The sequence below is a fragment of the Micromonospora halotolerans genome, from assembly GCF_032108445.1.
GTDB classification, from domain to species: domain Bacteria; phylum Actinomycetota; class Actinomycetes; order Mycobacteriales; family Micromonosporaceae; genus Micromonospora; species Micromonospora halotolerans.
In genome coordinates, this window is sequence record NZ_CP134876.1 from 5,655,841 (window position 1) to 5,879,183 (window position 223,343).

The 223,343-nt window shown below is 73.6% G+C and carries 224 protein-coding genes, 3 pseudogenes and 1 riboswitch (2 of these 228 only partly in view); of the genes and pseudogenes, 112 read left to right on the forward strand and 115 right to left on the reverse strand.

Annotated features, from left to right (window positions below; translation table 11 throughout):
* The 14 genes from clsA to RMN56_RS26685 all read left to right on the forward strand — a co-directional run.
* Positions 1–506, forward strand: partial view of a cardiolipin synthase ClsA gene (gene clsA, locus RMN56_RS26620; protein ID WP_376787233.1) — the 3' portion only. The gene continues 136 nt to the left of window position 1, outside the view; the window shows 506 of its 642 coding nt (coding positions 137–642); its start codon lies off the left edge, out of view; the stop codon is at positions 504–506.
* Entirely contained in the window at positions 503–1,447 is a 945-nt protein-coding gene (locus RMN56_RS26625) for a DUF881 domain-containing protein (RefSeq protein ID WP_313720362.1), read from the forward strand. Before clsA ends, RMN56_RS26625 begins: the two co-directional genes overlap by 4 nt.
* Positions 1,444–1,776, forward strand: a complete 333-nt coding sequence (locus RMN56_RS26630; RefSeq protein WP_007071104.1) for a small basic family protein — start codon at positions 1,444–1,446, stop codon at positions 1,774–1,776. The genes RMN56_RS26625 and RMN56_RS26630 overlap by 4 nt, the downstream gene beginning before the upstream one ends.
* 10 nt (positions 1,777–1,786) lie before the next feature.
* The gene (locus tag RMN56_RS26635) at positions 1,787–2,740 is read left to right on the forward strand and encodes a DUF881 domain-containing protein (RefSeq protein WP_313720363.1); all 954 of its coding nucleotides are present in this window, start codon (positions 1,787–1,789) and stop codon (positions 2,738–2,740) included.
* Positions 2,741–2,795: 55 nt separating this feature from the next.
* Positions 2,796–3,176, forward strand: coding sequence for a glycine cleavage system protein GcvH (gcvH, locus tag RMN56_RS26640; RefSeq protein ID WP_151461489.1), 381 nt, complete (start codon positions 2,796–2,798; stop codon positions 3,174–3,176).
* Between the two features lie 217 nt (positions 3,177–3,393).
* Positions 3,394–3,846: an oxoglutarate dehydrogenase inhibitor Odhl gene (gene odhI, locus RMN56_RS26645; protein WP_007071101.1), complete on the forward strand. Its 453-nt coding sequence runs from the start codon at positions 3,394–3,396 to the stop codon at positions 3,844–3,846.
* Positions 3,843–4,616, forward strand: coding sequence for a transcriptional regulator FtsR (gene ftsR, locus RMN56_RS26650; protein ID WP_376787234.1), 774 nt, complete (start codon positions 3,843–3,845; stop codon positions 4,614–4,616). The genes odhI and ftsR overlap by 4 nt, the downstream gene beginning before the upstream one ends.
* Positions 4,617–4,864: 248 nt before the next feature.
* Positions 4,865–5,329 carry a bifunctional nuclease family protein gene (locus tag RMN56_RS26655; protein ID WP_091258060.1) on the forward strand — a complete coding sequence of 155 codons (465 nt, stop codon included), beginning with the start codon at positions 4,865–4,867 and terminating at the stop codon, positions 5,327–5,329.
* A 209-nt stretch (positions 5,330–5,538) separates the two neighbouring features.
* Positions 5,539–6,117 (forward strand): MerR family transcriptional regulator, encoded by a 579-nt coding sequence (locus RMN56_RS26660; protein ID WP_313720365.1) that lies wholly within the window; start codon positions 5,539–5,541, stop codon positions 6,115–6,117.
* Between the two features lie 467 nt (positions 6,118–6,584).
* A complete protein-coding gene (locus tag RMN56_RS26665) occupies positions 6,585–6,974 on the forward strand; it encodes a group I truncated hemoglobin (RefSeq protein ID WP_313720366.1) in 390 nt (129 codons plus the stop codon).
* Between the two features lie 2 nt (positions 6,975–6,976).
* The gene (locus tag RMN56_RS26670; protein ID WP_313720367.1) at positions 6,977–8,143 is read left to right on the forward strand and encodes a globin domain-containing protein; all 1,167 of its coding nucleotides are present in this window, start codon (positions 6,977–6,979) and stop codon (positions 8,141–8,143) included.
* 55 nt (positions 8,144–8,198) lie between these two features.
* Positions 8,199–8,882, forward strand: a complete 684-nt coding sequence (locus RMN56_RS26675; RefSeq protein ID WP_313720368.1) for a DivIVA domain-containing protein — start codon at positions 8,199–8,201, stop codon at positions 8,880–8,882.
* 174 nt (positions 8,883–9,056) lie between these two features.
* Positions 9,057–9,464: a YciI family protein gene (locus RMN56_RS26680; RefSeq protein ID WP_313720369.1), complete on the forward strand. Its 408-nt coding sequence runs from the start codon at positions 9,057–9,059 to the stop codon at positions 9,462–9,464.
* 6 nt (positions 9,465–9,470) lie between these two features.
* Positions 9,471–10,616 (forward strand): RNA polymerase sigma factor, encoded by a 1,146-nt coding sequence (locus RMN56_RS26685; RefSeq protein ID WP_313720371.1) that lies wholly within the window; start codon positions 9,471–9,473, stop codon positions 10,614–10,616.
* A 54-nt stretch (positions 10,617–10,670) separates the two neighbouring features.
* On the opposite strand, the gene RMN56_RS26690 is transcribed toward RMN56_RS26685, so the two are convergent.
* Positions 10,671–11,324 (reverse strand): NAD(P)H-binding protein, encoded by a 654-nt coding sequence (locus RMN56_RS26690; protein ID WP_313720372.1) that lies wholly within the window; start codon positions 11,322–11,324, stop codon positions 10,671–10,673.
* An 82-nt stretch (positions 11,325–11,406) separates the two neighbouring features.
* On the opposite strand from RMN56_RS26690, the gene RMN56_RS26695 reads away from it, so the two are divergent.
* Together RMN56_RS26695 and gcvP are read left to right on the forward strand one after the other, a co-directional pair.
* Positions 11,407–12,264: an NAD-dependent protein deacetylase gene (locus RMN56_RS26695; protein ID WP_313720373.1), complete on the forward strand. Its 858-nt coding sequence runs from the start codon at positions 11,407–11,409 to the stop codon at positions 12,262–12,264.
* Between the two features lie 67 nt (positions 12,265–12,331).
* Positions 12,332–12,430, forward strand: a riboswitch (glycine riboswitch).
* 73 nt (positions 12,431–12,503) lie between these two features.
* A complete protein-coding gene (gcvP, locus tag RMN56_RS26700) occupies positions 12,504–15,326 on the forward strand; it encodes an aminomethyl-transferring glycine dehydrogenase (RefSeq protein ID WP_313720374.1) in 2,823 nt (940 codons plus the stop codon).
* Positions 15,327–15,419: 93 nt separating this feature from the next.
* Here gcvP and RMN56_RS26705 read toward each other — a convergent pair whose 3' ends face one another.
* The gene (locus RMN56_RS26705; RefSeq protein WP_262284233.1) at positions 15,420–15,620 is read right to left on the reverse strand and encodes a DUF5999 family protein; all 201 of its coding nucleotides are present in this window, start codon (positions 15,618–15,620) and stop codon (positions 15,420–15,422) included.
* 123 nt (positions 15,621–15,743) lie between these two features.
* Here RMN56_RS26705 and RMN56_RS26710 point away from each other — a divergent pair, with 123 nt between their 5' ends.
* Entirely contained in the window at positions 15,744–16,940 is a 1,197-nt protein-coding gene (locus tag RMN56_RS26710) for a chorismate-binding protein (protein ID WP_376787235.1), read from the forward strand.
* Between the two features lie 8 nt (positions 16,941–16,948).
* On the opposite strand, the gene pip is transcribed toward RMN56_RS26710, so the two are convergent.
* Positions 16,949–17,896, reverse strand: a complete 948-nt coding sequence (pip, locus tag RMN56_RS26715) for a prolyl aminopeptidase (RefSeq protein WP_313720376.1) — start codon at positions 17,894–17,896, stop codon at positions 16,949–16,951.
* A gap of 51 nt (positions 17,897–17,947) precedes the next feature.
* Between pip and RMN56_RS26720 the strand changes: the two genes are divergently transcribed.
* Positions 17,948–18,439, forward strand: coding sequence for a MarR family winged helix-turn-helix transcriptional regulator (locus RMN56_RS26720; protein ID WP_313720377.1), 492 nt, complete (start codon positions 17,948–17,950; stop codon positions 18,437–18,439).
* 24 nt (positions 18,440–18,463) lie between these two features.
* On the opposite strand, the gene RMN56_RS26725 is transcribed toward RMN56_RS26720, so the two are convergent.
* Together RMN56_RS26725 and RMN56_RS26730 are read right to left on the reverse strand one after the other, a co-directional pair.
* Positions 18,464–19,294, reverse strand: a complete 831-nt coding sequence (locus tag RMN56_RS26725) for an ABC transporter permease (RefSeq protein WP_313720379.1) — start codon at positions 19,292–19,294, stop codon at positions 18,464–18,466.
* Positions 19,291–20,250: an ATP-binding cassette domain-containing protein gene (locus RMN56_RS26730; protein WP_313720380.1), complete on the reverse strand. Its 960-nt coding sequence runs from the start codon at positions 20,248–20,250 to the stop codon at positions 19,291–19,293. The genes RMN56_RS26725 and RMN56_RS26730 overlap by 4 nt, the downstream gene beginning before the upstream one ends.
* A 71-nt stretch (positions 20,251–20,321) precedes the next feature.
* On the opposite strand from RMN56_RS26730, the gene RMN56_RS26735 reads away from it, so the two are divergent.
* Positions 20,322–21,110, forward strand: a complete 789-nt coding sequence (locus tag RMN56_RS26735; RefSeq protein ID WP_313720381.1) for a TetR/AcrR family transcriptional regulator — start codon at positions 20,322–20,324, stop codon at positions 21,108–21,110.
* A 10-nt stretch (positions 21,111–21,120) separates the two neighbouring features.
* Positions 21,121–21,630: a peptide deformylase gene (gene def, locus RMN56_RS26740; protein WP_313720382.1), complete on the forward strand. Its 510-nt coding sequence runs from the start codon at positions 21,121–21,123 to the stop codon at positions 21,628–21,630.
* A 59-nt stretch (positions 21,631–21,689) separates the two neighbouring features.
* On the opposite strand, the gene RMN56_RS26745 is transcribed toward def, so the two are convergent.
* The 3 genes from RMN56_RS26745 to RMN56_RS26755 form a co-directional block, all read right to left on the reverse strand.
* Entirely contained in the window at positions 21,690–23,264 is a 1,575-nt protein-coding gene (locus tag RMN56_RS26745) for a VWA domain-containing protein (protein WP_313720384.1), read from the reverse strand.
* A 159-nt stretch (positions 23,265–23,423) separates the two neighbouring features.
* On the reverse strand, positions 23,424–24,197 hold the full coding sequence (locus RMN56_RS26750; protein ID WP_313720386.1) for a GNAT family N-acetyltransferase: 774 nt from the start codon (positions 24,195–24,197) through the stop codon (positions 23,424–23,426).
* Between the two features lie 32 nt (positions 24,198–24,229).
* Positions 24,230–25,000, reverse strand: coding sequence for a sulfite exporter TauE/SafE family protein (locus tag RMN56_RS26755; RefSeq protein WP_313720388.1), 771 nt, complete (start codon positions 24,998–25,000; stop codon positions 24,230–24,232).
* 186 nt (positions 25,001–25,186) lie between these two features.
* Here RMN56_RS26755 and RMN56_RS26760 point away from each other — a divergent pair, with 186 nt between their 5' ends.
* Complete coding sequence (locus tag RMN56_RS26760) at positions 25,187–25,966, forward strand: endonuclease/exonuclease/phosphatase family protein (RefSeq protein WP_313720389.1); 780 nt, start codon at positions 25,187–25,189, stop codon at positions 25,964–25,966.
* A gap of 12 nt (positions 25,967–25,978) precedes the next feature.
* On the opposite strand, the gene RMN56_RS26765 is transcribed toward RMN56_RS26760, so the two are convergent.
* The 3 genes from RMN56_RS26765 to RMN56_RS26775 form a co-directional block, all read right to left on the reverse strand.
* On the reverse strand, positions 25,979–26,860 hold the full coding sequence (locus RMN56_RS26765; RefSeq protein ID WP_313720390.1) for a bifunctional 5,10-methylenetetrahydrofolate dehydrogenase/5,10-methenyltetrahydrofolate cyclohydrolase: 882 nt from the start codon (positions 26,858–26,860) through the stop codon (positions 25,979–25,981).
* 93 nt (positions 26,861–26,953) lie between these two features.
* Complete coding sequence (locus tag RMN56_RS26770; RefSeq protein ID WP_313720391.1) at positions 26,954–27,979, reverse strand: hypothetical protein; 1,026 nt, start codon at positions 27,977–27,979, stop codon at positions 26,954–26,956.
* A gap of 39 nt (positions 27,980–28,018) precedes the next feature.
* On the reverse strand, positions 28,019–28,852 hold the full coding sequence (locus RMN56_RS26775) for a sigma-70 family RNA polymerase sigma factor (protein WP_313724867.1): 834 nt from the start codon (positions 28,850–28,852) through the stop codon (positions 28,019–28,021).
* Between the two features lie 73 nt (positions 28,853–28,925).
* Between RMN56_RS26775 and RMN56_RS26780 the strand changes: the two genes are divergently transcribed.
* Positions 28,926–29,348, forward strand: coding sequence for an SRPBCC family protein (locus tag RMN56_RS26780; RefSeq protein WP_313720392.1), 423 nt, complete (start codon positions 28,926–28,928; stop codon positions 29,346–29,348).
* A gap of 15 nt (positions 29,349–29,363) precedes the next feature.
* On the opposite strand, the gene RMN56_RS26785 is transcribed toward RMN56_RS26780, so the two are convergent.
* Positions 29,364–30,377 (reverse strand): tyrosine-type recombinase/integrase, encoded by a 1,014-nt coding sequence (locus RMN56_RS26785; RefSeq protein ID WP_313720393.1) that lies wholly within the window; start codon positions 30,375–30,377, stop codon positions 29,364–29,366.
* 10 nt (positions 30,378–30,387) lie between these two features.
* Between RMN56_RS26785 and RMN56_RS32765 the strand changes: the two are divergent.
* From RMN56_RS32765 to RMN56_RS26795, 3 genes and pseudogenes are all read left to right on the forward strand, one after another.
* Positions 30,388–30,597, forward strand: a pseudogene (locus RMN56_RS32765) (hypothetical protein); the annotation flags it as partial.
* Between the two features lie 97 nt (positions 30,598–30,694).
* Positions 30,695–31,342, forward strand: a pseudogene (locus tag RMN56_RS26790) (aminoglycoside phosphotransferase family protein); the annotation flags it as partial.
* Positions 31,343–31,641: 299 nt separating this feature from the next.
* A complete protein-coding gene (locus tag RMN56_RS26795; protein WP_313720396.1) occupies positions 31,642–32,865 on the forward strand; it encodes a neutral zinc metallopeptidase in 1,224 nt (407 codons plus the stop codon).
* A gap of 69 nt (positions 32,866–32,934) precedes the next feature.
* On the opposite strand, the gene RMN56_RS26800 is transcribed toward RMN56_RS26795, so the two are convergent.
* Positions 32,935–33,897 (reverse strand): helix-turn-helix domain-containing protein, encoded by a 963-nt coding sequence (locus tag RMN56_RS26800; RefSeq protein ID WP_313720397.1) that lies wholly within the window; start codon positions 33,895–33,897, stop codon positions 32,935–32,937.
* Between the two features lie 72 nt (positions 33,898–33,969).
* Positions 33,970–34,410 (reverse strand): YybH family protein, encoded by a 441-nt coding sequence (locus RMN56_RS26805; RefSeq protein WP_313720398.1) that lies wholly within the window; start codon positions 34,408–34,410, stop codon positions 33,970–33,972.
* Positions 34,411–34,709: 299 nt separating this feature from the next.
* Between RMN56_RS26805 and RMN56_RS26810 the strand changes: the two genes are divergently transcribed.
* Complete coding sequence (locus tag RMN56_RS26810; RefSeq protein WP_313720399.1) at positions 34,710–35,945, forward strand: COG1361 family protein; 1,236 nt, start codon at positions 34,710–34,712, stop codon at positions 35,943–35,945.
* Between the two features lie 65 nt (positions 35,946–36,010).
* Here the strand turns inward: RMN56_RS26810 and RMN56_RS26815 are convergent, their stop codons facing one another.
* Positions 36,011–36,925, reverse strand: a complete 915-nt coding sequence (locus RMN56_RS26815; protein WP_313724868.1) for an RNA polymerase sigma-70 factor — start codon at positions 36,923–36,925, stop codon at positions 36,011–36,013.
* 167 nt (positions 36,926–37,092) lie between these two features.
* On the opposite strand from RMN56_RS26815, the gene RMN56_RS26820 reads away from it, so the two are divergent.
* A complete protein-coding gene (locus tag RMN56_RS26820) occupies positions 37,093–37,578 on the forward strand; it encodes a carboxymuconolactone decarboxylase family protein (RefSeq protein WP_313720400.1) in 486 nt (161 codons plus the stop codon).
* 100 nt (positions 37,579–37,678) lie between these two features.
* Here the strand turns inward: RMN56_RS26820 and RMN56_RS26825 are convergent, their stop codons facing one another.
* From RMN56_RS26825 to RMN56_RS26850, 6 genes are all read right to left on the reverse strand, one after another.
* On the reverse strand, positions 37,679–40,069 hold the full coding sequence (locus tag RMN56_RS26825; RefSeq protein WP_313720401.1) for an ATP-binding cassette domain-containing protein: 2,391 nt from the start codon (positions 40,067–40,069) through the stop codon (positions 37,679–37,681).
* 83 nt (positions 40,070–40,152) lie between these two features.
* Entirely contained in the window at positions 40,153–40,563 is a 411-nt protein-coding gene (locus RMN56_RS26830; RefSeq protein ID WP_313720402.1) for a VOC family protein, read from the reverse strand.
* A gap of 5 nt (positions 40,564–40,568) precedes the next feature.
* On the reverse strand, positions 40,569–41,021 hold the full coding sequence (locus RMN56_RS26835; protein ID WP_313720403.1) for a helix-turn-helix transcriptional regulator: 453 nt from the start codon (positions 41,019–41,021) through the stop codon (positions 40,569–40,571).
* Between the two features lie 74 nt (positions 41,022–41,095).
* Positions 41,096–42,040 carry a TerC family protein gene (locus RMN56_RS26840; RefSeq protein ID WP_313720405.1) on the reverse strand — a complete coding sequence of 315 codons (945 nt, stop codon included), beginning with the start codon at positions 42,038–42,040 and terminating at the stop codon, positions 41,096–41,098.
* Between the two features lie 125 nt (positions 42,041–42,165).
* Positions 42,166–43,017: a pyridoxal kinase PdxY gene (pdxY, locus tag RMN56_RS26845; protein ID WP_262284207.1), complete on the reverse strand. Its 852-nt coding sequence runs from the start codon at positions 43,015–43,017 to the stop codon at positions 42,166–42,168.
* A 34-nt stretch (positions 43,018–43,051) separates the two neighbouring features.
* Entirely contained in the window at positions 43,052–43,624 is a 573-nt protein-coding gene (locus tag RMN56_RS26850) for a GNAT family N-acetyltransferase (protein WP_313720406.1), read from the reverse strand.
* 181 nt (positions 43,625–43,805) lie between these two features.
* On the opposite strand from RMN56_RS26850, the gene RMN56_RS26855 reads away from it, so the two are divergent.
* Positions 43,806–45,224 (forward strand): OFA family MFS transporter, encoded by a 1,419-nt coding sequence (locus tag RMN56_RS26855; protein WP_313720407.1) that lies wholly within the window; start codon positions 43,806–43,808, stop codon positions 45,222–45,224.
* On the forward strand, positions 45,221–45,346 hold the full coding sequence (locus tag RMN56_RS26860) for an MFS transporter small subunit (RefSeq protein ID WP_262284204.1): 126 nt from the start codon (positions 45,221–45,223) through the stop codon (positions 45,344–45,346). Before RMN56_RS26855 ends, RMN56_RS26860 begins: the two co-directional genes overlap by 4 nt.
* Positions 45,347–45,395: 49 nt before the next feature.
* Here the strand turns inward: RMN56_RS26860 and RMN56_RS26865 are convergent, their stop codons facing one another.
* Positions 45,396–46,124 carry an SDR family NAD(P)-dependent oxidoreductase gene (locus RMN56_RS26865; RefSeq protein WP_313720409.1) on the reverse strand — a complete coding sequence of 243 codons (729 nt, stop codon included), beginning with the start codon at positions 46,122–46,124 and terminating at the stop codon, positions 45,396–45,398.
* Between the two features lie 78 nt (positions 46,125–46,202).
* Between RMN56_RS26865 and RMN56_RS26870 the strand changes: the two genes are divergently transcribed.
* The 3 genes from RMN56_RS26870 to RMN56_RS26880 all read left to right on the forward strand — a co-directional run bounded on the left by RMN56_RS26870 (position 46,203) and on the right by RMN56_RS26880 (position 48,877).
* Positions 46,203–47,045: a patatin-like phospholipase family protein gene (locus RMN56_RS26870; protein ID WP_313720410.1), complete on the forward strand. Its 843-nt coding sequence runs from the start codon at positions 46,203–46,205 to the stop codon at positions 47,043–47,045.
* Between the two features lie 67 nt (positions 47,046–47,112).
* The gene (locus tag RMN56_RS26875; protein ID WP_313720412.1) at positions 47,113–47,793 is read left to right on the forward strand and encodes a hypothetical protein; all 681 of its coding nucleotides are present in this window, start codon (positions 47,113–47,115) and stop codon (positions 47,791–47,793) included.
* Positions 47,794–47,986: 193 nt separating this feature from the next.
* Positions 47,987–48,877, forward strand: coding sequence for a GNAT family N-acetyltransferase (locus RMN56_RS26880; RefSeq protein WP_313720413.1), 891 nt, complete (start codon positions 47,987–47,989; stop codon positions 48,875–48,877).
* A gap of 64 nt (positions 48,878–48,941) precedes the next feature.
* Here RMN56_RS26880 and cydB read toward each other — a convergent pair whose 3' ends face one another.
* Together cydB and RMN56_RS26890 are read right to left on the reverse strand one after the other, a co-directional pair.
* Positions 48,942–49,940, reverse strand: coding sequence for a cytochrome d ubiquinol oxidase subunit II (gene cydB / locus RMN56_RS26885; RefSeq protein ID WP_313720414.1), 999 nt, complete (start codon positions 49,938–49,940; stop codon positions 48,942–48,944).
* A 14-nt stretch (positions 49,941–49,954) separates the two neighbouring features.
* Entirely contained in the window at positions 49,955–51,364 is a 1,410-nt protein-coding gene (locus tag RMN56_RS26890; RefSeq protein ID WP_313720415.1) for a cytochrome ubiquinol oxidase subunit I, read from the reverse strand.
* Positions 51,365–51,578: 214 nt separating this feature from the next.
* Here RMN56_RS26890 and RMN56_RS26895 point away from each other — a divergent pair, with 214 nt between their 5' ends.
* The 4 genes from RMN56_RS26895 (at position 51,579) to RMN56_RS26910 (ending at position 54,354) form a co-directional block, all read left to right on the forward strand.
* Complete coding sequence (locus RMN56_RS26895) at positions 51,579–51,992, forward strand: VOC family protein (RefSeq protein WP_313720416.1); 414 nt, start codon at positions 51,579–51,581, stop codon at positions 51,990–51,992.
* 106 nt (positions 51,993–52,098) lie between these two features.
* Positions 52,099–52,875, forward strand: coding sequence for a lysophospholipid acyltransferase family protein (locus tag RMN56_RS26900; RefSeq protein WP_313720417.1), 777 nt, complete (start codon positions 52,099–52,101; stop codon positions 52,873–52,875).
* A gap of 4 nt (positions 52,876–52,879) precedes the next feature.
* Positions 52,880–53,452, forward strand: a complete 573-nt coding sequence (locus tag RMN56_RS26905; RefSeq protein WP_313720418.1) for a hypothetical protein — start codon at positions 52,880–52,882, stop codon at positions 53,450–53,452.
* A complete protein-coding gene (locus tag RMN56_RS26910) occupies positions 53,452–54,354 on the forward strand; it encodes an SDR family NAD(P)-dependent oxidoreductase (RefSeq protein ID WP_446685807.1) in 903 nt (300 codons plus the stop codon). Before RMN56_RS26905 ends, RMN56_RS26910 begins: the two co-directional genes overlap by 1 nt.
* 2 nt (positions 54,355–54,356) lie before the next feature.
* Here RMN56_RS26910 and RMN56_RS26915 read toward each other — a convergent pair whose 3' ends face one another.
* Positions 54,357–54,725, reverse strand: coding sequence for a DUF4180 domain-containing protein (locus RMN56_RS26915; protein WP_313720420.1), 369 nt, complete (start codon positions 54,723–54,725; stop codon positions 54,357–54,359).
* The gene (locus tag RMN56_RS26920; protein ID WP_313720421.1) at positions 54,718–55,170 is read right to left on the reverse strand and encodes a helix-turn-helix domain-containing protein; all 453 of its coding nucleotides are present in this window, start codon (positions 55,168–55,170) and stop codon (positions 54,718–54,720) included. Before RMN56_RS26920 ends, RMN56_RS26915 begins: the two co-directional genes overlap by 8 nt.
* Before the next feature lie 99 nt (positions 55,171–55,269).
* Here RMN56_RS26920 and RMN56_RS26925 point away from each other — a divergent pair, with 99 nt between their 5' ends.
* The 4 genes from RMN56_RS26925 (at position 55,270) to RMN56_RS26940 (ending at position 58,446) form a co-directional block, all read left to right on the forward strand.
* Positions 55,270–56,037, forward strand: a complete 768-nt coding sequence (locus RMN56_RS26925) for a glycerophosphodiester phosphodiesterase family protein (protein WP_313720423.1) — start codon at positions 55,270–55,272, stop codon at positions 56,035–56,037.
* A gap of 15 nt (positions 56,038–56,052) precedes the next feature.
* The gene (locus RMN56_RS26930) at positions 56,053–57,444 is read left to right on the forward strand and encodes an MFS transporter (RefSeq protein WP_313720424.1); all 1,392 of its coding nucleotides are present in this window, start codon (positions 56,053–56,055) and stop codon (positions 57,442–57,444) included.
* Between the two features lie 61 nt (positions 57,445–57,505).
* Positions 57,506–58,225 carry a thymidine kinase gene (locus RMN56_RS26935; RefSeq protein WP_376787236.1) on the forward strand — a complete coding sequence of 240 codons (720 nt, stop codon included), beginning with the start codon at positions 57,506–57,508 and terminating at the stop codon, positions 58,223–58,225.
* 53 nt (positions 58,226–58,278) lie between these two features.
* Positions 58,279–58,446, forward strand: coding sequence for a hypothetical protein (locus RMN56_RS26940; protein WP_313720425.1), 168 nt, complete (start codon positions 58,279–58,281; stop codon positions 58,444–58,446).
* Positions 58,447–58,452: 6 nt separating this feature from the next.
* Here the strand turns inward: RMN56_RS26940 and RMN56_RS26945 are convergent, their stop codons facing one another.
* The gene (locus tag RMN56_RS26945; RefSeq protein WP_313720427.1) at positions 58,453–58,914 is read right to left on the reverse strand and encodes an Rv0361 family membrane protein; all 462 of its coding nucleotides are present in this window, start codon (positions 58,912–58,914) and stop codon (positions 58,453–58,455) included.
* A gap of 128 nt (positions 58,915–59,042) precedes the next feature.
* Here RMN56_RS26945 and RMN56_RS26950 point away from each other — a divergent pair, with 128 nt between their 5' ends.
* Positions 59,043–59,414: a VOC family protein gene (locus RMN56_RS26950; protein ID WP_313720428.1), complete on the forward strand. Its 372-nt coding sequence runs from the start codon at positions 59,043–59,045 to the stop codon at positions 59,412–59,414.
* Between the two features lie 39 nt (positions 59,415–59,453).
* Here RMN56_RS26950 and RMN56_RS26955 read toward each other — a convergent pair whose 3' ends face one another.
* Positions 59,454–60,281 carry an SDR family oxidoreductase gene (locus RMN56_RS26955; RefSeq protein ID WP_313720430.1) on the reverse strand — a complete coding sequence of 276 codons (828 nt, stop codon included), beginning with the start codon at positions 60,279–60,281 and terminating at the stop codon, positions 59,454–59,456.
* A 96-nt stretch (positions 60,282–60,377) separates the two neighbouring features.
* On the opposite strand from RMN56_RS26955, the gene RMN56_RS26960 reads away from it, so the two are divergent.
* Positions 60,378–60,782 (forward strand): winged helix-turn-helix transcriptional regulator, encoded by a 405-nt coding sequence (locus RMN56_RS26960; RefSeq protein ID WP_313720431.1) that lies wholly within the window; start codon positions 60,378–60,380, stop codon positions 60,780–60,782.
* A 4-nt stretch (positions 60,783–60,786) separates the two neighbouring features.
* On the opposite strand, the gene RMN56_RS26965 is transcribed toward RMN56_RS26960, so the two are convergent.
* The 4 genes from RMN56_RS26965 to RMN56_RS26980 are packed head-to-tail and all read right to left on the reverse strand — an operon-like array spanning position 60,787 to position 63,810.
* On the reverse strand, positions 60,787–61,632 hold the full coding sequence (locus tag RMN56_RS26965; protein WP_313720432.1) for an LLM class flavin-dependent oxidoreductase: 846 nt from the start codon (positions 61,630–61,632) through the stop codon (positions 60,787–60,789).
* A 29-nt stretch (positions 61,633–61,661) separates the two neighbouring features.
* A complete protein-coding gene (locus RMN56_RS26970) occupies positions 61,662–62,036 on the reverse strand; it encodes a VOC family protein (protein WP_313720433.1) in 375 nt (124 codons plus the stop codon).
* On the reverse strand, positions 62,033–62,776 hold the full coding sequence (locus RMN56_RS26975; RefSeq protein ID WP_313720435.1) for a TetR/AcrR family transcriptional regulator: 744 nt from the start codon (positions 62,774–62,776) through the stop codon (positions 62,033–62,035). The genes RMN56_RS26970 and RMN56_RS26975 overlap by 4 nt, the downstream gene beginning before the upstream one ends.
* A gap of 41 nt (positions 62,777–62,817) precedes the next feature.
* Positions 62,818–63,810 carry a tyrosine-type recombinase/integrase gene (locus RMN56_RS26980; protein WP_313720436.1) on the reverse strand — a complete coding sequence of 331 codons (993 nt, stop codon included), beginning with the start codon at positions 63,808–63,810 and terminating at the stop codon, positions 62,818–62,820.
* A gap of 140 nt (positions 63,811–63,950) precedes the next feature.
* On the opposite strand from RMN56_RS26980, the gene RMN56_RS26985 reads away from it, so the two are divergent.
* Complete coding sequence (locus RMN56_RS26985) at positions 63,951–64,985, forward strand: helix-turn-helix transcriptional regulator (protein ID WP_313720437.1); 1,035 nt, start codon at positions 63,951–63,953, stop codon at positions 64,983–64,985.
* 95 nt (positions 64,986–65,080) lie between these two features.
* Here the strand turns inward: RMN56_RS26985 and RMN56_RS26990 are convergent, their stop codons facing one another.
* From RMN56_RS26990 to RMN56_RS27005, 4 genes are all read right to left on the reverse strand, one after another.
* Positions 65,081–65,461 carry an Hsp20/alpha crystallin family protein gene (locus RMN56_RS26990; protein WP_313720438.1) on the reverse strand — a complete coding sequence of 127 codons (381 nt, stop codon included), beginning with the start codon at positions 65,459–65,461 and terminating at the stop codon, positions 65,081–65,083.
* A 117-nt stretch (positions 65,462–65,578) separates the two neighbouring features.
* The gene (locus RMN56_RS26995; RefSeq protein WP_313720439.1) at positions 65,579–66,100 is read right to left on the reverse strand and encodes a DUF2087 domain-containing protein; all 522 of its coding nucleotides are present in this window, start codon (positions 66,098–66,100) and stop codon (positions 65,579–65,581) included.
* Between the two features lie 102 nt (positions 66,101–66,202).
* The gene (locus tag RMN56_RS27000; protein ID WP_313720440.1) at positions 66,203–66,766 is read right to left on the reverse strand and encodes an isochorismatase family protein; all 564 of its coding nucleotides are present in this window, start codon (positions 66,764–66,766) and stop codon (positions 66,203–66,205) included.
* 67 nt (positions 66,767–66,833) lie between these two features.
* The gene (locus tag RMN56_RS27005; RefSeq protein ID WP_313720441.1) at positions 66,834–67,337 is read right to left on the reverse strand and encodes a MarR family winged helix-turn-helix transcriptional regulator; all 504 of its coding nucleotides are present in this window, start codon (positions 67,335–67,337) and stop codon (positions 66,834–66,836) included.
* Between the two features lie 69 nt (positions 67,338–67,406).
* Between RMN56_RS27005 and RMN56_RS27010 the strand changes: the two genes are divergently transcribed.
* Positions 67,407–68,642 (forward strand): MFS transporter, encoded by a 1,236-nt coding sequence (locus tag RMN56_RS27010; protein ID WP_313720442.1) that lies wholly within the window; start codon positions 67,407–67,409, stop codon positions 68,640–68,642.
* Between the two features lie 10 nt (positions 68,643–68,652).
* Here the strand turns inward: RMN56_RS27010 and RMN56_RS27015 are convergent, their stop codons facing one another.
* The gene (locus RMN56_RS27015) at positions 68,653–69,048 is read right to left on the reverse strand and encodes a cupin domain-containing protein (RefSeq protein WP_313720443.1); all 396 of its coding nucleotides are present in this window, start codon (positions 69,046–69,048) and stop codon (positions 68,653–68,655) included.
* 27 nt (positions 69,049–69,075) lie between these two features.
* A complete protein-coding gene (locus RMN56_RS27020; protein WP_313720444.1) occupies positions 69,076–69,561 on the reverse strand; it encodes a GNAT family N-acetyltransferase in 486 nt (161 codons plus the stop codon).
* Between the two features lie 97 nt (positions 69,562–69,658).
* Between RMN56_RS27020 and RMN56_RS27025 the strand changes: the two genes are divergently transcribed.
* Positions 69,659–71,206 (forward strand): ArnT family glycosyltransferase, encoded by a 1,548-nt coding sequence (locus RMN56_RS27025; protein ID WP_313720445.1) that lies wholly within the window; start codon positions 69,659–69,661, stop codon positions 71,204–71,206.
* A gap of 54 nt (positions 71,207–71,260) precedes the next feature.
* Positions 71,261–72,079 carry a TIGR04222 domain-containing membrane protein gene (locus RMN56_RS27030; RefSeq protein WP_313720447.1) on the forward strand — a complete coding sequence of 273 codons (819 nt, stop codon included), beginning with the start codon at positions 71,261–71,263 and terminating at the stop codon, positions 72,077–72,079.
* 45 nt (positions 72,080–72,124) lie between these two features.
* On the opposite strand, the gene RMN56_RS27035 is transcribed toward RMN56_RS27030, so the two are convergent.
* Positions 72,125–73,603 (reverse strand): vWA domain-containing protein, encoded by a 1,479-nt coding sequence (locus RMN56_RS27035; RefSeq protein WP_313720448.1) that lies wholly within the window; start codon positions 73,601–73,603, stop codon positions 72,125–72,127.
* Positions 73,604–73,816: 213 nt separating this feature from the next.
* Here RMN56_RS27035 and RMN56_RS27040 point away from each other — a divergent pair, with 213 nt between their 5' ends.
* The 6 genes from RMN56_RS27040 (at position 73,817) to RMN56_RS27065 (ending at position 81,389) form a co-directional block, all read left to right on the forward strand.
* The gene (locus RMN56_RS27040) at positions 73,817–75,283 is read left to right on the forward strand and encodes a hypothetical protein (protein WP_313720449.1); all 1,467 of its coding nucleotides are present in this window, start codon (positions 73,817–73,819) and stop codon (positions 75,281–75,283) included.
* Between the two features lie 37 nt (positions 75,284–75,320).
* Positions 75,321–75,932 carry a hypothetical protein gene (locus RMN56_RS32770; RefSeq protein WP_376787348.1) on the forward strand — a complete coding sequence of 204 codons (612 nt, stop codon included), beginning with the start codon at positions 75,321–75,323 and terminating at the stop codon, positions 75,930–75,932.
* Between the two features lie 211 nt (positions 75,933–76,143).
* Entirely contained in the window at positions 76,144–76,725 is a 582-nt protein-coding gene (locus RMN56_RS27050; protein WP_313720450.1) for a hypothetical protein, read from the forward strand.
* Complete coding sequence (locus RMN56_RS27055; protein ID WP_313720451.1) at positions 76,722–79,949, forward strand: glycosyltransferase; 3,228 nt, start codon at positions 76,722–76,724, stop codon at positions 79,947–79,949. Before RMN56_RS27050 ends, RMN56_RS27055 begins: the two co-directional genes overlap by 4 nt.
* Before the next feature lie 276 nt (positions 79,950–80,225).
* Entirely contained in the window at positions 80,226–80,708 is a 483-nt protein-coding gene (locus RMN56_RS27060) for a hypothetical protein (protein WP_313720453.1), read from the forward strand.
* 162 nt (positions 80,709–80,870) lie between these two features.
* Positions 80,871–81,389, forward strand: coding sequence for a DUF5956 family protein (locus RMN56_RS27065; protein WP_313720454.1), 519 nt, complete (start codon positions 80,871–80,873; stop codon positions 81,387–81,389).
* 371 nt (positions 81,390–81,760) lie between these two features.
* On the opposite strand, the gene RMN56_RS27070 is transcribed toward RMN56_RS27065, so the two are convergent.
* Complete coding sequence (locus tag RMN56_RS27070; protein WP_313720455.1) at positions 81,761–82,240, reverse strand: DnaJ family domain-containing protein; 480 nt, start codon at positions 82,238–82,240, stop codon at positions 81,761–81,763.
* Positions 82,241–82,484: 244 nt separating this feature from the next.
* Between RMN56_RS27070 and RMN56_RS27075 the strand changes: the two genes are divergently transcribed.
* Positions 82,485–82,913: a YkvA family protein gene (locus RMN56_RS27075; protein ID WP_313720456.1), complete on the forward strand. Its 429-nt coding sequence runs from the start codon at positions 82,485–82,487 to the stop codon at positions 82,911–82,913.
* An 11-nt stretch (positions 82,914–82,924) separates the two neighbouring features.
* Here the strand turns inward: RMN56_RS27075 and RMN56_RS27080 are convergent, their stop codons facing one another.
* A complete protein-coding gene (locus RMN56_RS27080) occupies positions 82,925–83,473 on the reverse strand; it encodes a GNAT family N-acetyltransferase (protein ID WP_313720458.1) in 549 nt (182 codons plus the stop codon).
* A 101-nt stretch (positions 83,474–83,574) separates the two neighbouring features.
* On the opposite strand from RMN56_RS27080, the gene RMN56_RS27085 reads away from it, so the two are divergent.
* Entirely contained in the window at positions 83,575–84,225 is a 651-nt protein-coding gene (locus tag RMN56_RS27085) for a LysE family translocator (protein WP_313720460.1), read from the forward strand.
* 34 nt (positions 84,226–84,259) lie between these two features.
* On the opposite strand, the gene RMN56_RS27090 is transcribed toward RMN56_RS27085, so the two are convergent.
* Genes RMN56_RS27090 through RMN56_RS27105 form a run of 4 tightly spaced genes read right to left on the reverse strand, consistent with a single transcriptional unit; the run spans position 84,260 to position 87,618 of the window.
* Positions 84,260–84,769 (reverse strand): NUDIX hydrolase, encoded by a 510-nt coding sequence (locus RMN56_RS27090; protein WP_313720461.1) that lies wholly within the window; start codon positions 84,767–84,769, stop codon positions 84,260–84,262.
* A gap of 9 nt (positions 84,770–84,778) precedes the next feature.
* A complete protein-coding gene (locus tag RMN56_RS27095; RefSeq protein ID WP_313720462.1) occupies positions 84,779–85,603 on the reverse strand; it encodes an SDR family NAD(P)-dependent oxidoreductase in 825 nt (274 codons plus the stop codon).
* On the reverse strand, positions 85,600–86,913 hold the full coding sequence (locus tag RMN56_RS27100) for a flavin-containing monooxygenase (protein ID WP_313720463.1): 1,314 nt from the start codon (positions 86,911–86,913) through the stop codon (positions 85,600–85,602). The genes RMN56_RS27095 and RMN56_RS27100 overlap by 4 nt, the downstream gene beginning before the upstream one ends.
* Before the next feature lie 54 nt (positions 86,914–86,967).
* Positions 86,968–87,618, reverse strand: coding sequence for a TetR/AcrR family transcriptional regulator (locus RMN56_RS27105; RefSeq protein ID WP_376787237.1), 651 nt, complete (start codon positions 87,616–87,618; stop codon positions 86,968–86,970).
* A 72-nt stretch (positions 87,619–87,690) separates the two neighbouring features.
* On the opposite strand from RMN56_RS27105, the gene RMN56_RS27110 reads away from it, so the two are divergent.
* The 3 genes from RMN56_RS27110 to RMN56_RS27120 all read left to right on the forward strand — a co-directional run bounded on the left by RMN56_RS27110 (position 87,691) and on the right by RMN56_RS27120 (position 90,894).
* A complete protein-coding gene (locus tag RMN56_RS27110; RefSeq protein WP_313720464.1) occupies positions 87,691–89,037 on the forward strand; it encodes an MFS transporter in 1,347 nt (448 codons plus the stop codon).
* A gap of 41 nt (positions 89,038–89,078) precedes the next feature.
* Positions 89,079–90,230, forward strand: a complete 1,152-nt coding sequence (locus RMN56_RS27115) for a hypothetical protein (RefSeq protein WP_313720465.1) — start codon at positions 89,079–89,081, stop codon at positions 90,228–90,230.
* 73 nt (positions 90,231–90,303) lie between these two features.
* Complete coding sequence (locus tag RMN56_RS27120; protein ID WP_313720466.1) at positions 90,304–90,894, forward strand: pyridoxamine 5'-phosphate oxidase family protein; 591 nt, start codon at positions 90,304–90,306, stop codon at positions 90,892–90,894.
* 13 nt (positions 90,895–90,907) lie between these two features.
* Here the strand turns inward: RMN56_RS27120 and RMN56_RS27125 are convergent, their stop codons facing one another.
* Positions 90,908–92,389, reverse strand: coding sequence for a peptide MFS transporter (locus RMN56_RS27125; RefSeq protein ID WP_313720467.1), 1,482 nt, complete (start codon positions 92,387–92,389; stop codon positions 90,908–90,910).
* A gap of 221 nt (positions 92,390–92,610) precedes the next feature.
* On the opposite strand from RMN56_RS27125, the gene RMN56_RS27130 reads away from it, so the two are divergent.
* Complete coding sequence (locus tag RMN56_RS27130) at positions 92,611–92,952, forward strand: RNA polymerase-binding protein RbpA (RefSeq protein WP_046564157.1); 342 nt, start codon at positions 92,611–92,613, stop codon at positions 92,950–92,952.
* A 65-nt stretch (positions 92,953–93,017) separates the two neighbouring features.
* Here RMN56_RS27130 and RMN56_RS27135 read toward each other — a convergent pair whose 3' ends face one another.
* From RMN56_RS27135 to RMN56_RS27170, 8 genes are all read right to left on the reverse strand, one after another.
* Positions 93,018–93,533 carry an FxsA family protein gene (locus tag RMN56_RS27135; protein ID WP_313720471.1) on the reverse strand — a complete coding sequence of 172 codons (516 nt, stop codon included), beginning with the start codon at positions 93,531–93,533 and terminating at the stop codon, positions 93,018–93,020.
* A 56-nt stretch (positions 93,534–93,589) separates the two neighbouring features.
* The gene (locus RMN56_RS27140) at positions 93,590–94,378 is read right to left on the reverse strand and encodes a polyprenol monophosphomannose synthase (RefSeq protein WP_313720472.1); all 789 of its coding nucleotides are present in this window, start codon (positions 94,376–94,378) and stop codon (positions 93,590–93,592) included.
* A 25-nt stretch (positions 94,379–94,403) separates the two neighbouring features.
* Positions 94,404–96,008 (reverse strand): apolipoprotein N-acyltransferase, encoded by a 1,605-nt coding sequence (gene lnt, locus RMN56_RS27145; RefSeq protein WP_376787338.1) that lies wholly within the window; start codon positions 96,006–96,008, stop codon positions 94,404–94,406.
* A 68-nt stretch (positions 96,009–96,076) separates the two neighbouring features.
* The gene (locus tag RMN56_RS27150; RefSeq protein ID WP_313720473.1) at positions 96,077–96,478 is read right to left on the reverse strand and encodes a hypothetical protein; all 402 of its coding nucleotides are present in this window, start codon (positions 96,476–96,478) and stop codon (positions 96,077–96,079) included.
* Positions 96,475–96,783 (reverse strand): hypothetical protein, encoded by a 309-nt coding sequence (locus RMN56_RS27155; RefSeq protein WP_313720474.1) that lies wholly within the window; start codon positions 96,781–96,783, stop codon positions 96,475–96,477. Before RMN56_RS27155 ends, RMN56_RS27150 begins: the two co-directional genes overlap by 4 nt.
* Positions 96,784–97,244: 461 nt before the next feature.
* Positions 97,245–98,027 (reverse strand): SDR family oxidoreductase, encoded by a 783-nt coding sequence (locus RMN56_RS27160; RefSeq protein WP_313720476.1) that lies wholly within the window; start codon positions 98,025–98,027, stop codon positions 97,245–97,247.
* Between the two features lie 61 nt (positions 98,028–98,088).
* Positions 98,089–98,502, reverse strand: a complete 414-nt coding sequence (locus tag RMN56_RS27165) for a (R)-mandelonitrile lyase (protein WP_313720478.1) — start codon at positions 98,500–98,502, stop codon at positions 98,089–98,091.
* 27 nt (positions 98,503–98,529) lie between these two features.
* Positions 98,530–99,552, reverse strand: a complete 1,023-nt coding sequence (locus RMN56_RS27170) for a zinc-dependent alcohol dehydrogenase family protein (RefSeq protein ID WP_313720479.1) — start codon at positions 99,550–99,552, stop codon at positions 98,530–98,532.
* Positions 99,553–99,743: 191 nt separating this feature from the next.
* Here RMN56_RS27170 and RMN56_RS27175 point away from each other — a divergent pair, with 191 nt between their 5' ends.
* A complete protein-coding gene (locus RMN56_RS27175; protein ID WP_313720480.1) occupies positions 99,744–100,637 on the forward strand; it encodes a helix-turn-helix domain-containing protein in 894 nt (297 codons plus the stop codon).
* Between the two features lie 37 nt (positions 100,638–100,674).
* Here the strand turns inward: RMN56_RS27175 and RMN56_RS27180 are convergent, their stop codons facing one another.
* The 6 genes from RMN56_RS27180 to kdd are packed head-to-tail and all read right to left on the reverse strand — an operon-like array spanning position 100,675 to position 107,403.
* Positions 100,675–102,009 carry a glutamate mutase L gene (locus tag RMN56_RS27180; RefSeq protein ID WP_313720481.1) on the reverse strand — a complete coding sequence of 445 codons (1,335 nt, stop codon included), beginning with the start codon at positions 102,007–102,009 and terminating at the stop codon, positions 100,675–100,677.
* 58 nt (positions 102,010–102,067) lie between these two features.
* Positions 102,068–102,460: a 3-aminobutyryl-CoA ammonia lyase gene (gene kal / locus RMN56_RS27185; RefSeq protein ID WP_313720482.1), complete on the reverse strand. Its 393-nt coding sequence runs from the start codon at positions 102,458–102,460 to the stop codon at positions 102,068–102,070.
* Positions 102,457–103,209 (reverse strand): lysine 5,6-aminomutase subunit beta, encoded by a 753-nt coding sequence (kamE, locus tag RMN56_RS27190; protein WP_313720483.1) that lies wholly within the window; start codon positions 103,207–103,209, stop codon positions 102,457–102,459. Before kamE ends, kal begins: the two co-directional genes overlap by 4 nt.
* Entirely contained in the window at positions 103,206–104,765 is a 1,560-nt protein-coding gene (gene kamD, locus RMN56_RS27195) for a lysine 5,6-aminomutase subunit alpha (protein WP_313720485.1), read from the reverse strand. Before kamD ends, kamE begins: the two co-directional genes overlap by 4 nt.
* Positions 104,762–106,336, reverse strand: coding sequence for an amidohydrolase (locus RMN56_RS27200; protein WP_313720487.1), 1,575 nt, complete (start codon positions 106,334–106,336; stop codon positions 104,762–104,764). Before RMN56_RS27200 ends, kamD begins: the two co-directional genes overlap by 4 nt.
* A gap of 5 nt (positions 106,337–106,341) precedes the next feature.
* Complete coding sequence (kdd, locus tag RMN56_RS27205) at positions 106,342–107,403, reverse strand: L-erythro-3,5-diaminohexanoate dehydrogenase (RefSeq protein ID WP_446685808.1); 1,062 nt, start codon at positions 107,401–107,403, stop codon at positions 106,342–106,344.
* Positions 107,404–107,546: 143 nt separating this feature from the next.
* On the opposite strand from kdd, the gene RMN56_RS27210 reads away from it, so the two are divergent.
* A complete protein-coding gene (locus RMN56_RS27210; RefSeq protein WP_313720489.1) occupies positions 107,547–108,953 on the forward strand; it encodes a KamA family radical SAM protein in 1,407 nt (468 codons plus the stop codon).
* A gap of 85 nt (positions 108,954–109,038) precedes the next feature.
* On the opposite strand, the gene RMN56_RS27215 is transcribed toward RMN56_RS27210, so the two are convergent.
* Positions 109,039–109,800, reverse strand: a complete 762-nt coding sequence (locus tag RMN56_RS27215) for a helix-turn-helix domain-containing protein (RefSeq protein WP_313720491.1) — start codon at positions 109,798–109,800, stop codon at positions 109,039–109,041.
* 227 nt (positions 109,801–110,027) lie between these two features.
* On the opposite strand from RMN56_RS27215, the gene RMN56_RS27220 reads away from it, so the two are divergent.
* Genes RMN56_RS27220 through RMN56_RS27230 form a run of 3 tightly spaced genes read left to right on the forward strand, consistent with a single transcriptional unit; the run spans position 110,028 to position 112,458 of the window.
* The gene (locus RMN56_RS27220; RefSeq protein WP_313720493.1) at positions 110,028–110,696 is read left to right on the forward strand and encodes a DUF4097 family beta strand repeat-containing protein; all 669 of its coding nucleotides are present in this window, start codon (positions 110,028–110,030) and stop codon (positions 110,694–110,696) included.
* A 14-nt stretch (positions 110,697–110,710) separates the two neighbouring features.
* A complete protein-coding gene (locus RMN56_RS27225) occupies positions 110,711–111,673 on the forward strand; it encodes an ATP-binding cassette domain-containing protein (RefSeq protein ID WP_313720495.1) in 963 nt (320 codons plus the stop codon).
* Positions 111,670–112,458 (forward strand): ABC transporter permease, encoded by a 789-nt coding sequence (locus RMN56_RS27230; protein WP_313720497.1) that lies wholly within the window; start codon positions 111,670–111,672, stop codon positions 112,456–112,458. Before RMN56_RS27225 ends, RMN56_RS27230 begins: the two co-directional genes overlap by 4 nt.
* 78 nt (positions 112,459–112,536) lie before the next feature.
* Here RMN56_RS27230 and RMN56_RS27235 read toward each other — a convergent pair whose 3' ends face one another.
* Together RMN56_RS27235 and RMN56_RS27240 are read right to left on the reverse strand one after the other, a co-directional pair.
* Entirely contained in the window at positions 112,537–112,869 is a 333-nt protein-coding gene (locus tag RMN56_RS27235; protein WP_262284141.1) for a YnfA family protein, read from the reverse strand.
* A 91-nt stretch (positions 112,870–112,960) separates the two neighbouring features.
* The gene (locus RMN56_RS27240; protein ID WP_313720500.1) at positions 112,961–113,155 is read right to left on the reverse strand and encodes a CsbD family protein; all 195 of its coding nucleotides are present in this window, start codon (positions 113,153–113,155) and stop codon (positions 112,961–112,963) included.
* 155 nt (positions 113,156–113,310) lie between these two features.
* On the opposite strand from RMN56_RS27240, the gene RMN56_RS27245 reads away from it, so the two are divergent.
* The gene (locus tag RMN56_RS27245; protein ID WP_313720502.1) at positions 113,311–113,922 is read left to right on the forward strand and encodes a histidine phosphatase family protein; all 612 of its coding nucleotides are present in this window, start codon (positions 113,311–113,313) and stop codon (positions 113,920–113,922) included.
* A gap of 119 nt (positions 113,923–114,041) precedes the next feature.
* Here the strand turns inward: RMN56_RS27245 and RMN56_RS27250 are convergent, their stop codons facing one another.
* From RMN56_RS27250 to RMN56_RS27280, 7 genes are all read right to left on the reverse strand, one after another.
* Positions 114,042–115,781: a CDP-glycerol glycerophosphotransferase family protein gene (locus tag RMN56_RS27250; protein WP_313720504.1), complete on the reverse strand. Its 1,740-nt coding sequence runs from the start codon at positions 115,779–115,781 to the stop codon at positions 114,042–114,044.
* 249 nt (positions 115,782–116,030) lie between these two features.
* Complete coding sequence (locus RMN56_RS27255) at positions 116,031–116,540, reverse strand: Lrp/AsnC family transcriptional regulator (RefSeq protein ID WP_313720506.1); 510 nt, start codon at positions 116,538–116,540, stop codon at positions 116,031–116,033.
* 90 nt (positions 116,541–116,630) lie between these two features.
* Positions 116,631–117,773, reverse strand: coding sequence for an acyl-CoA dehydrogenase family protein (locus RMN56_RS27260; RefSeq protein ID WP_313720507.1), 1,143 nt, complete (start codon positions 117,771–117,773; stop codon positions 116,631–116,633).
* A complete protein-coding gene (locus tag RMN56_RS27265) occupies positions 117,770–118,885 on the reverse strand; it encodes a M24 family metallopeptidase (protein ID WP_313724872.1) in 1,116 nt (371 codons plus the stop codon). The genes RMN56_RS27260 and RMN56_RS27265 overlap by 4 nt, the downstream gene beginning before the upstream one ends.
* A gap of 43 nt (positions 118,886–118,928) precedes the next feature.
* Positions 118,929–120,014, reverse strand: coding sequence for an FUSC family protein (locus tag RMN56_RS27270; protein WP_313720508.1), 1,086 nt, complete (start codon positions 120,012–120,014; stop codon positions 118,929–118,931).
* A gap of 98 nt (positions 120,015–120,112) precedes the next feature.
* A complete protein-coding gene (locus tag RMN56_RS27275; protein ID WP_313720509.1) occupies positions 120,113–120,949 on the reverse strand; it encodes a siderophore-interacting protein in 837 nt (278 codons plus the stop codon).
* On the reverse strand, positions 120,946–121,983 hold the full coding sequence (locus RMN56_RS27280; RefSeq protein WP_313720510.1) for an ABC transporter substrate-binding protein: 1,038 nt from the start codon (positions 121,981–121,983) through the stop codon (positions 120,946–120,948). The genes RMN56_RS27275 and RMN56_RS27280 overlap by 4 nt, the downstream gene beginning before the upstream one ends.
* A gap of 136 nt (positions 121,984–122,119) precedes the next feature.
* On the opposite strand from RMN56_RS27280, the gene RMN56_RS27285 reads away from it, so the two are divergent.
* From RMN56_RS27285 to hypE, 17 genes are all read left to right on the forward strand, one after another.
* Positions 122,120–123,127: a FecCD family ABC transporter permease gene (locus RMN56_RS27285; RefSeq protein WP_313720511.1), complete on the forward strand. Its 1,008-nt coding sequence runs from the start codon at positions 122,120–122,122 to the stop codon at positions 123,125–123,127.
* A complete protein-coding gene (locus tag RMN56_RS27290) occupies positions 123,124–124,149 on the forward strand; it encodes a FecCD family ABC transporter permease (protein ID WP_313720512.1) in 1,026 nt (341 codons plus the stop codon). Before RMN56_RS27285 ends, RMN56_RS27290 begins: the two co-directional genes overlap by 4 nt.
* 26 nt (positions 124,150–124,175) lie before the next feature.
* Positions 124,176–125,018 carry an ABC transporter ATP-binding protein gene (locus RMN56_RS27295; protein WP_313724873.1) on the forward strand — a complete coding sequence of 281 codons (843 nt, stop codon included), beginning with the start codon at positions 124,176–124,178 and terminating at the stop codon, positions 125,016–125,018.
* A 205-nt stretch (positions 125,019–125,223) separates the two neighbouring features.
* Positions 125,224–125,442 carry a hypothetical protein gene (locus RMN56_RS27300; RefSeq protein ID WP_313720513.1) on the forward strand — a complete coding sequence of 73 codons (219 nt, stop codon included), beginning with the start codon at positions 125,224–125,226 and terminating at the stop codon, positions 125,440–125,442.
* Positions 125,443–125,628: 186 nt separating this feature from the next.
* Entirely contained in the window at positions 125,629–127,041 is a 1,413-nt protein-coding gene (locus RMN56_RS27305; protein ID WP_313720515.1) for a hypothetical protein, read from the forward strand.
* A complete protein-coding gene (locus tag RMN56_RS27310) occupies positions 127,038–127,619 on the forward strand; it encodes a hydrogenase maturation protease (protein ID WP_313720516.1) in 582 nt (193 codons plus the stop codon). Before RMN56_RS27305 ends, RMN56_RS27310 begins: the two co-directional genes overlap by 4 nt.
* A complete protein-coding gene (locus RMN56_RS27315) occupies positions 127,612–127,968 on the forward strand; it encodes a hydrogenase maturation nickel metallochaperone HypA (protein WP_313720517.1) in 357 nt (118 codons plus the stop codon). Before RMN56_RS27310 ends, RMN56_RS27315 begins: the two co-directional genes overlap by 8 nt.
* Entirely contained in the window at positions 127,968–128,507 is a 540-nt protein-coding gene (locus RMN56_RS27320) for a hemerythrin domain-containing protein (RefSeq protein ID WP_313720518.1), read from the forward strand. The genes RMN56_RS27315 and RMN56_RS27320 overlap by 1 nt, the downstream gene beginning before the upstream one ends.
* On the forward strand, positions 128,504–129,628 hold the full coding sequence (locus RMN56_RS27325; RefSeq protein ID WP_313720519.1) for an NADH-quinone oxidoreductase subunit B family protein: 1,125 nt from the start codon (positions 128,504–128,506) through the stop codon (positions 129,626–129,628). Before RMN56_RS27320 ends, RMN56_RS27325 begins: the two co-directional genes overlap by 4 nt.
* The gene (locus RMN56_RS27330; protein WP_313720520.1) at positions 129,625–131,421 is read left to right on the forward strand and encodes a nickel-dependent hydrogenase large subunit; all 1,797 of its coding nucleotides are present in this window, start codon (positions 129,625–129,627) and stop codon (positions 131,419–131,421) included. The genes RMN56_RS27325 and RMN56_RS27330 overlap by 4 nt, the downstream gene beginning before the upstream one ends.
* On the forward strand, positions 131,414–132,025 hold the full coding sequence (locus RMN56_RS27335; protein WP_313720521.1) for a NifU-related iron-sulfur-binding protein: 612 nt from the start codon (positions 131,414–131,416) through the stop codon (positions 132,023–132,025). Before RMN56_RS27330 ends, RMN56_RS27335 begins: the two co-directional genes overlap by 8 nt.
* Positions 132,022–132,633 (forward strand): DUF5947 family protein, encoded by a 612-nt coding sequence (locus RMN56_RS27340; protein WP_313720522.1) that lies wholly within the window; start codon positions 132,022–132,024, stop codon positions 132,631–132,633. Before RMN56_RS27335 ends, RMN56_RS27340 begins: the two co-directional genes overlap by 4 nt.
* Before the next feature lie 14 nt (positions 132,634–132,647).
* Positions 132,648–132,851 (forward strand): hypothetical protein, encoded by a 204-nt coding sequence (locus RMN56_RS27345; RefSeq protein ID WP_313720523.1) that lies wholly within the window; start codon positions 132,648–132,650, stop codon positions 132,849–132,851.
* 32 nt (positions 132,852–132,883) lie between these two features.
* Complete coding sequence (locus RMN56_RS32775; RefSeq protein ID WP_376787238.1) at positions 132,884–132,985, forward strand: DUF6893 family small protein; 102 nt, start codon at positions 132,884–132,886, stop codon at positions 132,983–132,985.
* Positions 132,986–133,006: 21 nt separating this feature from the next.
* On the forward strand, positions 133,007–133,279 hold the full coding sequence (locus tag RMN56_RS27350) for a HypC/HybG/HupF family hydrogenase formation chaperone (RefSeq protein WP_313720524.1): 273 nt from the start codon (positions 133,007–133,009) through the stop codon (positions 133,277–133,279).
* A gap of 10 nt (positions 133,280–133,289) precedes the next feature.
* Positions 133,290–134,417: a hydrogenase formation protein HypD gene (gene hypD, locus RMN56_RS27355; RefSeq protein ID WP_313720525.1), complete on the forward strand. Its 1,128-nt coding sequence runs from the start codon at positions 133,290–133,292 to the stop codon at positions 134,415–134,417.
* On the forward strand, positions 134,414–135,565 hold the full coding sequence (gene hypE, locus RMN56_RS27360; RefSeq protein ID WP_313720526.1) for a hydrogenase expression/formation protein HypE: 1,152 nt from the start codon (positions 134,414–134,416) through the stop codon (positions 135,563–135,565). Before hypD ends, hypE begins: the two co-directional genes overlap by 4 nt.
* A 13-nt stretch (positions 135,566–135,578) precedes the next feature.
* Here hypE and hypF read toward each other — a convergent pair whose 3' ends face one another.
* From hypF to coxB, 13 genes are all read right to left on the reverse strand, one after another.
* On the reverse strand, positions 135,579–137,858 hold the full coding sequence (hypF, locus tag RMN56_RS27365) for a carbamoyltransferase HypF (protein WP_313720527.1): 2,280 nt from the start codon (positions 137,856–137,858) through the stop codon (positions 135,579–135,581).
* 9 nt (positions 137,859–137,867) lie between these two features.
* Positions 137,868–138,533: a D-sedoheptulose-7-phosphate isomerase gene (locus RMN56_RS27370; RefSeq protein WP_313720528.1), complete on the reverse strand. Its 666-nt coding sequence runs from the start codon at positions 138,531–138,533 to the stop codon at positions 137,868–137,870.
* Between the two features lie 235 nt (positions 138,534–138,768).
* The gene (locus tag RMN56_RS27375) at positions 138,769–139,383 is read right to left on the reverse strand and encodes a D-sedoheptulose-7-phosphate isomerase (RefSeq protein ID WP_313720530.1); all 615 of its coding nucleotides are present in this window, start codon (positions 139,381–139,383) and stop codon (positions 138,769–138,771) included.
* A 10-nt stretch (positions 139,384–139,393) separates the two neighbouring features.
* Positions 139,394–139,771: a helix-turn-helix transcriptional regulator gene (locus tag RMN56_RS27380; RefSeq protein WP_313720531.1), complete on the reverse strand. Its 378-nt coding sequence runs from the start codon at positions 139,769–139,771 to the stop codon at positions 139,394–139,396.
* A 139-nt stretch (positions 139,772–139,910) separates the two neighbouring features.
* Positions 139,911–141,674: a cytochrome bc1 complex cytochrome b subunit gene (gene qcrB / locus RMN56_RS27385; RefSeq protein WP_313720532.1), complete on the reverse strand. Its 1,764-nt coding sequence runs from the start codon at positions 141,672–141,674 to the stop codon at positions 139,911–139,913.
* On the reverse strand, positions 141,671–142,534 hold the full coding sequence (locus tag RMN56_RS27390) for a ubiquinol-cytochrome c reductase iron-sulfur subunit (RefSeq protein ID WP_313720534.1): 864 nt from the start codon (positions 142,532–142,534) through the stop codon (positions 141,671–141,673). The genes qcrB and RMN56_RS27390 overlap by 4 nt, the downstream gene beginning before the upstream one ends.
* Positions 142,531–143,316, reverse strand: coding sequence for a cytochrome bc1 complex diheme cytochrome c subunit (gene qcrC, locus RMN56_RS27395; RefSeq protein WP_313720535.1), 786 nt, complete (start codon positions 143,314–143,316; stop codon positions 142,531–142,533). The genes RMN56_RS27390 and qcrC overlap by 4 nt, the downstream gene beginning before the upstream one ends.
* Before the next feature lie 3 nt (positions 143,317–143,319).
* On the reverse strand, positions 143,320–143,706 hold the full coding sequence (locus RMN56_RS27400; protein WP_313720536.1) for a c-type cytochrome: 387 nt from the start codon (positions 143,704–143,706) through the stop codon (positions 143,320–143,322).
* A complete protein-coding gene (locus tag RMN56_RS27405; protein ID WP_313720538.1) occupies positions 143,703–144,617 on the reverse strand; it encodes a cytochrome c oxidase assembly protein in 915 nt (304 codons plus the stop codon). The genes RMN56_RS27400 and RMN56_RS27405 overlap by 4 nt, the downstream gene beginning before the upstream one ends.
* The gene (locus RMN56_RS27410) at positions 144,605–145,006 is read right to left on the reverse strand and encodes a hypothetical protein (RefSeq protein WP_313720539.1); all 402 of its coding nucleotides are present in this window, start codon (positions 145,004–145,006) and stop codon (positions 144,605–144,607) included. The genes RMN56_RS27405 and RMN56_RS27410 overlap by 13 nt, the downstream gene beginning before the upstream one ends.
* Positions 145,006–145,635 (reverse strand): cytochrome c oxidase subunit 3, encoded by a 630-nt coding sequence (locus tag RMN56_RS27415; RefSeq protein WP_313720540.1) that lies wholly within the window; start codon positions 145,633–145,635, stop codon positions 145,006–145,008. Before RMN56_RS27415 ends, RMN56_RS27410 begins: the two co-directional genes overlap by 1 nt.
* Positions 145,632–147,560 (reverse strand): cytochrome c oxidase subunit I, encoded by a 1,929-nt coding sequence (ctaD, locus tag RMN56_RS27420; protein ID WP_313720541.1) that lies wholly within the window; start codon positions 147,558–147,560, stop codon positions 145,632–145,634. Before ctaD ends, RMN56_RS27415 begins: the two co-directional genes overlap by 4 nt.
* Before the next feature lie 8 nt (positions 147,561–147,568).
* Positions 147,569–148,597, reverse strand: a complete 1,029-nt coding sequence (coxB, locus tag RMN56_RS27425) for a cytochrome c oxidase subunit II (RefSeq protein ID WP_313720542.1) — start codon at positions 148,595–148,597, stop codon at positions 147,569–147,571.
* A 204-nt stretch (positions 148,598–148,801) separates the two neighbouring features.
* Between coxB and ccsA the strand changes: the two genes are divergently transcribed.
* Genes ccsA through RMN56_RS27450 form a run of 5 tightly spaced genes read left to right on the forward strand, consistent with a single transcriptional unit; the run spans position 148,802 to position 153,275 of the window.
* Complete coding sequence (gene ccsA / locus RMN56_RS27430; RefSeq protein WP_313720543.1) at positions 148,802–149,497, forward strand: cytochrome c biogenesis protein CcsA; 696 nt, start codon at positions 148,802–148,804, stop codon at positions 149,495–149,497.
* A complete protein-coding gene (locus RMN56_RS27435) occupies positions 149,497–149,904 on the forward strand; it encodes a cytochrome c maturation protein CcmE (RefSeq protein ID WP_313720544.1) in 408 nt (135 codons plus the stop codon). The genes ccsA and RMN56_RS27435 overlap by 1 nt, the downstream gene beginning before the upstream one ends.
* Positions 149,894–151,837: a heme lyase CcmF/NrfE family subunit gene (locus RMN56_RS27440; RefSeq protein WP_313720545.1), complete on the forward strand. Its 1,944-nt coding sequence runs from the start codon at positions 149,894–149,896 to the stop codon at positions 151,835–151,837. The genes RMN56_RS27435 and RMN56_RS27440 overlap by 11 nt, the downstream gene beginning before the upstream one ends.
* Positions 151,834–152,385 carry a TlpA family protein disulfide reductase gene (locus RMN56_RS27445; protein ID WP_313720547.1) on the forward strand — a complete coding sequence of 184 codons (552 nt, stop codon included), beginning with the start codon at positions 151,834–151,836 and terminating at the stop codon, positions 152,383–152,385. Before RMN56_RS27440 ends, RMN56_RS27445 begins: the two co-directional genes overlap by 4 nt.
* The gene (locus RMN56_RS27450) at positions 152,382–153,275 is read left to right on the forward strand and encodes a cytochrome c-type biogenesis protein CcmH (RefSeq protein ID WP_313720548.1); all 894 of its coding nucleotides are present in this window, start codon (positions 152,382–152,384) and stop codon (positions 153,273–153,275) included. The genes RMN56_RS27445 and RMN56_RS27450 overlap by 4 nt, the downstream gene beginning before the upstream one ends.
* A gap of 55 nt (positions 153,276–153,330) precedes the next feature.
* Here RMN56_RS27450 and RMN56_RS27455 read toward each other — a convergent pair whose 3' ends face one another.
* Entirely contained in the window at positions 153,331–154,989 is a 1,659-nt protein-coding gene (locus RMN56_RS27455; protein ID WP_313720550.1) for an FAD-binding dehydrogenase, read from the reverse strand.
* Positions 154,990–155,088: 99 nt separating this feature from the next.
* Here RMN56_RS27455 and RMN56_RS27460 point away from each other — a divergent pair, with 99 nt between their 5' ends.
* From RMN56_RS27460 to RMN56_RS27510, 11 genes are all read left to right on the forward strand, one after another.
* Complete coding sequence (locus RMN56_RS27460; protein WP_313720551.1) at positions 155,089–156,276, forward strand: PucR family transcriptional regulator; 1,188 nt, start codon at positions 155,089–155,091, stop codon at positions 156,274–156,276.
* Positions 156,277–156,661: 385 nt separating this feature from the next.
* A complete protein-coding gene (locus RMN56_RS27465; protein ID WP_313720552.1) occupies positions 156,662–157,042 on the forward strand; it encodes a YccF domain-containing protein in 381 nt (126 codons plus the stop codon).
* Positions 157,043–157,278: 236 nt separating this feature from the next.
* A complete protein-coding gene (locus tag RMN56_RS27470; protein ID WP_313724874.1) occupies positions 157,279–158,010 on the forward strand; it encodes an FkbM family methyltransferase in 732 nt (243 codons plus the stop codon).
* Positions 158,011–158,252: 242 nt separating this feature from the next.
* Positions 158,253–159,254 carry a LacI family DNA-binding transcriptional regulator gene (locus RMN56_RS27475; protein ID WP_313720553.1) on the forward strand — a complete coding sequence of 334 codons (1,002 nt, stop codon included), beginning with the start codon at positions 158,253–158,255 and terminating at the stop codon, positions 159,252–159,254.
* 121 nt (positions 159,255–159,375) lie between these two features.
* Complete coding sequence (locus tag RMN56_RS27480; RefSeq protein ID WP_313720555.1) at positions 159,376–161,052, forward strand: ABC transporter substrate-binding protein; 1,677 nt, start codon at positions 159,376–159,378, stop codon at positions 161,050–161,052.
* A 75-nt stretch (positions 161,053–161,127) separates the two neighbouring features.
* Positions 161,128–162,294, forward strand: a complete 1,167-nt coding sequence (locus RMN56_RS27485) for an ABC transporter ATP-binding protein (RefSeq protein ID WP_313720556.1) — start codon at positions 161,128–161,130, stop codon at positions 162,292–162,294.
* On the forward strand, positions 162,291–163,268 hold the full coding sequence (locus tag RMN56_RS27490) for an ABC transporter permease (protein WP_313720557.1): 978 nt from the start codon (positions 162,291–162,293) through the stop codon (positions 163,266–163,268). The genes RMN56_RS27485 and RMN56_RS27490 overlap by 4 nt, the downstream gene beginning before the upstream one ends.
* Before the next feature lie 3 nt (positions 163,269–163,271).
* The gene (locus RMN56_RS27495; protein ID WP_313720558.1) at positions 163,272–164,309 is read left to right on the forward strand and encodes an ABC transporter permease; all 1,038 of its coding nucleotides are present in this window, start codon (positions 163,272–163,274) and stop codon (positions 164,307–164,309) included.
* A 55-nt stretch (positions 164,310–164,364) separates the two neighbouring features.
* Positions 164,365–165,363 carry an ABC transporter ATP-binding protein gene (locus RMN56_RS27500; protein ID WP_313720559.1) on the forward strand — a complete coding sequence of 333 codons (999 nt, stop codon included), beginning with the start codon at positions 164,365–164,367 and terminating at the stop codon, positions 165,361–165,363.
* A 46-nt stretch (positions 165,364–165,409) separates the two neighbouring features.
* The gene (locus RMN56_RS27505; protein WP_313720560.1) at positions 165,410–166,825 is read left to right on the forward strand and encodes a GH1 family beta-glucosidase; all 1,416 of its coding nucleotides are present in this window, start codon (positions 165,410–165,412) and stop codon (positions 166,823–166,825) included.
* A gap of 152 nt (positions 166,826–166,977) precedes the next feature.
* A complete protein-coding gene (locus tag RMN56_RS27510) occupies positions 166,978–168,873 on the forward strand; it encodes a ricin-type beta-trefoil lectin domain protein (RefSeq protein ID WP_313720561.1) in 1,896 nt (631 codons plus the stop codon).
* 42 nt (positions 168,874–168,915) lie between these two features.
* Here RMN56_RS27510 and RMN56_RS27515 read toward each other — a convergent pair whose 3' ends face one another.
* Entirely contained in the window at positions 168,916–170,178 is a 1,263-nt protein-coding gene (locus RMN56_RS27515) for an ROK family transcriptional regulator (RefSeq protein ID WP_313720562.1), read from the reverse strand.
* Positions 170,179–170,439: 261 nt separating this feature from the next.
* Between RMN56_RS27515 and RMN56_RS27520 the strand changes: the two genes are divergently transcribed.
* From RMN56_RS27520 to RMN56_RS27540, 5 genes are all read left to right on the forward strand, one after another.
* The gene (locus RMN56_RS27520; RefSeq protein WP_313720563.1) at positions 170,440–171,570 is read left to right on the forward strand and encodes a low temperature requirement protein A; all 1,131 of its coding nucleotides are present in this window, start codon (positions 170,440–170,442) and stop codon (positions 171,568–171,570) included.
* Positions 171,571–171,638: 68 nt separating this feature from the next.
* On the forward strand, positions 171,639–173,003 hold the full coding sequence (locus RMN56_RS27525; protein ID WP_313720564.1) for a glycosyl hydrolase family 18 protein: 1,365 nt from the start codon (positions 171,639–171,641) through the stop codon (positions 173,001–173,003).
* 331 nt (positions 173,004–173,334) lie between these two features.
* The gene (locus RMN56_RS27530) at positions 173,335–174,843 is read left to right on the forward strand and encodes an MFS transporter (protein ID WP_313720565.1); all 1,509 of its coding nucleotides are present in this window, start codon (positions 173,335–173,337) and stop codon (positions 174,841–174,843) included.
* Positions 174,844–174,973: 130 nt separating this feature from the next.
* Entirely contained in the window at positions 174,974–175,831 is an 858-nt protein-coding gene (locus tag RMN56_RS27535) for a hypothetical protein (protein ID WP_313720566.1), read from the forward strand.
* Positions 175,803–176,078, forward strand: coding sequence for a hypothetical protein (locus RMN56_RS27540; protein ID WP_313720567.1), 276 nt, complete (start codon positions 175,803–175,805; stop codon positions 176,076–176,078). Before RMN56_RS27535 ends, RMN56_RS27540 begins: the two co-directional genes overlap by 29 nt.
* Before the next feature lie 65 nt (positions 176,079–176,143).
* Here the strand turns inward: RMN56_RS27540 and RMN56_RS27545 are convergent, their stop codons facing one another.
* The 3 genes from RMN56_RS27545 to RMN56_RS27555 all read right to left on the reverse strand — a co-directional run bounded on the left by RMN56_RS27545 (position 176,144) and on the right by RMN56_RS27555 (position 179,458).
* Complete coding sequence (locus RMN56_RS27545; RefSeq protein WP_313720569.1) at positions 176,144–177,937, reverse strand: glycoside hydrolase family 15 protein; 1,794 nt, start codon at positions 177,935–177,937, stop codon at positions 176,144–176,146.
* Between the two features lie 61 nt (positions 177,938–177,998).
* Positions 177,999–178,454 carry a hypothetical protein gene (locus RMN56_RS27550; RefSeq protein WP_313720571.1) on the reverse strand — a complete coding sequence of 152 codons (456 nt, stop codon included), beginning with the start codon at positions 178,452–178,454 and terminating at the stop codon, positions 177,999–178,001.
* A 251-nt stretch (positions 178,455–178,705) separates the two neighbouring features.
* Positions 178,706–179,458, reverse strand: a complete 753-nt coding sequence (locus tag RMN56_RS27555) for a TioE family transcriptional regulator (protein WP_313720573.1) — start codon at positions 179,456–179,458, stop codon at positions 178,706–178,708.
* A 58-nt stretch (positions 179,459–179,516) separates the two neighbouring features.
* Between RMN56_RS27555 and RMN56_RS27560 the strand changes: the two genes are divergently transcribed.
* Together RMN56_RS27560 and RMN56_RS27565 are read left to right on the forward strand one after the other, a co-directional pair.
* Entirely contained in the window at positions 179,517–180,728 is a 1,212-nt protein-coding gene (locus RMN56_RS27560) for an erythromycin esterase family protein (RefSeq protein WP_313720574.1), read from the forward strand.
* 61 nt (positions 180,729–180,789) lie between these two features.
* Positions 180,790–184,062 carry a HEAT repeat domain-containing protein gene (locus RMN56_RS27565; RefSeq protein WP_313720575.1) on the forward strand — a complete coding sequence of 1,091 codons (3,273 nt, stop codon included), beginning with the start codon at positions 180,790–180,792 and terminating at the stop codon, positions 184,060–184,062.
* A 205-nt stretch (positions 184,063–184,267) separates the two neighbouring features.
* On the opposite strand, the gene RMN56_RS27570 is transcribed toward RMN56_RS27565, so the two are convergent.
* From RMN56_RS27570 to RMN56_RS27605, 8 genes and pseudogenes are all read right to left on the reverse strand, one after another.
* Entirely contained in the window at positions 184,268–185,635 is a 1,368-nt protein-coding gene (locus tag RMN56_RS27570) for a pyridoxal phosphate-dependent decarboxylase family protein (RefSeq protein ID WP_313720576.1), read from the reverse strand.
* Positions 185,636–185,684: 49 nt separating this feature from the next.
* The gene (locus tag RMN56_RS27575) at positions 185,685–186,557 is read right to left on the reverse strand and encodes an alpha/beta fold hydrolase (protein ID WP_313720577.1); all 873 of its coding nucleotides are present in this window, start codon (positions 186,555–186,557) and stop codon (positions 185,685–185,687) included.
* Positions 186,558–186,671: 114 nt separating this feature from the next.
* Positions 186,672–187,667 (reverse strand): annotated as a pseudogene (locus tag RMN56_RS27580) (glycoside hydrolase family 11 protein).
* A 341-nt stretch (positions 187,668–188,008) separates the two neighbouring features.
* The gene (locus RMN56_RS27585; RefSeq protein WP_313720578.1) at positions 188,009–188,974 is read right to left on the reverse strand and encodes an acetylxylan esterase; all 966 of its coding nucleotides are present in this window, start codon (positions 188,972–188,974) and stop codon (positions 188,009–188,011) included.
* Between the two features lie 275 nt (positions 188,975–189,249).
* Complete coding sequence (locus tag RMN56_RS27590) at positions 189,250–191,574, reverse strand: beta-xylosidase/alpha-l-arabinosidase (protein ID WP_313720579.1); 2,325 nt, start codon at positions 191,572–191,574, stop codon at positions 189,250–189,252.
* Between the two features lie 38 nt (positions 191,575–191,612).
* Complete coding sequence (locus tag RMN56_RS27595) at positions 191,613–192,479, reverse strand: carbohydrate ABC transporter permease (RefSeq protein WP_313724875.1); 867 nt, start codon at positions 192,477–192,479, stop codon at positions 191,613–191,615.
* Positions 192,476–193,474, reverse strand: a complete 999-nt coding sequence (locus RMN56_RS27600) for a carbohydrate ABC transporter permease (protein WP_313720580.1) — start codon at positions 193,472–193,474, stop codon at positions 192,476–192,478. Before RMN56_RS27600 ends, RMN56_RS27595 begins: the two co-directional genes overlap by 4 nt.
* Positions 193,471–194,739 carry an extracellular solute-binding protein gene (locus RMN56_RS27605; protein ID WP_313720581.1) on the reverse strand — a complete coding sequence of 423 codons (1,269 nt, stop codon included), beginning with the start codon at positions 194,737–194,739 and terminating at the stop codon, positions 193,471–193,473. The genes RMN56_RS27600 and RMN56_RS27605 overlap by 4 nt, the downstream gene beginning before the upstream one ends.
* Before the next feature lie 205 nt (positions 194,740–194,944).
* Here RMN56_RS27605 and RMN56_RS27610 point away from each other — a divergent pair, with 205 nt between their 5' ends.
* On the forward strand, positions 194,945–195,925 hold the full coding sequence (locus RMN56_RS27610) for a LacI family DNA-binding transcriptional regulator (RefSeq protein WP_313724876.1): 981 nt from the start codon (positions 194,945–194,947) through the stop codon (positions 195,923–195,925).
* A gap of 40 nt (positions 195,926–195,965) precedes the next feature.
* Here the strand turns inward: RMN56_RS27610 and RMN56_RS27615 are convergent, their stop codons facing one another.
* Positions 195,966–197,003: a LacI family DNA-binding transcriptional regulator gene (locus RMN56_RS27615; protein ID WP_376787239.1), complete on the reverse strand. Its 1,038-nt coding sequence runs from the start codon at positions 197,001–197,003 to the stop codon at positions 195,966–195,968.
* A 388-nt stretch (positions 197,004–197,391) separates the two neighbouring features.
* Here RMN56_RS27615 and RMN56_RS27620 point away from each other — a divergent pair, with 388 nt between their 5' ends.
* The gene (locus RMN56_RS27620; protein ID WP_313720582.1) at positions 197,392–198,585 is read left to right on the forward strand and encodes an endo-1,4-beta-xylanase; all 1,194 of its coding nucleotides are present in this window, start codon (positions 197,392–197,394) and stop codon (positions 198,583–198,585) included.
* Between the two features lie 69 nt (positions 198,586–198,654).
* Here RMN56_RS27620 and RMN56_RS27625 read toward each other — a convergent pair whose 3' ends face one another.
* Positions 198,655–199,116, reverse strand: coding sequence for a YdeI/OmpD-associated family protein (locus RMN56_RS27625; protein ID WP_313720583.1), 462 nt, complete (start codon positions 199,114–199,116; stop codon positions 198,655–198,657).
* A gap of 80 nt (positions 199,117–199,196) precedes the next feature.
* Here RMN56_RS27625 and RMN56_RS27630 point away from each other — a divergent pair, with 80 nt between their 5' ends.
* Positions 199,197–200,792, forward strand: a complete 1,596-nt coding sequence (locus tag RMN56_RS27630; protein ID WP_313720584.1) for an FAD-binding oxidoreductase — start codon at positions 199,197–199,199, stop codon at positions 200,790–200,792.
* 9 nt (positions 200,793–200,801) lie between these two features.
* On the opposite strand, the gene RMN56_RS27635 is transcribed toward RMN56_RS27630, so the two are convergent.
* Positions 200,802–201,719 (reverse strand): AraC family transcriptional regulator, encoded by a 918-nt coding sequence (locus tag RMN56_RS27635; RefSeq protein ID WP_313720585.1) that lies wholly within the window; start codon positions 201,717–201,719, stop codon positions 200,802–200,804.
* Between the two features lie 82 nt (positions 201,720–201,801).
* Here RMN56_RS27635 and RMN56_RS27640 point away from each other — a divergent pair, with 82 nt between their 5' ends.
* Positions 201,802–202,776: an SDR family NAD(P)-dependent oxidoreductase gene (locus tag RMN56_RS27640; protein ID WP_313720586.1), complete on the forward strand. Its 975-nt coding sequence runs from the start codon at positions 201,802–201,804 to the stop codon at positions 202,774–202,776.
* A gap of 33 nt (positions 202,777–202,809) precedes the next feature.
* On the forward strand, positions 202,810–203,682 hold the full coding sequence (locus tag RMN56_RS27645) for an inositol monophosphatase family protein (protein WP_313720587.1): 873 nt from the start codon (positions 202,810–202,812) through the stop codon (positions 203,680–203,682).
* Here RMN56_RS27645 and araA read toward each other — a convergent pair.
* The 11 genes from araA to RMN56_RS27700 all read right to left on the reverse strand — a co-directional run bounded on the left by araA (position 203,658) and on the right by RMN56_RS27700 (position 217,018).
* Positions 203,658–205,160: an L-arabinose isomerase gene (araA, locus tag RMN56_RS27650; protein WP_313720588.1), complete on the reverse strand. Its 1,503-nt coding sequence runs from the start codon at positions 205,158–205,160 to the stop codon at positions 203,658–203,660. The genes RMN56_RS27645 and araA overlap by 25 nt on opposite strands.
* Before the next feature lie 26 nt (positions 205,161–205,186).
* Positions 205,187–206,176: a galactofuranose ABC transporter, permease protein YjfF gene (gene yjfF / locus RMN56_RS27655; protein ID WP_313720589.1), complete on the reverse strand. Its 990-nt coding sequence runs from the start codon at positions 206,174–206,176 to the stop codon at positions 205,187–205,189.
* Positions 206,173–207,243: an ABC transporter permease gene (locus RMN56_RS27660; RefSeq protein WP_313720590.1), complete on the reverse strand. Its 1,071-nt coding sequence runs from the start codon at positions 207,241–207,243 to the stop codon at positions 206,173–206,175. The genes yjfF and RMN56_RS27660 overlap by 4 nt, the downstream gene beginning before the upstream one ends.
* The gene (locus RMN56_RS27665; RefSeq protein WP_313720591.1) at positions 207,240–208,778 is read right to left on the reverse strand and encodes a sugar ABC transporter ATP-binding protein; all 1,539 of its coding nucleotides are present in this window, start codon (positions 208,776–208,778) and stop codon (positions 207,240–207,242) included. Before RMN56_RS27665 ends, RMN56_RS27660 begins: the two co-directional genes overlap by 4 nt.
* 111 nt (positions 208,779–208,889) lie before the next feature.
* Entirely contained in the window at positions 208,890–209,882 is a 993-nt protein-coding gene (locus RMN56_RS27670) for an ABC transporter substrate-binding protein (protein WP_313724878.1), read from the reverse strand.
* A 139-nt stretch (positions 209,883–210,021) separates the two neighbouring features.
* Positions 210,022–210,699 (reverse strand): L-ribulose-5-phosphate 4-epimerase, encoded by a 678-nt coding sequence (locus RMN56_RS27675; protein ID WP_313720592.1) that lies wholly within the window; start codon positions 210,697–210,699, stop codon positions 210,022–210,024.
* On the reverse strand, positions 210,696–212,378 hold the full coding sequence (araB, locus tag RMN56_RS27680; protein WP_376787240.1) for a ribulokinase: 1,683 nt from the start codon (positions 212,376–212,378) through the stop codon (positions 210,696–210,698). The genes RMN56_RS27675 and araB overlap by 4 nt, the downstream gene beginning before the upstream one ends.
* A gap of 242 nt (positions 212,379–212,620) precedes the next feature.
* Complete coding sequence (locus RMN56_RS27685) at positions 212,621–213,607, reverse strand: LacI family DNA-binding transcriptional regulator (protein WP_313724879.1); 987 nt, start codon at positions 213,605–213,607, stop codon at positions 212,621–212,623.
* Positions 213,608–213,828: 221 nt separating this feature from the next.
* Positions 213,829–215,568: a multicopper oxidase family protein gene (locus RMN56_RS27690; RefSeq protein ID WP_313720594.1), complete on the reverse strand. Its 1,740-nt coding sequence runs from the start codon at positions 215,566–215,568 to the stop codon at positions 213,829–213,831.
* Entirely contained in the window at positions 215,565–216,017 is a 453-nt protein-coding gene (locus RMN56_RS27695) for a DUF6220 domain-containing protein (RefSeq protein ID WP_313720595.1), read from the reverse strand. The genes RMN56_RS27690 and RMN56_RS27695 overlap by 4 nt, the downstream gene beginning before the upstream one ends.
* Positions 216,018–216,028: 11 nt before the next feature.
* Positions 216,029–217,018, reverse strand: a complete 990-nt coding sequence (locus RMN56_RS27700) for a carboxymuconolactone decarboxylase family protein (RefSeq protein WP_313720596.1) — start codon at positions 217,016–217,018, stop codon at positions 216,029–216,031.
* A 144-nt stretch (positions 217,019–217,162) separates the two neighbouring features.
* Between RMN56_RS27700 and RMN56_RS27705 the strand changes: the two genes are divergently transcribed.
* The 3 genes from RMN56_RS27705 to RMN56_RS27715 all read left to right on the forward strand — a co-directional run bounded on the left by RMN56_RS27705 (position 217,163) and on the right by RMN56_RS27715 (position 220,466).
* Complete coding sequence (locus tag RMN56_RS27705) at positions 217,163–218,350, forward strand: sensor histidine kinase (RefSeq protein ID WP_313720597.1); 1,188 nt, start codon at positions 217,163–217,165, stop codon at positions 218,348–218,350.
* Positions 218,347–219,066, forward strand: a complete 720-nt coding sequence (locus RMN56_RS27710; protein WP_313720598.1) for a response regulator — start codon at positions 218,347–218,349, stop codon at positions 219,064–219,066. The genes RMN56_RS27705 and RMN56_RS27710 overlap by 4 nt, the downstream gene beginning before the upstream one ends.
* A gap of 197 nt (positions 219,067–219,263) precedes the next feature.
* Positions 219,264–220,466 (forward strand): D-alanyl-D-alanine carboxypeptidase family protein, encoded by a 1,203-nt coding sequence (locus RMN56_RS27715; RefSeq protein WP_313720599.1) that lies wholly within the window; start codon positions 219,264–219,266, stop codon positions 220,464–220,466.
* Positions 220,467–220,522: 56 nt separating this feature from the next.
* Here the strand turns inward: RMN56_RS27715 and RMN56_RS27720 are convergent, their stop codons facing one another.
* The 5 genes from RMN56_RS27720 to RMN56_RS27740 all read right to left on the reverse strand — a co-directional run.
* Positions 220,523–220,966 carry an OsmC family protein gene (locus tag RMN56_RS27720; RefSeq protein ID WP_313720600.1) on the reverse strand — a complete coding sequence of 148 codons (444 nt, stop codon included), beginning with the start codon at positions 220,964–220,966 and terminating at the stop codon, positions 220,523–220,525.
* A 70-nt stretch (positions 220,967–221,036) separates the two neighbouring features.
* Positions 221,037–221,291 (reverse strand): DUF202 domain-containing protein, encoded by a 255-nt coding sequence (locus RMN56_RS27725; protein WP_313720601.1) that lies wholly within the window; start codon positions 221,289–221,291, stop codon positions 221,037–221,039.
* Positions 221,288–221,641, reverse strand: a complete 354-nt coding sequence (locus RMN56_RS27730) for a YidH family protein (RefSeq protein WP_313720602.1) — start codon at positions 221,639–221,641, stop codon at positions 221,288–221,290. The genes RMN56_RS27725 and RMN56_RS27730 overlap by 4 nt, the downstream gene beginning before the upstream one ends.
* Positions 221,634–222,527, reverse strand: coding sequence for a formylglycine-generating enzyme family protein (locus RMN56_RS27735; RefSeq protein ID WP_313720603.1), 894 nt, complete (start codon positions 222,525–222,527; stop codon positions 221,634–221,636). The genes RMN56_RS27730 and RMN56_RS27735 overlap by 8 nt, the downstream gene beginning before the upstream one ends.
* A 71-nt stretch (positions 222,528–222,598) precedes the next feature.
* On the reverse strand, positions 222,599–223,343 hold the final stretch of the coding sequence (locus tag RMN56_RS27740; RefSeq protein WP_313720604.1) for a sulfatase family protein. The gene runs 752 nt beyond the window's last position; the window shows 745 of its 1,497 coding nt (coding positions 753–1,497); its start codon lies off the right edge, out of view; the stop codon is at positions 222,599–222,601.

Consider the following 223,343-nt stretch of genomic DNA (forward strand, 5'->3'; position numbering starts at 1 on the left):
TCCTGGTGGTCAGGGCCGACGTGGCCGCCATCGTGGTGCTGGCCATCGGCGGCACCAGCGACTGGGTGGACGGCTGGATCGCCCGCCGCCTCCAGCAGGTCAGCCGGTTGGGCGAGCTGCTCGACCCGCTCGCCGACCGCCTCTACATCCTGGCCACGCTGCTGGCGTTCACCGCCCGCGAGGTGGTGCCGTGGCAGTTCACCGGGGTGCTGCTGGCCCGCGAGCTGCTGCTGCTCGGCTCACTGGCGGTGCTGCGCCGCTACGGCTACGGCCCGCCGCCGGTGCACTACGTCGGCAAGACGGCCACGTTCCTGCTGCTGGCCGCGTTCCCGATCCTGCTGCTGGCGTCCGCCGCCGACAGCGTCGCCGCCGCGGCGGGGGCGATCGGCTGGGGGCTGGCCTGGTGGGGCCTGGTGCTCTACTGGGTGGCCGGCGCGATGTACGTGGTGCAGGCCAACCGCCTAGTCCGGGCGATGCGCGCGCGGCGCGCGGGAGCGTCGGCGTGACCGCGGTGCCGCCCCAGGACAAGGGCCGCGACCCGTCGGCGCGGGTGTACGCCCCGGACTTCCTTACCGACCTGTTCCGCAACCCGCTCGATCCGGGTTACGCCGACGCGGCGGCCCGGCGGGCGGTGGCGCCGCCGTCGCGGCTGCGGCGGGTGCTCGCCCGGCCGGTGACCGTGGTGGTGCTGCTGGTGATCGGGTTGCTGTTCGCGGTGGCCTACCGGGAGACGATGGCCGAGGAGCCGGGTCGGGCGAAGGCGCGGGCCGGGTTGATCGCCGAGATCAAGCAGCGTGAGGCGGAGACGGACCGGTTGACCGCGCGGGCGGACCAGCTGCGCGAGGAGGTGAGCCGGCAGCGGGACGCGGCGTTGAGTGGTTCGCAGGCGTCGCGGCTGCGCACCCTGGAGGCGGGCACCGGTCTGGGTCGGGTCCGCGGTGACGGTGTGGTGGTGCGCCTGGCGGACGCGCCGAGGGACAAGGACGCGGTGACCGGGGCGGAGGCGGGGCCGTCGCAGGTGCTCTACTCCGACCTGCAGAAGGTGGCGAACGCGCTGTGGGCGGCGGGCGCGGAGGCGGTGGCGGTGAACGGCCAGCGGTTGACGGCCACGTCGACGATCCGTCAGGCGGGTGAGGCGATCCTGGTGGACTACCGGCCGGTGACGAGCCCGTACGAGGTGACGGCGATCGGGCCGGGGTCGATGCGGGAGCGGTTCGAGGACAGCCGGGCGGCGGACCTGATGCGTGACGTGGAGCGGACGACGGGCCTGTCGTTCCGGGTCAGGGACGCGGACGACCTCACCCTGCCGGCCGCTCCGCAGCCGCGGCTACGCTACGCCGAGCCTTCGGTGAGTCCGAGCCCGTCGGGTTCGGGTGTCGCCGGTTCGACCAGTCCCGGGCCGTCCGGCTCGGGTTCCTCTCCTCGCCCCTCCGGAGGTGGCCGATGATCGCGGTGCTGGCGTTGCTCGCCGGTGTGGTGCTCGGGGTGTATCTCGATCCCACGGTGCCCGCGGCGTTGCAGCCGTACCTGCCGATCGCCGTGGTGGCGGCGCTCGACGCGGTGTTCGGTGGGGTGCGGGCGAAGCTGGACCGGATCTTCGACGACAAGCAGTTCGTGGTGTCGTTCATCTCGAACGTGCTGGTGGCGGGCCTGATCGTCTACCTGGGTGACCAGTTGGGGGTGGGCGGTCAGTTGTCCACGGGTGTGGTGGTCGTGCTCGGGGTGCGCATCTTCGGAAACGTGGCGGCGATCCGCCGGCACCTGTTCCGGGCGTAGGTTTGTGGCGATGAGCGAGGAACACAGGGAGACGGGCACGGGTTGGCCGGAGCCGGCGGAGCCGGAGCGGCCGGCGGGTCCGGCCAGTGAGCCGGATCCGCGTCCGGACGCGCCCGATCCGGACGAGTTGAGCCCGTTGGCGCCGGCCGGGCCGGTCGAGCAGGAGGACGTGCCGCCGCCGGCCGAGGAGCCGGGGGCGGTAGCGGAGGAGCCGGGGGCGGCGGAGGAGCCGTCGCCGGCCGAGGCGAAGCCGGTGTCGCGGCGGTTGACGTCGGCGGGCGCGATGATCGCGGTGTTGCTGGCGTTGCTGGGGTTCACCCTGGTGGTGCAGTTGAAGACGACGTCGACGGATCCGACTCTCGCGGCGACGCGGGAGGAGGACCTGGTCCGGATCTCGTCGGACCTGGATTCGCGGGAGCGGCGGCTTCGGCAGGACATCGAGGCGCTGGAGGACAGCCAGCGGCAGTTGCGTTCGGGTGAGCAGGGTCGGCAGGCGGCGCTGGAGGAGGCGACGCGGCGGGCGGACGAGCTGGGCATCCTGGCGGGCACGCTGCCGGCGGTGGGGCCGGGCCTGTCGGTGCGGTTCGACGGTCCGGACGGGCCGGACGGGGCGATCTCGGCGGCGCGGATCCTGGACGCGGTGCAGGAGTTGCGGGGCGCGGGCGCGGAGGCGATGCAGATCGCGGGCTCGGACGGGACGGCGGTGCGGGTGATCGCGTCGACGTATTTCGTGGACGGGCCCACCGGTGGCCTGGTGGTGGACGGGCGGCGGTTGAACGGCCCGTACACGATCTTGGTGATCGGTGATCCGGCGACGCTGCGTACGGCGTTGAACATTCCCGGCGGGGTGGTCGCATCGGTGGAGGAGGCCGGCGGTAACGTGACGCCGGAGGACAGTGAGGCTGTGGAGGTTTCGCAGCTGCACGCGCCGATCAAGCTGGAACACGCCCGGCCGGTTTCCTGACCGGTCGCGGCCGCGCCGGTTTTCCCCGGTGCACCGATGACGAAGGACGCAGCTGGTGATTCCTGAGGATCTGCGGTACACCGCCGAGCACGAGTGGGTGGCCGGTGGGGGCGGCGGTGCCGTCCGGATCGGTATCACGCACTTCGCGCAGGACGCCCTGGGTGACATCGTGTTCGTCCAGTTGCCGGACGAGGGCGCGGTGGTGGCGGCGGGTGAGTCGCTGGGCGAGATCGAGTCGACGAAGAGCGTGTCGGAGATCTACGCGCCGTTGAGCGGCACGGTGGCGGCGCGCAACGAGGCGTTGGCCGACACCCCTGAGGTGATCAACACGGATCCGTACGGTGCGGGGTGGTTGGTGGAGATCACCCCGGATGATCCGGCGGCGGTTGAGGGTTTGTTGACCGCTGGTGCGTACCGCGAGCTCACCGAGAGCTGAGTTCGTGCGTTCCGGGCGGCGGGCTCCTGTCCGCGCGTCCGGTTGCCCTGTTTTTCGGCGCTGGCTAGGCTCGCCCAGTTGACCGAGAACCAATAGTTTGAGCGTTGCGGAATGCGCCTTCCCGGCACGGGGAGCCAGCCGCCGGGTGTGTTTCTGCCCGGCGGCCAGACCCGCCATTGCCCGACGCCGACCGAAACAGATCCGTGAGGTGGTCCCCATGACGCGCCCAGACGACGAGTTCCCCCCGCTCGACGTCACTTCGACGCTCAATCTCGGTTCGCTCGACGAAGTGCTGGAGGGCCCGGACACCGATGTGGTGCCGAGCCGCATGTCCGGTTCGTTGCCGCCCGGGATGGCGTTGCTGGTGGTTCGCCGGGGCCCGAACGCGGGCGCCCGGTTCCTGTTGGACCACGATGTGACGACGAGTGGCCGGCACCCGGACAGTGACATCTTCCTCGACGACGTGACGGTGTCGCGGCGGCACGCGGAGTTCCACCGGGACGGTGGCACGTTCACCGTGCGGGACGTGGGCAGCCTGAACGGCACGTACGTGAACCGGGAGCGGGTCGAGGCGGCGACGCTGAGCAACGGCGACGAGGTGCAGATCGGCAAGTTCCGGGTGGTGTTCATCGCCGGTCCGCGTCCGGAGGAGGAGGCCGGCCGGGGGTGAGCGGGCCTGCGGCTTCGACGTCGCCCGGGGCGGCGAACGATCCGCCGCGCTCGTCCGCGACGCCGCTGATGAGCATCGGCGAGGTGTTGGCGCAGTTGCGGGTGGAGTTTCCGGACGTCACGATCTCGAAGTTGCGGTTCCTGGAGGCCGAGGGCCTGGTGGAGCCGCAGCGGACGCCGGCGGGGTACCGGAAGTTCAGCTGGGACGATGTGGCGCGGTTGCGGTTCGTGCTGACCGCGCAGCGGGATCAGTACCTGCCGTTGCGGGTGATCCGGGACCAGTTGGCGGAGTGGGACTCGTCGGGTGCGGGGCCGGGGCGGCAGCGGCCGAATCTGGTGGCGGTGGGTCCCGGTGGTGAGGTGCCGGGCCGGGAGGTGGCGGAGTCCGCCGAGTCGTCGGAGGTGCGGCTGGGTCGGGCGGAGCTGATTTCCCGCAGCGGCGTCGACGAGTCGACGTTGGCCGAGTTGGAGCGGCTCGGTGTGCTGGTGTCGGATCCGCCGGGCTGGTACGACGCGGACGCGTTGATCATCGCGCGGGCGGTGGCGGGTCTGGCGGCGTACGGGTTGGAGCCGCGGCACCTGCGGGCGTACCGGACGGCGGCGGATCGGGAGGTCGGCCTGTTCGCGCAGTTGGTGGCGCCGTTGGCGCGGCAGTCGGATCCGGCGGCACGGGCGCGGGCGGCGGAGACGGCGCGGGAGTTGGTGGCGTTGTCGCAGCAGCTGCACGCGGCGTTGGTGCGGGTGGGGCTGCGGTCGACGTTGGGTCGGTGAGATGGGTGGGGCCGGGTGCTGTGGGGGCGCCCGGCCTTCGCCGTGGGCGCCGGCGACCGCGCGGGCGGTGTGCCGTCCGCGTGGGGCGCGGAAAGATTTGGGTCGGGAAGCGTGTCGTAGGCTTGCCGGGGTAACCCGTTGCGGCGAGGCGTGGTGCACGTAGCGGATGGGACTCCCGTGTCGCGGTCCGTGTACCGTGCAGGGAAGGGCGCGGTGCGGGCGTAGGTGACAACGACACGGAGGCGGCGGTGCGCGAGCTGAGCGTGGTCGGAGTTCGGGTGGAGCTGCCCAGCAACCAGCCGATCGTCCTGCTGCGGGAGGTCGAGGGGGACCGCTATCTGCCGATCTGGATCGGCGCGGTCGAGGCGACGGCGATCGCCTACGAGCAGCAGGGTGTCAAGCCGGCGCGGCCGTTGACGCATGATCTGCTGCGGGACGTGCTGGCGGCGTTGAAGGCGCCGTTGCACGCGGTGGAGATCACCGAGTTGAAGGAGAACGTCTTCTACGCCGATCTGTTGATCGGTGACGGCGTTCGGGTGTCGGCGCGGCCGAGCGATTCCATCGCGTTGGCGTTGCGGGTCGGTGCGCCGATTCGTTGTGCCGAGCAGGTCCTCTCCGAGGCGGGGATCGTGATCCCGGACGAGCAGGAGGACGAGGTGGAGAAGTTCCGCGAGTTCCTGGAGCAGGTGCGTCCGGAGGATTTCGCGGGCTGAGTGGCCCGGCCGGTGGGCCGGTGTCGGTGCGGCGGCGGTGGTCACGGTGCGTGACGGCTTGCCGCCGTCGGTGATCTTCCGGGTGGCGGCGCGGCGTGTCGCGGTGTCTCCTGCGGCGTAACTCCCGGTGTCGGGGCTAGGGTTGCGGTATCCAGGGGTGCGCGCACGGGGAAACGGCGTGACACCGCACGGGCGGGGAGGTTGTCCGGATGCACGAGCCGCGAGATCCTGGTCCGACGACGGAGCAGCAGCCCGACCCGGTCGTTGACGGTGACGTGGGCTACCGGGGTGTGACCGCGTGTCACGCGGTGGGCATCAGTTACCGGCAGTTGGACTACTGGGCCCGGACGGGTCTGGTGGTGCCGAGCGTGCGGGACGCGTCGGGTTCGGGAACGTCCCGGTTGTACTCCTTCCGCGACCTGGTGGTGTTGAAGGTCGTGAAGCGGTTGTTGGACGCCGGGGTGTCGTTGCAGAACATCCGGAAGGCCATCGACGCGTTGCGGTCGCGTGGCGTGGAGGACCTGGCGGGCATCACGTTGATCTCGGACGGGACGACGGTGTACGAGTGCCGGTCGCCCGAGGAGGTCGTGGACCTGTTGCAGGGCGGCCAGGGTGTGTTCGGCATCGCGATCGGTGGCGCGTTCAAGGAGATCCAGGGTTCGTTGTCGCATCTGCCGGCGGAGCCGGTGGGTGGGCAGCCGGAGCCGGCCGCGCCGCCGGTGGAGGCGGAGTCGGAGTCGGTGGGTGACGAGTTGGCGGCGCGGCGTGCGCGTCGTCGGGCGGGCTGAGCCGCCGGTCAGGGTCTGCGGGGCCACGCCACGCCCAGAACGGGCACGGCGTGGTCCTCTTTTTTGATCACCCTGCGTGTCGTGCGGCCGGCCGGGCGCCGGGGGCCCGTCGTGGGCGGCGGCCGTCGCGAGGCGGGGCGGTGGTGACGTGCGGAAACGCCGGTCGGGTGGATCGTCGGCGGGCACTGTCCGAAACGGACCGTGGAGGGTGCCGGGTGCCGAGAGCATCCACCCAGCGTGTCGATGTGCTCGCGTCGCGCGAACGAACCGCCGGGGTTGCTGACTGTCCGTGATCGACGGATGTCGGGAATCGGATAGGGCAGGGCTGAACCGTTTCGGCGGGCACGCTATGGTCCGACACGGTCGCTTGCGCGTGACCGTTCGGTGGAGCCGGCGCGACGCGCGTGAGCTGCCGGTTGCCCCCTCCGCGGCGCTGGTCGCGTTGCCCCCTCCCGGAAGGATCCGCCATGACGGTGACCGAAGAGACCACCCCGATCTCCCACTACGAGCGCATCGGCGGCGCGGCCGCGGTGAAGGCCGCGGTGGAGCTGTTCTACGACAAGGTGCTGGCCGACCCGGACCTGGCCGGCTACTTCACCGACGTGAACATGCCCGAGCAGCGGCGGCACCTGGCGTTGATGCTCGCCGTGGTGCTCGGCGGCCCGAACGAGTACGCGGGTCGGGGCCTGGCCGAGGCGCACCAGCCGCTGAACATCCCGGTGGCGCACTACGTGAAGGTCGGCGAGCACCTGATCGCGACGCTGGTCGAGCTGGGGGTGCCGGCCGACGTGATCGCCGACGTGCACGTCGTGCTCGGTCAGGTCCAGGGCCAGGTCGTGTCGTCGGGGAACGCCTGAGCGTGGACGCAGGGCGGCTCAAGCAGAGTTGGTCCCTGGTCGCCGCGCACGGCGACCAGGTGCCGCTCTACTTCTATTCGACGCTGTTCCTGGCGCACCCGGAGACCCGGCAGATGTTCCCCACGAACATGGCCGGGCAGCGGGACCGCCTGGTGAACGCGCTGGGGCACATCGTGTCCCACGTGGACCAGGTGGACCGGCTCGTCGGGTTCCTCCAGGACCTCGGCGCGGACCACCGGAAGTTCGCGGTGCGCGCCGAGCACTACCCGGCGGTCGGTGAGGCGCTGCTGGCGACGCTGCGGCACTTCTCCGGCGAGGCGTGGACCGACGAGCTGGCCGCCGACTGGGCGGCCGCGTACGGGTTGGTCGCGCAGGTGATGATGGACGCCGCGCAGGCCGCGGAGGCGAAGTCCCCGCCGTGGTGGGTGGCGGAGATCCTCGGGCACGAGCGGCGCACGTTCGACGTGGCGGTGCTGACGCTGCGGCCGCAGTACCTGCTGCAGTTCACGCCGGGCCAGTCGATCGGGGTGTCCCACCCCGCGGTGCGGTCGTGGCGGTACTACTCGCCGGCGAACGCGCCCCGCCCCGACGGGACGCTGGAGCTGCACGTGCGGGCCGCGCCGGGTGGCGCGGTGTCGTCGCGGCTGGTGTACGGCTGCGCGGTGGGCGACCAGGTGCACCTGGCCGCGCCGGTGGGTGACCGGTTGACGTTGTGGCAGGCCGGGTCGTCGGATCTGCTGCTGCTGACCGGTGGCACCGGCTGGGCGCCGGTGAAGTCCCTGCTGGAGCAGGTCGCCGCGGAGGGCGTGGGCCGCCGGGTCGACCTGTACGTGGGGGCCCGGTCCCGGCTGGAGTTCTACGACAGCGAGGCGATCGACAAGTTCGCCGCGTCGTACCCGTGGCTGCGGGTCACGTACGTGGCGGGCTCGGACCCGCGGCGGCCGGGCGAGTTCGTGCAGGTGGCGGACCAGGCCCTGGCCGACGGGGACTGGCGGTCCCGGCACGTGTACGTGTGCGGCTCCGACGAGATGGTGAGCCATTCGGTGTCGGCGCTGACCGCCGCCGGCTACCAGCCGGGCCAGCTGCACCACGAGGGTTTCGGCAAGCACTGGTACGGGCCGGCCTTCCGGACCACGACGGCCCCTGACGATTCCGGAGGTGCCCGGTGAGCGCGAGGAGTGAGCCGGTGTTGCGAGCCCCGCAGTCGCGAACGGAGGTGGCCCGGTGAGCGCGAGCCCGATCAGTAGGTACGAGGGTCAGGTGACCGGCGGCGCGGTGCAGGTGCGTCTCAGCGCCGACCGGGTGCGCCGGTGGGAGTTCGGGTCGGCGTCGTTCACCCGCCGCGGCTACGACCACGCCGACGTGGACCGGTTCCGGATGCAGGTGGCCGACGAGCTGGACCAGCTCGCCACGCAGCTGGCGAATCTGCGGGCGGAGAACGAGCGGCTCAACGACCACCTGGAGCTGCACCGGCACGGGGTGATCCCGAGCGCCGACAACGCGGCGGCGGTGCCGGCCGCGAAGGAGGTGAACCTGCTGTCGGCGGCCCAGCGGGAGGCCGAGCAGATCATCGCGCAGGCCCACGACTACGCCCGGCGGGTCGCCGAGTACGCCCGGATGCAGTACGAGAGCTACATGCAGGCCGCGGCGGAGGAGGCGAAGCAGGAGGCCGAGCGGGCGGTGACGGAGTACCGCAGCACCGCCGGGGTGAACTTCGACGACTCGGTGGCCACCCGGGAGGCCCTGCGGATCTTCGGCGAGATGATGATCTCGCACATGCAGGCGGCGGCCCGGCACCTCGACGACGGCAGCGAGCAGCTGTCGCGGACGATGGAGCGGATCGCCCGGGAGGTGCCCGGGGTGGCCGGTGGGCAGCCGCAGGTGGCGCTGCCCCGCCACCAGCGCTGAGCGGCGGCCCGGCCCACCGGGGTCACCCCGGTGGGCCGGGCGCCGACGGCCACCACGCGCCGCGCGAAAAAGTCCGGCCGGAAAAAGTCGCGGTGGGATGTCGAGAACCGGGGTGCGGCTCCGTCCCCGGAGCGAACACGGCAACAATGGCCGTACCGCACCGAGGAGAACATGATGGCCAAGTACCTGCTGCTCAAGCACTACCGGGGCGCGCCCGCGGCGGTCAACGACGTGCCGATGGACCAGTGGACGCCGGAGGAGGTCTCGGCCCACATGCGGTACATGCAGGACTTCGCCGCCCGGCTGGAGGGCACCGGCGAGTTCGTCGACGGTCAGGCGCTGTCCCCGGAGGGCACGTTCGTCCGCTACGACGGCGAGGGGCGGCCGCCGGTCACCGACGGCCCGTTCGCGGAGACCAAGGACCTCATCGCCGGCTGGATGGTGATCGACGTCGACACCTACGAGCGGGCGGTCGAGCTGGCCGGGGAGCTGTCCGCGGCCCCGGGTGCGGGTGGGAAGCCGATCCACGAGTGGCTCGAGGTGCGCCCGTTCCTGGGCGACGCCCCGACGATCACGGAGTGACGCACGGTGGATGAGGCTCTGCTGCGGGCTCTCACCCCCACCGTGATCGGGATCCTCGTCCGCCGCGGAGCCGACTTCGCGGCGGCCGAGGATGCCGTCCAGGACGCCCTGGTCGAGGCCGTGCGGGTGTGGCCGGAGGACCCGCCGCGCGACCCCCAGGGCTGGCTGGTCACGGCGGCCTGGCGGAAGTTCCTCGACGCGGTCCGCGCCGATGCGTCCCGGCGGCACCGGGAGGCCCGCGTCGAGGGTGAGCCCGCGCCCGGGCCGGGGGAGGCGACCGACGACACGCTGCAGCTGTACTTCCTGTGCGCGCACCCGTCGCTCACGCCGGCGTCGGCCGTCGCGCTCACGCTGCGCGCGGTCGGCGGCCTGACCACGCGCCAGATCGCGCGGGCCTACCTGGTGCCGGAGGCGACCATGGCCCAGCGGATCAGCCGGGCCAAGCGGACCGTTTCGGGTGTCCGGTTCGACCAGCCCGGTGACGTGGCCACCGTGCTGCGCGTGCTGTACCTGGTGTTCAACGAGGGCTACTCCGGTGACGTCGACCTCGCCGGGGAGGCGATCCGGCTCACCCGCGAGCTGGCCGCGCGGATCGACCACGAGGAGGTCGCGGGCCTGCTGGCGCTCATGCTGCTGCACCACGCGCGGCGGGCGGCGCGTACCGGCCCGGACGGGCGGCTCGTGCCGCTGGCCGAGCAGGACCGCGGCCGGTGGGACACCCGGCTGATCGCCGAGGGCGTCGACGTGCTCCAGGCGGCGCTGGCCCGCGACCGGCTGGGGGAGTTCCAGGCCCAGGCGGCCATCGCCGCGCTCCACGCCGACGCGCGGACGGTCGAGGAGACCGACTGGGTGCAGATCGTCGAGTGGTACGACGAGCTGGTGCGCCTCACCGACAGCCCGGTGGCCCGCCTGAACCGGGCCGTGGCGGTCGGGGAGGCCGACGGCCCGCGCGCCGGCCTTGCCGCCCTCGCGGGGCTCGACCCGGACCTGCCGCGTCACACCGCCGTCGCGGCGTACCTGCACGAGCGTGACGGTGACCCGGTCACGGCGGCGCGGCTCTACGCGGAGGCGGCCCGGTCGGCGCCCAGCCTCCCCGAGCGCGACCATCTCACCCGCCAGGCGGCGCGGCTCAACGCGCGGCTGCGCCGCTGAACGCGACCGGCCGGCAGCGCAACCAGGGGACCCGACGAGCGGGGCGGGACGCGCTCAGCCGGCGGCGCGGACCGCCTCGGCGATCGGGGTCTCCCCGCCGACCAGTTCCAGGGTGAGCCCGGTGGTGTGCGGGGCGGTCAGCAGGGCGAGCAGGACCCGGGCCACGTCGGCGCGGGTGACCGGCCCGGGGTCGACGTGCCGGGCCAGGGTGATCCGGCCGACCGGCGCGTCGTCGGTGAGCCGGCCGGGGCGCAGCACGGTCACGTCGAGGTCCCGGCCGGTGACGTCGTCCTCGGCGGCTTTCTTCGCCCGCAGGTACGCCGCCCACACCTCGTCGGTGCCGGCCCTCGGGGGCCGGTCCACGCCCATCGAGGAGACCAGCAGGTAGCGGCGGACCCCGGCGCGTTGCGCGGCGTCGGCGAGCAGCACCGCGGCGGCCCGGTCGACGGTGTCCTTGCGGGCGGCGCCGCTGCCCGGGCCCGCGCCGGCGGCGAAGACCACCGCGTCGGCGCCGGCCAGGTGCCCGGCGAGGGTGTCGACGTCGGTGTGTTCCAGGTCGCAGACCACCGGTTCGGCGCCGGCGGCGCGCAGCGCGGCCTCGTGCCCGGGGTTGCGGATCAACCCGACGGCGCTGTCGCCGCGTCCGGCGAGTTCCCGCTCCAGCAGCTTGGCGATCTTCCCGTGGCCTCCGGCGATGACGACGCGCATGCCCTCAACCTAGCCCCGCGACCGCACCCGCACCGGTGAGCGGGCGGCCCGCGTTCGCCGGAGGCGGGTCGGGCGAGGCAGCATGGACGCCGTGACCGAGACGTTCGACGCGTTGACCCGGTTGGTGGGCGCCGGGGACGTGGTGGTGCTCAGCGGCGCCGGCCTGTCCACCGAGTCCGGCATCCCGGACTACCGGGGGCCCTCCGGCGCGGCCCGCCGGCACACCCCGATGACCTACCAGGCGTTCACCCGCGACCCGGACGCGCGGCGGCGCTACTGGGCGCGCAGCCACCTGGGCTGGCGGCTGATCGCCCGGGCCGCCCCCAACGACGGGCACCGGGCGGTCGCCCGCCTGCAACGCGCCGGCCTGCTCGGCGGGATCATCACCCAGAACGTCGACGGTCTGCACACCGCCGCCGGCGCCACCGGGGTGATCGAGCTGCACGGCCGGCTCGACGAGGTGACCTGCCTGGACTGCGGCAACCTGACCTCCCGCGACGAGCTGGACCGGCGGCTGGTCGAGGCGAACCCGGGTTTCGACGCGCACGTCGCGCACGTCAACCCCGACGGCGACGTGGACCTGCCCGACGAGGCGGTGGCCCGGTTCCGCACCGTCGACTGCGGCATCTGCGGCGCCGGGATGCTCAAACCCGACGTGGTGTTCTTCGGGGAGACCGTGCCGGCGCGGCGGGTCGCCGACTGTTTCGCCCTGGTCGAGCGGGCCCGGGCGCTGCTGGTGCTCGGCTCCTCCCTGACCGTCATGTCGGGGCGCCGGTTCGTGCTGCGCGCCGCGAAGCTCGGCATCCCGGTGGCCATCGTCAACCAGGGCCCCACCCGCGGCGACGGGCACGCCACCCTCACACTCGACGCGCCGCTGGGCGCGACGCTGACCGCCCTGGCCGACCGGGTCGCCGCCGGGCCGGTCCCCGCCGCCGTGTGACCGACCTCCCGGCCGGGGTACGACATGAGCCGGCAACATGGTCGCTGGTAGCGTTGACCATGCCGGTACCACCCACGTGGGAGAGACCGCCCGGGAACCACCCGGACGGCGCCGAAGGGGCAGATTCTCCCCGGAACCTCTCAGGCAAAAGGACCACGTGGGCAGGCGCTGTGGAGCGCGTCAGCGCGACTCAGGGGGAGGCCGACCCGTCGACCTCGCCCCCACAAGGAGCGCAGCGCATGACCGCAGAGCAGTTCGCCGACCGGCACATCGGCCCCGGCCCGGACGACGAGCGCCGGATGCTGGAGACCGTCGGGCACAGCTCCATCGACGAGCTGATGGACGCCGCGATCCCCGAGGTGATCCGCTGGCACGGCACCCTGGACCTGCCCGCCCCGGCCAGCGAGCGGGAGGCCATCGCCGAGCTGCGCGCCCTGGCCGCCCGCAACACCGTCGCCGTGTCGATGATCGGGCTGGGCTACCACGGCACGCACACCCCGGCGGTGATCCGCCGCAACGTGCTGGAGAACCCGGCCTGGTACACCGCGTACACGCCGTACCAGCCGGAGATCAGCCAGGGCCGCCTCGAGGCGCTGCTGAACTTCCAGACCATGGTGACCGACCTGACCGGGCTGGCCACCGCGAACGCCTCCATGCTCGACGAGGGCACCGCCGCGGCCGAGGCCATGACCCTCGCGCGCCGCGCGTCGAAGACCAAGAGCCCGGTGTACGTGGTCGACGCCGACGCCCTGCCGCAGACCATCGCGGTGATCACCAGCCGCGCGGAGCCGCTCGGCATCGACGTGCGGGTGCTCGACGTGGAACGCGACGAGCTGCCGGGCGAGTTCTTCGGCCTGCACCTGCAGTACCCGGGCGCGTCCGGCGCGGTCCGTGACCACACGCCGCTGGTGGAGGCCGCGCACGCCGCCGGCGCGCTGGTCACCGTCGCCGCGGACCTGCTGGCGCTGACCCTGCTGCGCCCGCCGGGCGAGATCGGCGCGGACATCGCCGCCGGCACCACCCAGCGCTTCGGTGTGCCGATGGGCTTCGGCGGGCCGCACGCCGGCTACCTGGCCGTCCGGTCCGGGCTGGAGCGGATGCTGCCCGGCCGCCTCGTCGGGGTGTCCAGGGACGCCGACGGCAACCCGGCGTACCGGCTGGCGTTGCAGACCCGCGAGCAGCACATCCGCCGGGAGAAGGCGACCAGCAACATCTGCACCGCCCAGGTGCTGCTGGCGGTGATGGCCGGCATGTACGCCGTCTACCACGGCCCGGACGGGCTGCGGGCCATCGCCCGGCGTACCCATGAGGCGGCGGCGCGGCTCGCGGCCGGGCTGCGCGCCGGCGGCGTGCAGGTCGCGGACGTCGCGTTCTTCGACACCGTCACCGCGACCGTGCCCGGGCGGGCCGCCGAGGTGGTGGCCGCCGCCGCGGCGCGCAACGTGAACCTGCGGCTGGTCGACGCCGACCGGGTCGGGATCTCCTGCGACGAGACGACCACCGCCGCGCACCTGGCGGCCGTGTGGGCGGCGTTCGGTGTGGCCGGGGTCGACGGCGAGGTGGACGCGGCGCTGCCGGACGACCTGTCCCGCGGCAGCGACTTCCTCACCCACCCGGTGTTCCGCACCCACCACTCGGAGACGGCGATGCTGCGCTACCTGCGCCGGCTGTCGGACTTCGACTACGCCCTCGATCGGGGCATGATCCCGCTCGGATCGTGCACCATGAAGCTGAACGCCACCACCGAGATGGAGCCGGTCACCTGGCCGGAGTTCGCGCACCTGCACCCGTTCGCCCCGGCGGAGCAGACCGCCGGCTACCGGGAGTTGATCGCCCAGCTGGAGGGCTGGCTGGCCGAGGTGACCGGCTACGACGCGGTCAGCGTGCAGCCCAACGCCGGGTCGCAGGGGGAGCTGGCCGGGCTGCTGGCCATCCGGGCCTACCACCGCGAGCGCGGCGAGGCGCACCGCGACGTGTGCCTCATCCCGTCGTCGGCGCACGGCACCAATGCCGCGTCGGCGGTGATGGCGGGCATGCGTGTGGTGGTGGTCGGCTGCGACGACGACGGCAACGTCGACCTGGTCGACCTCGACGCGAAGATCGACAAGCACCGGGACGCGCTCGCCGCGATCATGGTGACCTACCCGTCCACCCACGGGGTGTACGAGACGGGCATCGCGCAGCTGTGCGCGAAGGTGCACGACGCCGGCGGCCAGGTGTACGTCGACGGGGCGAACCTCAACGCGCTGGTCGGGTTCGCCAAGCCGGGCCGGTTCGGGGCGGACGTGTCGCACCTGAACCTGCACAAGACGTTCTGCATCCCGCACGGCGGCGGCGGCCCCGGCGTGGGTCCGGTGGCGGTGCGGGCGCACCTGGCGCCGTTCCTGCCCGGCGACCCGCTGGCCGCGCACGTCGACGGGCGCCCGGCGATCTCCGCGGCGAACCACGGCTCGGCGGGGATCCTGCCGATCCCGTGGGCGTACCTGCGGATGATGGGCGCCGAGGGGCTGGCCCGGGCCACCGGCGTGGCGGTCCTCGCCGCGAACTACGTGGCCGCGCGGCTGCGGCAGCACTACCCGGTGCTGTACGCCGGCAACAAGGGCCTCGTGGCGCACGAGTGCATCCTGGACCTGCGGCCGCTGACGAAGGCGACCGGGGTGAGCGTCGACGACGTGGCGAAGCGGCTGATCGACTACGGCTTCCACGCGCCGACGATGTCGTTCCCGGTGGCCGGGACGCTGATGGTGGAGCCGACCGAGAGCGAGGACCTGGCCGAGCTGGACCGGTTCTGCGACGCGATGATCGCCATCCGCGCGGAGATCGACAAGGTCGGCTCGGGGGAGTGGCCGGCGGGGGACAACCCGCTGTCCAACGCGCCGCACACCGCGGCGATGGTGTCCGGTGACGAGTGGCCGCACCCGTACCCGCGGTCGGTGGGCGCGTACCCGGCCGGGGTGGACCGGGCGGGGAAGTACTGGCCGCCGGTGCGGCGGATCGACGGCGCGTACGGCGACCGGAATCTGGTCTGCTCGTGTCCGGCGCCGGAGGCGTTCGAGAGCTGAGGCGCAGCTCGCCGGGGCGGTGCAGTGCCGCCGCCCCGGCCGGCGCGTCGACCGGTCGGTCGGCGCGTACGCTCCCTGACGGAGCGTGATCGGTCAGGCGACGAGGGCGTGCCGGGCGGGGCCGCGGTGGGGTGCGATGGTGCTGCCGTCGGGGAGCAGCTCACCGGTGTCCTCGAAGACGATGACACCGTTGCAGAGCAGGCTCCAGCCCTGCTCAGGGAAGCAGGCGATGACGCGAGCGGCTTCGCGATCGGTCGCCTCGGCGGAGGGGCAGTGGGGTAGGTGCTGGCACATCGGGTTCTCCGGACTGTGGGGGCACTGTGTCATGGTTCACATGACCAGTGACGCACAGTACCAAGCGAAAGTGCGCGCTATCGAGCAAGGATGCGGCTTGTTCACCCGAAATCGGCTGAACGGATGAGTGTGAACCGGCCGGACGGTGTGGAAGCGCTCCCAAAGATGGAGGTCGACGTACCGGGAGCCCCGCCGCAATGCCGGGACCGGCTCGTGGAACGGGCCCGGCTGCAATGGTGGCTCGCCGACGGCGGCGACCCGGCGGCACTGGCCGAGAACTTCCTGGCCGCGCACGGTGTGGCCCTGTCCGACCTGGCCCGGCCGGCCACCCACGACCCGCACGGGACCTGCGGCGCCGCCCTGTTCCTGTCCGCCGCGGCCGGGGCCCGGGCCGCCGGCGGCGCGGCGGGCGCGCCCACGCCGGTGCCGGCGCTGCCGGACCTGGCCGTGGTGGTCTACGGCCACGCCGACCCGCCCGCCCCGCCGGCCCGCCCCGGACCGGGTGGCGGCTGGTGGCTGGGCCCCTGGCGGGACAGCTGGACCCCGGCCGCGCACGCCGAGGCCGTGACGGCGGTCCGGGCGGCCATCGGGCGCGGCGACGTCTACCAGGTCAACGTCGTGGGTCACGCCGCCGCCGGGTACACCGGCGACCCGCTGCCCGCCCTCGCGCGGCTGGCCGCGCTGCCCGGCGCCCGCTACGGCGGCACCCTGTCCGGGCTCGGCTGGGCGATCGGCTGCGCCTCCCCGGAGACCCTCGTCGCGGTCGAACACGGCCGCCTGGTCACCCGGCCGATCAAGGGCACCCGCCCGGCCACCTCCGCCGGCCGCCGGGAGCTGCTCGCCTCGGCCAAGGAACGCGCCGAGCACGTCATGATCGTCGACCTGGAACGCAACGACCTGGCCCGGGTGGCCCGCACCGGCTCGGTGCGGGTCGACGAGCTGTTCGCCGTACGCCGGTGGTGTGACCTGTGGCAGGCCGAGTCGACGGTGTCCGCGGCGCCCGCCGACGGGCTGGGCCTGGCCGGCCTGCTGCGGGCGGTGTGCCCCGGCGGGTCGGTGACCGGCGCCCCGAAGCTCGCCGCGCTCGACGAGATCGCCGCCCTGGAGCCGGTCGGCCGGGGCGCGAGCATGGGCGCGCTCGGCTGGGTCGGGCCGGGCCGGATCGACCTGGGGTTGACCATCCGCACGGCCGCCGCGGACGCCGGACGGCTGCACCTGTGGGCCGGCGGCGGCATCACCTGGGACAGCGACCCGGCCGCCGAGGTGGCCGAGGCCGCCGCGAAGGCCGCCCCGGTCCGCGCCCTGCTCGCCGCCGCCTGACCCCGGAGTCAGGCGCGGGCGAAGGCGTCCAGGGCGGCCACCACCCGCTCGCCCACCCCGTGGCCGCTGCCGTGGCCGCCGGACTCGACGATCTCCAGCCGGGCGTCGGGCCACGCCTGGGTGAGCTGCCAGGCGATGTCCGGTGGGCCGCTGACGTCCAGCCGGCCCTGCACCAGCACGCCGGGGATCCCGGCCAGCGTGCCGGCGTCGCGCAGCAGCTGCCCGTCGGGCACGAAACCCAGGTTGCTGAAGTAGTGGGTGACCAGCCGGGTGAAGCCGGCCCGGAACACCGGGTCGGCGTAGCGGGGGCTGGGCTTGAACCCGCCGGCCAGGGAGACGTGCACGTCCTCCCAGGCGCACCAGTCCCGGGCGGCCTGGTCGCGCACCCGCGGGTCCGGGTCGTTGACGAGGCGGGCGTACGCGGCCGACAGGTCCCCGTCGCGTTCGGCCGGCGGCACGCCGTCGCGGAACCGGGCCCACTCCTCGGGGAAGATCCGGCCCATGTCCCGGGTCACCCAGTCGATCTCCCGGCGGGTGTTGGCGACCACGCTGAACAGCACCAGCGCGGTGACCCGCTCCGGGTGGCGCTGGGCGTACGCCAGGGACAGCGAGGAGCCCCACGAGGCGCCGCAGAGCAGCCACCGGTCGACGCCCAGGTGCGCGCGCAGCCGCTCCATGTCGGCCAGCAGATGCGCGGTGGTGTTGACCGACAGGTCGGTGGCCGGGTCGCTGGCGGGCGGGGTGCTGCGGCCACAGCCGCGCTGGTCGAACAGGATGATCCGGTAGGCGGCCGGGTCGAACAGCTGCCGCCAGGAGGCGCCCGCGCCGGAGCCGGGGCCGCCGTGCACCACCAGTGCGGGCCGGCCGTCGGGATTGCCGCAGGTCTCCCAGTGGATCCGCTGGCCGTCGCCCACGTCGAGCTGGCCCTGCGCGTACGGCTCGATCGGTGGATACATCGGGTTCCCCTCCCACGGCCCGGATACAACAGCGCTGTTACATTAGCGGACGTGACCACCACCCCCGACCGCGAGGCCCTCGGCACCCTGCTGCGCCACGTCCTGGAGGTGCTCGACGGCGACGTGGCCGCCGTCTACGCCGACCTCGACCTGGCCGACTACCGGCCGCGCTACTCACCGCTGGTGCGGGTCCTCGTCGCCGACGGGCCCCTCGCCATCCGCGACCTGGCCGCCCGGGTCGGCGTCACCCACTCCGCGGCCAGCCAGACCCTCGCCCAGATGGCCCGCGCCGGCCTGGTCGTCCTGGCTCCCGGCGCGGACGCCCGGCAGCGCATCGTCACCCTCACCGACCGGGCGCACGCCCTGCTGCCGGTGATCGAGGCCGAGTGGGCGGCCACCACCACCGCCATGCGGGGGCTCGATGCCGAGCTGCCCGTTCCCCTGGCCGACGAGCTGTACGCGGTGCTCGCCGCGCTGCGCCGCCGCCCGCTGCGTGACCGGATCGGCGACACCGGCCTGGCGCCCACCCGGCCGCCGGCCTGAGCCGGCGCCCGCGCCCGGCCGGCCTCAGCGCCCCAGGCGTTGCCAGCGGCGCACGGACAGCGGCAGGAACACGGCGACCAGCAGCAGCGGCCAGAGCACCGCGAGGGCCACCGCGTGCTCGGTGGGCCAGGAGCCGGCGCCCCAGCCCGGGTTGCCGAACAGGTCCCGGGTGGCGGCGACGGTGGCCGACAGCGGGTTCCAGGCGGCGACCGCGGCGAGCCACCCCGGCATGGTGGCGGGGGCGACGAACGCGTTGGAGGCGAAACCCAGCGGCCAGACCAGGATCTGCAGGACGGCGACCGTCTCGGGGCGGCGCAGCAGCAGCGCCAGGTACACCCCGAGCCAGATCATCGCGAAGCGCAGGAGCAGCAGCAGCGCCACCGCGGCCAGCGCCGCGAGGGGGCCGCGGTGCGGCTGCCAGCCGACGAGGGCGCCGCAGCCGAGCACCACCGCGAGGGCCACCGCGGAGTGCAGCAGGTCGGCCACGGCCCGGCCGGTGACCACCGCGGCGCGGCTCATGGGCAACGACCGGAACCGGTCGGTCACGCCCCGGGCGGTGTCCACCGCCACGGCCGTGTAGGTGCTCTCCACGCCGAAGAGCATGGTCATGGCCACCATGCCGGGCAGCAGGAACTCCCGGTAGTCGGCGCCGTCGGACGCTGTCGCGGCCCCGCCGGCGGGCAGTGCCATGGCACCGCCGAACAGGTAGCCGAACATCAGCAGCAGCAGGACGGGAAACAGCAGGCCGAACACCACCTCGCCGGGGCGGCGGGCCCAGTGGGCGAGGGTCCGGCGGGTCAGGACGGCGGTGTCGGCGGCGGCCCAGCGGGCCCGGGACAGCGGCAGGACGGTCACGCCGGCACCTCCGTGCGCGAGTCGGTGAGGCGCAGGAACACCTCGTCGAGGGTGGGGCGGCGCACCGCCACGTCGCCGGCGCGCAGCCCGGCGGCCTCCACGGCGCGCAGCACCGCGGCGAGCGCGGCGACCCGGTCGGTGACCGGGACGCTGAGCCGCAGCGCGGCGCGGTCGACGGTGGGCGGCACACCGGTGGCGGCGGTGACCGCCGCGGCGGCCGCGGCCAGGTCGTCGGGGTGGTCGAGCACCACGTCGATCCGGTCGCCGCCGAGGGTCGACTTCAGCTCCTCCGGGGTGCCCGCCGCGGTCACCCGCCCGTGGTGCAGCACCCGCACGCTGTCGGCGAGCCGGTCGGCCTCCTCCAGGTACTGGGTGGTCAGCAGCACGGTGGTCCCGGCGCGGACCAGGCCGCGCACGGCGTCCCAGACGTCGCTGCGGGCGCGCGGGTCCAGGCCGGTGGTGGGCTCGTCGAGGAACAGCACCGGGGGGTCGACGATCAGCGCGGCGGCCAGGTCGAGCCGGCGGCGCATCCCGCCGGACCAGCCGGCCACCGGCCGGTGGGCGGCCCCGGTCAGGTCGAACCGGTCGAGCAGCTCGTCGGCGCGGGCCGCCGCGCGGGCCGGAGGCAGGTGGTGCAGCCGGCCGAACAGCACCAGGTTCTGCCGGCCGCCGAGGATCTCGTCGACCGCCGCGTGCTGGCCGACGAGGCCGAGGTGGGCGCGGGCCCGGTCGGCGTGGCGGCGCACGTCGAACCCGGCCACCCGAGCCACTCCGGAGTCGGCGCGCAGCAGGGTGGTGAGGATGCGGACCAGGGTGCTCTTGCCGGCCCCGTTCACCCCGAGCACCGCGCAGACCGTGCCCGCGGGCACCGTCAGGTCGACGCCGTCCAGGGCGACCTGGTCGCCGTAGCGCTTGCGCAGGCCCTCCGCCTCGATCGCCGGTCCGTCCCGTCGCATGGCCCCTCCGCTCCTCGTCCGGTACGCCGTACCGTACACCATACGACAAGGGGGGTCGGTACAGTCGGCGAGTGACCACCGAGTACAGCGGCACCGGGGACCCGGCGCGCAGCCTCGCCCTGCTCTGGCGTACCCGGGAGAAGGTCAGCCGCAAGGGCGGCGACCTCTCCGTGGAGCGGATCGTGCGCGCGGCCATCGAGGTCGCCGACGCCGAAGGGCTGCCCGCGCTGTCGATGCGCCGCGTCGCCGAGCGGCTCGGGGTGGGCACCATGACCCTCTACACGCACGTGCCCGGCAAGGGTGAGCTGCTCGACGTCATGCTCGACACCGTTTACGGCGAGACCGCCCGCCCCGAGCAGGTGCCGGGCGGCTGGCGGGGCCGGCTGGCGCAGATCGCCCGGGAGAACTTCGCCCTCTACCTGCGCCACCCGTGGCTGCTGCAGGTGGCCACCACCCGCCCGCCGCTGGGTCCGAACCTGATCGCCAAGTACGAGTACGAACTGCGCGCCGTCGACGGCGTCGGCCTGACCGACCTGGAGATGGACGCCGTGATCACTTTGGTCACTGGCTACGTCCACGGCGCCGCCCGCCCCGCCGTGGAGGCCGCCCAGGCCACCCGGCACACCGGGATGACCGAACAGCAGTGGTGGCACGCGCACGCCCCGTACCTGGAGAAGGTCCTCGACCCGAACCGGTTCCCCCTCGCCGCCCGGGTCGGCACCACCGCCGGGCAGGAGTACCAGGGCGCCGGCGACCCGGCCCGCGCCTTCGAGTTCGGGCTGGCTCGCCTGCTCGACGGCGTCGAGGTCCTGGTCCGCGACCGGGCGGGTGCCGCACCCGCCGGGGTAACGGGCGGCTAGCCTTCCGGGCATGACTATGCGCCCGATCCGGATCATCGGCGACCCCGTGCTGCGCACCCCGTCCGAGCCGGTGACCAGCTTCGACGCCGAGCTGCGCGCGCTCGTGCAGGACCTCATGGACACGCTGCTCGGCGCGCCCGGCCGGGCCGGCGTGGCCGCCCCGCAGATCGGGGTGAACGCGCAGGTGTTCGTCTACGACGCCGACGGGCACCGCGGCCACCTGATCAACCCCACCCTGGAGCTGTCCGAGGAGCGCCAGGACGACGACGAGGGTTGCCTGTCCATCCCCGGGCTGTACTTCCCGACCGAGCGGGCCATGCACGCCACCGCGCGCGGCTTCGACCAGCACGGCCAGCCGCTCACCATCGCCGGCAGCGGATTCCTGGCCCGCGCCCTGCAGCACGAGACCGACCACCTGCACGGCCGCCTGTACGTGGACACGCTGCGCGGCGACGCCCGCCGGCGGGCGCTGCGGGAGATCCGCGCCGGCCGGTTCGACTCGCCCAGCCGGGGCCGCTGACCGCGAGGTGCGGGGGTGGCCGGCACGCCGGCCACCCCCGCACGTTCGGTCGCGACGGGTCACTTCGGCGGCGGGGCCACCAGACAGGTCGCGGTCGAGGTGTTACCGGAGTCGTCCACGCCGGTGATGATCGCGTCTCCGCGCAGCGTCACCTTGTAGTCGATGTCACCGGTGCCGTCCTTGACCCGGGACTGCGCGCCCGGCGCCTGCACCAGCTTGATCTTCGTGCCGGCCGGGAACGGGCCGAACCGCACCGACGGGTCGGCGGCGTCGGCGATGTAGACCTGGACCGCCGTGTCGACGACGTCGGTCGAGGTCAGCTGGTAGAAGCCGTCCGGGTTGTACGAGCCGGGGATGGTGCCGCCGCTCGGGTTGTTGGTCGGCACGCACTGCGTGGTCGGCGCCGTGGTGTCGACCACCCGCATCACCGCGGTGTCGCTGCCGGTGTTGCCGGCGGCGTCGGTGGCGGTGCAGGTGACCGTGGTGGCGCCCAGCGGGAAGGTGCTGCCGGGCGGCGGCGCGCAGGTCGGGGTGAGCGGGCCGTCGACGTTGTCGGTGGCGCTCGCCGGGTAGTTGATCACCGCGCCCGCGGGGCTGGTCGCCTCCACGGTCCGGTCGTCGACGACCACGGTCGGCGGGGTCACGTCGTTGACCGTCACCGTGATGTGCTCGACGAACGCCGGCCCTCCGGACAGTCCGTTGAGCAGGAAGTCCACCGTGCAGTGCAGGGTGGCGCCCTGCGGGGCGTCGCCGGCGACCGTGATGGTCTCGGCGAACGGCACGTCCGTGCCGCTCTGCTGGGTCCTCGACGGCGCGTCGAAGCCCACCGACAGGCCCGGGTCGCAGGCCACCTGCGGGGTGACGGTCACGTCGAGGTCCCGCAGTCCGGACAGGATCGCCGCGGTGACCGTGTCGGGGGCGCTGCCGACCACCTGTCCGCCGGTGGCGGCCGCCACGTCGGTGGCCTGGCCGGACGCGTCCAGGCCGCCGCCACCGCCGGTGACGTCGACCGCCAGCACGCGGGCGTCGTCGGCCAGCAGCGCGGCGGTGGCCTGCGCCAGGGTGTGCCCGGCGCTCGGGTCGTGGCTGGGCGCGTCGCCGACCAGCACCACGATCCGGCTGCTGCCCGAGCGGTAGGCGATGCCCCCGTCGGAGACCTGGAACAGCCCGTTCACCCACGCCTCCGGGACGTCGCCGCCGCCCCCCGCGGCCAGCCCGTCCACGGCGTCCTGCAGCGCGGTGTCGTCGGCCGTGAGGTCCTGCCGGACCCGGAACAGCTCCGCGCCGTCGCCCTCGTCCCGGTAGGAGGCCACCGCGAACTGTGCGCTGGGCTGCGCCCCCCGCACGTTGGTGATCACCTGCTGCAGGTTGGTACGGACGTTCGCGATCGCCGCGCCCATGCTGCCGGTCGTGTCGACCAGCAGCACCACGTCCGGGTTCGGCGGGATCGGCGGCGTCGAGACCACCTTGCTGATCGGGATCGTGGCGCCGGGGTCGGCGGACCGGTCCACGGTGGCCGGGTCGACGCCCGGCGCCGCCCAGCCGGGCGAGGCCGCCGCGGTGACCAACGCGGTCACCGTGGCGGCCACCGTCACCGCCGTTCTTCGTCCCCGAGGCACTGCTGTGAAACCCATCGTGTCTCCTTCAGCTCCGCCGCGCCCGCCCCGGGCGCGGCCTCGAAGGCAGACGCTATGGGCTGGACGTCTCCAGGCGGGTCCGACATCAGCCCAGGTCAGGGTCGGGTTGTTGACCCGGCGTGGCGGCTGGACAGCACACACTGACCGGTCAGGCGCTCACGGAAGGCGGCGCAGCGCGCACTCGGTGAAGTCGGCCACCCGGGTGAAGCCGAGCCGTTCGTAGAGGCGCACGGCCGGGGTGTTGTCCGCCTGGACGTTGAGCGTGACGTGGTCGACGGTGGCCCGCAGCCCCGCGCAGACCGCGGCCACCGCCGCCCCGGCCAGACCCCGCCCCCGCACGTCCGGGTGGGTGGTCACGTTGCCCAGCGCCGCCACCCGCCACGTCGGCGACCACACGTGCACCCCGGCCACCGCCACGAGGCGGCCACCCTCCCGCACCCCGACGTACCGGCCGGTGTCCAGCATCCGCGGGTCGAACCAGTTGCCCGGGTACGCCGCCGCGTACAACTCCCGCAGCTCCGGCAGGTCGGCGCGGCCCAGCGGCTCCCCGGCCGGAGCCACCGCGGCCAGCCGGGCCGGGTCGGTCAACGCCATCCGGTGGTGCGCGGCGGCGTCGGACACCGCGTACCAGCGGGACACGGTGGCGGCCAGGCCGGGGGAGAGGTGCGCCCACAGCCGGGCCGGCAGCACCGGCGCCGCCTCGGCCAGCAACGCCGCCAGGTCCCCGGCGCGCTCCGGCGGCGCGAACGCCAGCAGCGTGGGCAGCTCGACACCGTGGTACAGCAGCACCACCTCGTCACCCCGCCGGAACCACGACGTGTACGGCCAGAAGAAGTCGTCCAGGTCGCCCAACTGGTACGCGTGCAACACCGGATCCCGGCCCAGCAGCTCGGCGAGGACGGCACGGTCGTGTTCGGCGCGGACAGGCACCCGCCGATGATCACATGCCGGCGGTCAGCGCCTCACGCCACCCACTGGTCGTAGCCCAGCTTGCCCACCAACGCCAGCACCACCACGAGCAGCACCACCCGCACGAAACCAGACCCGCGCCGCAACGCCATCCGCGCGCCCACCGCCGCCCCGGCGACGTTGCACACCGCCATCGCCGCGCCCAGCAGCCACCACACGTGCCCGGTCGCCGCGAACACCACCAGCGCACCCAGGTTCGTGCCCGCATTCACCACCTTCGCCATCGCCGAGGCGTGCACGAAGTCCGCCCCCACCAGCGCGGTGAACGCCAACACCAGGAACGTCCCCGTGCCCGGGCCGATCAACCCGTCGTACAGGGCGATGCCCAGACCCGCCACCGCCACCGCCGTGGCCACCCGCACCGGCGTACGCCGCCCCGGAAACGACACCACCCCCAGCCGCGGCCGGGTCAGCACGAACACCGCCACCGACACCAGCACCGCCAGCACCACCGGCCGGTACGCCCCCGCCGGCACCGCACCCGCCAGCGCCGCGCCCACCCCGGCCGTCACCACCGCCAACCCCGCCGCCGGGCCCGCCACCGCCCAGTCCAGCTTCGTCCGCCGCGCGTACGTCACCGCCGCCGTCGACGTACCGAAGATCGCGGCCAGCTTGTTCGTGCCCAACGCCGTCGCCACCGGCACCCCCGGCGCGCCCAGCAGCAACGCCGGCAACAGCAACAGGCCACCACCGCCCACCACGGCGTCCACCCAGCCCGCCAGAGCGGCCGCGGTCAACAGGGTCGTCAGCGACACAGGATCCACGGGCCGCCATTCTGCCCACCCCCGGCACCCCGACGGGCGGGCGTGTGGCCAGCCTCACCGCAGCTCAACGCCCCCGCAGCCGCCGCACCCACAACCCCAACGACGCCACCGCCACGAACACCAGCATCGAACACAGCAACGCCTTCAGCACCGGGCAAGCCTGCCACGCGGACGTAGGGTGTGCAGGTGCGCCTGGCCACCTTCAACCTGCTGCACGGCCGATCCCTCACCGACGGACTCGTCGACCCCGACCGCCTCGCCGCCGCCGTCACCGCACTCGACGCCGACGTCCTCGCCCTGCAGGAGGTCGACCGCGACCAGACCCGCAGCGGCCGCCTCGACCTCACCGCCATCGCCGCCCGCGCCCTCGACGCCCCCGAACACCGCTTCGCCGCCGCCGTCGTCGGCACCCCCGGCGAACTGTTCCGCCCCCTCACCCACGACGACGACGGCCACGGCGAACCCCTCTACGGCGTCGGCCTCGTCAGCCGCCACCCCGTCCGCTCCTGGCAGGTCATCCGACTGCGACCCGCCCCCGTCCGCTCACCGATCTACGTCCCCGGCCCCGGCGGCGGGCTCGTCCTGCTCCGCGACGAACCCCGCGTCGTCCTCGCCGCGGTCCTCGACACCCCGCACGGGCCGCTCACCGTCGCCGCGACCCACCTGTCCTTCGTACCCGGCTGGAACATGCTGCAACTGCGCCGCGTCGTGCGCGCCCTCCGCGCGCTGCCCGCCCCGCGGATCCTCCTCGGCGACCTCAACCTGCCCGCCGGACCCGCCGCCCTGCTGACCCGCTGGCGACCCCTGGGCCGCCGACCCACCTACCCGGCCGGGCAACCCCGGGTGCAGCTCGACCACATCCTCGCCGACCGGCGCGGCCTCGACCGGCTGCCCCCGGTCACCGCCGTGAACACCCCGCTGTCCACCATCTCCGACCACCGGCCGCTCATCGTCGACCTCGGCTGACCGGCCGGGCCGTCAGCCCAACCCCGACGCCCGCTCCGCCGCGCGCACCGCGTTACGGAACAACATCGCCACCGTCGTCGGACCCACCCCGCCGACCCGCGGCGTGATCGCCCCCGCCACCTCGGCACACGACTCGTCCACGTCCGGCAGCAGCCGCCGCCCCTCGTACCGCACCCCACCGCCGACCACCACACCACCCGGACGCACATGCTCCGGCTGGATGATCCCCGGCACCCCGGCCGCCGCCACCAGAATGTCCGCCCGACGCGTGTACCGCGCCCAGTCCGGCACACCCGTGTGCACCACCGTCACCGCCGCGTTCGCCGTCGGCCGCTTCTGCGCCAGCAACATCGCCAACGGCCTGCCCAGCGTGGCGCCCCGACCCAGGATCACCACCTCCCGGCCCGCCACCGGCACCCCGTGGAACGCCAGCAACGCCTCGATCCCCGCCGGCGTGCACGGCAACGGACCCGGCAACCCCAACGCCAACCGGCCCATGTTCACCGGATGCAACCCGTCCACGTCCTTGTCCGGGTCCAGCTCCGCCAGAGCCCGGTCGTAGTCCAGGTGACCCGGAACCGGATACTGCACCAGCACCCCGTGCACGGCCTTGTCCGCGTTGAAATCCGCCAGCACCGCGTGCAGATCCGCCTGCGACGCCGACGCCCGCAGATGCACGTGCGGCGACACGAAACCCAGCTCCGCCGCCTGCCGCTGCTTGATCCGGATGTAACCCGCGCTCGCGTCGTCGTCGCCCACCAGCACCGTCGCCAACGCCGGCGTCACCCCCGCCGCGCGCAACGCCACCACCGACTCGGCGACCTCCGCCAACACCTGCGCCGCCACCGGCGCACCCGGCAGCAACCGCGCCGTCGTCGTACCCGAAGAAGACATGCCGCACCCCGCCCGCGGAGGCCCAGGCGGTCGACCCCCGCGCCGAGCTCCCCGATGGTTGCCCATCCCCGTGCCGCCAGTCGCGTTCACCCCTCAGCCTGCCACAGCCCGCTCCACCACCGCATCCGCCACCGCCTGCCACCGCGGCAACGACCCCACCAGCGCCGCCGCCCGCCGCCGCCGCTCCGCCACCGACGCCACCCGAAGATCCGCCAACGCCGCCTCGAACGCCGGCCGCAACACCCGCTCCCGCCCCGGCGCGTCCACCGCCAGCACCGCGTGACACCGCGCGTACGTCACCACCACCCAGAACATCGCCTCCCGGTGCGCGCCCGCCGCCACCAGCTCCGCGCTACCGTCCAGCACCACCGGCCGCCCCGCCGCCGACAGATCCGCCACGAACGGAACCGGGGTACGCGCCACCCGCGCCGCCTCGTCGAACGTCACCGCCAACGCCGCCAGGTGCTCCCGCACCCGCCCCGGACCCACCCCACCGCCGTCCAACGACGCCAGCAACTCCTCGTACCGGTCGGCGAACCCGTAGCGCGCCAACACCTCCCGCGCCCGCACGTACCGCCGCCGCACCGTCGGATCCCGCAACCCCGCCACCGCCGGCAACACCGCCAGCAGCGACGTCGGGAACACCCACCCCAGCACCTGCTCCGGCACCGACGCCCGCCCGTCCAGCCGCGCCAGCCCGCCCTCGATCCGCCGCCGCACCCCGGCGCACCGGCGACGCACCCACACCGGATCCGCGAACCCCGCCGCCACCCGATCCCGGATCGCCGCCAGCCGCCCCGACGGATCCGCGATCACCGCGTCCGCCCGGAACATCGGCGCGAACACCCACGACCCCAGCACGTCCGCCGGCGACCCCAACTCCGCCCACGTCAGCGACGACACCTCCAGCAACACCCCCCGGTGCCGGAACTTGCCCACCTTCGCCGCCGGGACGTCCCGCACCAGCAGCACATCCACATCCGACGACGGCGCCAGCACCGCCCCGTCCGGCAGACCCACCGTCGACCCGCTGAAGAACGCACCCCCGATCGACGGATCCCGAGCCATCTCCGCCCGCACCCAGTCGACCGCCACCGCCCGCGCGCCACCAACCCGCACCGCCCCGATCCTGCCACCACGGCCCGAGACCGGCGCCCCTCACGCCCCGACGGCCAGCCGGCCCAACCGACCCGGATCCGCCACCACATCAACCGCCACGATCGCACCACCGGCCACCTGAAATGTCATGACCGTCAGCAGCCGCCCGCCCGGCGCCACGAGGATCGCCGCCGCCCCGTCGACCAGCCCCACCCGGGCATGCGGCGCCCGATGCGAGAACAGCAGCGCCTGCCGGGCGACGACAGCGGCACCGCGCAGCCGTACGGGCCCGGAGGAGCCGGCCGCGACGGCGTCCGCGCTCACCGTCACCTCCGGGTGCAGCACCGCGAGCAGCGCCGCGAAATCACCGGCGCGCGCCGCCGCGAGGAACGCCTCGACCAGCTCAGGCTGCCGAACCGGATCCTCGTCGGGCAACTCCGCCGCACGCACCCGGCGGCGCCCCCGACTGGCCAGCATCTTCGTCGCATCGCTCGAACGGCCGAGGATCGACGCGATCTCCAGGTACGACACGCCGAACAGGTCGTGCAGCACGAACGCCAGCCGCTCGGCCGGCGTCAACGTGTCCAGAACCACCAGCAGCGCCAGACCCACCGACTCCGCCAGCACCACCTCCTGCTCCGGATCCGGACCGGCCAACGACGGCGGCACGGTGAGCGGAACCTCCCGGCGCGCCTTACGCGACCGCAGCATGTCCAGACACACCCGCGCCACCACCGTGGTCAGCCAACCCCGTGGATTCCCCAACGCATCCAGGTCCGCCCGCGCCGCCCGCAGCCACGCCTCCTGGACGGCGTCGTCGGCCTCACTCCCGGAACCCAGCATCCGGTAGGCCACCGCGTACAGATGGGCGCGATGCGCCTCGAAGTCCTCCACCGTTACCCTCCCGCCGCGCCGTCCGTCATAACCCTGACGGAACAGACCCGCCGTCCGTAACAGAGGAGCAACGATGGCCACTCTGGTGTCCACCATCGAGATCGCCCGCCCCCCGCACGACGTCTTCGCCTACGCCACCGACCCGTCCCGCTTCGGCGAATGGCAGGACGACGTCGTCCGCGTACAGGTCGACGGCGTCGAATTCACCACCACCCGCCGGATCAACGGCGCCGAACGCACCATGCGCCAACAGATCACCCACAACGACCCCCCGCACCGCTGGGCCGCCCGAGGGATCGACGGGCCGATCCGCCCGCACGCCACCGTCACCGTCGAACCCCTCGACGACGGCACCCGGTCCCGCGTCACCCTCACCCTCGACTTCGAACGCCACGGCATCGGCGCCGCCCTGCTGCCCCTGGTACGCCGGCAGTCCCGACGCGCGGCGCCGATCAGCTACCAGAAGCTGAAGCAGGTGCTCGAACGCCGCCACTGACCGCCGTCGCCCCGATCAGCCACCGCCCCCCACGGACCTGTCCACCAGCGCCGCGACCGCCCGGTTGGTCCGGTTGGCATGCACCGCCGCGCGCTGCTGACCCGCCGTCACCTCGATGTACGTCTGCGACGACGCCAACGACGCGTGCCCCAGCAACCGCATGATCTCCGCCGCGCTCGCGCCGTCCTCCGCCAACCGCGTCGCGAACGTGTGCCGCAACGCGTGCAACCGCGCGCCCCGCGGCACCCGGTCACCAATCCCCGCCCGCCGGTAACACGACTCCACCAGGTACTGCAGGCCGCCCCGGCGCAGCGGCTCACCCCGCCGGTCCACCAGCAGCGGCGAGTCCGGCCGGACGGTACGCGCCCCGAACCGCCGCCGCCGGCTGTCCAGATAGTCCGCCAGCACCCCGTCCACGCCCGCCTCGATCGGCACCGTCCGCGGCCGGCCGCCCTTGCCCGCCACGTCCACCCGGCGCTCACCGGCCCGGCCGGCCACCGACGCCACCCGCAGCGCCAGCAGCTCCGACAGGCGCAGGCCCGCGCAGAGCGCCAACGCCAGCACCGCCAGGTCCCGCTCCGGCCACGGGTCGCGCTGCCGGCCGTCCTCCCGGGCCACCGCGGCCAGCAGCTCCTCCGGGGTGTCCTCGCCCCGCAGCGGCTTGGGCTGGGGGAGCGGGGTGCGGGGGCGCCCCACCGCGGGCATCGGATTTCCGGGTACGACACCCTCGGCCACCAGGAACGTGAAGAAGCTGTTCCAGGTGGACCAGGCACGGTGGACCGACGCGGCGGCGCGGGGAGCGGCGAAGTGGGCGAACGCCGCGCGCATGACCCGGGGGGACAGGGCGGTGACCGGGAGCCGGTCGAGGGGGAGGGGAGTGGTTCCGTCCTGGGCCGTCACCAGGCCGGCCACGGTGGTCAGGTCCCTCCGGTACGCGGCCAGGGTGTGGGGGGAGGGCTTCCGCGTGGCCCGGGCGGTCAGGAACTCCTCGATCAACCGGCCTACCGGTTCGTCCGGTTTGTCATGCATAAGGCATATTATGCATGATTTTCGCATTCCCGCCAGTGCCCGATGCGGGGGAGCGACCCGGGAAACCACTTGTCGCGGCACCCAGACTGGGTCCGTGGCGGACATCGACGAACAACTCGTACGCCGGCTCGTCGCCGCGCAGTTCCCACGCTGGGCGCACCTGCCGGTCGCGGCGGTGGACCGGCAGGGGTGGGACAACCGGACGTTCCGCCTCGGAGGCGACCTCGTCGTGCGGCTGCCCAGCGCCGAGGGCTACGCGCCCGGCATCGCCAAGGAGGAGCGCTGCCTGCCGGCGCTGGCCCGCCACCTGCCGCTGCCCGTGCCCGAACCGGTCGCCACCGGGCCGGCCCGGCGCCGGCTACCCGTACCCCTGGTCGGTGCGGCGCTGGCTGCCCGGCGAGACGGTGGAGGCCGCCGCGCAGGTCGACCGGTCGGGGCTGGCGCGGGACCTCGGGGCGTTCCTGACCGCGCTGCGGCGGGCCCCAGCGACCGGCGGACCGGTGGCCGGCCGGCACTCGTGCTTCCGGGGCTGCCACCCGAGCGTCTACGGCGACGAGGTGGAGAACGCCCTGGACGTGCTGCGCGGGCGGGTGGACACGGCGGCCTGCCGGGACGTCTGGGCGCGGGCGCTGGTGTCGGCGTGGCCGGGGCCGTCGGTCTGGTTCCACGGGGATGTGGCCGTCGGCAACCTGCTCGTCTCCGGTGGGCGGCTGTCCGCGGTGATCGACTTCGGCACCTGCGGCGTCGGGGATCCGGCCTGCGACCTGGTGCCGGCGTGGACCTGGTTCGCCGGTCCCGAGCGGCAACTGTTCCGCAAGGCGGCCGGCCTGCCCGACGACGTGTGGCGGCGCGCCCGCGGCTGGGCGCTGTGGAAGGCGCTCATCCAGCTGGCGCGCCCCGGCGACCGGCACGAGGAGCAGGTGCGGATCCTGGCGTCGGTCCTCGCCGATCCGGTCGTGGGCTGACGCCGGGGAGGCCCCCGAACCTGCCTACTTGACATAAGGTACATTATCGACTTTGACGCTGCGGCGGCCTGCGGCCACGTTGACGCTGGGTTCTGAGCGAAGTTGGTCCGTTCTGACCGAACCTCTGATCCTGCCTGATCCGTTCTCACGGAACCCGCAGCCGGTGCCGTCTGGATTCGGTCATGGCGACATTCCGCCACCTGCGGGACCTGTCGTTTCGTGGACCCCGGTCCGATGCTGACTGCACCGGAGCCGCCCTGATGCGGTCGGCTCCCGGCCGAACAACCCAGGGAGCGTACATGAGGAAGAGCGCCCTTCGGCTGGTCACCGCAGTCTCCGCCATGGCCCTCATCGTGGGGCCCGGACTGCCGGCCGCCGCGGCGAAACCCGCCCTCGCGACGACCGCGTCGCAGACCTACATTTACGACCTGGCCACCGCCACCACGAGCGACCCGGTGACCCAGGCGAAGATCGACAGGATCGCCGCGCAGCTGCCGGCGGACTGGCGTGCTCGGGTCGCCGCCGTGCGGGCGGCGTCCGGCATCGAGCCCTCCGGCCTGCGGAACGCTATCGCGGCCGCTATCGACCCGGGCGACTACGAGTGCGGCGACACCGCCTTCAGCGCCTGGGTGGACGAGATGATCGGCGGCATCGACATCGGCACGCTGTTCGTCCTGGTCATCTTCGGTGTCCTCGACTACCCGACCTACGACGCGGTGCTGTACGGCTCGTCGGTGGACCAGGCCGACTACGGCCTGCCCGCGGAGTACCAGAACTCGATGTCGCGGGCCTTCCGGGCCGCGCAGGAGTTCTGGGATGTCCCGCTCGGCGACGTCGACTTCTTCGCCATGCAGAACGACATGCTGCAGGATCCGGAGCGGGTCGCCCGGATGGTCACGCTCTTCCTGGGTCTGACCGGTGACGACGCGCGCAGCATCGCCGAGCAGCTCGTCGGCATCATCAACTCGGATCCGGGTCTTGCCGGCGGGAACAGCCCGCTGTTCACTCTGAACGCCTTCGCGTTCAGCGCGGCGGACGAGACCGAGCCGCCCTTCGCGGGCCTGCCGGACAAGATGGTCTTCGGCGAGGGCATGTTCACCGCGTTGGAGGTGCTGGGCATCAGCGACGCCGGCCCGCGCGCGGTGCTCGGTCACGAGATGGCCCACCACGTCCAGTACGAGGCCGGCCTGTTCAACAGCCCGCTCACCGGTCCGGAGGCCACCCGCCGCACCGAGCTGATGGCCGACGCGTTCGGCACCTACTTCGTCACCCACGCGCGTGGTCTGGCCCTGAACGGCCGCCGGGTCCTGGAGGCGGAGCGGGCCTTCTACGAGGTGGGCGACTGTTCGTTTGCCGCGGACGGCCACCACGGCACCCCGAACCAGCGGCTCCGGGCCTCGACGTGGGGTGCGGATCTCGCCGACGGCGCCCAGAAGCAGGGTCACATCCTGCCGACGGCCACCCTCGATCTGAGGTTCGAGCAGCAGTTGCCGGTGTTCGTCGCGCCGGACGCGAACGAGTGATCCGACGTAGCTGAAACCGGGCCGGCTGTCCCCCGTGGATGGCCGGCCCGGTTCCGGTTCGGCGGCGGTTCAGAGCCAGCCGCGGCGTGCTGCCTGCACGCCCAGCTGGAAGCGGCTGCGGGCGCCGAGTGACTTTTGCAGGGCGGCGATCCTCCGGGTGACCGTACGCTCGCTGACTCCCAGCTCCCGGGCGATCGTCTCGTCGGTGAGGCCCGCGCCGAGCAGGGTGAGCAGGTGCCGGTTCGACTCGCTGGGGCCACCGTCGGGCGCGCCGTCGAGGGGTATGGCGGAGATGGGCGCGGCGAGTGCCCAGAACGATTCGAAGACGCCGATCACGGCGTCGAGGAAGCCGCCGCCGAGGATCACCAGCCCGTGCAGGCGCTCGGTGCCGGGCATGGGCGCGGTGAGGACCGCCCACCGGCTGTCGGCGATGGTGAGGTTGCAGGGGACGTTCGGGAAGACCCGGGCGGACTCCCCCGCCGAGATCGCTTGCTGGACGAGCGCCATCGCGGTGGGCTGCCGGAGGATGTGGGTGCTGTAGACGACGCGGTACGTGACGCCGCGGTGCATCGCCTCGGCGGACCCGGGTGCCTGCGCCAGCTGGGGTGCGTCGTTGCCGACGGGTCCGACGGACAGTGCCATGACCTGGGTACGGACCTCGCGGTGCAGTTTTGTCTGGGCCGCGATCGTGCTGTCGGTGGTGGTGAGCACCTCCAGGTAGTCGGGCAGGGGTGACTGTTCCGCCCATAGCCGCCCCAGCGCCTCGGAGCCCTGCCGGGCGGCCGCGGCGGCACGTAGGTGTTGTTCGGCGAGGACCTCGAGGGTGAGCCGGGGCGGCAGCGGGACCCACCTGTCCCCGTGGGGCTCCACGAGGCCGAGGCCGGCCAGCTCGCCGAGGGCGGAGTCGACGGCGGTCACGTCGATGCCGAGCCGTGCGGCAAGCTTCTCGCGGTGTGGAGGACCTCCCTGCACGAGGGCAAGGTAGGCGCGTTCGGTCAGGTCGGACATTCCGAGGTCGCGCAGTGCACCCACACGAGGTGTCTATCACGGTCGCTGCCTGCGCGGATGCCCCGCCGTTCCGGCTCGACCGGCCTCGGCCGCCGGTCAGGGCTGGAGGTCGACCACCCCCTGACCGGTGCGGATGTCGAGCGGCACGGAGACCTGGTCGTGGGCGATCAGCCAGGTCTCGTCGATCTTCTGGAAGCAGAAGGTGGCCCGGACCCACATGCCGTTGGTCGCGGTCCCGTCCTTCAGTGTGCCGGAGAGCCGGCCGAACGCGTGTCCGAATGCGACGTCGTCGCCGACGGTCAGGGTCAGGTCCCGGACCTCATAGGACACTCTGTCGAAGAACGCGAAGACGTTCGCCCAGTTCTTGAGTTTGGCGTCGATCCCGACGTGTTGCAGCGGCGGTTCGACGTCGAAGGACACCACGTCGCTCGTGTAGAGCCTTCGCAGGCCCTCGAGGTCCTTGTTCCGCAGTCCTTCGATGATCCCGTCGATCTGCTGGCGGATGCTGGTCTCGTCTGTGTCGTGTCGCCCCGGCATGTTCTCCTGCCTCTCCTTCGGATGGAACTCTCCGTGCCCGGCCGTGTTCAGCGGGCTCAGGCTGTCGCGGGACGGCCTGCCGGACTCCCCCGCCGTCGCCGAGGAAGACGACGTCCGGGGCGAGGATGTCGAGCAGGCCCCGCAGGTCGCCTGCACCCCTGGCGCCTGTCCAGCCAATCGCGCGCGTAGGCGGAGGGCTTCCCGTGCGGCCGACACGGGCCGCGCGGGGGATACCGAACCCGGCCGGTTGCCGATAGCGTCCACAGCTCGCACCGTCCGTTCATCCGGAGGGCTCCGTCATGAGGTTCGGACTTCCGTGGCTGCCCCGAACGGTGGCCACCGTGCTGCTTCTTCTCGGAGGGGTCGGCGTGCCCGCCGCGTCCGCCTCGGCGGCGCCGGCGGGTACGGACGTCACCGTCGACCTGGCCGGCGGGACGATTCCGCTGGGGGTCACGAAGAAGACGCTTCACCTGAAGATCAGCAACCAGGGCGACGCTACCCCGACCCGGGTCGTCGTCCGGGTCGACGCGTCGGAGCTGGATCCGTCGAGTTTCAAGGTCACGCTCTGGCCGACCGGCGGGCTGGCTGAGTGTGACGGCGACGTCTCCGGCTGGTACTGCGACCTGCTGCCGGATCAGCTTCCGGGGCCGGGCGAGACGGTGGAGCTTCCCGTCCTCGCCACCGTCCAGACCGGAGAGCCCTTCGCGGGCCGGATCAAGGTGACGGTCGAGGTCGAACCGGTCGACACGAATCCGGCCGACAACATCAAGTGGTTCCCGATCGAGGTGGTGGATCAACCCGAGGCCGACCTCTCGGTGGTCGCGCCGGACGTGACGCAGTCGGTGCGGGTCGCTGCCGACGGCGGCCTCACATCCACCGGGACGTTGAATCCGGGCGAGACGGGCGCGGTGCGCTACACGATCGCCAACCAGGGGCGGAAGCCGGTCGGTGGCGTCAAGGTCGAGCTGCGTCTGCCCACGGGCGTCACGTTCACCAGGCCGCCCGGTGAATGCGTCCTCGGTGACGCCGGGCGTGCGGCGGTCTGCACCTACGACCGGCTGGCCCTCGTTCCTGTCGACCAGGACACCGACCCGAACGACCAGCGCCACTCCGCCGTCGAGCTGTACCACCTGGTGACGGTGTCGGCCGCCACGAAGGCGCCGGTCACGTTGCGAAACGGGACTGTGCGGGTCGAGGGCCTGAGCGAGCCTCGGTCGGACCGTTCCGGTCCGGCGCAAAGCGACCTCCCCGCGAACGCCGTCCCCGTCCAGGCGGTCGACGTGGACGACAGCGACAACCAGGACGGGTTCGCGGTCGTGGTGGTCGCGAACAGCAGCGGTGGTGGTGGCGACCCCGGTGACGGTGGCGGCGGTGGTGGTGGCGGCCACCCCGGTGACGGTGGTGGCGCTGGTGGTGGCGGCAGCCTGCCGATCACCGGGTCCCGGGCCGGGCTGACCGCCGGGACCGGCGTCGCCCTGCTGGTGGGTGGCGGCGTGCTGCTGCTCCTGACCCGACGGCGCCGGGCCATCCGGTGACCATCGAGGGGTGATCGGTGTCGGCGGTGCGCAGCTGACGGAACTGGTGGCCACGGCAGGCGAGTTCAGCGGCGCAGGCTGATCTCGCGCTCCATGTGCGACAGCTTGTGCGGATTGCGTACGGCGTAGAGCCCGGTGACGAGCCCGTCGTCGATGCGTACCGCGAGCACGGTGTCGATCTCGTCGCCCTGCTTCATGATCAGCGCCGGGAAGCCGTTGACCTGTGCCGGCCGCAGCGACATCAGTTCGGCGATCCGGCCCAGCCCGGCGGCCAGCAGTCGGGCGACCTTGTCGGCGCCCACGACGGGCCGCGGGATCGCCTGCCTGACTCCCCCGCCGTCGCCCAGGAAGACCACGTCCGGGGCGAGGATGTCGAGCAGGCCCTGCAGGTCGCCCGTCTCGGTGGCCCGCTGGAACGCCGCGAGCGCGTCGCGGCTCTCGGCGGCGGACACGGCCCCGCGGGGCCGGCGCGCCGCGACGTGTCCCCGGGCCCGGTGAGCGATCTGTCGGACCGCGGCCGGGTTCTTGTCGACGGCTTCGGCGATCTCGTCGTAGTCGAGGTCGAACACCTCGCGCAGCACGAACACGGCCCGCTCGGTGGGTGTGAGCGTCTCCAGCACCAGCAGCATCGCCATGGAGACGCTGTCGGCCAGTTCGACGTCCTCGGCGACGTCCGGCGCGGTGAGCAGCGGCTCGGGCAGCCAGGGGCCGACGTAGGACTCCTTGCGGCGGCCGAGCGTGCGCAGCCGCGCGAGCGCCTGGCGGGTGGTGATCCGGACCAGGTACGCGCGGTGTTCCCGCACCGTGTCGAGGTCGACGTCCACCCAGCGCAGCCAGGTCTCCTGGAGGACGTCCTCGGCGTCGGCGGCCGAGCCGAGCATCTCGTAGGCGACGGTGAACAGCAGGTTGCGGTGGGTGAGGAACACCTCGGTGGCGGGATCCGGGCGGTCGTCGGGTGCGGTCTGCGCCGTGCCGGCCATGGGTGGCTCCTGTTCGGGTTCGACGGTGTCCCCCATCAGATGCCGGGCCGGGTCGTCATGTGACATCGGGACGGGTGTGCCGTGCGTCACGTGGCCGCCCTGTCACGGGGACGGGCCGTCCGGCATCTCGTGGTCGTCCGATGCGACACCACGAGGGAGGACGAGCCATGGATGCTCGATTCGACATGTTCGCCAACGAGATCGCCGTGAAGTTCGCCAAGCGGTTCGCCAACGCCGCTCTGGTGATCCACCAGTCGCCGCTGCCAAGCTCCACGCAGGAGCTGGTGTCGCTGCGCGCCAGCCAGATCAACGGCTGCGGGTGGTGCATCGACATGCACACCAAGGAGGCGGCGGCCGCCGGTGAGACGGCGGTGCGGCTCAACCTGGTGGCCGCGTGGCGGGAGTCGACCGTGTTCACGGAGGCGGAGCGGGCGGCGCTGGCGCTCGCCGAGGAGGGCACCCGGCTGGCCGACGCCCACCAGGGGGTGTCGGACGAGACGTGGGAGGCGGTGCGCAAGCACTACGACGACGACCAGATCGCCGCGCTGGTGGCGCTGGTGTCGCTGATCAACGCGGCCAACCGGATGGCGGTGATCGTGCACCAGCAGGGCGGTTCGTACGAGCCGGGCATGTTCGCCGCCGCGTTGGGCTGAGCGCCCGGCGGGTGGCGGGCCCGCCGGGGCTGCTCCCCCGGCGGGCCCCGGCATCGGGACGGGGTGGCTCGGTGTCCGTTCCGTCCCGATGCCGGTGCGGTCAGGCGCCGACGTAGGCCGCGAGGTGTTCTCCGGTGAGGGTGGAGCGGGCCGCGACGAGGTCGGCGGGGGTGCCCTCGAAGACGATCCGGCCGCCGTCGTGGCCGGCGCCGGGACCGAGGTCGATGATCCAGTCGGCGTGGGCCATGACGGCCTGGTGGTGCTCGATGACGATGACGGACTTGCCGGAGTCGACGAGCCGGTCGAGCAGGGCGAGCAGGTGTTCGACGTCGGCGAGGTGCAGGCCGGTGGTCGGCTCGTCGAGGACGTAGACGCCGCCGCTGTCGGCCATGCGGGTGGCCAGCTTGAGGCGTTGCCGTTCGCCGCCGGACAGGGTGGTGAGCGGCTGGCCGAGGGTGAGGTAGCCGAGGCCGACGTCGGTGAGCCGGCCGAGGATCTTGTGGGCGGCGGGGGTGCGGGCCTCGCCGGCGCCGAAGAACTCCTCGGCCTCGGTGACGGACATGGCGAGGACCTCGCTGATGTCGCGGCCGCCGAGGTGGTATTCCAGGACCGAGGCCTGGAATCGCTTGCCCTCGCACTCCTCGCAGGTGGTGGCGACGCCGGCCATCATGGCGAGGTCGGTGTAGATGACACCGGCGCCGTTGCAGGTGGGGCAGGCGCCTTCGGAGTTGGCGCTGAACAGGGCGGGTTTGACGCCGTTGGCCTTGGCGAAGGCCTTGCGGATCGGGTCGAGCAGGCCGGTGTAGGTGGCCGGGTTGCTGCGGCGTGAGCCGCGGATGCCGCTCTGGTCGACGGAGACGACGCCGTCGCGCCCGGACACGGAGCCGTGGATGAGGGAGCTCTTGCCGGAGCCGGCCACGCCGGTGACGACGACGAGCACGCCGAGTGGGATGTCGACGTCGACGTTCTGGAGGTTGTGGGTGTTGGCGCCGCGGACCTCGAGCGCCCCGGAGGGGGTGCGTACGGCGGGCTTGAGGTGGGCCCGGTCGTCGAGGTGCCGCCCGGTGAGGGTGCCGCTGGCCCGCAGTCCCGCCAGGGTGCCCTGGAAGACGACCTCGCCGCCGGCGGTGCCGGCGCCGGGGCCGAGGTCGACGACGTGGTCGGCGATGGCGATGGTCTCGGGTTTGTGCTCGACGACGAGGACGGTGTTGCCCTTGTTGCGCAGTTGCAGCAGCAGGTCGTTCATCCGCTGGATGTCGTGGGGGTGCAGCCCGATGGTGGGTTCGTCGAAGACGTAGGTCACGTCGGTGAGTGAGGAGCCGAGGTGGCGGATCATCTTGGTGCGCTGCGCCTCGCCGCCGGACAGTGTGCCGGACGGCCGGTTGAGCGACAGGTAGCCCAGCCCGATCCGCACGAACGAGTCGAGGGTGGCGCCCAGTGCGGTGAGCAGTGGCGCCACGGAGGGTTCGTCGAGGCTGCGCACCCACTCGGCCAGGTCGTTGATCTGCATGGCGCAGGCGTCGGCGATGCTGATGCCGGCGATCTTGGAGGAGCGGGCGGCCGCGCTGAGCCGGGTGCCGTCGCACTCGGGGCAGGTGGTGAAGGTGACCGCGCGTTCCACGAAGGCCCGGATGTGGGGCTGCATGGCGTCGACGTCCTTGGCCAGGAAGGACTTCTGGATCTTCGGGATGAGGCCCTCGTAGGTGAGGTTGATGCCCTCGACCTTGATCTTGGTGGGTTCCTTGTGGAGGAGGTCGTGCAGCTCCCGCTTGGTGAACTTGCGGATCGGCTTGTCGGGGTCGAAGAAGCCGCAGCCGCTGAAGATGCGCCCGTACCAGCCGTCGACGCTGTAGCCGGGGACGGTGATCGCGCCCTCGTTGAGCGACCTGCTGTCGTCGTAGAGCGCGGAGAGGTCGAAGTCGGTGACCGAGCCCATGCCCTCGCAGCGCGGGCACATGCCGCCGGTGATGCTGAAGCTGCGCCGCTCCTTGGTGGTCTGACCGCCGCGTTCGAGGGTGACCGCGCCCGCGCCGCTGATGGAGGCGACGTTGAAGGAGAACGCCTGCGGCCCGCCGATGTGCGGCTGGCCGAGCCGGCTGAACAGGATGCGCAGCATGGCGTTGGCGTCGGTGACGGTGCCGACGGTCGAGCGGGGGTTGCCGCCCATCCGCTCCTGGTCGACGATGATCGCGGTGGTCAGCCCCTCGAGGACGTCGACCTCGGGCCGGGCCAGCGTCGGCATGAAGCCCTGCAGGAAGGCGCTGTAGGTCTCGTTGATCAGCCGCTGTGACTCGGCGGCGATGGTGCCGAACACCAGCGAGCTCTTGCCGGAGCCGGAGACGCCGGTGAACACGGTCAGCCGGCGCTTCGGGATCTCGATGCTGACGTCCTTGAGGTTGTTCTCGCGCGCGCCCTGCACGCGGATCAGCTCATGGGTGTCGGCGACGTGCTGCGCGGGGGAAGGGCTGTCCGTCCTCGGGGCCGTGCTCATCGTGTCTCCATCTGTCCCGTGGGCCGCGGTCGCGGCCCCGTCCGGCGTCGGCTGGCTCGATCTGATCAGGTCCGTACGACAGATCAGCGCAGCTCCTTGATGCGGATGAGGTTGCCCGCGGGGTCGCGGAACGCGCAGTCGCGGACGCCGTAAGGCTGCTCGATCGGCTCCTGGACCACCTCGGCGTCGTCGGCCTGGAGTTTGTCGAAGGTGCCGTCGAGGTCGTGGGTGGCCAGCAGGATCCACCCGTAGGTGCCCTTGGCCATCATCTCGACGATGGTACGGCGTTCCTCGTCGGTGACCCCGGGGTCGACGGCCGGTGGCGCCAGCAGGATGGAGGTGTCGGGCTGCCCGGGTGGGCCGACCGTGATCCAGCGCATCCGGCCCTGCCCCACGTCGCCGCGCACCTCGAAACCGAGGACGTCGCGGTAGAAGGCCAGGGAGGCGTCCGGGTCGTCGTGCGGGAGGACGGTGGTGTTGATGGTGATGTCCATGGCAGTCAGGCTAGGTGCGGCGTGACGGCCGGCGCTTCTCGATTCCTGATCGGTCTGGTCACCTGTTTGGCCACGCACGGCGGCAGTTCGCCTGCGCCGCCGGCCGCCGCCCGGGCCCGGTAGGTGCTCGGCGGGATGCCGACCAGTTCGGTGAAGCGGGTGCTGAAGGTGCCCAGCGAGGAGCAGCCGACCGCGAAACAGACGTCGGTGACGGTGAGGTCGCCGCGGCGCAGCAGCGCCATGGCCCGCTCGATGCGCCGGGTCATGAGATAGGCGTACGGGGACTCGCCGTAGGCGTGCCGGAACTGGCGGCTGAGGTGGCCGGCCGACATGTGCGCGCCACGGGCGAGCGCCTCGACGTCCAGCGGCTGGGCGTACTCGCGGTCGATGCGGTCGCGGACGCGGCGCAGCCGGGCGAGGTCGCGCAGGTGCTGCGCCGGGTCGGAACTGCTGGTCACGTGCCAGATGGTGCCACGCGGCGCTGGGGGTTGCCCACCGCGTTCCCGGTCGTGTCGACGCGTGCCGCGGCCGGTCAGCGGGCCCGGGCGTCCCGGCGGGCGGCCACCACGCTCCAGCCGATGGCGGTGGCGAGCGTCAGCACCACCACGGCGAGGGTGAGCCAGACCGGCAGCTTGCCCACCGGGGTCTCGGCGAGGATCAACTTCACTCCGGCGAACGCGAGCAGCACCGCGAGCCCGTAGCGCAGGTAGCCGAAGTGCCGCAGCAGGCCGGCCAGGCAGAAGTACAGGCTGCGCAGCCCGAGCACGGCGAAGGCGTTCGCCGTCCAGACCAGGAAGGTGTTGGTGGTGATGGCCAGGATCGCCGCGACCGAGTCGATCGCGAACACGACGTCGGTGGCCTCGATCGCCACCAGCGCGACCAGCAGCACGGTGCCCTTGCGGCGGCCGTCGACGCGGGCGGTGAAGCGGCCGTCGTGGTAGCGGGACTCGGTGGGCACCAGCCGGCGGAAGAGCCGGACGGCGACGTTGCGGTCGGGGTCGACGTCCGGCTCGCCGCGGACGGCCAGGCGCCAGCCGGTCCAGATCAGGAAGGCGCCGAGCACGAGACCGGCCCAGGTCAGCCGGTCCAGCAGTTCGGCGCCGGCGAAGATGAACACCAGCCGGAAGCCGAGCGCCCCGAGCACCCCCCAGAAGAGCACCTTGTGCTGGTACGCGGGGGGCACCCGGAAGTATCCGAACAGCAGTGCGAAGACGAAGACGTTGTCGACCGACAGCGCCTTCTCCAGCAGGTACCCGGAGTAGTACGCGACCGCCGGCCCGCTGCCGCGCCAGAGCCAGATCACCAGGCCGAAGCTGATCCCGGCGGTGATCCAGACCGCGCTCCAGAGCAGCGCCTCGCGCAGTTCGACGACGTGGTGGTCGCGGTGGGAGAACACGTCGACGGCGAGCATGACGGCGATGACCGCGCCCACGGCCAGCCAGGCCCAGGCCGGCGCCGCGAAGGTGGTTCCCTCCATCCGGCGTCCTCCGCGTCGGGCCCGCAGGCGCGGCGGCGGACTGCGTCGCCTCCGAGCCTAGGCCAGCCGCCGGTCGGGCGACGGTTGCTCCGCTGAAGTCCCCCGACCGGCGCGGCGGGGGCGGCTCAGCGCAGCCGGCGGGCGCCGAACCGGGTGGGCGGGTCGGCGATGGCGTCCTGGGCGGCGACGAGCTGCAGCTCCCGGGTGCCGGCGGCGAGGGTGGCCTCGAGGACCGCGTAGATGGAGTTGGTGGTGCGCTCCAGCGCCGTCTCCGGTGACCCGGTGCTCGCCAGGTGCGCGAGGTAGAGGGCGGCGGTGACGTCGCCGCCGCCGTTGGGGGTGATCGGCAGCAGCGGGGTGGTGACCGCCCACGCGCCGTCGTCGGAGACGGCCACGACCTCCAGCGAGCCGGTGGGGAGGTCGCCGTGCAGCACGCTGGTGACCAGCACGTGCCGGGGTCCGGTGGCGCGGACGACGTCGACGGCGGCGAGCAGGTCGTCGAGGGTGTCGGTGCTGCGGCCGGCGAGGAACTCCAGCTCGAACTGGTTCGGGGTGACGATGTCCGCGCGGGGCACGACGGTGTCCCGCAGGTACTCGGGGATGCCCGGCCGGACGAACATGCCGCGGCCGACGTCGCCCATCACCGGGTCGCAGCAGTACAGGGCGTCCGGGTTGGCGGCCTTCACCCGCGCGACCGCGTCGAGGATCACCGCGCCCATCGCCGGGTCGCCCTGGTAGCCGGAGAGCACCGCGTCGGCCGTGCCGAGCACGCCGCGGTCCTCGATGCCGGCGATCACCTCGGCGACGTCGGCCGGGGGCAGCAGCGGGCCGCGCCAGGCCCCGTAGCCGGTGTGGTTGGAGAAGTGCACGGTCAGCACCGGCCAGACCTCGTGGCCGAGCCGTTGCAGCGGGAACACGGCCGCGGAGTTGCCGACGTGCCCGTAGGCGACCGACGACTGGATGGACAGGATCTTCACCGGCTCATCGTCGCATCCGTGGCGTAGGCGCCGGTCAGGTGTCGGTACGCAGGCGGGCGTGCACGTGCATGTCGTGCCAGCCGTCGGTGTGCCGGGCGGCGCCGCGGTGGGTGCCCTCGGCGGGAAGACCGGCGCGTGCGGCCACCCGGCACGAGGCCGGGTTGGCGGTGGAGTGCCGCAGCCAGACGCGGTGCAGGCCGAGCCGGTCGAAGCCGAAGGCGGTGAGCGCGGTCAGGGCGCGGGCGGCGACGCGCCGGCCCCGGGCGGCGGGCAGCACCCAGTACGACACCTCGGCCTGGGCCTCGGGCAGGTCGATGGCGCGGAGGCTGATCTGGCCGAGCACGCCGGTGTGGTCGGTGACCGCCCAGCCGGCGCCGGTCTCCTGCCGCCAGCGGTGCGGCCAGGAGTCGATCCAGTCGCGGGCCTCGTCGTCGGTCGAGGTGCGGCAGTGCCAGCGGCGGACGGCGGGATCGGCGTACGCGGCGAGGACGGCGGGCCGGTCGTCGGGGCGCCACGGGCGCAGGAGCAGGTCGCCGGCGTCCAGGTCGGGTTGGGGCTGGCCGGCGAGGGCGCCGGGGCGCAGGGCGGGGGTGGTGAGCAGCGGCATGCGTCCATGATCGGCCACGACGGGCGGTGACGGCGGGGCGACGGCCGGTGCGGGGTCCCCGGGCCGGGGTGACCGTTCGGCTCAGGGTTTCGACCGTCCGGCGCGTGGCGGGTTTCGCCGCGGCATCCGCCGGGGGCATGAACGGGTGGGATTCTCGCCATTCTCCGGAGAGGAAGCAGGCATGCTTTCCGCACTCGATCGTCGGCACACCGTCGCGCCGCCGGGCTACAGCCGGTGGCTGATACCGCCCGCGGCGCTGGCCATCCATCTCTGCATCGGGCAGGTCTACGCGACCAGCGTGTACAAGAACTCCCTGATCGCGCACTTCGACACGGGCCAGACGGCGATCGGGGTGATCTTCAGCATCGCGATCGTGATGCTGGGGTTGTCCGCCGCGGTGGCGGGCACGTGGGTGGAGGCGAACGGGCCGCGCAAGGCGATGTTCGTCTCGGCCTGCTTCTGGGCGGCCGGCTTCCTGGTCGGCGCGCTGGGCATCGCCACCAAGCAGCTGTGGCTGCTGTACCTGGGCTACGGCGTGCTGGGCGGGATCGGGCTGGGAATCGGGTACATCTCCCCCGTCTCCACGTTGATCAAGTGGTTCCCGGACCGGCCGGGCCTGGCGACCGGGCTGGCGATCATGGGCTTCGGTGGTGGGGCCATGGTGGCCTCTCCCCTGTCCCGGCAGCTGCTGTCGTTCTACGACCCGGGGTACGACCCGGCGAATGCGGGCTCGACGGCGTCGGGCAGCGCCCTGGTGTGGCTGTTCCTGACCCTCGGCGTCGGCTACTTCGTGATCATGATGTTCGGGGTGTTCAACGTGCGGGTGCCCGCGCCCGACTGGCGGCCGGCCGGGTTCGACCCGGATCAGGTGGCGGCGAAGCCGCTGGTGACCACGGCGAACGTGTCCGCGGCGAACGCCGTGAAGACCCGGTCGTTCTGGCTGCTGTGGGTGGTGCTGTTCTGCAACGTGACGGCGGGGATCGGGATCCTGGAGCAGGCCAGCCCGATGATCCAGGACTTCTTCCGGGACAACGGGACCTCGGCGGTGTCGGTGGCGGCGGCCGGCGGGTTCGTGGGCCTGCTGTCGCTGTTCAACATGGCCGGCCGGTTCGTGTGGTCGTCCACGTCCGACCTGATCGGCCGCAAGCCGATCTACCTGCTGTACCTCGGGGTCGGGATGGTGCTGTACGTGCTGCTGGCCCTGTTCGGGCAGTCGGCCACGGCGCTGTTCGTGCTGTTCGCGTGCGTGATCCTGTCGTTCTACGGCGGCGGGTTCGCCACGGTGCCGGCGTACCTGCGGGATCTGTTCGGCACGTTCGAGGTGGGCGCGATCCACGGCCGGCTGCTGACCGCGTGGTCGGCGGCCGGGGTGGCCGGCCCGCTGATCGTGAACGCGTTCCTCGACGCGCAGGGCAAGCCGGGCACGTTGACGGCGGCGGCGTACCGGCCGGCGCTGTTCACGATGGTCGGGGTGCTGGCGGTCGGGTTCGTGGCGAACCTGCTGATCCGGCCGGTGCCGGAGCGGTTCCACGAGCCGGCGCCGGGTCCGGACGGTGTCGAGGGTGCGCAGCCGGTGACGGCGGAGAGGAGCGGGTCGTGAACGAGCAGGCCGGTGGCGGGCAGCGGGTCCGCCTGGTGGTGTCGTGGGTGGTGGTGTCGGCGCTGCTGGGGTACGGGGTGGTGCAGACGGTGATCACGGCGGCGAAGCTGTTCACCCACTAGCGCAGGCGGCGGCGGCCCGGTGGGACTCACCCACCGGGCCGCCGCCGTGTCAGAGGCCGCCGGCGACGCGCAGGACGGCGCCGGTGGTGTAGGAGGTGTCCGGGCCGAGGAGGAACGCGACGGCGCCGGCGACCTCGTCGGGTTCCCCGGCGCGGCCCAGCGGGACGCGGCCGGCCGCGGTGTCGGGGCGGTCGGGCACGCCGGACAGGGCGTGGATGTCGGTGCGGATGATGCCGGGGGCGACGGCGTTGACCCGGATGCCGCGCGGGGCGAGTTCCTTGGCGAGGCCGACGGTGAGCGTGTCGGTGGCGGCCTTGACGGCGGCGTAGTGGATGTACTCGCCGGGGCTGCCCAGGGTGGCCGCGGCGGACGAGACGTTCACGATGGCGCCGCCGCGGGTCATCGTGCGGGCGGCCCGCTGGGCGCAGAGGACGTACCCGACGAGGTTGACGTCGACGACCTGGCGCAGGTCGTCGACGCGCAGGTCGGTGAAGGGCCCGATCGGGCTGGTGATGCCGGCGTTGTTGACCAGGCCGGTGAGCGGGCCCAGCGTCGCGGCGGCGGCGAAGAGGCGGTCGACCTGGTCGGGGTCGGCGGTGTCGGCCGGGACGGCCACGCCGCGGCGGCCGGCGGCGCGCACGTCGGCGAGGACGCCCTCGGCGGCGGCGTGGTCGCTGCGGTAGCCGATGACGACGTCGTGGCCGGCGGCGGCGAGACGGCGGGCGGTGGCCGCGCCGATGCCGCGCCCCCCACCGGTGACGATGGTGACGGAGGTCAATGTGTTCTCCCCTGCCCTTGCGGTGCGGGTGACGTTACCGTGAGCGGCGCGGGACCCGGGTGGAGAGGACGGTCACACATGACGCGGGCGTTGGTGCTGGGTGGCGGTGGGGTGACCGGGGTGGCCTGGGAGTTGGGGCTGCTGGCCGGGCTGGCCGCGCGGGGGCTGGACCTGACCGGCGCGGAGCTGGTCGTGGGCACCTCGGCCGGTTCGGTGGTGGGCGCGCAGGTGTGCTCCGGCACGCCGGTCGAGGACCTGTACGCGGCGCAGTTGCGCCCGGCCCGGGGTGAGCTGCCGGCCCGGCTGGGGGTCGCGGTGCTGGCCCGCTGGGCGTGGGCGGGTGCGCGGGGTCGCGACGAGGTGCGGGCGCGGGCCCGGGTCGGTGCGATGGCCCTGGCGGCGCGTACCCCGTCGGAGGAGTCGCGGCGTGCGGTCATCGCGGCGCGGTTGCCGGTGCGGGACTGGCCGGCGCGGCGGCTGCTGGTGACGGCCGTGGACGCGGCCTCCGGCGAGTTCGTGGTCTTCGACGCCGGCGCGCGGGTGCCGCTGGCGGACGCCGTGGGGGCCAGTTGCGCGGTGCCGGGGGTGTGGCCGCCGGTGACCATCGGCGGCCGGCGGTACGTCGACGGTGGGGTGCGCTCGCCGGTGAACGCGGACCTGGCGGCCGGCGCGCGGGCGGTGGTGGTGCTGGCGCCGACGCGGGCCGGCTTCGGGCCGATGCCGCGGCTGTCGGCGCAGGTGGCGCAGTTGCGGTCGGCGGGCGCCGAGGTGGCGGTGGTGTCGCCGGACCGGGCGGCGCGGGCCGCGATCGGGCGCAACGTGCTGGACCCGGCGCGGCGGCCGGCGTCGGCGCGGGCCGGGTTCGCGCAGGCCGCCGCGGTGGCCGAGGAGGTGGCCGCCGTCTGGACGGCCGGGGGTTGATCTTCCGGGTGTCGGTGCCGGCTGGTATCAAGGCAGGCATCAGACACGGGTACGGGAGAGGGCTGTGATGGCGGGCCAGGGTTTGTCCACTGACGAGGTACAGGGCATCCGGGAGGCACTGGCGGCCGGCCGCAGGCCCAGGGTGGTGTTCACGGCGGCGGCCGGGCAGGTGGCGGGCCAGCTCGGGCAGGTGGTGGAGCTGACCGACCCGGAGGTGTCCGAGGAGTTCGTGGTGGTGCGGTTCGGCCGCGACGAGCTGCCCTTCTCCCCCGCCGACGTGGCGATCGCGCCGAAGGGGGCCGGGCGGCGGCCGGCGGAGCCGAAGCCGGAGCCCCCGGCCGAGGCCGCGCCGGCGGAGCCGGAGTTCGTGTTGGACGCGCCGCCGGTGCCGGCGCCGCGGCGGGAGGAGCCGAGGGTGGAGCAGCAGGCGGAGCCGAAGCCGGCGCGGCGGGCCGTGAAGGCGGTCAAGCCGAAGGGCCCGGCCGGGTTGACGGTGACGCTGGCCTACGCCGAGGGCGAGTGGACGGTCGCGGCGCAGCAGGGCGCGAAGGCCCTCGCCCGGCCGTACGTGGTGAAGCCGGCGGAGGCGCTGCGGATGGTGGCGCTGGTCGACGTGCCCGGCGTGCAGGAGGCGGTGGAGCAGATCCTGGCCGCCGAGCGGGCCGAGGCGGAGCAGCAGGCGGAGAAGCTGCGCGCCGAGCTGGCCGAGATCGAGGCCCGACTGGCGGAGCTGCGCGAAGCCCGGTGAGCCGCACGCCGCGCCCCGGCCGGGTAGACGCCTCGGCCGGGGCGCGGGGGTCTGGTACGGTTCCGCCGCGTCCTCGACGGGACCGGAAGGAGGTGAGTGCCATGGCACGTACGACTGTCATGCGCTCCCACCCGGTCGCGAGGACGCCGGGTTCCTGATCCCGGGGAGCGCACCGCTTCCTGGAAGGACCTTCATGACCGATCTGGTCATCCGCCCGCTCGTCGCGGGCGAGGAACATCTCTTCGACTCCCTGCCCGACCCGGGGCTGGTCGGGCGCGCCGTGCTCGGCGAGACGTACGCCGGCCGCGGCTTCCGCCCGGAGTGGACCTGGGTGGCCCTGCGCGACGGGATGGTGGTCGCCCGGGCCGCCTGGTGGGCCGGGCCGGACGACCGGGCGCCGCTGGTGTTGGACTGGTTCGACTTCACCGACGCGCAGGCGGCCGTGGAGTTGCTGCGCGCGGCGCCGCTGCGCACCGAGTACTCGATCCTGCTCCCGTGCGGCTGGCGCCGGGATCCCGCGGTGCGCGCCCAGGCGCAGGCCCGCATCGACGCCGCGACGGCGGCCGGCATGCGGGTGCTGGTCGAGCGGTACCGCTACCACTGGACGCCCGGGTGCGGCCTGCCGGCCCGGCCGGGCCGGCTGGAGTTCCGGCCCGAGCCGGACGACGCGGTGATCCTGGACGTGCTGTGCCGCATCGGCGAGGGCAGCCTGGACGCCCACTTCCGGGCCGCGGCCGCCGCGCACGGCCCGCTGGCGGCGGCGCGGGAGGGCCTGGACCTGCTGCGGTGGATGCCCAGCCCCCGCGACTGGTGGCGGATGGCGTTCACGCCGGGTGGGGAGCCGGTCGGGCTGGTCGTGCCGGCCCGCAACCAGACCCACCACGTCGTGGGGTTCGTCGGCGTGCTGCCCGCCCAGCGCGGCCGCGGCTACGCCTACGACCTGCTGGTCGAGGGCACCCACCTGCTGGTCGAGGCGGGCGCCGACGCGATCGTGGCCGCCACCGACCAGGGCAACGCGCCGATGGCGGCCACGTTCGCCCGCGCCGGCTACCCGGTCGAGTGGGAGCGGATCGACCTGGTGTGAGACGCCCGCGGGGCCGGTGCGACCCCCTCGCACCGGCCCCGCGTCACCCGCGCCCACAGGTCGCTCAGTGTTGCGGGATGTTCTGTACCCCGATCCGCTTGCGGAACACCCAGTAGGTCCAGCCCTGGTAGGCCAGCACGATCGGGGTGAACACCACGGCCACCCAGGTCATGATCTTCAGGGTGTAGGGGGTGGAGGCCGCGTTGGTGGCCGTCAGCGTGCCCGCGGCGTCGAGGGTGGACGGCAGCACGTTCGGGAACAGCGCGGCGAACAGGGTCGCCACGGCCAGGGCGATGGCCACGGCCGTGCCGGTGAACGCCCAGCCCTCCCGGCGTACCCGGGCGGCGGCGACACCGGCGAGCAGGGCGAGGGCGGCGCCGACGGCGAGCACGACGGCGGCCGCGCTGGAGCGGATGCTCAGCGTCCAGGCCAGGAAGACCACCGCCACCACGGCGGTGCCGACACCGAGCTTGACGGCCAGCGCGCCGGCCCGCTCCCGGATGTCGCCGGCGGTCTTCAGGGCGAGGAACACCGCGCCGTGGGTGAGGAACAGGCCCAGGGTGGTCACCCCGCCGAGCAGGGCGTACGGGTGGAGCAGGTCGAGCAGGCCGCCGGCGTACTCGTGGTCGGCGCTCAGCGGCACGCCGCGCAGGATGTTGGCGAAGGCGACGCCCCACAGCACCGCGGGCACGGCCGAACCCCAGAAGATGGCCCGGTCCCAGCGGCGTTTCCAGGCCGCCTCGGGGCGCTTGTGCCGGTACTCGAAGGCCACCCCGCGGGCGATGAGGGCGAGCAGGATCAGCAGCAGCGGCAGGTAGAAGCCGGAGAAGAGGGTGGCGTACCACTCGGGGAAGGCGGCGAACATGGCGCCGCCGGCGGTGATCAGCCAGACCTCGTTGCCGTCCCAGACCGGGCCGATGGTGTTGATCAGGACACGGCGTTCCCGGTCGTCGCGGCCGAGCACGGGCAGCAGCATGCCGACGCCGAAGTCGAAGCCTTCGAGGACGAAGTAGCCGGTGAAGAGCACGGCGACGAGGAGAAACCAGATGGTGGTGAGTTCCACGGTGGGCTCCGGGGTCAGTAGGCGAACGCCAGCGGGCGCTCGGCGTCGTCGGTGTCGTCCTCGGCGGGCTGCGGGGTGACGTCGGGCACCCCGGCCTTCGCGTAGCGGAGCAGCAGCTTGAACTCGATCACCGCGAGGGTGGCGTAGATCAGGGTGAAGGCGGTGAACGAGGTGAGCACCTCGGTCAGCGAGACGCTGCGGGACACGCCGTTGCGGGTGAGCATCTCGCCGAAGACGATCCACGGCTGGCGGCCCATCTCGGTGAAGATCCAGCCGAAGGAGTTGGCCAGCAGCGGCAGGGCCGGCATGACCAGGCCGGCGCGCAGCAGCCACCGGCTGGTCGGGGTGCGGCCCTTGCGGTGGGTCCAGAGCACGAGCAGGGCGATCGCGGCGGCCGCCATCCCGAAGGCGATCATGAAGCGGAAGCTCCAGTAGGTGACCGGGATGATCGGGGTGTAGCTGCCGGCGCCGTACTGGCTGGCGTACTGGGCCTGCAGGTCGTTGATGCCGTGCACGGTGCCGTTCGGGTCGCCGGTGCCCAGGTACGACAGCAGGTGCGGGATCTTGATGGCGAAGATCTCCCGGCTGCCGTCGAGGCTGCCGACGGTGAGCACGGAGAACGAGGCGGGGCTCTCGGTGGTGTAGAGGCCCTCGGCGGCGGCCATCTTCATCGGCTGCACCTGGGTCATGATCTTGCCCTGGATGTCGCCGGTGAACAGCACCAGCGCCGCGGCCACCAGCACCACCCAGGAGCCGAACTTCGTGGCGAAACGGTAGGCGTCGGTGTCGGCGCCGGAGCCGCGGATGACGTGCCACAGCCCGACGGCCACGATCAGGGACCCGGCGACGAGGAACGCGCCGGCCAGGGTGTGCGGGAACGTGATCAGGGCGACCTTGTTGGTGAGCACCGCCACGAAGTCGGTCAGCTCGGCGCGGCCGGTGTCCGGGTTGATCCGGTAGCCGACCGGGTTCTGCATGAACGAGTTCGCGGCGAGGATGAAGTAGGCGGACAGGTTGGTGCCGATGGCCGCGGCCCAGATGGCGGCCAGGTGCAGCCGCTGGGGCAGCCGGTCCCAGCCGAAGATCCACAGGCCGATGAAGGTGGACTCCAGGAAGAACGCGACCAGGGCCTCGATCGCCAGGGGCGCACCGAAGATGTCGCCGACGAAGCGCGAGTAGTCCGACCAGTTCATGCCGAACTGGAACTCCTGGACGATGCCGGTGACCACGCCCATCGCGAAGTTGATCAGGAAGAGCTTGCCGTAGAACTTGGTGAGCTTGAGGTACCGCTCGCTGCCGGTGCGGTGCCACAGGGTCTGCAGGATGGCCACCAGCACGGACAGGCCGATGGTCAAGGGCACGAAGAGAAAGTGGTAGACGGTGGTGACACCGAACTGCCAGCGGGCGACGTCCAACGCGTCCACCTGAAACCCCCAGCTGTGCATACTACGAGACGTAGTAAATACTACTCGGCGTCGTAGCAGGACGTGCAGGGCCACAGGGCCCGATCCGGTCCGGGACCAATGACCCTGATCACCCTCCGGAAACCGGTCAGGATTCAAGAAGCGCCCGCCCGCGGCCGCTCCGTAGCGTGACCGGCGTGCACCTGATCAGCAGGTACGGAGAAGGAGACAACGCATGAAAGCCCACGTCAGCTCGATCCTCCTCGGCGTCAAGGACATGGAGCGGTCCAAGCGGTTCTACACCGAGGGTCTCGGCTGGAAGATCGCGCAGGACTACGGCGTCTCGGTGTTCTTCGCACCGGACGGCGGCTCGCCCGTCGGCTTCTACGGCCGCGACGGCCTGGCCGAGCAGGTGGGCGCCAGCCCGGAGGGCAGCGGCTTCAGCGGCCTGGTCCTCACCTACGTGGTCCGCAGCGAGGGGCGGATCGACGAGGTCATGGCGGAGGCCGAGAAGGCCGGCGCCACGATCCTCAAGCCCGCCGGTCCCCTGCCCTGGGGCGGGTACGGCGGCTCCTTCGCCGACCCGGACGGCTACATCTGGAGCCTCGGCTACAGCGCCCAGGGTGAGAACCAGCCCTACGCCGAATAGTGCGGTCCGCCGGTGTCCTCCGCCGCCGTGGAGGACACCGGCCGCCGGCGGCGTACCCGGGATCGGTCGCCTCGCTCACCCTGGCGCGTGCGACCATCCAGCACTGATGGACACCCCGACCACCCACTGGCGGGCGCCCCGGCTGTGGCGCGCCGCGCAACTGGCCGCCCGCGGCCTCGTCGGCCTGCTCGGCCGCCTCGAGGTCAGCGGCGACGTGCCGGAGGACCTGCGGCACGGGCCACTGATCCTGGCCGCCAACCACATCAGCCCCTTCGACCCCGTGGTGCTCGCCGCGGCCTGCCAGGCCCGCGGCATCCACCCGCGCATCATGGCCACCGGTGGGCTGTTCCGTGCCCCGGTGATCGGGTCGCTGATGCGCCGCGCCGGGCACATCCGCGTCGACCGCGGCACCCGCTCCGTGCACCACTCGCTGGAGATGGCCGCCGGCGCGGTGGCCGGCGGCTCGGTGGTGCTGGTCTACCCGGAGGGACGCATCGGCCTGGACCCCGGCATGTGGCCCGAACGGGGCAAGACCGGCGCCGCCCGGCTCGCCTTCGCCAGCGGCGCTCCCGTCGTCCCGGTCGCCCAGTGGGGCTCCCACGAGGTGCTGCCCTACCGGGCGCCGAAGGGCATGCTGCGCGGCCTCGCCCGCGCGGTGCTGCGGCGGCCGGTCATCCGGGTGCACTTCAGCGCCCCGGTGCTGCTGCGCGACCTGCACCCCGGCACCCCGGGCGCGGCGCGGCGGGCCACCGACCGGATCATCGACGCGATCACCGACGACCTCGCGCCGCTGCGCCCCGACGAGCCGGTCCGCCCCCGCCACGTCGACCCGGGCCGGCCGCTGGACACCAGCCGGTCGCACCGCCGCCGGCTGGCAGGATGATCACATGCCTCGCCGCCTCGCCCTGATCGCCCTGGTGCTGCTCGTCGCCGGCGCCCTCGGATACGCCGGGCTGCGGATCGCGTACCACCGGGCCAAGGACCAGCGGGACGTCGTCAGCCTGACCGGGCTGTCGCCGTGGCCACGGGAGCAGCTGCTGATCCCCGACGGGTCGGCCCGCCCCGGCAACGTCGCCTGGGTGGACCGGGGCGGCGTGGAGGTGGCCTACCAGCTGGACACCGGCGACGGCCGGACTGTGCCGGTGGTCTGGGGGCTGCGCGTCCCGCAACCCGACACGGGGTTGCCCGAGGGGGTCGACTGCGGCTCGCCCCGGCTGCGGACCTGCACCGACCTGGGTGGCGGCGAGACGCTGATCGTGTCCCACGAGACCGACAACAGCGACCCCGCCACCGCCCTCTACCGGGCCGACGGCGGCCGGGTGCGGGCCGTCGAGGTGCAGGGACCCGACCCCGTCGAGGTCGCCGCGCTGCGCGCCGCCCTGGACCGGGTGCACCGGCCCACCGACGCCGAACTGCTGGAGCTGCTGCGCCACGAGGGCTACCGGACCGACTGGAGCTGATGCGCCGAATCGCCGCCCCACCCGCCCGGACGGTGAGACCGTGGCGGCAGGAGGTACCCGTGAGCGCACCCACCGTGCTGATCACCGGCACGTCCACCGGCATCGGCCTGGAGACCGCCGTGGGCGCGGCCCGCGCCGGCTGGCGCACCGTCGCCACCCTGCGCGATCCCGCCCGCGCCGACCGGCTGCGCGCCGCCGCCGACGCCGCCGGGGTCGGCGACCTGCTGGAGGTACGCCGGCTCGACGTGGTCGACCAGGCCGAGGCCGCCGCCTGCGTGGCCGAGGTGGTCGCCCGCCACGGCCGCCTCGACGCGGTGATCAACAACGCCGGCGCCGGGCACGTCGGCACCCTCGAACGGGAGACCGTCGACGTCGTCCGGGCCGTCATGGAGGTCAACTTCTTCGGTGTCCTGCACGTCACCCGGGCCGCGCTGCCGCACCTGCGCGCCACCCGGGGACGGCTGATCACCGTGACCAGCGTCGGCGGGGTCGTCGGGCAGCCGTTCAACGAGGCGTACTGCGCGGCGAAGTTCGCCGTCGAGGGCTTCATGGAGAGCCTCGCCCCGGTCGCCGCCACCCTCGGGGTCAGCGTCACCGTGATCGAGCCGGGCGCCGTGGCCAGCGAGTTCGTCGCCAACGTCGGCCTCGACGCCGAGGCCGCGGTCGCCGCCGCCGGCGTGTACGGGCCGGCGCTGCGCGCGTACCTGGATCGCACCGCCGCCGCGTTCGCCGGCGCCCAGTCGCCGGCGGACGCCGCCGCCGCGGTGGTGGCGACGCTCGTCGACCCGGAGCCCGCGCCCCGGGTGCAGACCTCTCCCGCCGCCCGGCAGTTCGTCGGTGTCAAGCTGGCCGACCCGGACGGGCTCGGGGTGACCGCGCTGACCGCCGGGTGGGTGCGCTGAGCTCAGCCGGCGGCGCCCAGCCGGGCGTCCAGCGCGGCCAGGTCGGGCACGAACCAGATGTGGTCGTGGCGGTTCGATTCGGCCACCAGGGCCCGCAGCGCGCCGCTGGCCGCCAGGTGCGCGGAGATGTCGCCGACGACGACCAGCCGCATCCGGTAGTTGACGAACTTCTGCATGACGTCCCCGGCGAGGCGGGTGCCCAGGGAGAAGAAGCTCGGGTCGAGCCGGCCGGCGGGCACGGCGACCACCTCGGCGCCGCCGAAGGCCGCGCCGATCAGGTCCAGGGCCGCCTCGGTGGTGGCCACCGGCGGGCCGGCCGGGTCGCAGACCAGCACCGGCACCCCGGCCCGCTCCTCCAGCACGTCAGGCATCGCCGGTCTCCTTCCCGATGAGCAGGTCGTTGCCGCCGGCCAGCACGGCGTCGACCAGGCGCAGCAGGTCGGCGGTGGCGGCGGCGTCGCCCAGGATCACGATCTTCATACGGTGGCGTTCCTCGTCGTGGACGGTCTGCACGCGCAGCGGGCGGGCGGGGTCGTGCTGGGTGTTGACGCCGGCCAGCACCAGCGTGGCCAGGCGGTCGGCCGCGGCCCGGTCGACCCCGTCGACCTGCACGATGCTCGACACCTCCACCGCGGGCGGGCCGGCCGCCGGGGCCGGTCGGCCGGTCAGCGCGTCCAGGTCGGCGCGGGCGATCCGGTACTGCTTGCCGATCCGCACGGCGCGCAGCCGGCCGTCGCGGATGTAGCCGCGCACGGTGCGCACGTGCAGCCCGAGCAGCTCCGCCACCTGCTCCACCGAGTACATGTCATTCCCCATCGCTCCCCATGCTAGCGCCAATGCGGAACGATAGGGAACTTCGTTACCGCGACGCCGGCCGGTCACCCGGACGCCACCCCCGCCCGGCATACTTCCGGCGTGCAGCCCCGTCACGGCTACCTCGACGCCCCCGCGCCACTGGCCTTCGCCCACCGCGGCGGCGCGGCCGAGGGCGACGAGAACACCGCCGCCGCGTTCGCCCGCGCCATCGCCCTGGGCTACCGCTACGTGGAGACCGACGTGCACGCCACCGCCGACGGCGTACCGGTGATCTTCCACGACGCCACCCTGCGCCGGCTCACCGGCGAACCCGGCCGCATCGGCGACCTGCGCTGGGCCGACCTGGCCTCGGTACGCGTCGGCGGCGCCGCTGTGGTGCCCCGCCTCGACGAGGTCCTCGGCGCCTGGCCCGAGGTCCGCTTCAACGTCGACGTCAAGTCCGACGGCGGTGTCGTCCCGACCGTCGACACGGTGGCCCGCACCGGGGCCGGCGACCGGGTGCTGCTCGCCTCGTTCAGCGACGCCCGGCTGGCCCGGTTGCGGGCGCTGGCCGGGTCGAAGGTCGCCACCAGCCTCGGCATGCGCGGCGTGGCCCGGCTGCGGATGGCCTCCCTGCACGGGCGGCCCATGCGGCTGCCCCCGTCGGTGGTCGCCGCCCAGGTCCCCGTCCGGTACGGGCGCCTGCCCGTGGTCGACCGGCGGTTCCTCACCTACTGCCACCGCCTCGGGTTGCAGGTGCACGTCTGGACGATCGACGAACCCGCCGAGATGCACGAGTTACTTGATCTTGGGGTGGATGGCATCATGACCGATCACGTCGGCGTGCTGCGCGACGTCTACCGCAGCCGCGGCCACTGGGCCGCCTGAACCTCGAGGACCCCGATGGCCGATACGGTCGCCCCCGCCGTCGCCGAGCCCGCCCGCCCGGGCAGCACCCGCCGTGAACGCACCGGCTGGTACTTCTACGACTGGGCGAACTCCGCCTTCCAGACCACCGTGATCACGGTGTTCCTCGGCCCGTTCCTCACCACCGTGACCGAGCTGGCCGCCGGCTGCGAGCTGGGCGCCGACAGCTGCGACGGCGCCGTGCACCCGCTGGGCATCCGGGTCGCGGCGGGGTCCTTCTACCCGTACCTGATCTCGCTGTCGGTGTTCCTCACCGTGTTCGTGCTGCCGGTGGTCGGTGCGATCGCCGACCGGTCCGCGCACAAGAAGCGGCTGCTCGCCCTCGCCGCGTTCACCGGCGCCGGCGCGACCATCGCGTTCGCCTTCGTCACCGGCGACCGCTACCTACTCGGCGGGGCGCTGTTCCTGGTCGCGAACATCTCCTTCGGCGCCGCCGTGGTGGTCTACAACTCGTTCCTGCCGCAGCTCGGCGGCCCCGACGACCGCGACGCCATCTCCAGCCGCGGCTGGGCCATCGGCTACCTGGGCGGCGGCCTGCTGCTCGCGCTGAACCTGGTCGCGGTCACCCTGCTCAGCGAGGAGGGCAACCCGCAGCGCACCCTCGACCTGGCCCGCTGGTCGATCGTGTCCGCCGGCGTCTGGTGGGCGGCGTTCACGCTGCTGCCGCTGCGCTGGCTGCGGGAGCGTCCCACCGCCGCCACGCTGCACGGCGGCGGCAACGTGCTCACCGACGGGTTCCGGCAGCTCGGCCACACCCTGCGGGAGATCAAGACGTACCCGCTGACACTGTTCTTCCTGCTGGCCTTCCTGGTCTTCAACGACGGCATCCAGACCGTCATCACCCTGGCCAGCCAGTACGGCACCGAGGAACTGAAGCTGGAGCAGAGCACCCTGATCGTGACGATCCTGCTGGTGCAGTTCCTGGCCTTCGGCGGCGCGCTCACGCTCGGCGCGCTGGCCCGGCGGATCGGCGCCTGGAAGACGGTCCTGCTGTCCCTGGTGCTCTGGACCGGCGTGATCATCGCGGCGTTCCGGCTGCCCGCCGAGGCGCCGGTGCCGTTCATGGTGCTCGGCGCGTGCATCGGCCTGGTGCTCGGCGGCAGCCAGGCGCTGAGCCGGTCGCTGTTCAGCCAGCTCATCCCCGCCGGCAAGGAGGGCGAGTACTACGGCTTCTACGAGATCAGCGACAAGGGCACCAGTTGGCTCGGGCCGCTCGCCTTCGGCCTGGTGTTCCAGCTCACCTCCTCCTACCGGGTGGGCCTGGTCTCGCTGCTGATCTTCTTCGTGGTCGGGTTCGCGCTGCTGGCCGCCGTGCCGATCCGCCGGGCCATCGTCGCCGCCGGCAACACCCCGCCCCGGGTGTTGTGAGCCTCGCCCGCGCCCTGCGCGGGCAAGATCCTTCCGGGTCGATGGGCTAGGCTGCCCCGACGTGACCGACGACGCCGCTGCCGCCCCGACCTGCCTGGCCCTCCCGCTTCCGGGCCCCGGCGACGACCGTGCCGGCGGCTGCGCCGCCGCCCGCGCCGTGAACGGCCGGCCGCTGCACGCCGCCGCGCTGAAGTTCTTCTGGGGTCCGATGGACTGCGGCAAGTCCACGATGGCCCTGCAGATGAACTACAACCACGCCCGGCAGGGCCGGCGCGGCCTGGTGACCACCCGCATCGACCGCTCGCTCGGCCCGCAGGTCACCACCCGCATCGGGCTGGCCCACTCCGCCGTCGAGGTGACCGACGAACTGGACCTGCGCGACCTGGTCCGCGACGCCTGGGCCGAGGGCGTCCGCGTCGACTACCTGATCTGCGACGAGGCGTCCTTCTACGACCTGGCCCACATCGAGCAGATGGCCGACCTGGTCGACAACTTCGACGTCGACGTGTACGCCTTCGGCCTGGCCACCGACTTCCGGTCCTGCCTGTTCCCCGCCGCGCAGCGGCTGTTCGAACTCGCCGACGAGGTGGCCCGCATCCAGGTCGAGGTGCTCTGCTGGTGCGGCCGCGAGGGGCGCCTCAACGCCCGGGTCGTCGAGGGCCGGGTGGTGCGCGAGGGCGAGCAGGTCGTCATCGGCGACACCGTGGATACCGCCGACGTGCGCTACCAGGTGCTGTGCCGGCGCCACTACCGCTCCGGCGACCTCGGCCCGCGCGCCTGACGGGCGCGCGCCTCGGGCAGGCCGCGCCGGGCGACCACCGGACCCGGTTCACCGTGCTGGTCGACGGAGAGGTGGCCTTCCGCCGGGAACTGGGGCTCGGGGACATCGCCGAGGTGGACGTGCCCGTCGCCGGCAAGCTCCGACTGGTGCTGAAGGTCGAGGGCGTCGGCCTCACGTCCTGCGACGACGCCGCGGTGTGGGTCGAACCGAGGCTGGGGTGACCGAGGTCAGAACGGATCGCCGCAGACCCGCCACTTCCCGTCCTCCTGCACGATCGGCAGCTCCCGCTCCTCGCTGCCACCGCCGTCGCGGGTCAGCCGCACGGTCACCGTGCCGCGGGGCCGGCCGCCCCGGGTCTGCACCGCCACGTCGACGATCTCGTAGCCGCTGACCTGCGGCGGGGTGCGCACCCAACTGCCGAAGCCGACCTGGCTCCACTTCCCGCGGGCCTCCCGGCACAGCTTGTCGTACGCCTGGTCGGTGTCCCCGGCGGCGACCTCCCGGAAGAACGCCTCGGCGGTGTCCCGGACCGGGCCGTTGGCCTGCAGCACCACCTGCACGTTCCAGACGCCGAGCCCGGCCACCCCGACCAGGCAGGTGCCCAGCCCGAGGACGGCGACCAGCACACCGGCGCGTACCGGCCGGCGGCCGCGCCGGGCCGGCCGGCTCCCCGCCCGTTCCCTGCCCATCACCACCGACGGTAAAGACTGGCGGGCCGGCCCGCAGGAAGTTGTGGCCGCCCGGCCCGACGGGCTTGCCGGCGATCCGCCGGACGAACCTGACAGAAGATGGCAGGTACCTCCGGCAGACTGCCGGCATGACAGAGCACGCCGACCTCGCGATGGTCAACCTCGACAGCTCCGACCCGGCCGCCCACGCCGCTTTCTACTCCCGCGCCCTCGGCTGGGAGGTCACCCACAGCCAGGCCGAATACGCCATGATCAGCAAGGACGGGACCTCGATCGGCTTCGGCCTGGTGCCCGGGTACGCGCCGCCGGCCTGGCCGGACGAGACGGCCGGCAAGCGCTACCACCTCGACCTCCACGTCGACGACGTGGCCCTGGCCGAGAAGGACCTCGTGGCGGCCGGCGCGACCCGGCCGGAGTTCCAGCCCGGGGGCGAGCGGTGGACCGTGCTGCTCGACCCGATCGGCCAGCCGTTCTGCCTCTGCCCCCGACCGCAGGGCTGACCACCCCCGCCGGCCCGCCGGGGGTTGCCCGGCGGGCCGTCAGCGGAAGGCGGCGACGTGCCGCGCCGCCCAGTCGGCGAAGCCCCGCGGCGCCCGGCCGAGCAGCTCCGCGACGTCCGGGCTGACCCGCTGCTCGGCCGGTGACGGCGTGCCCAGGATGCCCAGGGTCGCCGCCACCACCGGCTCCGGCATGAACGCCAACAGCTGCTCCCGCGCCTCCTGCGGGGTCTGCTCGACGAACCGGACCGGCTCGCCGAGCGCCGCCGCGAGCGCCGCCGCCCGCTCCCGGGGCGAGACCGCCGCCGGCCCGGTCAGCTCGTACGTGCCGCCCGCGTGGCCGCCGTCGCGCAGCGCGAGGGCTGCCACCTCGGCGATGTCGGCCGGGTCGACGCTCGGCAGCGCCACGTCGCCGAAGGGCGCGTGCACGACCCGCCCGGAGCGCACCCCGGGCGCCCAGGCGAGGGCGTTGGAGTGGAAGCCGGCCGGCCGCAGCACGGTCCACTCCAGCCCGGACGCGCGGACCGCCTCCTCCTGCCCCGGAGGATGCCGCTTCGTCGCGACGCCCTGCGACGACAGCAGGACCACCCGGCGTACGCCGGCGTGCCGCGCGGTGTCGAGGATGGCGCCCGGGTCCGCGCCACCGGCGAGCTGCTCGCCGGTGAACAGCAGGAACAGCGCCTGGGCGCCGTCGAACGCCGCCTTCCGCCCGGTCGGGTCGGCCAGGTCGGCGCGGACCGCCTGTACGCCCGGTGGCAGGTCGGTCGCCGAGACGCCCCGGGACACGGCCGTCACCGGCTCACCCGCCCCGGCCAGCGCCCGCACCAGCGGCCGTCCGACGTTCCCCGTCGCGCCGGTAACCACGATCATGAGGTGCCCCTCTCGGTGTGTGATGTGAACACCGAGCACGTTAATCTCCTGCGTATAGTAGGTACCTAGAGGAAAGTAACGGCTGCGGGAGGAATTGTGAGCAGCAGCACCACCTGGCAGCCCCGGACCGGCGGTGACCCGGAGCAGGCCTGCCCGATCGCCCCGGTGGTCGACCTCGTGTTCAGCCGCTGGACCACGCCGATCCTCTGGGCCCTGCACGAATACGGCCGGCAGCGTTTCGTCGAGCTGGAACGGCGGCTCGTCACCATCACCCCGAAGGTGCTCACCCAGCGGCTGCGGCAACTCGAACGCGACGGCCTCGTGCGGCGCACCTACCACGCCGAGGTCCCACCCCGGGTGGAATACGAGATCACCGAGTTGGGGAGCAGTCTGGCCCCGCTCTTCGCCCACCTGGCGCAGTGGTCGGCCGGGCACCTCGATCGGGTCGAGCAGGCCCGTCAGGACTACGACGCCCGCCAGCGGCCGTCGCGCGGGCGCTGAACGGTCAGCGCAGGGGACCCCGGGCGACCGCCGCGCGCATGCCGGCCGGATCGCCGGCCGGGACGTACTCCAGCCACCACGTCGCGCCGGCCGCGGCCAGCTCCGCCAGGTAGGCCCGCTCGGCACGCTCGTCGGGTCGCCGCCGCCGGCCACCGATCGCCACGTCGAACGGCTGGCCGTCGGCGCGGGTCGCCGGCAGCGCCGCCACCAGGTCGCGCACCTCGTCGGCAGTGACGTCGGACCAGCCGGCCGTGTCGGTCACCTTGTAGGGCACGATGCCGTCCGCGCGAGCGGCCCGCCGCAGCACGGCCCCGGCCTGCAGGCTGCCACCGACCCAGACCGGCACCCGGGGCGACTGCACGGGCGCGGGCCGCAGCGCCACCCCGTCGGCCCGGTAGTGGGCGCCCCGATGCGTGACCCGCTCGCCGCCGAGCAGCCCGACCAGCAGGTCGAGGCCCTCGTCGAGCATCGCGGCGCGGGTCTTCACGTCAGTCGGCTCGCCGAACGCGGCGAGCCCCCGGTCGGCCGGGTCACCGACACCCACCGCGACCCCGGCCCGCCCCCCGGAGAGGTGGTCGAGGGTGAGCACCTCGCGGGCCAGCTTGGCCGGGCGGCGCCGGGGCAGCGCGGTCACCGTGGTGCCCAGCCGGACCCGGTCGGTGCGGCCGGCCACCGCCGCCAGCACCAGCCAGGGATCCCAGGTCGGCGGGTCGTCCCCGGCGTGGTGGATGAGGTAGTCCTCCAGGAACACCCCGTCCCAGCCGGCCCGCTCGGCCAGCTCGCCGAGCGCGACCAGGTCGGACACCGTCACCGAGGCGCCTCCGCAGGAGATCTCCAGCCCGTGCCGCATCCCGGCACCCTATGGCCGGGGTACGACGGTCAGGCCGGCGACATCACCTCGAAGAGGTTGCCCGCCTCGTCGCGGAAGAACAGTCCCCGAGCGCACAGCGGATGGTCGGTACGCCCGTTGTCCGGCTCCCCCGGCTCGCTGCCGTAGGGCACGCCCGCGGCGCGCAGCCGGGCCAGGATCGCGTCGAAGGTGGCCGGGTCGACGTCGAAGGCCAGGTGGTGCCCCTCCGGTGCGGGCACGCTCATGAAGTCCAGGGTGAGCTGATCGTTGACCCGGACCGGGGCGAAGCGGCCGTGCCGACCCGCGGGCGGCACCACCGGCAGACCCATCACGTCGGCGAAGAGCCGGGCGGCGGCGTGGTGGTCGCGGGCCGGGACGATGGTGTGGTTGAGGGTGACGGTCATCGACTCTCCTCGGCAGCGGCCGGCGCGAGCGCGCCGTGCAGGAACAGGTCGACCAGCTCGGTCGGGGTGGGCCGGTCGTCCGCCAGTGGCGGGCGGCCGGGCAGCAGGACAGCGAGGAACAGGGCGGCCAGCCGGTCGGCCGGCAGCCGCAGCCGATCCCCTTCCGGGGCGAACAGGGCCGCGACCGCCGCCCGGGTGGCGGCCGCCGACTCCTGACGGGCGGAGCCGTCGAGTGGCCGATGGTCACCGGTCGTGGCCCGGCGGCTCGCGGCGGCGCTGTCGGGCGGCGGCTGGTCCTCGGTCGTGGCCCGGCGGCTCCCGGCGGTGCTGTCGGGCGGCGGCTGGTCCCCGGTCGTGGCCCGGCGGCCCCGGCCGGGGCGGCCGGCGGTGTGGGCGACGGCGAGCACCGCGCCGAGCCGGTCCAGGTGGGCCAGCAGCGCCGTGGCGGCGGCGGTGAGCCGGTCGGCCAGCGGCTGGTCCAGCGGGATCGCGGCCAGCTCGGCGAGCGCGGTGTCGGGGCGCAACGCCTCGGCGACGGCGGCGTCGAGCAGGGTGTCCTTGTCGGGGAAGGCACGGAAGACGGTCGCCTCGCCGATGCCGGCGGCGCGGGCCACCTGCGCGGTGGTGACCGCCGCCCCGTGCGTGGCGAGCAGCGGCAGCGCGGCCCGCACGATCATGGCCCGGCGCTCGTCGGGGCTCATGCCGGGGGCGCGGCGCCGGAGGGGCTGTGAATCGGTCATGCCGGACGGCATGCGGAGTGAGTACTCACTCCGTCAAGCGGCTATCCGCGCCGCCGGGCGCGGGCCGCCCAGATCGCGTACGCCGGGTCACGGTCCAGGTTGTGCCGGTCCCGGTCGTAGCGGCGGGTGGTGCGCGGGTCGGCATGCCCCATGGCGTCCTGCACGTCCTCCAGCGGCACCCCCTCGGCGCGGGCCGTCGTGGCGAACGCGTGCCGCAACGAGTGCGGGGACAGCTTCGCCCAGGCGGGGATCCCGGCGGCCTGGGCGAGCCGGCGCACCAGCCGGAACACCGCGTGCCGGTCCAGCCGCCCGCCGGTCGCGGTGGCCAGCAGCGGACCGGTCAGCTCCGGCACGCTCACCCCCTCGGCCGCGGCACGCGCCGCCAGGTAGGCGTCGATGGCGTACGCGGTGCCGGGGGTGAGCGCGCGGCGGCGGACCTTGCCGCCCTTGCCGACGAACCGGACGCTGCGGTGCCCGCGCTCGGCGCCCAGGTCGGCGAGGTCCAGCGAGACCAGCTCGCCGACCCGTAGCCCCAGGTCGGCCAGGAGCGCGACGGCGGCCCGGTTGCGGGCGGCCGTCGGACCCGTGTCCGCGTCGGCGGCGGCCAGCAGCGCGTCGACCTCGTCCGGGGTGAGCCCGATCGTGGCCGAGTGGTCCCGGTCGACCCGGGGGCGGTCCGCGGCGGCGACCGGGTTGGCCTCCAGGGCGCGCAGCTTGACCAGGAAGTCGTACCAGCTCGACAGGGCCGACAGGCGGCGGGCCACGGTGGCCGGGGTGAGCGGCCGCCCGCCCCGCCCGCGCGGCGTGGACTCCAGCTCCCGCCCGTAGGCGTTGACGTCGAGGAAGCTGGCCCGCAGCGGGTCGAGGCCCCGGCCGGCGCACCAGGTCAGCCAGCCGGCGACGTCCCGCCGGTACGCGTCGCGGGTGTGCTCGGACAGCCGCCGGTTGCGCAGCCACGCCTCGGTGAAATCGGTCGGCCCGCCGCCCAGGGCGGCGGGGGTCGACCCGCGGGGCAGCACCTCGGGACGCAGCATGTGAGAAAGGCTCTCAGCCCGCCGGGCGATTCGCGACGAGGCGCGCCCGACGATCTCCCGCCGCCTCCACCGGCGGCCCCGTCCGCGCGACGGTCCGGCCGGCGCGCCGGGATTCCTCCGGAGCGGGATACCGTCACGGCGTGCGTGCCAGCCGCCTGGTCTCCCTGCTGCTGCTCCTGCAGACACGGGGCCGGATGACCGCCCAGGAGCTCGCCGACGCCCTGGAGGTGTCGGTCCGGACCGTCTACCGCGACGTCGAGTCGCTCGGCGCCGCCGGCGTCCCGGTGTACGCCGACCGGGGCCCGGCCGGCGGCTACCGGCTGCTGGAGGGCTACCGGACCCGCCTGACGGGGCTGACCGCGCCGGAGGCCGAGGCGCTGTTCCTCGCCGGCATGCCGGGTCCGGCCGCCGACCTGGGCCTCGGGCCGGTGGTGGCGGCCGCCGAGCTGAAGGTGCTCGCCGCGCTCCCCGACGAGCTGGCCGACCGCGGCGGACGCGCCCGGCAGCGGTTCCACCTGGACGCGCCCGGCTGGTTCCGGCACCCCGAACCCACCCCGCACCTGGCCGCGCTGGCCCGGGCCGTGTGGGAGGACCGGCTGGTGGAGATGCGGTACCGGCGCTGGCGGGCGCCGCGCGAGGTGACCCGGGTGGTCGCCCCGCTGGGTGTGGTGCTCAAGGCGGGGCGGTGGTATCTGGTGGCCCGCTGCGACGAGCAACTGCGCACGTACCGCGTCGGCGCGGTCCTCGACGTGGTGATCCGCGACGAGCGGTACGAGCGGCCCGCCGACTTCGACCTGGCCGACTACTGGCGGGAGTGGACCGAACGCTACGAGCGGGACGTCTACCGGGACCGGGCCCGGATCCGGCTGACCGTGGCCGCGCTGGAGTTCATACCGTACGTCTTCCCACCGGAGATGAGCCGCGCGGCCCGTGCGGCGGCCGGCGAGCCCGGCCCGGACGGCTGGCTGGAGACCACCGTGCCGATCGAGTCGGTGCGGCACGCCCACACCGAGCTGCTGAAGCTCGGCGCCGAGGTGGAGGTGCTGGCGCCGGCCGAGCTGCGCGAACGCCTCACCGCCACGGCGCACGCCCTGGCCCGGCTCTACCCGACGACCCCGCAGACGCCGGCGGGGGCAGCCGTGTCTCCGGCCACCCCCGCGCCCACGGCACCCTGACGGCCTCGCGCGCCATCTTCGCTGGCGCGTCTCCGTCAGGTCGTTCGTCTGCCGGCCGGCGCCTCATCGGGCGCCCGCCTCCCGGCGGCGCCTCGTCAGGCGCTGATCTCGCGGGGGCCGTTGCCCGCCGCGGTGACCGCGATCCGGCGCGGCTTGGCCCGCTCGGAGATCGGGATGCGCAGGGTCAGCACGCCGTTCTCGTAGCCGGCCTCCAGCCTGTCGGTGTCGAGGGTGTCGCCGAGGAAGAGCTGACGGGTGAAGGTGCCCATCGGCCGCTCGGCGCGGACGGTCAGCACGTTGCGCTCCACCGTGCAGTCGATGCTGTCCGGGTCGACGCCGGGCAGGTCGAAGGCGGCGTAGAAGAAGTCGCCGTCGCGGTAGGCGTCGAGGTGCATGACCGCCGGCCGGGCCGTGGTGCCGAAGAACTGCTCGGTGAGCCGGTCGATCTCGCGGAACGGGTCGGTACGCATCAACATGGTCGTGCCTCCTCGGTTCTCCTGGCCGAAGGTGTCAAGTTGAGTCAGGGTGACTCAAGTTCCCGATTCCTGTTTTAGCGCGACACGGCCACGCCGTCAACCCGGGCCCGGAGCAGCTCACGGTCGCCAGTAGACGCCGTGCTCGCGGGTGAGCAGCAGGTCGTCGATCAGGTAGCGGCGCAGGCTCACGTGGTCGGCCTCGCCGCCCTCGCACCACCGGCGCAGCGCATCGTCCACGGCCCGTTCCGGATAGCGCACGCCCGGCTCGAAGGAGCGCTCGGTGATGTGCTCCAGCAGCACCCGGCGGCGACTCCGCTGGGCGGGCAGCCGGGTCAGCGTGCCGTCCCGAAGGAAGGTGCGCAGGGTCGTCTCGCGGGGGGTCGCGGCCGGCGCCGGGGCGGGCGGGCCGCCTACGCGGGCGAAGTCCCGCAGCCGCTGGCCGTCGACCCGCAGCCCGGCCCCGTCGTCGGTCAGGACGCCGACGTCGGTGAGCCGGCGGACCGCGGTGGCGGCGTCCCGGGCGGACAGCCCGGTCCGGGACACGACGGCGGGGATGTCGGCGGCGCCGAGCACGATCGCGGCGAAGACGGCGCGGCGGCGCTCGTCGGCGAGCGCCCCCGCGAGGGCCTGTGCACTCATGACGGGCAGCCTGCCAGCGCCCGCCCCCGAGCGGCCACGGGTTTTCCGCCGGTCCACCGGTATCCGCCGGGCCGCGGCCAGCTGCCGGCGCGGCGGCCCGGATCAGGCGTGGACCGGCGCGAACTCGACGTCGGCGGTGTCGATCGTGCCCGCGGTGCGGCCGGGCGCGGAGTGGAAGCCCCAGTAGAGGTTGGTGTGGGCGATGACCTGCTCCGGCGGCGGGGCGCCGTAGGCGGAGAGGTCCTCGGTGGTGTGGGCGTCGGCGACCAGCGTCGCGTCGTAGCCACGGGTGATCGCGCCGTGCAGCGTGGACCGGATGCACGCGTCGGTCTGCGCGCCGGTCACGACCAGCCGGCCGACGCCGCGCGTGGCGAGGACCGACTCCAGGTCGGTCTCCTCGAAGGAGTCGCCCCAGGCTTTGTGCACCAGCGCCTCGCTGTCGCGGCGCACCAGCTCGGGCACGTACTGCCACTGCTCGCTGCCGGTGGGCAGGTCCTCGCTGCGGTGCTGCACCCAGACCACCTCGACCCCGGCGGCGCGGGCCCGGTCGACGAGGGTGGCGATGTTGCCGACCACCCGGTCCCGGTCGTGGGCGTGCTGCACGACGCCGTTCTGCACGTCGATGACGAGCAGAGCGGTGTGCGGTCGGTCGACGAGCGTGCTCATGGCGCCTCCCGGACGGGTGTCGGCTGGTGCTGACCAACCTAGCCCCGACCACCGACACTCCGGCCGGTCAGATCCGGCCGGGCGGCGGCTCGGCCGCCAGGGTGACCCGGCGGAGCAGGCCGGACAGGGTCCGCCGCTCGTCCGGGGTCAGCACACCGAAGACCCGGATCTCCTCGTCACCGACCACCCCGATGGCCCGCCGCCAGGCGGCCCGGCCGGCGTCGGTGAGCTCCACGTCGATTCGGCGGCGATCCACCTCGGACGGGATCCGTCGGACGAAGCCCCGGCGGACCAGTGCGTCCACCCGCGCGGTGATCGAGGCGGGCGCCATCCGCAGGTCGCCGGCGATCTCCGAGGGCGCCGCCCGGCCGCCCCGGCCGGCGAGGGCGTGCAGGGTGCCGTACTCCTTCTCCTGGAGGTCCAGCTCGGCCAGCGCCCGGTCCTTCACCTCGCGCAGGTGCCGGCTGAGCAGCAGCATCCGGATGACCGCCCCCTCCACGTCGGGGTCCAGGTCGGGCACCACGGGCAGCCAGCGTTCGATGTGCTGCTCGACGGGATCGCGGTCGGTCACAGGAGCAACGGTACGCCGACGACGAAATATTCGCTGTCGAAATATTCGGCGTCGAAGTACTCTGCTCGAATGACGCATCCCCTCCGGCTCCGGGCCTTCCGCCTGCTGTTCCTCGGCCGCACGGTCTCGGCGGTCGGCGACGCCGTGGTCCCCACCGCGCTGGCCCTGGCCGTGCTCCGGGCCACCGGCTCGACCGCCGCCCTCGCCGTGGTGCTCGGCTGCGCGATGGTGCCCCGGCTGCTGCTGCTCCCCCTCGGCGGCGTGGTCGCCGACCGCTTCGACGCCCGCCGCGTCGCCCTCGGCACCGACCTGGTGCGCTGCGTGGCCCAACTGGTCGTCGGCATCGAACTGCTCGGCGGCGTCCCCACCCTGGCCCACCTCGCGGTCGCCTCCGCCGTCGGCGGCGCGGCCTCGGCGTTCGCCATACCGACCTCGTCCCCGCTGGTCGCCGGCACCGTCGACGCCGGCGGCCGGCAGCGGGCCAACGCACTGATGGGCGCCACCGGCAACGCCAGCCGGCTGGCCGGCCCCGCCCTGGCCGGGCTGCTGGTCTGGACCGTCGGACCGGGGTGGGCGTTCGTGCTGGACGGCGCCTCGTTCGCGGTCAGCGCCGCGCTGCTGGCCGTCATCCGGGTGCGGCACGTGCCCGTCCCGCACCGGTCGCTCCGCGCCGACCTGGTGTTCGGTTGGCGCGAGGTCCGCGCCCGCGACTGGTACTGGAGCAGCCTGATCGCCCACGGCGTCTGGAACGGCGCCGCCGCGGTGCTGCTCACCCTCGGCCCGGTCGTCGCCGTGGACCGCCTCGGCGGCGAAGGCGTCTGGGTGCTGCTCCAGCAGGCCGGCGCCGTGGGCCTGCTGGCCGGGTCGCTGCTCGCCGCCCGGGCCCGCCCCCGCCGGCCGGTGCTGCTCGGCAACCTGGCCCTCGCCGCGTACGCGGCGCCGTTGCTGCTGCTCGCCGTCGCCGCGCCCGCCCCGGCGACCGTGACCGCCTACTGCCTCGCGCTGGTCGCCCTCGGCTTCCTCAACCCGGTCTGGGAGACCGTCGTGCAGGGCCAGTTCCCGCCCGAGGTGCTCGCCCGCGTCACCTCGTACGACTGGCTCATGTCGCTGGGCGCCATGCCGCTCGGGTACGCCCTCGCCCCGCTCGCCGCCGGGGCCTGGGGCGCCCCCGTCCCGCTCGCCGTGGCCGGGGTGCTGGTCCTGGTCGCCTGCGTCGGGACGGCCGCCGTCCCCGGCGTACGCCGGCTGGGCTGGCCGGCCCCGACCCCGCCGGCCGCCGCGGAGCCCGCACCGGTGGGGCGCTGAGGCGGGTGGGTCAGAGCCGGTGCCCCGTGGTGGTGTCCACGTGCCCGGGCACCTCGTCGTGCCGCTCCCCCACGCTGGACGTGCCGGACGGCTCGAACATCAGGATCGACGCGCCGTCCGGCGCGGACGGCCGGTGCTCCACCCCGCGCGGCACCACGAACACCGCGCCGCGCGGCAGCACCACCTCGCGTTCCGCGCCGTCCGCCCCGTCGCGCAGGGCGATGCGCAGCTCGCCGTCGAGGACCAGGAAGAACTCGTCGGTGTGGTCGTGGGCGTGCCAGACGTGCTCGCCGGCCACCTTGGCGATCCGGACGTCGTAATCGTTGACGGTGGTGACGATGCGGGGACTCCACAGCTGGTCGAAGCGCGCCAGGGCGGCGGCCAGCTCGATCGGCTCAGGGCTCATCGGCCCATCCTCGCGCAGCGCCGGCGCTCACAGGGGACGGTGCATGACGTGCAGCCCCACCCGCCCGAGCGTGGGGTGCGCGAAGGACTCCGGCACGGTGCCGACCACCGTGAAGCCGAGCCGCCGGTACAGCGCGACGGCCGCCGTGTTGGTCTCGACCACCGCGTTGAACTGCATCGCGGCGAAGCCCTCCCGCCGGGCCCAGTCCAGGGCGTGCTCGCACAGCGCCCGGCCGACGCCGCGGCCCCGGGCGGCGGCGGCCACCATGAAGCTGGCGGTGGCCACGTGCGCGCCCGGCCCGGGCCGGTTGGCGCCCATCTTGGTGGTGCCGAGCACCGTGCCGTCCTCCTCGGCGACCACCGTGCGGCCCGGCGGTCGTTCCACCCACACCTCGTGGGCCACCTCGGCCGGCCACGTCGGGTCGTACGGGAAGGTCTCCTGGGCGGCGATGACGTCCTCGACGATCGGCCAGACCTGGTCCCAGTCGGTCTCGGCGTACTCCCGGATGCGCATGCCGGGCACGGTAGCCGGGCGGTGGGCGGCCGGATACCGATTTGCGTCCGGCGGCGCGGGGCAGCGCGAGGTGGCCGGGCGGGACCATCATGGACGGGTGGCCGAACCCGTCACCGACCTCGACCGCCCCGACACCGGGGCGTCCGCCGCGCCGACCACCCCGCCACCCGGGCCGCGCACCGCCGCGCCCTGGTTGGTCGGCGGGGCCGTCACCGCCGTGCTGCTGCTGCTCGCCGGGCGCTACGGCAACCACCGCGACGAGCTCTACTTCCTGCTCTGCGGCCGGCACCTCGACTGGGGCTACGTCGACCAGGGCCCGCTCGTGCCCGCCCTCGCGCGGCTGGCCGACACCCTCGCGCCCGGCAACCTGGTGCTCCTGCGCACCCCGTCGGCGCTGATCGCCGGCGCGGCTGTGGTGCTGGTCGCGGCGATCGCCCGGGAGTTCGGCGCGGGCCGCGGCACCCAGCTGGCCGCCGCCGTGCTCGCCGCCGCGGCCGGGGTGGTGCTGGCCCCCGGTCACCTGCTCAGCACGACCACGGTCGACCTGCTGGTCTGGCTGGTCGCCGCCTGGTGCGCGGTGCGGATGCTGCGCACCGGCGACAGCCGCTGGGCGCTCGGCATCGGCCTGGTGCTCGGCGCGGGCACGCTCAACAAGCTGCTGCCCGGGCTGCTCGCCGTCGGACTGCTGGCCGGGGTGCTCATCGCCGGGCCGCGCCGGCTGCTGCGCGACCGGTGGGTGCTGGCCGGCGCCGGCGCCGCCGCCCTGCTCGCCGTGCCCTACCTCGCCTGGCAGGCCACGCACGGCTTCCCCCAGCTCTCGGTGGCCTCGTCGATCGCCGGTGGCGACAGCTCCTACAGCGGCCGGCTCGACGCGATCGTGCTCCAGCTGCTCATCATCAGCCCGTTCGCCACCCCGGTGTGGATCGCCGGGCTCGTGGCGCTGCTGCGCCGGCCCGGCTGGGCGGCGTACCGGGCGCTCGGCTGCGCCTGGCTCGTGGTGTTCGCGATCGTCGTGCTGGCCGGCGGCAAGGGCTACTACGACGCCCCGCTGCTTTTGGTGCTCACGGCGGCCGGCGCGGTGGTCACCGCCGACTGGGCCCGGCGCGGCGTGGCCCGGGCCCGGCAGGCGCTGCTCGCCACGGCCGCCGCCCTGATGGTCGCCAGCAGCGCGATCCTGCTGCTTCCCACCCTGCCCGCCGACCGCCTGCCCGGCTTCGTGGTCGAGGTCAACTACGACGCGGGCGAGACCATCGGCTGGCCGGCGTTCGCCGACTCGGTCGCCGCCGTGCACCGGGCCCTGCCGCCCGAGGAGCGCGACCGGGCGATCGTGCTCACCGGCAACTATGGCGAGGCCGGCGCGCTGGCTCGCTACGGCCCGGCCCGCGGCCTGCCCCGGGCCTACTCCGGGCACAACAGCATGGCCGGGTTCGGCCGGCCGGCCGACGACGCCGACGTGGTGATCGTCGTCGGCTGGGAGCGACCCGACCCGCTGCGCGCCTGGTTCACGGAGGTCACCGAGGCCGGCCGGGTCGACCAGCGCGTCGACGTGGACAACGACGAGAACGGCGGGCCGATCTTCGTCTGCCGCGGCCTGCGCCGCCCCTGGTCGCAGATCTGGGACAGTGAGGTGAGCCACGCCTCCTGAGCGGCGGGCGCACGGCCGCCGGGCGACCGGTGGGACCGGGCCATACTTGTCGCCATGCTCTGGGGTGTCAGCGGACCGCTCTTCCTTCTCGACTACCTGGGTGCGGTCGCCGTGGCCGTCGCCGTCGCGCTGGCGGCGCGGGAGCTGACCGGCCGGCAGGCCCGGGGGGACCTCCCGGACGCGGTCGAGCTGGCCTACCTCACCGACCGCGCCCTGCTGGCCTGTCAGGTGGGCGTGGCCGCGCTGCACCGCGCCGGCGTCGTACGCCTCGGCGAACTGGCCACCCTGTCCGTGGACGGCCCGCCGCCGCCCCGGTCGCCCGCGCTGGTCCGCGCCCTGCACGCCGCGCTGCGCCGGCCGCAGACCTGGGCCGCGGTGCTCGCCGACCCCGGTGTCGGCCGGGCGCTGCGCCGGCTGGTCGGCCGGCTCGTCCGGGACGGCTGGCTGCTCACCCCGGCGCAGCGGCGACGCATCGCGCTGGGCACCCTGCCGCTGTTCGCGGTCGCCGCGGTCGGGGTGACCCGGCTGGTGGAGAGCGCCGTCGAGGGACGGGACGCCGGTGGCCCGGCCTCCGTGGTGGGCCTGCTGCTGTGCTGCCTGGCCACCGCGCTGGGCGGCTGGTGGCTGTGCGAGGTGCCGGAGACCGGCGCGGCCGCCCGCCGGCTGCTGCGCCGACAGCGCCGGGAGCACGCCGAGCTGGATCCGCAGCGGCGGCCGACCTGGCGGGAGCGGGGCGCCGACCAGCTGCTGATCGCGATGGCGCTGTTCGGGCCGCGCCCGCTGCTCGCCGTCGACCCGGGTTTCGCCGTGCAGGTCGGCGTCGACCCGGAACGCAACCGCCCCGCCCCGGAGCCGAAACCCGCCCGCCGCTGACCGGGCGGGGCCGGCGCCTCCCCTGCCCGGCGCCGGCCCCACCGCTCAGCGCAGCTCGTCGGCGGACCGGATCACCCGCGCCAGGTCCCGCACCTCGGCGTCCTCGGTGGCGGCGGCCGCCCCGTCCGCGATGGTGGCCAGGTCGGTCAGCCGGACCGGCCCGTCGGACTCCGCACCCCGCAGCGTCTCGGCGAACCAGGCCGCCGCGTAGCAGGCCCGCAGCCGCGGTGAGGCCGTGGCGAAGCCGGGCTGCACGTCGGCGACCGTCACCGACCCGTACGTCTCGGCCGGGGTCCGGTCGGCCGGGTCGGTCCAGCGCACCTGCACCTGGGCGATCCGGTCCGAGGGGGCCGCGCCCTCGGCGAGCCGGACCGCGTACAGCGCGGTGACGCTGTGCCCGGGGCCGACCTCGCCGCCGTCGACCCGTTCGTCGCGGAAGTCCTCGTCGGCCACGGCGCGGTTGTCGTAGCCGACCAGCCGGTAGGAGCGCACCGCCTGCGGCGCGAAGGTCACCTGCACCTTGGCGTCCAGCGCCCGCACGCTGAGCGTGGCCGGCAACTGCCGGACGAACACCTCGCGGGCCTGATCCCGCTCGCTGACGTAGACGGCGAAGCCGTCGCCCCGGTCGGCGAGCTGCTCCATCAGCTCGTCGCCGTAGCTGCTGCCCACGCCCACGCCGAGCAGGGCGATCTGCTTCTCCGCCTCGGCGCGTACCCGGCGCAGGATCGGCTCGGCGTCGGTGCTGCCGACGTTGGCCAGCCCGTCGGAGAGCACGATCACCCGGTTCGTCCGGCCGGGGCGGAAGCCGTCCCGGGCCACCCGGTACCCGAGCACCAGCCCGGCTTCCAGGTTGGTGCTGTCCCGGGTGTGCAGCGAGTCGATCGCCGCGTGCAGCGGCCGGGCGTCGGCGACCGGTGTCATCTCCCGCACCACCCGGGCCTCGTCGCTGAACTCGACCACGGCGATGGAGTCGGTGGGGCGCAACTGGTCCACCAGCGTGTGCAGGGCGTCGCGGACCAGGTCGAGCCGGCCCGGCTCGCCCATCGATCCGGAGACGTCGATGACGAAGGTGAGCGCCGCGTCGGGGCGGCGTTCCTCGTCCTCGGCGCGGGTCTGCAGGCCGACCCGCAGCAGCCGCTCGTCGGCGGCGGCCTCGTGGGTCTCCGGCAGGCGGGCGCCGTCGACGTGCACGGCGAAGCCGTCCCCGGCGGGCTGCGGGTAGTCCTGGCGGAACGAGTTGACGAACTCCTCCGGCCGCACCGCGCCGCGCTCCGGCAGCCGGCCGTCCATGATGAGCCGCCGGGCGTAGCCGTACGACGCGGTGTCGACGTCGACGGCAAAGGTGGAGAGCGGGTCGTCGGAGGCCCGGGTCTCGTCACCGGACCAGGGGGCGCCGGAATCCGGGCGGACCGGCCCGTGGGCCGCGCCGCTGCGCTGTCCGCCGCCGTCGGCGGTGCAGGCGCCGGCCGTCACGGTGGTCGCCAGCGCCGCCAGCAGCAGCACCGACCGTCTCAGGTGGACCATGGTTCCTCCAAGGGGTGGGGACGGGTCATGGCCATTGACGCAGGGCGACGAGGTGGCGGATCCCGCCGTGGCCGAGCCGATACCCAAGCGCGACCCTCGTGACCGATCCGTGCGCGGGCCGTTACCTGAGCGGCCCGGCGGGCGGCGGCGTCGTCCATGGGGCAGAGTGGGCGCACGGCCGGCGGTGGCCGGTGGCGAGCAGGAGGTGAGCCCGTGGACGGCCCGACCGGGGTGGTGTTCCCCGCGACCGGCGACGGCCGGCGCAGCACGACCGTGCTGGGGCGGGCGGTGGTCGCCGACGCCCTGCGGGCGGTGGACCCGGTCGGCGCCCGTTCCGCCGAGCACGAGACCGACTGGCGGCACGGCTACCTCGGTCACTTCCGCCGGCTCGTCGAGGCCGGCCTGCTGTCCCGGGAGGCCGCGCTCACCGTCGCCCGGGACGGGCTCGCCGGCCTGCACGACCGGATGCGCTACATTCCCGCCGATGGCGGCGAGGTCGCGCTGGACGAGGCGTTCGCGCTGCCCGATGAGGAGCCGCCGCTGCAGACCGCCACGGTGACCGGCGCCGGCCCGGTGGAGCGTGAGCTGTCCGTGCCGTACCGCGGGCAGCGCCTGCGCGGCGACGACCTGCGCCGCCGCCTCGACGCCTGGGTGGACGCGGGCGTCGTCGAGCCGAGCTTCGCCGAGGCCGTCCGGGCGGTGCAGGCCAACCCGGACTGGTTGGACCTGTGCGACCTGCGGATCGTGGTGCTGGGCGCGGGCGCCGAGATGGGCCCGCTGCCGTCGGTGCTGCGCTGGGGCGGCGACGTGGTCGCCGTCGATTTGCCCCGCCCGGAGATCTGGCGCCGCCTGCTGCGCGCCGCCCAGCGGCACGGCGGCCGGCTGCGCCTGCCGGTGCGGCCCGGCACCGGCGACGGCGACGCCGCCCTCGCCGCCGGCGCCGGCGCCGACCTGCTGCACCGCCTGCCGCAGGCCGCCCGCTGGCTCGACGGCCTGGACGGCCGGCTCGTGCTCGGCAACTACGTGTACGCCGACGGCGCGACCAACGTCCGGGTCGCCACCGCGGTCGACGCGCTCACCGTTCACCTGGGGCGACGTCGCCCGGACACCGCGCTGGCCTTCCTGGCCACCCCCACCGACGTGTACGCCGTGCCCGCCGAGGCGGTGGCCCACGCCGAACGCGGGTACGCCGCCCGCGGACTGGCACGCCGGTCCCTGCGGCTGCTCTCCGGCGGCCGGCTGCTGCACCGCAACTACCCGCCCGGCGCCGATCCCGGGATCAACGACAGTCTCGTGCCGCAGCAGGGGCCGAACTACGCGCTGGCCAAGCGGCTGCAACGCTGGCGGGCGGCCGTGGCCCGGGACGCGGGCGCCACCGTGTCGTTCACCGTGGCGCCGCCCACCCGGACCCGCTCGGTGCTGCGCAACCGCGCTCTCGCGGCCGCGTACGCCGGGGCGCACCGGTTTGGCATCGAGGTGTTCGAACCGGCCACCAGCAACACCCTGATGGCCGCGCTGCTCGTGCACGACCTGCGCACCGGCGGCGGTCCGGTCCAGGACCACCCGTGGCGGGACGAGGCGTACGCGGCGGCGCACGGCGGCCTGTGGCGGGTGCCGTACGCCCCGCGCAGCGCGCTCGGCCTGGCCGTGCTGCTGGGACTGGGCGGCGCACGGGCCTGACAGGTTTCCTTCTCTCGGGCGCCGGGAAGGCACCGGCATGGCCGAGACCTTCGCAGATCAGGACCTGACCACCCTGCGGTCCATCGCGCGCGGGGCCGGAATAACGGACACCGAGCGCATGCCGCACGACGAGCTGGTCGACATGTTGCGCCGCGCAGGGCTGGCCGACCCGGACGCCCGGCCGGTCGACACGAGCCTGGCCGATCCGGGTGACCCCGGTGTGCCCGGCGCGTACCACGCGCAGGGCGTCGGACGGCGGGAGTCCGCCGGCGGCGCGGGCGGGCAGACCGCCTCCGCCCGCGGCGCGGGCGAGCAGACCGCCGACTGGCCGGACCAGCCGACCGACGATCGGGCCGGGCTGTCCGGTCTGCCCCGCAGCAGCCTGGACCTGGGTGATGAGAGCACCGGCGGGCGGGCTGCCGAGGAGGCGATCGGCGCCCGGCCCGGGGAGTCCGGCACCGAGATCGACGACCGCACCGAAGACGACTGGCCGGATCAGCCGACCGACGATCCGGCCGGGCTGTCGGGTCTGCCGCGCAGCAGCCTGGACCTGGGTGACGAGAGCACCGGCGGGCGGGCTGCCGAGGAGGCGATCGGCGCCCGGCCCGGGGAGTCCGGCACCGAGATCGAGGATCGCACCCAGTCCTGAGATCGACGGGAACCGCGAGTCACCCTCCGCTGCGGGGGGTGACTCGCGGGACATTTTGGACCGTTGATCCTGTTTGGTCGCCCGATGCACCTCTGCGTCGTCTGAGACGAATATGCCGGGTCTTCCAGATATGCGAATAGTGAAAGATCGCCCCACGCTCTCACTTTCAAACAAGGACATACACTCACAAGCTCCCCAATAGCCTCAGCCGGTGGCTTCTCGCATCTCGTTCGACCGGCTCCCCGGCGGCCCGCACCCTCCGATGACAACAGTCCCGCCCCGACCCGCCCGCCCGGTCTTCGTCGACGCCACCGGCGCCCGCCGGCAACGGATCCGGCGCGCCGGCATCCTCCTCGCGCTGGCCTCGCTGAGTTACCTGCCGATGGCCGGCGCCGCCCTGCTCCCGGGCCCGGCGACGCCGATGCTGCCCGGCCCCGTCTCGGTCGGCGGCGCCCCGAGCGGCGCAGCCACCCGCCCACCCGCCCTCGCCCCCTCGCCCGGGACCCCGCAGCCGCGACCGGCTCGCCCGTCGACGAAGGCGGGAGCGCCAGTGGCGCCGGCCCTCGCGCAACGCCCGGCCCGCAACGCGCGACCGGCGCCCCGGCAGGTCGACCCCGCCCCGGTCGGCGCACCGCCGCAGGACCCGCCTGCCGCCCCGACCACGTCGCCGACCCCGCCGCCGCAGGACCCGACGCCGCCCGTCACCCCGACGCCGTCCGCGACCACCGAGCCCGGCACCACCCCGCCGACCCTGCCCGCCCTGCCCGAGACCGGTCCGGAGGTCGTCGGATGACGCTCCCGAGCCGTCGCACCGCCGGCCGCTTCGTCGTCGCGTCGCTGGCCCTGGTGGTCGGGTCCGTGCTGCTGGTCGAGGCGTACGCGAACGCCAGCTTCCGCCCCGACCACGTCCGTGACGCCGAGGACCAGGTCACCGTGCCCGCGGAGATCCTGCGCGGCGGCCCGGTGCTCGACGCCCGGGGCGCGCAACCGCGCACCTACCGGCTGCCCGCGCGGACCATCGCCCTCACCTTCGACGACGGGCCGGACCCGACCTGGACGCCCCGGGTCCTCGACGTGCTGCACCGACACCACGCCCCGGCCACCTTCTTCGTCATCGGGTCGCAGGTGGCCCGCCACCCGGACCTGGCCCGCCGCGCCGTGGCCGAAGGGCACGAACTGGGCGTGCACACCTTCACCCACCCCGACGTCAGCCTGCTGCCCGCCTGGCGGCGGCGGATGGAGTACGCGCAGACTCAGATGGCGATCGTGCACGCCGCCGGGGTCCGCACGAGTCTGCTGCGCTTCCCGTACTCATCCGAGCCCAGCGCCGTCGACGACGCGAACTGGCCGGTCATCCGGCAGGCCGCCGGGCGGGGCTACCTGACCGTGGTCAACGACCTCGACGGCGAGGACTGGACGCGGCCGGGCGTGGACGCCATCGTGCGGAACCTGACGCCGGCCGGCGACGCGGGTGCCGTGGTGCTGCTGCACGACGCCGGCGGCGACCGGTCGCAGACCCTCGCGGCCCTGGACCGCTTCATCCCGCTGATGCGCGCCCGTGGCTACACCTTCACCACGGTCAGCGGAGGGATGAACCGGGCGCGACCGGAGGCGGCCGCGTTCGCCGGCAACGTCGCGGCGTCCACCGGGGACCGCTGGCGGGCCGCCCCGATCTGCTGGGCCGTCCGGTTGGCCGACGGGATCCTGCGCGGCCTCGCCCTGCTCTTCGTGGTGGTCGGGCTGCTCATGTTGACCCGTACCCTGCTGCTGCTCCTGCTGGCACGTCGGCTCGCCCGGCGCCGACGGGCGCACCGCTGGCCCTGGGGAGTGACGACCGCGCCGGTCTCGGTGATCGTGCCCGCGTACAACGAGCGGGCCGGCATCGTCGCCACCGTCCGGTCCCTGGTCGCCAACGACCATCCCGGGATCGAGGTGATCGTCGTCGACGACGGCTCGACCGACGGCACCGCCGACCTCGTCGACGCGCTCGGCCTGCCCGGCGTCCGGGTCATCCGCAAACCCAACGGTGGCAAGGCGACCGCCCTCAACACCGGACTCCTGTACGCCTCGCACGACATCATCGTCACCGTCGACGCGGACACCGTCTTCGAGCCGGACGCGATCCGGCGGCTCGTCGAGCCGTTCACCGACCCGGGGATCGGCGCGGTGGCCGGGAACGTCAAGGTCACCAACCGGCACCGGCTGCTCGGGAAGTGGCAGCACATCGAGTACGTCATCGGCTTCAGCCTCGACCGCCGGTTCTACGAGAAGCTGGGCTGCATCCCGACCGTGCCCGGCGCGATCGGCGCCTTCCGTCGCCGCGCCCTGACCGAGGTCGGCGGGGTGAGCGGCGACACACTGGCCGAGGACACCGACGTCACCATGGCGGTCCTGCGGGCCGGGTGGCGGGTGGTGTACCAGGACCGCGCCCGGGCCTGGACGGAGGCGCCCGCCTCGGTGGGCGACCTGTGGCGGCAGCGCTACCGCTGGAGCTACGGCACCCTCCAGTCGATGTGGAAGCACCGCGGCGCATGGCGTGACCGGGGCCCCGGCGCCCGGTTCGGCCGGTTCGGCCTGCCCATGCTGGCCCTGTTCGGCGTGCTGCTTCCCCTGCTCGGGCCGGTGCTCGACGTGCTCGCCGTCTACGGACTGTTCTTCCTGGACACCAAGGAGACGGCCGTGGCCTGGCTGGTCATGCTGGCCGTGCAGATGCTCACGGCGGCGGTGGCCTTCAAACTCGACCGGGAACCGCTGCGCCCGCTGCTCACCCTGCCCATCCAGCAGTTCGCCTATCGCCAGCTGATGTACCTGGTGCTGGCCCGGTCGATGGTCACCGCGCTGACCGGCGCCCGGCTCGGCTGGCGCCGGGTCAAGCGGGCCGGCGAGGCGGTCGAGAAGACGCCCGTGCCGCAGGGCGCCGGAGCGCGGCCGGGCCGGGACCGTTGGTTCGACACCCTGCGGGCCCTCGCGCTGGGCCGGGTCATCGCGTACCACCTGTTCGGCGCCGCCTGGCTGAGCTTCGCCTTCCCCGCCATGGGGGTGATGTTCGCCGTCGGCGGCTCGCTCATGGCCCGCTCACTGGACCTTACGCCGGAGCGGGCGGTCAGCGGCCGGCTGCGTCGCCTGCTGCCCGGACTGTGGGCGCTGGGCCTGGTGCTGGTGCCGCTGATGCTCTGGCACGGCTGGTCCGACCGGCCCGCCTGGCCGGCGCTGTTGAGCTGGGCGGTGCCGCTGGTGCAGCCGCCGGGCAACGAGTGGGCGGCGGACGTGACCGGGGTGCTCTGGTACCTGGTGACGTACCTCTGGTTGGTGCTGCTCTCCCCCGCGATGCTGGCGCTGCACCGGCGGTGGCCCCTGTGGTCGGTGCTCGTGCCACTGGCCGGCGTGGTGCTGCTCCAGACCGTGGCGCCCGGGTTCGACGGGCCGGTCGAGTCGGTGCTGACCGACCTGGTCACGTTCGCCGCCTGCTGGATGGTGGGCTTCGCGCACCAGGACCTCCGGTTGCGGCGGCTCCCGCTACCGGCGCTGCTGGGCCTGGCGGTGCTCTGCCTGGGCGTGGCGGTCGGCTGGCTGGCCACGCATCCCGGCGTGGGCCGCGACCTCAACGACATCCCCGTGGCGCAGGCGTTCTGGTCGCTCGGGTTCGTGCTGGTGCTGCTGCGCGCCGCGCCGCCGATGGGCTGGCTGTCGCGGCTCCGGTCGCTGGATCGGCTGGTGACCGCGCTGAACAGCCGGGCGCTGACCATCTACCTCTGGCACAACGCCGCCATCGCGCTCTGCTTCGCCGTGGGCGACTCGATGGGTCTCTGGCGGGTCGGCCAGGTGGGTTACCTCGCGGGCGCCCTCATGCTGCTCACCGGCGTGGTGCTGGCCCTCGGCTGGATCGAGGACCTCAGCGCTCGGCGGCCACCACGACTGCTGCCCTGGCCCCGCCCCACGAGCGGCCCGCACACCGGGAAACCTCCGGTCGCGCGTCCCACCACGGTGCAGCGCGAAGCGACCCCGATGCGGACGTGAACACGTGCAACACGAACGTTCAAATCATCATAATCAGGTCAATATGACTGATACTTGACTCAGGTGGCGGGCCCTCCGACCCGCCCACCTCGGAGACGACGTCACCGCGGGGCGGCAGCCCACGGCGACGCCAAGGCGGTGATTGGGGTGATCACCGCGGCCGGCACGGGTCCCGCCCTCCTACGGGCCCGTGCCGGCCAACCCCGACCCGGGCGGCGCACCGGCCGCCCCGAACTCAGGACGCCTGACCCCTCGCAGGTCAGAAGCGGAGCGAAGATGGCGATGCGGCACCCGCCGACCCCGGCGGAGCAGGAGCTGTGGAACGCGGTGGCGGCCGGGGTGCGGGCCGCCGACGAGTCGGACCCGGCCGGCGTCGACGCCGCGGTGGACCGGCTGGCGCGACTGCCGCACCCGTGGGCGTACCACGTGCTCGGCGACACCGCCGCATTGCTCGTCGAGGAACTCGACCCGGACGGGCAGGACGTGTGGCCGCTGCTCGCGGCGCAGCTCGACGACGACACTTCCGCCGCCACGGTGACCCGGCGCCGGGCGTCGCCGTACCCCGGTGGCCGGCGACCGGACCGGTACGGGATCGGCGAGCCGGCGGCGCTGCGGCGGCGACTGCTGCTCATCGCCCGGCTGGCGGACGCCACCGAGGTAGGGGTCGGCGCGTTCCTCGACGTCGCGCTGGCCACCAACGCGGCGCGGGCAAGGCAAGCGCCCGCCCACGCGCTCCCGCACTGCCGCCTGGGGCAGTGAGCAACACCCGATACACCAAAAGCGTCATTATGGTGCGGTGGCGTTTTGTCCCTTTTGTGGCGAGGAATTACCGGATTATTGTTAACGGCAATCCGATAATGGCTGGGTTTGAGCTGACTCAACAGCGGCGCCGCCGCACGAGCGTGGCCGTACAGTGCGGGGATGGACATCGCCTACGACTGGGGCATCGACCAGCCTCCCGACCCGGCCGCCGACCGCGCCGACGACGTGGATGGGCTGACCTCGGAGCAACTGCCGGAGGTACGGGAGCTGACCGCGCAGGGCTGGCATCTGGCGTCGGACGCGCCCATGCTGGTCTTCCTGCCGGCGGTATGGCCCCGGAAACTGAGGACGTGGGTGCCGGACCGGGCCACCCGCTACGAGTGGTGGTACGAGCAAGAGCCGAAAACCCGCCGGGTGATCCGCGAGCAGACGGTCCACTCCAGCTGGGAGTCACGCAACGAGGTCGAGAACGACAACGACGCCCTGCTCGCCGAGACGGGCGTCACCGGCCGGCCGCGGGGCCGGCTGTGGCTGCTGAAGCCACCGCCCGGGTTCGACTCCGTCGACGACTTCCTCGCCGAGCTCGGCCGCCGCGCTGATGCCGCCGGCATCGACGGCGCGTGCAGCCCGCAGTACGTGCGGTTCACCACCGAGCTGCTGGCCGAGCTGACCAAATAGCGACGGTGGCCGCCCGGCACCCGGCCGGGTACCGAACGGCCATCGTGACGAGGCTGAGTCAGGCCTAGGGCACCGGCAGTACAGGGTTCGTGTTGCAGCGGTCCCAGCGGCCGGTGTGGATGGTCGGGGCGTAGCCGCCGCCGGCACGCTCACGTACACCCGGGTGGCGGCGGACACGGCGCAGCCGCTGCTCGCCGCCGCGCTGGTGGTCACCGGCGTCGGATCTTCCAGCAGCTCGGCGGGGCGTTCGGCGGGGCGGTGCTGGCCGTGGTGCTGCAACGGCAGCTCGCCGGTCCGGCGTCTGCCCGGTCTGAGTGGCCGCCGTCGAGGGGACCACCGGCTCGGGGGTGGTCCTCCCCGGCGACGGCGGATCAGCGGCGGCGCCAGGGCCACCACGAGCGGCGCTTCGGCGGGGCCGGGACGGCCACCGGGTCCGTGGCCACCGGCATGCGCTCGGCCGCGGCCCTCTCCCGGGCGGCCCGCCAGTCGCGGACCACGTCGTCGGCGTTGACCGGACGCACCACCACGCGCGGCCCGGTGGGCGCGCGCAACCAGGCCACCACCTCGGCGTTGAGGGCGGCCACGTACGCCCGCACCGACTCCTCGGTGGGCAGGTCGCGGACCTCGCCGGGGAGTTCCTCGATGCGCCGGCGCAGTTGCAGCGGGGTGGGCAGGAGCAGGTCGCCGGGGAGCTGTTCGCGCTCCAGGAAGCTCCGGATCCACCAGCCCTCGTCGTAGGGCATGTCGCGGCCGGGGATCGGCTTGCCGGCCCCGGGCAGGTTGTCGAACTCGCCGCGCTCCTGGGCCGAGCGGATCTGCGCCTCGACCGCGGCCTCCCAGCCTGTCGTCACCGCCGTCACCTCCCGTTCCACCGTATCCGCCGGTCACCGACCCGGTTCAGCGCCCGCCGCGACCGGGCTGTTCCCCGCCCGGGCGACCCCCGGCGGGGTACGGGTGAGACACCGGCCACAGCCACGGCGCGGAACCGGGCAGAGACTCCGAGGTGCTCCGGCACCGCCGGCTGAGCGCGGTACGGCGTACATTCCGGGGTGGGTCGGCGGGCGACCCGTACCCCGGCAGGGAGGGACCACCGGCGTGCGCGACTGGCTCATCGGACTCGGCGTCGCGGTGGCCTGCCTCCTGGCCAGTTGGGCGCTGCTGGTGCTGCTGGCCCGGCGGCTGCCGCCGGGGATCCTGCGCGACCTGGCCGCCTTCATCCCGGACTGCCTGACCACCGTGCGCCGGTTGCGCCGCGACCCCCGGGTGCCGCGGCGGGCCCGGATCGCGATCGTGTTCGCCGGGCTCTGGCTGGCCAGCCCGATCGACCTGATCCCGGAGTTCCTGCCGGTCATCGGCCCGCTGGACGACATCGTGGTGGTGGCGCTCGCGCTGCGGTACGCCGGCCGGCAGGTGCCCCGGCAGGTGCTGCTCGACGCCTGGCCGGGCGAGCCCCGGCTGCTGCTGCGCCTGCTCGGCCCGGAACCCACCGGCCGCGCGGCCGGCCCCGAACCGGCCGAGCGGTGAGCGCGGGCGCGTCAGGGCCGCAGGCGGACGTGCCGGTGGCCGTCGCGCGGGAACGGCGGCCGGGCCGGCAGCACCTCCGCGAAGGCGTAGCCGCTCTTCTCGGCCACCCGGCAGGAGGCCGGGTTGTCGACCTGGTGCAGCAGTTCCAAGCGGGTCAGGCCGCCTGCGGCGAACCGGGCGAACGCCCAGCTGGTGACCGCCTCCACGGCCCGTGGCGCGACCCCGCGGCCCCGGGCCGGCGCGGCCGTCCAGTAGCCCACCTCGGCGGCCGGCCGGCCGGGGGTGACCTCCTTGAGCACCACGTTGGCGACCAGCCGCTCCCCCTCGGCGGTGGGCTCCAGCACGGCGAAGCTGAACCGGCGGCCGGATGCCCAGCCCTGCCGGCTGCGGCGCAGGAAGGCCCGGGCGTCGGCGGGTGTCGTCACCGGGTAGCTGGTCCAGCTGCGCAGCACCGGGTCCCGGTACGCGGCCAGCAGCGCCTCGGCGTCGTCATCGCCCCACGGTCGCAGCAGCAGGCCGGGGGCGGAGGGGGTGGCGGCGGCATGGAGCACGATCGGCATCCCGGTAGTGTCGCCCGTCACGCCGCCGTCCCGCGAGCCCGCCCGCCCGGCGTCGTAGCACCGGCGTAGGGTCCGGGCAGGACGGACGACGGGGAGGTCGCGTGGTCACGGTCGGCGCGCTGGTGGGAATCGCCCTGGTGGCGTTGGGTCTGGTGCTCACGCCCGGCCCGAACATGGTCTACCTGGTGTCCCGCTCGGTCACCCAGGGGCGGCGCGCCGGCCTGGTGTCGCTGCTCGGTGTGGCCGTCGGCTTCCTGGTCTACCTGGCCGCCGCGGTGGCCGGCATCGCCACGGTCTTCGTGCTGGTCCCGCCGCTGTACACGGCCGTGAAGCTGGCCGGCGCGGCGTACCTGCTGTGGCTGGCCTGGAAGACGTTGCGCCCGGGTGGGCGGTCGGCGTTCACCCCGGCGCCGCTGCCACCGGACCGTCCGCGACGGCTGTTCACCATGGGCCTGGTCACCAACCTGCTGAACCCGAAGATCGCCATCCTCTACGTGTCGTTGCTGCCGCAGTTCGTCGACCCGGCGCGCGGGCACGTGGCGGTGCAGAGCCTGCTGCTGGGGCTGACCCAGATCGGCATCGCGCTGACGGTGAACGGGCTGATCGTGCTGACCGCCGGCACGGTGTCGGCGTTCCTCACCCGGCGGCCCGCCTGGGCGCGGGCCCAGCGCTACGTGATGGGCAGCGTGCTGGCCGGCCTCGCGGTGCGCATCGCCGCCGACCGCTCGCGCGCCGCCGTCGCCACCCCCTGACCGGCACGCCGCCGGAGCCGGCGGGTGGGACGCGTCAGAGGTTGTCCGGCTGGTGCAGGGCGGGGTGGTGCTCGCCGGGCGCGGCGTACCAGGGTCGGGGGTCCTCGCGCAGCGCCGTGGTGATCCGCAGGCGGGACCATTCGTCCAGGTCGGGCAGCGCGGCGGGGGCGAACCAGCCGACCGCGAGGGACTCGTCGCCGTCGGCGGTGGGCACGCCGCCGACGGGCCGGCAGCGGAACCAGACGTTGAGGTATTCGCAGGCGTCCCCGTTGGGGTAGACCACCGGGTGGGTGGCCACCCCGCCGATCCGCTCGATCTCGACCTCGATGCCGGTCTCCTCGCGGACCTCGCGGACCAGCGCGTCGGCGGGCTGCTCGCCGGGGTCGACGGTGCCGGCCGGCACCGACCAGCGGCCGTTGTCGCCGCGCCGGGCCAGCAGCACCCGCCCCGCCTCGTCGGTCACCACGGCGCTGACCCCGTAGAGCATGAGCAGGTCGTGTCCGATGTGCCGGCGCATCCGCGCGATGTAGGGCGAGACAGGCATGGCGGCACCCTACCGGCGGGCCTCCCGGTGCCGCCGCACCATGCCGGCGGCCAGGGGCGCGGCGTCCAGGTCCCCGGCGGCGACCCGCCCGGCGACGGTACGCCGCACCAGCCGGTCGGCCAGCGCGGGCGCGTGCCGGGCCAGGGCCAGCTCCAGCCGGCCCCGGGCGGTGGTGGCCACGTCCCGGGGCGCCCGGCGGGCGGTGGCGGCGCGCACGATCGCGGCCACGACCCCCTCGACGGGTTCCAGCCGGGACACCCCGCTCAGCGACAGCCCCGCCTCGGTGGTGCTGTCGTGGATCGGCGAGGCGACCATGCTCGGGTAGACGACGCTGACGCCGACGTGGGTGCCGACCTCGTGGCGCAGCGCGTCGGCGTACGCGACGAGGGCCCGCTTGCTCACCCCGTACGCGGCCGCGAGGGGCAGCGGCAGCACGGCCATCCGGCTGGCCACGAAGACCACCCGGCCGCGCGCCGCCTCCAGGGCGGGCAGCGCCGCCGCCGTGGTGCGCCAGGCGGCGAGCAGGTTGACCTCCAGCTGTCGGCGGACCACCTCGTCGGGCGGCAGCTCGGCCGGGGCGGGTCCGCCGACGCCGGCGTTGTTGACCAGCAGGTCCAGGCCGCCGAGCCGGTCCACGGCGGCGGCCACCGCGGCAGGCACGGCGGCCGGGTCGGTCAGGTCGCAGCCGAGCACCGGTGTGCCGCCGTCCTCGTCGGGGTGCAGGTCCAGCCCGACGACGCGGGCGCCGGCCGCGGTCAGCGCGGCACACAGGTGCCGCCCGAAGGTGCCCCGGGCGCCGGTGACCAGCACCCGCCGTCCGGCCAGCCCGCTCACCGCCGCACCCCGGCCCGGCGGCGCCCGGCGGCGAGCTCCCGCTCGAGCTCGCCCAGGTACGCGTCGAAGTCGACCCGCATGTGCGGCCGGCGCTGTCCCCACCGGGTGGTGGCGGCGCGCAGTTCCGCCCGGGAGGCCGCGGCCTGCCGGGCCGGGTCCGGCGGGGTCCAGGTGCCGGCGAGCCAGCCGGCGACCAGCCGGGCCTGGGCCTCGACCAGCGGGAACGCCGCCCCGGTGGACTGCATGAGGCCGACGAAGGCCAGCCCGGGGGCGTCCAGGTGGAACACGTGCCGGTACAGCGGCAGCCGGTCGGCGCCGTCGCCGAGCAGCTCGGGGTCGAGGAAGGGGACCTCCACCCGGTAGCCGGTGCACCAGACCACGAGGTCCACCTCGTCGGCGCGGCTGTCGGTGAACTCGACCCGGTCGCCGGCGAACCGGGCGATGCCGGGACGGGCCTGGATGTCGCCGTGGGTGAGCCGGGACAGCAGACCGTCGGAGAGGGTGGGGTGATCCTGGAGGAAGCCGTGGGTGGGGGCGGGCAGCCCGTACCGGGCGGCTGGGCCGACGGTGGCCGTGAGCATGGTCTGGCTGATCCGCTGTCGCAGCCGCCAGGGCAGCCGGCGGGCGAGCGCCCCGTTGAGGGTGTCGGAGGGCCGGCCGAGCAGGTACTTGGGCACCACCCAGACCCCGCGGCGCAGCGACAACAGGGTGCGCGCGGCGGCGTACGAGGCGTCGACGGCGATGTCCATGGCGGAGTTGCCGCCGCCGACGACCAGCACCCGCCGGCCGGTCAGCTGCTCCGGGCCCCGGTAGTCGTGGCTGTGCAGCTGCTCCGCGGTGCATCCGCCCGGGTACGGGTCGGGCCACTTCGGCACCCGGTTGTGCCCGTTGGCCACCACCATCGCCTCGACGTCGAGGCGGACCGGCCCGTCGGGTCCGGTGGCGTGCACGGTCCAGCCGCCGCCGGTCGCCCGGGTGACCCGCTCGACGGTGTGCCGCTGCCGTACGGCGTCGCGAAGGCCGAACCGGTCGGCGTAGTCGGCGAGGTAGCCGGCGACGCGGTGGTGGTCGGGGTAGTCGGGCCAGTGCGCCGGCATCGGGTGGTCGGCGAACTGGGTGCGCCCCTTGCTGGTGTTCAGGTGCAGCGTCCGGTACGCGGGCGAGCCCGGTGACCCGTACACCCAGAGGCCGCCGACGGTGTCGGTGGCCTCGAACGCGACCGCCGGCACGCCGGCGTCGGCGAGCGCCTTGAGGGTGGCCAGTCCGGCCGCGCCGGCGCCGATGACCGCGACCCGGGGTGGTGCCGCCATGCCCGCCTCCTTAATCCAACGACCGCTGGATAATCCTCGGCGGGCGGCGACACGTCAAGGGCTGGCCGGCGGGTACAGCCCGTCGAGGAAGCGGTGCACGAAGCCGCGGAACTCGCGCCGCTCCCGGGCGCCGGAGCCGCTGCCGGCGGCGAGGGCCACCACGTGACCGTGCACCGCCCAGACCAGGCTGCGCACGGTCACGTGCGGGGTCGGCTCGACCAGGGCGCCGCCCTCGGCGGCCGTGGCGAGCAGCTCCTCGACCAGCGCGTAGAGCGGGGCGGCGTAGCGCTGGTCCAGGTCGGCGTGCCGGTGTGGCTCCAGCCAGCGCCGCAGCCACAGGGCGGTCGTCTCCGGCCGGTCCTCCAGGAAGTCGACGAACACGTCGACCAGGTCGTGCAGCGTCCGCAGCGCGTCGGCGCGCCCGGCCGCCAGGGCCTGTCGGGCGCGCTCCCCGGCCACCTCGAGGACCTCCCGCTCGGCGGCGAAGACCCGGGCGAAGCAGGCGTCGTAGAGCTCCGCCTTCGTGCCGGTGTGGTGGGCGACGGTGGCCACGTCGACGCCCGCCGCGGCGGCCACGTCGCGCAGGCCGACCGCGTCGAAGCCATGCTCGGCGAAGAGCGCGGTGGCGGCGGCGAGCACCAGCTCCCGGGTGGGCCGCTCGTCGCCGCGGCGGGGCCGGCCCGGTCGCCGGCGGGGCATGGTCATCCCGCCATTGTTCCCCCTACAATCCAGCATCCGTTGGATTGGGGGTCGGCGTGCCCCGAGGAGGAGGCGGCGATGACGCTCGACCAGCGACGGCCGGCCGCCGCCCTGCCGCGCGGCCCGCTGGCCGGCTTCGCCGCCGGCTCGCTCGGCATGGGCGTGTGGGTCACCGTGCCCGGGCTGCTGCTGCTGTACTTCCTCACCGACGTCCTCGCCGTCGCCCCGTGGCTGGCGGGGCTGACCCTGCTGGTGCCGAAGATCGCCGACGTGCTGCTGCACCCCTGGATCGGGCACCGCTGCGACGTGGAGCAGGCCCGGCGCGGCCACCGGCGGCGGCTGCTGCTGGCCGGTTGCGCGCTGCCGCTGGCCTTCGCCGCGCTGTTCGCGGTGCCCGGCGAGCTGGCCGGCGCGCGCGCCGCGGCCTGGGTGGCGCTGTTCTTCGTCGCCGGGAACCTGCTCTTCGCCGCGTACCAGGTGCCCTACCTGGCCACCCCGGCGGACCTGCGGATCGGCTACCACGAGCGCACCCGGCTGATGGCCTTCCGGATGGTGGTCCTCACCCTCGGCATCCTGATCTCCGGGCTGCTCGCGCCGCTGCTGGCCGGCGGTGACACCGCCACCCGCGCCGGCTACCTGCGGATGGCGGCGCTGCTCGCGGTGGGGATGCTCGCGGCCATGGTGGTCGGCGTCGCCGGGATCGGCCGGCTGCGCCGCACCGCCGCGGCGCCGGCACCGCCGCACCGGGCGGGCGGGTGGGCGACCCTGGCGGCCAGCCTGCGCGACCGGCAGTTCCGCTGGCTGGTCGGCGCGTACCTGGCCATGTCGACCACCACCCACCTGGTGCTCGCCGGGGTGCCCTACTACGCCGAGTACGAGCTGGGCCGCCCGAAACTGACCACCGTGCTGGTCGCCGCGTTCGTCGCGCCGGCGCTGCTGGTCACCCCGGCCTGGCTGGCGGTGGCCCGGCGGGTCGGCAAGCAGTCGGCGCTGCTCCCCGGCCAGGTGGCCTTCGCCGTCGGCGCGCTGGTGCTGGCCGTCGGCCGGCCGGCCGGGCTGCCGGTGCTGGTCGGCGCGGTGGCGGTGCTCGGGGTGGCGTTCGCCGGGATGCAGTTGCTGCCCTTCTCGATGCTGCCCGACGTGATCCGGGCCGCCGACACCGACCGGGCCGGCACCTACACCGGGGTGTGGACCGCCACCGAGGCCACCGGCGCGGCGCTGGGCCCCTACGCCTACGCGCTCTGCCTGGCCGCCGGGGGCTTCGTGGCCTCCGCCGCCGGGCAGGCGGTCACCCAGTCGGCGGGCGCGCTCACCGCGATCCGGTACGGCTTCGGCCTGCTGCCGGCCGCCCTCATGGTGATCGCGGTGCTGCTGCAACGCCGCTACACCCTCGACCAGGCGGCCCGCGCCGACGCCGACGGGTAGGCGCCGCCGTCGTGATCTCCGGCAACTAGACTTCGCCGCCGATGGACGCCGAGACCGCCCCCGAGACCCGCCCCTGCGCCCACTGTGGACGGGACGTGCCGCAGCGCGTCGGCGCGGGCCGGCCCTTCCGGTACTGCCGGGACAACGACGGCGCCTGCCAGCGCGCGTCGCGCAACTCCCGGATGCGCCATCGCACCGCCCCGGGCCTGCCCGGGCAGGTGGCCCGCACCTGGGAGGCGGTGGACCGGCTCGACCAGATCGTGGAGACCCTCACCGAGGCGCTGCACGCCGAGCTGTCCCCGGCCGGGGTGGAGCGGCAGCTCGCCGAGGTCCGCGCCGAGACGGCCGCCCAGGTGGCGGCGGCGCACACCGAACGCGACGAGGCCCGCCGGGAAGCCGAGGACGCCGCCGCGGCGGCCGCGCGGGCCCGCCAGGAGGCGCAGGCGGCGCTGGCCGACCGCGACGCCGCCCGGGAGCGGGCCGAGCGCGCCGAGGCGGCGTCGACCGTGGCCGCCGACCGGGCCCGGCAGGCCGAGGCGGCCCGGGACGAGGCGCGCGGCGAGGCCGGTGCCGCGCAGGCGCTGCGGGTGCAGGCCGAGCGGGACCGCGACGCCGCCCGCCACGAGCTGCGTACCGTGCGGTCCGAACGCGACGGTGAGCGCCGGCGGGTCACCGACCTGACCGCCGAGCGGGACGCGGCCCGGGTCGACGCCGAGCGGGCCACCCGCTCGGCGGGTGAGGCCCTCGACCGGGCCGAGCGGCTGCGCGCCGAGGCCGACCGGGCCCGCGGCGACGCCGAGGCGGCCCGCGCCGAAGCCGACCGGGCCCGCACGGAGGCCGAGGCGGCGCGGCGGGCCGGGCAGGAGGCCGCCGAGCAGGCCCGCGCGGAGGCCGCCGAGGCGCAGGCCGCCCGGGACCGGGCCGAGGCCCGCCGCGCGGAGGCCGTGGCGGCCGCCACGGCCGCACGGGAGGAGCTGGCGGCCCGGACCGCCGAGCGCGACGCCCTCGCCGCCGACCTGGCCGCCGCGCGGCAGGCCGCGGCCGCCGTCGAGGCCCGGCTGGCCGAGCTCACCGTACGGGTGGCCGCCGCCGAGACCGACCGCGACGCCGCCCAGCGGCGGGCCGGTCAGCTCGCCGACCAGGTCAGCGACCTGGCCAGCGCCCTGGCCCGGCTGGGCTCCCGCACCGGCTGAGGCCGCCGGCCACGGGCTGGGACGGGCGGGGACCGGCCAGCGCGGGGTGGCCTCCGGCGAGGATGATCAGGGCGTGGGTAAGACGTACGAACGTATCGACGGGCGGCTGCGGACCTTCATCGAGGCGCAGCCGATGTTCTTCACGGCGACCGCTCCGCTGGCCGGCGACGGCACGATCAACCTCTCCCCCAAGGGCCTGCGCGGCTCCTTCGCGGTGCTCGACGAGCTGACGGTCGCGTACCTGGACTTCGCCGGCAGCAACGCCGAGACCGTCGCGCACCTGCGGGAGAACGGCCGTATCACCCTGATGTGGTGCGCCTTCGCCGGCCCGCCGAACATCGTCCGGGTGCACGGGCGGGGCGAGCCGGTGTTCCGCGACGATCCCCGCTGGCCGGAGCTGATGGGCCACTTCCCCGACATCGACCCGGGCCTGCACGGCCTGCGGGCGATCGTGGTGGTCCGTGCCGAGCTGATCCGCGACACCTGCGGCTACGCGGTTCCGCTGATGACCTACGAGGCCGACCGGGACCTGCACGGGCGGCGGTTCGCCCGGGAGGACGACGCGTCGCTGAGCGCGTACTTCGCCGGCAAGGAGCACGTGGCGACCAGCATCGACGGGCTGCCGGGCCTGCCGTTGCCACTGCCGCCGACCCCGGCCCGGTGAACGTCCCGGTCGGTCAGTGGATGCCGGCCATCAGCTGCCGGATCTGCCGGGTGAACATCACGGCGGCGAGCCCGAGCACCACCGAGGCCAGGCCGAAGGTCAGGAAGTACGTCGACTCGGACCAGCTGTCGGCGAGCCGGGCGACCTGACCGCCGATCGCGTCGCCGACGGCGGTGGCGAGGAACCACAGGCCGAGCATCTGGCTGGCGTACTTGACCGGGGCGAGCTTCGTGGTGGCCGACAGGCCCACCGGGCTCAGCGCCAGCTCGCCGGCGACCTGGATCGCGTACACGGCGACCAGCCACCACGGGGAGACCAGGTCACCGCCGACAGCGGCCTGCGCGGCGGCGGCCATCAGCACGAACGACAGGCCGTTGAGCACCAGGCCGACGGCGAACTTCATGGGCGTGGACACCCGGTGGCCGAGCTTCAGCCACAGCCAGGCGGCCAGGGGCGCCCCGATGATGATCAGGATCGGGTTCACCGACTGCAGCCACGACGCCGGGAAGGTGAAGCCGCCCACGTTCCGGTCGGTCTGGTCCTCGGCGAAGATGTTCAGCACCGACCCGGCCTGGTCGTAGATCAGCCAGAACGCCGCGGCGAAGACGAACAACCACAGGTACGCCTTCATCCGGCTGCGCTCGGTGCCGCTGATCTCCCGGTCGGTCAGGATCCGGGCGAAGTAGGCGATGGTGACCAGCACGGTGACGAGGGTGAGCAGGTTGACCACCGTGTCGACGGTGAACAGCCCGATCAGGGCCAGCACGGCCAGCACCACGAGCACCACCACGGCCACGACGGCGATGCGGGTCAGCGCCCGCCGCCGGTCCGCGCCGAGCAGCGGGTCGGCCGGCCGGGCGCCGGCGTCACCGAGGTTGCGCCGGCCCAGCACGTACTGGATCACGCCGAAGGTCATGCCGATGGCGGCCGCGCCGAAGCCCAGATGCCAGTTGATCTTCTCGCCGAGGAAGCCGGTGATCAGCGGGGCGATGAACGCGCCCAGGTTGATGCCCATGTAGAAGATCGAGAAGCCGGCGTCGCGGCGCGGGGAGTCCCGGTCGTAGAGGTCCCCGACCATGGTGGAGATGTTGGGCTTGAGCAGGCCGGTGCCCAGCACGATCAGCGTCATGCCGGCGAACACGCTCCACCGGGCCGGGATGGCCATCACGTAGTGCCCGGCCGCGATCACCACGCCGCCCCAGAGCACGCTGCGCCGCGCGCCGATGAGCCGGTCGGCCACCCAGCCACCGGGCAGCGCCATGAGGTAGACCATGGCGTTGTAGGTCCCGTAGACCGCGTTGGCGGTGGACTCCCCGATGCCCAGCCCCTCGTCGGCGACCGACGCGGTCAGGTACAGCACCAGGATGGCCCGCATGCCGTAGAAGCTGAATCGCTCCCACATCTCGGTGAGGAACAGCGTCGACAGCGCCCGCGGGTGGCCGAAGAAGGTCTTCCCGCCGGGCACTCGGGCCTCGGCCGGCGCGTCACCGGTCATCGTCACCTCCGCACACGTGATGGCGGATAACATCCCCGTTGACAGTCGAAACACTCCACCGATTCGGCCCGGCCGGGGACGACCCCGCCGGGCAGCTGTCATGACCGGCTACTCTTGAGGATCCCGACCCCGCGCCGGGTCGTCAGCGTGGCCGGGAATGGGGCGGCGGTGACGGGCCGTTACACCTGAAGACCAGCACCACGAACGAGGGGAAGTCGATCATGGGCGAGCGTATGCTGCGCGGTAGCCGACTGGGCGCAGTCAGCTACGAATCCGATCGCAACACGGAGCTCGCGCCGCGTCAGACCCGCGAGTACCTCTGCGCGAAGGGGCACCAGTTCGAGGTGCCGTTCGCCGTCGACGCCGAGGTCCCGACGACCTGGGAGTGCAAGTTCGACGGCAGCGTCGCCCGCCTGGTCGACGGCAGCGAGCCGGAGCAGAAGAAGGCCAAGCCGCCGCGTACCCACTGGGACATGCTGCTGGAGCGGCGTTCGATCGCCGAGCTGGAGGACATCCTGGCCGAGCGGCTGCAGGAGGTCCGCACCCGCCGCGGTCGCGCCTGAGCACCCGAAACGACGACAGCGCCCCCGGGGTCACCCCGGGGGCGCTTCGTCATGTCTGTCCGGTTTCACCGGCCGGGTTCGACGATCTCCCCCTCGATGGCGCGGCCCGGCTCGGTCACCGGCGGCGGTTGCGGCGCCGGGGCCGGCTGGGGAGCGCCGCGGCGCACCCGGACCCGGCGCGGACCGAACAGGTCACCGGCGACCATCGACGACACCCGGCGCTCGGTGGCCCGGCGCACCCCGGCGCGGGCCAGCCGCCGCACCGGCGGCACCAGCAGCAGCAGCCCCACCAGGCCGCTGACCAGGCCGGGCAGCGCCAGCAGCAGCGCACCGAGCAGGCCCACCAGACCGTCGGTGACCTGCTGACCCGGCGGCTGCCGGGACTCCACGGCGGCCCGGAAGCCGCGCCAGGCCCGCATGCCCTCCCGGCGCAGCAGCACCAGGCCCAGCAGCGAGGCCGCGAACACGAGCAGCACCGCGAACCCGAACCCGATGCCCCGGCCGACCAGGACGAACACGGCCAGCTCCAGCAGCGCCAGCAGCAGCAGGGCCGGTGGTACGTACTTCAGTCCTCGGCGCATCTCACCTCATCCGCCCGGGGGTGTCATCACGCCCCTCCAGCATGACACGCCCGCGCTCACGGCCAGCGGGCCAGCGCGTCGGGGCGGCGCGCGGCCGCCCGCCGGTCCCGCAGCCCCCAGGTGGTGATCCGCCACAGCGCCTCGGCCACGATGAGCGGGCTCATCTTGCTGTCGCCGTGCTCCCGCTCGGCGAACGTGATCGGCACCTCGACCATGCGCACCCCGGCGCGGTGCGCCAGCCGGGACAGCTCCACCTGGAACGCGTACCCCTGGGAGCGCACCGAGGCCAGGTCGATGGCGTCCAGCGCGGCCGACCGGTACACCCGGTAGCCGCCGGTGGCGTCGGAGACCGGCACGCCCAGCGCGAGGCGCGCGTACAGGTTGCCGGCGCGGGACAGCAGCAGCCGCCGCAGCGGCCAGTTCAGCACCCGCGCGCCGCGGGTCCACCGGGAGCCGATCACCACGTCGGCGTCGCGGGCGGCGTCCAGCAGCGCCGGCAGGTCCTCCGGGGCGTGCGAGCCGTCGGCGTCCATCTCCACCACGGCGTCGTAGCCGCGCTGCCGGGCCCAGGCGAAACCGGCCAGGTACGCGGCGCCCAGCCCGTCCTTGCCGGGACGGTGCAGCACGTGCACGTGCGGGTCGGCGCCGGCCAGGCCGTCGGCGATGGCGCCGGTGCCGTCGGGGCTGTTGTCGTCGGCGACGAGGACGTCGACCCCCGGCGCGGCCTCCCGCACCCGGGCGACGATCCGGTCGACGTTGTCGGCCTCGTTGTAGGTGGGAATGACCACGAGGACCCGTCCCACCCCGGGATGGCCGACCGTGCGCCTGTCGGCTACCACGCCCACCGTGTACCGCCTCCCGCTCGTCGTCCTAGCCCGGGTCGACCTCCCGGCGCCGGCGCAGCACCGTCGCGCCGGCCAGGGCCGCGACGGCGAGCGCCGCGAGGGCCACCTCCGGCCACACCCCCGCCGTGGTGGCCGGGGTACGCCCGTCGCCGAGCCGCATCTGCCGCACCACCACCGCGGCGGTGTTGAACCCGGTCGCACCGTCTACCCGCCCGTCCGGGGAAACGAACCCGGACACCCCGACCGTGGAGGCCATCAGGGCGGCGCGACCGTGCTCGACGGCGCGCAGCCGGACCATGGCCAGCTGCTGGCGGGCCTCGGCCGCGTCGAAGGTGGCGTTGTTGGTCTGCACGACCAGCAGCTGCGCGCCGCCGGTCACGGTGTCCCGGACGATGCCGTCGTAGGCGACCTCGAAGCAGATCACGTCGCCGAGGGTGGCCACGCCGGTGTCGAGCACGCCGGGGGTGCTGCCGGGGACGAAGTCGGAGCGGACCCGGTCGACCTCCGAGCTGACCATTCGGGCGATCTCGCGCAGCGGCACGTACTCGGCGAACGGCACGGGGTGCCGCTTGGTGTAGACCTGGTCCAGGTCGGGGCCGCTGCCCGGGCGCCACAGCAGCCCGGCGTTGCGCACCTCGCCCTCACCGGGGCCGAGCAGCACGGCGCCGACCAGGATCGGCGCGCCGATCGTGTCGGCGGCCTGGGTGATCCGCGCACCCGCGCCGGGGTTGCGCAGCGGGTCGATGTCGCTGGAGTTCTCCGGCCACACCACCAGGTCGGGGTGGCGTTGTGTGCCCGCGGCGACGCGTTCGGCCAGTTTCAGGGTGGCGTCGACGTGGTTGTTCAGCACCGCCTGCCGTTGGGCGTTGAAGTCCAGCCCGAGGCGGGGCACGTTGCCCTGCACGATGGCCACGGTGACGGTGTCGCCGCCGCCGCGTACCCCGGCCGGCACGGCGGGGCCGGCGGCCACCACCGCGGCCAGGGCGGCGGCGAGCCCGGCCACGGGACGCCACACCCCGGCGGGTTGGCGCCAGTCCCGCCAGGCGAGGGTGAGCAGGATCCCGCCGGCGAGCGCCACGGCGAAGGTGACCAGCGGGGCGCCGCCGAGCGCGGCCAGCCGCAGCAGCGGGGAGGTGTCCTGGCTGAACGCCAGCCGCCCCCACGGGAAGCCGCCGAACGGGGTGCGGTCGCGCAGCGCCTCCTGCCCCACCCACAGCACCCCGGTGACCAGCGGCCACGCCGCGCGGTGCCGGTCGACCAGCGGGGACACCCAGGCGGTGGCGGCGCCGAGCAGCGCCAGGTAGCCGGCCTGCAGCAGGGACAGCAGCAGCCACGGCAGGTAGCCGGTGTGCAGGTTCGTCCATTCCAGCAGCGGCGCGAACAGCGCCACCCCGGCGAGGAAGCCCAGCCCGGCGCCGGCGCGCGGCCGCCGCCGGTGCGCCGCGGCGGCGAGCAGCGCCACACCGACCGGCGCGAGGGGCCACAGCCCGTACGGGGGGAAGGCGGCGAGCAGCGCCAGACCGGCCAGCAGGGCCGCCGGGACGGCCAGTTTCAGCGGCAGCGGTCCCCCGCCGGCGCCCGGGCGTGGCCCGCCGGTGGCCTGCGTCTCTTCCCGGTCGAGCGTCGTCACCGGCACCTCACCACGATCACGGGCCGAAGGCTACCCGGCGGACCGGCCGGTCGGCCCGTCCGGGCCGGTCACTCGGGCAGCCGGATGACCGGCAGCTCGTCGGTGCCGTAGCGGCCCTCGCCGGTGAGGATCGGGGCGTCGTGGTCGAGGCAGGCCAGCACGGTGGCGGCCAGGTCGACCCGCCCGGTGAAGGCCCGCCAGTACGCGAGCTCCTGCCAGGCCCCGCCGTCGGTGGGCAGGACGGCGCAGGCGTCGAGGGCGAGCAGCCGGCGCAGCGCCGCCCGGTCCTTCGGGTCGTCCACGGCCGCGTACGCCTCGGCGGCGGCCACGGCGCTCACCCCGAAGCGCACCCCGTCGGCGATCACCTCGTGCAGCGTCTCCCCCACGTGCACCGACCCGGCCAGGTACGCCAGCAGCGTCGACCGGTCGAGGACCAGCCGCACGGGCGGGCCGTCGTCGGGGTCGCTCACGCGGCGGTGACCCGGGAGGCGCGGTCCTCGCCGTCGGCGGCGGCCTGCCGCGCCCGCTCCCGGATCGCCTGGTAGCGCTCGGCCGGCCAGGCCACGTCCACGGCGGCGCGCGCCGCCCGGGCCCGGGCGATGCCCTCCTCGGTGACGGTGACGCCGTGGTGGGCCAGCTCGGCGTCGAGGGCTTCCCGGCGCATCAGCGACCGCGCGGCGTGCACGAGGAAGGCGCTGGCGTTGGGTTCCCGTTCGAGGCGTTCGGCGACGTCCGGCGGGACCGAGATCGACAGTTTCCGCACCGCTCCGGTCATACCGCACAGCATAACCGGTCGTACCGTCCCGGCCGGGGCCTGAAGCGGGCACGAAAATCGGGGCGCGGCTCGCGCCGCGCCCCGATGCTCCCAGGCCCTTCCCGGCCGGTGGGGCGAGGACGATCGGCGCCGACCTTCGGACCGACCCGACGTGGACTGGCTGCCCCCGCCTGGCCGTTGTCTACTGGCCGTGCCTTTCACCCCTGCCCGTACACCGGTAACCGCGGCCGGTTCGCGCCGCCCCGCCGACCCCCGCCCGCTGGACCTGGCCGCCGCAACCTTCCGGTCGCTCGGCCAGCGGACGAAGGGACGAAGCGAACAACAGCCGCTTCCCGTGGTAGGACTCAAAGACGGTACGGCGTGGACCCCCGCCGCTGTCAACCCACCCGGGCCTGTCGTGTGCTGCGACACGGCGTGTCGCGTCGGCGCGTCTCGATGCGAACGCCGGTTTCTCTCGGAGGTCAGGCCGGCCCGACGGTCTGCCCGCCGTCCATGACCAGGGCGTGGCCGATGACGAATGCCGCGGCGTCCGAGCAGAGCCAGAGCACGGCAGCGGCGATCTCGTCGGCGGTGCCCATCCGTCCAATCGGCTCCTGGGCGATGACGCGGTCACGTCCCTCGGGGGTGCCTCCGGTGAAGCGGTCCATCATCTCGGTGGCGATGATGCCGGGGCAGACGGCGTTGATGCGCACGCCGGAGCGGGCGTAGTCGAGGGCGGCGGACCTGGTGAGCCCGACGACGCCGTGCTTGGCCGCGGTGTAGGCGGCCTGTCCGGCGATGCCGACGACCCCGGCGCCGGAGGAGGTGTTGACGATCGAGCCGCCGCCGTGCTCGAGCAGCAGCGGGATCTGGTACTTCATGCACAGGAACACGCCCCGCAGGTTGACGGCGACGAGCCGCTCCCAGTCGTCCTCGGTGATGTCGGCGGTGGGCGCGACGGGCTGTTCGACGCCGGCGTTGTTGAACGCGGCGTCGAGGCGCCCGAACGTCTCGACGGTTCGCGCCAGGGCGGCCTGCACATCCTCGGACGAGGTGACGTCGCAGCGGACGGCGAGGGCTCGACTGCCGGCTTCCTCAATCATGTGCGCGGTTTCCTGGACGCCCGGACCGGAGATGTCCGTGGCGGCGACGTCGGCGCCGGCACGGGCGAACGCGAGCGCGGTGGCACGGCCGATGCCGCTGGCCGCGCCGGTGACGAAAACGACCTTGCCCGCGAAGTCGCCGGTCCTGCCGGTGGCTGCCATGGTCTGCCCCTCGTCGTCGTTGTGGGGTGCGCCGGCTCACGCCCGCGCGGATGTCGGGGTGTCAGTGGTTGCGCTGGTTGACCGCCTGGTACTGATCCTCCGCGAGAGGTTCGAGCCAGGTGGTGGGGTCCTGCCCGCCGGGCAAGGCTTCGAGCATGGCCAGGTGGCTCATGAAGGTGTCGGCGGTGGCGCCGTGCCAGTGCTCCTCACCGGGCGGACAGATGACGGTGTCGCCGGCCCGGATGCGCAGCACGGTGCCGTCGCGGGTGCCGACCAGACCGACGCCCTCGGTGACGTGCAGGGTCTGCCCGACGGCATGGGAGTGCCAGTTGGTGCGGGCGCCGGGGGTGAAGCGGACCAGGGCCACGGTCATCCGGGACGGCTCGGTGCCGCTGTAGATCGGGGTCAGGTAGACGTCTCCGGTGAAGTTCTGCGCGGGTGTCTTGACGGTCTGGTTGACGGGCCTGAGTTCCATCGACGCTCCTTCGGGTGCGTGGCTCGGTCACGGGCGCAGCAGGGCCTTGACCGCGCGGCGTTCGTCCATGGCCCGGTATCCCTCGGCGGCCTGGTCGAGGGGCAGGTCGAGGTCGAAGACCTTCCCCGGGTTGATCGTGCCGTCGCCGATGAGGCGCATCAGTTCCGGCAGGAACCGCCGTACGGGTGCCGGGCCGCCGTGCAGGTGCGCCAGGGACCAGAACAGCTCCATGCCGGGCACGGCCACGTCGTGGGTGACGCCGACGAACCCGACGTGCCCGCCGGCGCGTGTGGCGTGGATGGCCTGCATCATCGACTCCTGGGTGCCGACCGCCTCCACCACCGAGTGCGCGCCGAGCCCGCCGGTCATGTCCTTGATCCTGGCCACGCCCTCGTCGCCGCGTTCGGTGACGATGTCGGTGGCGCCGAACTCGCGGGCGAGCCTCTGCCGTGACTCGTGCCGGCTCATCGCGATGATCCGTTCGGCGCCCAGTTGCCGGGCGGCGAGGACGGCGAGCAGGCCGACGGCGCCGTCGCCGACGACCGCGACGGTCCGGCCGGGGCCGGCCTGGGCGGCGACCGCCGCGAACCAGCCGGTGCCGAGCACGTCGGAGGCGGCCAGGTAGCTGGGAATCAGGTCGGCCGGCGGCACCTCGGGCGTGGCGACCAGGGTGCCGTCGGCGAGGGGCACCCGCAGGTACTGCGCCTGCGAACCGAGCATGCCCATCGGGACCCGGTGCACACAGGCGGACTGGTAGCCGTCCCGGCAGATCTCGCAGGTGTTGTCGGAGGCCCAGAACGAGCCGACCACGAACTGGCCCGGCGTGAGGCTGGTGACGTCGGCGCCGACCTCTTCGACGACGCCGACGTACTCGTGGCCCATCGGTGTCGGGCCCTCCACCTTCTGCACCCCGCGGTACGGCCACAGGTCCGAGCCGCACACGCAGGTCGCCGACACCCGGATGACGGCGTCGGTGGGTTGTTCGATCCGCGGATCCGGGCGGTCCTCCACCCGGACGTCGCCGGGTGCGTGCATGACGACGCCACGCATGATGGTCTCCCTTGCCGATGGTGTGTCCCGTGCGTGCGGCGGTGTGCCGACTCACGGATTGCCCCGATGGCGGGCGCCTAGTCCCGCTCGAGAACCAGGTAACTCCCTGTCCGCGGCGGCAGGGAGTGCCTGGTGAGGGGTGTACCGGCAGTACATGGCTGCCGCGGTTGCCGCCGCGTACGGTCGACGGCGTGGACAACCATGACCAGGTCCGCGACTTCCTCGTCTCGCGGCGCGCCAAGATCACCCCGGCGCGGGTGGGCCTGCCGGCCGGCACCCGCCGCCGGGTGAAGGGGCTGCGCCGCAGTAAGGTCGCCGCGCTCGCCGACGTCAGCGTCGAGTACTACGCGAAGCTCGAACGCGGCCACCTCGCCGGGGTCTCCCCCGGCGTCCTCGAAGCCGTCGCCCGTGCCCTGCAGCTCGACGACGCCGAACGCGCCCACCTGCTTCACCTGGCCCAGGCCGCCGAGGGCTCCGACACGCTCGCCCGGCCACGCCGGCGGGTGGGCCGGCACACCCCGCTGCACCGCAGCCTGCAGTGGACCCTGGACGCCATCACGGCCGGCCCCGCCTATGTCAGCAACGGCCGCCTGGATCTGCTCGCCACCAACCAGCTGGCCCGAGGCTTCTTCAGCGACATCGACGCCGGCGGCGGATCGCCGCCGCCGAACCTGGCCCGCTACCAGTTCCTCGACCCCGCCGCGCGCCGCTTCTATCCCGACTGGGAGCTGATGGCCGACGTCACCGTCGACGTGCTGCGCACCGAGGCGGGCCGGGACCCCCACGACAAGGATCTCCACGACCTGGTGGGCGAGCTGTCCACCCGCAGCGATGCGTTCCGCACCCGCTGGGGCGCCCACAACGTGCGCCGGCACGGGACCGGCACGAAACGTTTCCACCACCCGGCCGTCGGGGACCTCACCCTGGCCTTCGAGACCCTCGCGATGACCGCCGAACCGGGCCTGAGCCTCGTCATCTACACCGCGGAGCCGGGCACCGCCTCCGCGGACAACCTCCGGCTGCTGGCCTCCTGGTCGGCGTCGCAGGAGGCGGACACCCGCAGCGCGAAGCTCCCCGCCGAATAGTGCTCGCGGCGGCACGGCGCCGAGCCGTCCGGCGCGCTCAGCCGGCCAGATGCCGGCGCAGCAGCGCGGCCGCCGCGCCGGGGTGGTCGGCGGCGAGCAGCCCACCGGCGGCCAGGACGTAGTCGACGTCGACGACGGGGCGGGCGGCGCGGGGCAGCGGCCACCCGCCGGCGTGGTCGGCGAGGACCGCGGCGAGCACCTCGGCGGCGTCGCCGGGCGCGGCGTGCCGCAGCACCCCGCCGGAGCCGACCATCAGCTTGACGTCGCGCAGGTCCCGGCCGGCGCGTTCGCCGGTGGCGGCGCCGCGGGCGTGCCGGCGCAGCGCCACCGTGGCGGCGAGCGCGGCGATGCGCCGGTCGGCTGCCCGGTCGGCGTCACCGGCGGGCAGGAAGCCGGGGTCGGCGGCCCGCACGGCGGCCGCGGCCGCGAGCTCGTCCTCCTCCCCCGCGGCGAGGAGGCGTTCCTCGGCGGCGGCGCGGACCACACCGGGGGCGCTCCACCGCATGCCGAGGTCCCCCTCGACGGTGCGGGCCCGCCACAGGGTGCCGGTGACCTCCTGGCTGGGGCCGGTGTCGCGTTCGTCGGGGGTGAGCACCGAGTACACGTCGGTGGTGGCGCCGCCGACGTCGACGACGGCCAGGTCCCCGCCGAGGGCGTCGGCGAGGACCTCCACGCCGGTGAGCACCGCGTCGGGGGTGGCGGCCCGCACCAGGCGGGCGAACCGGCTGCCGCGGGACAGTTTCTTGCCGCCGATGACGTGCCGCAGGAACACCTGCCGGATGGCGGCGCGGGCCGGCGCGGGGGCGAGCACCCCGATGCGGGGCAGCACGTTGTCGGCGGCGGTGACCGGTACTCCCGCCGCGGCGAGCAGGGCGTGCAGGTCGTCGCGGACGTCGGCGTTGCCGGCGAGCACCACGGGCACCCGCCAGCGGGCCCGGGCCAGCCGGGTGGCGTTGTGGGTGAGGGTGTCGGCGTCGCCGCCGTCGGTGCCGCCGACGAGCAGCACCACGTCGGGGCGGGCGGCGCGCAGCGCGGTCAGCTCGGCCGCGCCGAGCCGCCCGGCGGCCACGTGCACCACGTTCGCCCCGGCGGACAGCCCGACCCGCCGGCCGGCCTGCGCGGTCACGAGCGGCTCGTAGCCGATGACGGCCAGCCGCAGGCCACCGCCGGCCGACGAGCACACGTACCAGGGCAGGTCACCGGCGGCGAGCCCGGCGGTGGCGGCGCCGACCGCGGCGTCCAGGCCGTGCAGCACGTCGGTGCCGACGGTGGTCGGCGCGGCCGCCGCGGCGACGAGCCGGCCACCGTCGAGGTCGACCACCGCCGCCTTGGTGTACGTCGACCCGACGTCGGCGCAGACGGCGAGGTTCACGCGCAGTTGTCCTTCATTCGCGACTGCGGGGCTCGCAGACCCGGCTCACTCCTCGCGCTCACGAGGCTGGGGGGACGACCACCGTGCCGGTGGCGGTGACCGCGACGATCGGCTCGGCGAGGACCTCGGCGGCGGACTCGGACCGGTCGGGGCGGCCCCGGCACACCACCCGGGCGGCGAAGTCGATGGTGCGGCTGCGGGTGCCCACCCGGGTGACCGTGGCGGTCACCTCCAGCACGTCACCGGCCTTCATGGGGGCCTTGAACTGCACGTCGGAGTAGGAGGCGAACAGCCCCTCGTCGCCGTCGGTGCGGATGCACACCTCGGTGGCGACGTCGCCGAACAGGCCCAGCGCGTACGCCCCGTCGACGAGGTTGCCGGCGTAGTGGGCGTGGGAGTACGGCACGTACCGGCGGTGGGTGACGGTCAGGCCGACCCGGGGGTCACTCATGCTCTCGCCTTCTTGTCGGTGATCAGGGCGTGGACCAGGTAGCTGGCGACCTCGCCGGGGGTGGTGCCACGGCCGAAGATCCGGTCGACGCCCAGCTCCCCGGTCATGGTCTCGTCGAAGCGGGGGCCGCCGACGATGAGCAGGGGCCGCCTGCCGGCGGGCAGGGCCTCGCGGAACGCGGCGGACATCTCCCGGGTGTTGTGCAGGTGCGCGTCGCGTTGGGTGACGACCTGGGAGACGAGCACGGCGTCGGCCTTCTCCCGGCGGGCGGCCTCGACCAGCTCGGGGACGCTGACCTGCGCGCCCAGGTTGGTGACCTTGAGTTCGCGGTAGTACTCCAGGCCCTTCTCCCCGGCGATGCCCTTGACGTTGAGGATCGCGTCGATGCCGACGGTGTGCGCGTCGGTGCCGATGCAGGCGCCCACCACGGACAGCTTGCGCCGCAGCCGCTGCTTCACCACCGTGTTGACCTCCTTGGCCGACAGCAGCGGGAAGTCCCGTTCCACCACCTGCACCTTGTCCAGGTCCACGAGGTGGTTCACCCGGCCGTAGACGACGAAGAAGGTGAACTCGTCGCCCATCTGCTTGGCGTGCACCAGCATGGCCGGGTCCATGCCCATCTTGTTGGCCAGTTGCACGGCGGCGCCCTCGGCGCGCTTGTCGTGCGGCACCGGCAGCGTGAACGACACCTGCACCATGCCGTCGCCGGTGGTGTCCCCGTACGGCCGGACGATCTTCTTCTCCGTCATGCCGCCTGCTCCAGGATGTCCGTGGCGGGGTTGTAGTAGTCGGCCTCGTGCCTCGCGACGCCGTCGAGGCCCTTGCCCCGGTCGGCGGGCCGCTTCATGATCCCGAAGGTGCCCTCGGCGATCGCGGTGAGCAGCGACTGGTCACCGATGCGCTCCAGCAGGTCGACGGCCTCGCCGAGCACCCGGTGGGCGCGCTGCTGGATGAACCCGCCCGGTGCGGGCACGAAGTCCTCGTGCAGCCCGCCGGCGGCGCCCAGCACGTAGCGGACGTTCTGCAGGGCGATGTCCCGGTCGGACAGCCACGGGGTGACCACCGCCTCGGTCATCATGCCGACCAGCAGGATGCCCTGCCCGGTCATGGTGCCGACCAGGTTGAAGAACCCGTCGAGCAGGTTGCCGCGGAACACGTCGCCGGTCATGTGCTTGGTCGGCGGCATCCACTTCAGCGGCGCGTCGGGGAACAGCTCCCGGGCCAGCAGCGCGTGCGCCAGCTCCAGCCGGAACGACTCCGGCAGGTCCGGGTTGATCTCGAACGCGTGGCCCAGGCCGAGCTGCCAGTCGGCCAGCCCCGCCTCGTGCGCGAAGTACTCGTTGAGCAGCTGCGACACCGTCACCGTGTGCGCCTCGTCGACCGCGTCGGCGGTGGTGAGGTAGTTGTCCTCGCCGGTGTTGATGATGATGCCGGCGCGGGCGTGCACCTGCCGGGAGAACCGCTGGTCGACGAACGTGCGGATCGGGTTGATGTCGCGGAACAGGATCCCGTACATCGAGTCGTTGAGCATCATGTCGAGGCGTTCCAGGCCGGCCAGGGTGGCCATCTCCGGCATGCACAGGCCCGACGCGTAGTTCGTCAGCCGCACGTACCGGCCCAGTTCCCGCGACGAGGAGTCCAGCGCGGCCCGCATGAGCCGGAAGTTCTCCTGCGTGGCGTAGGTGCCGGCGAAGCCCTCCCGGGTGGCGCCCTCCGGCACGTAGTCCAGCAGCGACTGCCCGGTGGAGCGGATCACCGCGATGATGTCCGCCCCGGCCCGGGCGGCGGCCTGCGCCTGCGGGATGTCCTCGTAGATGTCGCCGGTGGCCACGATCAGGTAGATCCACGGCCGCTGCTTCGGGTCCCCGTACCGCTTCACCAGCCGCTCCCGTTCGGCGCGGCGCCGGTCGATCTGCCGCACGCCCGCGGCGACCGCCTTGCGGGCGGCCCGCCGGGCGGCCGTGGCGGCCTTCCCGGTGGGCAGGTGGAACCGCACCGACCCGGCGGCGGCCTTCTGCGCCAGCAGCGTCACGTCGGCGATCTGCTCCCGCGCCAGGGCGTCGAACACCGGCGCGGCCACCCCGTGGCCGAGACCGACGTCGGCGACGACCGCGTCGACGAGGCGGTTCACCCACGGGATGCCGTCGGGGTCGGCGCCGGTCACCCCGGCCAGCCGCAGCACCGCCCGCTCCACCGACACGGTGGTGTGGCTGCGCGCCAGATCCACCACCGGCTGCCCGGCGCGGCGCGCCAACTCCCGCGCCCGCGCCACCAGCGCCGGATCCAGCCCAAGCTTGCCTGTCACTGAGAAGTGCCTTCCTGATAGATCACGTCACCGCGCAGAACCGTGGCCCGGCACACCGGCAGCGGCGTCGGGTCGTCCGCGCCGCGCGCCTCCGGGTCATCGGCCTGCAGCACGGGCAGCCCCCGCTCCACCCCGGCCGGGGTGTCCCACACCGCGAACGTCGCCGGTGCGCCGAGGGCGAGGACCCCCTCGTTGTCCAGGTGCACCGCCCGCCACCCGCCGCGGGTGTGCGCGGCGAACGCCGCCCGCACGCTCATCCGCTGCGCCGGGTTGTGGTGCGCCGCCGCGGCCCGCACCGACCCCCACGGGTCCAGCGACGTCACCGGCGAGTCCGACCCGAACGCCAACGCCACCCCCACCCCGTGCATGGCGCCCATCGGGTTGGACTCCAGCGACCGGGACAGGCCCAGCCGCGACTCGTACATCCGGCCGGCGCCGCCCCACAGCCGGTCGAACGCCGGCTGCATCGACGCCACGATGCCGTACTCCACGAACCCGGCGATGAGCCGCTTGCTCATGATCTCGGCGTGTTCGACCCGGTGCCGGGCCGCCCGCAGCCGGTCCACGCCCACCTTCCGCGCGGCCTGCGCGAACCCGTCCAGCACCGTGCCGATGGCCGCGTCGCCGATCGCGTGGAAGCCGCCCTGCAGCCCGTGGGCCGCGCAGTCCAGCAGGTGGTCGCGCACCTGCTCGGCGGTGACGTAGCCGTGCCCGCAGGCGCCGGGCTCCCCGTCCAGGTACGCCGCCGACACGTGCGCGGTGCGCGACCCGAGCGCCCCGTCGGCGTACAGGTCGCCGCCGGCGCCGACCGCGCCCAGCTCCCGGGCCTTCGCCGCGCCCAGCAGCTCACCCCAGTACCCGTACACCTCGGGCACGCCGTCGCCGGAGATCGCCAGCAGGCCGGTGAAGTCGCTCTCGTCGGAGGTGCCCGGGCCGCCGCACTCGTGCACCGCGGCGATCCCCAGCGACGCGGCGTGCCGCAGCGCGGTGCGCTGGGCGGCCACCCGCTGCGCCGCCGTCACCGAGCCCAGCGCCGCGGCCCGCACCACGTGGTGGGCGTCGCGGCGCAGCCAGCCCGACGGGTCGTAGCCGGCGGCGCCCGCCGCGTCCGGGCAGGCCGCCAGCAGCGCCGCCGACACCAGCGCCGAGTGGATCGACGCCTGCGACAGGTACACCTTGCGGCCCCCGGCCGCCCGGTCCAGCGCCGCCGCGTCGGGCAGGGCCGGCTCCGCCCAGGACGACTCGTCCCAGCCGTGCCCGAGCACCACCGCGTCGGAGGGCAGCGCGGCGGCGAACGCCGCCACCGCCTCCAGCAGCCCGGCCGCCGACCGCACCGCCGACAGGTCCAGCCCCGCCAGGGCCAGCCCCGTGTCGGTGGCGTGCACGTGCGCGTCGACGAACGCCGGCGTCACGAGCGCCCCACCCAGCTCCACCACCCGGTCGGGGGCCGGCGCGTCGGCGTCGGCGCCCAGCCAGGCGATCCGCCCGTCACGCACCAGCAACGCCGTCGCGCTCGGGTCGGCCGGACAGTGCAGCACTCCGCCGCGGTACAGGGTCGAGGGGTTCGTCATGACGCTCAGTCTGCCGCCAGCCGGGCCTCGAACAGACGACGCACCCCCGGCTCGCCGCGCAGCAGGTCCAGCGCCAGGGCGGCGTGCCCCGGCACGTACCCGTTGCCGACCAGCATGGTCACGTCCGCGGCCAGACCCTCGGCGCCCAGCGCGGCGGCCGCGAAGCTCGTCGCCATCGAGAAGAAGATCACCGTGCCGCCGTCCTCGGTGGCGAGGACCGCCCCGTGCTCGCAGCCCGGCACGTCCACGCAGACCACCGTGACGTCGGCGGGGGTGCTCAGCGCCGTGGTCACCGCCGTGGACAGGGCGACCGGGTCGCGGGCGTCGGCCAGCGCGACCACGTCGGCCAGGCCGGCCGCGTCGAGCGCGTCGCGCTCCGCCGCCACCGGCACCACCCCGACGGTACGGCCGGCGCCGGCCCGCCGCGCGGCGGCCAGGGACAGCGAGCCGCTCTTGCCGGCGCCGCCGATCACCGCCACGGTCACCGGGCGCGGGTCGTTCTCGCGGCGGCGCCGCGCCACCTGCTCGGCGACCACCCGCGCGGTCAGCGCCGGCGCCCCGCACACGTCGAGCACGGCCAGGGACAGCTCCGGGTGCAGGTCGTCCGGGAGGACCGCGGCGATCGACCGGGCGAACAGGATCGCGTAGCCGTCGCAGGGTACCTGCTCGCTGCGCCCGTCCCAGCGGGCCAGGCCGTCGAGGATCGTCAGCGGGGTCAGCGTCAGCGACACCAGGGTGGCCACCCGGTCGCCCGGCCGCAGCCCGAGCGGGGACCGCTTCCCGGCCTCCTCCACCGTGCCGATGAGCATGCCGCCGGAGCCGGTGACCGGGTTCTGCATCTTCCCCCGGGTCGAGATGATCTCCAGCACCTCGGCGCGGACCTTCTCCCCGTCGCCGCCGTGCTTCTCCGACAGCTGCCGGAAGCTCGCCGCGTCCAGGTTCAGCCGCTCGACCCGGATCCGCACCTCGTTGGCGGCGATCCGGGGATCGGCGTCCAACCGCCACGCCGCCTGCGGCAGCACCCCCGCCGGTTCCACGACTCGGTGCAGACCCACCGGTGACGTCACGCCGACCCCCTATGTTCAGCCGCCCGAAACCCCGGCCAGGGCTCGCGTCGCGGGAAAACTTACGGCAGACTAATTTCTTCACCGAATATTTTCCAGTAGCCTTCGGGATCGTTGATCACTCGCACCAGATGTCAGGAGGGGCCGTGACCCAGACCCAACCGGTTGAGACCATCCCTCAACCCCGTCACGCCCCGGTCGCCGTTCCGACCGCCGGGCAGCCGTACGAGTACCGCCGCAGCCCCCTGGTCGAACCCGACTGGACCCGCTTCCCCGGCTGGCGCCACGTCACCCGGGAGCAGTGGGAGAACGCCCAGTGGCAGCGGGTCAACTGCGTCAAGAACATCAAGCAGCTGCGCACCGTTCTGGGCGACCTCGTCGACGAGAGCTTCTACGCCGACCTCGAGGCCGACCAGAAGGCCCTGGCCACCATGTCGATGCTGGTGCCCCCGCAGATGGTCAACACCATGGTGCCGTTCGAGCCCATGACCACCGAGGCGTTCCTCGCCGACCCGATCCGCCGCTACATGATCGCCGTCGCCTCCGACCGGCGCACCGACTGGCCCTCCCACCCCTACGCCAGCCGCGACAGCCTCCACGAGCACGACATGTGGGTCGCCGAGGGGCTCACCCACCGCTACCCCACCAAGGTCCTCGCCGAGCTGCTGTCCACCTGCCCGCAGTACTGCGGGCACTGCACCCGCATGGACCTGGTCGGCAACTCCACCCCGGCCGTCGACAAGCTGAAGCTCACCCTCAAGCCCGTCGACCGCTACGACGCCCACATCGCCTACCTCAAGGCCCACCCCGGGGTCCGCGACGTGGTGGTCTCCGGCGGCGACGTGGCCAACGTGCCGTGGAAGAACCTCGAGTCCTACCTCATGCGGCTGCTCGAGATCGAAACCATCCGCGACATCCGCCTCGCCACCAAGGCCCTCATGGGCCTGCCCCAGCACTGGCTCCAGGGCGACGTCGTCGAGGGCCTCGAGCGGGTCGCGCGCACCGCCGCCCGCCGCGGCGTCAACCTCGCCATCCACACCCACGTCAACCACGCCCAGTCGATCACCCCGCTGGTCGCCCGGGCCGCCCAGACGGCCCTCGACGTCGGCGTCCGCGACGTCCGCAACCAGGGCGTGCTCATGCGCGGCGTCAACGCCACCAGCGCGGACCTGCTCGACCTCTGCTTCGCGCTACAGGGCGAAGCCGGAATCCTGCCGTACTACTTCTACATGTGCGACATGATCCCCAACGCCGAGCACTGGCGGGTCCCCGTCTGGCACGCCCAGCAGCTCCAGCACGACATCATGGGCTACCTGCCCGGCTACGCCACCCCGCGCATCGTCTGCGACGTCCCGTTCGTCGGCAAGCGCTGGGTGCACATGCTCACCGAGTACGACCGCGAACGCGGCATCTCCTACTGGACCAAGAACTACCGCACCTCGATCGAGTCCGCCGACCTGGAAGCGCTCAACAAGCGCTACGCCTACTACGACCCGATCGACACCCTGCCGGAGACCGGCCAGGCGTGGTGGACCGCCCACCGCGACGACTGACCCGCGAGCACCCCGCCGCCCCCGCGAGCCACCCGGCCGCGGGGGCGGCGGTCTGTTCGAGCCCTCGCGGCCGGGTGGCGCCGGTTCAGCCGCCGCTGCGATCCGACCGCGGTGCGGCGACGCCGCCCGAACCCGCTCCGGGCTTCGTGTACAAAATCTCGCGGGCCTGCTCCGCGGCGCGGATGAGGCTCTCGGCGATGAAGTCGACGAACCGCGAGATGCTCTCCAGGCGGGTGGCGGCCGGGGTGCCCGGACCCAGGACGCTGACGCCCTGCCGCGCCACCTCCGCGAGCTGGGCATTGGACTGGGCGCCGGCGATCGTGCTCTGGTAGAACACGTCGTCGTCGACGACGTAGCGCTCGCGGCGGCGCTCGTCGCGTTCCCGGCGGATCAGGCCCTGGCCCTCCAGGAACGTGATCGCCTTGGAGACCGACGCCGGGCTGACCTGGAGCCGCCCGACCAGTTCCGACGCGGTGAGGCTGCCCGCGTCGGCCGTGTAGAGACACGTCAGCACCCGCGACATCATCTTGGGCAGACCCTGCTGCATGAGCAGGGTCGTGAACATCTCCTCGTACTCGCGCACCGCCTCGGCGTCGCGCCCGTGCGCCTGCGACGGCGCCTGCGGCCCTCGCGCGGGCGTCTGCCTGCGCCGCTGGGAGCGGCGTTCGGTGGCGCGGTGGGCCAGGTCCGCGCGGTAGGCGGTGGGGCCACCGTTGCGCATCACCTCACGGGTGATCGTCGACGTGGGCCGGTCGAGACGTCTGGCGATCTCCGCGTAGGCGAGGCCGTCGGCCACCCCCAGCGCGATCTGCTGGCGTTCCTGCTGGGTGAGCCTGCCTCCCGGCATCGCGATATCCCCTCCACGGTCGTTCGATGCCGCCAGCATAGCGTTCACTCCTCACCCAATGCAACGAGCAGAGCTGTCAGCGTTGCGTTAGATTCACTCCGGTTGCAACGATATTCGCCCGATGGCCTGCGCAGACAGCAATCCTCCGCAACAAGCTTGTTGCCGGATCCATGAACGCAACGTAGCGTTTCCGACGTCAGAAACGAGACGCGCGGCAGGAGAGCACCATGCAGACCTTCGAGACCCCCACCCCGATCACCGCAGTCCTCGACATCCCCGCCGGGCGCGTCCAGCTCACCGCCGCCGACCGGGCCGACACCACCGTCGACGTCCGGCCCGCCGACCCCGCCAAGAGCCGCGACGTGACGGTGGCGGAACAGACCAGGATCCACTACAGCGACGGCGTCCTGCGCATCGAGGCCACCACCCGGAACCAGATCCTCGGCAGCTCCGGATTCATCGAGGTCACCGTCCAGCTGCCCGCCGGCTCCCGCGTCCAGGTGAAGGCCGCCAGCGCCGACCTCCGAGCCGTCGGCCGGTTCGGCGACGTCACCTTCCAGGGCGCACACGGCGCCATCACGATCGACGAGGCCGCGAGCGCCCACCTCACCACCGCCGCCGGCGACGTCACCGTCGGCCGCCTCACCGGCCCCGCCCAGATCAGCACCGCCAAGGGCGACATCCGCATCGCCGAAGCCGCCCGCGGCACCGTCGCGCTCCGCACCCAGGCCGGCGACATCTCCGTCGCCGCCGCCCACGGCGTCTCCGCCTCCCTCGACGCCGGCACCACCCACGGCCGGATCCACAACTCCCTCACCAACACCGACGGCGCCGCCGCCGGCCTGACCATCCACGCCACCACCGCCGTCGGCGACATCGACGCCCGCAGCCTCTAGAAGGAGCACCCACCATGACCAACCTGGCCATCGCGGCGAACGGACTGCGCAAGTCCTACGGCGACAAGGTCGTGCTCGACGGCGTCGACTTCGCCGTCCCGCACGGAACGATCTTCTCCCTGCTCGGCCCGAACGGCGCCGGCAAGACCACCGCCGTCAAGATCCTCTCCACCCTCATCTCCCCCGACCCCACCTCCGGACCCGTCCGCGTCGGCGGCCACGACCTCGCCGCCGACCCCCGGGCCGTCCGCACCACGATCGGCGTCACCGGCCAGTTCTCCGCCGTCGACGGCCTGATCACCGGCGCGGAGAACATGCTCCTCATGGCCGACCTGCACCACCTGTCCAAGCGCGACGGCCAGCGCACCACCACCGAACTGCTGGAACGCTTCGACCTCACCGACGCCGCCGGCAAGCCCGCCTCCACCTACTCCGGCGGCATGAAACGCCGCCTCGACCTCGCCATGACCCTCGTCGGCAACCCGCGGATCATCTTCCTCGATGAACCCACCACCGGCCTCGACCCCCGCAGCCGCCACAACATGTGGCAGATCATCCGCGAACTCGTCGCCGACGGCGTCACCGTCTTCCTCACCACCCAGTACCTGGAGGAGGCCGACCAGCTCGCCGACCGCATCGCCGTGCTCAACGACGGCAGGATCGCCGCCGAAGGCACCGCCGCGGAACTCAAACGGCTCATCCCCGGCGGACACGTCCAACTGCGCTTCGAGGACCCCGCCGCCTACGCGCGGGCCACCAGCGCGCTGCGCGACACCGTACGCGACGACCAGGCGCTCACCCTCCAGATCCCCAGCGGCGGCACCCAGCGCGAACTGCGCGCCATTCTCGACCGCCTCGACGACGCCGACGTGCACGCCGACGCCCTCACCGTCCACACCCCCGACCTCGACGACGTGTTCTTCGCCCTCACCGGCGGCGCCCGCATCCCCACCCAGCCCAAGGAGGCCCTCCGATGAGTTCCCTCTCCCTCGCCGTACGCGACTCGTCCACGATGCTGCGCCGCAACCTCCTGCACGCCCGGCGCTACCCGTCCCTCACCCTCAACCTGCTGCTCACCCCGATCATGCTGCTGCTGCTCTTCGTCTACGTCTTCGGCGACACCATGAGCGCGGGCATCGGCGGCGGCCCGGACCGCTCCCGGTACATCGCCTACCTGGTCCCCGGCCTCCTGCTGATGACCATCGGCAGCACCGTGATCGGGACCGCCGTCTCCGTCTCCACCGACATGACCGAGGGCATCATCGCCCGCTTCCGCACCATGGCCATCCACCGCGGCTCGGTGCTCGTCGGGCACGTCGTCGGCAGCGTGCTGCAGTCGGTCGCCAGCGTGATCCTCGTCGGCGCCGTCGCCGTGGCCATCGGCTTCCGGTCCACCGGCGCCGGCGTCCTGGAGTGGCTCGCGGCCCTCGGGCTGCTCGTGCTCTTCGCCACGGCGCTCACCTGGATCGCGGTCGGCATGGGCCTGGTCAGCCCGAACGCCGAGGCCGCCAGCAACAACGCCATGCCGCTGATCCTGCTGCCGCTGCTGTCCAGCGCCTTCGTCCCGGTCGACGCCATGCCCGGCTGGCTCCAGCCGATCGCCGAGTACCAGCCGTTCACGCCCGCCATCGAAACCCTGCGCGGCCTGCTGCTCGGCAGCGGAATCGGCCACAACGGGTGGCTCGCGGTCCTCTGGTGCCTGGGACTCGCCGTGCTCGGCTACTTCTGGTCCACGGCCAAGTTCAACCGCGACCCGAGGTAACCCGCGCCCCGGATCAGGGCGGCGCACCCCGACACCCCGTCGGCGTGCGCCGCCCCGCGGCGTGTTCGGCGACGACCGTCAGCCCCGCGGCGCGTACATGATCACCGCGACGCCGGCCAGGCAGATCACCGCGCCCGTGAGGTCCCACCGGTCCGGCCGGAAGCCGTCCACCAGCACACCCCACGCCAGCGATCCGGCCACGAACACGCCCCCGTACGCCGCCAGGATCCGGCCGAAGTTCGGGTCGGGCTGGAACGTCGCCACGAACCCGTACGCCCCCAACGCCAGCACGCCGGCCGCCACCCACCACAGCCCGCGGTGCTCCCGCCAGCCCTGCCAGACCAGCCACGCGCCGCCGATCTCCGCCACCGCGGCCAGCACGAACAACACCAGGGAACGCAGGATCGTCACCCGGCGACCCTAACCAGCCCCCGACCGGCGGGACGGCACGCGCACAGCGACGGGCCCCCGGGTTGATCCGGGGGCCCGTCGCTGTAGCGGCTCACTTGTCGAAGGCGTCCCGGACGTTGCGTCCGGCCTCCTTGACGTTCTGCCCGGCCTGCCGCGCCCGGGCGGCACGCTGCTCGTTGGCGCCCTCGGCCCGCAACCGCTCGTTGTCGGTGGCGTCGCCGATCCGCTCCTTGGCCACGCCGGCCATCTCCTGGGCCCGGCTCTTGGCCTTGTCGGTGAAGCTCATTGCGCCTCCTCGGCTCGTTCGGGCTTCCGCGGGTTGCGTCCCCGGTGCCGGTTCCCCCAAACGCCGTGTGCGAGCACACACCCCGTAAGGCATCCTAGGAAGATAGGTTCCAGCGCCAACCGACCCCGACGGCCCGAGCGTGGTTGACTGGGCGGGTGAGCGAGATCCTGCTGATCCGGCACGGCGAGACCACCTGGAGCGCCAGCCGCCGGCACACCTCGTACACCGACCTGGAGCTGACCCCCGACGGCGAGCGGCAGTCCCAGGCGCTCGCCGTGGCGCTCGCCGGCCGGCGCTTCGTCCGGGTGCTGTCCAGCCCCCGGCAGCGCGCGACCCGCACCGCGCACCTGGCCGGGCTCACCGTCGACGCCATCGACCCCGACCTGGCCGAGTGGAACTACGGCGCCTACGAGGGGCGCACCACCGTGGACATCCACGAGGAGAACCCCCGGTGGAACATCTGGACCGACGGCTGCCCCGACGGGGAGTCCCCCGCCGAGGTCGGCGCCCGGCTCGACCGGGTGCTCGACCGGGTGGCGCCGCTGCTGGAACGGGGCAGCGTCGCGCTGGTCGGCCACGCGCACAGCCTGCGGGTGCTCGGCGCGCGCTGGATCGGCCTCCCCCCGTCCGCGGGCGGGCTGCTGCGGCTGGACACCGCCACCCTCAGCGTGCTCGGCCACGAGCACAGCCGGCGGGTCATCCTGCGCTGGAACCAGCCGGTTCCGCAGACCGGCGGGGCCGACGCCGACCGGGCCGCCCGGCACTGACCCGCTGAGCGGCGTGGACGCCAGCCGCGACGGAGAGCGGGCCGGGGCCGCACGACGATCGGCTCCGGTTCAGCGTCCCCGCCGAACCGGAGCCGATGGTGGGCCCATGCCGCTCGCGGTCAGAGGTAACGCGCGGCCTCGTCGAGGAAGCGCTGCGCGTACCGGTCCGCCGGGATGTCCCCGAGGTAGTACTTCTTGAGGTCGCGGCGGGCCGTGGCCAGCGGGTCGTCGCCGAGGAAGTCGTCAAGGACGGCGTCGAGTCCCTGCAGCCGGCCGCCGTGGGCGTCGATCACGTAGGCCGCCCGCGCGAGCGGGAACGCCTCCGGGAACCGGGCCGCCGGCACCGAGACGGCGACCATGACGAAGGGCTTTTCCGAGTACAGGTAGTCCGCCACCACGCTCGACACGTCCGACACCATCGCGTCGGAGGCGTTGAAGCAGTCCGCGACCGTCATCGACACCTCGGCCTCGGCGCCGAACACGTGCGGCCGCCCGTTGGTCCGCCGGTCGTCGGCCAGCAGCGTCCGGATCCGGTCGCACTCCCGGGACAACGCCGGGGACCGCCGGCTGTACGGGTGCGGCCGGAACACGACGCTGCACCCGCGGGCGACGAGCGCCTTCACGATGTCGTAGCCGACCAGCAGCGACGAGTAGTTGGAGTCGGCGTAGAAGCCGGCCCACGTCGGGGCGTACAGGACCCGGGGGTTGGCGATCGAGGCGATCGGCTGGGTGGCGATGGCGACGTTCTCCACCTGAGGGCGCCCCACGATGCTGAACATCTCCGCCGGCATGTTCACGCCGTTGGCCGCGAACCGGTCGATCGCGGCCTGCCCGGCGACGAAGTTCTTGTCGTAGATCCGGAAGACCGGGTTGTGGCTTGGCACCTTGTCGCTGTCGCCGTGGTTGAGCTGGATGTGCTTCAGGTTCGTGTACCGGATGACGTGGTTGTTCATCGTCGCGGTGTTGACGTAGAACGCCGCCCGCAGCGACGGGGCGATGACGTCGTCGATCTGGTTCAGCCCCATCCGCAGCACCACCGGCGCCTTGGTGAGACCCACCACCTCGTGGAAGTTCGTCTGGTTGCGCACCAGCACGAAGAACTTCCGGCCCAGGCGCTCCAGGTAGGGCAGCCACATGGCCAGTTGGTACGCGGTGCCCGCAGGCGCGTTCCAGTGCACGAGGAAGACCGGCTCGTAGGCGGTCAGCGCGGCAAGGAGTTTCGCCTCCCGGCTTCGCCGCGCCCGCACCCTGCGCAGCGCCTGCACCGTGGTGAACAGGGTCAACCCGAGCGCCACGGCCGCCACCGCCAGCGCGATCCACCCGACGAGGTCGGTGAACGCGCAGACCAGTGCCGCGAGCACGGCAGCGCCGTTGACCAGCGCCACCCGGGCGGAGTTGGGGCTGCGGTCCGGCCGCGCGCCCATTCCGGGCAGGTTGGCCGAGACCGGGTAGACCGCCTCGGCCACGGAGGCCAGCAGCGGCTCGGTGAGGATCGCCAGGCCGGCGACGGCCACACCGACGGCCAGGGCCGGGTCGAGACTGCCGTGCACCGCGCCGAGCAGGTACGCGCCGGCGAGCAGGAGGACGCGACCCACCACGCCGGTCCCGGCAGCCGCACGGCCACGCCACGTCCAGGCCAGCAGCGCGAGCGCGAGAACGGCCGGGGGCAGCGCCCAGAGGCGGGAGTTCCCCACCGCCGCCAGCAGCAGGGCGGCCAGGGCCGCCACCTCGACCGCCGCGGCGGGCAGCCGCGTACCGACGGCCGACGCCCGCGCCTGCGCGAGCCATCCGCTGAACCGGGACCGGCCCGGCTTCGACGCCGTCATCGCCCGCTCCCCGCCGACCAGGCGCTGGTCCACCACAGCCGCCTCGCCCCACCCCGGCCGGTCGCCAGGAACTTCTGTCGCAACGCCAACTCCTTTTCCAACTGGCTCACCCGTTCACCGGGCCCTCGCGGCTCGGCGAACGATGGTTCACAGCGTAGGCGGACGGTCGCGGATCGCCCCGATCCCGGCCGCCCGCCGGCGCACGCGCGCACTCACCTGCCGTGACCCGGCCCACGTCGGGGCGGGCCGGCGGCGAAGGTGATCTTCGCGCCCTCGGGCGGGTCAGCCCGGCTGCGAGCCCGCCGACCCGGCCGGCACGCCACGGAGCCGGTGCTGGTCCACCGGATCCGGGCCGACCTTCGGCGGCCGATGCTCGTACGGTGTGGAGAGCACCACGGTCGTCCGGGTGGTGACGTTCGCCGCCGTCCGGATCTCCTGCAGCACCCGCTCCAGGTCCGCCGGGCTGGCCACCCGCACCAGCAGCAGGTAGAAGTCCTCCCCCGCCACGGAGTAGCACGAGTCGATCTCCGGCAGGTGGGCGAGCCGCTCCGGGGCGTCGTCCGGCTGCGAGGGGTCGAACGGCCGGATCGCCACGAAGGCGGTCAGCGGCAGCTCCAGCGCCTCGAAGGAGACGCGGGCCGCGTACCCCTTGATGACGCCGCGCTGCTCCAGCCGGCGGACCCGCTGGTGGACGGCCGACACCGACAGCCCCACCTTCTCGGCCAGGTCCGTGTACGACAGCCGACCGTCTCCGGTCAGAGCGGCGACGATGGCGCGGTCGATCTCCTCCACGCGGTGCAACCTACCTGGAAAAGCGCTCCCACGCCGCACCCGGCCCGCCGCCGTGACGCTGCGCGGGCCGGGCGTCGCGCACCGCGTCGATCAGCCCTTGGCGAGAGCCCGGGAGATGACCAGCCGCTGGATCTGGTTGGTGCCCTCGACGATCTGCAGCACCTTCGCCTCGCGCATGTACCGCTCGACCGGGTGGTCGGCGACGTAGCCGGCGCCGCCGAGCACCTGCACGGCGTCGGTGGTCACCCGCATGGCCATGTCGGTGGCGAACAGCTTCGCCTTCGCCGCCTCGATCGAGTACGGCCGGCCCGCGTCGCGCAGCCGGGCCGCGGCCAGGGTCAGGGCGCGGGCCGCGGAGATCTGGGTGGCGTGGTCGGCCAGGGCGAACCCGAGCCCCTGGAAGTCGATGATCGACCGGCCGAACTGCCGGCGCTCCCGGGCGTAGCCGATGGCGTAGTCCATGGCGGCCTGCGCCAGGCCGACCGCGCAGGCGGCGATGCCGAGCCGGCCCGAGTCCAGCGCCGACATGGCGATCATGAAGCCCGCCCCCTCGCCGCCGATGAGCCGCTCGGCCGGCACCCGGGCCTCGTCGAAGGCGATCTGGGCGACCGGGGAGGCGTGCAGGCCCATCGTGCGCTCGGCGGCCTGCGGGTGGATGCCGGGGGTGTTCCGGTCGGCCAGCAGGCAGGAGATGCCCTTCGGGCCGGGGCCGCCGGTGCGGCAGAAGATGTTGTAGAAGTCGGCGACCCGGGCGTGGGTGATCCACGCCTTGGTGCCGGAGACCACGTAGTCGTCGCCGTCGCGGACCGCCTTCGTGGTCAGCGCCGCGGCGTCGGAGCCACCCTGCGGCTCCGAGAGGCAGTACGCCCCCAGCAGCTCGCCGCCGATCATGTCGGGCAGCAGCTTGCGCTGCGCGTCCGTGCCGAACTGGGCGACCGGGTAGCAGGACAGGGTGTGCACGCTGACCGCCTCGGCGACCGCGAGCCAGCGGCTGGCCAGGATCTCCAGCACCTGGAGGTAGACCTCGTACGGCTGGGCGGCGCCGCCGTGCTCCTCGGCGTACGGCAGGCCGAGCAGGCCGGCCCGGCCCAGGGTGCGCAGCACGTCACGGGGGAACTCGGCGCGCTCCTCGAAGCCGGCGGCCCTGGGGGCGAGCTCCCGGTCGGCGAGTTCGGTGGCGAGGTCCAGCAGGTCGTGGGCCTCGTCGGTAGGGAGGATCCGGTCGACAGTCATAGCGCGATGAGCTCCGTGGGGGTGGTGTTGAGCCGCTGCCCGCCGTCCGTCGTGCAGACGACGATGTCCTCGATCCGGGCACCGTGCCGTCCGGCGAGGTAGATCCCGGGTTCGACCGAGAACGCCATGCCGGCCTCGAGGGGCCGGGGGTTGCCGGCCACGACGTACGGGTCCTCGTGGGTGTCGAGGCCGATGCCGTGGCCGGTGCGGTGCAGGAACGCGTCGCCGTGACCGGCGGCCGTGATGATGCCCCGGGCCACCGCGTCGAGGGCCTCGGCGGTCACCCCCGGGCGGACGGCCGCCACGGCGGCGCGCTGCGCCTCGTGCAGGACCGCGTAGTAGTCGACGAACTCGGCCGGGGCGGGACCGCCCGCGACGTAGGTGCGGGTGCAGTCGGACCGGTAGCCCGACGGCATGGTGCCGCCGATGTCGACCACCACCGGCTCGCCCGCCCGGATCGGCCGGTCGCCGGTCAGGTGGTGAGGGCTGGCGCCGTTCGGGCCGGCGGCCACGATGACGAAGTCGACGCGGACGTGACCGGCGGTCCGGATGGCGGCGGCGATGTCGGCGGCCACCTCGGCCTCGGTCCGGCCGGGGCGCAGCCACTCCCCCATCCGCCGGTGCACCGCGTCGATGGCGGCGCCCGCCTCGGCCAGGGCGGCCACCTCGGCCGGCGACTTGCGGATCCGCAGCTCGCGCAGCACCTCGGAGGCGAGCCGCTGGGCCGCGTCGGGCAGCGCGGCGCGCAGGGCGAGCACCTGCTCGGCCCACATCCGGTCGGCCAACCCGACGGCGGCGGCGGGGCCGGGCAGCGCGGACCGCACCAGCGGCCAGGGGTCGGTGCCGTCGGCGTGGTCGACGATCCGGTAGCCCGCGCCGGGCGCGGCCTCGGCGCCGGGGCGTTCCAGCACCGGCACGATCAGGGTGGGCTCGCCCTCGGCGGGGAGCACCAGGCAGGTGAGCCGCTCCCCCTCGTGGGCGTCGTAGCCGGTCAGGTAGCGCAGGTCGGAGCCGGGGGTGAGCAGCAGCGCGTCCAGGCCCGCGGCGGCGGTGGCGCGCTGTGCGGCGGCCAGCCGCTCGGCCGGGTACAGATCGTCGGTTCCCACCCCCAGAGCTTAACGGTCGTTTGGGCGGTGGCGGGAGCCCGGTCGCCGCTCAGACCCCGGCCATCCGATCCGCCTCGTGCTTGGTCAGCCCGGACGCCTGGAGCAGCTCGCCGACCACGATGCAGACCTGCGAGGCGACGATCGTCCCGGAGAAGCCGAGCCCCGCGGCCCGGGCCTGGCGAGCCTCCTCGCCGGCGCGCAACGCCTGGGATCGGGCGATCTCGGGGGTCCGGCCGGCCAGGAAGTCGCGGTGCAGCAGCCGCAGCGCCTGCCCGAAGGTCTCGACGGCGGCCGGCAGGTCGGCCGGGACCGGCTCCCGGGCCTCGAGCAGCGCCACCACCCGGCGGACCATGTTGCGGCTGTTGGTGAAGGCCAGCTCCAGGTGCGTGGCGGCGTGCTCGTAGCGGCGCAGCTGGGAGCGGCGCCCCCAGCGCCACGGGGACAGCGACGCCACCTCGGCGGCCGCCGCGACGATCTCGGTGGTCTGTCTTCGCTCCGCCTCGGCGGACTGCAGGCGCTGCAACGCGTCGTCGGCCCGTCCCGGGTCGCCGTCGGCGAGCGCCTCGGCGGTGACGGTCAACTGGTGGGCGAAGAGGTCGAGGCTGGCGCCGGCGGCGCGGTGCACCACCCGGACCGGATTCAGCGGCAGCAGGAGCAGCGCCACCACCACGGCCACCCCGCCGCCGACCAGCGCGTTGGCCGTCCGCGGCACCGCGAGGTCCGGCCCGCTGGGCTCGACGGTGCCCAGCAGGACGGCGGTGCTGCCGGCCTGCACCATCACCGCCCCGCTGCCGCGGAACACCACCGCCGCCGAGATGGCCAGCGCGACGACCAGCCCGGTCTGCACCGGCCCGTTCCCGATCACCTGGATGATCAGGTCGCCGACGAGCACCCCGAGGATCACCCCGCCGAGCAGTTCGGCGGTGCGGCGTACCCGGTTGCCGATCGCCGCGGCGATGGTGCCGACCGCGGCGGCCGGCGCGAACAGCGGCTGCGGGTTGTGCAGCAGGGTGTTCGCGACGTACCAGGACAACCCGGCCGCCAGTCCGGCCTGGAGGGCCACGATGAAGTACCGGCGCAGCCGCTCGTACGCCTCCTGCGCGTGCCGCCGGACCACGGCCACCACGGTGGTCACGGCGCGTCCCGGCGGTCCGGGCGCCACCGGCGGTACGGCCCGGACGCGGTCACGCTCACCTCTACCCCGGCGGCGCTCCGGTAGTCCCGGCTGGCCGCTCAGGCGCTCGCGGCCTCGGCCCGGAGGTCCTCCTCCGACGCGCCGCGCCGCCAGTAGCCGGCGAAGGTGACCCGGCGCCGGTCCAGGCCGCGCTCGCCGACCAGGTGCCGCCGGACCGCCCGGACCATGCCGGCCTCGCCGGCGATCCACGCGTACGGGGCGGCGCCGGGCAGCCGCGCACCGCGCAGCGCGTCGGCCAGCAGGCTGCCGCCCGGTGTGGTCGCGCCCCGGACCAGCCAGGTCACCTCGGCGCGGGCGGCGCTGGGCAGCGGCTGGATGTCGCCGGCCGCGGGGACCTCGACGAAGGCCCGGACCGGGGTGCCGGCGGGCAGCCAGTCGAGGATCCCGCCGACGGCCGGCAGGGCGGTCTCGTCGGCGACCAGCAGCACGGTGTCGGCGCCGGTGGGCGGCTGGAAGCGCACGGTGCGCTCGTCGGGCACGGCCGGGCCGAGCAGCAGCACCCGGTCGCCCGGGCGGGCCCGGCCGGCCCAGCGGGTGGCCGGTCCGGTGTCGCCGTGCCGGACGAAGTCGATGTCCAGCTCGCCGGCCTCGGGGCGCTGCGCGCGGATCGTGTAGGAGCGCATCACGGCGCGGACGGCCGGGTCCAGGCCGCGCCAGGCCGCGTACCAGTCCTCCCCCGCCTCGACCGGGACGACCGGGGTGTCCTGGCCCGGGTGCGGCAGGAAGACCGAGACGCTCTGGTCCCGGCCGCCGCCGGCGAACTCGCCGAGGTCGTCGCCGCCGAAGGTGACCCGGACCGGGCAGTCGCCCACCGCCCGGGTGGCGACCACCCGGGCGGCGTAGAACCGGTACCGCAGGGCGACGGCGGTGGTCACGCCGTGACCTTCTTCGCGCCCCGGATGGCGGTGGCCAGGTTCTCCAGCAGTGGGGCGGCGCCGGCGTACGAGAAGCGGGGCACCGCGTCCCACGGCGTGACCTGGTTGGCCTTGACGGCGGGCAGCTGCGCCCAGGTGGGCTTGCCGGCGAGGTCCTTCGGCTGCAGGGCGGTGGGGCGGTTGTCGAGCAGGATCAGGTCGGCCGGGAACTTGCCGGTGTTCTCCCAGCTCAGCGCCTCGAAGTAGTCGCCCTGTTCGAGCTTGGTCGGCACCACGATGTCGACGCCGAGTTCGGCGAAGTACATCAGGTCGGTGCTGACCCTGGGGTTGGAGACGTAGAACAGGTCCGGGCTGCCGGAGGCGGCCATCACCTTGATCCCCGGGTTCGCCTTGACCGCCTGGCGCACCGCGTCGGCGGCGGCCGTGAACCGGGCCTTCGCGTCGGTGACCTTCTTCGCGCCGAGGTCCGCGCCGAGGGAGCCGGCGAGTTCGGCGTACCGCTCGATCGGCTTGGTCATCGGCACGCGGGCGGTGGTGATGGCGACGCTCGGCGCCAGCGGGAGGATCTTCGCCTTGCTCTCGTCCGGGACGTACCAGAGCGCGCCCGGGTCGTACATGTGGGTGACCAGCAGGTCGGGGCGGAGCCCCGCGTACTTCTCCAGGTTGAACTCGCCCCAGGCGTTGCCGAGGATCTCGACCTGCTCGACGTTCAGGTCGCCGGCCTGCGGCTCCTTGCTGCCGTCGGCCTTCCTGGTCTCGCCGAACACACCGACGATCTGCTTGTCGAGTCCGAAGTCGACCAGGGCGGCGGCCACCCCGGTGAAGGCGACGATCCGGGACGGTCGGGCGGCGGCGTCGACCTTCTGCTGCCGGTCGTCGGTGAACGACCAGGGGCCGCCGGTCGGGCCGACGCTGGTGGCGGCGCCGCCGCCGTCCTTGCCGCAGCCGGCGAGAAGGGCGCCGAGGCCGGCGGCGCCGGCGGCGGCGAGGAGGCCACGGCGGGAGAGCCCGCGGCGGGACACGATGTCGGGCATGGCGAAGTCTTTCGATACGGGTCTGCGAACGACCATGGATAGCGAGGTTAGGCTAACCTAACCCACATTCCCGTCAAGGTTCTTCCTGCCCCCGGAGCCCACGCTGACCGTCATCACCCCACCCCGAAGCGGCACCGTGGCCGCCCCCGCGCCCGGGCGCCGCCGGCTCCGGGCCGGCGGGCTCGCCTTCGGCGTGCTGCTGCTCGCCGCGGTGGCCGTGCTCAGCCTCGCCCTCGGCGCCAAGCCGCTCTCCCTCGCCGACGTGTGGCACGGCCTCACCGACCCGGCCTCCCCCGAGTACGCCGTGGTGCGCCAGGGACGGTTGCCCCGCACGCTGCTCGGCCTCGCCGCCGGCGCGGCGCTCGGCGTCGCCGGCGCGGCCATGCAGACGCTGACCCGCAACCCGCTGGCCGACCCCGGCCTGCTCGGCATCAACGCAGGCGCGTCGGCCGCGGTGGCCACCGCCACCGTGCTGCTCGGCGTCGCCGACCTCGACCACCAGGTCTGGTACGCGCTGCTCGGCGCCGCCGCCGTCACCGTGGCCGTGCACACGATCGCCGGCGGCCGGCAGGCCACCCCGGCCCGGCTGGCCCTGGCCGGGGCGGCGCTCAACGCGGCCCTCTACTCCTACGTCAGCGCCGTCATGCTGGTCGACAGCACCTCGCTGGAGCGGATGCGCTTCTGGACCGTCGGCTCCCTCGCCGGGGCGCGCACCGACACCGTGCCGAGCCTGCTGCCCTTCGTCCTGGCCGGGCTGCTGGTCGCCCTGCTGGTGACCCGCCCGCTGGCCGCCCTGGCCCTCGGCGACGACTCCGCCCGGGCACTCGGCGCCCGACCCGGCCTGGTCCGGGGCGCGGTGATCGTCGCCGTCACGCTGCTCTGCGGTGCGGCCACCGCCGCCTGCGGGCCGATCGTCTTCGTCGGGTTGCTCGCCCCGCACGTCGTGCGCGCCCTCACCGGGCCCGACCCCCGCCGGCTGCTGCCCTGGTGCGCGGTGTTCGCGCCGGTGCTGCTGCTCGCCGCCGACGTGGCCGGCCGGCTGCTGGGCCGCCCCGGCGAACTCCAGGTGGGCCTGGTCACCGCCGTGCTCGGCGGGCCGCTCTTCCTGCACCTGGTCCGCCGCGGACGGGTGGGCCGGCTGTGATCGTGCTGCGCCTCCCCGGCGGGCTGTCGCTGCGCCTGCGCCCCCGCGCCCTCGTCGTCGGCCTGGCCGGCACGCTGCTCGCCCTCGCCCTCGCCGTGCTGGCCGTCGGCGCCGGCGACTACCCGATCGCCCCCGCCGACGTGCTGCGCGTGCTGGCCGGCGGCGGCAGCCCCGCCGACGGGTTCATCGTCACCGAGCTGCGGCTGCCCCGGCTCTCCACGGCCCTGGCGGCCGGCGCCGCCCTCGGGCTGGCCGGCGCGGTCTTCCAGTCCCTGACCCGCAACGCGCTGGGCAGCCCGGACGTGCTCGGGGTCACCTCCGGCGCGGCCACCGGCGCGCTGACCGTGGTGGTGGCCGGCGGCGGCAGCGCCGCGCTGGCCGGAGCCGCGGCCGCCGGCGGACTGGCCACCGGCCTGCTGCTCTACGCGCTGGCCGGCCGGCACGGCGTCGGCGGGCACCGGCTCGTGCTCGTGGGCATCGGCGTCACCGCCGTCCTCACCGGCGTCAACGGCTGGCTGCTCACCCGCGCCCCGCTCATGGACGCCGCCCGCGCCGCCCTGTGGATCACCGGCAGCCTGGACGGGCGGGGCTGGGCGAACGCGCTGCCGGTGCTCGGCGCGCTGGCGGTGCTGCTGCCCGCCGTGCTGCTCGCCCGCGCCCCCGCGCTGCGGCTGCTGGAGATGGGCGACGACTCCGCGGCCAGCCTCGGCGTGTCGGTACGCCGGGTCCGGACGGCCGCGCTCGGCTCGGCCGTGCTGCTGGTGTCGGTCGCCGCGGCGGCCGCCGGGCCGGTGTCGTTCCTGGCGCTGACCGCGCCGCACCTGGCCCGGCGGCTCACCCGCGCCCCCGGGCCGAACCTGCTGCCCTCGGCGGTCGTCGGCGCGGCCCTGCTGCTCGCCGCCGACCAGCTCGCCCAGCACGCGGTGGCCGGGCGGCAACTGCCCGTCGGCGTGGTCACCGGCGTGCTCGGCGGCGGCTACCTGGCCTGGCTGCTCGCCGGCGAACGCGGGGGCCGGCGATGACCGGCCCCGACGAGAAGGGAACCCTGATGCGGCCCGACACCCCCCGGCTGGTCGGCGAGGCGCTGACCCTCGGCTACGACCGGCGCACCGTCGCCGAGGACCTCACGGTCGCCGTCCCCGACGGGTCCTTCACCGTGATCATCGGCCCGAACGCGTGCGGCAAGTCGACGCTGCTGCGCGCCCTGGCCCGGCTGCTGCGCCCGGCCCGGGGCACGGTGCTGCTCGACGGCGCCGACATCCACCGCCGGCCGGCCCGCCAGGTGGCCCGTACCCTCGGGCTGCTCCCGCAGTCGGCGGTGGCCCCGGACGGGCTGACGGTGGCCGAGCTGGTGTCCCGCGGCCGTTACCCGCACCAGGGCCTGCTGCGGCAGTGGTCCCGCGAGGACGAACGGGTGGTCGACCGGGCGATGGCCGACACCGGCGTGGCGGACCTGGCCGACCGGCCGGTCGACGAGCTGTCCGGCGGGCAGCGGCAGCGGGTCTGGATCGCCATGGCGCTGGCCCAGCAGACGCCGCTGCTGCTGCTCGACGAGCCGACCACCTACCTGGACATCGCCCACCAGGTCGAGGTGCTGGACCTCTGCGCCCGGCTGCACGAGGAGCAGGGCCGCACCCTGGTGGCGGTGTTGCACGACCTGCACCAGGCCGCCCGGTACGCCACCCACCTGGTGGCCATGCGCGACGGGCGGGTGGTCGCCGCCGGGGACCCGCGACGGATCGTCACCACCGAGCTGGTCGAGGAGGTGTTCGGCCTGCCCTGCCGGATCATCGAGGACCCGGAGACCGGCACTCCACTGGTGCTGCCGGTGGTCCGCCGCTCTTGCGCCGACGGAAAGACCGCCCCCGCCGTCCCCGGAGGGCGGTGCTGATCGAGGACCCGCCCGGACCGACGCCCGACGTTGGTGCGGCCGATCGCCGGGTAAGCGAGCCGGGACCGCGAACCGCCACACCAGAAAGTGGCGAGACGGACGACAGCGGCCAGAGGGTGCGGCGACGCCGTCACCGGCACAATCGGCCGGCGACCCGGCGGACGCCGACCGGGTCCCCGTTCGTCCGCCGACCGAAGGAGGAACGATGGCCCGCGATCCCGCCCAGATGAAGACCGGTGAGCTGCGCAAGCAGGCGGAACGCGCCGGAATGCGCAACGTCGACCAGATGAACAAGGGTGAGATGATCCGGAAACTCGGTGGCTCGGCCAACGCCAACCAGGGCGGCGGCCAGCGGCAGAAGGACCCGCACCCGAAGGGGACCAACCCGAAGGACTACAAGAACGTGCCCGGCAACCAGACCTGACCACCAGCCGACGCCTGGTGCCCCGCCCGTCCCGGGTGGGGCACCAGGCGTCGGTTCACCCGGTCCGGTGAGTGCGTTCGTCACCTACCGGCGGCGCGCACTTACGGTCGCGCGACGGGACGGGGTAGACCGGGGTGATCGCTTGCCGGAGCGGTTTCCTGCGTGCCCTGAAGGGGGTCGACCACCGTGCGGACCGATCGCCCCAGCCCCCGTCTCGACGGCGCCGAGGCGGTCGCGGACGCCATCCTGTACGAGGGCTACCTGCTCTACCCCTATCGACGATCGTCGGGCAAGAACCGAGTCCGCTGGCAGTTCGGGGTCCTGGTGCCCCCTGCCTGGGCAGCGGCGCACGGCCTGGTCGACAGCGGCGTGGCGGGCTCGGCGGAATCGCCGTGGCAGCAGACCACGTGCCTGCTGGAGGCGTCGGACACCGCGTGCGTCCGGATCCGGTTGCGGTTCCTGCACCTGCAACGCAAGGTGGCCGAGAGGCGGGCGGCCGACGGCGGGTACCGGCCGGTCGACCGGATCGAGGTCGGCGGCCGCACGGAGCTCAGCTTCGACGAGGCGGTGCCGCGGGAGTTCGACATCGAGGCGTCGGTCGGCGACCTGCGGCACGGCCGCCACCTCGACGTCCGGGTGCCGGGCGGGGAGGACGTCGAGGCGCTGGTCGACGGCCGCGGCGAGCCGGTCGGGCGGGTGGTTCGCCGGCGATGGCCGTTGTCCGCCTCGGTCACCGCCACCGCCGTCCCGTGTGAGGCGCCGTTCCGCCTGCTGCGGCTAGAGATCCGGGTTGAGAACACGGACCGGACGACCGCGCCGGACAGCCCGCGGGACGAGGCGCTGCGCTGCTGCCTGCTCGCGGCCCACACGCTGGCCGCCGTCAGCCGGGGGCGCTTCCTGTCCCTGCTCGACCCGCCGGAGTGGGCGGCGCACGCCGCACGGGGGTGCCGCAACGTGCACACGTTTCCGGTCCTCGCCGGCGAGCCCGACACGGCCGACGTGCTGCTCTCGTCACCCATCATCCTCTACGACCACCCACGGATCGCGCCGGAAAGCCCCGGCGACCTGCACGACGCGACCGAGATCGACGAGATCCTCTCGCTGCGTACGCTCACACTGTCCGACGCCGAGAAACGGGAGGCCCGAGCCACCGACCCCCGTGCCGCCGCGATCCTCGACCGGGTCGACGCGATGCCGCCCGAGATGCTCGAACGGCTGCACGGGGCGATTCGGGCCTTGGAGCCCGTACGCCGGGGCGGCGACGCCGCCACCGATCCGGAACCGTCGTGGTGGGCGCCCGACACCGACGCGGGGGGCGCGCCGGACACCGAAACGGTCGTGGTCGGGAGCACCGTGCTGGCGCGGGGTAGCCGGGTCCGGTTACGGCCGCGGCGGCGCGGCACGGACGCGCACGACATGTTCCTGGAGGGCCGGACCGCCCGGGTGGAGCAGGTGCTGCTCGACGTGGACGGCACGCGGTTCCTGGCGGTGACGGTGGACGACGACCCGGGCGCGGAGTTGCACCAGTGGTACGGCCGGCTGCGCCACTTCCGGCCGGAAGAGGTGGAGCCGTTGTCCGGAGAGGTGGCAGCGCCGTGAGCGGCCCCGACGGCGGACGGATCCTGGTCGCCGGCATCGGCAACATCTTCCTCGGCGATGACGCGTTCGGTGTCGAGGTCGCCCGACGCCTCCGGGACGAGGTCCTCCCACCGGGGGTGGATGTGTCCGATTACGGCATCCGCGGAATGCATCTGGCCTACGATCTGCTGGACGGCCGCCACGACGTGCTGGTCCTGGTGGACGCGTTGCCGCTGGACGAGCCACCCGGGACGTTGGCCGTCATCCAGGTGGACCTCGACGACCCGGGCTGGACACTGCGCCCGGCCGACGTGCTGGAGGCGCCGGCCGCCGACGCCCACGGCATGGACCCGGAGTCGGTGCTGCGGCTGCTGCGCAGCCTGGGCGGCACGGTCGACCGGGTGTTGGTGGTGGGTTGCCAGCCCGCCGTCCTGGACGAGTGCATGGGGCTGTCAGCTCCGGTGGCGGCCGCGATCGACGAGGCGGTCCGGATGGTGGTCGGGGTCGCACAGGAGGAAGCCACGCAACTCCCCGCTGGTCAAGCGGCAGGAGAGCCCGCAGCGAGCGGCAGCCGAGAGGGGGTGGGCGCCGATGCATGAGACCGGCCTGTCCGAGGCGATCGTGGCGGCGGCGGTACGCCGGGCCGCCGGGCGGAGGGTCACCGGCCTGCGGGTGCGGATCGGCGGCCACGCCATCGACCCCGATGTCGTCACGCAGGGCATCCAGGTGGCCGCGGCCGGCACGGTCGTCGCGGACTCCGCGGTCGACCTGGTACTGGAGCCGATGACCGTGCAGTGCCACGAGTGCGGCGGGAGCGAACCGATTCGCGACCACCTGGCGATGGTGGCCTGTCCGCGGTGCGGTGGCGTCGATATCGAGGTCAGCGGCAACGACGACGTCGTACTGGAGTCCATCACGGTGGACAGCCGCACGTTGGGAGCGGTCTGATGGACGCCACCGAGTTGCTGCGGCACGACCACCGCGTGGTGGAACAGCTCTTTCGGGACTACCGGGCGGCGGAATCGGACGCGCAGCGCCGCGGCGTCGTGGAGGTCCTCGTCCGCGAGCTGTCGAAGCACGCCGCGCTCGAGGAGATTCTCTTCTATCCGTTCGCCGCAAAGGTGTTGGCGGACGGGCAGGTCGACAGGCACCTCGCCGGGCATCGGCCCGTCAAGGAGTTGCTCGTTGAACTGGACCGCTGCCGGACCGGCGATCGCGCGCAGGACCAGCTGATGCAGCGGCTGGCTTCCGCCGTCGCTCGGCATGTGCAGGACGACGAGAACGAGCTCATGCCGCTGTTGTGCGCCCGGGCCGACGAGCAGGCCCTCCGCGAGCTGGGCCAGGAGATCGACCAGGGCAAGCAGCGGGCCCCGACGCGCCCGCACCCGCACGCGCCGGACAAGCCCCCGGCGCTGGCCCTCGCGGCGCCGCTGGCGGCCATCTACGACCGGCTGCGGGATCGGATGCAAGGGAGGCCACGCACATGACTCAGAACATGCGCGACACCGGCGCGGTGATCCCGCAGGAGCACGGGTTCGACGAGGTCACCATCCTCTGGATCTCCGAGGGCATGAGTTGTGACGGAGATTCCGTCTCCATGACGGCCTCCGGTCAACCGGCGATCGAGGACATCGTTCTCGGGCTCATTCCCGGTCTGCCGAAGGTCAACCTGCACAACAAGGTGTTGTCGCCGGCGGCCGGCGGCGAGGAGTTCCTGGCGCCGTACCGCCGGGCAGCCCGCGGGGAGATGGCCGAGCCGTTCATCCTCGTCATCGAGGGGTCGGTCCCGAACGAGAACATCAACGGCGACGGGTACTGGACGTCGTTCGGCAATGACGAGAACACCGGTGAGCCGTTGACCCTCAACTGGTGGATCGACCAGTTGGCGCCCAAGGCCTGGGCGGTCGTCGCCGCCGGCACATGCGCGACGTACGGCGGTATCCATGCCATGGCCGGCAATCCGACGGGGTGCATGGGCCTGGCCGACTATCTCGGATGGGACTTCCGGTCCCAGGGCGGCTTGCCGATCGTCAATGTGCCCGGCTGCCCGATCCAGCCGGAGAACTTCATGGAGACGCTGACCTGGGTGCTCTACCACGCCGCCGGCTCGGCGCCGCCCCCGCCGCTGGACCACATGCTGCGGCCACAGTGGCTGTTCGGCAAGACCGTGCACGAGGGCTGCGACCGGGCCGCCTATTACGAGCAGGCCGACTTCGCCAAGGACTACAACTCGCCCAAGTGTCAGGTGAAGATCGGCTGCTGGGGGCCGGTCATCAACTGCAACGTCCCGAAGCGCGGCTGGATGGGCGGCGTGGGTGGCTGCCCCAACGTCGGTGGCATCTGCATCGGCTGCACCATGCCGGGGTTCCCCGACAAGTTCATGCCGTTCATGGACATGCCGCCCGGGGGCAGCCTGTCCACGCTGCTGATCAAGCCGTACGGCGCGATGATCCGCCGCCTGCGCGGCATCACCAACGGCACCGCCAACCGGGAACCGAAGTGGCACCACAACGGCCCCGAGCTCACCAGCGGCTACAACCCCCGGTGGCGCCCGTACGGTCCGGCGGATCCCCGTCGACAGGCGGCAATCGAGAGGAACAAACCGTGACCGCGACGAAGCCGAAGCCGGCCGGCCAGCAGCCCGGCGAGCTGGTGGAGATGGCGTGGGATCCGATCACCCGGATCATCGGCAACCTCGGCGTCTACACGAAGATCGACTTCGCGAACCGGGTGGTCGCGGAGTGCCACACCACGTCCTCGCTGTTCCGCGGCTACTCGGTGTTCATGAAGGGAAAGGATCCGCGCGACGCCGGCTTCATCACCAGCCGGATCTGCGGCATCTGCGGCGACAACCACACGACCTGCTCGGTCTACGCGCAGAACATGGCGTACGGCATCAAGACTCCGCCCCTGGCTGAGTGGATCATCAATCTTGGCGAGGCCGCCGAGTACATGTTCGACCACACCCTCTTCCAGGACAATCTCGTCTTCGTCGACTTCTGCGAGGCGATGGTCAAACAGACCAACCCGAGCGTGCTGGCCCGCGCCGAGAAGACCGCCGCCCCGGGCCGGGACATCCACGGCTACCGCACGATCGCCGACATCATGCGGGCCTACAACCCGTTCGAGGGCGAGGTCTACAAGGAGGCGCTGAAGGTCAGCCGGACGACCCGGGAGATGTTCTGCCTCATGGAGGGCCGGCACGTGCACCCGTCGACGGTCTATCCCGGTGGCGTCGGCACCATGCCCCAGCCGTCGCTGTTCACCGACTACCTGAGCCGGTTGATCAGCATCCTGGACTTCGTCAAGAAGGCCGTCGCCATGAACGACGACATCTTCGATTTCTGGTACGAGGCGCTACCCGGCTACGAGGAGGTCGGCCGCCGGCGGGTCCTGCTCGGTTGCTGGGGCGCGTTCCAGAACCCCGACGTCGTCGATTACCGGTACGAGACCATGACGAACTGGGGGCGGGCGATGCACGTCACGCCAGGAATCGTCGTCGACGGCAAGCTGCTCACCACCGACCTGGTCGACATCAACCTCGGCATCCGGATCCTGCTCGGCAGCTCGTACTACAAGGACTGGGTCGGCGAGGAGGATCCCTTCGTCAGCCACGACCCCCTCGGCAACCCGGTCGACATCCGCCATCCCTGGAACCAGACCACCCTCCCCGATCCCGGCAAGCGCGACTTCGGGGACAAGTACAGCTGGGTGATGAGCCCCCGTTGGTTCGACAAGAGCACCGGAGATCACCTCGCGCTGGACACCGGCGGCGGCTGCTTCGCCCGGCTGTACACCACCGCGCTGGCCAAGATGGTCGACACCCCATACGTCAAGTCGACCGGAACGAGTGTGCTGATCACGCTGCCGAAGAGCCAGCGGCTGCCCGAAACGACGTTGGAGTGGAAGATCCCGCGCTGGTCGAACGCGCTGGAGCGGGACCGGTCGCGGGCCTACTTCATCGCGTACGCCGCGGCCATGTCGCTGTACTTCCTTGAGCAGGCGATGGAGCGGGTGCGCGGCGGCGACATGCGGGTGTTCGCCGAGTTCGACGTGCCGGACGAGGCCATCGGTTGCGGCTTCCACGAGGCCGTCCGGGGCACCCTGTCGCACCACCTCGTGATCCGGGACCGCAAGATCGCCAACTACCACCCGTATCCGCCGACGCCGTGGAACGGCAGTCCCCGCGACAGCTACGGCACGCCCGGTCCGTACGAGGACGCCATCCAGAACATGCCCATCTTCGAGGAGAACGGCCCGGACAAATTCAAGGGCGTGGACATCATGCGCGCGGTGCGCAGCTTCGACCCCTGCCTGCCGTGCGGGGTGCACATGTACGTCGGCGGTGGTCGTACCCTCAAGAAGATCCACTCTCCGATGTTCGGCGCGTCCCATGGGTGAGCAGCCGGACCTCCCGCGTCTCGCCGACGCGGCCGTCGAGCCGCGGCTGGCCCGCCTGGACGCTGTGCTCGGCCAGCTCGAGCAGACCCCCGGCCGCACCGCCGAGCTGGCGCTGGAAGCGGTCGAGATCCTGACCGACGTGTACGGCGAGGCGCTGGCCCGGGTCACCGATCTCGCCGCCGACAGCGCCGGCGCGCTCGACCGGCTCACCGACGACGAGCTGCTGCGGCACCTGCTGCTGTTGCACCGCATCCACCCGGATCCGCTGGAAGGGCGTGTGGCCCGCGCGATCGACGATCTCCGGCCGCAGCTGCGCGCGCAGGGGGCCGAGATCGCGTTGGTCGGTGTCCAGGACGAGGTGGCGCGGATCAGCCTGTCGGCGAGTTCGTGCGGCGGTGGCGCAGCGGCGCTGGGTGACCTGGTGCGGGAACAGGTGTTGACGTTCGCGCCGGAGCTGTCCGCGGTCGAGGTGGCGGCACCCGCGCCGGCTCCAGCGCTGATTCCGGTCGCCGCCCTATGGCAGCGGCCGGACCGGACCGAGAGGGCACCGGCGAGTGAAGTGGGGCGAGCCGCAGGACCGCTCGCGTTGGGTGGCACAGCGTGACGACGGGTGCCCTGCAGCGGGTGATCCGGCGCGCGAGGCAGCGCGTGACCGTCGAACGCTGCGGCATGTGCGCCGGGCCGGTCGGTCCGGAGCACCGGCACGTGTGGGACGAGCAGGACGGGGAGCTGATGTGCGCCTGCACGCCGTGTTCCCTGCTCTTCGAACGCGAGTCGGCCGGCGGCGGCCGGTACCAGCTCGTCCCCACCCGCGGCAGACGGTTGCCGGACCTGTCCGCCGACGAACTCGGCGTGCCGGTCGGTCTGGTGTTCTTCGTCAAGCAGCGCGACGGCCGGGTGCTCGGGCACTATCCGAGCCCGCTCGGCACGACGGAGTCGGAGGTCGATGCCGGCGCCTGGCGGGCCGTGGAGGCGCGATCACCTGAGCTGGCCGAGCTGGTGCCGCGGGTCGAGGCTTTCCTGGCATGGACGGGCAACCGGCGCGACGGCGGCCAGCAGTGGGTGTTGCCGGTCGACGACTGTTTCCGGCTCGTCGCGCTCATCCGCCGCCACTGGACGGGCATGTCGGGGGGAAGCGCCGTGTGGCGGGAGATTTCCCGGTTCTTCGACGAACTCGGTCGACGACATGGTCGGCCGTCAGGCCACGACTGACAAAGGAGGCAGGCATGGGCGAGATCCGGGTGGGCGATCCCGACGTCGAACTCGACGCGCCGGCGCACACCAAGGGTGTGGAGGAGGGGAACTCGCGGCGGAGGAAGCAGTCAGGTCATCACGAGGACGGGACGGTGGACGCCCGTCGCTCCACCGGCATCCGACCCAAGAAGCACGACCCGATCCTGCCGATCATGCCGAACCTGCCGCCGGGCTGAGCCGGCCCACGTAGACCCGAAGGAGATGAGCTGTGCGGAAGCTGTTGGTGCTGCTGGCCGGCGCGGCCGTCGTCGGGATGTTCTGGAAGGAACTTCCCGCGCTGCGACGCTATATCAAGATCGAAAAAATGTGACCGGAGAGGACGAGTAGGTCGATGTGTCTTGGGATCCCAGGCGAGATCGTCGAGATCAAGGCCGGCCACGACGACCTGGCCATCGTCGACGTCGTGGGCGTTCGGCGGGCGATCAACATCGGCCTGCTCGGTCCGGACCAGATCGGTATCGGTGACTGGGTGCTCGTCCATGTCGGCTTCGCCATGTCGAAGATCGACGAGGCCGAGGCGGCCGCGACGTTGGCCATGTTGAACGGTCTCGGCCAGCCGTACACCGACGAGCTGCAGGCGCTCGCCGAATCCGACATCAGTTAGGAAAGACCAGATGCGTTTCGTCGACGAGTACCGCGACGCGGACAAGGCCCAGGCGTTGGCCACCGAGATCGCCGCGTTGTGCGAGCCCGGACGGCAGTACAAGTTCATGGAGGTCTGCGGCGGCCACACGCACACCATCTACAAGCACGGGATCGAGGACTACCTGCCGGAGAGCGTCGCGCTGGTGCACGGGCCGGGCTGCCCGGTCTGCGTCATCCCGATGGGCCGGGTGGACGACGCCATCGCCATCGCCAATGAGCCGGGCGTCATCATGACGGCGTTCGGCGACATGATGCGCGTCCCGGGTGGCAGCGGGTCGTTCCTGGATGCCAAGGCGGCCGGTGCGGACATCCGGATGGTGTACTCGCCGCTGGACGCTCTGAAGATCGCGCGGACCAACCCGGACCGCAAGGTGGTCTTCATGGCGATCGGGTTCGAGACCACCTCGCCGTCGACCGCCATGACCGTGTTGCGGGCGGCCGCCGAGGGCATCGACAACTTCTCGGTCTTCTGCAACCACGTCACGATCCTTCCGGCGATCAAGGCGATCCTCGACTCACCGGACCTGCGCCTCGACGGTTTCCTCGGGCCGGGGCACGTCTCCACCGTGATCGGCTGCCGGCCGTACGAGTTCATCGCCCGTGACTACGGCAAGCCGCTGGTGTGCGCGGGGTTCGAACCGCTGGACCTGCTGCAGTCGGTCTACCTGCTGCTCAAGCAGCTCGCCGACGGGCGCTGCGAGGTGGAGAACCAGTACACCCGGGTGGTGCCCTGGGACGGCAATCTGCGGGCGCTGGAGGCGATCGGCCGGGTCATGCAGTTGCGCCCGTACTTCGAGTGGCGCGGCCTCGGTTTCATCTCGCACTCGGCGCTGCGGATGCGGGAGGAGTACGCGGCGTACGACGCTGAGCGGCTGTTCGACGTGCCCGGGGTGCGGGTAGCGGACCCGAAGGCCTGCCAGTGCGGCGAGGTGCTCAAGGGAGTGCTCAAGCCCTGGGAGTGCAAGGTTTTCGGCACCGCGTGCACGCCCGAGACGCCCATCGGCACGTGCATGGTGTCCTCGGAGGGCGCCTGCGCGGCCTACTACAACTTCGGCCGCTTCACCCGACAGCGGCTCGCGGAGGCGACACGCGTATGACGACGGAACGTACCGCCGGATGGTCCGAGCGCGCGGTGGCCGAGGCCGGGGCGGCGGCCGAACGCGAGTCGGGGCGACTGTCGCCGGAGCAGCAGGTGCTGCAGCGCATCGAACGGGCCCGCCGGCGCTCGCCGAAGATCAGGGAGAGCCGGATCACCCTCGCGCACGGCGCGGGCGGGAAGGCGACGCACAGCCTGATCGAGGGGCTCTTCGTCGAGGCGTTCCGCAACCCGACGCTGGAGGAGCTCGACGACGGTGCGGTGCTCACCGTGGGCAGCAGCCGGCTGGCCTTCACTACCGACTCGTACGTGGTGTCGCCGCTGTTCTTTCCGGGCGGGGACATCGGCGATCTCGCCGTCAACGGCACCGTCAACGACCTGGCGGTCAGCGGGGCCCGTCCGCAGTACCTGTCGGCCGGGTTCATCCTGGAGGAGGGCTTCCCCGTCGCCGACCTGCGCCGGATCGCCACCTCGATGGCCGCCGCGGCGGAGCGCGCCGGAGTGCAGGTGGTCACCGGCGACACGAAGGTGGTGCAGCGGGGCAAGGCCGACGGCTGCTACATCAACACGGCGGGGGTCGGCGTGCTGGAGCGGCCGGTGAGCCTGGGCAGCCGACACATCCGCCCCGGTGACGCGATCGTCGTCTCCGGGCCGATCGGCGACCACGGTGTCACGATCATGCTCGCCCGGGGCGAGCTGGACATCGCCGCCGACCTCGCCTCGGACACCGCGGCCCTGCACGGGCTGGTGGACACCCTGCTGGACGCGGCTCCCGGGGTACGGCTGCTGCGCGACGCCACCCGGGGCGGGGTGGCGACGATCCTCAACGAGGTGGCGCAGGCGACCCAGCTCGCCGTCGTGGTCGACGAGGCCTCGGTACCCGTACGTCCCGCCGTGACCGGCGCCTGCGAACTGCTCGGCATCGACCCGCTCTACGTGGCCTGCGAAGGACGCCTTGTGGCCGTCGTGGACGGCGCGCAGGCGGAGGAAGCCCTGGCGGCGCTGCGCGGCCACCCGCTCGGCGACGGTGCGGCGGTCATCGGCCGCGTCGCGGCCGACCCGCCCGGGATGGTGCTGCTCAGGACGGCGTTCGGCGGTACACGGGTGGTCGACATGCTGGTCGGGGATCCACTCCCCCGCATCTGCTGACGCTGGTTCCCGGTCAGTCCGCGGGGACGCCCCGGGCCGCGGCCACCACGGCCTGGCCGAGGGAGATCCCGCCGTCGTTGGGCGGCACCCGCGAGTGCACGAGCACCCGGAAGCCGTCCTGCTCCAGCCCGCACACCACCCGGTCGAGCAGCAGCACGTTCTGGAAGACCCCGCCGGAGAGCGCGACCGTGGTCAGGCCCCTGCTTTCCCGGACGGCGCCGGCCGCCCGTACCACGGCATCCGCCAAACCGTGATGGAACCGCGCGGCGATCAGGCCGGGATCCACCTTGGCGCGCAGGTCGTCGACCACGCAGCGAACCAGCTCGCGCCCGACGTCCTGGAGCGGGACCGGACCGGTCGCCTCGACCCGGTAGCCGCCCCGCTCGTCGGGATCGGCCCGCTGCTCCAGAGCGATCGCGGCCTGCCCCTCGTACGTGACCCGGTCGTGCAGGCCGAGGATCGCCGAGACGGCGTCGAACAACCGGCCTGCGCTGGACGTACGCGGCGAGTTCGTTCCGGTCCGCGCCAGCCCCACCACCGCGGACCAGTGCCGCCCGTGCCGCCGCACCACCGCCAGATCGGGCACCGCGTCGCCGTAGACCTCGTCGAGGTAGGCCGCCGCCATCCGCCACGGCTCGTGTACCGCCGCGACCCCGCCCGGCATCGGCACCGCGCCCAGGTGGCCGATCCGCTCGAACCCGGTCAGGTCGGCGGCGAGCAGCTCGCCTCCCCAGAAGGTGCCGTCCGGACCGTATCCGAGACCGTCGAAGGCGACGCCGATCACCGGGCCGGGGTCGCCGTTGTCGGCCAGGCAGGACGCGATGTGGGCGTGGTGGTGCTGGACGCCGAGCAACTCGACGTCCTCGCGCTCCAGCGCGTACTTGCTGGACAGGTATTCGGGATGCAGGTCGTGGGCCACGACCTCCGGTCGGACGTCGAAGAGCCGGGTGAAGTGCTCTATCCCGTCGGTGAACGCCCGCAACGTCTCGAAGTTTTCCAGGTCGCCGATGTGGTGCGACACGAACGCACGTCGGCCCTTCGCCAGGCAGAACGTGTTCTTCAACTCCGCGCCGCACGCGAGTACCGGGCGGTCAAACCGCCACGGGAGGGTGACTGGCGCGGGCACGTATCCACGGGAGCGCCGTACCGGCAGCTCACGGCCCCGGAACACGCGGACCACCGAGTCGTCGGTCCGGACGTGGATCCGCCGCTCGTGCGTCAGGAATCCGTCGGCGATCCGCGCCAGTCGCCGGCGGGCGTCGTCGTCGCGGTGGGCAATCGGTTCATCCGATACATTGCCGCTGGTCAGCACGATCGGCATGCCGAGTCGACCGACCAGCAGATGGTGCAACGGGGTGTACGGCAGCATCACGCCCAGGTCGCGGTTGCCCGGTGCCACCGACGCGGCGACCGGGGCGTCGGCGCGGCGGGGCAGCAGCACCACGGGACGGCGTGCGCCGGTGAGCACCCGTTCGGCTGCCGGCGCCACGTGAACCAGGGTGCGCGCCGCCGGCAGGTCGCCGGCCATCAGGGCGAAGGGTTTCTCCTCGCGGTGCTTGCGGGCGCGCAGCGTCGAGACGGCCCGGTCGTGGTCGGCCCGGGTAGCCAGGTGGTAGCCGCCGAGGCCCTTGACCGCGACGATCCGGCCGTCGCGCAGCCACCGTACGGCGGCGCCCAGGGGATCGTCGGGAAGCGGGTCGCCGTCGGCGTCGAGGAGCCGGAGGGCCGGACCGCACGCGGGGCAGCACACCGGCTCAGCGTGGAAGCGGCGGTCTCCAGGGTCTGCGTACTCGTCGGCACAGGCGGCGCACATCGGAAACTCCGCCATCGTGGTGGTGCACCGGTCGTACGGCACGTCCTCGACGATGGTGAACCGCGGCCCGCAGTTGGTGCAGTTCGTGAACGGGTAGCCGTGGCGCCGGTCCGTCGGATCGGCCAGCTCCGCCAGGCAGTCGGGGCAGGTGGCGGTGTCCGGGGAGATCAACGCGTCCCGACCCCTGCCGGTGACGCTGGTGACGATGGCGAAGCCGGGCTGACCGGTCGGCGGCACCGCGTCGGTGGTGAGCCGTTCGACCTGGGCGAGTGTCGGTGCCCGCCGGCTGAGGTCGGCTACGAAGGCGGTCAGCCGGTCTCCGTCCCCTTCGACCTCGACGAAGACGCCCGCGCTGTCGTTGCCGACGAACCCGGCCAGCTCGTACTCGGTGGCCAGCGCATGCACGAACGGCCGGAACCCGACCCCCTGCACGATGCCCTCGACCCGGACGTGCATCCGCCGCGCGCTTGTCAGATCCACGGCAACCGGTCAGAGTGAGTCGGCCAACGCCTGCTGGGTGAGTTCCCAGAGCACGTGGTAGACCGTCGTCTGCGCCTCCTGGACCCGGTGCACCGATGCCGACGGCACCACGAAGAGGTGGTCGACGGCCTCGGATTCCGCCATCCGGCCGCCGTCGTATCCGGCGATCCCGATGGTCATCATGCCGCGCCGGGCCGCCTCCTCGAACGCACGCAGGACGTTGTTCGATCCTCCGCTCGTGGACAGCCCCACCACGACGTCCCCGGTCCGGCCGAACGCCGCCAACTGCCGGGCGAAGACCACCTCGAATCCGACGTCGTTGGAGAGCGCCGTGATCAGCGCGACGTCGTGGGTGAGCGAGATGGCCGGCAACGGGCGGGCGTCCGCCGGCGGGTGAAGGAACAACTGCGCGATGTCCTGGGCGTCCGTGCTGCTTCCGCCGTTGCCGAAGGTGTACAGCGTGCCGCCGGCCTGAAAGGCCGCAGCGCATTGGCGGGCGCAGTCGAGCAACCGCTGCCCGTGCCGGGCGACCAGGGACTCGCGGAGGGCGACGATCTCCGCCGCCTTCTCCGCGGTGGACCTCGCCACCGCGGCGAGCACCGCGTCCAGGTCGGTGGGCTTGGTGTCGAGGAACGGATAGAGCGCCCCGATGGCGCCCTCGACCTGGGCGCTCATGAGTGCTTCTCCACGACCGCGATGGCCTCCTTGGCGTGTACCAGTACGACGTCGCCAGGTCCCGAGTCGACCAGGGCCACGCTGACCTCCTCCGGTCCGGCGTCCGTGTCCACCACCGCCAGTCCTTCGGTCGTCAATTCGCGTACCCGGACGGCGACCGCCATGTCGGAACACGTGATGCACACGTCGTCGTGGCACTCGGGTGGGGTCGACGTTGCCGGCACCGGCTGCGAGGTCACCGGACCGCCTCCGGCTTCAGCAGGCCGGGCTGTTCGAAGAACACGTGCACCAACTCCCACAGAATGTGATAGATCGTCACGTGCACCTCCTTCACGATGCACGGGTCGTCGGTACGGGCGACGACGACATGGTCGGCGACCGCGTCCCGAGCGATGTCGCCGCCGTCGGCGCCGAGGAGCCCGACCGTGAGCAGACCGAGGTCGCGGGCCACCGTCAGCCCGTGCCGGACATTGGCGCACCGGCCGTCGACGGACAGTCCGAGCGCGATGTCCTCCGGCGCGGCGAGCAGGCGCAGCTGAGCAGCGAACACCTCGTCAAAGCCCTCCGCCCGGGCGATCCCGGTGAGGCTCGCGGCGTCGTTCGTCAGCGAAATGGCCGGCAGCGCCCGCTTGCCGACGATGACCGGGTGGACGAACTCCACCACGACGTGCTGGGCATCTGTTGCCGGGCCCCCGTTGCCGAAGACGATCAACTTGCCGCCGCGATGGAAGCGTACGGCCATCTCGTGACAGGCCCGTGCGATCCGCGCCGCGTCGCCGGCGAGCGCCTCGGCGGGTGCCACTCGGCGGGCGAAGGCGCGGTGAACTGTCGGCATCACGGGTGACTGCATGATTCTCCGTTCAGCGTCCGGACCGGGCGTACCGGTCGGCCGGGCCGACCCGCGTCCCAGCGAAGGCACCTGCCGTGCGTCGCAGGCAGGCGCCGATGACCTGGTCGAGCTGGGCCAGTCGGACCGTCCACGACCGGAGGGCCTGGCGCCCCTCGGCGGTGAGCTCGTAGCGCCGGCGTGCCGGCCCCGCCCCGGCGGTCTCCCACACGGAGATCAGCGAGCGATCGCGTTCCAGGCCGCGCAGCACCCGGTAGACCTGGCCGGGCTCCACATCGGGCATCCCCATCGCGCTGAGCCGGTCGATCAGGTCGTAGCCGTGGCCGGGCCGCTCGAGGATCAGGAGAAGGAGAAACGGAGGTAGCAGGCCGCGCAGCTCACGTCCGTACATGCCACTCCCTCCCGGTGCAGGGCACCGCTCTCTCCTGAAGCTAAACACGCTTTCTCCCGTAAAGAGGACGATTGCCCGGTTTGCGGGCGGCCACCACCCCCGATGCGGCGTGGCACCAGCCGTGGGCTTCAGCCCAGCCTCACGTCGGCTCGCCACCGCGCGGCGCCGCGTCCACCTTCTCCACCGGGTCGGCTTCGTCACCCTCCCGCTGCCGGCGACGGTCGCGCCTGCGCTCGACCAGCGCCGCGACGAGCAACGAACCGGCGGCTGCCGCCCGTCCCCACCGGCGCAGGGCGGCCCGCACCGGCCCGGGCGGACGCGGTGGTGGCGGCCCCGGCACCACGACCCGGTCCACGCCCGGGTACGCCAGCCGAGCGGCCTCGACCGCCTCCTCCTCCGACACCGCGACCCGGTTGACGGTGAGCACGAGCCGCCGGGCCTCGTCGCGGTAGCGCCACCGCCACACCTCCCCCTCCGGCCACAGCTCGATCCGCTCGCCCGGCCGGTCCGGCGCGGGGATCTCGGGTTCGTCGTCGCGCACCGAGGGTCGGTGGGAGGGACGGCCGGCACGGCGCAGGTCGGCCCGGGTGAGGTCGCCGAGCGAGGTCGCGTCGCCGCCGCGCAGCGCCCGGGCGGTCAGGAACGCGACCGCGCCGGTCAGGATCGGCAGGGCGAGCACCAGGACCCGGAAGAGGTACAGCAGGTCGTAGACCGGCACCCCGAGCAGCCGGGCCAGGACGTCGTCGCCCGCGGCCACCACGAGTACCGCGAAGAAGGTCAGGGCGGCCACGCCGACGCCGATCCGCACGGGGTGGTCCCGGGGCCGGTCGAGCAGGTGGTGCGGGCGGCGGTCGCGCGTGCCCAGCCGCTCGGCGAACGGCCAGACGTAGAGGGCCAGGAAGGCCAGCCCGCCGAGCACGACGCCGGGGAAGAACGGCGCCGGCACCAGGTAGCCACCGATGCGGAACTCCCAGGGCGGGAACAGGCGCAGCGCGCCGTCGCCCCAGGCGACGTACCAGTCCGGTTGCGCCGGCGAGGTGGACTGGGCCGGCTCGAACGGTCCGTAGAGCCACACCGGGTTGATCTGGGCCAGGCCGCCGAGGGCGAACAGCACCGCCAGGACCCAGGCGAAGAGGGCGAGCGAGCGCAGGGTGTAGCTCGGCCACAGCCGTGACCCGACCACGTTGTGCTCCGTCCGGCCCGGACCCGGGAACTGGGTGTGCTTCTGCCGCACCACGATGCCGAGGTGCAGGGAGATGAGGGCGACGAGGACGGCCGGTACGAGCAGCACGTGGGTGACGAACATCCGCGGGATCATCGCGTCGGAGGGGAACTCGCCGCCCAGGGCCAGCGCGGCCAGCCAGGTCCCGACCAGGGGGATCGACTCCACCACCGAGGTGATGATCCGCAGGCCCAGTCCGGACAGGAGGTCGTCGGGCATGGAGTAGCCGGTGAAGCCGTTGGCCAGGGCGAGGGTCAGCATGGTGACGCCGATCAGCCAGTTGAGTTCGCGCGGCTTCCGGAACGCCCCGGTGAAGAAGATCCGGGCCAGGTGCAGCACGATCGCGGCGACGAAGATCAGCGAGGCCCAGTGGTGGGTCTGCCGGATCAGCAGACCGGCGCGGACGTCCCAGCTCAGCCGCACCACCGAGGCGTACGCGGCGGAGGTGGTGCTGCCGTCCAGTGGGGCGTACGACCCGTGGTAGACCCGGTCGGCGGAGCTGGCGTCGAAGAAGAAGGTGAGGTAGACGCCGGTGAGGATCAGCGCCACGAACGAGTAGAGCGCCAGCTCGCCGAGCATGAACGCCCAGTGGTCGGGGAAGACCTTCGCCAGCGCCCGGCGGGTGATCGGCGAGAGCCGGAGCCGGTCGTCCAGCGCGCGGGCCAGCCGATTCATGATCATGGCCGGCTCCAGAAGCCGGCGCCGGGCGGCGCGGTGAAGTCGCCGGTGGCCCGGAGGAAGCCGTCCGGGCCGACCTCGATCGGCAGTCCCGGCAGCGGCCGCGCCGCGGGACCGGCGACCGCCCGGGCCCCGGCCAGCAGGTCGAATGACGACTGGTGGCAGGGGCAGAGGACCCGGCCGGTGCCCTTGAGGTAGAGCCGCACCGGGCAGCCGGCGTGGGTGCAGAGCGTCGACCAGACGGCTAGGCCGCCCAGGTGGCCTCCGGCGGGCGGGCGGGAGAAGCGCTCCGGGTCGAGGCGGACCGCGAACGCGGGGGCGTCGCCGGCGTCGGGGTCTCCCTCGGGGAAGACCGCGACCATGGTCTCGGCGGGCACGTCGTCCGGCCGCAAGGGCTGTCCCGTGTCGTCGACCAGCCGTACGCCGGGCCCCCACGGCGTGTCCTTCAGGGCCCGGAGCGGGCGGCCCCGGTCCCAGGGGAGCAGGGAGCGCAGCGGGAACAGCGCGGCGACGCCCAGGGCGGTCAGCGCGAACCCGAGTGCCGCGAGCAGGCCGTACCGGCGCGTCGGGCTGTCCGGCGCGGCGAACTCCGCCGCGGTCATCGCCTGCTCGGCCGGGGTCGGGGGGAAGCCCTCGTGCTCCTCGACGTAACCGCCGACCGGAACCAGCCGCCGGGCCCAGACCGCGAGCCCCAGCGCCAGACCGGCGAAGGCGACCGCCAGGCACACCCCCTCCCACCGGGTGTCGCCGCCCAGCCCGTAGGTCACCGCGAAGCCGACCGCCCCGGCGGCGCTCAGCAGAAACGCGCCGACGATGCGGCGGCTCGCGGACTCCTCGGCCGGCGACGGGACGGGGCGCCTCACTCCGCTGCCCTCCGGCCCAGCCAGCGCACGCCGGCCAGCAGGAGTCCGAGCACCGCCAGCCAGGCGAGCAACCCCTCGGCCAGCGGGCCGAGCCGGCCGAGCGGGTTGCCGCCCGGGTCCAGCCGCTCGGTGCGCAGCCGCCGCACGTAGGTGGTCAGATCGTCGACCTGCTGATCGGTGAGCACCTGGCCGGGGAAGGCCGGCATCAGCCCGGGCCCGACCCGGACCGCCTCGGCGACCTGGGTGGCCGAGGCGTCGTACAGCGGTGGCGCGCTCCAGCCGTTGGTGAGCACGGCGCCCGAGCCGGCAGCCCCGTGGCAGGGCGCGCAGTTGGCGGCGAAGAGTTCCCGGCCGGAGACCAGGTCGCCGGGGGCGACCCGGGGAATCCGCGGGCCGCCGCCGCCGAAGCTGGCCACGTGGTCGACGAGCGCGGAGATGTCGTCGGCGCTGAAGACGGGCTCGCGGCGCCGCGCCTGGGTGACTTCCCGCGACACCGGCATCCGGCCGGTGGAGAGCTGGAAGTCCACCGCGGCGGGCCCGACGCCGACCAGGGACGGCCCCTGCTGCGACCCCTGCCCGCGCACGCCGTGGCAGCTCGCGCACTGCTCCAGGTAGAGCTGGGTGCCGCGGTCGCCGGCGGGGGTGGTGGCGGCCGGGGTCGGCGTGGGGTCGGGCGCGGGCGTGAGGGCCACCGGGCCCACGGCGAGCGCCAGCACGGACCCGACCGCGAGGGCCCGGCGCGGGTGCGGGGCGGGCAGCGTCACCGCTCGTGGTCGCCGCATCAGTCAGTCCAGCGTGTAGAGGTACGCGGCGATGTCCTGCGCGTCGATCGCGCTGACGCCGAGGTTCGGCATGGCGGTGCCCGCCTCGACGGCCTGCGGATCGGTTATCCACCGTCGCAGGTTGTCCGCGTTGTTGGGCAGCTCACCGGCGATGTAGGACCGGGCGCCGAAGCGGGTCAACGGCGGGCCGACCAGCCCACCGGCGCGGTCGACACCGGGGATGGTGTGGCACGAGCCGCACCCGTACTGGGCGATCAGCTTCGCGCCCCGGTCCGGCCGGCCGGCGCGGGACTCGGGCGGTGGTGGGGGCGACGTCGACGCGCAGCCGGTCACGCCGACGACCGGCAGCGCCGCCAGCACCGTTGCCAGCATCCAGAGACGACGACTCATCGCACCATCCCTTCGGTTGCGGTGCCGGTCGCCGGCGGCGCGGCGGGCCGGCCCGGCCGGGCCGTGACCAGGCTGTTCGGCCGCTCGCGGTCCAGCCGATGCAGCCAGCCGAGGAAGACCGCCAGCGCCGCCACCAGGACCACCAGGTCCATCGGCGCCCACATCAGCAGTCCGGCGAGCTGCTGGTCGGCGAGCGGGTCGGCGCCGAGGACGCGCGCGGGGTACACCGGGTCAGGCGCGAAGGTGAGGGCCGCGCCGAGAGCGGAGGCGGGCAGCATGGTGCCGACCAGCAGCAGCAGCGACACCGGCGGGGGCGTCCGGTGGCGGGCCGGGCCGAGCACCGGCGCCCACAGCAGCCAGGCCGCCGCCACCAGGCTCAGGTGCTCGGCGGCGTGCAGGACCGGGCGGTCCACCGCGGCGACGTACGGGCCCGGCAGGTGCCACAGCCACAGGGCCAGGGTCTGCGCCCCGGCGGCCAGCAGGGCGTATGGGGCCGGGCGGCGCAGCCGACGCACCGGCGCCGCGGCCCGGACGCGGGCCAGCAGCCGGCGCACCGGGAGGGGCGCGGCCAGGGTGAGCGGCAGGCCCGCCGCGCCGGCCGCGAGCAGCGGGCCGGCCACCAGCAGCAGCAGCATGTGTTGGGCCATGTGCCCGGCGTAGGAGGACTCCGCCAGGCGGTGCACCGGCCCCTGGTCGGCCGCGAGCACCACCACCAGTCCGGCGGCGAACGCCGTCGCCCGTCGGCCCGCCACCACCCGGCCGCGGCCGCGCCGCGCCCACAACTCCTGCACACCCCGGCCGTAGCCGGCCGCGAGCAGGCAGACCACGGCCACGGACAGCATCGTCAGCAGCCCGTCAGCCACGTCGCCCGAGCCGGACCCGTGGGCCCGGTAGAGGGTCAGCGCTGACATGGCGGGAACACCAGCACGGCGACCCCGCCGAGCACGATGATCGTCAGGAACAGCAGGTTCGCCCAGACCCCGACCACGGCGAGCATCCGCGAACGGCCGACGGCCCTGTCCTCCGCGCCCGCCGACGACGCCCGCGCGGTACGCCGCCACACCAGCGTGGCCACCAGCAGCGATCCCACGGTGACCAGGCCCGGGATCACCACCGCGAGCCACACCGCCAGCCAGAGCGGCACGGCGGAGACGCGCTCGCGGCCCGCGGCGCAGGTCAGCTCGTCCAGCGGCCAGGCCACGAGCAGGTGCGCGGCCCACGCGACAGCCCCGCCGAGGACGCCGTACCAGAGCAGCAGCCCGCCGGCCAGGCGGGTGTGCGGGCCGGGTCCGGTGGTCATCACAGCCGTGGGGAGAGGTAGATGGTGAACAGGATGGCGACCCACACCGCGTCGACGAAGTGCCAGTAGATCGCGGCGTTGCGGACGCGTTCGTGGCGGTGGGACCCGAAGCTGCCACCGCGCAGGGAGGCGGCGAGCAGCCACCCGATCATCGTCAACCCGACCAGCACGTGCAGCCCGTGGAACCCGGTGATCAGGTAGAACAGCGAGCCGTACACGTCGGTGGTCATGGTGAAGTGCTTGAGGTCCTCGGCGTACTCGATAGCCAGCAGGGCCAGGAAGGTCAGCCCGAGCACCAGGGTGGCGGCGAGCCCGGCCCGCAGCCGCCCGCGCCGGCCGCGCCGGATGCCGTGTTCGGCCCAGACCACGGGCAGGCTGCTGGGCACCAGCACCGCGGTCATCAGCAGCGGGATGAGCAGTTTCGGCTTGTCGACGCCGCCCGGCGGCCACTGCGGACCGAACTGGAAGCGGAGATAGAAGTAGCTGCCGAGCAGGCAGGCGAACAGGGTGGCCTCGGTGGCCACGAACATGACCATGCCCCACCAGCCGGCCGGCCGGCCGACCGGCTCCTCCGTGGTCAGCGCCGCGACACCGGTGGCCGCGGCCACGACCCCACCCCGGTCCGTCATGACGCCAACCCGAGTTCCTCGTCGGGGCGGCGCGACGGCCAGAGCCAGGCCGCGATCGTCGCCGCCACCACCAGGACGGCGAGGACCGCGATCGGGTACGCGGCCAGCAGCATGGCGGTGAAGAAGACCAGCAGCGCGCCGGCGAGGACGAGTGGCTTGAACGACGGCTCGGGCATCTCCACCGCCCGCTCGGTGCGGGCGTCCAGCTCGCTGGTGAACAGGGTGCGCCGGCCCTCGCTGAGGACGCGGTCGGCGGTCGCGCCGGTGGTGGTCGACTCGACGGTCCGCGCGTCCCAGGTGGGGTGCAGGCTGTGCACCCGGGGAATGACCGGGAAGTTGTACGGCTCGGGCGGTGACGCCGTCGACCATTCCAGGCTGTCGCCCTCCCACGGGTCCGCCGGCGCCGGCCGGCCCCGCCGCACCGCGTGCACCACGCCGACGAGTACCAGCAGCAGCCCGAGCGCCAGCAGGTACGAACCGACCGTGCTGACCAGGCTCCAGCCGTCCCAACCCGGCTCGCTGCGGTACGTGTAGACGCGCCGCGGCATGCCGAACAGGCCGGTGAGGTGCATGGGGAAGAAGGTGACGTGCATGCCGGTGAAGGCCAGCCAGAAGGCCCACCGCCCGAGCCCCTCGTGGTACATCCGGCCGGTGATTTTGGGCAGCCAGTAGTAGATGCCGGCGAGCATCGGGAAGACCGCCCCGCCGATCAGCACGTAGTGGAAGTGCGCCACCACGAAGTAGGAGTCGGTGACCTGCTGGTCGAACGCGGTCACCGCGAACATCGCGCCGGTGACGCCGCCGAGCACGAAGGTCACGACGAACCCGATCACGAAGAGCAGCGGCACCCGCAGCACCAGCCGGCCGAGCAGCATGGTGGCCAGCCAGGCGAAGATCTGGATCCCGGACGGGATGGTGATGACCGTGCTGGCCGCGCTGAAGAAGCTGTACGACAGCTGCGGCAGCCCGGTGGCGAACATGTGGTGCACCCAGACCCCGAACGAGATGATCGCGATCGCCACGATGGAGAGCACGATCAGCGAGTACGCGACCACGCCCCGGCGGGTGAACGCGGGCAGCACCGCGGAGACGATGCCCAGCGCGGGCAGCACGATGATGTACACGTCGGGGTGCCCGAAGATCCAGAACAGGTGCTGCCAGAGCAGCACGTTCCCCCCGCCCGACGGGTCGAAGAAGTGGGTGCCGAACCGGCGGTCGAAGAAGAGCATCGCGTTGTCCGCGTTCAGCGCCGGCAGGGCGAAGACCACCATGAACGCGGTGGCCACGATCGCCCAGACGAACAGCGGCACCCGGTTGAGCGACATCCCGGGCGCCCGCAGCTTGAGCGCGGTGACGATGAAGTTGATCGCGCCGGCGGTGGTGGAGATGCCGAGGAAGAGCAGCCCGAGAGCGTAGACGTCCATGTGCAGGCCAGGGTTGTGCTGCACCTGGTTGAGCGGCGCGTACGCGAACCAGCCATTGTTGGGCGCCGCCCCGAACGGCAGGCTGGCCCACATGAACAGGCCGGCGAACAGGAACACCCAGTAGCCGAAGGCGTTCAACCTCGGGAACGCCATGTCCCGGGATCCGATCATCAACGGGACGAGGAAGTTGCCGAAGCCGAAGAGCATCGGGGTGGCGAACAGGAAGATCATCGCCGTGCCGTGCATGGTGAAGAGCTGGTTGTACTCCTGCGGCGACACCACTCCGGACTCGGGCCGGGCGAGCTGGGTGCGCATCACCAGGGCGCTGAGCCCGGCGAGGACGAAGAAGAACGCGGCGGTGACCAGGTAGCGCCGGCCGATCTTCTTGTGGTCCACCGTGGTGAGCCAGGCGCGCAGCGAGCGGGGCTCGGCCCAGTGCTCGGCCAGCCGGGCCAGGTCATCCCGGCCGACGCCGGGCGCGGTGCTGGTGGTCGTGGACATGGCCGGCCCTACCCCAGCGACCGGAGGTAGGCGATGAGGTCGGGCAGTCGGGCGGCGTCGACCGGCTGCGGGGGCATGGCGTTGCCCGGCTTGACGGTCTGCGAGTTCGCAATCCAGCCGCCGAGGTGTCCGGCGTCGTTGGGCACCGCGCCGGCGCCGATGCTCCACCGCGAGCCGACGTTCGACAGGTCGGGCCCCACCTGCCCCTGCGCGCCGGTGCCCCGGACCGTGTGGCAGGCGGCGCAGGTGCCCTGGACGAAGGTCTGCTGACCGCCCCGTTCAGCCTCGGTCCGCGGCGCCCGGGCCGGGGCGTCCAGCCGGGCCAGCCAGGCGTCGAAGTCGGCGCGGGGTTCGGCCACCACGAGGAACGCCATGTGGGCGTGCTGGGTGCCGCAGTACTCGGCGCACTGGCCGCGGTAGCTGCCGTCGCGCCGGGCCTCCAGCCAGGTCTCGCGGGTCTCGCCGGCGATCAGGTCCGTCTTCGGCATCAACTGTGGCACCCAGAAGCTGTGCAGCACGTCGTCGGTCCGCAGGCGAACCCGGACCCGCTCCCCCACCGGGATGTGGATCTCGTTTGCGGTGGCGCCGGAGGCGCCCGCGTAGCGCACCTCCCACCACCACTTGTGGCCGGTGACCTCCACGGTGACCGCGTCCCGGCCCGGGCCGGCGCCGAGCGCGGCGAGGTCCCGCAGACCAACGCCGTAGACCGCCACGAGGATGATGAACGGCAGCCCGGCCCCGGCGATCGTCACGAAGCGCAACGGCTGGCCGTGACGCACCCGGGCGGCGCCCCGCCGGAACACGAGCGCCCAGGCGAGCAGCGCCATGACCTCGGCGAACACCGCCATGGAGATCCAGAACAACAGCCACCACAGGCCGCTGACCCGCGCCGCCCCGGTCCCCGCCGGATTCAGGGCCGACGGGCTGCCGCCGGAGCAGCCGGCAAGGAGCAGCAGGCCGTACAGCAGCGGCAGCATCGTCCGGGGTCGGCGCTGTCGCCGGGCCGGGCGCGAGGTGGTCTGCGCTGTCGTCTTCACCGGGAAGGACCTTAGTACCGGTTAGCGGCCTTCATACCTTTTACCCCGAACGGTGGCGTATGAGGAACATATTGGCCTTATGGTGGGTCTCCAGTCCCCACCTTCTCGGTCAAGCGCCTCAGGGACGCGGACAGGGAGATGATGCAAGCCTCCACGGTGGACCTCCTCACGGACACCGCCAGAGCGGCCGCGGCGCGTCGGACGATGGCCTGGGCCGCCGGCGGGCTCGCCGCCGCGGCCACGGTGGCCGGCGGATGGCTCGCGCCGCCCGATGAACTCCAGGGCGACGCGCAACGCCTGATGTACCTGCACGTCCCCGCCGCCTGGGTGGCGTACGCCGCGTTCGCGGTCGTGCTCGCGGCCAGCGGGGCGTACCTGATCGGCGGTGACCTGCGCTGGGACCGGTTCGCCCGGGCGGCGGCCGAGCTCGGCGTGGCCCTCACCGCCGCCGCCATCGGCACCGGGTCCGTGTGGGGGCACCTGGTCTGGGGCACCTGGTGGGCCTGGGACCCCCGGCTGGTCAGCACCGCCCTGCTGCTGTTCGCCTACGCCGGCTACCTCGCCCTGCGGCGGACGCTGGCCGAGCGTTGGGCGGCGCGCGACGGCGGCGACCACCGGGTGGCCCGGCCCGCCGCGGTCGTCGGCGTCGCCGGCTTCCTCCTCGTGCCCGTGGTGCACTTCTCCGTGCTCTGGTGGCGCTCGCTGCACCAGCAGGCGACGGTGCTGGCCCCGCACCGGCCGCCGATCGACCCCCGGATGGCCACCGCGTTGCTCCTGGCCGTGGCCGCCGCGACCCTCGCCGCGTTCTGCCTCCTGCTGCACCGGGTGGTCCGCCTGGAGCGCCGCCTGGCCCCCGCGCCCTCCCCCGCCGCCGAGCGCGCGCCGGCGGGAGTCGGCTGATGCGTCACCGGGCGGGTCGGGTCGCCCTCGTCGCGGTGCTGCTCGCCGCCGCCGGACTGCTGGTCACCAGCGCGCTGCGCGACACCGTCACCTACTACCGGACGCCGGGCGAGCTGTTCGACGACCCGGGCGTCGCGGGCCACCGGGTCCGCCTCGGCGGCGACGTGGTGCCGGGGTCGCTGCGCCACGAGGGCGACCTGGTCGTGTTCCGCCTCGCCGAGGCGGGCCACGAGATCACCGTCGAGCAGCGCGGCGCGCCCCCGGAGACCTTCCGGGAGGGAACCGGGGCGGTCGTCGAGGGCACGCTGTCCTCCGACGGGGTGTTCCGCTCGGACCACGTGGTGGTCCGGCACGGCAACGAGTACCGGCCGTCGTCCTCCCCCGTGGTTCCGGTCGATGCTGGGTGACCTCGGCACCGCCGGCCTCGCCGTCGGGCTCGCCTGCGCGACCCTCACCGCCCTGCTCTGGCTGCGGGTGGCCCTGTTCGGCGCGGCCGTCCGCACCGCCCGGCGCGGCACCGCCGCCACCCTGGCCGCCGCCGCCCTGGCGTGCGGCCTGCTGGAGACGGCGCTGCTGCGGCACGACTTCAGCGTCCGGTTCGTGGCCGAGAACGGCGGTCGGGACGTCCCGCTCTACTACACCCTGACCAGCCTCTGGTCGGCCCTGGACGGTTCGCTGCTGCTCTGGTTGCTGGTCCTCGGCGGCTACGCCGCGCTGCTGGCCCGGCGGGCGTACCCGCCGCGGCTGCACGCGTACGCGATGGTGGTCGTCAGCGTGGTCATGGTGTTCTTCTTCGCGCTGTCCACCTTCGCCGCGAACCCGTTCCGCGCGGTGAGCCCGGTGCCGGTCGACGGCCCCGGACCGAATCCGCTGCTCCAGCAGCACCCGGCCATGGGCGTGCACCCACCGCTGCTCTACGCCGGCTACCTCGGTCTGGTCGTACCCTTCGCCTTCGCCCTGGCGGCGCCGCTGGCGGGACGGGACGGACCGGGCTGGGCGCGGCTGGCCCGCCCGTGGGCGCTGGTGGCCTGGGCGGCGCTGACCGGCGGCGTCGGGATGGGCGCCTGGTGGTCGTACGCGGTGCTGGGCTGGGGCGGCTACTGGGCGTGGGACCCGGTGGAGAACGCCTCCCTGCTGCCCTGGCTGACCGCCACCGCGTTCCTGCACACCACCCTGGTCCGCGGCCGGGCCGCCTGGCACGGCGCGCTCGCCTGCGCGAGCTTCCTGCTGGTGCTGCTCGGCACCTTCCTCACCCGATCGGGGGCGGTGGCCAGCGTGCACGCGTTCACCGACTCGCCGTTGGGCCCGATGCTGCTCGGCTTCGTCCTGCTGGCGGTGGTGGTGTCGGCCGTCGTGACCGGCCGTCGCGCCCCCGAGCCGGCCCGCCCCGGGCGCCCGCGGGCGCTCTCGCGAGCCACCGTGGTGCTGGTCCACGGGGTGCTCCTGGTGACCATCGCCGCGGTGGTGCTGATCGGCACGATCCTGCCGCTGCTCACCACCCCGCTGACCGGGACGCGCTCCACGGTGGGCCCCGCCTACTACCAGCGCACCGCGGTGCCCCTGGCGGTCGTGGTGCTGCTGGTGATGGGCGTGACGCCGGCCCTGCGGGTCCGCGACCGGTCGGCGGCGCTGCGGCGGCTCGTCGTCCCGGCCGCTGCCGGCCTGGGCACCGTGGCCCTCGTCGGCCTGCTCAGCCGGCCCGGCCCGGCCGCGCTCACCGCGTTCGGCGCGGCGGGATTCGTCCTCACCGGACTGGCCGGGGACCTGGCCCACCGGCTACGCCGGCCCGGCCCGCACCGGCGGCCCGGCCGACTCGCCGGGCTGGTCGCGCACGCCGGGCTCGCCCTCGTCGCGGTGGGCGTCGCCGGGTCGTCGGCGTACGGCCGGGACGCCGAACGGACGCTGCGGGTCGGCGAGACCCTGCGGGTGGGCGACGTCGCGGTCCGACTGGTCGGGGTGGACCGGACCGGCGGCAGCGGAAGCATGGCCGTACAGGCCCGGCTGGCGCTCACCGCGTCGGGTCGCGCCGCGCGGACGATCACGCCGGCGCTGCGTTACCACGCCGCCCGGGACACCGCCGTCACCGTGCCCGCGATCGGCACCGGCCCGCTGCGCGACACGTACGTCACGCTGCTCGCCGTCAGCGAGGACAGCGGCACCGCCAGCGTGCGGCTCGCGGTGAACCCACTCGTGGGCCTCATCTGGGCCGGCGGCGCCCTGACCGCCGTCAGTGGGTTGCTCGCGGCTGCCGCCACCGCCCGCCCGCGGACCCGCCCGGCCGCCCGCGTCGACCGGCCGCGGCCCGCCCCGGTGGCCGCCGGACCGGGAGCCGCGACGTGAGGCGGCGCCCCGGATGGCTGCGCGTCGGGCCGGCGACGGTCCTCGCGCTCACCGTCGCCGTCGGCGCCCTGATCGCCTTCGGCCTGCGCGCACCCGCCACGCCGAACCCCGGCGAGGCCACGGCGGTGGCCGGCAGGCCCGCCCCGGCGCTGTCCGGCGCCACCCTGGACGGTGGCCGCTTCGCGCTCTCCGACGCCCGGGGCCAGGTGGTGCTGGTCAACGTGTTCGCCTCCTGGTGCGGGCCGTGCCGGGACGAGCTGCCGTTGCTGGTGGACGCCGAGCGCAGCTGGTCTCCGCGCGGCGTCCGGCTGGTCGGGCTGAACATCCGCGACGGCGCCGACGCGGTCCGGGCGCTGCTCGACGAGACCGGTGCGACCGGGTTCACCGTGGTGCCCGATCCCGACGGCACGCGGGCGGTCGAGTGGGGCGTGCGGGGCGTGCCGGAGACCTTCGTGGTCGGCCGGGACGGCCGGCTCGTCGACCGGCGGCAGGGGGTGGTGACCCGGCAGTGGCTGGAGCAGCGGGTCGCACCGTTGCTGGCCGGATGAGGTGGCGGCGCGTCCTGGTGGCGCTCGCGCTCGTCACGCTCGCCGCGGCGGCCGGCGCGGCGCTGGCCCGGTCGGCGGGCGACCCCGGCCGGCAGGACCCGGCACGCGCGGTGTCCGCCGGGCTGCGCTGCCCGGCCTGTCAGGGCGAGTCGGTGGCGGACTCCCGGTCACCGATCGCGGCGGCGATGCGGCAGGTGGTGGCGGACCAGCTCGCCCAGGGCCGGGACGGGACCGAGGTCCGGCGGTGGTTCGTCCAGCGGTACGGCGCCGACGTGCTGACCGATCCACCGGCGACCGGAGTCCGGCTGCTGCTCTGGGGCGTACCCGTGCTGACGCTGCTGGCCGGCGGCTACGCGGCCCTGCGGACGCTCCGACCCGGTGCCGCCCGGACCGGTTCCGCCGCACCCTGGACGCCGGACGCACGGCGGGCGTGGCGGGTGGCGTCCGTGGGTGTGGTGGCGCTCGTGGCGTCCGTGGCGATCGTCGCCGACCGGCTCGACCCGCCCGCCCGGCCGGCACCGGCCGACCCGGTCGCCGTCGCCCTCCAACTCGCCCACGACCTGGAGACCCAGGACCGGTACGACGCCGCCGCGCAGATGTACCAGGAGGCGCTGCGGGACCGGCCCGACGACGCCGTCCGGCTGCGACTCGCGTTCGCGCTGCTCCGGGCCGGCGACGGCGCCGCCGCGCAACGAACCGCCCGGGACGTGCTCGCCCGCGAGCCGGAGTCCCCCGACGGCCTGCTGGTGCTGGGGCTGGCGCAGCGGAACAGCAGGTCCGTCGAGGCGGGAGACACGCTGCGGCATTTCCTCGCCGTCGCACCGGCGCATCCGGCCGCCGCGGAGATCAGGCGGCTGCTCGCGGCGGGCCGGGAACCTACCGGGCGCTGACGGTGATCTTGGAAGATCGCCGGGTCCGGCCCGGGTTCGCCGCCCCGCGTGCGGGCTACCCGACCGAAGCCGCGGCGGCCCGGCCGGCGGTGCGGCCGGAGAAGAGGCAGCCACCGAGGAAGGTGCCCTCCAGGGCGTTGTAGCCGTGCATGCCGCCGCCCCCGAAGCCGGCGACCTCACCAGCGGCGTACACCCCGGCGAGGGGCTCGCCGTCGGGGCGCAGCACCCGGCCGGACAGGTCGGTGTGCAGGCCGCCGAGGGTCTTGCGGGTCAGCACGTGCAGCTGCACGGCGATCAGCGGGCCGGCGGCCGGGTCGAGCAGCCGGTGCGGGGTGGCCACCCGGATCAGCCGGTCGCCCCGGTATCGGCGGGCACCCCGGATGGCGTGCAGCTGGGCGTCCTTGCCGAACGGGTGGGCGATCTCCCGGTCCCGGGCCTCGACGATGCGACGTACCGCCACGGCATCGAGCTGCGGCCCGCCGCTCTCGGCGGCCAGTTTGTTCATCCCGTCGACCAGCTCCGGCAGGTCGTCGGCGACGACGAAGTCCGCGCCGTGCCGCTTGAACGCCTCCACCGGCCCGGGCGCGCCGGGGCGGACCCGCTGGAGCACCTGCCGCACGCTGCGGTTGGTCAGGTCGGGATTCTGCTCCGAGCCGGAGAGCGCGAACTCCTTCTCCAGGATCTTCTGGGTGAGCACGAACCAGCTGTAGTCGTGGCCGGTGGCCCGCAGGTGGCGCAGCGTGGCGAGGGTGTCGAAGCCGGGGAAGAGCGGCGCCGGCAGCCGCTCGCCAGTCGCGTCCAGCCACAGCGAGGACGGCCCGGGCAGGATGCGGATGCCGTGCCCCGGCCAGACCGGGTCCCAGTTGCGCAGCCCTTCGGTGTAGTGCCACATCCGGTCCGGGTTGATCACCTGGCCGCCGGCCGCCTCGGTGACGCCGAGCATCCGGCCGTCGACATACGCGGGCACCCCGGTGACCATCCGGGCCGGTGGGGTGCCGAGCCGCGCCGGCCAGGCCCGCCGAACCAGGTCGTGGTCGCCGCCGATGCCGCCCGAGGTGATGATCACGGCCTGCGCCGCGTACGCGAAGTCGCCGACCACGGTCCGGGAGGTGGGTCGTCCGCGCGGCGCGTCGTCGGGGGCGAGGACCGCGCCGCGCACGCCGGTCACCGCGCCGCCGCTGGTGACCAGCTCGTCGACGCGGTGCCGGAACAACAGCCGGATCCGGCCCTCCTCGGCGGCGGCGCGGACCCGCCGGGCGAACGGCTCGACCACGCCCGGGCCGGTGCCCCAGGTGACGTGGAACCGGGGCACCGAGTTGCCGTGGCCGTGCGCCGCTCCCCCGCCCCGCTCGGCCCAGCTCACCACCGGGAAGACCCGGTGACCCAGGCCGCGCAGCCAGGCGCGCTTCTCCCCGGCCGCGAAGTGCACGTACGCCTCGGCCCACCGGCGCGGCCAGTGGTCCTCCGGGCGGTCGAACGCGGCGCTGCCGGTCCAGTCCTGCCAGGCCAGCTCGACGGAGTCCCGGATGCCCATCCGGCGCTGCTCCGGCGAGTCGACCAGGAACAGCCCGCCGAACGACCACCACGCCTGCCCGCCCAGGTTCTGCTCCGGCTCCTGGTCCAGCAGCAGCACCCGGCGGCCCGCGTCGGCGGCCTCGGCGGCGGCGACCAGGCCGGCCAGCCCGGCCCCGATCACGATCACATCGGTATCCACGGCACCGACCGTACGTAGCCGGATGCCAAAATCCTTGGTCGGGACGTGCGTGATCCGTCACCGCGTTTATCACCACGATGACAAAGCTGGGAGGCGACGATGGCGGACACGCTGCTCGACATCGAGCCCGGCCTGGCGCACCTCGCGCCGGCGGTCGGCGTGCAGCTGCGCGGCCTGCGCACCCCGCTGCACGAACGGATCCTGGAGACCGTCCGCGCCGCCATGCGGGCGCAGGGCCGCTCACTCACCGGCGGGCAGGGACGCGGCCTGGCCCTCGGGGTACGGACCGCGGTGGACGCCTTCGTCGACGCGGTCGCCGACCCGGCCCGCGACCTGGCCGCCACCCGGGCCGTCTTCCACGCCCTCGGCCGCACCGAATACCGGGAGGGGCACCGGGTCGACGCGCTGCGCGCCGTGCTCACCCTCGGCGGGCGGGAGATCTGGGCCTTCCTCGTCGCGCACACCACGCCCGCCGGCCCCGCCCCGGCGGACCTGTACGTGGTCGCCGGCGCGCTCTTCGGCTACGTCGACGCGCTGGCCGGCGCCGCCGCCGAGGGCTACCTGGACGAACAGCGCGACGCCGCGCAGGACTGGGCCACCACCCGGCGGCGGCTGATCACCCTCCTCGTGCAGCCGGAACCGCCCGCCGACGCCGCGCTGCGCGCCGCCGCCGACGCGGCCCGCTGGCCGCTGCCCCGCACGGTCGCCGTGCTCAGCGTCGACGGCGACGACGCCGAACACCTGGGCCGCACCATCGGCGGCGGCGCGATCGCCACGGTCATCGACGACGTGGTACGCATCGTGCTGCCCGACCCGGCCACGCCCGGGCGGCTCGACCGGGCCCGGCAGGCCCTGGCAGGGCGACGGGCCGGGCTCGGGCCGAGCGTGCCGCTGGGCCGGGCCCGGCTGTCGTACCGGCTCTCCGGGCGGGCCCTGACGTTGCGCCGCGACGGGGTCCTGCGGACCGACCCGGTCGCCGGGGACGAGCACCTGCTCACCCTGCTGCTGCGCTGGGAGCCGGGGCTGGCCGACCACCTCGCCGACGCCTGCCTCGCGCCGCTGGCCGGCCTGCGGCCGGCCGCCCGGCGGGCCCTGGCCGAGACCCTGCACGGCTGGCTGCGCCGGCACGGGCAGGTCGTCGCCGTGGCCGAGGACCTGCATACCCACCCGCAGACCGTGCGCTACCGGATGCGCCAACTGCGGGAGCTGTTCGGCGAGACCCTCGACGACCCCGACCAGCGGCTGGTGCTCCACCTCGCGCTGCGCCACCGGCTCGGCGCTCCGTGATGTCGTACCGGCGGTCCCTGATCCTCGTCGTCACCGCGGCGCGGATACGGGCCGGCGACCGCACCCTCTCGTGCCCGGCGCCGGGGTCCGGCGGCGGAGGTGACGGAGACGAAGGACGCCCGCGTGCGCCAGGGCTCCCCGACCCCGTGCTGGTGCCCCGGCTGTCTACCTTGATCACCACGCTGCGGGAGGTTGGGGTTCTGCGGGAGCGCGCGGATCTTGGAGAGTTGCCGTTCGGTCTGAACGGTAAGTCTCCAAGGTCGGGAAAGGACCTCCCCGCCTCGGCGCGTGCGACGGGGCCGCTGGGACGAGGCAGCCGGCGAGTGAGCGACCGTGACCAGGCTGTCGGCGACGGGCCGTTGCGGGGGGTGGCCACGATGGGAGTGTGATTCGCTTTCTGCTGAACCTGTTGTGGCTCGTCTTCGGTGGCGGCTTCGTCCTGGCCCTGGGCTACGGAGTGGCCGCCCTGATCTGCTTCGCCCTGGTCATCACCATCCCGTTCGGGGTGGCCTCGCTCCGCCTCGCCTCGTACGCGCTGTGGCCCTTCGGCCGCACCCTCGTGCCGAAGCCGGGCGCCGGCGTCGCCTCCGGCCTGGCGAACGTGCTCTGGGTGCTGCTCGCCGGCTGGTGGCTGGCCCTGTCGCACATCCTCGCCGGCGTGGCGCTCTGCGTGACGGTCATCGGCATCCCGTTCGGTGTGGCCAACTTCAAGCTCGTTCCCGCGGCGCTCTGGCCCCTCGGCCAGGAGGTCGTCGAGACGCCGTGAATCCGTCCGGCTCGCGCCGGACGAACCCGCAGGCCCGAGCAGGCCGCAGCCGTCCTTGAGCAGGTCGGACCTTGCGTCGCCGGATCAGCTCACTCCCCCTACGGCATCCTAGGAGGCTGGGTAGTGGGATGCGGCGGGGTCATCCGAAAGGGGTTCATAAACGGGCGGACGCGGCTAGCGTCGGCAGGGTGGGCGGTCATATCGGGGTGATCGAGGCACTCAAGGCAGACCCCACCATGTCGGGCCTGCGCCGGTCCCTGGAGGCGTACTACGGGGACCCGGCCCGCGAGGCGGCGATGGACGCCTTCTACGCCTCCCTGGTCCGCCCCGGAGACCTGGTGTTCGACGTCGGCGCGCACGTCGGCGACCGGCTCGGCAGCTTCCGCCGGCTCGGCGCCCGCGTGGTCGCCGTGGAGCCCCAGCCGCTCTGCACCCGAGCCCTGCGCGCCCTGTACGCGCACGACGAACGGGTGACCGTGGTCGAGGCGGCGTGCGGGGCGCGTCCCGGGCCGGTGCGGCTGCACGTGAACTCGGCGAACCCGACGATCTCCACGGCGTCCGCGGGGTTCCTGCGCGCCGCCGATGGCGCCGGCGGCTGGGCGCACGAGGTCTGGGACGCCGAGATCGAGGTGGCCGGCACGACGCTGGACACCCTGGTCGCGGCGCACGGCGTACCCGCCTTCGTGAAGATCGACGTGGAGGGCTTCGAGGACGCCGTGCTGGCCGGGCTGAGCCGGCCGCTGCCGGCGCTGTCGTTCGAGTTCACCACCATCGAACGCGACCTGGCCGGGCGCTGCCTGGAGCGGCTCACCGGGCTGGGTTTCACCTCGTTCACCGTGGCGCTCGGCGACGAGATGGCGTTCGCCCTGCCTGGCTGGCGGCGGGCGGACGAGGTCGCGGCGTACCTGCGGGCCCTGCCGTACGAGGCCAACTCGGGCGACGTCTACGCCCGCGCCCGCCGCGCCTGACCGGGCCGCCATCCAGGCCCCGGCCCACGAACCCAACGGGCCCACGACCTCACATCGACGCTGGTCACACCCTTGATCGACCGCGCCGCCCCCGGCGACTTTTTTCAGGTTTCGAACTTAGCCATGTTTCGTTACGCGGCCGTTATTGACGTGACCGCCGCCACTTCGGTTGACTGCGACGGAACCGCTTCCGCAACCGGTTCCGAAACATCCGCCTCACCCCTCCGACCCGGGAGCGTCACGTGCCGATCACCATCGCCGATGTCGCCACCCGCGCCGGCGTGAGCAAGACGACGGTGTCGCGGGTGCTCAACGGCAAGGGCGAGGTGCACGTCCGCACGGCCGACCGGGTCCGCGCCGTCATCAACGCCCTGGGGTACGTGCCGAGCGCCCGCGCGGTCGGCCTGGCTCGCGGCCGCACCCGGGTGGTCGGCATGCTGGTGCCCGCCCTGACCTGGCCCTGGATGGGCGAGGTGCTCCAGGGCGCGGCCGACGTGGTCGAGGCCGAGGGCTACGGCATGCTCCTGTTCACCTGCACCCAGGGCGACGAGTCGATGCGGCGGTTCGCCTCCCAGGTCTCCGCGAAGTCCTTCGACGGCCTGCTGGTGGTCGAGCCGGAGGGCACCCTCGACTACATCACCGAGCTGCACGAGCGCGGCCTGCCCGTCATCCTCATCGACGACCGCGGCCACCAGCCGGGCTTCCCGTCGGTGCGGACCACCAACGAGTCCGGCGCGCGGGCCGCCGCCGCGCACCTGCTGGCACACGGCCGCAAGCGGCCGCTGGTCGTCACCGGTCTGCGCCGCTTCGGCTGCACCCGGGAACGGCTCGCCGGTTTCGCCGACGGCTACGCCGACGCCGGCCTGCCCATCGACCCCGCCCTCGTCGTGGAGGGCGACTTCACCTTCGAGTGCGGGCGGGCCGCGGTGGAAGGCCTGCTCGCCGACGGCGTGCCGTTCGACGCCGTCTTCGCCCACAACGACCTCTCCGCCGCCGGGGCGCTCCAGGCACTGCGGGACGCCGGCCGGCGGGTCCCCGAGGACGTGGCGGTGGTGGGCTTCGACGACCTGCCGCTGGCCGGGCACACCCACCCACCGCTGAGCTCGGTCCGTCAGCCGTTGCGGGAGATGGGAGCGGTCGCCGCCCGTACCCTCATCGCCCACCTCGCCGGCACGCCGCTGCCCCACGCCCCGACCGTTATCCCCACCAGCTTCACCGTCCGCGCCTCGACCGGCATCACCTGACCTCGCCACCGATGTAGCTCCACCCGCACCGGTGGGCGTCCCGTCCGCCGGTGGTAACACCGCACACCCTCCATCCACCACATCCCGCCCCAGGATTGCGGGAGCACCGAGGGAGACCTCCATGAGAAGAAGGCAACTCCTCGCCGTCGCGCTGGCCGGCGCGATGGCCACCGGCGTCGCCGCGTGCGGCGACAGCCCGAACGCCAACAAGAAGAACGGCCAGGCGGCCACGGTGCTCAACGTGGGCATGCCGAACGGGCCGCAGGCCGAGAACAACAACCCGTTCCTCACCACGTCCGCCGCGGCGTCGCTGGGCTACCGCTGGCAGATCTACGAGCCGCTGATGATGTGGAACCCGGTGAAGCCGGCCGACCCGTTCAAGCCGTGGCTGGCCACCAAGGCCGAGTGGTCGTCGGACTACACCTCGGTGAAGGTCACCATCCGGGACAACGCCACCTGGTCCGACGGGCAGAAGGTCACCGCCGAGGATGTCGCCTTCACCTACAACCTCGTGAAGAAGTACCCGGCGCTGAACGACCAGGGCGTGCCCTACACGGACGCGACGGCCAGCGGCAACGAGGTCACCATCAAGATGGAGAGCCCGCAGTTCGTCAACCAGCAGAAGGTGCTGTGGCGGGTGCCGATCGTGCCCAAGCACATCTGGGAGAAGATCAGCGACCCGACGACCGACACCGTCAAGCAGCCGGTCGGCAGCGGCCCGTACACCCTGAAGTCCTTCACCCCGGCCAGCATGACGCTGTCGGTGCGCGACAAGGGCTACTGGCAGGACCTGCCGAAGGTCAAGGAACTGCGCTACACCTCCTACACGGACAACAGCGCGCAGACCACCGCCCTGGCCAACGGCGAGTCGGAGTGGAGCTTCGTCTTCATCCCCAACTACCAGGCCGTCTTCGTGGCCAAGGACCAGGAGCACCACAAGGTGTGGGCGCCGGCGATCCTGGGCATCCACGGCCTCTACCTCAACACCACGAAGAAGCCGTTCGACGACCCGGCGCTGCGTCGCGCCATCAACATGGTCATCGACCGTGCCGACATCTTCACCACGGCCGAGGCCGGCTACTTCCACCCGCAGGTGAAGAGCGTGACCGGCCTGCCCAGCCCGGCCGGTGACTCGTTCGTCGCGCCCGAGTTCAAGGGCCAGGAGCACAAGGTCGACGTCGACGGCGCCAAGGCGCTGCTGACCGGCGCCGGCTACAAGCTCGAGGGCAACACCCTCAAGGACAAGACCGGCAAGGCCGTCACGCTGAAGCTGACCGACCCGGCCGGCTGGTCGGACTACCAGACCAGCCTGGAGATCGTGAAGGACAACCTGTCGAAGATCGGCATCGCCGCCACGGTCGACAAGGCCAACCAGGACGCCTGGTTCCGCAACGTCGAGCAGGGCAACTTCGAGGCGACCTTCCGGTGGACCGAGGGCGGCGCCACGCCGTACGACATCTACCGGACCATCATGGACGGCCGGCAGCTCAAGCCGATCGGCACCGCCTCCCCCGCCGGCAACTTCGGCCGCTTCAACAACAAGGAGGCGACCGACGCCCTGGTCGCCTACGCGAACGCGACCGACGAGGCCGCGCGCACCACCGCCATGAACACGCTGCAGAAGATCTTCGTCGACCAGATGCCGATGATCCCGGTCGGCGCGGACAACATCGGCGGCGCGTACAGCACGAAGAACTGGACCGGCTGGCCGGACGACTCGAACCCGTACGGCGCCATGCAGCCCACCCAGCCCAACGCGCTGGACGTGGTCCTGCACCTCAAGCCGGCCAACGGCTGACCTCGCCAACCGCCTCCCCGGCCGGCTTTCGGCCGGCCGGGGAGGCGCACCCCCACGCTCAGACAGGAACTCGGCATGACGTTGAGCGAGAGCGCGGCGGCGCCGGCCGACGAGGTGGTGCTGGAGGCCGTCGGCCTGACCAAGCACTTCCCCGTCCGCAGGCGGCTGCGTGACCTCTTCTCCCGGACGCCGGCCGTCGTGCACGCCGTCGACGACGTATCGTTCGCGCTGCGTCGCGGCCGGGTGACCGCGCTGGTCGGGGAGTCCGGCTCCGGCAAGTCCACGGTGGCCCGGCTGCTGGCCCAGATCTATCCCCGCACGGCCGGCGACCTCCGCCTGCACGGCACGTCGACCAGGGTGCGCGGCGGCCGGCCGTTCCGGTCGTACGTGCGGCGGGTCCAACTGATCCTCCAGGACCCGTTCGCCTCGTTGAACCCGGTGCACACCGTCCGCTACCACCTCACCCGGTCGCTGCGCATCCACGGCAACGCCGGGCGCGGCGCCGAGGACCTGGAGCAGGCCCTCGCCAAGCTGCTCACCCGGGTCAGCCTCACCCCGCCCGAGCGCTACCTGGACGCCTTCCCGCACGAGCTCTCCGGCGGCCAGCGGCAGCGCGTCGCCATCGCCCGGGCGCTCGGGGCCGACCCGGAGGTGCTCCTCGCCGACGAGCCGGTCTCCATGCTCGACGTCTCGATCCGCCTCGGCGTGCTCAACCTGCTGCAGGACCTCAAGGACCGGCTGAACATCGCCATCCTCTACATCACGCACGACATCGCCTCGGCCCGCTACTTCGCCGACGAGACGATCGTCATGTACGCCGGCCGGATGGTCGAGGGCGGCGACAGCGAGACCGTCACCCAGAATCCGGCCCACCCGTACACCCGGTTGCTCACCGACTCGGCGCCGGACCCGGAGCGGATCACCGGCGGCGGCCCCGCGGCCGACGTGGCCGCCGGGAAGGACCGCGGCCAGGGCGAGCCGCCGAGCCTGATCGCCCCACCCGCCGGCTGCCGGTTCCACCCCCGGTGCCCGCACGCCATGCGGCGCTGCACGGTGGACCTGCCGCCGCGGCTGACGATCGGCGACCGGCCCGACCACTGGGCGGCCTGCTGGCTCTACGACCCGGACACCGTGGCCGCCGACGCCCCCGGCTCGGCCGCGCCCGACGCCGACCCGGTCGTGCCACCGCCCCCGGCGGCGGTCGACCGGACGGACACCGCCACCCTGGGGGAGCCACGATGAGATTCCTCCTGCAGCGCACGGCCTTCTACCTGTTCACGGCGTGGGCGGCCATCACGCTCAACTTCTTCATCCCGCGGCTGGTGCCGGGCGACCCGGTGCAGTCCCTCATCTCGCGCAACCAGGGCCGGATCAGCGCCGACGCCATCGATTCGCTGCGCGTGCTGTTCGGGCTGGACTCGCACGAGAACATGTGGGAGCAGTACCTCGACTACTGGCGGCAGCTGCTCCACGGCGACCTGGGGCTGTCGTTCACCTTCTTCCCCACTCCGGTGTCCACGGTGATCGGCGACAGCCTGCCGTGGACCGTCGGTCTGGTCGGCATCACCACGATCATCAGCTTCCTCGTCGGCACCGGGCTCGGCGTCGGCGCCGGCTGGCGGCGCGGCTCCTGGGTCGACGGGCTGCTGCCGGCCACGACGTTCCTGTCCTCGATCCCGTACTTCTGGCTGGGTCTCGTCGCCATCGCCGTGTTCACCGGGCCGGGGAGCTTCTTCCCGTCCTCCGGCGGCTACGAGGCGGGCCTCGTGCCGGCGTTCGACGGGTACTTCATCCCGAGCGCGATCAAGCACAGCATCCTGCCCGCCGCCACCATCCTGGTCTCCTCGATGAGCGGCTGGATCCTCAGCATGCGCAACATGATGGTGACCGTCTCGTCGGAGGACTACATCACCGTCGCCCACGCGAAGGGCCTGTCGGAGCGCCGGGTGGCCCTGAGCTACGCGGCCCGCAACGCGCTGCTGCCGAACGTCTCGGGCTTCGCGCTGTCGCTCGGGTTCATCGTCGGCGGCACGCTGCTCGTCGAGATCGTGTTCTCCTACCCGGGCCTCGGCTACCAGCTCTTCCAGGCGGTCGGCTACAAGGACTACCCGCTGATGCAGGGGATCTTCCTGATCATCACGATCTCCGTGCTGGTGGCGAACCTGCTCGCCGACGTCGCGTACCTGCTTCTCGACCCGCGGACCCGAAAGAGCTGAGCGATGACCATCTCACCGTCGAGCATCGAGCAGGTCATCCCCGGTCAGGGTGCGATGGCCCAGCCGTCGGCCGCGCCGGGCCGCGCCAAGCGGCGCCGGTTCCGGTTCGTCGCCAACGCCAAGGCCGCCACCGGCCTGATCATCCTGGCCGTCTACTGCCTGTTCGCGGTCATCGGGCCGTGGGTGGCGCCGTACAACCCGGACGCGCGCAGCGCCGACGTGCTTCAGGCGCCGTCGACCCGGCACTGGTTCGGCACCACCCACCTCGGTCAGGACATCTTCAGCCAGATCCTGGTCGGCGCGCGCAGCGTCATGGTGGTGGGCCTGCTCGCCGGAGTGCTGGCGACGATCCTGTCCATCCTCATCGGCGTGACGGCCGGCTACATCGGCGGAGCGGCCGACGAGGGCCTGTCGGCGCTGTCCAACGTGTTCCTGGTCATCCCCGCGCTGCCGCTGATCATCATCGTGACGTCGATCGTCGAGCAGGCCAGCGACACGCTCGTGGCGCTCATCATCGGCCTCACCTCGTGGGCGTGGGGGGCGCGGGTGCTGCGTGCCCAGACGTTGTCGCTGCGGCGCCGTGACTACGTCGAGGCGGCCCGGGCCACCGGCGAGCGGACCTGGCGCATCATCCTGTTCGAGATCCTGCCCAACCTCACCGCGATCATCGCGTCCGGCTTCGTCGGCACGGTCATCTTCGCGGTCATGTCCGAGATCACGCTGGCCTTCATCGGCATTTCGTCGATCTCGTCGTGGAACTGGGGCACCATCCTGTTCTGGGCGCAGGGCCAGCAGGCCCTCGCGCAGGGCGCCTGGTGGTGGTTCGTCCCGGCCGGGCTGGCCATCGCGCTGCTCGGCACCGCCCTCGCCCTGATCAATTTCGGCATCGACGAGTTCGTCAGCCCCCGGCTGCGCAGCGCCGGCAAGACCCGGATCCGCACCGCCGACGGTCGCAGCGTGCGGATGCGGGTCGGCTTCACCCCCGTGCTGGCCCCGACCCCGCGTACGGTGCCGGTCCCCCGCGAGGAGGTCACACCGTGAGCGCGAGGAGTGCAGCGAAGCGGAGCCCCGCGGTCGCGAACGAAGGGAGGCTCAAGTGAGTGATCCGGTGCTGGAGATCCGCGGGCTGCGGGTCGACTACGGGCTCGGTGACGCGGCGGTGCACGCCGTACGCGACGTGGACCTCACCCTGCACCGCGGTGAGGTGCTGGGGCTGGCCGGCGAGAGCGGCAGCGGCAAGTCCACCCTGGCGTACGGGCTGACCCGGCTGCTGCCGCCGCCCGGCGTGGTCAGCGGCGGCCAGGTGATCTACCACCCGGCCGACGGCCCGCCGGTCGACGTGCTGACGCTCAGCCCGGCGCAGCTACGCAAGTTCCGCTGGGCGGAGACCTCGATCGTGTTCCAGGGCGCCATGAACTCGCTGAACCCGGTGCACAAGGTCTCCACCCAGCTCCTCGACGTGATCAAGGCGCACGAGCCGACGAGCACGGCGGCGGGCCGGCTGGCCCGGGCCCGGGACCTGCTCCGCCTGGTCGGCATCGCCGCGGACCGGCTGGACAGCTACCCGCACCAGCTCTCCGGCGGCATGCGGCAGCGCGTGATGATCGCCATGGCGCTGGCGCTGGAGCCGCAGGTGGTCATCATGGACGAGCCGACCACGGCGCTGGACGTGGTGATGCAGCGGCAGATCCTCGGCCAGCTCGCCGAGCTGCGGGAGCGCCTCGGCTTCGCGGTGCTGTTCATCACCCACGACCTGTCGCTGCTGGTCGAGTTCTCCGACCGGATCGCCATCATGTACGGCGGCCGGATCGTCGAGGAGGCGCCCGCCGCCCAGCTGTACCGGCAGGCGCTGCACCCGTACACCGAGGGGTTGCTGCACTCCTTCCCGGCGCTGCGCGGACCGCGCCGGGAGCTGACCGGCATCCCCGGCTCCCCGCCGGACCTGCGGGCCATGCCGGAGGGCTGCGCGTTCCACCCGCGCTGTCCGAAAGCGTTCGACCCGTGCGACAAGAAGGTGCCGGCACTGGGTGCCGCCGAACCGGGCCGGGACGTCGCCTGCTGGCTGCACCCGGTCGCCGCCGCGGCCCCCCGCTGACCCCGCTCCCCGTCCGACCGAACGACCCGCTACCGCGAGGAGAACCATGGACACCGACCTCACCCGCCCGGCTGCCACCAGGGGGCAGGCCGACCCGATCGACACCCTTCCGCCGAGCTTCCGGTGGGGGGTGGCGACCTCGTCGTACCAGATCGAGGGTGCGGTGGCCGAGGACGGCCGGACGCCGTCGATCTGGGACACCTTCTGCCGCGTCCCCGGGGCGGTGGCCAACGGCGACCACGGCGACGTGGCCTGCGACCACTACCACCGGATGCCGCAGGACGTCGCGCTCATCGCCGACCTGGGCCTGGACACCTACCGGTTCTCGGTGGCGTGGCCGCGGGTGCAGCCGGGCGGGCGCGGGCCGGCGAACCCGGCCGGGCTCGCCTTCTACGACCGCCTCGTGGACGAGCTGCTGGGCCGCGGGGTCGACCCGTGGGTGACGCTCTACCACTGGGACCTGCCGCAGGAGCTGGAGGACGCGGGCGGCTGGCCGAACCGGGACACCGCCCACCGGTTCGCCGACTACGCGGAGCTGGTCTTCGCCGCGCTCGGCGACCGGGTGAAGACGTGGACCACGCTCAACGAGCCGTGGTGCTCGGCCATGCTCGGGTACGTGTACGGCAACCACGCTCCGGGCCGGCGGAACCTGGGCGACGGGATCGCCGCCGCCCACCACCTGCTGCTCGGGCACGGGCTGGCGGTGCAGCGGCTGCGCGCCGCGGCGGCCACCCCGATCGAGCTGGGCCTGACCGTCAACCTGTCCACCGCGGACCCGGCCACCGACAGCGCGGCCGACCGGGACGCGGCGCGGGCCGCCGACGGGCTGGGCAACCGGCTCTACCTCGACCCGGTGCTCCGCGGCGCCTACCCCGAGGACGTGGTGGCCGACCTGGCCGCCGAGGGCGTGCGCATCCCGTTGCAGGAGGGCGACCTGGAGGTCATCTCGTCGCCGATCGACGTGCTCGGGGTGAACTTCTACTTCGGGCAGGTGCACTCCGGGGTGGACGAGCAGGGCCGCGAGCGGGACGACGACGGCCGGCCGGTGCGCCGGGTGATCCGCCGGGACCTGCCGCGCACCGCGATGGACTGGGAGATCGTGCCGGATTCGTTCACCGAGCTGCTGGTGCGGCTGCACCGGGACTACCCGGGCGTGCCCATGGTGATCACCGAGAACGGGGCGGCCTTCGACGACAAGCCGGACGCCGACGGGTTCGTGGCCGACGACGACCGGGTGGCGTACCTGACCGAGCACCTGCGGGCGGTGGCCCGGGCCCGGCAGGCCGGCGCGGACGTGCGCGGCTACTTCGCCTGGTCGCTGCTGGACAACTTCGAGTGGGCGTACGGCTACGACAAGCGGTTCGGCATCGTGCGGGTGGACTACGACACCCAGCGGCGCACACCGAAGCGCAGCGCGCACTGGTACCGCGACACCATCCGGCGGGTGCGCGGGGAGAACTGAACTGACCGCTCAGGGCGGCCGCGCGGGATCCTCCCGGGCGGCCGCTCCGCCGTGCCCGGGCACCCGCCCGGGCGCTTTTTTCATGTCTTGACATAAGCAGGTGCGAGGGGTTTTCTCATTCGCGGATGTCGATTTATCCGGAAGGAGCATCCGTGTCCCCCACCACCGTTCCCCGGCTCACCGGCCGCGCCGTCCTGGCGCTCTGCCTCACCGCCGGCGCCCTCGCCCTGGCCCCGCCGCCGGCCGCGCAGGCCGCCGGCGAGACCGTCAACCTCTGGCTGACCACCACCTCCGACTCCGGCGGGCGGACGGTCACCCGGGGCCTGCAACAGCAGAGCCCCCTGACCTTCGCCGCCACCAGCCCGGCCGCCACGCACACGATCACCGTCGACGAGAACACGCGCTACCAGCCGTTCGACGGCGCCGGGGCGTCCATCACCGACACCACCGCGTACCTGCTGCGCGGCGGTCCGGTCAGCGCCGCCACCCGGGACGAGGTGATGCGCAGACTGTTCAGCCCCACCGACGGCATCGGCCTGTCCTTCGTGCGCAACCCGATCGGCGCCTCGGACCTGTCCCGGCCCGGCAACGTCTCGCTCGACGACACCTGCTGCGACCTGAACGACTTCGGCGCGAACGGGTACGACACGAACGTCGAACTGCTCACCGCGCAGGCCCGGCAGCTCAACCCGGCGCTGCGGGTCATGGTGGTGCCGTGGAGCGCGCCCGGCTGGATGAAGGACAACGGCCGGATGGACCAGATGGGCTGGCTCAAGTGGGAGTACTACGCCACCTACGCCCAGTACTTCGTGAAGACCATCCAGGCGTACGCGGCCCGGGGCGTGAAGGTCGACTACCTCTCGGTGCAGAACGAGCCCAACTGCTGCCAGTCCGGCAACCCCACGGCCATGGACTACCCGGGGATGAGCTGGAACTCCTCCGGCCTCGTGGAGCTGACCAAGAACTTCGTCTACCCGGCGTTCCGCGCCGCCGGCATCACCACGAAGGTGCTGGTGCACGACTGGAACTACGGCGACTACGGCACCATCGGCTCCGGGCTGCTCGCCGACAGCGCGGTGCGCACCGACCCGCTCTTCGGTGGCATCGCCTGGCACGGCTACTGGGGTGACCCGGCGGTCGGCACCCAAGTGCACGGCCAGTACCCGGCCGTGCCGCAGTTCAGCACCGAGCACTCCGGCGGCACCTGGATCGGCAACCAGCACAACGAGGACATGGCCGACATCGTGAACTACGCCCGGAACTGGAGCCGGAGCATGGTGAAGTGGAGCCTCGCCGTCAACCAGTTCATGGGACCGCACAACGGCGGCTGCGGCACCTGCACCGGCCTCATCACCGTGCAGGAGGGCGGCGCCCGCGCCGGCCAGGTCGACTACACGATCGAGTACTACACCACCGGGCACCTCACGAAGTTCGTCCGGCCCGGCGCGGTCCGCATCGACTCCACCGCCAACGGCACGGTGCAGAACGTCGCGTACCGGAACCCGGACGGGACCAAGGCGCTGCTCGCGCACAACGGCGGCGGTTCCGCCCAGTCGGTCAAGGTGGTCTGGGGCGGGCAGTCCTTCACCTACACCCTGCCGGCCCGCACCACCGCCACGTTCACCTGGGCCGGCACCCCGTCCGGCGGCGGCGGAGGCGGCACCTCGACCGGCCCGATCACCGGCCTCGGCGGCAAGTGCCTCGACGTCACCGACAACAGCAGCGCCGACGGCACGCCGGCGCAGATCTGGAGCTGCACCGGCGGCGCCAACCAGCAGTGGACCCGGGCCGCCGACGGCACCATCCGGGCGCTGGGCAAGTGCCTCGACGTGGCCGGTGGCGGCACCGCCAACGGCACGAAGGTGCAGCTGTGGACCTGCAACGGCAGCGCCGCCCAGCGGTGGACCTGGACGGCCGGACGGGACCTGGTGAACCCACAGGCCGACAAGTGCCTGGATGTCACCGGCAACACCTCCGCCGACGGCACGAAGACGCAGATCTGGAGCTGCACGGGCGCGGCCAACCAGAAGTGGACGCTCCCGTCCTGACCCGGGCCGGGCCGGCGGCGCCTCCGCCGCCGGCCCGGTGGCTCAGCGGGTGCGCGAGCGGGGCCGCCGCGCCGGCCGCGCGGGCGCCGGCACCAGCCGGGCGGCCGGTTCGCGCGGCACGCCGCCGTCGCGCAGCAGCCGGGCCATCGGCAGGGTGGCCGCGCCCATCGCGACCGCGTCAGGTCCGAGCCGGCACAGCTCGATCGAGGTCTGGGCGAACGGCTGGCGCAGTGCGTGCCGCGCGGTGACCTCGCGGATCTGCGGCAGGTAGCGCTCGCCCAGGGCCAGGCCGGCCCAGCCGCCCAGCACCACCCGCTCGGGGTTGAACAGGTTCACCAGGTTCGCCACACCGGCGCCGAGGTAGCCGACCGTCTCGTCGAGCACCTTCGCGGCGGTGCGGCTGCCGGCGCGCAGCAGCTCGCCGAAGGCGCTCTCCTCGTCGCCACCGGCCGCCGGGCGGCCCCGGTTGGCCTGCCGGAACCGGTCGAGCACCCCTTCCGCCCCGACGTACGCCTCCAGGCAGCCGAGGTTGCCGCAGCGGCAGCGGCGGCCCCCGTACACGATCGTGGTGTGCCCCCACTCGCCGGCGCTGCTGTGCGCGCCGCGGTAGCCCACGCCGTCGGCGACCACGCAGGCCCCGACGCCGGAGCCGACCAGGGCGACGACCGCGTGCCGGACCCCGCGGCCGGCGCCGAACCACATCTCGGCCTGGCCGAGGGTCTTCGCGCCGTTGTCGATGTGCACGGGGATGTCCGTGCCGGCGCGGAGCATGGCGCCGAGCGGGACGCCGTCCCAGCCGAGGGTCTGCGCGTGCACGACGGCGTCGGCGGCGCGCTCGACGGTGCCGGAGACGGCGACGCCGAAGCCGAGCACCGCCGTCGGGTCGACGCCGGCCTGCTCGACCACCGCGGCGAGGCCGTGCAGCAGGTGGTCGGTGACCTGCCGGGGGTCGGGCTCGGCGCCGGCAATCGGGTACTCCGCCTTCGCCAGGGCGGTCATCGCCAGGTCGAACAGTTCGACCTGCACGCGCGTCTCGCCGACGTCGGCGCCGACCAGGTAGCCGTAGGCAGGCGCGACGCGGAGCAGCACCCGCGGACGGCCGCCGTCGGACTCGACGGAGCCGGCCTCCTCGACCAGGCCCTCGGCGATCATCTCGCCGACCAGGTTGCTCACGCTGGCCAGGCTGAGCGCGGTGGACTGCCCCAGCTCGTGCCGGCTCAGCGGGCCGTCCAGCCAGATCCGGGTGAGCAGGACCGACCGGTTGGCACGTCGCATGTCGCGCACCGTGGTGCGTCTAGCGTCCACGTCCGCCTACCTTCCCTGTCACCACCCGCGGCGGCTCAGCCCGGATACGTCACCCAAGGTTAATGCGATGAACCAAGCAGTGAAGAAGGCGGGCCGCCGCCGACCGCGGCCCCGGGTTCCCCGTTCAGCCGATCACGGTGCCGGGCGTCGATTAGCTTGGGCACGGGCGGCGCCGGCCGGCCCCATGGCATGGTCCTCCACGCCGCGAGATCAAGAAGGCCAGCTGTGATGGATGGCGGACGTCGGTCTATAACGCGGACCATGATGGCAGGCTCCCGATCGGATCTCCTGGAGCTGTTCTTCGATCTCGCGCTCGTCGCCAGCCTGACCCTGACGTCGGAGAAGATGGCGACCGAGGGCTGGACGGGGATGGCGCAGGCCCTGCTGACCCTGTCGACGCTGTGGGCGGTCTGGGTGACGACCACCTCGTTCACCGATCTCTACAGCCCGCAGGAGCGCCGCATCCAGCTGGTGGTGCTGGGCATCATGTTCGGCGGCATGCTGATGTCCGCCGCCCTGCCGGCCGCGTTCGGAAGCCACGGCCTGATCTTCGGCGCCACCTGGGCCGGCATCAACTGGACCCGCGCCCTGGCGCTCATTCCCGCGCTGCGCGGCCGTCCGGAGCGGGAGCGGCCGGTCCGGGTCCTGTTCTGGACCACCGTCTCGGGCAGCCTTTGGGTCGCCGGGGGCCTGATCGCCCACCCCACCGCTCGTTTCGCGGTGTGGCTGGCCGCGCTGGCCGTCGACTACGTCGCGTTCGGCTTCCGCTTCCCGATCCCCGGGCGGCCCCCGCTGCCCCAGTACGCCGTGGTGCCGGAGCACCTGGCCGAGCGGTACCAGCAGATCTACGTTCTTACCCTGGGCGAGCTGATCCTCGTCACGGTCCTCGCCCTGAGCCACATGCCGTTCAGCATGGACCGCCTCTGCGCCTTCGCCACGGCCTTCGTCGCGGCCGTGCTGCTGTGGTGGAGCTACGCGCGCGGCGCCGGCGCCCGGCTGCGCGGTGCGATCGAAAGCTCCCCGCACCGCCACCGGCTGGTGCAGACCAACCCGTACGCCCACTGGCTGATGGTGGTCGGCGTGGTGGGCCTCGCGGCGGGCTTCAGCCGGGTCATCGCGAAACCCGGGGCGCAGCCGGAGTCGAACCAGGCCGCGCTCGTGCTGGGCGGGGTCGCGCTGTTCCTCGTCGGCCGGGCCGCCCTGGACCACGAGGTTCTCGGACGCATCCCGCGCTCGCACGTGCTCGGTGTCCTCGCCGCCGTCGCCCTCCTGCCGGCGGCACCGCGCCTGCCCAACCTGGTCCTGAGCCTCGTCGGCGCCCTCGTCCTATTCGGCGTCGCGACGGCCGAATTCGTCCGCCGGCAGCACGAGGGCGCGGCGGTCGCTCCCTGAGCCGGTCGGGCATTTACATTTAACAAAGTTAACTGCTAGCCTCCGGCGCATCGATGAGGAGGCATGTCATGCGACTTCGACGACGGTTGACCGCCGTGCTCGGCGGCGCCCTGTTGCTCGCCGTACCCACCGCCCTGCCGGCCGCCACCGGCCTGGCCGCCTCCGCCGCGGAGACCGCGCTGGTCTCCTGCGCGGGTGTGCCGGCCTGGGCCGAGGGGGTGACCTGGACCGCGGGTAGCCGGGCCACGTACGCCAACCGGCTCTACCAGGCGCTGGTCACCCACACCCCGCCGGCGGGCGCGGGCTGGACGCCGGCGGCCACGCCGGCGCTCTGGACCGACCTGGGCGCCTGCGGCGGCGGCACCCCGTCGCCCACCCCCACCACCAAGCCGCCCTCGCCCACCCCCACGCCCACGACGTCCCCGTCCCCCACCGCGACGCCGACGACCACCCCGACCACGCCGCCGCCGGGCGGCACCACCTGCGCGCTGAAGTCCCGGCCCAGCGGCAAGGTCCTGCAGGGCTACTGGGAGAACTGGGACGGCGCGGCCAACGGCGTGCACCCCGGCATGGGCTGGATTCCGGTCACCGACTCCCGGATCACCGCCCACGGCTACAACGTGATCACCGCCGCGTTCCCGGTGATCCGCGCCGACGGCACGGTGCTCTGGGAGAACGGCATGGACGCCGGCGTGAAGGTGCCCACCCCCGCCGAGGTGTGCCAGGCCAAGGCCGCCGGGCTCACCGTCCTGCTGTCGATCGGCGGCGCGACCGCCGGCATCGACCTCGGCTCCAGCGCGGTCGCCGACCGGTTCGTCGCCACCGTGGTGCCGATCCTCAAGCGGTACAACTTCGACGGCATCGACATCGACATCGAGACCGGGCTGACCGGCAGCGGCAACATCAACCAGCTCTCCACCTCGCAGGCCAACCTCGTGCGGATCATCGACGGGGTGCTGGCCCAGATGCCCGCCGGTTTCGGGCTCACCATGGCACCGGAGACCGCGTACGTCACCGGCGGCAGCGTCACCTACGGCTCGATCTGGGGCGCCTACCTGCCCATCGTCAAGCGGTACGCGGACAACGGCCGGCTCTGGTGGTTGAACATGCAGTACTACAACGGCTCGATGTACGGCTGTGCCGGCGACTCGTACCCGGCCGGCACCGTGCAGGGCTTCGTCGTCCAGACCGACTGCCTCAACACCGGCCTGGTCGTGCAGGGCACCACCATCCGCGTCCCGTACGACAAGCAGGTCCCCGGGCTGCCCGCCCAGACCGGGGCCGGCGGCGGATACCTGAGCCCGGCGCTGGTGGCGCAGGCGTGGAACACCTACCGGGGCGGCCTCAAGGGGCTCATGACCTGGTCGGTCAACTGGGACGGGTCGAAGGGCTGGACCTTCGGCGACAACGTCAAGGCACTCCAGGGCCGCTGAGGCCGCGCGGGGCCCCGCAGGCGCGCGGGGCCCCGCGTCAGGTGCGGGCACCGTGCACGATCGGGCGCGCACCCCGAGGCCGCTGGGCTAACCTCTGACCGAGGGCCGCGGGTCTCCCCCAACGCCCCGAGCCGCTCTTCGCACGCTCCCGCCCGCCGCCGACCGGCGGGCCGGTGGCCGGCTCCCCCGCGGCGGTGTCCGCCGACGGTCCGCCTCCACCCCGCCGTCCCGCCACGGCGACCCGTACGCGCCGTGCCCGCCCCGCGGCCGGTCGACGCCCGGATCGCCGCGACGGACGCGCCGGGGGGTCACCGCACGTGCGAGGGCACAGATGACAGTTCGACCTCCGGGCCCGCCCGGGCGGTCCGCCGACTTCCGGCTGCTCGTCGCCGGCCAGACGGCCACCCAACTGGGCACCGACGTCACGGCGATCGCGTTCCCGCTGATCGCGGTGCTGATCCTGCACGCCACACCCGTGCAACTGGGCGTCCTGGTGGCCGTGCAGAACGGCGCGTTCCTGCTGCTCGGGGTGCCGGCCGGCGTCTGGCTGGACCGGCGCCGGCTCCGGCCGGTGCTGATCATGACCGATCTGGTCCGGTGTGCGGCGCTCGTGACGGTCACCGTGACGGCCGCGCTGGGCCGGCTCACGCTGCCGCTGCTGATCGCCGCGGCCGCGGTCATGGCCGTCATGCGGGTGCTGTTCGACATCGGCCACCAGTCGTACCTGCCGAAGCTGCTCCACCGGGCGGACCTGCTGCGCGGCAACTGCACCCTGGAGACCGTTCGCTCCTCCGGTCAGGTCGCCGGCCCCAGCCTCGGCGGCTGGCTCACGCAGCTGGTGGGCGCGACGAACACCCTGCTGGTCGACGCGGTGAGCTTCCTGGTCAGTGCCGTGTGCCTGGCCCGGATCCGGGCCCCGGAGCCGGTGCCCCGGCGGCCCGCACCGGTGAGCACGGCGCACGAGGCCCGGGAGGGCCTGACCTTCGTCCTCGGTGATCCCGTGCTGCGCGCCATCGCGGCCACGAGCGCCCTGGTCAACCTGCTGTTCACCGCCGCCACCGCCCTGATCGTCCTGTTCCTGGTCGAGACCGTGGGTGTCTCCCCCGGCGCCGTCGGCGTGCTGCTGTCCGCCGCCCCCGCCGCGGCACTGCTGGGCGCCGTCACGGCGGGCCGGCTCGCGCGTCGCATCGGCCTGGCCCGCGCCATCTGGCTGGCCCCCGTGGTGAGCAGCCCGTTCAACCTGCTGGTTCCCCTGACCGGCCGCGGCTGGGGCCTGGCCTTCTTCGTGGTCGGCCTCCTCGGCAGCGGCATCGGTCAGATCGTCTACGGCATCGCCCAGACCACCTACCGGCAGGCCACCGTGCCCGCGCGACTCCAGTGCCGGGTCAACGCCACCATGCGGTTCCTGGTCATGGGCGCGCTGCCGCTCGGCGGCCTGCTCGGCGGCCTGCTCGGGGAGATCATCGGCGTCCGCTCGACCCTGCTGGTCATCGGCGCCGGCCTCACCCTCGCGCCCCTCCCGCTGCTGCTGTCCCCGTTGCGGCACGCCCGCCACGTGCACGATGTGGCGACGCGGACGGTTCCGCCCGACCCGCGGGTGGCGACCCCGGTCCGGACGGCCCCCACCACCGCCGCCGGCCGCCCGCGCCCTCGCCGGACGAGCCTCGGCGCGTCCGCATCGGGCGCCACCTGCCGGGCGCGCAGGACGGACCGGCCGAGCCCGGGCCCCACGGGCCACGGTGCCCGGGGGCGGCGGGGCCCTTGCGGCCCACCGCACCTGCGGCGACCGCTGACCCGCCGGGGAGGCGGCGGACGCGAGCCCGGAGACCGCCCACCGTGAACCTCCAGCGGCGACGGCCACGCCGGGCTCCCACCGTCGCGCGACCTGACCCCTCGCGAGGTGACACGGCACGCCTTCGGGACCGCCACTGCAGGGCCGGGGAGGTGATCGTTCGCCTATGCTCGCCGCCATGATCCGACGCTCGCCCGCATCGGTGGCTGTCCTCGCCGTCCTCGCCTCGATCGCCGCCTGCGCCCCGGCTCCGGCCACAGGTGAGTCGACGCCGGCAGCGTCCGCGCCGTCCCTGGTCGCCCCCTCGCCCCGTGACGGCGGCGCCGCGCAGGCGCTCCGGGACCGGTACGCCGCCAACGGAACTCTGATCGGGCTGGCCGAGGATCCGGCCTACCGGGACGAGAAGCTCGACTCCGACGGGATGGCCTGCGGCCGGCTACTGCCGCTGCTGGACCGGCGCCTCGCCGCGGTGGCACATGTCTTCGGCACCCCGGACGGCACCACGCCGGAGGAGTTCGTCGAGATCACCCAGGAGACCGTGGTCTACCCGACCGAGGCGGTGGCGGCCGAGGCCGTACGGCAAATCTTCGACCTCTTCGAGACGTGCGACCAGGACGTGGAGGCGGGCCAGGTGACCGACGGGCACGCCGCCGCCGACCTGCCGGCCGGGACCGGCGTGCCCGGCCGGGCGGTGACCGCCACCATGACGCTCCCTGACGGGACGCGGTTCCCCACCGTTACGGCTGCGTGCGCCACACCCGGGTCGTGCAGTGCATCGCCGTCTGGACCCGCTCCACAGGAGACACCTCGACGTGGTTCGAGAAGGCGATCATCGCCACCGGACAAGGGCTGCGCGGGTGAGGGCGTCCCGGCTGGCCGCCGCGTCCCGATGCTCGCTGGTCTTGTTCCGGTGAGCGGTTCGACTGGTCCGCGTTGTCGGCGGCGATGTCGTCGCGGCGATCGACGCGCTGCTGCCGGAGCGCTGCCGGACCGCGCGGTGGGAACCGGTGACGTCGTGGTCGACGCTGGTCCGTGAGGCGCTGCCCGGACTGTTCGTGCCGGCCCGGCAACCCGAGGCCTGGGCGCCGGAGTCCGCCGCGCGGCAGGTGGCCGACGGACTCGCCGACTGGGTCCTGGCACTGATGCGACGACTCTGGCCGGAGTCCGCCGAGGCCTGGACCCTGACCGTGGACACCGGTGACTGGTACGAGGCGGCCTACGTCGATCTCGTGGTCCGCGTGCCCGACCGGGTGTGGCTGCTGCACCTCGGCGTCGGCGACTGACCCGACACCCACCACCCGGATCGGCGCACGCGGACGCCGGTAGGGGCGGCGGCCGCGCCGCCACCTCAACCGGGACTGTCCCGGATCGCGAGTGCCGCCTGGACGAGCGCGGCGTGGGTCAGCGTCTGCGGATAGTTCCCGAGGTGGGCGCCGGTCGCGGGATCGAGCTCCTCGGCGTAGAGGCCCAGCGGGCTGGCGTGCTCGCGCAGCGCCCGGAACAGCTCCTCGGCGTCGTGGCGTCGCCCGGTGCTGGCGAGGGCCTGGACGAGCCAGAACGAGCAGGGCAGGAAGGCGCCCTCGGTACCGGAGATACCGTCGTGTCCCGGCGGGTAGCGGTGGAGCAGCGGACCGCCGGCGGAGAGCCGTTCGCGGATGGCGTCGATGGTGCCGCTCACCCGGGCGGACTCGATGCCGTCGATGCCGAGCAGCGGAAGGACGAGCAGCGAGGAGTCCAGGTCCTCGGAGCCGTAGCTGCGGACGTAGCTCCCCTGCGCCGGGTCGAAGCCGCGCGCCCGCACCTCCTCGGCGATGGCGTCCCGGGCCTGCTGCCAGCGCCGACGTTGCCGCGCGGAAAGCCGGTGGGTTTCGGCGATGCGCAGGGCCCGGTCGAGGGCGAGCCAGCCCATGAGCTTGGAGTGCACGTGCTGACCGGCCTCGCGGACCTCCCAGATGCCGGCGTCGGGCTCCCCCCACCGGCCCGCGACGACGTCGGCGAAGCCGCGCACGGCCCGCCACGTCTCGGAGTAGAGGCGGTGCCCGGCCTGGACGAACACCCAGGCGGCGTCCACCACCCAGCCGTAGCCGTCGAGCTGGTGCTGGCCGGCGGCGGCATTGCCGAACCGCACCGGGACGCTGCCGAGATAGCCGGGCCAGCCGGCCAGCTCCCGTTCCCGTGGCACGCGGCGGCCGGTCAGCGTGAACAGCGCCGGCAGGCGCGGCCGGTCCAGCCGGCTGGCGTGCAGCAGCCACGCGAGGAAACCGTGCGCCTCGTCGAGTTTGCCGACGCCGAGGAACGCGTTGACGCCGATGCTGGCGTCGCGCGGCCAGACGTAGCGGTAGTCCCAGTTCCGCATCCCTCCGGGATCCTCGGGCAGCGACGTGGTCGGCGCCGCGACCGGGGCCTGCGACGGGGAGTAGGTCAACAACCGCAGGGTCAGCAGGCTGCGGACGACGTCCTCGCGGAACGGCAGCGAGCCGTCGATCCCGGCCGTCCAGGCCTGCCAGCGGGCCTCGTCGCGCAGGACGGCGTCCCAGGCCGCCTCGGGTTCGACGTCGACCAGCGGCTCGCGGCTGGCCACGGCGAGGACGAGGGTGACCGGGCGGCCGGGCGTCACCGCGACGGAGGTCGGCCGGCCGGGTTCGACCGCGATGTCGGGCGCGCAGCTCAGGGACACGGCCAGCGACCCCCACTCACACACCAGGACTCCGCCGCGGCGGCGGACGCGGGGCCGCCGATGCCGTTCGCCGAGGCGGGGGTCGAACTCGACGACCGCGTCGACCGGTCCGCCCTCGGCCGAGAGTCGCCGCACGAGCAGCGTGGCGGGCAGCAGCCGTCCGGTGACCTCGGCGACCATGGACTCGGTGAGGGTGAGCCGGCGGTCGCCCACCGCCCACGTCGTCCGGATCGTCGCGGTGTCCGGCCGGTAGTGCCGCTCGACGACCGGGGCGGGCGGGGCCGGGCCGACTCGGAACGTTCCCGCCTCCGGCCCGCCCACGAGGCGTCCGAACAGGGGCTCACCGTCGAACCGGGGTACGCAGAGCCAGTCGACCGCGCCGTCGCCGCTCACGAGGGCGGCGGTGCGGGTGTCGCCCAGCAGCCCGTAGTCGCTGATCGGCGCCAGAGGACGGGGCCCGGTCACGGCCGGCCCGCCGGTCGCCGGGCGCCCGCGGATCGCGCCCGGCGTCGAGGGTCCCTGCGGCTCAATCGGCCCGGAGGAGCAGTCCGAGGACGACCCCGTAGATGACGTGGACGACGGCCGCGACGGCGGGCGTCTGGACGCCGTAGTTGAGCCCGAACAGACCGGGTGGCTCCAGCACGGCCGTGCTGGACGGGCCGGCCCGCTGCGAGGCCATCCGCGGATGGACACCTGGCAGGAGCGGGAGGAGCACCGTGAGCGCGATGGCGACGTGGAGCCCGCCGAACAGCGCGCCGATCCACCAGGTCGCGCGGTGCAGCACGGCGAACGCGGCCGCGTACCCCAGGGCGAAGCCCTGACCGGCGAGCAGGTGGATGAAGAAGCCGACGACCCGGGCCCGGTCGGGGTCCTCGGTGACGAGGGTCCCCAGCACCAGGGGAAAGTCCAGGCGGGTGAACCCGGCCATCTGCGCCGTGATCAGCGCCGCGGTGAGTGCCGCGGTGGCGACCAACCCGAACACTGCCCATCCGGCCCAGTCCATTTCAGCGGTGGCCGCCGGGGCACGCCCCGGCGTGCCGTACGCGGCCCGGCGCGGTCGTCTCGGCCATCGATGCCTTCCGGCTGTCCCCACGAGGTCGTGTGCGGCCCGGGCCGGAGCCCGCCCCGCAACGGTCTCCACCGTAGGCCCACCGGACCTCGGCTCCGGGTGGCTTGCCGGAACACACCGTGCAAGTAGACCGACCGGGTGAGCGGCGGCGCCGGCGGGTGGCGTCACCTGGCGGCGGCGCCCTCGGTCGGCTGGTCCCCGGGCGGGGCCGCTCGGCATTCGAGGTAGGCGTCCAGCGCGGCGGCGCCGGTGAGCATGGCACGGCTCCTGGCGGCGAGGCGGGCGTGCCAGTCGCCCAGCATCGACTCGAGTGGCGCCACGCCTCCGGCGGCGCGGACCTGGTCGATCAGCGGGGCGATCTGCTCCAGCAGGTAGCCGCCCCGTCTGAGCTGGTGGGCCAGCCGGGCGTCGCGCACGTCGGCCGCGCGGTAGACCCGGTAGCCCGTCCGCGGGTCGCGGCGCGGCTGGACCACGCCGGCGCGTTCCCACTTGCGGAGGGTGGCCGGGCGGAGGTGGAGGCTTCTCGCCAGGGGGCCGACGAACGTGTCGCCGCGTTCGGGCGGCACCGGCTCCAGGTCGCGCAGCGCGGCCTCGACGGCCCGGAGGGTGCGGCGGTCGTCGAGCAGTTGGGCGTGGCTCTCGTCGATGAGCCGGAGCGCTTCCTCGGTGGCGTCCCGGTTGACCGCCTGCATGATCGACGCGGCCGTCCGGTGGCCGTGTCCGGGCACGAGGGCGAGGAACGCGCGCAGGGCCAGCGCGTGCCGCGGCGTGTAGGTGCGGTAACCGTGCGGGGTGCGGTCGGCCTCCGGGAGGATGCCGGCGGCCTCGTAGTTCCTGACCGCCTGCGTCGACAGACCGTGGTCGCACGCCAGATCAACCGGTCGGAGCCGTCCAACGCCTTGAAGGTTTCGCCTCATCGCCCCGCTCAACTCGCGCAAAAGTCTCCACCGGAGGTTCAACGATAGCGTTGATGCCATGACTGCTGGTATCAGAGACACCGCCCATGCCGTTGACGCCGCCGCCGCCATGCGGCTGCTCCCGACCCGGCCTCGGCTGCTCGCGCTCGGCGAGCCCACCCACGGCGAGCACGTTCTGCTCGACCTGCGCAACGACCTGTTCCGGCAACTCGTCGAGCAGGAGGGCTACCGGACCATCGCGATCGAGAGCGACTGCCTGATGGGCCTGGTCGTGGACGACCACGTCACCTCCGGCGCCGGAACCCTCGACGAGGTCATGGAGCGCGGCTTCAGCCACGAGTGGGGCGCCTTCCCGGGCAACCGTGAGCTGGTGCGGTGGATGCGTGCGTACAACGACGGTCGGCCGGCGTCGCAGCAGGTCCGCTTCGCCGGCTTCGACGGCCCGCTGGAGATCACCGGCGCCGCGAGCCCCCGGCAGGCCCTCACCGCGCTCCACGCCTACCTCACCGCCCGGGTCGACCCCGGCCTGCTCCCCTGCGACGCCGCGACGCTCGACCACCTGATCGGAGCCGACGACCGCTGGACGAACCCCGCCGCCATGATGGACCCGAGCCGGTCCGTGGGAGGTACGCCCGAGGCCGGGCAGCTGCGGCTGCTCGCCGACGACCTGGTGGCCCTGCTCGACGCGCAGACACCACACCTGATCGCGGCCTCCTCACGAAAGGAGTGGGACCGGGCCCGCCTGTACGGGCGTACCGCCACCGGGCTGCTGCGCTACCACGTCGCGATGGCCGACCCGTCACCGAGCCGCCTGGCGCGGCTGCTCGGCGTGCGGGACTCGATGATGGCCGCCAACCTGCTCGCCCTCGCCGACCGCGGGCCGACGCTGGTGAACGCCCACAACGGCCATCTCCAGCGGAAGAAGAGCAGCATGCGGATGGGCGGCCGACCGGTGGAATGGTGGAGCGCCGGCGCGATCGTCGACGCCCACCTGGGCGACGGGTACGCCTTCCTCGCCACGGCCCTCGGCACGATCCGCCACCAGGGGGTCGACACCCCGCCCCCGGACACCGTCGAGGGCCTGCTGTACGCGCTCCCGGAGGACCGTCACCTCGTCGACGCCCGCCGACTGGCCACCGTCCTCGCCGACGCGGCGCCCGCCGCCCGGGTGTCCCCCTGGTTCGGGTACGCCCCGCTCGATCCGGCCCACGTGGCCAGCACCGACGGGATCGTGTTCGTCAAGGACGCCCGGCGCAGCGACGCGGCGTGAGCCGACCGGGTCCGCCGGGCGCGGGAACAAGGGATCTCGCTCCGGCGGGCTCGCGGGCACAATGTACGCCGTGCCAGCCGCCACCCGCACCCTGCTGACGTCGCTCGATCCGCTTCCCCACCGGGAGCGGATGAACCGCATCGCAAGCTGGGCGCGTACCTCCGCCGATCGCGCCCGGGTCTGCGCCGACCTGCGTGAGCAGGGCCCCTACGAGCGGCATCTGGCCCTGGTCGCCGCGATGGTGGCCCAGGACACCGACGGCATCGCCGCCGCGACGCGGGACCCGCAGCCGTCGATCAGAGCCGCGGCGCTCACCGCGGCGCTGCGGGCGGGCATCCCGGCCGGGCCCCTCACCGAGCGGCCCGCGACGGAGCGGCGGCGTGTCTACCGGGCCCTGCGCCGCCGGCATGCGCCGGCGGTCGCCGATGCGCTCATGAGCGAGGTACGCGCGCAGTTCGGTGACGAGGAGGCCGCCGCGCTGCTGCCGGCCTGCGGCGCGGAGACGGTACGCACGTTGCTGCCCGACCTGGAGCACGCGCTCAACCTCGAGCGGCTGGTCCGGTGGCACCACGACCCGTTGGTGGACCGGGTCCGTGAGCGGCTGGCCGCTGCTCCGCCCGAGCTGCGTGGGAGGGTCTGGGGCGCCGCCGCCGGCGCCGTGCTGCGATGCGACCCGGCGCAGGCACTGGACCTGCTCGAACGGTACGCGCCCGAGGAATCGCTGCCCGGTTCGCTGGCCGCGTACGGCAGGCTCGCGTCCCACGACGCGAGCCGGGTCGCGCGCCTGCTCAGCACGCCGGGCCGCGCGGCCTGGTTGACGCGGACGCTGCTGCCGCCGGCCCTGCTGCGCCGCCTCGCGGCGCTGACCGACGACGAGCTGGCGCCGGTCGCCGGCCGGTTCCGGGACCACAGCCCAGCGCTCGCGGCGCTGCTCGACGCCGTGGCGCCGCACCGGCGCGGGGAGCTGTACGACCGCGCCCTGGCCGAGGTCGACACGGCGGCGCAGGTTCCGGCTGCCGAGGTGATGGAGGTGTTGCCGGCCGCGGTCCGGGTCCGCGAGGCGACCCGGGTGCTGGGCCTGGCGAGGATCCGTGAGTGGGAAGCCGAGGTGCGCGGCTGGAGCGCGTACCTGGCCTGGCCGGACGCGTCCGCGGCGCTGGACGTGGCGTTGCGCTCGGGCGACGCCGACGAGCGGGCGCAGGGTTACGCGCTGCTGGTGGCGGCCGCCCGTCGGTCCCGCGACCCGCAGGCGGTGGCCGAGGTGATCGTCCGGCTCCGGCGGCTGCGCAACGAACAGGATCCGGTGCGGGCGGCCGCGCTCACCGCGTTGGCGAAGGTGGCGCCGCTGCTCACCGAGGACATGGCGGCCGGGCTCACCCAGCTGACCACCGACGCGGTCGACGCCCGCGACGCCTCCGCCGCCACCACGACAGCGCTGAGCTCCCTCGCCGCCGAGGTGCTGCAGCACCACGTCGCCGTGCCGCAGCTACGCGAGTGGGCGCTGCTCACGATCGACCTGATCAGCACCGGCGCGAACATGCCGGTGCTGCGCCGCTTCGACACGGTGCTGCGCGCCGGGCAGGAGGCGATGGTCTTCGCGCGGCTGCGCGGCTGGGTCGAGGCCGGCATCGCCCGCGGCCGGTACGGCCCGCTCTTCGCGCTCACCCACGCGCTCGGCAGGCGGGCCCGGCGGCTGCCCGAGCTGCAGGAGCTGCTGCGTCGGGCGCTCGGCCGGCACACGCTGCCCTCGGTGGCCCGGACGGCGATCGGGCTGTGGCTCGACGACCCGCGTACGCGCTCGGCGCGGGTGGCCGAGGTGCTCGACATCGATCCGAGCACGGTGACGATCCACCCGGTGTGGGCGACGGTCTGCGCATCCCGCACCGGCCTGCTCGACCGGGTGCTGGACCGCCGCCCGCGCGGCCGGTTCGTGGAAGCGGGCACGCGATGGGTGCCCGCCTGGGCGTGGCACACCGAACGCTGGCTGCCTCGCCAGCAGGCCCGGTTCGTGGAGCTGCAGCAGTTGGTCGCCGCCGACGCCCAGCAGGGGGTGTGGCGGCGTGCGGCGGCGATCCGGGCCGCCGCCGGCGTCGGCGCCGCCGGCCGCGGACTGGTGGTCCGCCACCTCGACGCCCCCGAGGTGGCGATCGCCGAGGCGGCGCTCGGCGCACTGGTCTGGACGGACCGGCCGGACGAGGCACTGCCGGTGCTGCTCCAGTACGCCGACGGCGACCGGGCGCGGGTCGCGATGTACGCGGCCGGCCGCGCCGCCCGGTACCTCCCGCCGTCCCGGCTGGCCCAGGCGCTCGGCGAGGTGGTGACCGGCCCCGCGAAGATCACGAGCCGGAAGGAGGCCGCCCGGCTGCTGGCCCGCCTCGGTCCGCCGCGGGCGATGGCCACGCTGCTCGACGCGTACCGCAACCCGGACGCGCACCGCGACGTGCGAGCGGCGATCGTCTCCGCCGCCCGGCAGCGCCTGCAGACCGAGGCGAGCTGGACGATCCTGCGGACCGCGGTCGACGGCAGCCGGGAGGAGCGCCGCGCCGTCCTGCGCGCCTACCCGTACACGATCCCCGAACGGCACCGCCCCCGCTACGGCGCGCTCATCGTCGAGGCCTGCCGCGCTCCCGACCGCGAGGCCCGGCGCGCCGCGTTCGCCCAGCTCGGTGAGTGGTCGCCGTGGCTGGCCGGAGTCACCGGACTGGTCGTCGACCGGCTCACCGACCTCGACGAGTCGATGGTGCACATCGAGGTCGCCAACCTGCTGAGGGCCGGTGGCGACGAGGTTCTCCGCGCCGCGCTGGCCCGGCTCGTCGACGGCGACGCCGGCGACGACGATCCGGGCGGGCCGGCCGCGGACCGCCCCGCCCGACGGCGCATCGAACTCCTCGCGCGCGGCGCGGCCGTCCGGTCTGGGAGCCGGCCGGTGAACGCCGACCGGACCGCCCTGGTCGACGCGGCGCGGTGGCTCGCCGGGCACCCCGCCTTCACCGGCACGGCCACGGCGCTGCTGGTCGACCTCGGCCGGCTGGACAATCTGGACGAGGTCGCCGGGCTGTGTGCGGATCGGCCCGTCCTCGCGATCCGCATCGCCGAACGCGCGGGCACCCGGCTTCGGGGCCTTCGCGAGTGGCCCGACCCGGCGATCCTCAGCGGCACCGTCGCGCGACTGGCGGGGCGCGGCGACCTCGCCGGTGGGCTGATCGCGGTGGCGCTCGTCCGGCACGGGGCCGGCTTCGGGTGGAGGTCCCCGTGGCGGGATCTGCTGATCGGGCTGCGCCGGCACCCGGACGCCGACGTCCGCGAGGAGGCGTACGCCGTGGCCATGAGCTGACCCCGGGTCAGCGGCCACCGGCGGCGGTGGCGCCGGGTGCGGTGTGCCAGTGGAGCGTCGGGCCGGAAACATCCCGTTCATCGCACAGCTGACGGATCGCCGCTGCCGCCTTGGCCGTGTAGACCGGGTCGGCGACCAGCCCCGCCTGTTCCCGGAGCCACACGCCGGCCACCGAAGGGGTGGCCGGCCCCGGAGGGGGTCGGTGTCAGGCGGCGAGGCGGGTGATCGCGGCGATCGAGCGCTCCACGTCCGCCTCACTCGTGGTGGCGTTCGAGACCGACAGGCGCATCAGGCGTCGCCCGCGCCACGTCGTCCCGCCCGCCCAGCAGGTGCCGTCCGCCTGCACGGCGGCCACTACCCGGTCGGTGCGCGCGTCGTCGCCGAAGCCGACCAGCACCTGGTTGAGGACCACCTCGTTCGCCACCTCGAACCCGGCCGCGGTCAGGCCCTCGGCGAACCGGCGGGCCAGCGCGCAGCAGCGATCCACCATCGCGGCGACGCCGTCGCGGCCCAGCTCCCGCAGACCGGCCCAGACGGCGAACCCGCGCGCCCGGCGGGAGGACTCGGCGGTAAGGTCCGCGCCCGCCGGCGAGCCGCCGGAACCGACCAGGTACGCGGCGGCGTACGACATCGCCGCCGCGTGCGCGTCGGGCCGGGAGCAGAACGCGAAGGCCGAGTCGTACGGGAGGTTCAGCCACTTGTGGCCGTCGCAGGCCCACGAGTCGGCCAGCTCCATCCCGTCCACGAGGTGCCGCGTGGTCGGGCTCGCCGCGGCCCACAGTCCGAATGCCCCGTCCACATGCGCCCACCCGCCGTGCCGGTGGACCAGCTCGCACGCCTCGCGCAGCGCGTCGCAGGCGCCGGTGTTCACGTTGCCGGCCTGCAGGCACACGATGGTGGGGCCCGGGGCGCCGGCGCGCAGCACGGCCCGCAGCGCTTCGACGTCGATGGCGCCGTTGGGCCCGGTGGGCACCGGCTCCAGCACGTCCGTCCCGAGGCCGAGCAGACGCAACGACCGGTCGATCGTGCCGTGCCGCTCATCCCCCACGATCACCCGGATCGGCGGCGCCCCGAGCAGCCCTTGCCGCTCCACGTCCCAACCCGCGTCGGCCAGCACCCGGTGCCGGGCGGCGGCGAGCCCGGCGGTGTTCGCCGCCTGGGCGCCGGTGACGAAGCCGACCGACGCGGCTGCCGGGATCCCCAGCAGCTCCTTCAGCCAGCCGCCGGCGGCGGCCTCGGCGGCGATGGCGGCCGGCGAGGTGACCGCGTTGAACGCGAGCTGGTCCCAACCGGCCGCGAGGATGTCGGCCGCGGTCGCCGCCGGCAACGCGCCGCCGACCACGAACCCGAAGTACCGCGGGCCGGCGCTGGCGACCAGGCCGGGCTCGGCCGCGGCGACCAGCTCCGCGAGCACCTGCTCGGGCGGGCGGGGGCCGGAGGGCAACGGGCCGGAGAACCCGTCGGTCACCGCCGCGTGGTCGACCGGCACGCCGACCGTTCGATCGGGCAACGACCGCCGGTAGTCGGCCGCGTGGTCGGCGGCCAGCCGGAACAGGCGACTCAGTTCCTCCACGGCCGCACCCTATCCCGTGCCCGGGACGGCCACCGGAGGCGGCGGGGCACTAGCGGTGCACGCGCCCCAGGAAGTCGCGCATCAGCGCCACCACCTCGTCGAGGTGGGTCTCCAGCAGCCAGTGGCCCCCGTCGAGCAGGTGCAGCTCCGCGTCGGGGAGGTCCCGCAGGTACGCCCGTGCCGCGTCCGCGGGCATGTAGCCGTCGTGCGGTCCCCAGAGGATGAGCGTGGGTGGCCGGTGCCGGCGCAGGTACGCCTGCTGGCGCGGGAACCAGTCGACGGTGGTGCGCTGGTCGGCGAGCAGCCGGGCGAGGTTGTGCGGGCCGGGCGGGCGGCCCACCTGCGCCCAGGACAGGACCCACAGGTCCGGGCTGACCCGCTGGGCGATCTCCTCCGGCAGATCGCCCACGAACTCGTCGCGGAATCCCCGTTCCGAGACGTTCGGTGCCACCGTCGCCAGTGCCTGCGGGTACGGCTCGGCCCACATCTTCTTGAGCGGCGCGTACTTCGGTCCGTGCTGGTCGGGATAGATGTCGCCGTTCTGGATGACCAGGGCGGCGACCCGCTCCGGCGCGCCCATTGCCAGGCGCAGCCCGAACTGGGAGCCGTAGTCCTGGAGGTAGATGGCGTACCGGCGCAGGTCGAGGACCTCAGTGAACCGGCGCAGGAAGGCGGCGTACGCGTCGAAGGTGTAGGCGAAACGCCCCTCGTCCGCCCGCGTGTAGCCGAATCCGGGCAGGTCCGGGGCGAGCAGCCGCCAACGGTCGCCGAGGGCCGGCAGCAGGTGGCGGAACTGGAAGGACGACGAGGGGTAGCCGTGCGGCAGGAGCACGATCGGGGCGTCGGCCGCGCCGGCCTCCCGGTAGAACGTCGGAATGCCGTCCACGTCGACGGTGCGGTGCGTGACCGGCGCGGCTGCCATGGCGCGGCCTACCCGTCCCGCCCCCGGGCAAACGAGCGGCCGTGCTCGTCCGGCCGGTCCTGGTCGGGCGGGCGGGGTGCCGGCACGTCGACCGGCGCCCCACCCGCTCCCAGGTCAGCCGGCCGCGCAGCTCGCGGTCGGCGTCGTGTTGTTGCCGTTCTTGTAGAGCGTGATGCCGAAGTTGTTGCCGTTGCCGTTCGGCCGGGCCGTGAGGGTGCCGCTGGTGCCGCTGATCGAGGCGTTCCAGCTGTTCTGCAGGGTCTGGCCGCCGTTCGTGCGGATGGTGACGACCCAGTTGCTGCTGCCGCTGACCGAGAAGTTCACGTTGAACCGGTCGCTCCACTCGTCGGCGCGGGTGACGCTGACCGTGCAGCCGCCGCCGGGCGGCGGGGTGGTCGGGCCGGGGGCCGCGCCGCCCACCGTGATGTTGGAGCTGCCGCTGCTCTGGTAGCCCTCGGTGGCCAGGATCTGGTAGTCGTGGCTGCCCAGGTTCATGCCGTACCGGGCCCACGCGTCGAAGTGGTTGCCGGCGGTGATGGTGCCGCCGACCCGCTTCGACTGCCGGACGCTCCAGTACTGGTAGAAGGTGCGGGTGCCCTCGATGGAGGGCGCGTTGACCCGCTGCGTGCGGTAGATGTCGTACGTGCCGCCGTCGCTGGTGACCGTGCCCATGAACCCCTGGCCGCCCGGCGGCCGGTAGGTGCCCCAGCTGTCGATGATGTAGTACTCGACGAGCGGGTTCCTCGTCCACCCGTAGAGGGTCAGGTAGGCGTTGCCGGACGGGTTGAACGTGCCGGAGTAGGTCACGGTCCGGCGTGCGCCGGGATTCCAGCCCTTGCCGGCGACGAAGTTGTTGACGTTGCTCCACTGGGTGCTGTACTGGCCGCCGCTACCCATGTTCATGGAGACGTTGCCACTGTCCTTTCAGAAGGAATAGAAGTAGCCGTTGTTCGTCCCGGTGGAGTTCGACGTCACGGTCTCGGCGTGCGCGGGGCTGGACTGCAGGGCCGTGGCGCCGGCCGTGACCAGGACGGCGGCACAGGCGCCGCCGATGAGCATTCGGAGGCGGCCACGTCTGGTGGTCCTCGCGGGGACGGGGGCGTCGGTCATGTGCGTGCTTCCTCTCTCGACGGCTGGCGGAGGCCAGCAGCGCGGCGCGACCCGGCGGCAGCTGCCGGCGGCCCGTGACCGCCGTCGGAGGAGCGGGTCGCGGACGGTCGGCATCGGCGGTGATGGATGGGTCCCGACGGCGAAAGCATCGGCCGCCCGGCGACACACTGTCAACAACTTCCGGAAAAGTTGCGGACCCTCGACCGCGGCCGACGATCCCGACCCGAGGCATCGCCGCTACTCAAGCCACGTCGGCGGGTGGGCACGACCTGCGGATGACGATCCCGACCTCACTGGCGGCGCTCACCGACCGGGCGGTGATTCCGGAATTTTCCGGGAGGTCAGCCGCCGAGGGCGGTACGGAGGAAGTCGAGGGCTGCCGCGTCGTCGTCGATCCCGCCCGCCTCGTGGCCGTTGTACCGCCACACCGCCAGCTCGGCCGGCCCCCGGTAGGCGTTGACCGCGGCGAAGACCGTGGACGGGGGCACGATCTCGTCCATCAGGGCCACGGAGAAGCGGGCGGGCACGGTGGCCCGGCGGGCGAACGCGACACCGTCGACGTAGCCGAGCGTGCGCAGCACCTGCTCCTCCCGGTCCCGGTGCACCGCCAGGTAGTCCCGGATCTCCCGGTAGGGCGCGGCGTCGGTGATCGTCACGGCACGCGGCATGTCGCAGAGGAACGGCACGTACGCGACCGCCGCGCGCAGGTCCGGCACCAGGGCGGCGGCGGCGAGCGCGGCGCCGCCGCCCTGGCTGTGACCGAGCACTGCGACCCGGGCGGCGTCGACCGCCGGCAGGCGGCGCGCCGCGTCGACGGCCCGGACCGCGTCGGTGAGGAAGCGGCGGTAGTAGTAGCGGCGCGGATCCTCGACGCCCCGGGTGGTCATCCCGGGGGCCTGCGGGCCCGCCCCGGCGACGTCCGGGGTGTCGCCCCGGCTCCAGCCGGAGCCCTGGCCGCGGGTGTCCATCTGGAGGTGGGCGAACCCGGCGGCGGCCCAGAGCAGGTTCTCCAGCGGGTGGCCGCGCCCGCCGCCGTAGCCGACGTACTGCACGACGGCCGGCAGCGGCCCGGACGCGCCCCGGGGCACCCGCAGCCACGCCTTCACCGGCTGCCCGGCGAAGCCCGGGAAGGTGACGTCGAAGACGTCCAGGCCGACCAGCGGGGTGGCCACCGCGGTCACCTCGACCGGTTCGCCGCAGGACCGGGCCTCGGCGAGGGTGTCGGCCCAGAACGCGTCGAAGTCCGGCGGCTCGCGCAGGTCGCTGCGGTGGGCGCGCAGCTCCGCCTCGGGCAGGTCGGTGTACACGGCCGCCTCTCAGCTCGTCGGGGTGCGCCTAACAGCCGGCCGGACCGGGCCGAGAATTTCCGGAACAGTGCCGCGATCTCCCGGCACGCTAGGACCACCCGGCGTCGGCGTCAACCGCCGGTCCGGCGCCGGCCGACGCGCCGAGCACCCGGGCCAGCCAGCGCAGCTGTCGACGCACCTGCACGGCCTCACCGCCCTCGTGCTGGTTGAACGGACCCCTCCACTGAGCGGGCGCCGGTCCGCCGGGCGTCACGGGGACGCCCGGCGGACCGGCCTCACCGGATCTCGGACGTGGTCCAGCGCGGAGAGTCGGCGGTGACCGGCACGGTGTCACCGACCAGGGTGGTCAGTGCCTCGGTGTCCCGCCGCGCGCTCGTGCCGACCCAGAGCTGGACCTCGCCGGGCTCCACGACGCGGGTGAGCGTGCGGTCGGAGAAGGCCAGGCGGGTGGTGGGAACCGTCAGCTCGACGGTGACCGACTGGCCCGGATCCAGGTGGACCCGCCGGTAGCCGAGCAGCTGCGCCACCGGCCGGGTCACCGACGCCACCAGGTCGCGGCCGTAGAGCTGCACGACGTCGTCGCCGGCCACCGCGCCGGTGTTGGTCACGCGCACCGTCACGTGCAGCGCTCCGTCGGTCGGCGCCGTCGTCGGGGCGCAGAGGCCGGTGTGCGCGAACGTCGTGTAGGACAGGCCGTCGCCGAACGCCGCCGCGGGCGTCGCCGGCAGGTTGGTCACCTCGCTGCCCTCGCCGAGCGTGGGGTGCAGGTAGGAGTACGGCTGCGCCCCCGCCGAACCGGGCAGGCTGACCGGCAGCCGGCCGGACGGGTTGACCCGCCCGGAGAGCACGCCCGCGATCGCGCCGGCCCCCTCCTCACCGGGGAAGAACGCCTGCACCACCGCCGCGCAGCGCGACAGCGCCCAGCCGACCGCGTACGGGCGCCCGGTGAGCAGCACGAGGACGACCGGCGTGCCCGTGTCCAGCACGGCCTCCACCAGCTCGCGCTGGACGCCGGGCAGCTCCAGGTCCTCCCGATCGCAGCCTTCGCCGACCGTGCCGCGGCCGAAGAGACCGGCGTGATCACCGACGACCAGCACGGCGACCTCCGCGGCGGCCGCCGTGGCGACGGCCTCCGCGAACCCGGACCGGTCGTGGGTGTCCACGTCGCAGCCACCCGCCCAGGTCACGAGCTCGGCGTCGAACTCTTCCCGCATCGCGCCGAGGACGGTCGACACCTCGATGCCGGTCTCCACGCCGGGGTGCTGGACGAGCACGTGGTTGAGGAAGGAGTAGCACCCGAAGAGGGCGGCCTGCCGGTCCGCGTTCGGACCGATGACCGCCACGCGTCGGCCCGCCGGCAGCGGGAGGACGCCCTGGTTGGCGACCAGGACCACCGACTCCTCGGCGAGGCGGCGAGCGATCGACCGGTGCTCCGGCGAGTCGAGATCGACCGTCCGGGGCGGCTCGTCCGTGAACGTGGCGTCGAGCAGCCCGAGTTCCTGCTTCTCGCGCAGCACCCGCAGCACCGCCCGGTCGATGAGCGCCTCGTCGAGGTCACCGGCCCGCACCCGCTCCGGCAGGGCCAGATAGGCGTCGCCCGTCGGGAGCTCGATGTCGACACCGGCGGTGAGCGCCTGCACGGCCGCCTCGGCGTGGTCGGCCGCGACGTGGTGCAGCAGGTTCAGGAAGGCGACACCGTAGTAGTCGGACACCACCGTGCCGTCGAAGCCCCAACTGTCCCGCAGCACGCCGGTCAGCATCCCCGGATCGGCCGCGACGGGTACGCCGTCGATCTCCGTGTAGGAGTGCATGATGCTGCGGGCGTTCCCGTCGAAAATCGCCATCTCGAACGGGAGGAACAGCACGTCGGCGAGCTCCCGGGGGCCGGCGTGCACCGGGGCGAAGTTGCGCCCGGCGCGCGACGCGGAATAGCCGGCGAAGTGCTTCAGCGTGGCGTGCACGCCCTGCGACTGGAGGCCGCGCACGTACGACGTGCCGAGGGTGCCGACCAGGTAGGGGTCCTCGGCGATGCACTCGTCGACCCGGCCCCAGCGCGGGTCCCGGATCACGTCGAGCACCGGGGCGAGACCCTGGTGGATGCCCAGCGCCCGCATCGAGGCCCCGATGGCCGCGGCCATCTCGGTGACGAGCTCGGGATCGAAGGCGGCGCCCCAGCTCAGCGGGGTGGGAAAGGTGGCCGCCTTCCACGCCGAGAGCCCGGTCAGGCACTCCTCGTGGACGATCGCCGGTATCCCCAACCTGGTGCCCGTCACCAGGTTCCGCTGGAACCGCCACAGCCAGGCCGCGCGGTCCGCGGCGTCGACCGGGCGGGTGCCGTAGGCGCGGGTGAGATGGCCGAGTCCGTGCCGGGCGAAGTCCTCGAGCGTGACGGCGTCGCCGAACTCGCCCTGCAGGGGTGCGACCGCCTCGCCGTCCTCCTTCTCCCAGAAGCCGACGAGCTGCGCGACCTTCTCCTCGATCGTCATCCGGCCGAGCAGCTCACGTACGCGCGCCTCGCCGACATGCCCGTCGGACCGGTCGTGGTCGGGAACCGTCTGGGCCGGTACCGACCCGTCCACCACCGCGTGGACCTCAGTCATGCTGTGCCTTTCTCTGGTTGTGCTTGTACCGCTGCCGCTCAGCCCTTGACCGCACCCTGCAGGCCACCGACGATCTGCTTCTCCGCGAGCGTGAAGAAGAACAGTGCCGGCAGCATCGCGAGCGACGTGAAGGCGAGGACGCCGGCGGTGTCGGTGGAGAACTGGCTGGAGAAGTTCTGCACCCCGAGCGGCAGGGTGTGCAGGTCGACATCGCCGAGGACGAGCAGCGGCAGCAGGAACGCGTTCCAACTGGCCACGAACGCGAGGACGCCGACGGTGACGAGCGCGGGCCGCGACAGCGGCAGCGCGATGCGCCAGAGGAAGCCGAGCCGACCGGCGCCGTCGATGGCCGCGGCGTCCTCCAGCTCCCTCGGGATGGCGGACAGGAAGGGCCGCAGGATCACGATCGTCAGCGGCAACTGGAAGGCGACCTGCGGGAGGATCACCGCGTAGTAGGAGTTGACCAGGCCCAGATCCCGCAGCATCAGGTAGAGCGGCAGGATCGCCGCGCCGGCCGGGAAGAGCAGGCCGAGCGTGAAGAAGGTGTAGAGCCCCTCACGCCCCCGGAAGCTGTACCGGGCCAGCACGAACGCGGCGGCCAGGCCGAGCACCACTACGCCGAGCGTGGTGCCGAGGGCGATCACCCCGCTGTTGAACGCCTGCTGCCAGAACTTGCTCTGCGTCAGCACCCGGGTGTAGTTGTCGAAGACCCACGGGTCGGGCAGGCCGCCCGGGTCCGCGACGATCTGCGGCGTGGTGCGGAAACCGCCGACGATCACGTACAGGATCGGGGCGATCGACACGGCCGCGACGGCGAGCGCCAGCGCGTAGGTGAGCGGGGTGCCCCACGACACCGGCCGGCGCCCGGCGGACGGAGGATGGACGGGGTTCACGGCCATGATCAGTTCGCCCTTCCCGTGATGGCGCCCTCGATGTCCCGACGGAGGATGAAGCGCTGGAACAGCAGCGCCGCGACGAACGAGATGACGAAGAGGATCACGGCCACGGCGTTGCCGTAGCCCCACAGCCGGGCGAAGAACCCGTTGTCCACCATGTACGTCGCCATGGTCCCGGAGGCCCCGAGCGACCGGATCGCGGGCACCGAGGTCACCCAGATCACGTCGAAGACCTGCAGCGAACCGATCATCGACAGGAACATCCAGATCCGGATGGTCGGCCCCAGCAGCGGGAGGGTGACGTGGCGCTGGGTCTGCCACCAGCTCGCGCCGTCGATCGCGGCGGCCTCGGTCAGCTCGTGCGGCACGTTCGACAGGCCGGCGAGCAGGAGGATGATCGCGAAGCCGACGTACTTCCAGGTGAGGACGAAGAGCAGCGTCCAGATGACGACGTCGAGGTCGGCGAGCCACGCCTGCACCAGGCTGCCCAGTCCCACGGATCGCAGCAGCGCGTCGACCGTGCCGCCCTCGGCCAGGATCAGCTTCCACATGATGCCGACGGTGACCTCGGCGAGCACGTAGGGCACGAACGCCAGCAGGCGGAACACGGCGCGCCCGCGGAAGCGGCGGTTGAGCAGCAGGGCGATGCCCAGGGCGATGGGGCCCTGGATCAGCAGCGACCCGAACACGATGATGGCGTTGTTGCGCAACGCGTCGAGGAAGATCGGGTCCTGGAAGGCGAGCGTGTAGTTCTTGAAGCCGATGTACTCGGTGGGGGGCCCGACCCCACGCCATCGGTACAGGCTGTAGTAGACCGCGAAGCCCATCGGGACCAGCACGAACATCACGTAGACCACGAGCGCCGGCGTCGTGAGCCCGATGATCTCGTACCACTTACGGCGGGTCTCGGCCCGGCGGGAGGACGAGCGCCCGGCGGGCCGGTGACCCGCCGGCGGCGCGGAGACGCCGCCGGCGGGGAACCGGGTTTGGTCGGTGGAGGTCACTTGCTCGCGGCTGCCTTCATCCCCGCGACGACCTTCTCCGGCGTCCCCTTGCCCGAGAAGATGCCGACGATCCCGTCGTTCATCGCGGTGCCGACGGTGCTGCCGTAGGCAGTGTCCAGCCAGAGCTGGACGTAGCTCGCCTCGGACGTGGCCTGCAGGATGGCCTTCAGCGCGGGGTCCTTGATCCCGGCCTCGGATCCCTTGACGACCGGGAGTCCGGTGCCCGTCTCGGCGTAGCCCTTCTGCACCTCGGGGCTCGCGATGTACTTGAGGAACTCGACGCACTCGGCCGGGGCCTTCTTGGCGCAGGCGAACCCGTCGCCGCCGCCGAGCGCCGCCTTCGGGTCACCGGCGGAACCGGAGATCGCCGGCACGGGGAACCAGCCGAGGAACTTGGCGAGCTTCGCCTTGTCCGTGGCGACGTTGTCCAGCGTGCCCCGGTTCCAGTCGCCCATCAGCTCCATCGCGGCCTTGCCGTTGGCGAGCAGGCCGTTCGCGCTGGTCGGGTCGTTCTGGCCCGGCGTGGCGATGAAGTTGTTCTGGAACGGCTTGGTGTCGATGAAGGCCTTCAGGTCCTGGCCGGCCTTCACGAAGCACGGGTCGTCGAAGACCTTGTCCTTGGACGCCTTCTTCAGCGTGTCGACCGAGCAGGCGCGCAGCGCGAAGTTGTACCACCAGTGCGCGGCGGGCCACTTGTCACCGGCGCCCACGGCGATCGGGGTGACGTTGATGGCCTTGAGCTTCGTGACCGCGGCGTTGAGCTCTTCGAACGTGGTCGGCGGAGCGCTGATGCCCGCCTGGGCGAACATGTCCTTGTTGTACCAGATGCCCTCGATGCCCATCCGGAACGGCAGGCCGTACTGCTTGCCGTCCACCTGCCAGATCTCGGCCGCGCTGCCGATGTTGGCAACCTCGGTCTTGGTCTGGTCGGTGATGTCCTTGAGGTAGTCGGCCTCGACCTGCTCCACCAGCTCGCCGCCACCCCACGACATGAAGACGTCCGGCGGGTCGTTGCTCAGCAGCGCGGCGGGGATGCGGGTGCGCTGCAGCTGGTTCGTCTCGATCGCCTCGATCTCGATCTTGACGGTCGGGTGGAGCGCGGAGAAGTCCTTGGCGACCTTCTCCCAGTAAACCTTGCCGGGACCGTCCTGGGGGGCGTTGTGCCACCAGGTCAGGGTCACCGGGTTCTTGTACAGCTCGCTCTCGCTGGACGCCTCGTCGTCGCCGCCGCTGTTGCAACCAGCGACGACGAGAGCGCTTGTCATAAGCAGTGCCAGAGCGGCACCCGCACGGCGCTTCGTCGCCATCGATGTCTCCTCCGTCAGGCAGTCGCGGTACTCGGCCTGCGGGGGAGTTTTACAGTCGTGAAACTTGGTGTCAATCGGTATCGATAACGTTTTCGAGTCACTCGTGACGGGGCCCGAGCAGCGGCTCTATCATCGTCGGGTGGTGTTCCCGGAGCGCGTCAAGATGTCGGATGTGGCACGTACCGCCGGCGTCTCGGTGGCTACGGTATCTAAGGTTGTCAATGGACGGTACGGCGTGGCCCAGGCGACCGTGGAGCGCGTCCAGCAGGTCATCCACGAGCTCGGCTACGAGGCCAGCCTGGGCGCGCAGAGCCTGCGCAGCCACCGCACGAACGTGCTGGGCATCCTTGTCGCCGAGTTCGAGCCGTTCTCCACCGAACTGCTCAAGGGGGCGTCCCGCGAGGTCGCCGGCAGTGGCTACCAGCTGCTCGCCTACTCCAGCGGCGACGGCGAGGGCGCCGCCATCGGCTGGGAGCGGCGCTCGCTGGCCCGCCTGTCCGGGACCCTCATCGACGGCGCCGTGATCGTCACGCCGACCGTGATCGAGACCAAGCACGGCTTCCATGTCGTGGCCGTCGACCCGCACACCGGCCCGTCCGGTCTGCCCACCGTCGACTCGGACAACTTCGCCGGCGCCGTGCTCGCCACCAACTACCTGCTGTCGCTCGGCCACCGCCGCATCGGGCACATCAGCGGACGCCCCGACCTCGAGTCGGCGCGCCTGCGCGAGGCCGGCTTCCGCAAGGCCATGGCCGACGCCGACGTGCCCGTGGACGAGCGGATCGTGCGCGTCGGCGGGTTCCGCACCGAGAGCGCCGCCGGTACGGCGGCGGAACTGCTCTCGCTCCCGGACCGACCGACCGCGATCTTCGCCGGAAACGACCTCTCGGCTATCTCCACGATGGACGTCGCCCGGAGCATGGGCCTCACGGTGCCCGACGACCTGTCGGTCATCGGCTTCGACAACGTCCCGGAGTCGGCGCTGGTGAATCCCCCGCTGACGACGATCATGCAACCGCTGCAGCGCATGGGCGCCGAGGCGCTGCGCCTGCTCATCGACCTGATCGCCGGCGTCGAGCGGGACATCCACATCCGGCTCCCCACCGAGCTGGTCGTCCGGGCCTCCTGCCGCCCCTACCGGTGACGCCGCAGCCACTCCCACCGGATCCGGGCGCTGGTGGCGGTCAGCCGGCCAGCGGGGCGGCGCTGTCGCGGACGACGAGTTGGGTGGCCAGCTCCACCCGTGGGCTCTCGATCCGCTCACCCTGGGCCAGGCGCAGGACCGTGCGGGCGGCGAGCAGGCCCATCTTCGCGAGGGGCTGCCGGACGGTGGTCAGCGGCGGGGAGCACCACCGGACCTCCGGCAGGTCGTCGAAGCCGACGACGCTGACGTCGTCGGGCACCCGCAGGCCGCGTCGCCGCACGGCCTCGTAGACACCGAGGGCCATCTGATCACTGGCGGCGAAGATCGCGGTGGGCGGCTTGGGCAGGCGCAGCAGGTGGTTGCCCGCGGCGAAGCCGGCCTCGTGGTAGAAGTTGCCCGGATAGATCAGCTCCTCGTCGACGCTCAGGCCGGCGGTATCCAGCGCCGCCCGGTAGCCGTCCAGACGCGCCCGGCTGCACATCAGCTGCGGCGGCCCGGCGACGAAGCCGATCCGCCGGTGGCCGAGACCGAGCAGGTACTCGGTCGCGCGTAGGCTGCCCGCCCAGTTGGTCGCGCCGATGGTGTGCGCCTCCTGCGGGGGCACCCCGGCGGGGTCGACGATGACGACGGGAATGTTGAGCCGGCGCAACTCGGCCTGCAGCGGCGGCTCCAGGGTGGAGGTCACGAAGATGACCCCCTGGGTGGAGCGGGTGCGCAGGTTGTTCAGCCACTGCCGGGCCGACGAGCTGCGCCGGTGGATCGCGGAGACCACGGTGCCGATGCCGGCCGCGTGCGTGACGTCCTCGACCCCCCGGATGATCTCGACCGCCCAGGGGCTGTCCAGGTCGTTGAAGACCAGGTCGATCAGACCGGAGCTGGGCCGCGTGCTCGGCCTGCGGCGTCGGTAGCCGTGCCGGGTCAGCAGCTCCTCGACCCGTTCCCGCGTCCGCGGGGCGACGTCGGAGCGGCCGTTGACGACCCGCGACACGGTGGGCACCGACACGCCGGCCAGCCGCGCGATCGCGGCGATGGTGACTTTCCGGGAATCGTCCGCGGCCACCTGTCGCCCTTTCGTCATCGCTTGAGCGAACGAAGGGAAGCCTTGCCGGGCGGGTCGCCTGCTCGGAGCCCCGGGACTTTCGGTGGGATGCCGGTACTTCCGATCGCTTGAGGGCACGTTATGACCTGACGCGATGCGGGTCAAGGCCCCGCCGGGCCTGGCCTGCGCCTACCGCGACCGCTCCCCCGGCCGTCGCCGCCGCGTCACCGATGGTTGACGAGGGGGATCGACACTCGTATTGTTCCGGCTCAGTTACCGGGAATTTGCTCGGAAGTATCGGCTCGGTCTCGCACCACCGTTTCCCGCACCGTCTCCCCTGATCGGCGTCCCGGCGGCTCACCTGCCGCGCACCAGGCGCCCTCCCGGTCGACGCCCCGGTCGACCCGTTCGCACACCGGAGAAGCCCATGAAACTGCGACGATGGATAGCCGCCGGCGCGGTCGCCGTGGCCGCCGCCGCCACGCTCAGCAGCCCGCCGGCGACGGCCGGCCGCCCGTACGACCCGACCGACCAGAGCCTGCGCAACCTCGCGCTGCGCCACGGCCTCGCCGTCGGCACGGCCGTCGACATGGCCGCCCTCGACGACCCCGCCGACCCGCAATACCGCCAGCTCGCCGCGTCGGAGTTCTCCACGGTCACCGCGGAGAACGTGATGAAGTGGGAGAGCCTGGAGCCGACCCGCGGCACGTACAACTGGGAGCCCGCCGACCGCCTCCTCGCCTTCGCCAAGCAGAACAACCAGCGCGTCCGTGGGCACGTCCTCGTGTGGCACAACCAGCTGCCCGGCTGGCTGACCGCCGGCGTGGCCGACGGATCCATCAGCAACGCCGAGCTGCGCGACATCCTGCGCCGGCACATCACCGCCGTGGTCACCCACTTCAGGGGCCGGATCTGGCAGTGGGACGTGGTCAACGAGGCGGTCAGCGACCCCTGGGACACCCCGTCGACCCTGCACTACAAGGGGTTCTGGGCCGAGCACCTCGGTCCCGGCTACATCGCCGACGCCTTCCGGTGGGCCCGCGCGGCCGACCCGCACGCCCTGCTGTTCTACAACGACTACAACATCGAGGCCTTCGGCTCCCGCGACCCGGCGAACGACAAGACCCAGTTCGTGTACGACATGGCCAAGAAGCTGCTGGCCCAGCGCGTACCGATCGACGGCATCGGCAGCCAGGGGCACCTCGGCACCCAGTACGGCAACTTCGACACCTTCCAGGTCGCCGAGGCGCTGCGGAAGTTCGCCGGGTTGGGGCTGGCCACCGCGTTCACCGAGGTCGACGTGCGCAGCCAGCTCACCGAGGGAGTCCAGGCGGGCGACCCGAACGAGGTGAACCCGCGGCTGCAGGCCGCGGCGGCGAACTTCAGCGTGCTGCTGCAGGCCTGCCTGGCCGAACGGCACTGCCTGTCGTTCACCGTCTGGGGATTCACCGACAAGCACTCCTGGGTGCCCGGCTGGTTCTCCGACCCGCCGGAGGGCCTGGCCACGATCTACGACGAGAACTACCAGCCCAAGCGGGCGTACCAGCTGATGAAGGCGGATCTGATCTACAGCGGTCCGCCCTACGTCCTGCCGCGCGTCCCGCAGCGGCCGCGCCGCTAGACACGGCGGTCCGGGCGGGACGGGTCGGTCGACCCGTCCCGCCCGATCGCTGCCGTGGTGTCCGGACGCTCAGCGGTGCTGGCCGGCGTGGAGCATCTCGATGGTCTTCGTGACCCGCTGCGCCCGGGTGGCCTCCCGCTTGGCCTCGGTGATCCAGCGGACGAACTCCTTGCGGTGCGAGGCGGCGAGCGCTTCGAACGCCGCCTGGGCCCGGGCGTCACCGGCGAGGGCGGCGGCCAGGTCCTCGGGCACCTCCACGCCGCGGGGCTCCGCGTCGAGGGCGACGGCGACCTCGTACGTCGCCCCGATGTCCACCCCCGCCTGCGTCCGCGCCGCGCGGGACAACCCGATCAGGTTCTCGCCGCCCATCCGGGCCAGCCGCAGCGTGAGCGTCACCCCGTTGACGCTCACGCGCACGGGGAACGTCCGGCGCCCCTCCCCCACCGCGGACACCTGCTCGTCGGAGAGGACGAATGCTCCCGCCGGACCGCGCTGCTCCAGCGTCAACGTCAACGCGAGGGTCTGGGCCATGGCGTCATCGTAGTCGTCGGCGACCCGACGGCCGATTCACCGCCCGGCGGTCGCGGTGATCGATGGATACCGTCATGGCCATGGCCGATGCTGCGACCGCCCGCCCCACCGTCCGCGCCCGCTCCTGGTGGGGCTGGGGCTGGGCGGACGAACACCCCGACGACGCCGAGTGCGCGGCGATGGGAGCCCTCCTCCCCGGTACGCTCCCACGCCCGCTGTCCGTCCCTCGGGTCGCCGACCTGCGGATCGCCCGGCCCGCCGTCGAACCGCCGCCCAGCCTCGCGCACCTGGTCACCGCCGACCCCGAGGCGCGCGCCGCGCACGCCATGGGCAAGGCGTACCGGGATGTGATCCGCGCGCTGCGCGGCCGTCCCGGGCGGATACCCGACCTGGTCGCCCGGCCGGCGGACGACCGGGACGTGGCCGACCTGCTGGACTGGGCGGGTGACCGCGGCGTGGCGGTGATCCCGTACGGCGGGGGCTCCTCGGTGACCGGCGGCGTGGAGTACCGCGGCGACGCGCACCGGGCGGTGGTGTCCCTCGACCTCACCACGATGGACCGGGTGGTGGAGGTCGACACCGACAGCCGGGCCGCCCGCATCCAGGCCGGCGTCCTCGGCCCGGCGCTGGAGAACCAACTCAGGCCGCACGGCCTGACGCTGCGGCACTTCCCGCAGAGTTTCGAGTTCTCCACCCTCGGCGGCTGGCTCGCCACCCGGGCGGGCGGTCACTACGCCACCGTGCACACGCACATCGACGACTTCGTGCAGTCCCTGCGGCTGGTCACCCCGGCCGGCGCCGGCACGTCGTGGCAGGTGCCCGCCTCCGGCGCCGGACCGTCTCCCGACCGGCTGTTCCTCGGCTCCGAGGGCACCCTGGGTGTCATCACCGAGGCGTGGATGCGCCTGCAGGACCGCCCCCAGCACAGGGCTTCCGCGTCCGTCCGGTTCGCCGACTTCGCCGCCGCGCTGCGCGGGGTCCGCGCGATCGCCCAGTCCGGCCTCTCCCCGGCCAACTGCCGCCTGCTCGATGCCGGCGAGGCCGCCCTGTCCGGCGCCGCCCGGGACGGCTCGTCCGTCCTCGTCCTCGGCTTCGAGTCGGCCGCCGTGCCGGTCGACGCCGCTCTCGCCCAGGCGCTGGACCTGGCCCGCGCACACGGCGGAACGCCCTCCCCCGGCGCCGGCCGCCGGGGCGACGAGTCGGTCGGCGCCTGGCGCTCGGCGTTCCTCCGGATGCCCTACCTGCGCGACGGCCTCGCCCGGATGGGCGCCGTCGTCGAGACCTTCGAGACGGCCGCCACCTGGAACCGGCTCCCCGCTCTGGTCGACGCCGTCCGGGTCGAGGTCGGCGCCGCCGCGCGCGAGGCCACCGGCCATCCCGCCGCCGTCAACTGCCGCCTCACCCACGTCTATCCCGACGGAGCGGCGCCCTACTTCACGGTGCTGGCCGGGGGCCGGCCCGGCGACGAGGTGGCCGTGTGGGACCACCTCAAGGAGGTCGCGACCGACGTCCTGCACCGCCATCACGCCACCATCACCCACCACCACGCGGTCGGCCGCGACCACCGCCCCGGCTACGACCGGCAGCGTCCGGAACCGTTCGCCCTGGCCCTGCGCGCCGCGAAGGCCGCGCTCGATCCGCACGGCATCCTGAACCCCGGCGTGCTCGTGGACTGAGCCACTCTCCTAGCCCGGTCGTGCCGCGGCGGCGCGATAGGCGCGCGGCGAGAGACCGACGGCGCGTTTGAAGGCGACGCTGAAGGCGCTCTCCGAGCCGTACCCGACGTCGCGGGCGATGGTGGCGACGGTGCCGTCGCCACGGCGGATGCGGTCGGCGGCGAGTTCGATGCGCCACGCGGTGAGGTACTCCAGCGGCCCCTGGCCGACCACCTGCTTGAACCGGGCCGCCAGGGTGGAGCGGGACACCGCCGCGCTGCGGGCCAGCTCGGCGACGGTCCAGGGGTGGGCGGGCCGGGCGTGCATCCGTCGTAGCACGGCCGCCACGGTGGGATCGTTCAGGCCGGCGAGCCAGCCGCGGGCGTGACCGGCGTCCCGCGTGAGGTAGAGGCGCAGGATCCGGACCAGCATGACGACGGCCAGGTGCTCGGCGACGAGCCTGGCCCCCGCGGCGTCCTGCCGCAGCTCCGCGTCGATCTCGTCGACCGCCTGCCGGACGGTCGCGGCCTCCGGCGTCCCGGCCGCCACCCGGATGACCGGCGGGAGGTCGTCGAGCAGCAGGGCCTGGGCGCGGTCGGTGAAGGTGAACGCACCGCCGATGAGGAACACCTCGTCGCCGTCGCCGGCGTGGGCCACGCCGTCGGTGGCCGCGGTGAACAGGGGGCCCGCCGGCTCGGTCGGCAGACTCGGGTCGCTCGCCAGGGTGAACGCGACCGGCCGGGTCAGCAGGAAACAGTCGCCCGCAAGGAGCCGGAGTGGATCCGGCACCCCGTCCACCCGCAGCCAGCAGTCACCCCGGCGTACGACGTTGAACTTCACGCCGGCGGGCGGCTCGAACCGGACGGCGAACGCTCCGCCGGCCGACATACCGGCGGAAAGGTGACTCGTCGCGCCGATCAGCGAGAGAACGTCCTGTAACGGGTCCACGCACACCCCTCGGACGCTGACTAAACTTTCCCGGACCGCAAACTATAGGCCGTCCAGGCCCACCGGTCGTAGCGTTGCTGTCATGACAGAGAGCACACGCCTGACCACCCAATTCAGCGCCCGCGCCACCGCCCAGGACGTCATCGACGGCGTCGACCTCACCGGGCGCCGCATGATCGTCACCGGCGGCGCCTCCGGCATCGGCCTGGAGACGGTCCGCGCCCTGGCCCGCGCCGGCGCGGAGGTCACCGTGGCGACGCGCGACCCCGCCCGCGCGGACGACCTGGTCGCCGAATTTCCCGGTCCCGGCCCCGGCACGGTTCGGGCCGTCGCGCTCGACCTGGCCGACCTCGACTCCGTCGACGCCTTCGTCGCGGCCTGGACCGGGCCGGTGCACGCCTTGATCGCGAACGCCGGAATCATGGCGCTACCGCACCGCGAGCTGACCCCGGAAGGCTGGGAGCTGCAGCTGGCCACGAACTACCTCGGGCACTTCGCGCTTGCCCGGGGCCTGCACGACAACCTCCGATCCGCCGGCTCCGCCCGGGTCGTCGTGGTCAGCTCGGGTGCGCAGCTGCGCGCCGGCGTCGACTTCGACGACCCCCATTTCGCCCGGCGCCCGTACGACCCGTGGACCGCGTACAGCCAGTCCAAGACCGCCGACGTCCTCCTGGCCGTCGGCATCGCCCGGCGCTGGGCCGCCGACGGGATCACCGCCAACGCCCTGGCCCCGGGCGTCATCAGAACCAACCTGCAACGCCACCTCGGTGAGGACACCCTGCGCTCCTTCGGGGTGACCACCGACGAGGCGGGCAACGTGACGGTGCCGGAGCACTACAAGGCCCCGGCACAGGGCGCCGCCACCACCGTGCTGCTGGCCGCGTCGCCGCTGGTCGAGGGCGTCACCGGCCGCTACTTCGAGGACAACCAGGAGTCCGAGGTGGTCCCCGGCGGCCCGGACCCGATGACCGGGGTGGCCGAGCACTCGGTGGACCCCGACGCCGCCGACCGGCTCTGGGAGTACGCCGAGCACACCCTGGCCACCCGCCGAGCCTGATCGCCCACCGCTCCGAGCGGATAGCCTCCACCCGTGGTCAACCCGTACGAGCAGGACCTCAGCCTGGCACTGGAACTCGCCGACCAGGCCGACCGGATCACGGCAGCGCACTTCGCCGCGGGCTCGGCCGTCACCGTCAAGCCCGACCGCAGCCTGGTGACGGCAGCCGACCTGGAGACGGAACGAACGCTCGCCGCCGTGCTGGCCGACCGCCGGCCACACGACGCGATCGCAGCCGAGGAACTGCACGGCGATCAGGTCGGAGCGGGCCGCTGCTGGGTCATCGACCCCATCGACCACACCAACAACTTCGCTCGCGGCCTGTCGTACTACGGCACGTTGATCGCGCTCCTCGAGGATGGCCAACCGGTGGTCGGGGTGGTCAGTGCTCCCTCGCTGAGGCGTAGGTGGTGGGCTCTCCGCGGTGGCGGTGCTTTCGCCGATGGTCGCGGGATCCGCGTGTCCGCGGTGGATGAGCTCTCCGAGGCGCACCTGAGCTTCGCGGAACTGGAGGTGTGGAATCGCCGTGGCCTGCTCGGCCCACTGGTCGAGCTGGTGTCGGAGGCGCGGTGGACGTTCGGGTCGGGCGGCTTCCTGGCGCAGATGGCGGTCGCGGAGGGAAAGCTGGACGTTGCCCTCGACCCCACCGGGCACGTCTGGGACCTGGCAGCCAGTCAGGTCATCGTCCAGGAGGCCGGCGGCGTCTTCACCGACGTGCACGGTCGCGTAGACGCCACGCGCGGAACCGCCGTGGTGACCAACGGTCTCCTGCACGAGGAGGTTCTCTCCCGCCTGACGGGTGACCGGGACGCACCGGGCCCGGCCGGCGGTGACCGCCGGCCGGGACGCACCGGTGCCGGCGGTCACCGCCGCCCACCGGTTCAGAACCCCCGGGCGAGCCGGTAGTACGCCTGATTCCAGCGGATCTCGTCGGCGAAGCGGCGCGGGTTCGTGTCGGCATCGATGACGACCAGCTCGGTGCGGCTCATCTCGGCCAGGTCGTGCAGCTCCTCCACCCCGACCGCCTGTGAGAGCACGGTGTGGTGCGGGGCCCCGGCGGTGATCCACGCCTCGGCGGACCCGGCCAGGTGCGGGCGGGGACGCCAGACGGCCCGGGCGACCGGCAGCCGGCGCAGCGGATGTGGCGGCGCCACCACGTCGACCTCGTTGGCGACGAGCCGGAACCGCTCCCCCATGTCGGCCAGGCCCAGCACGACCGCGGGACCGGGCGCCGCGTCGAAGACCAGCCGGACCGGGTCCTCCCGCCCGCCGATGCTCAGCGGGTGGATCTCGACGGACGGGGTGCCCGCGGCGATGCTCGGGCACACCTCCAGCATGTGCGCGCCGAGGACCAGTTCCCGGCCCGGGGTGAGGTCGTAGGTGTAGTCCTCCATGAACGACGTGCCGCCGTCGACCCCGACCGCCATCGCCTTGAGGGTGTGCACCAGGACGGACGTCTTCCAGTCGCCCTCACCGCCGAAGCCGTAGCCGTCGGCCATGAGGCGTTGCACTGCCATGCCGGGCAGCTGGCGCAGCCCGCCGAGGTCCTCGAAGTTGGTGGTGAAGGCACGGAACCCGCCGGCGTCGAGGAAGGCCCGCAGGCCCAGCTCCAGCCGGGCGGCGTAGCGCAGGGACTCGTGGCGGTCGCCGCCGGTGCGCAGCTCCGGCACCAGCCGGTAGCTGTCGTCGTACTCCTTGACCAGGTCGTCCACCCGCGCGTCGGTGACCTCGCCGACGGCCTGCACGAGGTCGTTGACCCCGTAGGTGTTCACCGAGACACCGAAGCGCAGCTCCGCCTCCACCTTGTCGCCCTCGGTCACCGCCACGTCGCGCATGTTGTCGCCGAAGCGGGCCAGCCGCAGCGACCGCATGGCCGACCAGCCGATCGCCGCCCGCGCCCAGGCGCCCACCCGGGACACCACGCGGGGGTCGCTGACGTGCCCGGCGACGGTCTTGCGGGCCACACCGAGGCGGGTCTGGATGAAGCCGAACTCCCGGTCGCCGTGTGCGGCCTGGTTGAGGTTCATGAAGTCCATGTCGATCTCGTCCCACGGCAGCAGGACGTTGGCCTGGGTGTGCAGGTGCAGCAGCGGCGTCCGCAGCGCGTCCAGGCCGGCGATCCACATCTTCGCCGGTGAGAAGGTGTGCATCCAGGCGATCATGCCGACGGCCCCGTGCGCGGCGGCCTCCCGGCAGACCCGCAGGATGTCGCCGCTGGTGGTCAGGACCGGTTTCCAGACGACCCGGGCGGGGATGTGCGGCGAGCCGTCGAGCGCCGCCGCGATCTGCCGCGACTGGTCGGCGACCTGGCGAAGGGTGTCCTCGCCGTACATGGCCTGGCTGCCGGTCAGGAACCAGATCTCGGGCTCAGCGTGCGATTCCATGGGGTTGCCTTCCGCGAGTTGGTCGGTCACTTGTAGCGGATTCCGATCAGACGTTGGAGCAGGATGAACGCGAAGAGCAGGCCGCCGATCACGATCTTGGTCCACCACGAGTTGAGGCTGCCGTCGAAGGTGATCAGGGTCTGGATGACCCCGAGGACCAGCACGCCGAGCACGGTGCCGAAGACGTAGCCGGAGCCGCCCGTCAGCACCGTCCCGCCGATGACCACGGCGGCGATGACGTCGAGTTCCATGCCGACGCCGATCAGCGGGGCGCCGGAGAGCGTGTAGAAGGACAGCAGGATTCCGCCGATCGCCGCGCAGAGGCCGCTGATCGTGTAGACGGCGATCCGGGTCCGCCCCACCGGCAGCCCCATGAGCAGGGCCGACTGCGAGTTGCCGCCGATGGCGTACACGTTGCGGCCCAGCCGGGTGTAGGCCAGCACGTACGCGGCGACGGCGACCACCGCGAAGGCGATGAGCACGCTGATCGAGACGAAGTTGCCGCTGGGGTTGCCGATGCGTTCCTGGGACGTGCTGGTCCAGAACCCGTCGGTGATCGGGATGGACGAGCCGCTGATGAAAGTGCACATGCCGCGGGCGAAGAACATCCCGGCGAGGGTGACGATGAACGGCTGGATGTCGAAGAAGTGGATCACACAGCCCATCAGGAAACCGAGCGTCGGCCCGATGAGCAGCGCGACGAGCAGCACCAGCGCCGCCGGCAGCCCCTCCCGCAGCAGGAACGCCGACACCATGGCGGTCATCGCGACGACCGAGCCGACGGAGAGGTCGATTCCGCCGGTGAGGATCACGAAGGTCATCCCGACGGCGACGACGAGCAGGAAGCCGTTGTCGATGAAGACGTTGAAGACGACCTGGATGTTCGAGAACGCGCGGTACTGGGAGACGCCGACGCCGTACAGAACCAGCAGCAGGGCGAGGGTGGCCAGCACCGGAACGTGCCGCCGGGGCAGGCGCGACCGGGTGCGTGCGGCCAGCAGGGAGAGGGTGGTCATGCCGGCACCTGCTCCTTCGGCTGCTCGGTGACGGGGGTGGGCCCGGCCGCCGGGGCCCGGCGTCGGGTGAAGCGGGCGCGGAAGCCGGGCGCCTGGATGAGGCAGACCGCGATGACCACGACCGCCTTGAACAGCAGGGAGGTCTGGGGCGAGATGTTCATGGCGTACACCGTCGTGGTGAGGGTCTGGATGAGCAGGGCGCCGAGGATCGTGCCGCCGAGGGAGAACCGGCCGCCCGCGAGGGAGGTGCCGCCGATGACCACGGCGAGGATCGCGTCCAGCTCGACCCAGAGGCCCGCCGCGTTGCCGTCGGCGCTGGACACGTTGGCCGTCATCATGAAGCCGGCCACCGCGGCGCAGGCCGCGCTGATCACGTAGACGAGGAACGTGATCCGCGCGGACCGGATGCCGGCCAGGCGGCTGGCCCGGGCGTTGCCCCCGACCGACTCGATGATCAGGCCGAGGGCGGTCCGCCGGGTCACCGCGGCGACCAGGAGAGCCGCGGCGAGGGCCAGGAAGATGGCCAGCGGCAGGGTCAGCAGGTGACCCACGCCGATCGCCTTGTACGGGTCCGAGTTGATGGTGAGGATCTGCCCCTCGGTGATCAGCTGGGCGAGGCCGCGGCCCGCGACCATGAGGATGAGGGTGGCGATGATCGGCTGGATGCCGATGACCGCGACCAGCACGCCGTTCCAGGCGCCGAGCACGAGGGCCACCCCCAGCCCGAGGGCCAGAGCCGTCAGCACCCCGCCGAGGCTGTTCTGGTCGCGCTGCTGGCTGATGTGCAGGCAGGCGATGGCGCCGCTGATCGCGCAGAGCGAGCCGACCGACAGGTCGATGCCGCCGGTGGCGATCACCAGCGTCATGCCGAGCGCGACCAGGATCAGCGGCGCGCTCAGCCGCAGGATGTCGATGAGGCTGCCGTACAGGTGACCGTCGCGCATCTGCACCGACAGGAAGCCGGGGCGGTAGACGGTGTTGGCGGCCAGCATGCCGACGAGGACGACGACCGGCCAGAAGAGCCGGTGTGTCGTCAGCGCGCGGTAACCGGCCGTTCGGTTGCTCATGACGGCACCCCCTCGTGCCCGGCGCCGGCCGCGATGGTCTGCATGATCCGGTCGGCGTCGACGCTCTGGTCGTTGGCGAGGAGCGCGACCATCTCCCGGTCGCGCATCACGGCGATGGTGTGGCTGAGCCGGAGCACCTCCTCCAGCTCGGCGGAGACGAACAGCACCGCCATGCCGCCGTCGGAGAGCTGGGCGACCAGCCGCTGGATCTCGGTCTTGGCGCCGATGTCGATGCCCCGGGTCGGCTCGTCGAGGATCAGCAGGCGCGGCTCCGTGATGAGCCAGCGCGCGAGCAGGACCTTCTGCTGGTTGCCGCCGGAGAGGTTGCCCACCGGGATGTCGGGGTCCGCCGGCCGGATGCTCAGGGCCCGCACGTACCGTTCGACCAGGTCGTCCTGCCGGCGGCGGGGAACGGGCCGGAGCCAGCCCCGGGCGGCCTGCAGGGCCAGGATGATGTTCTCCCGCACGGACAGCTCGGCGACGATGCCCTCGGCCCGCCGGTTCTCCGAACAGAAACCGATGCCCTGGCCGATGGCGGCCACCGGGGTCCGCAGCGACGCGGGTGTGCCGTGCACCCGGACGGTGCCGTGGTCGGCGCGGTCGGCGCCGAACAGCAGCCGGGCGACCTCGGTACGGCCCGAGCCGAGCAGACCGGCGAGGCCGACCACCTCCCCCTCGTGGATGGTGAGGTCGAAACGCGCGACCGCCGAGCGGCGTCCCAGCTCGCGCACCTCCAGCAGCGGTGCGCCCTCGGCCGGTGCGGCGTCGTGCCGGGACTGCTCGTCCAGTCGTTCCAGCACCTGCAGTTCCTTGCCGATCATCTTCTCCACGAGGCCGAGCTGGGGAAGCTGGCTCGTCGGGTACTCGCCGACGAGCTGGCCGTTGCGCAGCACGGTGATCCGGTCCGCGATCTCGTAGACCTGGTCCAGGAAGTGGGTGACGAACAGGATCGCGAGGCCGTCGTCGCGCAGCTGCCGCATGACGCGGAACAGCTGGGCCACCTCGCCCGCGTCGAGGCTGGAGGTGGGCTCGTCGAGGACCAGGACCCGCGCCTCGATGTCGATGGCGCGGGCGATCGCCACCATCTGCTGCACGGCCAGCGAGTAGCTGCCGAGCTGCGCGTTGACGTCGATGTCGAGGTCGAGCCGGGCGAGGAGGGCGCGGGCCCGGCGGCGCATCTCCGCCCACCGCACCGCGCCGAGCCGGCGGGGTTCCCGGCCGATGAAGATGTTCTCCGCCACCGAGAGGTTGGTGCAGAGGTTGACCTCCTGGTAGACGGTGCTCACGCCGGCGGCGGTGGCCTGCATCGGGCCGGTGAAGGACACCTCGTCCCCGCCGAGGGTGACGGTGCCGTGGTCGGTGCTGTAGACGCCGGTCAGCACCTTGATCAGGGTCGACTTGCCGGCGCCGTTCTCGCCCATCAGGGCGTGCACCTCGCCGGGGAAGAGGCGGAAGTCCACGCCGTCGAGGGCCCGTACCCCCGGGAAGGACTTGCTGATCCCGGTCATGGTCAGCACTGGATGACTACCTGTCATGCCACCGGGCCTTTCCTGGTCGATGAGACGGTGCGCGGTGTGGGCGCGGCGGCCGGGCCCGAGGCCCGGCCGCCGCTTCGGATGCGGGGGTCCCGATCCCCCGTGGTCCGGTCAGTACTTGCGGTTCGGCAGTGCTTCCTTCGCCTGCTCCTGCGTGAAGGTGGTCTCCTGGGTCTCGATCCGGGCCGGCACCGTCTCGCCGTTCTTCACCTTCTTGACCAGGTCCATCAGCTGGGGACCGAGCAGCGGGCTGCATTCGGCGATGAAGTTGAACTTGCCGTCGGCGAGGGCCTGCATGCCGTCCTTGACCGCGTCGACCGTGATGATGGTGATGTCCTTGCCGGGCACCTTCCCGGCCGCGGTGATCGCCTCGAGCGCGCCCAGGCCCATGTCGTCGTTGTGGGCGAACAGCACGTCGATCTTCGGGTTGGCCTTCAGGAACTGCTCCATCACCTGCTTCCCGCCGGCCCGGGTGAAGTCACCGGACTGGGAAGCGACGATCTTGAGGTTGGGGTTGGCCGCGATCGCCTCGGCGAAGCCCTTCTTCCGGTCGTTCGCCGGCGCCGAACCGGTCGTGCCCTGCAGCTCGACGATGGTGACCGGGCCGGTGGCGGCCTTCTTCTGCTCCACCAGCCACTCCCCCGCGAGCCGGCCTTCCTTCACGAAGTCCGACCCGAGGAAGGTCTTGTACAGGGACTTGTCGGCCGAGTCGACCGACCGGTCGGTGAGGATGACCGGGATCTTGGCGTCCTTGGCCTCCTTGAGGACCGTGTCCCACCCGGACTCCACCACCGGCGAGAAGGCGATCACGTCGACCTTCTGCTGGATGAAGTTGCGGATGGCCTTGATCTGGTTCTCCTGCTTCTGCTGCGCGTCGTCGAACTTCAGCTCGATCCCGGCCTCCGTCGCGGCCTCCTTGATCGAGGTGGTGTTCGCCGTGCGCCACCCGCTCTCCGCGCCGACCTGGGAGAAGCCGAGCGTGATCGTGCCGTCGTCGCCGCCGTTGCCGCCCGTGTCGCTGTTGCCGCAGGCCGCCACGCCGGTGGCGAGCAACGCGGCGGCGAGCACCGCGATGACCTTGCGGGACGGCGGGTGGGTCCTCATTCTCTTCACCGCGAATCTCCTCGGGGGTAACCGTTCCGGGAGGCCCCGCGCCCGTGGGCGCACGGCCTGCGCTGGTGGTGGTGCTGCCGGGTGGTGCGACGCGGCCGGTCCGGGGACGGCCGCGCGATCGGGGCGGCCGTCAGGAGGCCGGTGAGGGGGGCCGCTGCCCGTAGACGCTCTGGTAGCGGTCGTGCAGGGCGTCGACGTCGGCCGCCGCCATCGGCAGCGGCGGGCCGAGCGCCCGGGCCAGGTGCGCCGTGCGGGCGATGTCTTCACACATGACCGCGGCCTTCACGGCGGCGCGGGCGTCCCGGCCGATGGTGAACACGCCGTGGTTGCGCATGAGCACGGCCGGCGAACGGTGCCCGGCGAGGGTCGCCACGATGCCCTTGCCGATGTCGTCGCCGCCGATCAGGGCGAACGGGCCGATCGGGATCTCGCCCCCGAACTCGTCGGCCTGGGCGGTGAGGTGGCACGGGATCGACTCGCCGCGGGCCGCCCAGGCGGTCGCGTACCCGCTGTGGGTGTGCACCACCCCGCCCACCTCGGGCAGGGCGCGGTAGACGTAGGCGTGGGCGGCCGTGTCGCTCGACGGCGCGAAGTCGCCCTCGACCACGACGCCGTCCAGGTCGCACACGACCATGTTCTCCGGCGCGAGGTCGTCGTAGTCGACGCCGCTCGGCTTGATCACCATGAGGTTCTGGCCGGGCACCCGGGCCGAGACGTTCCCGGACGTCCACGCGACCAGCCGGTAGCGGGTGAGTTCGGCGTGCAGCCGGGCGACGCTCTCCCGCAGTCGCCGGATCTCGGCGCTCACGCGACCACCTCCAGCGGCGTGTCGATCTGTGCCACCGGTCGTTCGACGGCGGCGTTGCGGATCGCGCGCAGGCGGGACATGACGTCGTTGCCACCGCGTCCGAAGTGGTCGTGCAGCGACCGGTACTCGGCGTAGAGCGCGTCGTAGGCCCGCGCCCGCTCGGGATCCGGCCGGTAGGCGTCGCGGTCCACCCGGCCCATCGCCGCCGAGGCGGCGTGGACGTCCGCATAGGCGCCGGCGGCGACCGCCGCGTGGATCGCCGAGCCCAGCGCCGGCCCCTGCGCCGAGCCGATGAGGCTCAGCGGCCGGTTGGTGACGTCGCTGTAGATCTGCATGAGCAGCGGGTTGGCGGTCAGGCCGCCGGCCACCACCAGCTCCTGGATCGGCACCCCCGCCTCGACGAACGCCTCGATGATCATGCGGGTGCCGTAGGCCGTCGACTCCAGCAGCGCCCGGTAGACGTCCGCCGGCCGGGTGGCCAGGGTCAGCCCCAGGATGAGACCGCTCAGGTCGTGGTTGACCAGCAGGGAACGGTTGCCGTTCCACCAGTCCAGCGCGACCAGCCCGTGGGCGCCGACCGGCTGCGCCGCGGCCAGCTCGGCGAGCCGCTCGTGCGAGTCGACACCCGCCGGCGCCGCGTGGTCGACGAACCAGCCGAAGATGTCGCCCACGCCGCTCTGACCGGCCTCGTAGCCCCAGGCGCCGGGGCTGAGTCCACCCTCGACGACGCCGCACATGCCCGGCACCTCGGCCAGCTCGGTGCCGTTGACCACGTGACAGGTCGAGGTGCCCATGATGGCGACCAGGTGGCCGGGTGCCAGCGCCCGGGCGGCGGCGGCCGTGACGTGGGCGTCGACGTTGCCGGCCGCGACCGCGATGCCCTCGGGCAGTCCGGTCCAGGCGGCGGCCTCGGCGGTGAGGACGCCGGCCCGGGCGCCGAGCGGAAGCAGCGGCCCGTCCAGCTTGGCGACGAAGTCGGCGAACCCCGGGTCGAGCGCCGCCAGGAAGTCTCGGGACGGGTAGTGCCCGTCCTGGCGGATGCCCTTGTAGCCGGCCGTGCAGATGTTGCGGGTCTCCACGCCGCAGAGCTGCCAGACGATCCAGTCGGCCGCCTCGACGAACCGCGCGGCCCGACCGTAGATTTCCGGGTCCTCGTCGAGGATCTGCAGGCCCTTGGCGAACTGCCACTCGGCGGAGATCTTCCCGCCGTAGCGGTGGAGCCAGGGCTCGCGCCGCTCGTGCGCGAGTGCGTTGATCCGGTCGGCGTGCGGCTGCGCCGCGTGGTGCTTCCACAGCTTCACCCACGCGTGCGGCCGGCTGCGCAGCTCGGGCACCTCGCAGAGCGGGGTGCCGTCGGCCAGTGCGGGCAGGACCGTGCAGGCGGTGAAGTCCGTGGCGATCCCGATCACGCGGGCCGGGTCGATCCCCGCAGCGGCCACGGCGGCCGGCACCGCGTGCCGCAGCACGTCCCGGTAGTCCTCCGGGTCCTGCAACGCCCAGTCCGGCGGAAGCGGCGTCCCGTCCGGGAGCGTCGACTCGATCACCCCGTGCCGGTACTCGTGGACCGCGGTGCCGAGCTCCGCGCCGTCCTCGACCCGGACCACCAGTGCCCTGCCCGACAGCGTTCCGAAGTCGACCCCGACGACGTACCGGTCCCCCGGTCCGGCCACCCCGACCACCTCCACCTACCTGTGCCGTGGCCCACATTGTTAACGCTCACATCAGGGTCGGTCAAGATGTCCATGCAACAGTCCGGTAACCGCCGGAGCCACTGTGGAGACGTGCGGCGAGCGCGGGCAGCGCGGGTCGACGAGCGCGAGGGCCATCCGCGGCGAACACCACGGACCGGGCGGTCGTCCGCCGCCGGAGTCAGGCGCTGTTAACGGTCACAGGCGCGCCCTCGCGGACGCACCGCGACCGGTCAGGCCGGTGGGCGGGCGACGCTCTGCCGGGAGATCAGGGTCGGTGCGATGGTCTGCCGCAACTCACCCACCGCACCGGACTCGATCTGCGCCAGCAACAGGTCCAGACTGGCCCGCGCCACCGCGTCGAAGTCCGGCCGCACGGTGGTCAGCGGCGGGATGAAGTACGCCGCCTCCGGCACGTCGTCGAAGCCCACCACGCTGATCTCGTCCGGCACCCGGCGGCCGTGCTCGTGCAGCGCCCGCAGCACGCCCAGTGCCAGGTGGTCGTTGGCGGTGAAGATGGCGGTCACCTCGGGCATCCGCGCCAGCATCTGCCCGCACCGGTAGCCCGACGCCGCCGACCAGTCCCCCGGCACCAGCGGCGGCACCTCGGCGCCGGCCGCCCGCAGTGCGTCCCGCCACCCCTCGATGCGCCCGGCGCTGTCGAACCAGTCGGCCGGCCCCGAGACGTGCCAGACCGTCCGGTGGCCCGCGTCCAGCAGGTGCTGCGTCGCCGCCCGCGCACCGGCCACCTGGTCCACCGTCACCAGCGGCACCGGCCGGCGCGGATCACCGTCGACGGTCACCAGCGGCACGTCCTTGGGCAGGTGTTCCAGCGCCTCCCCGGCCGACTCCACCGGCGCGATCACCACGATCCCCGCCACCCGGTGCGCCAGGTGCCGCTCCACGGCCTCCGAGATGGAGACCTGGTCGAGGTTCCGCACACTGCCCACGGTGACCGCGAAGCCCTCCTCGGCGGCGGTCTGCTCCAGCGCCGCCAGCAGCGACGCCGGGCCGTACAACGTGGTGTTCTGGGCGACCACCCCGATCACCTGGGACCGGCCGGTCACCAGGGCGCGAGCCGCGCGGTTGGGCCGGTAGCCCAACTCCACGATCGCCGCCTGCACCCGCAGGCGCGTCTGCTCGCGCACGTTCGGGTGCCCGTTCAGCACCCGGGACACGGTCTGGTGGGAAACCCCCGCGAGCCGGGCCACATCCGTCATCGCGGGACCACGCACGGCACTCACCCTTCCCCACGGGCCTTTGACCGCCACGCCCCGGCAGCCCCGGCACGGCACCGGGCCCACCCGTCGCGAAACCAGCGTCAGTGTACGCCCCGGCGCACGCCGTCCCGGCGAGGCGCAGACGCGCCCCGCCGGGACCGGGCGGCCCGGGCCGGACCTCGTCCGGGGATGGAGGACGTGACCGGCCGCGCGGCGGAGGATCACGAGTACATCAGGTGCAGGGTCATCCCGGCGTCGGCGTGCGCCAGGTTGTGGCAGTGGTTGGCCCACATGCCGGGGTTGTCGGCGCGGAACGCCACCCGCCAGACCTCGCCGGGGCGTACGTCGAAGGAGTCCAGCCACAACGGGCTTCCGGTCGCCGGCCGGCCGTCGCGGGACAGCACCAGGACGTGATGGCCGTGCAGGTGCCACGGGTGCACGCTCTGGGACCGGTTCACGATGGTGAACTCGACGGTGTCGCCGAAGCGGACGACCTGGGGCGGGATATCCGGGTCGGCCGCGCCGTTCACGGTGTGGGCGTAGCGCGGGAGCAGCCCGTGCAGGTCGAGACCGCGGTCGAGCACGAGGGTGAACGTCCGGTCGAAGCGGGACCACGGCACCGGGGCGCGCGCGCCGTAGCCGAGCGGATCCAGCACCGGCCACCCACCGGTCGCCGTCGACACCGGTCCGGTCGAGTAGACGGCCCGGCCGTCGACGAACAGCGCCACCGGCGTGGCGGGCGCGGCGAACACCAGGTCGTAGCGTCCCCCGGCCGGGATGAGCACGGCGGTGTCCACGATAGACGCCGGGCCCCGCAGGTCGGCGCCGTCGATCGCGGCGACCCGGAACGGTGTGCCGGCCAGGGCGTACCGGTGGGTCGTGCTGTCGGTGTTGATCAACCGTAGCCGCACGGGCGTTCCCGCCCCGACCGGCTCGGTTCTCGGCTCCGGCAGCGGACGGCCGGAGAGGGTGTGCACCGGCACCGTGACGTCGACGCCGGTCACCGGCGCCGGGCGCACCACGAGGACGCCGTAGAGCCCCATCCGCACGCCGAGGTCGGACACCGCGTGCGTGTGGTACCAGTAGGTCCCGGCCTGGTCGGCGCGGAACCGGTAGACGAACTCCTGTCCCGGCAGCACCGCCGCCTGCGTGATGCCGGGCACCCCGTCCTGGCTGTTCGGCACGTCGTACCCGTGCCAGTGCAGCGTGACGCCGCGCGCGATGTCCCGGTTCCGCAGCGTCACCTCCAGGACGTCGCCGACGGCGGCGGTCAGCTCCGGCCCGGGAACCTGCCCGTCGAACGCCCACGCCGCGACGTCACGGCCGCTCACGCGCACCGTCGCCGTCCCGGCCGTCAGGGTGAACCGCCTGGTCGGCTCCCCCACGCTCCGCGCCTCCCCCGGTCCGTGGTCATGGGGTACGGCGGGAGCGGCGGCCGGGGCGACGGCCAGCCCCGTCCCGGTCAGCAGCGCCGCGATCGCCACCACGAGAGCCACCCGGGAGACCGTCCGGGACGGGGGCGCACCGAGGAAGCGCCACGAGACCGCGGTCGCCGTGACCACCCCGGCGACCGCGAGCAGCCCCGCGCCCGCCGACGCCGGATAGCCGTGCAGGACCGTCACGAGCAGAGCGGCGCTGTCGGCGTACCCGGCGAACAGGAGCGGGACCGCGACGGCGCGGATGTCGCCCGGGGCCCGCAGCAGCCGCGGCCCGGCGACGACCACGGCCGCGAGCGACAGCGGCGCGGCGATGAGGACCTTCTCGGCCGCGAACCACCAGCCGGCGCGGGCGAGCGCGGTGATCGTGACGGCGCGGGCGAGCGTGGCGAGCAGCGCGAGGGCCGCCAGGCCGAGGGCGAGCGGGCGGCGCCGGGCGGCCGACGCGGCGCCGCCGCCCAGCCACCCGGCGGCCGCGAGGACCGCGATCACGAGGTCGGCCGCGAGCAGCGAACCGACGGTCATGCCGGCTCTCCTTCCCGCACGGCCACCGGGGCGACGTCGACCGGCGCCGGACGGCCCAGCCTCCGCGCCGCCCGGACCACGTTGACCACGACGTGCACCGCGACGATCCCGTTGACGGCGTGCAGCCCGGCGACGGTCAGGCCGAACGGCGTGCTGACGCCCCCGGCGTCGGTCATTCCGTTGGCCAGCCCGGCGATGAGCGCCTGCAGGATGACGAGGCCGAGCGGCAGGACCGTCAGTCCGATGAGCCGGCCCGGCGCCCGCGCCAGCGCGGCGAACAGGATGGTGAGCAGGTTGAGCACCGGGATGACCGCCATCCCGGTGGCGCTGTGCAGCGCGTAGGCGCCCTCTCCCCCGGGTTTCGTGAACGCGCCCACGGCGGCGAACACGAACTGCAGGGCGAACGCGGCGAGCAACAGGCTGCTGGTGATGACGAAGGCCTTGCGCATGGTGATCTCCCCTAGAGACGAGCCGAGGTCAGTGCCCGGGCGACGTGATCGGTGGCGGTGATCGCGCCGTACGCGACCAGCCGCACGAGGTCGGCGTCGCCCGGATGCGACAGCCGCCAGAGGGCGACGTCGCCCACGCTGATCGCGCTGGGCGCGAACGCCGCGAGCAGCGCGATCCGCGTCCCGACACGGTCCGCCCCGGGCACGTCCCGGACCAGGTCGACGGCCCAGTCGGCGGGCCGGTCCGGGAACCGTCCGTCCTCCCAGCGCACGGTCGCCGCGACGGTCTGGCGGGCCACGTCCCCCAGCAGCTCCCCACCGCGCAGGGCGGCGTTCCGCAGCGACGCGTACGCCACGCCGACCGGGCTGTCCCCGGCCCAGGCCGGTGGCGCCGCCGAGCCGGCGTCGACGAGCGGGAGCCCCCGGCCGGGCTCCCGCCCCGCGCGGGCCGTCCGGGCGTAGAGCCGGCCACCCACCGAGCGCACCACGGGGGACCGCTGCAGTCCGCCGGGCAGCAGATCCGGATCGAGCAGCGCCGACACGACCCGGTTGATGAAGTGGAAGGCGAGCAGGGTGCCGGTGAGCTCCGGGCCGTACCGGCCGGTCCAGTCGGCCGCCGCCGGGTTGCGGCTGGCCTCGGCCCAGCGGGCGAGCGCGGCGTGGCCGGGCTCCGGCGGCGTCCCGCCCCGGGCGATGACCTCGGCCAGCGTGTGCTCGCCCAGCGCGTGCAGCAGCATCACGTGTGCGTCCACGCAGAACCGGCAGCGGTTCGCCCGGGACACCGCCGACGCCACCAGCTCACGGTCGACCCGGGACGCGTCGCCGGCGAGCAGGGCCTCGCGCATCAGCGCCCAGGTCGCGGCCAGCAGCTCCGGCACGACCGACAGCGCCTGGAAGGTGGGCACCGGCCCGAGGAACTCGTCCCGCAGCTGGCGGTAGACCTCCGCGGTGAGACCCGTCGCGGCCGACGCCTTCTCGGGGGTGAAGAAGCGGTATGTCATGCGTTCGATGCTTGTCCCGGCGGCCCGGGAAAGCGTCGTGCCGCCGCAGGCACTTGCCCGGCCGCCGATACCACGTCCGCGGTACGCCCCGCCTACCACGGAAGCGGGATGCTCCCCCGCGGACCGCCGTTCTACAGTTCGACCATGCGCCGCGACCTGCCTTACGCCCTCAGCGGCCTCGCCCTCGGTGCCCTCCTGCTCGGCAACGCCGCGCTCGCGCCGGACGCCGCGACGGTGGGGGTGGCCGACGTCGCCCTGGTCCTGGTCATGGCGGCGGCCCTGGCGGTGTGCCGGCGGCACCCCGTGGTGGCGGTGAGCCTGGTGACCGCCAGCATGCTGGCCCTCCACGTCCGGGTCCATTCCGGGGTGTCCGCGGCGTTCCCCGTCCTCGGCGTCGTCTACGTCGCCGCCTGGCGGGGGAACCGGTCGGTCGCCGCCCTGGCCAGCCTCGTCTTCCTCGGCGGCTTCCTGGCCCGCGACGTCTCGGTCGCGCCCGCCGGCCGGCCCGGCCAGCTCATCGCCGAGCGGACCGCCCTGCTGCTGGGCTGGTTCGTCGCGGCCAACGTCGCCGGGCTCGTCGCACGGCAACGCCGGGCGTACCTGGAACAGGTCGAGCAGCGGGCCGTCGAGGCGGAACGCACCCGCGAGGAGATGGCGTTGCGCCGCGCCGGGGAGGAGCGCCTGCGCATCGCCCGCGATCTGCACGACACGCTGACCCACAACATCTCCGTGATCAAGGTGCAGGCCGGGATCGCCGTGCACCTGGCCCGCAAGCACGGCGAGGAACCGTCGGCCACCCTGCTGGCGATCCAGGAGGCCAGCAGCGCCGCGATGCGGGAACTGCGGGCGACACTGGACGTCCTGCGCGCACCGTCGGACGGGGACCCCGTCGGGCTGGCCCGGGTGGGCGAGCTCGCCCAGCGGACCCGCGCGGCCGGCGTACCGGTGCGGTTGACCGTCACCGGCCAGCCCGGGGAACTGCCCGCCGAGGTCGACCAGGCGGGGTATCGCGTCGTCCAGGAGGCCCTGACCAACGTGGCCCGCCACGCCGGCCCGGCCAGCGCCGAGATCCACGTCGAGTACGCCCCGGCGCAGCTGACCGTCTCGGTGACCGACGACGGTCAGGCGTCGCCGGTCCGGCCGGTGACACCGGGGGTGGGCCTGAGCGGCATGCGGGAGCGGGTCACCGGGCTGGGCGGCACGCTGCAAGCCGCCGCCCGCGACGGCGGCGGGTTCGCGGTACGGGCCACCTTCCCGCTGGGCGGACCGGTCCCGCCGGCCCGGTCCGCCACGGATCGTGGCGGCTCCGACCGGAGCGGGCAGCCGGCATGACCGAGCGCCCCCGCGCGGTGCCATCGGCCCGGTCCGGCACGGATCGTGAGGGCACGATCCGGGTCCTGCTCGCCGACGACCAGGCCCTGATGCGCGCCGGCTTCCGGGCGCTGCTCGACGCCGAGGAGGGTCTGGAGGTCGTCGGCGAGGCCGCCGACGGCGCTTCGGCCGTCCACCTGGCCCGGCGCCTGCGGCCCGACGTCGTGTTGATGGACGTGCAGATGCCGGGGCTCGACGGCATCGAAGCCACCCGGCGCCTCGCCGCCGACCCCGACCTCACCGCGGTCCGCGTCCTCATCCTCACCAACTACGGGCTCGACTCCTACGTCTTCGCCGCCCTGCGCGCGGGCGCCAGCGGGTTCCTGCTCAAGGACGCCGACCCCGCCGACCTGCTGCAGGCCGTCGGCGTCGTGGCCCGCGGAGACGCGCTGCTCGCCCCGGCGGTCACGCGTTCGCTGATCAGCGAGTTCGTGGCCGGTCCCCGTCCGGCCGACCCGGCGGCCGGACGCGACGTGCTGACCGCCCGGGAGCAGGAGGTCGTCGCGCTCGTCGCCCGAGGGCTGAGTAACGACGAGATCGCCGAGGGCATGGTGATCAGCCCGTTGACCGCCAAGACCCACGTCAATCGGGCGATGACCAAGCTGCACTGCCGCGACCGCGCCCAGCTGGTCGTGTGGGCGTACGAGTCGGGGCTCGTCGCGCCGCGGCGGCGGTGACAGCGCGCCGATCAGGCGCTGCCGGCGACTTGACCCGGTGACGGCCGTGGTGATACCGAGATCAGCACGCCGGCGGCCGCCGAGCCGCGCGCAGCACCACACGGGGGAGACACATCAGCATGCTCGACTCTGCGACGACCCAGGTGATCCCAGCGGTCCCGCCGCCGCCCCGCCGGCGGCGGCGACTCCCGGTACTGGTGAGCATCCTGACGACCCTGCTCCTGGCCGCCGTCGCGCTGGCGGCGGTCGAACCGCTGCGCCACCCGCTGCCCGCGCCGACCGTCACGCGCACGCTGGCCGCGTCGACGGTCATCCCCGGCAAGGCGCCCACGGTGCCGTGGCCCCAGTCCGGACAGGCCGCCCTCTTCGTGGAGGGCGTCGGGTCCCTGGGCACCTCGGGCGGCGACGAGCCGCTGCCCATCGGCAGCGTGGCCAAGGTGATGACGGCCTACGTCATCCTGACCGAGCATCCCCTCGACCGGGGCGAGCACGGGCCGAAACTCACGGTCAGCGCGGCGCAGGCGGCCGCCTACCCGAGCGAGCTCGCGCGCGGCGAGTCCCTCGTCCGGGTCGCCGCGGGAGCCGTCTACACCGAGCGCCAGGCCCTCCAGGCGGTGCTGCTGCCGTCGGCGAACAACATGGCGCGGATCCTCGCCGCCTGGGACGCCGGCAGCATCGACGCGTTCGTCGACAAGATGAACGACACAGCCGCCGAGCTCGGCATGGAGAACACCCGCTACACCGATCCGTCCGGGCTCAGTCCGGAGACCGTCAGCACCGCCGCCGACCAGGTGATCGTCGCCCGCAAGGCGATGGCGCTGCCCGCGTTCGCGGAGATCGTGGCCCAGAAGAAGGCCACCCTGCCGGTCGCCGGCGAGGTGCGGAACTACAACTCGCTCGTGGGCCGGGACGGCGTCGTGGGGATCAAGACCGGGTCCACCGACGAGGCCGGCGGGTGCCTGTCCTTCGCGTTCGTCGTCAGCGTGGGCGGCCGGAAGATCACCGTTGTCGGCGCCGTCCTCGGGCAACCCGGCGCCGACACCCCGGTGCAGTTGGAGCGTGTCTTCCGGGTGACCCGCTCGCTGATCCGCAGCGTCAACGCCGCGATCAAGCTGCACCCGGCCATCCGGGCCGGCGACGCGGTCGCCACGGTCCGCGGGCCGTTCGGCGCCGAGACCACGCTGACCGCCGCGAAGGACCTCTCCGTGGTCGGCTGGCCCGGCCTCCGGGTCAAGCTGGCCACCGAGATCCCGACCGTGCCGGCCGACCTGCCCGCCGGATCCGCACACGGCCGGGTCAGCGCCGTGGCCGGCGGCGGCAAGCCCGTCACGACCCCGCTCCAGTCGGGCGTACGGCTCGAACCCCCCGGCACCTGGGACCGCATCCGCCGGCACCGCTGAGCCGTCGGAGTCCGGCATCCGGGCGGGCGGCCTCGCCGCCCGCCCGGATTGAGGCCTCAGTCCTCGCGAGAACTCCCGGCCTCGACGATCGAGATCGGCGTCCCACTCTCTACCGTGCGGGAGACGGTGCAGAGCCGGTCGTGCGACTGCTGCAGTGATCGGGGCAGCGCCTCACGCGCCCGGTCGCCGTCGTCGCCCGCCGGGAACGTCACCGTGAACTCGACCTTGAGGTTCCGCATCCGGTTTCCCCCGGCCTCGTCCCGGATCTTGTCGCCCGTGACCTCGACGGCGAACCGGGTGGGCTCGGCACGGCGGCTGGTGATGAGGTCCACGTCCACCGCGGTGCAGCCGCCGATGGCGGCCAGCAGCAGTTCCACCGGCGTGAAGCTGCCGTCCTCCCCCGTGCCCATCGACATCGATCCGCCGCGGGCGTTCCGCACGACGTACTGGCCCATGCTGGTGCGCTCGATCTCCACCGAGCGGAAGGTGTCCTCACTCATGCCAGAAAGCTACCCGGCGCCTCTCCCCGGCACGGCAGCAACCGTGCACCGTTCGGCCACCCCGGGTTCGCTAGGTCGCGAGCAGGAGGCCCACCAGGGTCAGGGCGCCGGTGGCGGTCGCGAGACCGGCGACGGCGAGCAGACAGTCGCGACGCAGCGCGAGGACCGCCGACAGCGCCGCGGCCGGCACGGCGGCCACGAACAGCGACCCGGAGCGACTGTGCAGGCCGAGACGGACCAGCAGCAGGGCGCTGACGAAAGCGACCGCGGCGGTACGCGTCCACGCGAGCGCCGTCCGTTCCCGCTGCAGGCCGGGATCTCTCACGGCAGGACGGCGACGACGAGCACGCCGGCGCCGAGCACGCCCAGCGCGGCGGCGACCAGGACCAGCAGCGGGGTGAACGGGATGCCCTGACCGAGGCGCATCGCGCGTTGGGTGCGGGCCCACCGGCGGTAGGCGGCGACCGGGAGCAGCGTACCGGCGACGGCGAGCACCGCGGCGAGGCCGCTGCGGGTGCCGGCCAGCGCCGACGCCGGCAGGAACTGGATCACCGCGACCGCGCTGGCCAGCAGGGCCAGCGCGGTGCGGATCCAGGCGAGGAAGGTGCGTTCGTTGGCGAGGGAGAAACGGTAGTCCGGCTCGGTGCCCTCCCGCATCCAGACCGGCTCAGGCATCGACGGCGCACCGGAAGCCGGCGTGACCGGTGGTGCTGTCCGGCGTGGAGGAGGTCCTGGCCGAGACCCGGTAACGGTTGCAGTAGGACTCGTGACACAGGTACGAGCCGCCGCGCATGACCCGTGTCGTCCCGGTTGGCGGGCCCGCCGGGTCGATGCGGGTCGCCGGCGAGGGCTCGGCGTGCCAGTCGCTGCTGAACCAGTCGGCGCACCACTCCCAGACGTTCCCGCTGGTGTTGTAGAGGCCGTGACCGTTGGGGCGGAACGCGTTCACCGGTGCGGTGCCGAGGTGGCCGTCGTCGCCGGTGTTCCGTCTCGGGAAGTCGCCCTGCCAGGTGTTGCAGCGGTGCTGGCCGCGTGGGGTGAAATCGTCGCCCCAGGGGAAGCGGGCCTGGTCGAGGCCGCCGCGTGCGGCCTTCTCCCATTCGGCCTCGGTCGGCAGGCGCTTGCCGGCCCACGCGGCGTAGGCGCTCGCGTCGTTCCACGACACGTGCACCACCGGGTGGTTCGCCCGCCTGGTCACGTCCGAGCCCGGTCCCTCCGGCGCCCGCCACGACGCCGCCTCCACCGGGAGCCACCAGGGCGCGCCGGGCACCTGGCCGTCGAGCACCCGGTGCGCCGCCTCGCCCCGGACGAACAGGTGGAAGACGTAGGACCAGCCGAACCGTTCCGCGTCGGTCTGGTAGCCGGTCGCCTTGACGAACGTGGCGAACTGCGCGTTGGTGACCGCCTTCGTATCGATCCGGAACGCCGCGACCGACACCTCGCGCACCGGGCCCTCGCCGTCGTCGGGGAAGGCGTCGGTGTCGTCGCCACCCATCCGGAACGGGCCGGCCGGGATCAGCACCGTGCCGCGGGCGGCCTGGTGCGCGTCGACGCCCCGCACCGGCACGACCGGTGCGGGCGCCTCGTCGCCGTGGGGTCGGTGGGAAGGGGAACAGCATGCGTGGGACACGATCAGACCTTCGATAGGGGTACGTCGAACGCCAGCCCGCTGGTCGCGTCGCGGCAGATCCCGCGCAGCTGGTCGTAGAGTGCGGCCACCACCTCGGGCTCCGAGTCCCAGCGGTCGGTGGTCTCGCAAGGATCGTCGGCGACGTCGTAGAGCTGGCCGCGCGGGTGGTCGGCGTCCCACGGCGGGTTCTCGTGTGCCTTGCCGGACCCGGAGCTGAACAGCGCGTCGATCGACGGCTCGGAGAAACCGCCGCCCGACCCCGGCGCGAACACGGCCTTCCAGCGGCCGGCCCGAAGGGCGAACCGGCCGCCGAGGCTGTGGTGCACGATCGGGCGGTCGGCCGGTGGCGGTGGCGCTTCCCCGGTGAGCGCGCCGAGGAGGTCGATGCCGTCCTCGGCGGCGCCGGTGGGCAGGGTGACGCCGGCGGCCGCGGCGGCTGTCGGCAGCACGTCGGTCAGGCAGACCGGCGCGTCCAGCTCCCCGCCCTCCGGGATGCGACCGGGCCAGGCGGCGACGAACGGCTCGCGGTGGCCGCCGTCCCACAGGTCGCCCTTCTGGCCACGCCAGTCGCCGTTGGGCCGGTGCACCGACACGTCACCATCGTCGGTGAAGATCATCGGTGCGCCGTTGTCGCTGGTGACGATCACCAGGGTATTGTCGCGCTGGCCACGTTCGTCGATGGCCGCGACCAGCCGCCCCACGATGTCGTCGACCAGGCAGACCCCGTCGGCGCGGTCGCCGAGCCCG

Coding starts and splice junctions, on each gene's coding strand:
- RMN56_RS26635 (WP_313720363.1), top strand. CDS start 1,787: ATGAGCGAGGAACACAGGGAGACGGGCACGGGTTGGCCGGAGCCGGCG.
- RMN56_RS27100 (WP_313720463.1), bottom strand. CDS start 86,913: ATGGCGGCACCACCCCGGGTCGCGGTCATCGGCGCCGGCGCGGCCGGA.
- pip (WP_313720376.1), bottom strand. CDS start 17,896: ATGTATCCACCGATCGAGCCGTACGCGCAGGGCCAGCTCGACGTGGGC.
- RMN56_RS27220 (WP_313720493.1), top strand. CDS start 110,028: ATGCAGACCTTCGAGACCCCCACCCCGATCACCGCAGTCCTCGACATC.
- RMN56_RS27640 (WP_313720586.1), top strand. CDS start 201,802: ATGACAGAGAGCACACGCCTGACCACCCAATTCAGCGCCCGCGCCACC.
- RMN56_RS26990 (WP_313720438.1), bottom strand. CDS start 65,461: ATGTTGATGCGTACCGACCCGTTCCGCGAGATCGACCGGCTCACCGAG.
- RMN56_RS27260 (WP_313720507.1), bottom strand. CDS start 117,773: ATGACTGTCGACCGGATCCTCCCTACCGACGAGGCCCACGACCTGCTG.
- RMN56_RS27535 (WP_313720566.1), top strand. CDS start 174,974: ATGATCCGACGCTCGCCCGCATCGGTGGCTGTCCTCGCCGTCCTCGCC.
- RMN56_RS27380 (WP_313720531.1), bottom strand. CDS start 139,771: ATGTACGGACGTGAGCTGCGCGGCCTGCTACCTCCGTTTCTCCTTCTC.
- RMN56_RS27080 (WP_313720458.1), bottom strand. CDS start 83,473: ATGCCGATCGTGCTCCATGCCGCCGCCACCCCCTCCGCCCCCGGCCTG.
- RMN56_RS26810 (WP_313720399.1), top strand. CDS start 34,710: ATGAGGTTCGGACTTCCGTGGCTGCCCCGAACGGTGGCCACCGTGCTG.
- RMN56_RS26630 (WP_007071104.1), top strand. CDS start 1,444: ATGATCGCGGTGCTGGCGTTGCTCGCCGGTGTGGTGCTCGGGGTGTAT.
- qcrB (WP_313720532.1), bottom strand. CDS start 141,674: ATGATCATGAATCGGCTGGCCCGCGCGCTGGACGACCGGCTCCGGCTC.
- RMN56_RS27010 (WP_313720442.1), top strand. CDS start 67,407: ATGACGCATCCCCTCCGGCTCCGGGCCTTCCGCCTGCTGTTCCTCGGC.
- RMN56_RS26980 (WP_313720436.1), bottom strand. CDS start 63,810: ATGCTGCGTCCCGAGGTGCTGCCCCGCGGGTCGACCCCCGCCGCCCTG.
- RMN56_RS27720 (WP_313720600.1), bottom strand. CDS start 220,966: ATGAGTGAGGACACCTTCCGCTCGGTGGAGATCGAGCGCACCAGCATG.
- RMN56_RS27300 (WP_313720513.1), top strand. CDS start 125,224: ATGGCCCGCGATCCCGCCCAGATGAAGACCGGTGAGCTGCGCAAGCAG.
- RMN56_RS26955 (WP_313720430.1), bottom strand. CDS start 60,281: ATGATCGTGGTTACCGGCGCGACGGGGAACGTCGGACGGCCGCTGGTG.
- RMN56_RS27405 (WP_313720538.1), bottom strand. CDS start 144,617: ATGTCAGCGCTGACCCTCTACCGGGCCCACGGGTCCGGCTCGGGCGAC.
- RMN56_RS26690 (WP_313720372.1), bottom strand. CDS start 11,324: ATGCGCGTCGTCATCGCCGGAGGCCACGGGAAGATCGCCAAGCTGCTG.
- RMN56_RS27125 (WP_313720467.1), bottom strand. CDS start 92,389: ATGACCGGTGACGCGCCGGCCGAGGCCCGAGTGCCCGGCGGGAAGACC.
- RMN56_RS27605 (WP_313720581.1), bottom strand. CDS start 194,739: ATGACAAGCGCTCTCGTCGTCGCTGGTTGCAACAGCGGCGGCGACGAC.
- RMN56_RS26805 (WP_313720398.1), bottom strand. CDS start 34,410: ATGCCGGGGCGACACGACACAGACGAGACCAGCATCCGCCAGCAGATC.
- RMN56_RS27505 (WP_313720560.1), top strand. CDS start 165,410: ATGGACACCGACCTCACCCGCCCGGCTGCCACCAGGGGGCAGGCCGAC.
- hypD (WP_313720525.1), top strand. CDS start 133,290: ATGCGTTTCGTCGACGAGTACCGCGACGCGGACAAGGCCCAGGCGTTG.
- RMN56_RS27460 (WP_313720551.1), top strand. CDS start 155,089: ATGGCGGACACGCTGCTCGACATCGAGCCCGGCCTGGCGCACCTCGCG.
- RMN56_RS27700 (WP_313720596.1), bottom strand. CDS start 217,018: ATGACATACCGCTTCTTCACCCCCGAGAAGGCGTCGGCCGCGACGGGT.
- RMN56_RS26695 (WP_313720373.1), top strand. CDS start 11,407: ATGGACGCCGTGACCGAGACGTTCGACGCGTTGACCCGGTTGGTGGGC.
- RMN56_RS27090 (WP_313720461.1), bottom strand. CDS start 84,769: ATGCCTGTCTCGCCCTACATCGCGCGGATGCGCCGGCACATCGGACAC.
- RMN56_RS27450 (WP_313720548.1), top strand. CDS start 152,382: ATGAGGTGGCGGCGCGTCCTGGTGGCGCTCGCGCTCGTCACGCTCGCC.
- yjfF (WP_313720589.1), bottom strand. CDS start 206,176: ATGACCACCCTCTCCCTGCTGGCCGCACGCACCCGGTCGCGCCTGCCC.
- RMN56_RS27115 (WP_313720465.1), top strand. CDS start 89,079: ATGGACGCCGAGACCGCCCCCGAGACCCGCCCCTGCGCCCACTGTGGA.
- RMN56_RS27400 (WP_313720536.1), bottom strand. CDS start 143,706: ATGAGTCGTCGTCTCTGGATGCTGGCAACGGTGCTGGCGGCGCTGCCG.
- RMN56_RS26785 (WP_313720393.1), bottom strand. CDS start 30,377: ATGCATGACAAACCGGACGAACCGGTAGGCCGGTTGATCGAGGAGTTC.
- RMN56_RS26880 (WP_313720413.1), top strand. CDS start 47,987: ATGACCGATCTGGTCATCCGCCCGCTCGTCGCGGGCGAGGAACATCTC.
- odhI (WP_007071101.1), top strand. CDS start 3,394: ATGACGCGCCCAGACGACGAGTTCCCCCCGCTCGACGTCACTTCGACG.
- RMN56_RS27135 (WP_313720471.1), bottom strand. CDS start 93,533: ATGCGCCGAGGACTGAAGTACGTACCACCGGCCCTGCTGCTGCTGGCG.
- RMN56_RS27730 (WP_313720602.1), bottom strand. CDS start 221,641: ATGCCTGAGCCGGTCTGGATGCGGGAGGGCACCGAGCCGGACTACCGT.
- RMN56_RS27555 (WP_313720573.1), bottom strand. CDS start 179,458: ATGAGGCGAAACCTTCAAGGCGTTGGACGGCTCCGACCGGTTGATCTG.
- RMN56_RS27280 (WP_313720510.1), bottom strand. CDS start 121,983: ATGCCCGACATCGTGTCCCGCCGCGGGCTCTCCCGCCGTGGCCTCCTC.
- RMN56_RS27130 (WP_046564157.1), top strand. CDS start 92,611: ATGGGCGAGCGTATGCTGCGCGGTAGCCGACTGGGCGCAGTCAGCTAC.
- RMN56_RS27345 (WP_313720523.1), top strand. CDS start 132,648: ATGGGCGAGATCCGGGTGGGCGATCCCGACGTCGAACTCGACGCGCCG.
- RMN56_RS27165 (WP_313720478.1), bottom strand. CDS start 98,502: ATGGAACTCAGGCCCGTCAACCAGACCGTCAAGACACCCGCGCAGAAC.
- RMN56_RS27020 (WP_313720444.1), bottom strand. CDS start 69,561: ATGCGCATCCGGGAGTACGCCGAGACCGACTGGGACCAGGTCTGGCCG.
- RMN56_RS26875 (WP_313720412.1), top strand. CDS start 47,113: ATGGCGGGCCAGGGTTTGTCCACTGACGAGGTACAGGGCATCCGGGAG.
- RMN56_RS27015 (WP_313720443.1), bottom strand. CDS start 69,048: ATGAGCCCTGAGCCGATCGAGCTGGCCGCCGCCCTGGCGCGCTTCGAC.
- RMN56_RS26730 (WP_313720380.1), bottom strand. CDS start 20,250: ATGCGACGGGACGGACCGGCGATCGAGGCGGAGGGCCTGCGCAAGCGC.
- RMN56_RS27215 (WP_313720491.1), bottom strand. CDS start 109,800: ATGCCGGGAGGCAGGCTCACCCAGCAGGAACGCCAGCAGATCGCGCTG.
- RMN56_RS27620 (WP_313720582.1), top strand. CDS start 197,392: ATGAAACTGCGACGATGGATAGCCGCCGGCGCGGTCGCCGTGGCCGCC.
- RMN56_RS27485 (WP_313720556.1), top strand. CDS start 161,128: ATGACGTTGAGCGAGAGCGCGGCGGCGCCGGCCGACGAGGTGGTGCTG.
- RMN56_RS26680 (WP_313720369.1), top strand. CDS start 9,057: ATGGCCAAGTACCTGCTGCTCAAGCACTACCGGGGCGCGCCCGCGGCG.
- RMN56_RS26975 (WP_313720435.1), bottom strand. CDS start 62,776: ATGACCGATTCACAGCCCCTCCGGCGCCGCGCCCCCGGCATGAGCCCC.
- RMN56_RS26840 (WP_313720405.1), bottom strand. CDS start 42,040: ATGGAGGGAACCACCTTCGCGGCGCCGGCCTGGGCCTGGCTGGCCGTG.
- RMN56_RS27435 (WP_313720544.1), top strand. CDS start 149,497: ATGCGTCACCGGGCGGGTCGGGTCGCCCTCGTCGCGGTGCTGCTCGCC.
- RMN56_RS27525 (WP_313720564.1), top strand. CDS start 171,639: ATGCGACTTCGACGACGGTTGACCGCCGTGCTCGGCGGCGCCCTGTTG.
- RMN56_RS27530 (WP_313720565.1), top strand. CDS start 173,335: ATGACAGTTCGACCTCCGGGCCCGCCCGGGCGGTCCGCCGACTTCCGG.
- ccsA (WP_313720543.1), top strand. CDS start 148,802: ATGGCCTGGGCCGCCGGCGGGCTCGCCGCCGCGGCCACGGTGGCCGGC.
- RMN56_RS27060 (WP_313720453.1), top strand. CDS start 80,226: ATGGCGATGCGGCACCCGCCGACCCCGGCGGAGCAGGAGCTGTGGAAC.
- RMN56_RS27160 (WP_313720476.1), bottom strand. CDS start 98,027: ATGGCAGCCACCGGCAGGACCGGCGACTTCGCGGGCAAGGTCGTTTTC.
- RMN56_RS27690 (WP_313720594.1), bottom strand. CDS start 215,568: ATGACCGTCGGTTCGCTGCTCGCGGCCGACCTCGTGATCGCGGTCCTC.
- qcrC (WP_313720535.1), bottom strand. CDS start 143,316: ATGCGGCGACCACGAGCGGTGACGCTGCCCGCCCCGCACCCGCGCCGG.
- RMN56_RS26765 (WP_313720390.1), bottom strand. CDS start 26,860: ATGTCTTCTTCGGGTACGACGACGGCGCGGTTGCTGCCGGGTGCGCCG.
- RMN56_RS27565 (WP_313720575.1), top strand. CDS start 180,790: ATGTACGCCGTGCCAGCCGCCACCCGCACCCTGCTGACGTCGCTCGAT.
- RMN56_RS26900 (WP_313720417.1), top strand. CDS start 52,099: ATGGACACCCCGACCACCCACTGGCGGGCGCCCCGGCTGTGGCGCGCC.
- RMN56_RS27170 (WP_313720479.1), bottom strand. CDS start 99,552: ATGCGTGGCGTCGTCATGCACGCACCCGGCGACGTCCGGGTGGAGGAC.
- RMN56_RS26950 (WP_313720428.1), top strand. CDS start 59,043: ATGACAGAGCACGCCGACCTCGCGATGGTCAACCTCGACAGCTCCGAC.
- RMN56_RS26970 (WP_313720433.1), bottom strand. CDS start 62,036: ATGACCGTCACCCTCAACCACACCATCGTCCCGGCCCGCGACCACCAC.
- RMN56_RS26920 (WP_313720421.1), bottom strand. CDS start 55,170: ATGGGGAATGACATGTACTCGGTGGAGCAGGTGGCGGAGCTGCTCGGG.
- RMN56_RS27560 (WP_313720574.1), top strand. CDS start 179,517: ATGACTGCTGGTATCAGAGACACCGCCCATGCCGTTGACGCCGCCGCC.
- RMN56_RS27240 (WP_313720500.1), bottom strand. CDS start 113,155: ATGAGCTTCACCGACAAGGCCAAGAGCCGGGCCCAGGAGATGGCCGGC.
- RMN56_RS27410 (WP_313720539.1), bottom strand. CDS start 145,006: ATGACCACCGGACCCGGCCCGCACACCCGCCTGGCCGGCGGGCTGCTG.
- araA (WP_313720588.1), bottom strand. CDS start 205,160: ATGGAATCGCACGCTGAGCCCGAGATCTGGTTCCTGACCGGCAGCCAG.
- RMN56_RS27630 (WP_313720584.1), top strand. CDS start 199,197: ATGGCCGATGCTGCGACCGCCCGCCCCACCGTCCGCGCCCGCTCCTGG.
- RMN56_RS26965 (WP_313720432.1), bottom strand. CDS start 61,632: ATGCGGCACGGGCTGGAGATCTCCTGCGGAGGCGCCTCGGTGACGGTG.
- RMN56_RS27695 (WP_313720595.1), bottom strand. CDS start 216,017: ATGCGCAAGGCCTTCGTCATCACCAGCAGCCTGTTGCTCGCCGCGTTC.
- RMN56_RS27325 (WP_313720519.1), top strand. CDS start 128,504: ATGACTCAGAACATGCGCGACACCGGCGCGGTGATCCCGCAGGAGCAC.
- RMN56_RS27590 (WP_313720579.1), bottom strand. CDS start 191,574: ATGACTGAGGTCCACGCGGTGGTGGACGGGTCGGTACCGGCCCAGACG.
- RMN56_RS26815 (WP_313724868.1), bottom strand. CDS start 36,925: ATGGCCGGCACGGCGCAGACCGCACCCGACGACCGCCCGGATCCCGCC.
- RMN56_RS27470 (WP_313724874.1), top strand. CDS start 157,279: ATGTCGGGCCTGCGCCGGTCCCTGGAGGCGTACTACGGGGACCCGGCC.
- RMN56_RS27370 (WP_313720528.1), bottom strand. CDS start 138,533: ATGAGCGCCCAGGTCGAGGGCGCCATCGGGGCGCTCTATCCGTTCCTC.
- RMN56_RS26830 (WP_313720402.1), bottom strand. CDS start 40,563: ATGGACATCACCATCAACACCACCGTCCTCCCGCACGACGACCCGGAC.
- RMN56_RS27350 (WP_313720524.1), top strand. CDS start 133,007: ATGTGTCTTGGGATCCCAGGCGAGATCGTCGAGATCAAGGCCGGCCAC.
- RMN56_RS27440 (WP_313720545.1), top strand. CDS start 149,894: ATGCTGGGTGACCTCGGCACCGCCGGCCTCGCCGTCGGGCTCGCCTGC.
- RMN56_RS27055 (WP_313720451.1), top strand. CDS start 76,722: ATGACGCTCCCGAGCCGTCGCACCGCCGGCCGCTTCGTCGTCGCGTCG.
- hypE (WP_313720526.1), top strand. CDS start 134,414: ATGACGACGGAACGTACCGCCGGATGGTCCGAGCGCGCGGTGGCCGAG.
- RMN56_RS32770 (WP_376787348.1), top strand. CDS start 75,321: ATGGCCGAGACCTTCGCAGATCAGGACCTGACCACCCTGCGGTCCATC.
- RMN56_RS27065 (WP_313720454.1), top strand. CDS start 80,871: ATGGACATCGCCTACGACTGGGGCATCGACCAGCCTCCCGACCCGGCC.
- RMN56_RS26905 (WP_313720418.1), top strand. CDS start 52,880: ATGCCTCGCCGCCTCGCCCTGATCGCCCTGGTGCTGCTCGTCGCCGGC.
- RMN56_RS27665 (WP_313720591.1), bottom strand. CDS start 208,778: ATGACAGGTAGTCATCCAGTGCTGACCATGACCGGGATCAGCAAGTCC.
- RMN56_RS27105 (WP_376787237.1), bottom strand. CDS start 87,618: ATGACCATGCCCCGCCGGCGACCGGGCCGGCCCCGCCGCGGCGACGAG.
- RMN56_RS27320 (WP_313720518.1), top strand. CDS start 127,968: ATGGACGCCACCGAGTTGCTGCGGCACGACCACCGCGTGGTGGAACAG.
- RMN56_RS26910 (WP_446685807.1), top strand. CDS start 53,452: ATGCGCCGAATCGCCGCCCCACCCGCCCGGACGGTGAGACCGTGGCGG.
- RMN56_RS26915 (WP_313720420.1), bottom strand. CDS start 54,725: ATGCCTGACGTGCTGGAGGAGCGGGCCGGGGTGCCGGTGCTGGTCTGC.
- RMN56_RS27615 (WP_376787239.1), bottom strand. CDS start 197,003: ATGACGAAAGGGCGACAGGTGGCCGCGGACGATTCCCGGAAAGTCACC.
- RMN56_RS27295 (WP_313724873.1), top strand. CDS start 124,176: ATGCGGCCCGACACCCCCCGGCTGGTCGGCGAGGCGCTGACCCTCGGC.
- RMN56_RS26855 (WP_313720407.1), top strand. CDS start 43,806: ATGCTTTCCGCACTCGATCGTCGGCACACCGTCGCGCCGCCGGGCTAC.
- def (WP_313720382.1), top strand. CDS start 21,121: ATGACTATGCGCCCGATCCGGATCATCGGCGACCCCGTGCTGCGCACC.
- RMN56_RS26945 (WP_313720427.1), bottom strand. CDS start 58,914: ATGGGCAGGGAACGGGCGGGGAGCCGGCCGGCCCGGCGCGGCCGCCGG.
- RMN56_RS27495 (WP_313720558.1), top strand. CDS start 163,272: ATGACCATCTCACCGTCGAGCATCGAGCAGGTCATCCCCGGTCAGGGT.
- RMN56_RS27670 (WP_313724878.1), bottom strand. CDS start 209,882: ATGAGGACCCACCCGCCGTCCCGCAAGGTCATCGCGGTGCTCGCCGCC.
- RMN56_RS27155 (WP_313720474.1), bottom strand. CDS start 96,783: ATGACCGGAGCGGTGCGGAAACTGTCGATCTCGGTCCCGCCGGACGTC.
- RMN56_RS27230 (WP_313720497.1), top strand. CDS start 111,670: ATGAGTTCCCTCTCCCTCGCCGTACGCGACTCGTCCACGATGCTGCGC.
- gcvP (WP_313720374.1), top strand. CDS start 12,504: ATGACCGCAGAGCAGTTCGCCGACCGGCACATCGGCCCCGGCCCGGAC.
- RMN56_RS26895 (WP_313720416.1), top strand. CDS start 51,579: ATGAAAGCCCACGTCAGCTCGATCCTCCTCGGCGTCAAGGACATGGAG.
- RMN56_RS27710 (WP_313720598.1), top strand. CDS start 218,347: ATGACCGAGCGCCCCCGCGCGGTGCCATCGGCCCGGTCCGGCACGGAT.
- RMN56_RS27415 (WP_313720540.1), bottom strand. CDS start 145,635: ATGACGGACCGGGGTGGGGTCGTGGCCGCGGCCACCGGTGTCGCGGCG.
- kal (WP_313720482.1), bottom strand. CDS start 102,460: ATGAGTGACCCCCGGGTCGGCCTGACCGTCACCCACCGCCGGTACGTG.
- RMN56_RS27705 (WP_313720597.1), top strand. CDS start 217,163: ATGCGCCGCGACCTGCCTTACGCCCTCAGCGGCCTCGCCCTCGGTGCC.
- RMN56_RS27200 (WP_313720487.1), bottom strand. CDS start 106,336: ATGACGAACCCCTCGACCCTGTACCGCGGCGGAGTGCTGCACTGTCCG.
- RMN56_RS26745 (WP_313720384.1), bottom strand. CDS start 23,264: ATGGGTTTCACAGCAGTGCCTCGGGGACGAAGAACGGCGGTGACGGTG.
- RMN56_RS27610 (WP_313724876.1), top strand. CDS start 194,945: ATGTCGGATGTGGCACGTACCGCCGGCGTCTCGGTGGCTACGGTATCT.
- kamE (WP_313720483.1), bottom strand. CDS start 103,209: ATGACGGAGAAGAAGATCGTCCGGCCGTACGGGGACACCACCGGCGAC.
- RMN56_RS26665 (WP_313720366.1), top strand. CDS start 6,585: ATGACGGTGACCGAAGAGACCACCCCGATCTCCCACTACGAGCGCATC.
- RMN56_RS27480 (WP_313720555.1), top strand. CDS start 159,376: ATGAGAAGAAGGCAACTCCTCGCCGTCGCGCTGGCCGGCGCGATGGCC.
- ctaD (WP_313720541.1), bottom strand. CDS start 147,560: ATGTCCACGACCACCAGCACCGCGCCCGGCGTCGGCCGGGATGACCTG.
- RMN56_RS27225 (WP_313720495.1), top strand. CDS start 110,711: ATGACCAACCTGGCCATCGCGGCGAACGGACTGCGCAAGTCCTACGGC.
- RMN56_RS27375 (WP_313720530.1), bottom strand. CDS start 139,383: ATGCAGTCACCCGTGATGCCGACAGTTCACCGCGCCTTCGCCCGCCGA.
- RMN56_RS27035 (WP_313720448.1), bottom strand. CDS start 73,603: ATGGTCCACCTGAGACGGTCGGTGCTGCTGCTGGCGGCGCTGGCGACC.
- RMN56_RS27030 (WP_313720447.1), top strand. CDS start 71,261: ATGCTCTGGGGTGTCAGCGGACCGCTCTTCCTTCTCGACTACCTGGGT.
- RMN56_RS27520 (WP_313720563.1), top strand. CDS start 170,440: ATGATGGCAGGCTCCCGATCGGATCTCCTGGAGCTGTTCTTCGATCTC.
- RMN56_RS26930 (WP_313720424.1), top strand. CDS start 56,053: ATGGCCGATACGGTCGCCCCCGCCGTCGCCGAGCCCGCCCGCCCGGGC.
- RMN56_RS26870 (WP_313720410.1), top strand. CDS start 46,203: ATGACGCGGGCGTTGGTGCTGGGTGGCGGTGGGGTGACCGGGGTGGCC.
- RMN56_RS27490 (WP_313720557.1), top strand. CDS start 162,291: ATGAGATTCCTCCTGCAGCGCACGGCCTTCTACCTGTTCACGGCGTGG.
- RMN56_RS27685 (WP_313724879.1), bottom strand. CDS start 213,607: ATGACGGATGTGGCCCGGCTCGCGGGGGTTTCCCACCAGACCGTGTCC.
- RMN56_RS27335 (WP_313720521.1), top strand. CDS start 131,414: ATGGGTGAGCAGCCGGACCTCCCGCGTCTCGCCGACGCGGCCGTCGAG.
- RMN56_RS27625 (WP_313720583.1), bottom strand. CDS start 199,116: ATGGCCCAGACCCTCGCGTTGACGTTGACGCTGGAGCAGCGCGGTCCG.
- RMN56_RS26710 (WP_376787235.1), top strand. CDS start 15,744: ATGAGTGTGAACCGGCCGGACGGTGTGGAAGCGCTCCCAAAGATGGAG.
- RMN56_RS26850 (WP_313720406.1), bottom strand. CDS start 43,624: ATGCCGCTGCTCACCACCCCCGCCCTGCGCCCCGGCGCCCTCGCCGGC.
- RMN56_RS26705 (WP_262284233.1), bottom strand. CDS start 15,620: ATGTGCCAGCACCTACCCCACTGCCCCTCCGCCGAGGCGACCGATCGC.
- RMN56_RS26660 (WP_313720365.1), top strand. CDS start 5,539: ATGCACGAGCCGCGAGATCCTGGTCCGACGACGGAGCAGCAGCCCGAC.
- RMN56_RS26780 (WP_313720392.1), top strand. CDS start 28,926: ATGGCCACTCTGGTGTCCACCATCGAGATCGCCCGCCCCCCGCACGAC.
- RMN56_RS27575 (WP_313720577.1), bottom strand. CDS start 186,557: ATGGCAGCCGCGCCGGTCACGCACCGCACCGTCGACGTGGACGGCATT.
- RMN56_RS26820 (WP_313720400.1), top strand. CDS start 37,093: ATGGATGCTCGATTCGACATGTTCGCCAACGAGATCGCCGTGAAGTTC.
- RMN56_RS27000 (WP_313720440.1), bottom strand. CDS start 66,766: ATGAGCACGCTCGTCGACCGACCGCACACCGCTCTGCTCGTCATCGAC.
- RMN56_RS27660 (WP_313720590.1), bottom strand. CDS start 207,243: ATGAGCAACCGAACGGCCGGTTACCGCGCGCTGACGACACACCGGCTC.
- RMN56_RS26795 (WP_313720396.1), top strand. CDS start 31,642: ATGAGGAAGAGCGCCCTTCGGCTGGTCACCGCAGTCTCCGCCATGGCC.
- RMN56_RS26995 (WP_313720439.1), bottom strand. CDS start 66,100: ATGAGTGCACAGGCCCTCGCGGGGGCGCTCGCCGACGAGCGCCGCCGC.
- RMN56_RS27315 (WP_313720517.1), top strand. CDS start 127,612: ATGCATGAGACCGGCCTGTCCGAGGCGATCGTGGCGGCGGCGGTACGC.
- RMN56_RS26825 (WP_313720401.1), bottom strand. CDS start 40,069: ATGAGCACGGCCCCGAGGACGGACAGCCCTTCCCCCGCGCAGCACGTC.
- RMN56_RS27110 (WP_313720464.1), top strand. CDS start 87,691: ATGACGCTCGACCAGCGACGGCCGGCCGCCGCCCTGCCGCGCGGCCCG.